Genomic DNA, 230,686 nt, shown 5'->3' with positions numbered 1-230,686 from the left:
GTCTACCGTGCCGGAAGAGAAGGGTAAGAAGGTGATGAAGAGTAAATAACTTATTCTACACCGTATTTTATACCTCCCTCTTTAAAGAATTTTTTGAGTAATTGCAGTTTATCCAGACAGGCATCCCCTATTATAATTCTTTCATTACTCACTGATGCTTTCCGGCATTGATAACAGATGGCGATATATGCCAGTGCTTTACCATTTTTATCGAAAAAGAGGATAGCATTACGCGGGTCAAAACAGTCTACAACACTTGTACTTTTAGGCCGGTGTGTGCCATATCCATAGTTAAAGAGTATGTTCGTGAGTGTATCAACCTGTGATTGTGTCAGGCGTAAGTTTTCCTTTATAGTATCTGCCGGGGGAGCTGGATCACCCAGTAGTACAGGGTCCATACTGCGGACCTTAAATGTGTCTCTGTCTGATATTTCAACGAGTCCGTCGAAAGATATCAGGCGGACTTCAGACTCCTCGTTGAAAGGATAATGTTTCATTCTTGTCGCAGGAGGATAGCTGGTTTTACCGGAAGGGCCACAGTTTCCGCTGAAGCTGATCTCCTGTGCATGTAAAAGGGAGACGATCAACAATAGAGGGATAAAAAAGAACTGTTTCAAGGTATAGTATTTATACTGCAAACCTACTGAATATATAAGCAATAATTATACTTTCTCCCCGATCCTTCCTATCTTTGTGCTGTAATCCTATCACGATTGCCTATCGTAACCCATCTCCTGCAGCCGCATACAGCCTGAATAATGCATTCCTGGCCTGTTATGCCACCATATCATTTATTTCCAACGTCGGGTAGCTCTTTTTTTGTTAAACAAAAAATCCATCATCTATGAAAATCAGACCTTTCTTTTCCCTCGTCAGGGTACATTGTACCCATCTGGTTCTGTTGCTGGCATTAACGCTTTCGTTACAAAGCAGTGTGCAGGCACAAACTACGGTCCCTTTCACCTTGTCCAACAATTCTGCGTATGCCGACGCGAATGTGTATGTGGCAGTGGTAGGTATTATCAATGACAACCACGTATGGATCAATCCCAAAACTGGTGCAGTGAATCTTATGAGCGTATCCAACAACACCGTACAGGGGCCTGTGATCAATGGCAACCAGGGACCCGGCGGTAACGGACGATATGCTAATTGTTTTGCACGCCTGAGCGAGATCCCTAACAAGACGATCAACATTCCGGGTATTGCAGGTTGTCGTATCCTGATCTCTTTCAATTCACAGTTGTTCCTGTATTTCTTTGGCGCATCGGGAGCACCGAGTGGATATGCAGCTCCGGACCTGGCCAATCCTTCTGATCCCAACCAGGGTATCCGTTTTGAGAACATTGAGCTGACCAATGCAGCTAATGGACTCTGGGCGAATACGACCCGTGTGGATGGTTATCAGTATCCTATGGGACTGGAAGTATGGGGTAATGCGGGCTTCTACAAGAAAGTGGGAGAATTTATTCCGCACAGTCAGATCCTGTCGCTGTGGCAATCCACCGCCCCTGCGGAATTCGCAGGCTGTTACGATGCGACCAACACAATTATCAAGTTTCCATCAAAGACGCCTGCTTTTCAGAGCGGCGCACAGGCCAATTACTTTGGCTCTTATGTAGATGCGATCTGGTCGAAGTATCAGAATGGCAATCTGGTATTCAATGCGGGCGATGCAGGCACCTGGAGTGGCCGTGTATCCGGCAATGTATTTACTTTCACCAGGGCCTCTGATGGACAGATCGGCACTATTTCCCGCAAACCTACCAACATCGAAGTGATGGAAGGTAGTGGCGTCATGGCTACCGGCGGACAATGGGATAAGGTTGTTCAGGCACAGATCTGTGCGGCGATCAACCGTCATGCGATTGACCTGAACCTGGCTACCGGCGTTACGCAGGACCTTGCGACGGCATCGAAGTATTATCAGACGTCTCCTTACAACTGGTATTGCAAATTCTGGCATCGTAGTGATATCAGCTTAAACAGTCTGACGTATGCGTTCTGTTATGATGATGTATATGATCATTCCTCCACCGTCAATGCATCCTCTCCTATCAGAGCAACTATTACCATCGGTGGTTATGCAGGACAGACACAGACAGGTCCTGTAACAGTATACAAAGACTGTAACTATGCCGGTTATGCGGTTAATCTGTCAACCGGTACCTACACGCTTAGTCAGCTGAATGCGCTGGGTATTCTCAATGATGATATCTCTTCACTGAAAGTGACTTCCGGTTATAAGGTCACCCTTTACAAACACGACAATTTTGGTGGTGCAACATTGGCAGTGACAGCAGATAACTCTTGTCTGGTAGCCAATAACTGGAATGATTCCACCTCTTCTTTAAAGGTAGAAACCAATAGCAGCAGCTTTTCTACCGTGATACAGGCAGAAAGTTATACCTACATGGCAGGCGTGGACGTAGAAGCTACGACTGATGCAGGCGGTGGACAAAACGTAGGCTGGATCGATGCCGGCGACTGGATGTCTTATGACGTGAATATTCCTGCTGCCGGTACTTATCGTTTTGATTATCGCGTAGCGAGTCCGAACAGCAATATGACGCTGCGACTTGAAAAAGACGGCGGTGCTACGCAACTGGGATCGGTTACTATTCCGAATACCGGCGGCTGGCAGACCTGGGGTAATGTATCACATACCGTGACATTACCAGCGGGTGCATACAGTATTGGTATTGCTACCGGTACCGGTGGATTTAACCTGAATTATTTCACGATCACGAGTGTATCGACTGCGAGATTAGCGGTGCAAAACACGAAAGTAGTAGAAGATAATATTGTGTCACTGACGCCGAATCCGGTGCATGATCAGCTGTATATCCGTGGTAATGACAAGGTGAAGACGCTGGGTATTTATGCGATCAATGGACGTGTGGTCATGAATGTAAAGAGTCCGGGCAATACGATCGCGATCAGTCATCTGACGCCAGGTGTTTACATTGTTACGATCGAGCGTAAAGATGGAACAAAGAAGAGTGTGAAGATCCTGAAACAGTAAACTGCGCATCGCTTTTATAAAAATAGCAGTCCACCTTAACGGCGGACTGCTATTTTCATTATACAAAACACTCAATAAACAAACATGCATTAAGCTGCAATCGCTGTATTTACCTTTCGTAAGGTCCTTCTTCTCTTCACGGCGTACCATACTACTACACTCAGGATCGCGGAGACCACCAGGTAGCGGAATACGATATCCTGCTGGTGTATCATCTTACCGGTATTTGAGAGAATGAAACTGGAAAATGAGGTGATCACATACACCGATCCACCGAGTAAACCAGAGGCCATTGCTGCATGTTCCGGGAAGTACAGCATGCTCTGTGTGAAGTGCACATTATACAGGAAACCGGAGCAGATATGAATGACAAATGCGAAGAGCATAAAACACCATAGTGCAGGATATCCGAAGCCAATGAATAGCAGTGTGACGATCAATAGCAACTGTATGGCGGAAGCGGACGTTATCTTACGAACAAAATCTACTGCTACCAGTCGCTTGCCAATGACGCCACCGACCAGCCAGGAGAGGCCCAGGATCAGCGTACAATAGCCGGTAACGATCGAGTTGAAATGGTACCCATTTTCGATCACAAAAGGACCACCGATATTGAACACCATTACCACAGAGTAGGCCAGTCCGAGCGTGACGATACCCAATACGAAGTTCAGGTTACCTAAGGCCATGCTATAGTCTTTCTTTATCCTTGCTACATCAAATTGTTTGCGTGCTTTGATGGTCTCTCCGCTATAGATCAGTTCAAATATCAGCATGACAAGGGCATATAATGCGAGGAACCAGAAGTTGGCCTGCCAGTGAAAATACTTCTGCAGATAGCCCCCGAGGAAGGGAGCGATGATCGGTCCGCAGGACCATATGATCGTGAAATAGCTCAGGTAATTCTTTAGTTTATCTCCGCTGTACATATCCACGAAGAAGGCGCGTTTTGACACTACTACAAACGAGACGGCGATACCCTGAATGACCCTGAGGAGACAGATCAGCTGGATGTTGCTGGTAAAGCCGATCAGCATGGATGTAATGATCACGGCTACCAGGGCATACATGGCAGGTTTAAATCTGCCTATGCTGTCCAGCAGACTACCAACGAGCAGCTGGGAGATACCGTAACTGATGAAGAAACAGGTCAGTGTCAGCTGGATGCTGCTTTCTTCTACCTGGAGGCCTTTGGCCATGGATGGGAAGGAAGGTAAATAGATATCCGTGACAAATCCCGATAGCGGAATTGAAATAAAAGCTAAGGTTGTTGCGATTCTTTTCCTTTTCTCTGAAGCACTTTGTAACATACTGTAATTCCTTATAGATTATGCTACAAAATTAGAACACCCACGATTAACAGCGCTTTTATATTTCAAACGGATAATTGCAAAAATCAAATAAGCACGCTCATCTTTGACTGGCGGAACTGTAAAGGGGTGATCCCTGCGGATTTCTTGAAGAAGTTATTAAAGTGGGCGGGATCTTCGAAACCGAGGCAGTAACCTACCTGGGAAATATCCCATTGTGTATTGAGTAATAATGTTTTGGCTTCTTCGAGAATACGGCTTTTGATGATGTGAGTGGTTGTTTGTCCGGTGATACTCTTCACCACATGATTCAGGTGATTCACGTGTACATTCAGGGAACTGGCAAAGTCAGCCGGCGTACGCATCGTCAATGGATCCGCAGGAGAATCCAGCGGGAACTGCTGATGGAGCAGTTCATCGAAGGACCTCAGCAAACGCGAAGAAGCGGATAATTCACCAGCACCAGCTTCTGTTACGGGTTTATCGACCAGCAGTGAGTGCATGAGTAAACAGAGCAGGTTTCGCAGCGCTTCGTATTTATAGGAGTAGTCGCTGTGCGCCATTTCCATCATCTGTTCAAAATAGCCATGTATGAGTGCGCGTTGTTTTTCTTCCAGGAAGATGACTGGTTCGCTCCATGGTTTGAACAATGGGGAGCGTTTAAAGATATCGAACTGGTAATGTTCATTGAAAAACTCCTGGTTGAAAAGGCAATAGAAACCATCCTGTTCACCACTGAGGCTGGCCCAGGCATAAGGCACGGACGGACAGGGCAGCAGGAGTGCCGGGCGGTCGATGGTAATGGAGTTACCACCGTAGCTCAGTTCACCGGTACCGTATATCAGTGTTATCTTATAGAAGTCCCTGCGGTTGTAGGGAGTTTTGAAGTTGCAATATTTGCGGGTATTTACATTGAAATGAGACTTTCCTTTCCCTACGTCTTCCGTACTGAACGGGAAGCTGATAAAAGACCTTTCCCGATAAAAATCTGTTAATGTCTCCAATTGCTGGCTCATAAAACAAATTTACAGAAAAGAAAGTGATATTGGTAAAAATGCGCACCCAACCAGTCTAATCAACTGAAATACAATAACAATATTAGACTACCCGGTCGGATTTAGATGAAGTTCTCTTTATATAAATGACAAAAAAGAGACATCAAACGGTATGCTGATGTCTCTTTCTGCTATTATTTTATCTGGAGAATGAGTAGAACAGGTCGGCTGTCTTTTGTGGTTCGGTGATCATGGCATCATGTCCTGTTGTCAGTTCATAGTATGACCACTCCTTGCTCTTTTTTGTTTTCTCTGCAAATGGAACGATAGCGGGCAGCATATCTACGGTACAGGCGATAAAGATCTTTGGCAGATGATTACCGTAGGGATGCTGTAAGGTCAAGGTCTGTGAGAATGTTCTGAAAGGCTGACCTGTAAGTCTTGCGTCTACCCAGTGCGCATCTGTGGTATCTTTTACACCGAATACGCTTGCCGGCCAGGCGGGCATGGTCAATCCGCCGTCATGTGCGGCAGCCTGCACCATGGCTTTCTGTACAGCAGGCGGCTGGAGGGACAATGCGCTTTGTCCGTTTTCCAGTACGAGTGCATCGAGGTATACCAGCTTACGCAGTCTTTCGGGAATCCTGTCTGCCACACCACCGATCACTGTACCACCGTAGCTATGGCCTACGAGGATGACATCATGCAGGTCTTCCATTTCGATGAAATTGACGATATCTGATATATGTGTATCGAGGTTGACATTGGAGTCCAGTGTATTCTTATGTTCTCCGAGACCACTGAGTGTTGGGGTGTAGACGATCGCACCGTTCGCTCTTAGTATAGCGCTCACTTTCTGCCAGCACCATCCACCGTGCCAGGCGCCGTGTACGAGTACATATACAGGTGGTTTAGCGTTATTAGACTGTGCAAAGCCATTCGCGAAAATAAAGAGTGCGCAAAGCACTCCGATAAAGGACCTTTTCATTTTTCTGTTATCCATTGTTTAAATTTTCCTCAAATTTACAGTCGGAAAAAGTGGTCATCAATAACTCACCCGAAAGTGAGTCTTTCAAACAAATACTATGGCGACACAGGTAAAACTTAGTTCTTCGAACGCACATAATCTGACGGTGCTGGCAGCTTCCTGTAATGTGAATGATATCCTGAAAGACATCAGTCCGCGATGGAAAATGCAGATCCTTTGCAAGATCTCATCCGGCACGAGTCAGTTCAGCCGGTTGAAAGACCTCTTCCCTACCCTGTCGGATCAGATACTGGGCAAACGGCTGGCGGAACTGGTCGATGAGAAACTGGTCATAAAAAACCAGGTACCGGGGACTGTACCGCTACAGACCTGCTATATTGCTACGCCCAAAGGCATCGCCTTAATGGAAATCATGGATCAATTACACGAATGGGGCGAGAAAGAATGGTGATAAAATCATTTTTGCAGATTTAAAAAGAATGCTTTTATATTTGCATAATAGTTGAGTAGTCAAATATATGTCAACAATAAACACCTCTCTACAGTTATTAATGAGTCTGGCGAAAGCGCAGGCGGCCGTATCCCGTCGTTTTGACCGGCTAAACATCCATGGGATTGGTTTTACAGATTTCGTGATCCTCTATATTTTGCAGGAATCACCTGATGGCAAGCTGCGCCGGAAGGACCTGGCGGAAAAGACGAGTCTGACGGCATCGGGGATCACCCGGCTGCTGTTACCTATGGAAAAGATGGGGCTTATTGCCCGGGAGGCAAATGAGCGGGATGCCCGCGTCAGTTATGTGGTGATGACGGAGGCTGGCCGGCGGATCTATGAAGAAGCGAAGTATACGGCGGACGCCATTGCCGCGGAGCTTATTCCTGCGGAACAATTTAAAAAATATTCTGCTGCAGCAGCATTATTCAAACTGCTGGGGGCTGTAATCGTATAAATGTTCTCCCTATGACACAACAATTCCAGGCAATATTTCCGGCTGAGCGTACAGCCGCGATCAATGCCGCTATAGAAACGGCTTTTGGCGGAGCGAAAGTTGATGACGTCCATCTGCTGACAGGTGGATTGTCTGCTGCTCCGGTCTATAAACTGACCGTTAATAACCGTCCCTATGTGATGAAACTGGATCACACCCATGCGGCTGGTCCGGCAGATCCATCTGAAAAAGTAGCCTTAGCCGCGCATGCGGGCATCGCTCCTGCCCTTCTTTACCAAAATGAGGAATCTGGTATCACCATCAGTGAATTCGTCGAAAATAAGCCTATCAGAAGCATTTTTTCCGGTGAGGCCCTGTCCCGCAAACTGGCGGAAGCCGTAAAAAAGGTCCATACTATTCCCTATACGGTACCAGGAGACGATCTGAAAGCTACGATCGATTATATTCTGGCAGGTTTCCGTCAGACGAACATCTTATCGGGAGAGATTCCGGATGAGTGTCAGCGTCGCTATGCGGAGATACGGGAGTTATATCCCTGGGATGATACGGACAAGGTATTCAGTCATAATGACCTGAATCCATCGAATATATTATGCGACGGACAGGATATCTGGATCATTGACTGGAATACGGCATTTGTCAATGATCGTTATGTTGATCTTGCTGGTGTAGCCAACTTTTTCATTCATATGCCTGATCAGGAAGCTGTTTTTTTACAGGCATATTTCGGTGATGAACTGGATGATTATAAGAAAGCCCGTTTCTATGTGATGCGACAGGTGAGCCGGATCATTTATGCGCTGATGATGCTGCAACTGGCGGCAAAGGCGAAGCCTGCGGACTATGCACATGACCAGGATGTAGCGGGTGTGTTTCTGAAAGATGTTGGTCCGGCGATAGGCGCCGGTAAACTCTCCCTGGCCACCTATGAAGGACAGTTCATGTATGGCAAAGCGCTGATGCATGAAGCGGTGCAGCAGATGCGTACACCACGTTTTGCAGCGTCACTGGCATTGCTGAAAAATTAATTCAACACCAGCATATATACGTTGCAGTTATAGTGTAACTGATTGCATGATGCATTACATACGGGAATCGTTAAATTTTTTTTGTATATTTATCGCTTCACCAAATAAATAGCGTGCATGGATACATTTACAATCATTACTGCTCTGATCACAATAAGTGCATTGATTTCCTACATTAACCTTCGATTTATCAAACTGCCTGGTGCCATCGGCGTAATGTTTGTTTCTATCCTGCTGTCTGTATTTATACTGGTGACAGGTAAGGCATTTCCGGTTGCATTCAACTTTATTCGTGACCTTACACAGAGCATCGATTTCACAAAAACGCTGCTGGATATTATGCTGGCATTCCTCTTGTTTGCCAGTGCTTTTCACTTTGAGTATAAAAAGCTGAAGGAGCAGAAGCGTCCGGTACTGGTACTTAGTACTATTGGTGTGGTCGGGTCCACCGTTATCTTCGGATTTCTGCTGGACATCACTACTACCCTGCTGGGCATAGATCTGCCGCTGGTATATTGTTTCCTCTTTGGAGCATTGATCTCACCGACAGACCCGGTAGCGGTGTTGTCTGTGTTGAAGAAGTCAAGGATCCCACAGTCGCTGGAAACAATTATCTCCGGTGAATCATTATTGAATGATGGTGTTGGTCTGATCTTATTTATTACTATCGGCGAAGTAGCGGCACAGGAAGCATCCTTTTCTTTTACACATGCTTTAGAGCTTTTTGCGGTAGAGGTATTTGGCGGTCTGGCATTGGGTACTGCGGTCGCTTTTATCACCGGTTATCTGACAAAGAAAATAGAAGAATTCCAGACAGCGATACTGGTTTCTATTTCCATGGTGATGGCGATCTCTGTAGTGGGTAGTCTGCTGCATGTATCTGTACCACTGGCGGCAGTTGCTGCGGGTCTTATTCTTGGTAATACGTCTATCGGCGCCAAGGAGAATACGGAGCTGCAGAATTACCTGCATCAGTTCTGGGAACTGATAGATGAACTGCTGAATATTATCCTGTTTGTGATGATCGGTCTGCAGATCGTGGTACTGCCTTTTATCGGCAATTACTGGTTCATTGGTATGGTGTCCGTACTGTTTGTACTGATTGCCAGAGGCGTGAGTATCGCAGTGCCTGCACTGGCGTTACGCAGGTCTTTAAAGACGACATTCAGCACGACAGCGATCCTTGTATGGGCGGGACTGAGAGGCGGTATTTCGGTGGCGCTGGCGCTGTCCTTACCGGATTCTCCGTATAAGGAGCTGATATTATCGGCCAGTTATATTATCGTGATCTTCTCGGTGATTGTGCAGGGGCTGACATTGAATAAAGTGGTAGATCGGTTTATTGATTAGCAGATCTATTGGAAAAGTCTGGAGGCCGGCAGTGATGCCGGCCTTTTTGTTTTCAGGCTACACATTACCAAAAACCACCATTAATCCTCCCCTTCTTATAAAATACCAACTAGTTTGTATTTTTCAAAAGCTGTTATGAAAAATGCCTGTGAACAAGAAAAATACAATTACATTTAGGACAGGTGAAGCGCAAATAGCCTGAACTGAGGTAGATGTGAGAGATGCTACTACCTATATATGAAAGATTGAACCCCGGCTTTATCCCTGAATAATGTCTTACGCTTTATAAATATCATGTATCTGTCTTCCGGAAATGGGGGAAGTGATAAGTTTTACTGTTACCTGTTTTCACGTAGTGCAACCTTATTGTTACCTATATACACTAAACAATGAGTATCTCCAAAATCAGAATACGCGGTGAAGAAATCCCCACAACAGCGCAGGTGGAATCAGCTGACTCCCAACTTCAGCTGAAACAATCTTTCCGGATCAATGGCCCTGTACGCGGCATTTCCTTTAACAATAACACCGTTACGGTGCAGGACGATGATCTCCTTGAATTCATTTTTGAGGATGGCACCACCTGGATCGGGGGACTGGACACCCTGGAAGAATTATTTCCGGACAAGGTCCTGCGGGCAGCGGATACAGATACCGACACCATAGATCTGCCATTATCTATACAAGGAGAATCGACAGAACGGGGGATTGTCACCGATATTGCGCTGAAGTTCTTCAACATTTTTGTGAAGAAGGTGGTCAACCACACTGTTCATGAAATAGCGAAAGACCTGGAGAATAAAACACTGGGGATGGCCCCGAGGCTTTATCGTGTGGACAGGGACCTGAAGCTGCATGAATTTACGGCTGAACGTACAGATAAACCCTATCTTTTATTACTACATGGTACCAATTCATCGACCAAGGGCTCTTTTGACGCCCTTCCCGGTACACCGGTATGGAAGTATATCCAGGATGTATATGGTTCCAATGTACTGGCATTTCAACACCGGACACTTACAGAGAGTCCACTTGAGAATGTTCTTCAATTAGTGAACGAGTTGCCGGAGCAGGCAGAATTACATCTGCTCAGTCATTCCCGTGGTGGATTACTGGGGGAGATACTCTGCAGATTTTGTACTAACAACGAACTGGAAAATGGCTTTTCTCCCAATGAGATCAGCTATCTTCAAAAATGCGGCCGAACCAGGGAAGTTGATTGTATCAGCGCGATCAGGGCAGCCATCAGTGGCAGACAAATCTCCGTAAAAAAGTTTATCCGTGTTGCCTGTCCGGCCAACGGCACCATGCTCGCGTCCCGCAGACTTGAACACTTTCTGAATATTACCTGTAACCTGGTGGGTCTGGCGACCGGCGTATTTTCTACGCCGATCTACATAGCCGTAAGAAATCTTATTGCCGCTGTTGTAGATACTAAAAATAACATCAATGTACTGCCGGGTATTGAAGCGATGAATCCGGAATCTCCCTTCATTATCGCGCTCAATAGCAAGGAGCCGGGCAACAATATTATCAGTCAGCCGCTGGCTGTGATTTCCGGCAATTGTGATGCTGCGATCAATCTGAAAGGCCTGCTGATCATTGCCAGTAAATTATTTTATACGGGGAAGAATGACCTGGTGGTCAATACCAATTCGATGTATCTGGGGGCCAAACGTTCAGATGAGCCTCAGTTTTTCTTTTATGAAGGAAGAGACATCGATCATTTTGGTTACTTCCGCAATACTGAGACTAAAACGGCCATCCTCAATGCATTACAAACTTCGGGCAATGCGGCTATCCCGGGGTTCAGCAAATGGGCGCCGGAGGTAATATACCAGGACCGGCAAGCCATGCCGGGACTCGAGGGTGGTGAGATCATGAATACAACTGTTAAAGGCAGTAAGCCGATCCTGCTATTGTTACCCGGTATCATGGGTTCGACGTTGCATGTAGATAAAAAACGCCTGTGGATCGATTATTCCCGTTTATTCAGCGGTCATCTCACCCTGTTGCGTATGGATAACGAGCAGGTGGCTCCCGCAGGTCTCATTGCGACGGCCTACAAAGAAATCTATGAATTCTTCTCCCGCACCCACGATGTCGTAACTTTCGCTTATGACTGGAGAAGTCCGCTGGAAACGGTGGCTGAAAAACTCAAAGTTAAAATAGGCGAACTGCTGGTTTACAAGCAACCCATTAAAGTAGTAGCCCATTCCATGGGGGGCGTCCTGTTCAGAGACTTCATGATCAAATACCAGGATGAATGGAAAAAACTGAATGCCTCACCGAAATTCAAGCTCGTGCTGCTGGGAGCTCCCTTAGGAGGTTCTTTCCGTATTCCTGCCGTGCTTTTCGGCATGGACCCTATTATACGGAAGCTCAACATGATAGATATCTTTAACACGAAGAAAGAGCTGTTAACCGTATTTTCCCGTTTCCAGGGCTTGCTGAACCTGCTCCCTCTCTCTAAAGATCCGCGTTGCGACTTTGGTAAAATATCTACCTGGGAGGCGATGAGGGATGCACTGGATGAAACGGACTGGCCCTTACCCCATAAAGATGATCTGAAAGCTTTCGATACTTATCGCAATAAAGCCCTGGAGCATATGGACAAGCTGGATTACAGCAATATCGTCTATATAGCAGGCAAGGATAAGGCAACCGTGTATGATTACCGGATAGAGCAGAAAAAAAGAGGGAAAGAACTGGTATTTTTATATACGACAGAGGGAGACCAGAGCGTCACCTGGGATACCGGGATACCGCAAAAGCTGATCTCCAATGACGCGGTATACTATGCAAACGTCACCCACGGCGCCCTGGCGAACGACTATCATCTGTTTAAAGGGATCGCTGATATCATAGAACATGGATATACCAATCTGCTGAGTAAGAACAGACCCGTTACCCGTGGCGAGCGTACTTTCACCCTCCCTCCTGCTGTCGATTTCGATACTTCGGAAAGAGGTGTCTACCGGACAATGCTCGGCTATGATGCCGAAGATAGCATACGCAGCAGCGACAATCCATTGCAGGTTTCCATTTCTCAGGGAGACCTGAAATATGCCCAATATCCTGTGCTGGCAGGTCATTTTGATGGTGATGGTATTATTAATGCGGAACACGCCATTGATGTTAATTTAAAGGGAGCTTTATTGCAACGGCATAAATTAGGTTTGTATCCCGGAAAGATAGGTAGTACCGAAGTACTGGTATCCGGACAGGATGATTTTAAGGGAGCGATTATTGTTGGCCTGGGGGATTTTGGCGGATTGACCGCCTTCCAGCTGACACAGACCGTTGAACAGGGTGTATCCAAGTATCTGATCAATCTAAACAGTAAGCTGCCGTTTAAGAACTATGCCTCTCAATCAAAAATGACCGGGATCACCTCGCTGATCATAGGCTGTGGTTACGGCGGACTGACAGTTGGCAATTCTGTCAGAGCGATATTACAGGCGGTAGCTAATGCCAATAACAAGGTAAAACAACTCTTCAATGGCGATGCCAGGCTGATAGAGAATGTTGAGTTCATTGAACAATATGAAGATCGCGCATTGAGTTGTTTCTATCACCTCAATAACATAGCAAAGGAAGAAAACAGATCCATCAACATTTCGGTAGATAAAACGATCAACAGGGCCCTGGGGTCCAAGCTGCGTATTAACGCCGAATACATGGACGAGTGGTGGAACAGGATCACTGTAAAGCGAACATTCATTACTGAGGGTGATAAGGCGATCGAGGGGCCCCTCACTTTCAGTGCTTCTACAGGTGGTGCACGGGAAGAACTGCGGGAGCTGTATACCAGCAACAAAGTCATCGAAAAATTATTAGAAGAGATCTCTACCAACAATCACTGGACGCCTTCTCTGGCCAGGACAGTGTTTGAACTGATGATCCCCAACGATTTCAAAGAACAGTTGAAAAAGCAATGGCATATCAACTGGATACTTGATAAAAATACTGCCGGATACCCCTGGGAGCTATTGCAGGACAGCGTCTCTGATGCCAGACCATTCTGCATCAATGCCGGTATGATCAGGCAACTGGCAACGGAAGACTACAGGATCAAGATCAACAACGTTGTTAAAGATACAGCACTCATCATCGCCTCCCCTAACCTAAGCGGTTATCTTGCGCCATTACCAGGTGCGCTGGAAGAAGGCAGGGTCGCAAACAGGATATTAATTGATAATGGCTTTGATGCATTGCATATTCCTGATGGCGAAGCGCATACTATTATTGAATCTTTATACAAAGACGATTACAAGATCCTCCATCTTGCCGGACACGGTATATATGATCCGAAGTCGCCGGATAAATCAGGTATGGTCATCGGTAACGGCGTATATCTTACATCATTTGATATCGGCCAGATGAGCTCCGTACCAGAACTGGTGTTTATCAACTGCTGTTATCTTGGTAAGGTAAATGGCGTGGACGATAAACTGTACCGGGAACGCTATAAACTGGCGGCTAACCTGGGTACGCAGATGATCGAGAACGGCGTAAAGGTGGCTGTTGTGACGGGATGGGCAGTTGATGATGAAGCTGCGGCTAACTTCACCAAAGTTTTCTATGAACGGATGTTTGCCGGTGACACATTTGGTGATGCGGTCAGATCTGCGCGTGAAGTGATCTATAATAAATTCAAACACCGGAATAATACCTGGGGAGCATATCAGTGCTACGGGGATCCGTTCTACCGGCTTCGTATCAAAGTCGACAAAGAGAAAATGTTCAGCTTCAATTTCGTCATCGCACAACAGGCAGAAATCGTACTGAAAAATCTGCTCAATGATATGGAAAACGGCGATTACACTGAAGCTGATTATCTGGCAAAACTGGACGCTATCTCTAAGGCGGTAGACAAGGCGGGTATACGCAATGCCACCATTACCGAACTTGAAGGCATGGCATACGTCGATCTGTATGATTACGATATGGCTATCTTCAAATTCGAAAGTATTGAGGAACTGGAAAGTGGTTCTATCTCTTTTGAGGCATTAGAAAAGTACTATAATGTCAAGAGTAAAAGACCGTTGCTTGAATTTAAAAAAGGCGTAGATAAGGAAAGAGAGGCAGTCCTCATTAAGGATGTAGAAGATGTGATCACCAATCTGAAAAACCTCCTGCTGCTTGGGAAGACCGGGCACCGATATTCACTGACCGGGAGTGCCTATAAGCGGAAAGCATTTATGTCAACCGCACCCGACGACAAGGCCGGGGCGTATCTGCAGGCAGCCTCTCATTACTATATGGCAGACGGTGTCAGGAATAATAAGTATAAGACGTATACATATGTAAGCTACAACGGACTCTTATATATACTCTCGCTACTGGAAAAATGTGAATGGGATAAAGAGCTGAAAATTGAAAACACCACTATCCGGCTACCGCAGAACAAAGAGTGTCTGGTCGCAAAGTTGAAAGAGCGGTTGTCAGATGTGAATACACAAGCCACAAATGGAGATTACTGGCGGTTCCTGGAGATCGCAGACATTCACCTTTGTATCATGCTCATTAGTTACACCGAAGAAAACGAGCATCAACTATTCACCGATACACTTGCTGCTTATCAGCGGCGATGGTCGAAGGCTGGTTCAAAAGGAAGGAAAATGGCGGAGGTAGAGCACCTGGAGTTTCTGGATGATGCGTTGCAGTTCACATTAGATTTCCTGAATGAAAGAAAAGCGAAGGATGATGAGAAAAAGAAAAAAGACAGGAATGAAAAAACGATAAAGGAATTGGGTGGATTGCGGAAGTGTCTTGCGCAGCTGAAGCTGCAGTTGCTGAAGGAGATATAGAAAGATGTGGGCAACCCGTCATTAAGGAAAATATATGACGATGTGAAACAACAATTACACGTTAAATAAACAAGCGATGGCAGCAATTAAAAAAGCGGTTCCCAAGAAGCGTCTGGTAGCAATGAAGCGGCCTATACGAGGGAAGAAACCCGCTTTGCAGTACACGTCTAAAGAGCGCCAGGAGCATGGCAGCGACCTCGAGATAAATTGCCTTGAGACATTCGTTCGTTATATAGAAGCAAACACTAACCTGGAATATGTTTTATATCGCGGACAGAAAGAGGATTGGCCTCTTGTACCGAAACTGAGCAGGGTTAAAATCAGGAGCGGAAATGAGCTCGCTGCAGAGCGAATGATGCTTGAAAACTTCAAACGTCTGGCAAGACCGCATCTTTCGAAGATTCCGGGTAATGACTGGGAATGGCTGGCACTGGCGCAGCATCACGGCATGGCGACACGCCTGCTTGACTGGACAAGCAATCCCTTAGCTGCTTTATGGTTTGCTATTGCTCAGCCCTCCACCAGCAAGTATGGCGTCGTACATGTTTTGTTTGCCGATGAAAAAGCATTCCTGAAACCGACCGAGATACACAAACTAGACCCTTTTAAAGAAACAAAACCTAAGATATTTCAACCGGAAATTTCGACCATCCGGATCCAATCGCAGTCGGGATGGTTTACTACGCAAAAGCTGAATAAGCGCACCAATAATTTTGAACCTTTCAATAAGTCCTCTTCATTCAGCCGGGATATGCAGCGTTTGATCATTCCATCCGAATGCTTTTCAGATCTCAGATATCAGTTAGACAAATTTGGCGTGAACAGGTTCTCACTTTTTCAGGATCTCGACGGCATTGCAGCTTATGCGGAGTGGTCACACACGCAATTTACAGATGAGGGAGAACCGGATGCTAATTTAACTAAGGGTAAAAAGTTGTAACTGCAGATCATCTATTATTCACATTCTTATGCGTAGGAGTTTTAGCTTAAGTAAGGTACTACCTTTCTTCTTTTCTGACGATATTTTCATATCGTATTCGAGGAAGGATGGTAATGCCTATACCGCTTCATTAGCAAGGCAGTTAACAAGCAGGGGCTACAAGGTGTTTTTCGACCATTACGGTACTCCCCCAGGGCGCGAGTTGCCAAAGGAGGTTATTAATAAAGCGTTGTCTGCCAGGATGCTTGTATTTGTGGCCAGTGCGGAAGCCCTGCAATCCGTTCATGTAAGAAGCGAGGTAGAGCTCTTCGTTGACAAAAGGCATGTACGCAATAAGGGAATATTCCAGTGCATCAATTTTGGGGCTTTTCAGCAAACGAAATGGGTACAGGAAAAAAATATTGACACCATCAGTTTTATTTCTGAAGACGCCACCTTCATCCGGGAAGAAAAGGCATCACCACAGGTGATTGATTTTATCAGCGATTCCTTTCTGTATAATAAATCAAACTATCAACTCAGAAGAGCTGCTGGTATCACGGGTGTTATTCTGCTTACCATGATCCTTGGCAGTATCTATCTGACACGGCAATTGATTGGCAGGACAAAAGCGCTGGCACTGCAATCAGACAAACTTGACAGTTTGCAGATAGCCGAAACAAAAAGTCGCGAGGCCGGAGAAAAGCTAGGCAGGGACCTTGCACTGTCCAGACAATCATTGGATTCATCCAATACTGCCCGTCGGCAGGCGCTGGAGATGCTATCAATAACTACGGACAGCCTTTCCTATACAAAGCACACCCTTCATCAATCGGCCATTGCCTTACTCGAGACGAATACAAAGCTCGGCATTTCAGCAAGCAGTCTTAAAGAAGAAGCTAAACGGTCTTCACTGGAACAAACGCGCAACCTGTTCGGATCTGGTGAATACGGGGCCTCCTATATGCTGGCAAAAGAGGCATTAACACATAACCGAAGACTTGCACAAGGAGCGCTGTCCGATTATTGTGATACCAATAGTGTTACACCAACCGATCTTGGGTTATTATTTATGGCTTCCCTGGCTGACAATTTCCGGGAATACAGATATGACAGCAGACAAAACATTGAAGAAATAAAGGCTTTTACAACCTGGGATAATGGCGTACTCGCCCTGACGGACGACAACTTGTCTGTGGCAAGGAAAAACGTCTATGGCTGGGAGGATGAAGCGCTGGATAATCCGGTGAGTACACAGACTGAACTCATCACAGTCCTCCCGGACAGAAAGGGGTTCATTATTATTGAATCAAAACCGAGTTATGATGCTTCAGATGACCAGTATATTATCCGATATTATCGTTCCAGAGACGGGAAAACAATGCTGACAGATCAGGATACGCTGATCCAGCCATATAAAAACTGGCAACCTCGCTTTGGTATCAGCGTCAACGAACAAACACACCAGTTAGTCATCTATAGTACCCCTCTTTATAAAGGGAACGAAGCAATACAGGATCTGACAATTCATCTGTATGATATCTCAGATTCACGACTCACACATGTCAGCGACTTTAAAACCTCCGTTCCGGATAAACTGGCGCTAAAGACGATCGAGTTTACCTTAAATGACCGGTTAAACGTCTATCTACAATCTGACACAAGTCTCTACAGACAGCTGATTGACCTGCAAAAAGGAATTGTCAGCGCCATTACACCCCTGTTTAATGGTTATCATGTGTGGGACACCTATATTAAGGACAAGAAAATGACCGCTTTGCTAGGAGCCGGTGATACCTATTATCTGGCCGATTACACGGACACGGTTGAGAACTGGAAAGCTCCTTTTACATTAGAAAATGTACCGGAAGAACATTTCACCGAAGGAAAGATCATCTATGCAGCAGGTGACAGTGTTGTTATTGCTGTTTCACAAAAAGACGATATCAACCTATACCATATTCTTCTGAAAAAGCTTCCGGAATCATTCAGGCAAATAGCCTTTCAGACCACTGCGAAGTCAGATAATATAATATATGACCCATATACATCCGCATTTATTTTTTCACGGGGAAATGATCTATTCTATCGAAGCTTATCCAGTAACCTCGAATTCCTGGCAGGACATTCCAGTGGAGGTATCACTGATCTTAAATGCGATCAAAATGGGATATATGCCTTTTACTCCTGTCAGACGGATGCAGAGGTACCCTGTATCAATTTCGCTTCCTGGAACAAGCCCCTCCTGCAGCAACATCCGGAACAGACTTCCTCACAAATCGGATATAGTAATAACGAGGCCGGTTCGTGTGTGAATGCCAACAAACTGTTTGCTTTCTTTATTGGTGTAGATGACGACATGTCTAATAATGCTGTTTTCTTCGAGAATGAAGAGGCTTATAATAATATGGGCGAAACACACCCAAATCCCAATCCGGATGACTGGGCAAGGTATAGTAAAAGTCCGGATGGGCGGTGGGCGCTTGTGTTGATCAATGGTGAGCTGGAGGTAGTGGATCTTGTTGAGCAAAGGAATATGCACTTTGATATCAAGCTGCCGGGGATTCATCTGGAAGAGGCACAAGGGTATTATTTTTCTGGTGACGGGAAGTATTTTTTTCTGGATTTCGGGAGTTTTAGTTATAGGTTGAATATGCCGGGACTGGTTTCATCGGAATTGTGAGGATAGTATGTTTGGGGCCTTCAGCAGTTAATATGGCAAAAAGAATGGCGGCTGCGCCAGATAAATACTAGAATTATGTATCATCCTGATTGGTTAAAATTTATAGACGCCATCAACAAGGCGAAATCCGAGCTGGGATTCGATAAAAACGAGGAATGTTTTTATCGTGGTCATACTCAGATGAGCTGGGACCTAAGTCCCGGGCTTTTTAGAAATATTGTTCCATATAAGAAGAAATATATCACCGCAGATTGCTGGGATATCGAAAGCGACCTTTATTACGAATTTCGATCAAGAGCAAGAGCGTTACACCGTCAGCAGGTAAGTGACTGGGACATATTGTTTATTATGCAGCACCATGGTGTAAGGACGCGGATACTTGACTGGACTGAGATACTCAGCGCTGCCTTGTATTTTGCACTGGAGGGATGTGATAAGCAGGGAAATTTAAATGGCAGTTCACCTTGCATATGGGTAATGAATCCTTATAAACTCAAGGATGCTGCCGGGGTTAATAACTTTACGATGTTTCCGGATTTGGATGGTCTGGCAAAATATCTGAATAAAAAGTATTTATAGGTAATGCCCTGGCTGGCAGAGCTACTTCGCCGGTTGCAAACGGGATAGTCTGGTACATTAGCCGTAGTGATGAGGTGGACTTGATCGGGTTATATGTTTTGATATAGTACCAGGGACAATGTGCATCTTTTGCTATCTGATGTTCGGACATAGCAAAGCGGGTACTCACCTCAGTGGTATGCTGAAGTATAAGCTGAGCATAATTATGCGATGAAAGGAGAGATAAACAGGTACAGGACTCAAAATGATCTTACTGCGGCTAAGGAGCTATTTATTCCCTTTTTATAACCGTCAGGACAGCTGCCTTACATACATCTCCCATGGGTCCGCCCCTATCTGGGAAAGCCTGTTGCGGTATGCTTTGTTTACTGAAAAACACAGGTATCTGTGCTTCTTTTACAGCAATGATATCAGCAGCGAAGAAGCTTTTATTGCGGGCAGGGCCATCTTTGTGCATGCCTCTTACCTGCAAGGTCACGATCCGGGTCCCGGCGTGCGACATCTCCAGTGGTACATCCATTCCTTTAAAATCTTCCCTATTATCAACCGTCATCGTTATTGTTTCCGTATGGAGGACCTTATCGTGTTTAAAATCAATATGTGTGACGATCACGGTTATTTCCAGGGACAATATATCTCTGTGTTGTAAAAGACTTTGCGCCGGAAAATGCAGGATGCCGTTCCTGAATAATCTGGGCGCCATGGAAAGGAACCGGTCTATTCCTGCGTGTTCATTAAAGCGGAAGCCATTTATGGCTGTATGATCGCCTGCGGATTTGATCAATGTCCTGTTCAGTCGGTTAATATGTCCACTGTCACAGAGAATATCCATTTCGCCGTAAATAGCTTTTCGAATCAATGCCGCTTTCCTGCTGATCATTCCGAACCGTCTGGCTGCGCGCCGGGTAGCGGGCGTCTGTCTTACTTTTTCTGGCGCACTGCGCAGGAAATACTTTCCATTGCGCTCGTAGCCGATGATATTACCGAGTTTCCCGGTAAAGGTGATGAGGGAATTCTGTCTTGCCATTAGTAATTATTTTGAGTACCTAAATTTACAGCAATCAGCAGAGCGATCCAGCTTATAAGGGGCAACAGTTACGCACAGTTTTGAGGCCAAAATGTGGACAAACCGGTGTATGACAGCGATCCACGGCCTGAAAGCAGTTGGGGTATGTTCAATTGGCACATGGTCATTTCAGGAACCGGTTGTTTCAATTGACATTATCCTGTCAAAAATACCAACTAGTTGGTATTCTTCATTAATAGACAATTAGTTAACTTCAATTTACAAATCACCCAACTTTAATCTACGATACTCAGCCAGCTGCTATTTACCAATTAAACATGACCCCATAGGAAAGATTATCAAGCTGGAATGCAACAACACCGGCATTGGCGAAAGATTCTGTTTTAATTCTATGCTAAACGTCCAACCATGAAATCCATCTTTATCTGCTCATCTTCGGAGGCATTGGATGTCGTGCTTCCCCTCGAGGAACTATTGTCCGAAAAGAAATTCTCTGCTACAATCTGGCGAAACGGCACTTTTGGCCTTGGTCAGCAATATATAGAGAGTATCATCCGGGCAAGCAAGGAACACGACTATGCAGTTATCATATTGTCGCCTGACGGGGGGAAGAACGCAGGTGAAAATGAGACTTACTGTGTGAAAGACAATGTGATTTTTGAAATGGGACTGTTTATCAGTGCATTTAATAAGGAACGGACGTTCTTCCTGGTGGAGAATACACCCCAGCTGAAGCTACCAGGTTACATCGCCGGACTAAACACGGCTACTTATGTTTATAAATCAGAGCGGGATCTGCTAAAAATAGAATTAAAGAATGCCTGTAATGCAATAGAAAAAGCGATTCTACAGCAAAATGGACTTCCCAGTACAAAGGAGATCATGATAAAAACCCTGGTTGACAAGAGCCTTCGAATTGCCTGTGAAGCCATTTCCAATCCATTTATGGCAGCAGAGTCGACCATCCGGATCTTCTTCTTCAAGCTGGAAAACGGCAGCCTCAGGTGCAAACATTACTGGGCAGCCAAACAGGTCATCGAATCAAACCGGACCTCTTTCGAAATAAATGAGGAAACAGAAAAACAGGTGGCGGTTGTCATGGCCTTTAAAAGAAGAAGAGTCATTGGTGTAGCTATTTCGGTCTTACCAAAGCATATGGAGGGGGTACAGGGCGAAGTTGATGCTAACCTGTGTTATGTACTTGCCATACCCATCTTCGATGCACAGGGCGACGTCTGGGGCGTGATAGATTTTGATGCTTCGAATTCCAGAGGAGAAAACATTCTCAGGCGTGAAACGACCAGTGATACGCTGTTCCAATTAGGCAACCTGATCTATGAAATTTATACAAGTTTCAAGTAATTTAAAATACCAGACCAATGAATTTCATAAATGCCTTTACCAAACAGGTAGAGCGGTTTTTCCAGGAGAACTGGTGGGTAACTATTATATATATTGGTATGCTGATCCTCATTTATGTTGATCATGCCGGGGATTTCATTCCTGTATCTCTGGTATCTTCTTTACACTTTATTGGTGATATTCTCATCATGATGATGTTCACTGCCTATGATCAGAAGAATTATAGGTCCGCCGGATACCTTCAGATCATTTCGCTGCTGATCTTTCTGTCGGTGAAAGTCTACACGGGAGTTGCCCAGAAGGGGTGGTATTATATACTTGCAGATCCTATCTATATTCTGGCCGCCGTTAAAAGCTATTACCTACCAGTCAAAGGTATTGATCTCAAGTTTATCAATTTCGCGTCGATGACGGTCCTGAGTGCCATTTTACTCATCAGCTTCAGGATATTTGGGGCGGAACAGATACACATTGCCCCTCAGCAATGGATCCAGACATTGGGGATTCATATTTTTGCTATTGCGCTGTGTACGACTCCGGAGTCGAAATTACAATACGTGTTATCTGTGCTGGGACTTACCGCCATGATCGTTGGTTCTGCGTTTGATGTTATATACGCATGGCGGGACGGCGATGTAAAGGGGCTGTCTATTTCCTATATGTTGCTGCCGTTGACTGTGTTGATCTATCGTTTGAAGAATTTACGGCAGTCTTTTGTGAAGGCTAGCTGATCGTTCCTGTTAAACTCCGGATCAACAGGTTGTTAGTCATGACGATTCGCTATTGCACTTTCAGGATCACCTTTATTGCTTCGATTATTTTCGCAATAATATCATCCGTAGTCAACCCGTCGTTTCCAAGACCTTTGATGATATTGAGGAGTGTTGTATTGTTAAGATGATAGTATTCAGGATTGGCTGTTACTTTTTCCCAAATGTCCTTCGCAGCGGATCCTGTTACAGCAACAGGAATAGGTATTACTCCTTGTTCCTGGCAAATTTCCAGTTCCTCCATCATTCCAGGAGAATGAATGATCGTTGTATCCACTTTCTTATTACCGAAAATAAAAATAGCGATTCCTGCATAAGAAATGATCGTTTCCCGAAACTTGCGCTTTACGGAGATTTTCCGATCACCTGAGTCTATCTGCGGAAAGGGCCATAAGATTAACAGATCATCCAATTTCCGATGTGCTTCGTTCATATTAAAATCCAACACGCCATTCACTATTATGCCACCGACACCTGATCCGAAACCAGAGACGATCTTGAACTCATTTTTGGCCAGGGCGTAACTCAGTTTATGTATGAAATTCTTCGCCTCATCTGTTTGAAAAGGGCTGAAGTTTGCTGCCGCACCTGATATAAATATATTCCTCCTTTTTACCCGTTTTTCAATTTCTTCCAAAATAGTTGTTATTTCCCCATAGTCTTCTACTAAAACAACGTTAATGCTGTATCTCAAAAGATCTTCTATTTTTAGCTGTTGTTTTATTTCTGCATACTGAAAATCTTTCAGGTTGTCCGCATCCGACTTGGAAGGGTCTTTAAAATCACGTTGCTGTACTTTTTTGAAAATACAATAGTGATGCAGTGTATGATTACCGAGAAGAATTTTGATTCGGCCAAGAATATATTCAATATTGGGGTCGTCAAAGCTAAAGCCTATGAATAAAAATGTCTTAAACAGCAGATCTCCTCTCAGCGCGGTTGAAAACAATTCTCTCTTGTCGTTATAGGTATCGAAGTCGTCTTTAGTTAAAATGGCTTCGTCAGGAGAATCCTTATCGCCATGCATTTTGTAAACTATCGCATCTCTCTTATTTATATTCCTCGAAAAATCAACATTCTTTACTTTTTTATCTACTGTCTTGTTATTTGACTCTAAGGTCCTTTCTATCAACTGATCGTAATTAGTCGTCCAGTAGGTATCTATATCGAGTCTTGCAAGAATTCTGTGATTTTCACTACCAGCACGTAGTGTCGTAAATTCATTAATAATTTTATCATTGATCTTCCATCTTTTATGCCTATTGAAATGATATTGCGCCAGGCCTATCAAGTCGTGTTCCCTTTCAATATCCAAAAACAACTCGTCCGCTAAGTCTTTCAATAATCCTTTCCAGTTGACAAATCCGTTTCCTGCGGACAATCCAGCACCCGCAAAAATTGCCGCTTTACCATCGTTTATTTTGGAGACAAAATCTTCAATTAATTTCCTTTGCGGTTGTGTGAAGTTCATGATGTGTATGTGTTACATGATTTACTAAAAGGCATTGGCAGTTAAGAATATAAAGCTTACTGTTAAAAGCATCATCGCAGGTTAGGAAGTAAATAAACAATCATGCTAAATCAGGCGACCAGATGACTGGGTATTTATCGAAAATACCGGAATTGTGCGTTTCAAAAAATACCAACTAGTTTGTATTTTTTTATTTTATCTGATTAATACGGTTCAGGTAAGAAAGACAATAGTTAGCCATTTCGCTAAGAGGAGAGCCGGGGGCACTGGTATCATCGATGTAGGTTTTGGGGTTCAATACTTATTTGTTTTTTCTTATATTACAGTCCTGATTATTTTTAAAGTCATCTATATCCCGATAACACCTGATTTCCAATATGAAAATTCCTGAATTAAACGGCAAGGATCTCTTATACAGCGATATTGAGTTAAGAATTGACAGTATTAAAAATAAGAAAAGACTATATACGGTCTTACACCGGACGAGTAAAGTCTTCACTTTTATTGCAGGCGCTTCTATTACCATCTTAACAGGTTGGAAAATAAAAGGTGGCGGTCAGCCAGGTAATGACAACATTATCCTGATCATCAGCGCGATCATCGCATTATTAGCCGCCATTGAAGGCTTATTCAACTTTAGAGATAAAGGAAAAAACTATGATGCGCTATTATTTGATTTAAGAAGATTGCGTGATCGTATATGCTATGATTTCATGAAAAGTCCAGGTATCTACGAACAAAACAAGGATCTACATTTTGATGAATATCAAAAGATCCTGCAGGCGCAAAAATTGATCATCGAAAATAATGATGGCGGGGAGGAATAGGCATCCTAATTAAATGACTGCCGAAACGCCATCGGGGATTGGTTCGTTTTAGTTTTGAATAGTTTGCTGAACGATTGAATATGCTCAAATCCCAGTTCATAAGCGATTTCACTGACCGACAGATCAGTAGTAGATAGTTTCTCTTTTGCTTTTTCGATCACTTTTCGGTGAATATGCTGCTGAGTATTTTCCCCGGTCAGTACTTTGAGCAAACTGCTCAGGTATTTCGGCGACAGATTCAAAGACTGGGCAAGATAGCCAACGGTGGGCAATCCTTTGCTGACCAGATCGTCGCTTTCGAAATAGTCATTCAACAATTTCTCCAGACGCTCTAAGATCTGATGATTAGCTTTTTCACGGGTAATAAACTGCCGATGGTAAAACCGGTCAGCGTAATTGAGCAACGTCTCAATGTGTGAGATGATAATGTTCCTGGTAAATTTATCAATATTCGATTGACATTCCCGCTGCACCTCCTGCATAATATGCCCGAGTGTTGCTTCTTCTCTTTCAGAAAGAAATAAGGCCTCATGTACTGTATAGTCCCAGAAATCATATCGGTTGATAGTCTGTGCCAATGAAGTATTCCAAAGAAAATCAGGATGAATGAGCATCATCCATCCTGATTGTTTTATTGCTTTAACATGATCGTCCAGCGATAAGCTTAAAACTTGACCGGGTGCTACAAAAGACATGATTCCATTATCAAAATCATACTGTTGCTGGCCATATTTTAATCTCGCATCTTTCGCATTGGAGACCCTTTTTAAACCGATAGCATAGAAATCGTACACCCAGCTTTTAGGCTCCTCTATCAGCAAGCGCTCAACAGACTCCACCTTAAACACGCAGATCAAAGGATGTTCAGGCTGGGGCAACTGTCTGAATTGTAAAAATTCACTGATAGTGCTAAATCGCTTCATACTGCATCAATTTTCTTCCCTTATTTTTATTACGATCTTACCACGGACATGTTTGGTTTCACTTTCACGATGTGCTTCGCTTACCTGATCCAATGGATAAACTTTACTGATCACGGCCTTTACCTTCCCTTCTTCAATTAATCTGGTCGTTTCACTCAGGGAAGATACATAAGCGAGTCCTCCCCCACCGACATGTGTTCCTGTGGCATTTTTCCTGGCAAGTGCGTCTTTCAGTTCATCGCTAAACGGGCTATCTAGCTGTGTACACACAAAAATACCGCCTTCTTTTAAAAGATCCGCTGATTTTACTCTCGTTGCGTGATCCCTGACCGGCGAGGCATTGAATACAAGATCGATGTTGTTCAGCAACGCGTCAAACTGCTGATCTCTATAATCGAGCACTTCATTGGCGCCCAATTGTTTTAAAAAATCAACATTGTAAGGCGATGCGGTTCCGATCACATACGCCCCTTTGGCTTTTGCTATCTGTACTGCCAGGTTACCAACTCCTCCCGCCGCTCCGTGGATCAGCACACGCTGGCCGGCTTCTACTCTACCCAGGTCAACGATACCATTCCAGGCGATCAGTGCACAGGATGGTAACGCTCCTGCCTCCATAAAGGTGATATTTCGTGGCATCAGTGTAAACTGACTGGCTTTGGCTGTCAGGTATTCTGCATAGCTACCATCACCAGGGAAGTTTGGTACACCATATACTTTATCTCCTTTTTTGAAATCTTTTACATCGTTTCCGACCTCCTCGACAATACCGGCAGCGTCGAGTCCGAGTCCGAGGGGTAACTTCAAATAAGGCCTAAGCAGGTCATTTCCACCCTGGCGAATGATGTAGTCCGCCGGGTTCACACTTGTTGCGTACATTTTTACCAATATCTCGTCTGCCCCATGGACGGGGCGTTCCACTTCTTCGAGTTGCATTACTTCTGGTCCGCCGAAGGCATGAATTCTGATAGCTTTCATTGTATTATTTTTTGCAAAGGTCCGTGTTGGAGGGTGCCTGGGTTTAGTCTGAATGCGTATTGTTTCAGCCGAAATGCAGGCGGTTGTATATTTTTTAAAAAAATATTGGTTATTTGAATTATTTGAATATCTTTGCAACCCGCAAGTGAAGGACACTTGCTTTGCCCAGATGGCGGAACTGGTAGACGCGCTAGACTCAAAATCTTGTTTTCGAAAGGGAGTGCAGGTTCGATTCCTGTTCTGGGCACAAAAGCGGAAAGGTCGGAGATATCTCCGACCTTTTGCTTTTTATCGTCGTCTGAGCCCGCTCTGGGCCTGCTTATTAGCTCGAGGATAACGTTTGGTTCGGTGGTTCGAAATTTGTTTTCTGAAAAAATCAGCTTTTCTGCGAAGATCGAACCGATGATTTGTTTTTTGCCTATTGGGGAAGCTGTAATGTAGCGATTGGCAATGTTCTTCATGATTTCACCGCCTTGGGCAAGGTATTCGTGGTAGTTGTCGTTGGTGGATAATAGCTTTGTCTTCTTCTTTTCCAGTTCCTCTATCTTCTTGGTCAAGTCTGCCTTGATTTCTTTAAATTCCTCTGCGGTAAATTCATCATCCAGGCGTAAAGAACGGGCGTTTTGTATTCTGATATATAGTTTGTCTATTTCAGCCTGTGTTTCTTTTAGCTCCTGCTCCTTCCCTTGGTTATCCTTCTTTAATGAATTACTGATAAGCTGGCAGTAATAGTCGATGATAGGTGCATTGACTGCTATCTGACCTAACTGCCTTACAAATGCTTCATTGGCTGTATCTGCCCGGAAACGCTCTTTGCACAGCTTCACAGATTGGCAATGATAGTAATAATAAATGCCCCCATTACCTTTTGATCCGCTCCCGCTTAATAGTCTTCCACATCTAGGACAGATTAGAAAGCCTCGTAAGGGTAATTGCTGGTCAATTTCTGTGAAGGTATTAACCCTGACATTCCGCTTCTTCCCTTTTAGGACATCCTGAACATCGTCAAACAGACTTTCAGGGATGATAGGCTCATGGATGCCTTTTACGCAATGAGCGGGTTCGTTTTTATAGGCAGCTATAAAGACCTTCCCGCAATAGACAGGGTTACGTACTAGACTCCAGAACTGACTACGACCAATTTTTAGCCCCTTCCTGTTTGCAATACGCCTGAGTGTATCAATATCCCATATGCCTCGGGATAGCTCTTCGAATGCCCAACGGACTATCTCAGCCTTTTCGTTAGGTATAAGGAAAGGCTTGTTGTGAGCGTCACGTCCATTCTTATAGCCAATAGGGGCAATGCCCAGATACCTCCCCTCTTTCTTGGCTCTACGCATACCGCGAAGTGTATTTAATGCTCGCCGGTCATTTTCTACTTCTGGTGTAGTAAGATAGATAGCCAGCATAATCTTGCTTTCTGGTATATCCATGTCCAAAGGCTGTTCGATAGACTGAGGATCTACAGATAGTCTTTTTAGCTTACCGATCATTTCGTAGGCAGCGGCGACATTTCGGGAGAAGCGATCCCATTTAGAGAATAGTATCAGGTCAACAATACCCTTGTTCTTACTGATTACATGCAGCATTTTCTGGAACTCCGGCCTATCAAATGTCTTTGCCGAATGATCTTCCCTGTAAATGCCGACCACCTGTATATTTTCCTTCTCACAATAACGTATTAACACATCTTCTTGATGGGCCAAGCTATAACCGTCAGCTTGCTCGTCTGTGCTGACTCTTGGATATAGGAACGCTTTTCTTTGAGTGATCATTGTTGTAGTCTTTAATGTGATGAATTTGTGGATTTGATTGTTCATAGATATTCAGATCAATAGCTGCCAGACGATGAATAAAGTCTATTATTATGATAACTTCCTCGTCTGTATAAGCGTATTGATCTGCCTGGAGGATTTGTTTTGCTTCCTCAATTGAGGGCTTTGCGGGTAACTGGCGTTGGACTTCATGTTTCATATGATTCAATAAGAGACCAATATACAGCCACCCAAAAATCTACTTCCCCGCTTTTCCTCAAAATGTCATGTATCGTAAGAAACTTGTCCAAATTTGCTCAGATTATTGTCCATCATTCAGTCGTAAACTAAATTCAGGATCATTGAAATCTTTGTAAACTTATTTCTGGTCGATTGCACGCCTTGTTATATAACAGCTCGAATCATAACTTAGACAAACAGTTAAGCTTTCTAATAAATTCGTATTGCAAATCAAATAGTGAACCTTATGTGAGATTCACTATTAACCATTCCTACTATCATTTCTTTTGATGTATTGGATCATATGCTCAGGATCATTAACACTGAAAATGTCATAATCGCAACAAATGATATTGACTACGAACACGTTGGAGGTACTTAGAGATAAAATTGTTGATGTGGTTCTGGCAACCGTTTAAAAAGGAGTAGGCGGGAAGATTTTTACAAAAATACAATGGCGTGGTATCCTCTATCCTCTAGAGATTAGTAATCAAATAGTCTAAAAATATTCGTATTTATTTATCCGGTACGCATTTAGACTGCGTATTAATGGATTTATTTTGTAGTACAAACGACCTGATTACTATCTCTAATTTTAAATAAGAACCCAAATGCTTCTTAGAAAAATAGATTTTGCTGACCCTACTATACAGTCGAAATTGGATCTCTCTTCACTTAATGCCAATCTTTCCTGGAATGACTATTATGCATCATACGCGTATGTAATTTATCAAACAATGCAGGCAGTGTTTGATATGCCCTATCCATATAGCCCACATGGGAAAGCGATTTTGTTCTTAATGCGACATACTTTAGAGTTACAATTGAAAGGAGAGTTATACAGAAAGGGAAAGACTATTCCTTATAGCGCTAACGTTGCTGAGATAATTGATGAATTAGGAAAAGATGTGCCAAAAGAAATACAGCGGTTAATCGAAATTATTAATCAAGACCAAAATGGTCATTGTTATCGCTATCACGTCGACCCTTGTACCAAGTCAACATATTTTAATTCGACGAAGGTTATTGAAACTACCGAGTATTTCAGCATTTATGAGCAAATTGTAAATGCTGGCATATATAAAGCAGAGCCAATTTGTCCAACGCTTAAACTCCATAAAGATTGGGACTTAAATTTTAAAGTGACCCATGAACTGCAGTATTGGCATTTACGATTTCAATATGACTATATAATTGAAATTTTGTTGGAGGGAATTCTTAACGAATCAATTAGTCTACAAAATTGTTATATACCATTGTTGTTTCTGATAAGACATGCGATTGAATTGTCCTTAAAATCCTTTGTTTGGGATTTAGAGAATTTTAATAGTACTGATTTCAAAAATAGTCTCTGTGCAGAATATAAACTGGTGGAGCTTCATAAAGCATTTGACACTTTCTTAGGCTCCTTAGACGTCAAAAAAATGGATGTAGAAATGCAGGAAGAATTGATTCATTTGCGTAACCAATTCAACCAGCATCATGAAACTATCAGCGCTTTGGATGTTTACAATGAGCTGTTTAGATTTCCTGGAGACAAAGCTATAGAACTTATTAAAATTCCCCTAGCAGACCTGGTGGCTCTCTATTATTGTTCTAACAGTATTCTGACTTTTAACACAGAAACTTTAATTAAAGAAAAAATACTCGAGTCAACATCTTACTGACTGATGTCTTCAAAGCTCTTTTTTACCTTTCCAAAACTCTCTAATTCTATGAATTTCGATTTGAAGAAATCCGAAGGAATTTTCCTGGCAAGTAGCTTGTGAAAGTTTTCATCGTGGGTGGAGAGTATAATTTGCCTCCCGTGATTAATCACAATACTTCTAAGCAAGTCAATGGTTGAAAGTATATTGATAGTGTCCAGGCTCTGAATAGGATCGTCGATAAAAATACACTTATATTCCTTAGAATTCAAAGCAGACGCTAGGAAGATACTAAGACTGAGAATATTGATTTGTGCTGTACTAAAATAGAGATTTGGCACATACGGTTTCTCTACGTCAATAGAGTCGTCCTTAACGAAAATATCCAGCTTAGGGTCTTCTGCATCCAGATCTACGTGAAAATCAACTTTTTTTAGTGTAGGGTGAGGATCAATTTTATTGTAGATAGTATTGATTAAATCGAGATAAAAAAACTGTTTCAATTTACCATCAAGCTCTTCTTTTACTTTACGCCATTCATCTTCCAACTCCGCTTTCATTTTATTAATCACCTTAATTTCCGCGTTATCAACACGGTTTTGCTCCTTTAGCTTGGCGATGCGTAAAAATGGCATCAAGTTTTCAGTATAAGTTTCCAGTTTCAAAAACTGATCATTTATGAGTTTTGCACGAGCAAGTTCTTCCTGCCTTTCGTGAATTTTTGTATCTAATATTGTTATCAAGTCCTGTTTTATTTCAGGTATATTTAATATATCGAGGCTCGAATTTAAGAACTCTATATATCGTTTAATGATATTATTAGTCAGAAGAAGTTGTTCTTCTGACTGATTTTGGGTTTTAATGGTATTTTCACGTGAAATTGACTCAAGTTGCAGGTTGAGTATTTTTATGCTATCCTCAGTAGTTTTTAATTTATTGTCATAATTAATAAATGAAGATTCAATCACTACAATCCTATCAATAAGTATTTGTTCTGATATTTCTTTTTGTGGTTCTTCAAAAAAGAACCAATTCGAAATCGATTTGTAGCTATTATTCCCTTTTAGATCTTCCACTTCTTTTTCTATTCGACTGATCTTGTTTTGATTAATTCCTAATTCTATTTCAGTTACCCCTAACTCTTTATAAATGTCATCTCTCATTTTTTTTGAATCGTTTACAGTTTGGGATAATTCAATTAATGAGGTGGTTAAATAGGCTACAAAGGCATCAGGCGTTTTATTGTCCAATTTTAACCTATTATTAATAATGATAGTTATAGTTTCATTGATAAGTGAATTAATAACGCGCTGGTCTAACTCTAAGTTAGAGATTTGATTACTATTACTTTCAATAAAAGACGACAGCACTGTTGATCGTTGACCAATATAACTATTTATAAACTGAATATTTTCGGCTATTACTTTACTATTGTTTTCCAGTTTTTGTTTTAATAACGCCTGTTCAGACCACAAATTGGAAATTGTTTCTTCAATCAGCTTATTAGTTGTTACTTTTTCTAATAGCGTTGAATATGAATTATACGTTTGGCTGCATAAAGGACAGTCACTTAATTTATTCTCATTTATCAGGTCTAATCCTTTAGAAAGCACCTCTTTCAATAGTGAATTCATTGATTCGAATTCAACAATCCTTTGATCTACTATCTCTAAAGCTTGAGTAATATCGTGATGGTTCTTCTTCAACTCAATAAGGACATCTAGTCTATGACTATCAGATTGGCCAATCAATGATCTATTTATTCTTTCGAATTCACCATTTTTAATAAACGTTTCTAAAATTTCTTTGTACTCTTGAACTTCATTCAAGAGCTGCACATTAACTAATGATATGGCGAAGATTTGTGCATCTATCTGTTCTACACCAAAATAGAAAAATGCTAAATGTTCAAACGAAATATTAATATCTAATTCTATATTGGGAACATCTAGAATAGTCGCGTTGATTGCCTCTACTCTCTTGGATAGTATATCTATTTTCCCCTTTTCATCGTTGAAAATCTGCTTTTGATTACTATGAATTGATTGTAAACGGCTTCTTTCTAACTCAAGATCACGTAAGCTGGATTGTTTTGTTGAAAGTAATATTTCTACCTGCTTATACTCTGGGAATATTGATCGCAAGGTTAGCAGTTCTTCCTTTGATATCAATGTTTTCCGTCTATGTTCATCGAAGGATTCTCGTTCAATCTGAAATGTATCTAGTTTTTTGTATTGTTCGACTAGAAAATGTAAATTTTCTAGTTCTTTGTTTAGATGTGAGCGAGTAGTGATAAGGTCATAATATTGATCGACACCAGCTATTCCGTCACTACCTGCCTTTGCTATCTGTAAATCTGCGATTTGTTGTACAAGAGAGCCTGTTTTAATCTGGCTTTTAGCGTTTGTAATACTGTTCTTAAATTCCAGTACTTGCAGTTCATCCATGTCCAGAGATGGGTGCGCAACAACTTGACCCATAGATTCCAATACTGAGATTGTTGAGCTAATCGAGTCTAATAGATTACTATTCTGATCGTTTAAAATATCTCGTTCCCGATTCGCTACATTATACTCAAAACTAGAAATATTTTTATTGCATTGTCCTACTAATACCTTTAGATTCTTGAAGTATTCTGCCAAGTTTTGTAATTCAGGATTTGACATAAATATTTTATATCGTTCTACTCCATTAGTTTCTTTCAGAAATGCGGAAACCCATTCCTGAGAAAGAATTACAGTACTGAAATTTCTTCTTTCGGGTTCTTTAACATATTTGGCGTCAGATTTTGCTCTCGTATTTAGTATCCTTTGAATTGATGTGTCGTTTTCATCTAAAATATTAACAAATGTTTCCAATTTGGAATCAATGTTTTGATATATTTTCAATTGACCATCATGAAAGTTATTTTGTGCATTAATTGCACCCTCAGTAATTTCTTTATTTTGCCAGAATCGTTGAATATTATTAGTCATACACCATTCTACAGCGTCATAAAAAGAAGTTTTACCAAATCCATTTGGAGCATATATGGATACAAAATCAGCCACTCCGTTGTCCGAAAGTGAAAAATCAAAAGTCGCGTCTTTCGGGTTATCATATATTCTAAATGCTGATATCTCAATCTTCTTGAATTTCATCTTGGTCTTCTTTTTTAAGTTTCAATAATTCATTATAGGTATCAGTGGCCGCATTTGTAACCCTTATACCTTTTAGGACTCTACCTTGTAGCATATTCCATAATTGCTCATTTTTCCGAAATGAATCAACTACAACAGCAACATCATGACTGATTGTTAGATCATTATTTAGGATATGAGAATTGACCAAAGAGCTCAGTACTTCTTTTTCTGTAACAATAATTTTTCTGCTGGAAAAGGTATTATTCTCAATTTTATACTTTAGTTCGTTGCTTATATTTCCTAGTACTATATAAAATAAATAGAAATTGTATTTTCCAAAATTATCACTGATTTTTGTCTGGAAATGCATGGCAATGAAATTCGAAATATTCTGCCAAATTTCTCCTAAAGTACTTACGTTATCTAATGTTACAGAAAAGGCATGGGCAGATCCTCTTCCCAGGGAGATTTTCTGATATGCTAATTCAAGATTTCCAAAATGAGAAATAAACTGATCCCTTGTTTGATTATCTATTAATGTATGTTCCATAAATTCTAAATAATTCTTCTAAAACTGAATGAAGGCTTATTTCTTTTAAGTTGGAATAATTTTTTGCCAATGTGTAGTCTTTAAATGCCGATATGTTAATGAATTTATAAGCATATAGAGCGAATGGCTTGGGATTGTCTATTTTTAATTGTTGATTACTAAATTCAATCTCATCTTTTATTTCCGCAATCGATATATCTTGAACAATGTCTTCAAGCTCTAAAAACGGTTTAATTGATAAAGGTGCGTTACTAGCTACAATAACCAGTCCATCATTATCTAATCCTTCGTAATCTGTGCGACAAAGGTCTTCTAGATGCTTTAGAAAAAAATCACTATTAGTATCTGAATAAAACAATCTGAATTTTCTAAACAAATCGTTCAAAGATCCATCCTTATACTCTTTATTAGTAGCTACTTGAATAATTACAAGCATTTCTAACCAGAAGCACCATAATTTCTTAGCATTAAGGCTGTCGAGTTGTTGATTATGAAGGAGTAAAAATTTTTTTTCTATTGAACGCAAAATTGTTTTCGGTGTTATGTTCGCTGATATAATTCTGTTTGCAATACTCTCCAAGACAAAAATCATTTTTTTCCTGGCTTCCCGTGTCACACGTTCTTCTGCTAGATTGAAAATATCTGAAAGTAAATGTGCAAAGTTCTTAAGGTAATAAGGTTCAATGGCTTCCAGCTTTCCAGCCGCCGATACTACAATGTCTTTAAAATCCTTAATAGGAGTAAAGAGTATTCGCCCCAATTCTTCATTTTTAACGACAACTTTATTCTGAATACCAATAAGGCGAACACGGCCTCCCTCCAAACAGTAAATAGCTCCTCCAGATTGGCCCTCAATATCTTCATGCCGTAAGTTGCCAGGGATTCTTCCTTCTCTCTTTCCCGAATTATTTCCAGGAAATAAAGTAATTTTTGAATCGACTCTTATTAGTGGTATATTTCCAACACGTCGATTGTTAGGAAATCCACAGAGATGTATATTACCATCGTACTTTTCGAACTCTTCAATGCAAACTAAGTCCGTATTTACATTAACTTTTGGAATTTTGATTATAGCGAGATCTAATTTTTCATCTCTGAAATAGTTTAAGTTTTCATGTAAAGGTATTTCATGACTCTTAGTAAAATTTCCCGAGATCTGATCATACATTAAAACCTTCGCAACAGGCAAGCTATATCCTAATTCATTTTTTTTAACAACGTGGTCGCAAGTAAGTATGTAGGTTGTTTCCTCGCATGAAGGTTGGAAAAGGACTCCACTTCCACCATTTATACATACAACATGTTCTATTATTTGATCAATTGCCATTTGAGAAAACAAATTCTGATTTTGAAGCATTTATTGTGAACGGCAAAAAAGCATAATCTTCTGGCTGGAAGATTTTGAGAGATCTTTCTGGATAATTAAAATAAATCTGGCAGCCGACCTTTTCTTTTATCAACCTTGCCAATAATTGCTTATCAGGATGTCCGTGTATATTGCCGTTGGTACTGATGATGTAGTGATTACTATGAATGAGTGACAGTAATTCCTTATTGGTATTTCCCTTGCTTCCGTGATGAGACAGTTTTACCAATTCCACAGAGATCGGATTCTGAGTCGTTATTTGTCGCTGTCTCAGTCCTTCTTCAATTACAGAGGGATGGGAGTCACCAAGGAATAAATATCGACGTCCTTCAAAGTGCATAATGAATGCAATTGAGCTGCCGTTAGGCTCTCTTTCATCTTCTTCGAATGAGTCATGAGTAATTAAATACTCAATAGAATGATGATAATCACTTGTCCTACTTGTATTTAATCCTGGGTCGTCTTTTTTCCAGAATTTCAGCAGTTTCTGTAGATTTACAATATTGGGCGAGAGAAATTGAAATTTTGCATTATGCCATTCTATATCTTTTCCTTGAATGATAATCTCTCTTCTCCAAATCCCTTTTTCACCAATGTATTGCCCAAATACGACTCCTTGCTGAACGCTTGTATCTGTTGAGTCATTAGGTAGATTTATTATGTGGTTTAATGCTGTATTCTCTTGTTCTTGTAAGTATTCTGCAATCAACCTTCCAGAATTGAACCATACCTCACCGATCATATTGTGCGCATCTGGATCTGTTTTAAACCATTGTAAAATACCATCAATGTGGTCATCATCGATATGGGTTAAGACCAATAAATCTATTCTTTGATTTTCTAACCTTAACTGATCAATAAGGGTTGCAAGAGCGCCATCTTCAGTTCTACCCCTTGAATTTCGGAAATTATAGGTAGCACTAACCCCGCCGTCTATAAGAATATTTTTATACGGGGCATCGCTGGGCATCAGTTTAATTAGAATACAGTCTCCATTTAGTGCTTCTAAAAAGCTAATCTTTAACATAGTGGATTTATTATATGCTCTATAAGTATATGGGTAATCTTAATGGCAATTGAGATGTTATAAAATAAATATATGCGGCTATCTGGGATATGAGTTAAAATTACTCTCGAACTTGCATTCCGAATTGAAAACAATTATCAGATACTCAATTTAGGAAGTTTTTCTTAAACGTCAAGGTGGTATAAATAAGTTCATCATATATTTTCAATTTCTTGCTTTAGCACTAGTCGAATTTTCTACCGTATTTTTCCACTTGGGTTCACAATTAATCATATAAACTAACTACAGAGACAAAAATCTCATTGTTACAATTACTGGCTTCGTCACACTCTGGATATTGGATTTAGTCAGGAATATCTAGAATTTGCTTTAGACATTACGCTGCGTTAATAAATCCTTGAGAAAAATCCTGTTATTGTTCAAAGTTATCGCCGCCTGATTAAAAACGATTCGCTATCGCATTCAAATTGTTTCTCCCAATTTGGCAAAATGCTCGCTCAAGAGAAATATTCACATTCACCACTTCCATTTACTTACTAAATTGGTCAGATACAATTACTCGTAATGAAGAGCCTCGCTTCAGATTGAACTATACCATATTATATCCGTCTGTTTAAATTAGCAGAATACGACACAACCTATCTTGTTAGATGTTATGCTAATACCACTTCTCAATTTAAGTAACAGTCAATTAAAACGACATCAAACTAAACTAGAGCGATGAGCTAATGGCTTGAGGACTAACATATATACTGGCGTTTTGAAAAACTAGGCTTTTATCAACTTCTGCCAAGTATAACTTCCATTGCTCATAGGTAGTAAAAGTTTTCTTCAAATAAAAAGCCTGAGATTTATTTCCCCTTGCCATCTCGAACAAGTTTCGAGGAGAAAATTGTTCGAATTCCGAAACATTCAAGTAAAACTGAATTGCAGACCAAACTAAAAAACCAGTTATGTTGCATAGATTCTCATCATAGCATCTTTTCAAGATGTTTAATGCTGAATGCCGCGTATCATAAGATCCATAATTACCCTGATTGGCCTCAAGTCTCGCCCAATAAATTAATAAAGGGCCTTTCCTTTCGGAACTTATTATTCTGTCTATACTTTCTTGTAGAATCCATCTAGCAGAATATCTTCCTACTTCACCTAACCTACCTACATACCCTACGCTATATTCCAACTTTGCTAAGAAAATCGCTATTGAATCAAAAGTTACATTCAGATCAAATGCTTTCCTTAGAATCCATCGAGCTGAGTACTTTGCTCCCCCATCCTGGCTGCCAATATTACCAAGCGCAATTTCCATTTTTGCCCAAGTCAAATAGTTAACACGATGAGGATCAACTTCCATACTTTTTCGTAGGAGCCATCTTGCTGAGTAAGCAGACTTGAAATCAATATCTCCAAAATTTCTGCAACGAATTTCGAGGTCAGCCCAGGCGTTGTATGTATTTGAAATAGGATATCGTTCCACCATATGCTTAAAAATCCACCTCGCTGAATATTCAGGAGCAAAATTCAACTCACCAATGTTATTATTGTCAATCTCTACCGATGCCCAATTCTGCAAAACTTGCGGACCCATTTTACGTTTGAATGCATAATAATATATCCATCTTGCTGAAAATTCATGATCGATATTTACATCTCCTAGATTGTTTTCCTGGACTTCTAATCGTGCCCATTTAGAGAATAATTCGCCATTTTTGACCTCTTGGTTAAATGCTTGTTTAAATATCCAGCGAACGGTATTTTCATTCTCAAAACTACCTACTGCTCCATGCTCTAATTCGATGTCGGTCCATTTTGAATAGTTTTCAGCTATTCGCGGATTTATTTCCGAAATTCTTTTACATAACCAACGCGCTGAAAATTTATAATAATCACCAATATTGTTACTCTTCACAAGATCATCAACGAAAATTAAATAAGATTTGAAAACCAGTCGATGGGATATCGCCATCCTAACTAGCTCTAATGCTAACTCATTATTACCAAGTTTCCTTAAAAATGGCGGAATTGCAGCAATAATTGGCTTATTCGCTGCTTGATTTTGCATTGCACATTCATAAATAATAGAAGTATACACATCATTTAATGAAAGGACTGGAAGCTCAGAACCCAACAGATGTTGAAAGTAAATCTCAGCGATCAAAGGATTACGAGTGTGAATGAATCGCCCCGCATTCTGTTGAAAAAAAGCTTCTGCTGCTAGATGCCTTTTTATTAACTGAAATTCGTTTTGATTTACTTCCATCAGACGTAGGAGTAATGTATCAGAGCACAAGGGTATGTTAGGATGGCTTTTATGAAGAATTTCTATGGCAACTATAAAGGATATTGCTTTAAGCGTCAAAAATCCGTTTTCCCATCTTCTGATATTATTGATTACATCCGCAATATAGTATTCGAATTTCTGACCTTTTGTGGCTAATATCATGGTTGCCAATAAAAATGCCCTTTGGGACTCGTTCTGCATTTTTACTTCAAATGCCTCACTAACGTCTTGATGCATCATTTTTTCCTTTCGAAGGAGGATCCCAAGCTGTTTGACTTCTTGCATACTTAAAGTCGAAAGGGAATATTCATCCTTACCTATAAGCAATTGCAGATCCTTCGAATGAGTTGAATTCTCTAGATACTTAATCCATTCATTTTTCCGACTACCAAGTACAAGCTTTATATTTCGTTTTAATTTAACTCCTTTAATAAAATCATATAAGTTCTCAATGTAGCTAGCCTGATCAATAATTATCAGGTATTCTTTTCCTTTGTCAAACTGAATTTCTAATATATCGATATTTGAAACGCCCTCAAAGGAGTAATAAACTTGATACTTCTTATCTAAATAGTAAGATCCAATTTGCATTAAGAGAGTACTTTTTCCTTCCCCTCCTGCACCAGTAACTAAAGCAATTCTACTTTTATCTAGAGTAGAGATAATACTAGTGAATATATCCCTTTGGAATGTATGTTTCTTTATTATACTCCAATTTGGTGGTTCGCCTGAATAATATTGTTGCGGATAGCCATCTTTTTTATCTCTAATATCTTCCAGAGAGAGTTTCTTGAAATTTGTATTTTCCTCAATGCGCTTTCTTATGTTTCCAATAAACTCTTTATATGAGGTTTCAAAATAGTTCCGAAAAAGGTTGTTATCTAGATTATTTTTTAGATAGCTCTCAATTTCAAAGTCATCAAATAGGGTATATGCAAGCAATTGTCTGCTTGAATTGGTAATTAATCCATCCAGTTTTACCTGAAGGCCAGATGTATAATTAGTCGAATAAAAACCGTAAAACGCATTACAATGTTTGGATACCACTCTGTCTAGAATATCATTTTCTATTGAAATGCCAATTGAGCTACTGAAATGGAACTTGCAGCTTACCAATATTCTCAATCGCTGCGGATTATTGCCAATCATAACTTCTTCTTCAATAATTAAGTCGGCACCGCCATCCTGCCCAAGAGCAGCCTTTTGAATAACCACTGCGCCACGATCTTTAAAGAACGCTTCCGCAAACTGCTCCCATCTGTGTGAAGTGTTTATCTCTTTGAAATTTATCATCGATACCTACAGTATAAAAGGATTCATAAAACTCAGTAAAGAGTTATTCTTAATAATCCAATTTAATATAAATAAATAATAATGTATTCATTTTTAGTGCGCTAGTTCTGGAGGAATTCAAGAAACTCATCATTCGTTCATATTCTCTTGTCTTAATCTGTTCTTAGACAATAGTTCCGGATGCCATTGACTATAGTGTACTTATTATTATAATAAGTTTGTATTGTGTACGTGATTAAATTATAAAAAAAACATTGATATATCCGATGTCTTTATACATTTAGGTATAAATTTCATATTCTTTTAATATATTTTCCGGATCCTAAAAATTGTTGATAATACACCGTTATAAGCCTCTAGTTGATACAAGCAAAACATATTTATTCATACTTTACGTTTTCCACCTCTCTATATCTAAAATCAATGTATACCTCATCTCTGCATATTTTCATTTAAAAGATCACTGTCCCTGAATAATAAGACGTTTATATAATATGTTTTACACAACTTTCTTGGGAGATGACTACTTCAGGCTGAACAAAAAAACAGCATTTCACTGGCATTATTGTTAACAAAACGTTAATGATAAATACTCTTATTAAGGAACAACTGGAGGCTACAAATCAACGCATAAAGCTACGCTAACGTCATTTTATCGTTATGCGATCCTTGGAAGATATGCGGACGCAAGAAATCACCCTTCGTATAACCTAAGAGATCATAGCTTATACACGCTACGCGATCAAGACAATATATGAACAGTTTCCAAGATATGCTCTGATAGTTTTTCTTTTGAGTCTCCCCCAAACATCAACACTAAAATAGCTGGAAATGCTGTATTACATTAGACTTTCAAGTTTAATGATTCTAACTTATTAAATATCAACACCAGCCGGTTCCGGGTAGAGCGGATCGTTACCTCCCCGCTCCCCCACAGACCCGTGCGAGCAGCTTTCCTGCACACGGTTCCTCTGTCTACGGCTTCGCTAATTGATAACTGTGATAGACCTTGGGTCTTATAAGGGGTATCCATTCCATAGTTAGCTTTCTTATCTTTTCCCATGTCCAGACACGCTTACCTCCGCGATGGTTTAGCCATTTATAGAGCAAACATTTAGTCCGGTTATAGTACGTATGTAGCTTCCTGATATTGAATGTTATACCATAATAGGCGTAATGGCCGCGTAGCTTCTGGTTCAGTGCTTCTATAAGCTCAGCCATGGGTTGCTTGTGTCTGTAGAACTTGATCCAGTCATTCAGCCGTTTCAAAGCCGCATTCAGTTTCTTACTGCTTGTTTTGCGCTTAAGGATACGTTTTCCATTTCGGCTTTTACTTATGTAGTGAGTAAAACCTAAAAAGTCAAACGTCGTACGGGGATGATCTTCTCCATCATCATCCAGATCTATTAACCTGGTCTTTTCTGGGTGAAGGGTCAGCCCGTATTTACTTAATCGTTTGGGTAATACTTCCATCACTCGTAATGCATCTTCCTTATTGGTAAACCCCAGCAGATAGTCATCTGCAAAACGGATCATAAAGCTGTCATCCTTTAGTAATCGCTGGATTTGATCTTTGAACCAGGTATCCAGTACATAGTGCAGGTAAATGTACTCAGTAACGGAGATATACTACCGCCCTGAGGAGTACCTTCCGTGGGATACACTACCTGACCGTTCTCCAGTATACCTGCCTTCAGCCATTTGTCTATCATTTTCCTTATCACACCATCTTTTATCTTCAGGTCAAGGAACTCACGCAGGTAGCCATGATTGATGCTACCAAAGTAGTTTTGCATGTCTGCGTCTATAATATAACGCATCCGGTTCATGCTCACTTCTCTGGACAGTTCTTCTACTGCCTGGCGTTGGGATTTGCCCGGCCTAAATCCATACGATTCATGATAGAATATCCCTTCATATATCGGTGTCAGTATACGCGACACAGCCGTCTGTAGCAGTTTGTCTTCCATTGTTGGAAGACCTAACGGCCGCAGCTTCCCATCTCCTTTGGGTATAAATACCCGCCGGATATTGGGGGCTCGGTATTTGCCGCTTCTAAAAGCTGTCAATAATTCTGGGATTCTCTCATTTCTTTGTTTATTGTAATCAGTCCATTTCTCCGCATCTACTCCGCTTGCACCCTTCTTATTCAGGGAATCGAAGCAGTCATGCAATAGTCTGATGTCAATAAAATCATGTAGGTTAGTCAGCGCTTCTCCCGGATACTTCCTTGCCCGGGTCGCTATCTGCATCTCTACTGTTAACACTTCGTTCATGTCTCTGGTACATTTAGTGTTGCTAAGATGATAGTTTCGTAAACAAACATCCCCCTTCCCTACTGAGTGGCTTTCATAGAGCTGATTTCCCACCCTTCTAACGGTACTATGAGGATGCTAAGACTGCCTTCGTCCTTCTCCTTACCTTCAATTTCTCTCGGTTCGGATACCTCCCGATATCGTCTTTTCTTAGCGCTTAATAAGGTGACGATATAAACCCTGTAAGCCTGGATTGTTATTGTTCGGTCAATCCTATAAACCGACTTCCGTTTGGAGACGTTAGGCTCTCCTGTGTTCCCGTATCACCCCAGTCTGCCTTTGATATGTTCTCAGACCCCGGTCGAATCGCCCCACTCGTCTATAACGCAGGTTTGATGTTGCCTGAGCTTTTCGAACAACTAAAGCTTCAACGTCCAGGACAGTTTCGAGGCTCAATAGCATACCGTCAGCAGTCGCTGTCTACGCTTCGTGCCATCATCTCTGACGACTACGCAAGACTCGCTTCCGATGGTTGACTAGATCTTGTCGGACAGGATTGACTACCTGTCGGGTAATTTCGAGGTGTTTCATCTAAAAAAATCCCCACCTCACGGACTTTGCACAGCGCAATCGAAAACGTTCCGCTACTGGGCACAAAAAATAGAAAATCCGCTCTAATAGCGGATTTTCTATTTCAGGCCAATTTAAGATCCTGAATAAGTCATTTATAATTAATTTGAAAATGGTTCGATTTGTGACGAACCAAGTCGAGAACTTGTCGAATTGGAGACTACTTTAACTGCTTTAAATCCGTGGCTATCTATTTGGGGAGCTATTTTCGCAAACGCTAACGAGATAACCAAAGCGACTATCCAGGCAAGGCTATAAGCAACCGTCTCATTTACTGTTTGTCTGCCAAACCATGTTTCCCATCCACCCTTTTCACCTAAAAAATTCTTTTCTGTAGTAGAAATATATTTACTTAAACGAAATCCTAGATGATACATGCCCGAGGCAAATCGGATAGAGCATACGAGCAGAAAAAGAAAAGGCAACCACGATGCAGCATCTGTAGTAACTTTATTAGTCATTATCCAAGCAGCTAGTGCCGCAGCCCCCCCAAAACCAAATTTTTCCAACTTCCATAATTCTTCAAGTCTGGAAATAACCTCCGAACGTAGATGTATATATTCCTCTTTAAGAAATTCATTCTTTGAGGATTGAGATATAGGAGTACCCATCGGTGGACCGGATGCTGTTTTTATGTCTTCCATAATAAGATATTATAAGAATGACTACTAGGAACAATAAGCTGTTGCAATTCAAATCTAGTGTTAGATCTAACAGTAATAAAAATAAGGTTCTTAGCTTTCTTAGAAAATACCAAGTAGTGGGTATTTTCCAGCTATCTGATCAATAGCTGGGTTGATTTTCTTCATGAGACAGATAATAACATCAATCGCCCTTAAATCCTTTCTTTACAGAAATTAACGGAAGATCTACTAAGCAACATTATTGTGCCCAATAGGGTATGCTGGCACGTAACGACAAACGCCGTAGATATTATCTCTGTCGCTTTTGTTTAATAAACATCAAGTTATCATATAACTACATCTGGGATTTCCAGTAGCGAAATTGAATCTATCAAACCTAAGCCTAATTCTGCTTTAGTCAATTTTAACATATCCATGTAACCCACCCATTTCCAGAAAGATCGGAGGAATCTTTTTTAGATTATCATTGTTACCATTGTAAATCTCATGAAACTTATCAATTATCTCTTTTGAGAACTTGCTGTCATTAGCTTCCATACCAAATTCAATTCTTTGGATAAATATCATAAATAAAAATGTTATATGCTGACATTTTTCATTTGTTCTGATTCACATGTTTTGATGAAACTAAAGCTCTCATAATCAGTAATACTTGGTTCGAAAACGATTCACTACTGGGCACTAAAAGTAAAAGGTCGGAGAAGTCTCCGACCTTTTACTTTTAGGATTGTCAAGATCTACTCTGGGCTCGTGTTTCTTTACTCTCCTTGCGCTTTCGCCCTTTTTTCTATAATCTGTTCAGCCTCCATGTTAAAAATCGAATTCGGATATTTCTTGATGAACTTTTCCGGCGTCATACCCCAGTCGTGGTTTTGTGCATCCACCTCTGCCTGAGTAATCGTGCCTTGCGCTACCTTCATTTCAAAACACAGCCGATAAAGGGTGCTGATAAACCCACCCAGCGTGGAGCCGTTTTTAAAGTATACGTCGACATGTTCTATTTTTATACTTGACACTACTTTTCCGTCTTCGATATCGCGGATAATTGACGATGCACCTCTTTCTAGATGTATCCTGACGATAATTACCTCATCGCTCATTTCGTGCCGGGTAACTCCTTTCACTTTCGCCATGTTGATGCTATCCGTCAGGAAAAGCACCTCCCTCCCGCCATATTTGGCGTATACGGCATGAGTAGCCAGTTGGTTATAAAAAGCTATCTTGAAACTGGTTTCAGGATAGCTGAATTCATATTTTGAACCGCGGATAGTATAGGTGATATTATTGCCATCCATCTGGTAGCTGCTTAGTACTTTTGTATAGTGATCGGCACGCTCGTAAGCTAACCTTTGCGCCTGTACAGAAAAGATATTAACGAACAATATTATCGGAAGGAAAAGATATTTCAAGGTGTCACTTTTTTAATTTACTTACTAATTTCATCAGCTTCCAGTTTGCCCTCTTTGGTAATATAGTATATCATACTGGCATCATAGCCGGTAATCACTTCAAAAAAAGCATCATAAGTAGATTTATCGCGGAGCTTCTTTTTATCCATATAAGTGCCATTCACTACCCAGCCCACTTGAACATGCCTGCGGTTAGCCGACTGAAAAGGCTGCAGTTCGTACCGCCGTTTGGTTTTGTAATTATATATTGCACCGTTAGAAAAGTCATAAGAAGCATGCGGGGCGGCACCTCGTCCAAAAGACTTTCCTTCCAGCAATATAAAATAGTCCCCGGAAAAGTGAAGGATCGTAGAGATCTTGTCATCATTCAGCAATCGCTTTCCGGTAGCGTCTACCAGATCGGAAATTACATGATTGTCTGCTGTTTCGTTTAAGATAGCGATGCCGATACCTGGTGGAAATTTGTCACGGTTTTCCGGATCCAGACTAGGTCTTCTTGCACCGATACAAACTTTGAATTCATCATTGTCCAGGATTTTCCTGTTGTTAAGCACGAAGTAATTGATGTCTCTGTACAATTTATAAACCCGGTTATTGCGCTCACCCTGGTTAATGTCAAAAATCATATCAGATACCGAATGATTATCCGTTTCGGCGTCGTCATATAAGCAACCTACAGCCATTCCAGTTACTGAAACGGATGCCTTCTTAGTGGGAGTTGCCGTGTTTGCTTTATTGGCGGGCATTGTTACCGCGAGTTCTGTAACGCCTTTATCCGCGGCCCTTTTGTTTTTAAGTGCTGTTTCCTGTGCCTGTTTCTCCGCCAGGGCCTTTGCGGCCTGTTCCGCAGCTCTCACGTCCGTGCGACGCTTGTCTTCCGCCTTTCGGGCAACAGCTTCTTTTGCATCCTCTGCATCACATGCTGGGCATTGCGTATGACCTTCTGCATACACATTTTTATTCCTCAGGCTGTTTTTGGCATATCTGCAAAAAGACCCCGTCGTAGCAACGTGAGATTGAGCTGAAATATCGATTATCATAGACAGCAGCAGCGCCGCAAGGAAAAACAAGCTTTTTATCATAGGTGGTATTATACCCTAATATAAAGCATTTGCTGATGCTAAACTCGAAAAAACCAAAGTAAAAGGGGCTGGGCAAACCCATTAAGCAGTTGACTATCTGCATAAGAGTACGAAAAACTGCGTAACAGTACATCAGGATACTTGCGGATAGATCCAACAACATCAACCGCAGCTACTAAGTTGGTAGCTCCGCATCTAAATGAGCATCGATACGTTGCTCTACATTGTCTCTCACAGTCAGCCAAAACAAGTTCAGATAAAACATGTGTAAATTGCCCGGCGGCTACACTCTTACTCACACTTATATCTAAGATATTTTCGTCCGTCCTATTACGGAAAACACGATTAAAATATTGATAAAGCATTGATAATCTGTACAAAATGGTTCGATTTTATTCCAATAGTGGGCACAAAAGCGGAAAGATCGGAGTCTCCGACCTTTCGCTTTTTAATATTGTCATCATAAATTCCGTAGTAGATGCAAAAGCCATCGCCGAGGTTGATGAGCGCTTTTCTGATTGCCGTACCACCTCCATTATAACTTACCACTCATATTTCGCAATCCGATATTCTATTATCTTCTTTTATACTTCCTGGTGATTCCCCCAACGATATCATTTCCCCCTGATACGATCCATCCATATAATTCATTGTATCATCCACAATTCTCCGTGTTTGATACATTTCTAAAACACCTCTGAAATCTTACATTTGCATTGATAGTTTAGCCATATCCATTTAACAGCACCAATAATGAAAACAATCGAATTCACAAATCCAGGACCATACGACGTATTGTCCTGGATGGATAGATCCCAACCAACGCACATTGAAGGGCACATACTCGTGAAGATTATATATGCAGCTGTCAACGCTGTTGATGATTCCGTTCGGAGTGGACGGCTCCCTGCCAGACGCTCACCAGCGATACTCGGAAATGAAGCTGTTGGTATTATTGTCAAAGGTAATGATGAGCTATCTGCCGGAACCAGAGTAATCGTATCTTGCTTTACAGCTGATGGCCAGATTCGGGGAATATATGTTGATGGTGTATGGCAGGAATATCTTGTAGTAAAACCAGAAGAACTGATCCCAATCTCAGAGCATATATCAGATGAGCAGGCGGCCGCGTTTCCTGTAAGCTTCTTTTCAGCACAGGCTTGCTTAAATAAGGCGGATTTTCAGCCAGGGAAAAGCATTCTTTCATTAGCAGTAGGCGGCGGTGTTGGTAACGCAGGCATTCAACTAGCCAAAGCGCATGGTGCTTCACTAGTTATTACTACAGCCGGTTCCACAGCAAAAGCAGAATTGGCAGGCTCCCTCGGATTCGAAAACATTATTGACCTGTCAAAGGAAAAAATCAGTGAGGGTGTTGCAAGACTAACGGATGGTAAGGGTGTAGATATAGTAATTGATAGCCTTGGTGGCAACCTAACCGGGGACGCAGTACACTCGTTAAGTCGTAATGGTATTCTGGTAGCTATTGGATATTCCGCAGGCACTACCTTCAACGCCAATATTACGGATTTCGTATGGAAAGGCTTGCAAATGCGTGGACAAAGCCTTAATGGCTGGTTTAATCATATCGCTCAAAAGCAAATTTGGAACCAGTTAATGCCATTATTTGAAAGTGGCAAATTAAAACCGCATGTCGCTAAAATTTTCGACGCCGAAAAGGTAGCTGCGGCACAACGTTATTTGATAGAAGACAAACCCTTTGGTAAAGTACTACTTAAATTTTAAATGAGAGTATTCGGAATAATCAGATCTCCGTAATGCAAGTAATCATATGCATAGAAGAATTCCTCAAAATAGATGAACGACTGGTCAACCGGGGAATTACGCACTTTACTCAGACCAACGGAGAATTGGGCACATCTTTAATGGCAGATCTAAAAATGTTTTCACTCATGACCCAACGGGGAAGAGACGGCGACTGATTAGCTTGGTATATTGAAACAAATTCCTCACTATCCATTTTAATAGTGTACCTTACATGTATTCAATAGCAATAGTAACAACTCCAACTTCTCCGACACACTAATTTCAATTCTTACTACTGCCTTCATTAATCTTTAAGTAGCGTAAAAAGTATTCTTTACATCGAAAGGCTGTGGATATTTCTTTCGATTATAGCAATATCATGCCTATATGGTACTCACTTCCCTCGTAAAACGTGAAATACCCACCATTACAGATATTGCAAAGGAGTAAGATATCGGAATGATTCCGGACAAAGCTCCTTTTACTATTTTGAACATGCACTTACGGAGAGTGCTCATGTTCATGCACTCCACGGAGATTTTCCAGGCACCTATATTATAACAATTAAAAGGATACAGGACGGAGAAGAATTTTTAGAACTTTAATTTTCAATTCTAAAAAAATATCAAACAATGAAACATTCAAAAGTTTTCCTAATCGCCAGCTTACTGATTTTTTATGCCTCATCAGTTTTTTCACAAAAGTATAAAACCGCTTCAGATACTGTTAAGTTGAACCAAGAATATGTTTCGGTAAGCAATGAAATTGCCGAACTTACGTCTAAACTTACCATTGCTCAAAATAACATGCCTGGTTATCAAACCAAAGCCGGAGATGCAAATTCTGATGCGCAAAGCAGTGCTGATGCAAGTAGCAAACAGGCATCGAGGGCTACAAATGGTGACATAGGCGATGCGAAAAACGCAAAAAAGAAAGCAAACAAAGCTTACAACAATGCCCAGGATGCCAGGGATGCAGACAATAAGGTAAAAAGGCAGGATAAAAAAATAGCCAACCTTAATTCTCAATTAGAGAAAAAACAAGCACGGCTTAGGGAATTAGATGATATGAAATTAGCCATAGTGAATAAATCTCTGTAGAGAGATACTTATTTCTAAACCTACAATCAACGTCACTGAAATAACTTACTAAGAATCAGACTGACCTGGTTCGAAAATGATTCGCTACTGGGCACAAAAGCGGAAGAAGCCGTCTCAAAAGTAATTTGGGACGGTTTCTTTCTGTATTTATAATTCTTAGGAGCATCTCCATCCTTCTGTCATACATGCAGCGAACAACAAAAATGCTCCATTCAATATTCAGATTGCTATTAATGGTATGCTGTCAATAAGACCTTTTAAATAGTTCTATGGAGCCGAGTAGGATAATGTGGAATTGCAGGCCCATGAATATGAGCCAGAACAGTATACTATAGCGCAGGCGTCGCAGTCCAAAACAAGCCATAGATACCCACACCGATAAGGGAAGGAAAGTTACCGCAGCCGTTAAGGTACCCGGAGTGTGCCCTATGCCCGCAAAAAATGGCAAAATGTGCGTCAGGCCATTACACATACAGACAGACAGGACAACCAGGTGAGGTTACAATATTGTTACAGCGCCCACAGTGCCTATCCATAGCCAAATCAGGTCGAAAATATACATAGATCTACCGGATATCCGAATTGACCAGTACTATTTTCAGTCCTATGGCTGCGCTGGGTGGGGCTACCATGCTGCCATCAGAGCCCTGAATTTCAATAATATATAAACCTTTCTCATAGAAACAGACAATGGTACTTCCATCCAGTACATCCGGCAGGGATTCATATCTGATATCAGTCGTATTGAAAGTCATATACGAGAGAACTCCATTGGTCTGTACTACATGATCGTCTATTTCAGGAACGGGAATATCAACATAGTAAGTATTACTTGCTGCATCATACTTCCAGTCATCTGGCTGCAATGTTTTTAAAATAGTGATATTGGGCTGTACAACCTGTGTGATCTCCTTTTTGCAATTGGAAAAGAAAACCAATACTAATAATAGCGGATATAGGAGTAATGATTTCATAATGATGTTTTTTAAATATATTCCGGCGCCAATTTTATCAGCTAAATATGGGCGCAATTTACCATACAGCATGACATTACTGCAGCACTTGATGCAGACAACGCGGGTTTTGTTGTGAATGGCTTATTTTCTATTGTGAATGGACAAAAGGTGGTAGCAGGTTACCCTAATTTGAGGTGGTTAAACAGGTTATCCCGGAGTGATCTGCTTATGGGGATCTCCGTTTTATTTATAACGAGATATCCTGGGTTGATTGCCTGTACATGATTTATATTGACGGCATAACTCCTATGCACACGTACAAATGATGGCAATCCTATTAATGAGATGTAATCCTGCAGCGTATTTCTCACCAGCAGCTTCTCATCAACGGTATAGACATTCAGATAGACATTATCACTTTCAAGATACAGAATATCATCAATCCTGACCTTTTTTAGCAATGCACCTTGCTTTATAAAAATGGCATCTCTGACTATGTAGTTTCCTGCTACCTCTTTTTTTGATCCGGGTGTTGCATAATTATGTAGACATAACTCTATTGCGGTATAGAGATCATCTTTGCGAAAAGGTTTTACGAGGTAAGCCTGTGGATGTACATCTTTGGCCCTTTTTACAGTAGACTGGTCAGCATTGGCCGTTAAAAATATAAATGGAATACCGGCATCTGCGCGGATACTGGCCGCCAGGTCTATACCATCTCTGTAACCGCTCAGTTGTATGTCGATCAGAAGCAGATCCGGTTTTTCCGTAACGATCATATGCAGCGCTTCCGTATAGTTTCCTGCAGGTTCTGTAACTTCATAACCTAGTTCCTTGAGCGTATTGGCAATACCAAGCGCAATAATCATTTCATCTTCCACTATACCTATTTTTATCTTTTGCATAGGACCAGAATATATTAAGCTATATTTTTTCGTGTGTGTGTATCAAGGAATGTTATCAAAAAGCAACGCTCTTTCATTATATAGGAAAAGCTTCCTCCAATTTGACGGGTGAGGCTCCTGATAAGTGTCATACCCAAACTTTTATTGATTTTTAAATCGTAATTGTCCGGTAATCCAGGACCATTGTCATAGTAATGGAGCATGAAGGTACTACCCTGCTGTTCAAGTATTATTTTCATGAAGCCTTCCTTATTATCTCCGTAGGCATATTTAAATGAATTTGTCATAAGTTCATTTAATATAAGGCCCAGAGGAATGGCGGTGTCAAGATCCAACCATGTTGATGCAACATCATTCTGTAAATGTATGTGCTGTCCGGGTTTGGCATATACCGGTATTATTTGCTGAAGCAATTCATGAATAAAACCCGCCAGTTCTATTCCGGTCAGATCATCTTTATGATAAAGCTGAAAATGGACCAGGGATATCGAACTGATACGGGATACACTTTCTTCAAGCAATTGTCTTGCCTTTTCATCTGATACCGTTGAAAGCTGCAGGCTCAAAAGTGTGCTGACAACCTGAAGGTTATTTTTTACCCGGTGATGTATTTCTTTCAATAATACATCTTTTTGCTGTCCGGAAATTTTTAGTTGATTGATTGTTTGTTCCAATTCAGCTGTCTTTTGTTTCACAACACTGTCCAGTCGTATATTTTCTTTTCTGAAACGATAAGTGCGCCACTTATATCCGATAAATATAATACCAGCTGTGACGATCAGTACCAGTAGTATAAACCAGGTACGCAGGTAAAATGGTTTGATAACGTCTATCTGGAATAATAACTCATTTGCCGCCCACTCACCTTCACCTGACTGTGCCTTTATATGAAGCGTCAATTTGCCGTATGGAAGACTACTTAACTGAAGTGCCGGTTCTTTAAAACTTATCCATCCGGAGCTTATTTCATTGATCTTCCAGTAATAAATATTTTGCCTGGCATTGTCGAACGTTAGCAATGCAAGATTAAGATTAAAGAAACGGTCGCCTGGCTGCAATGTAATAGCGGAAGTATGTATTAGTTCTGCCGTTTTATCTACCAGTTTTCCTATTTCCCCATCAAACTGCTCAAAGAAGGAAACCTCCAGTGGCATTCGTGTTATTTTGTCGTCATCAGCATCAAACTCATCCGGGTTAAAGACGGTTATACCATTAATTGTACCCAGATACAGGTTCCCGGTTTTATCCCGCGTATGTGATAACCGGTTAAATTCGTTATCCGAAATACCATCGTCAGTTAAATATGTTTTTACATGCAGGCTCGTTTTATCAAACCTTATCAATCCATAATCGCTGGTCAACCAGAGGCGGCCCCTATTATCACCATATACTGCGCAGATGTTATTATTACTAAGTCCGTCGGCTACTGTAAAGAGACGATATTTGTGATGTAACCTGTCCCATTTTAACAACCCATTAGCAGCTGCCAGCCAGTAAATACCGCCCGTATCATGGTATATATGATGAACATCTGCTACAGGCAAAAAATACCTGCCTGTATCTGCTGATGAATAACGTGCGACGATACCTTTTGCTGAATCATATTCGTATAGACCGGAATTACTGCAAATCCATTTGCGTCCACCATCATCATCTACAAAATCGATAACAAGAGATGCCGCCAAACTTTTATACCCATTATATTTTGTAAAATCCGAAAATCTGTGTTTTAAAAGGTTGTAATATTTCAATCCCCGCCAGCCCCCGGTCAGGAAACTGTCCTGTGAAATCTGAGTTATCTTCCAGGTTGTTTCCAGATTCGATGTCTGCCGCCCCGGAGGTACCAACCATTTTTTGTCATGGATATAGATTTGATCTTCCCGCAAACCTAATAACCGGCCATCCCTCAGTTTAGTAAGCGAGAAAAGACGCATATTACTTTCTGCAAATGGTGAAAATCTTTTCGTAACCTTTGTTGACAGGTTGATCTCATATAGACCTCTTGCTTCATTTACGGCATATAAATTATTGCTATCTACCAGGAGCGTGCGGAAGCTGTTATTACCAATTTCGTCCCCTTCAGCATAGAAATACCTATGGAATTTATTTTTCGTAACAGTGATATGATCCAGCCCGAAACCGGAAGAGATCCATACCTCATTGTCACTTACAATAAAAATTGTGGAACTATAGGTGCGATGTAATGGCTCCAATTTACCCACTATATCGTTTAACATGACACCACCGATTTCGTAATTTCCAGGCAACTTATACGGCAGGTATTGTCCATTCATCGTGTACATGCATAACCTGGCAATATTTTGATGCACGTCCACATCTGTAACTGGTTTCCAGGTATTTTGTTTTCCTGGCATATATTTAGTCACGTTGTAGCTACCTGTTTCCTGGGTAGGTAGCCAGGATAAAGAGTCTTCCTGATGCCTGCACTGCCGCAGGAGCTTACCCTGTATATCTATTTCGCAGAAAAGATTAGCGGAATCTAACACCCAAAAAGTATTATTATTGCTCCACGTTAACCAACGGACAACATTTACTGGATAGTTTATCTTATGTAATCCGGCGCCGGCACTCCAGGTGAAAAAATAGGGTTTATGTGAGCTTCCGGCAAAGAGCGTGGTATCGTTAAACTTTTGCAACAGGTTGAAACGAAATGTTTCGTTGTAGCCCGTTTTTTCTTTAAAGGATATCGATTTTCCCGTGAGAGGATCAAAGATGAAAAGGTTATTATCTTTGTCCTGATAAAAATCTGAACCCATTATCCAGCAACAGCCATTGTTATCCAGGATCATTCTGCCCAGGTTATTAAAAGGAAGGTTGTTTTTCTCAGCAGTATATACTTTAAAGCTATAACCGTCGAAACGATTTAGCCCCTTCGCGGTGCACAGCCAGATAAAACCAGCCGGGTCTTTACAAACACTATTCACCTGCCTGTCACTTAACCCATCTTCTACTCCCCAACTTTTTATATGAATGTTATATACCTGACCACTTACTGATAAGTTGATAATCAATAATATAGAGATCAATAGTTTCAGATGGTACGTTTTGGTAGTAAAAATACATATTTGTTAAGGAACGTTAGTCCAGGAATTGAATAATTTCCTGTTTACAATTAGAACCTATTAAGTACTTTCTGTTAAAGTGGAATATTATGAGCTAATTCTGCAAAATTTTGTAAGTATTTCATAACCAATTCAAAATTGGTTCGATCTAGTTTGTAAACTAAGTTAGCTTTATAAATTGCTACACTACCAGTAGGACTGATAGATCGCCTCCTGGATGTGTAAGCAAGCTGTCCCGATGCAGTTTTGATATGAGCAGGTGCCGTCCAGTTAACCAGATTGTGAACCCTCTGTCCAGATTATTCCATTTGGAGACGATAAGTAAGAGCTGCCAGGTCGAGGCACTTGAATAACGAGATTACATAGGAAGCATTATCCTATCTATCCAAAATACTACTTCACAATCACGTTGATCAGGAGTTTTGGTGACGCCTTCAATGGGAAAGCTTTATCTTAACTTAATTAGATTATCCAATATTTTTTCTTTTCCAAGCTACTATATCAATTAACAAAGGGCATAGGCTTTTTCCAAAATCAGTGAGCGCATACTCTACCCGGGGTGGAAGCTCCTTGTACTGTTTTCTGCTGATTAAGCCATCCGCTTCAAGCTCTCTCAGTTGTTCGGTTAACACCTTCTTTGAAATAGAAGGTATCCTAACCTGGATTTCACCAAAACGTCTGGTATTTTTGAAAAGCACACGTAAAATTGTCACCTTCCACCGTCCTCCAAACATGGCTATCGTTTCTGTAATAGGACAGTCAGCATGGTCTAACTTATTTTCCATTGGTTACTTTTAGGTTACCACTTTCTGTCTTACTAACAAGAGCAAGGGCAACTTTTCAAAATCATTATTTGTTTCTTTACATACCAAAAGTAATTAATCTTAAAACAGAAAATATGATTTTAGTAACCGGTGCAACAGGAAATTTAGGTAAAGCCACCATTAATTCATTATTAAACAGGGGCATAGCCCCAAACGACATTACAGCATTGGTAAGAGATGAAACCAGGTCGGCAGAATTAAAATCAAAAGGACTTCAAATAAAACCTGGCGACTATGACGATTTTGAGTCTTTAAAAAGTGCGTTCCTGGGCGTGGATAAGCTGCTACTTGTATCTTCTTCATCAGACATTAGCAAAAGGTTTGAGCAGCACAAAAATGCGATCAATGCAGCCAGGGAAACTGGTGTTGGCCATATTATCTATACGAGCTTTGACATGAAAAACTTACAACAAAGTATAATGGGGAAAGAGGTGCAATATCATGCATACACAGCTGATTATCTAAAACAAATAGCTATTCCTTATACGCTGATGGATAATACCATGTATGCTGACATGATTCCCTTCCTTTCTGGAAAGGATATATTAAATAATGGCATTTCCATTCCTGCCGGAGACGGAAAAACTCCTTTTTTGCCAATAACAGAAATGGCTGAAGCGAATGCTGCTGTACTGACTACTCCGGGTCATGAAAACAAAGAATATATCATCGCTGCAGAAACCGCTTTTTCCTTTGCGGAGATTGCTAATCTACTATCAGACATAACCGGAAAAACAATACCTTATTATCAACCCGAGGTAAGCTCCTATATTGCCACGCTTATACAGATAGGTGCTTCTGAAGATGATGCAGCTTACCTCGCAAGGTTCTGTGGGGCGATTGCTAACGGAGAATTCGATACCAATAAAAGTGATGTAAATCAGCTACTAGGCAGGAATCCGATCAGTTTAAAAGATTTTTTGCAAAACATATATAGCTAACTGGTAGAAGAGTAAATCCTATGTGGAAGTCTATATTGAAATGTCTGGCCTAAAAAGACTAGTTACAGGTAAAGAATAAGGAGAAGGAACTTTAAACCTTACTTAATAAAGATAATTGCCACAAAACCCTGTGCCCTCTAATTCACATGATCTTGTATTGATACAGTTTATTAATTATGAATAGCATTTGGTTCGAAAATAATTTACTACTGGGCACCTGGCTAACGCCGGAGATAATATCTCCGGCTCTCTTGTTTATATATCTAAAGACCATCAAATCCACTGATGATAATTACAGCATCCATTGAAGCTTTGTGCCAGCTACAGTTTTCATGTTTTTAGAGTTTCTTCGAATTCTATTTTTGTCAAGCCCCAATGTCTGCTATACATATATAGTAATTGGGTTTCCTTAACTGTCAGCTCGAGAAGATTACTATACTCTATAGTCTGATGTAATGCTCTATTTTTGTACTCTTCTGAAAAACAATCTCTAAATATGTCGTACCATTTGAAAACTATTTGAGGTAGTTCTTTTTTGGGAGAGAAATTCGGAACTAAATTTTTCCTGATGAGTTTCTAAATCAATCACGTAATAGCTACAATTTAACAAAGGGCAATAAATGTCCGGTGAACAAAAATTCTAATCCCGTGTTATATCCCATGTGCTTTTGAAGTAGAATAACCAAATCCTCAAATCATATGGAACACCATCATCACCACGGATGCACACATTGTGCCTGTAGCAACCCCATTTTGAAAATATTGAAAGATGAGCTCTTCACTCCTGAAAATTTCGCAAAGCTCCCAAAACAAAAGACATTTAAAAAAGAAGAACAGACTCAACCATTCATGGTCACCGGTGGCATTATCCGTCCTATGATCAATGGAGCTGTTGAATCTGTAGGTGCTATTGGCTTTGCAGAAGGCGTTGTAGTAAAGACAGGCACCAAAGAGGAAGTAGCCGCATTTATGAATGATACCTACCCCGGGTATACCAGCAGGATACTGGAAGAGGGCCAAACCTTACTGCCCGGTCTTATTGAACCACACATTCATCTCGTTCCTACAGCTATGTTAATGGGCTGGACAAACCTGGATGCATTTGAAGGCCAGATACTGAAACCCGATTACAATATTGACACCCTGGGCAAAACTATTGCTAAAGAGGCTAAAAAACTAGCCAGCCTGGATCCTACGTTATGGTTCCTGGGTTCAGGCCTTGATCCGGCGCTGATGCCTTTATTAAAAAATAATACAGAGCTATTAACGATAGATATCGACCTGCTGGACAGCATTACCACAGACGCGCCGGTGTGCATTATCGCAGCATCTATGCATACTTTGTACGTAAATACAAAAGCACTGTGGTTGATCTGGAATTTCCCGGACAATATTGACCTGTTAAACACCTACTCTTCCTTCAATGACTACAAAGAGCAAACAAAGGGGCAGTTACAGGAAAGCGCTGGGATGACGCCTGCATTGAAAACCATTCCGCCATCGCAGAAAGCAGACTTTTTCCTGAAATCATTCATCTATTTAAAACAGATCTTTGACACTGCTAATTCCCTAGGTGTCACCTTCATGCATGATGCGGGCATGAATAAGGGGCAGCAGGAAATACTGGAAGCATATCTGGCGGTGAACAAGGGAACTGTTCGTATCGGCGCAGCCGAAGTATGTAATTCGATGGATGATCTGAGCAAAATAAAGGATTTCCCTGTTCCGCCAACCGTATACAAAGACATCTACAAGAGTCATGTGAAAGTAATCACTGATGGTTCTAACCAGGGATTGACAGGGTATCAGTCCGACCCATATTTATGTAATCCTGCTGACAACTATGGTGTGTACAATTTCGCAGACAAGTACGATGATAAGCCATTGATTCCTCCGAAGGATTTCCGGCAGCTGATGCAGGAGATTGTAAAGGTTAAACAATGGCCGGTGATGATCCATGCGAATGGCGATCGTGCCGTTCAATTTGCGATAGACGCATTTAAGGAATTTATTCCTGATCCCTCATCAGGGGTACGACACAGAATAGAACATTGCTCCTTAGCTACACAGCAAAACCTGATAGACATGAAAAATCTGGGGGTCTCTCCAAGTTTCCTGATCGGGCACGTGGGTTACTGGGGATATGCTTTCCAGGAGGCGATCTTTGGGGAGAGATCAAACATGTTGGATCTCTGTAACAGTGCGCTGCAACAGGGTATGCGGATCACGTTGCATAGTGATAATTCGGTGAGTCCGTTGGGACCATTGAGAATGATGGAGCAGTCTATCACAAGGAAAATGGAGGCGGATGACGAAGCAGGCGTATTGAATGGAGCAGAATGTATCACGCATGAACAGGCACTGAGGGCAATTACCTACGACGCGGCATGGCAATGTTATGCAGAGCAGTGGACAGGATCGCTGAAAGCTGGGAACTTTGCGGACTTTGTCGTACTGGCGCAGGATCCACTGACGATGAAGAATCCATTTATGAATATGCGAAATATCGAGGTGGTGGAAACCTGGGTAGCAGGATTGAAAGTGTATAGTACGGTGTTGGAAGAAGCAGCTATGGTATGATAAAAGAAAGGAAATATAAAACAGCCTGATTTGACTATACAGCGGAATACAGTTTGTTAACAATCAATACCAATTGGTTTGGGAACATTCCGCTACCGGGCACAGAAGTGGAAAGGTCGGAGAATCTCCGACCTTTTGCCTTTCAGGATGGTCCAGGTCTATTCTGGACCTCTTTACATCCTGAACGTCATCATATAGTTGTTCTGATACAATAAGTTGTTAAATTCTTTTTAAGCAATGTCCTGCTTCATTCCTATGAGGCAAGATATTGCTGAAATAGCCTACTCCCTGGGCTTTGAAAATCCACCTTATTTTTCCAGACTATTTAAAAAGCAAACAGGACTTACTCCAAATCAGTTCAAAAAAAATCTTTCAAATTAGCTTATAATTGAGCGGTTCTCATCTCAATATACTTATGAAATTGGGTTCATCCCATATCGGTGTAAATCAGGACTTCCTCTGGTTTTAGAACAACATAAATGGCCGGAATAAACCGACCATTTACTGATCAAAAAAGATCCGTTATTCAGCGTGGTTAAACAGTTGCAACAGCCGCTCCTGTGCATCTTCTGCCCGCATCCATTGGCTTATCTCAATGGAAGATCGTGCCTCAGCCGTGCCCCTTTCCTGCATGGTCGCTTCATATACCGCAATGGCCGACTTAATATCTGTAAATTCCTCACTGGTCAGACTTTCACTCAGTTCCAGCGCATCCAGCATAGCCAGGTTCACACCTTCGCCGGAGGGCGGCATGATGTGGGCCGCATCACCCAGCAGCGTAACATTGGCATGGGCTTCCCAGCTTTGATCAAAGGGAATACAATATTGCGGGCGCAATAAATAAGGAGAGTCTGCCTTCTCGAACATGGGCGCCCATACATCATTCCAGCCCGGCGTTTCAGACAGGAACCAGGCCAGCACCTGTCGACCATCAGAGAAATCCACCCCACTGTTGTTCCACCAGCCTTCCGGCTTTTCTTCCACGAAGTAAAAATCTATGCTGCCATCGCCCTTGGAAGAAATGTGCAAATATTTGCCATCGGCATGCACATATACTTTTCCACCTTTGAGTAGCTCGCTGGCCTGCGGCACGGTGGTAGCAGCATGGCCCACATTACCCTGTACGATCACCACGCCCGCGTAGCTGGGGTGAATGTCAGTCACGAACGGTCGCACTTTGGAATTGCCGCCATCTGCACCGATCACGATATCGGCAGTAGCGGTGTGTCCGTTCCTGAATTCGATCTGCCAGCCATCGCCTGCCGGTATCATGTTTTTAAACTGGCTATCCCATACCACTGTGCCGGGTTGCAGGGAGTTCAGCAAAATATCGCGCAGCGGTCCGCGATCTATCTCCGGCCGGGCATATTCACTGTCGAGGTCCAGTACGTTCATCTTCGGCTCGAAGTCAGTATTATGTTCGTCGTAAATGATTTTGCCGTATTTATCGATCACCCTACCCTTTTCCGCACCTGGGCGGTAGTTGGCGAGGAAAGCATCGCGCAGACCCATGGCTTTAATGGCTTTCAGACCCGATTCAAAATGAAGATCCAGCGTAGCACCCTGTACACGGGCTTCGGCATTGACATCTCTTTCATATACGGTCACATCCACGCCTTTCAATTGTAACAGGCGGGCCAGCGTTAAGCCGCCCGGGCCGCCGCCAATAATGGCCACTTTTTTTGCTGCTATTAGCATAAGTATTTTGTTTTGGTAAGTGTTTCAGTATTCACCAGTAAGATTAGAGTAGGCGTTAGGAACCCAATAGCCCTTGATAGTATAAGAATAGTTGCAAAACGGAAATAAGAATTAATACCCTTCACTCAAAATAACTGCCTCATCCACCGCCGCCGTCACCACCGGTTTCCTTTTTACCAGTCTGTCTACGCCCACCATGAGCCAGATGCTCAGGAGAGAGATACCCAGCGTTACATATCCCAGCGTGCTGTAATGGTCCAGTGGCAGGCCTTTGGCAGGTTGGGTAACAATAAAGCCCGCGATGGCCGCAGCCACCCCACCCGCTATCTGCTGCAACGAGGTGTTCACACTCATGAACGCACCCCGGTCTTCCAACGCCGGGATAGCGCTCGTGAGTGCTGCCGAAGGCACCATGCGGCCCATGATGCCCATCATCATCACCACGTTCAGGCCTATCACCGGCAATAGCGGCGTTACCCCCAGGTTCGTGTACCACACGCTCGTAATACCCATCAGGATGGATGCGATGGTAAAAATGCGGAACTTGTCAACCCGGTCGCTCAACCGTCCCACCAGTGGCATGATAAACAGGGAACTCACACCGGATACCATGAACAACAGCGGCAGTTGTTTGTCGGTTAACCCCAGGTTATTCACAGCAAAGGTGCTGCCGAAGGGCATCATCATAAACCCTCCAATCGATAGTAACGCCGTAGCCGCAAAACCCAGGCGGTACGGGCCTTTGGTAAGCGTATGCCACAAGTGGGTCAATGCCGGTTTGTGCTGCTGTACGGCCAGGTGTGCGGTCACAGGGCGGAAACGTAGTGCTATCAGCGCCGCCACGATCATGCCCAGCCCCGCGATCATCCAGAACGCGGCTTCCCAACCCAGCGCATTGGCCAGGAATAATCCAATGGGAATGCCCAGCACCTGGCTGGCGCCAAAGCCCATTTGCACATACCCCATCACCCGCCCACGCTGCCGTAGCGTGAAAAGATCGGTGATAATGGCCATGGAAACAGAGGCAATCACGCCTCCAAACAAACCTGTCACGATGCGGGCCGCCACCAGCAGCGCGTAACTATGGGCAAAGCCGCATAATACCGTACCGGTAACGAAGCCTATATAAAAAAACAGTAACAATTTCTTCCGGTCGAAACGATCTGCAAAACCCGCCGTGAGCAGGCCGGAAATACCTGCGCTAAAGGCGTAGGCAGATACCGCAAAACCAAAGGCCTGCGGCTGTAGGGAAAGCGATTTCATGAGGATATCACCCAGCGGCGAGATAACCATGAAATCGAGTACCACAGTAAATTGGGTAAGGGCGAGTACCAAAATGACGAAGCGCTGGTAGCGGGAGAAAGAAGGTGTCGGTTGCATAGTGCAAAGTTGTGCCTGGATTCCCCAATAAAATAGCCTTCTCCGCTAATAAAATAGTCGTAAATGAAAATCCAGTCCCATTTTCTTACCAATTGGTAAAATTCAAGAGCCCAGACTTGCCCATGTTTGCAACGTAATAATGGCGTTCACTGGATATACCCCCTCTTGAAGTTAACGGCACCCTGGAAACAAAAAACGCCGAAGATATGATCTCCGGCGTTTTTTGTTTTGATGCTTTGCTAAGCCCGCTGCGGGTGTAATATCATTCCCAGCGGTACTGAACGGCATTCAATAGTAGCAGGCATGTTCACTTTCTAACCACCCTGAAGCCCTGATTACTAAAGGATGCCCTTCTATGCACCCTTCCAATATCTACGGAGTTAAAATAGTGACAGGAGTGCTGACTACACCACCATGAGCCGCCCCTTGCATGTACCGTTTTCTCCTCTTTGAGATGCCCTTCGCAAAACTCGAATACATTTCCATACATGTCATACAGCCCCCAGCGATTGGGTTGGAAACTGGCGACAGGAGCAGTATACATATATCCGTCGGAGTTGTCCGCTTCCAGGTGGTCATGTCCATTCCATATATTGGCATAACGACTGATCTTCCGGCTGTCTTCACCCCAAAAATAGGTGGTTCTCGCACCTGCGCGGGAAGCGATCTCCCATTCTTCGAAGGAAGGAAGCCTTACCTTTGCCCATTCGCAATAGGCTTGAACGTCATTGTAGCTGATGGTGGTAACGGGATGTTGCATTTTGTCGTCAATACCGCCACGGCTCACACCGTTAGGATACCGCCAGCAGGCAGTACTGTCCTCCAGCCAGCGGAATTCCTTCAGTCCTGGCTCGAAGACCATCGCATTGTGCAGCCGCTCCGCATCAGTGAAATAATGCGTAACGGCTACAAATTCTGCAAACTGCTGATTAGTGACTTCTGTCGCGCCGATAGCGTAGGCATCCACATGGACCTCTCTTGCGGGATTAAGGGCATGCCCTTTAGCACCGACCCAGTAGTCTCCGGCGGGTATCTGCACGAAGGACGTATCAGGCAGGAACAGATTTATCAGTAGTAAGAATATCATTAGTTAGCAGCATTGTACATGCCCATGGCCCGCTGTATGATCAGGTCTTCATTGGCCTGGTTGAACAAAAGGTATGCGTTATAAGTACTGTTCTTGCTATACAGCTTAGTATAAGATACTGATTTAACAAAAGGCTCATATTTTGTTTCTGCCATGAACTCCATCAGTACTGTCAGGATGTCCAGATCTTTATGATCACGTTTGAAGAACTCCACCAGAAAAGGGACCATTTCAACGGCCTTGATCTCTACCAGCGCCATTTTGTAGTTAAGTCCTATACGTTTACTGCGGTTAGCAGATTCTTTGATGATCTCCATCACAGAATCCCGGTTGGCCTGCAGGAAATCACGTTGACGTTCACTCCAGTTCAGTTCTGCGTAATTGTCAGGCAGGTGGCCGAAGACCTTTTTATGCTCATCCTGAATGGGCGGTTCAACATCACAGTTCTGGCTATATGATTCCGGATTGATCATGTGATAGGTGAATTTCTCGCGGAGCGTAAGGGACATATAGTCTTTAGAACTCATTACGGTGAAGTCTTCCATATCTGCTGTATTCTTTTTGATCAGCCCTTTCACCTTGGCAAGGCCATAGGGCGGAATTGTCGTTTTTAGCCTGTATTCACGATAGGCGTTGCTTTCCGCACTTGCGGGCTTCCAGGTTTCTTCCTGGTTCTGATCCTGGGCAAAAGTGGCTAAAGGTAATAGCAGGGCTAATATAGCAGCAGTTAATTTCATGGTTATATGCATTCTTAAATATAAAGATACTAATCAACTGACTAAAAATACTCCCGGAAATCAGTGGATTTTGTTCCGTTTACCTCCTCAATACTATACAAAAAACCTGTTCTATGACTATGGTCATAAGCCGGGTCAACGTCCTTCGACGGGACTATTTATTTATACTAAAACGAAAAATCAAGCGGAGAAAGGTCATAACAAACAAGCGAGAGATTTTTTACCAATACCTCCTCGTTTTGTGTCATTAATCAGTCCGATAATCGACGAAAATTTGATAATATTATATTTTGTATTAATTTGCCTGATTGTTCCATTTTATAAAATGGCTTATGCGTTTATTAAAAGATAATATAAAAATCGTTCATTTTTCTTTATTAATAAGTTGTCTTAACTTCTTATTCTTTCATTTTCCCTTTTTTAAATTTATTTTTAATAATACTGATTATAGAAGTTTTAACGGCATCACCATTATTATTTGTTTTATTATTCTAATGCTGGTTGCAAATGCTTTTGCCTTTTTTTTGATACTTTTTCTACTACGCTTTGTAGGAAAAATTATCCTGGCATTATTCTTTATTTTCAGCGCAATTGCAGTTTACTTTATTAATACCTACGGTGTTATAATAAATGCAGAAATGATGGGTAATCTGCTAAACACCAATTATGCTGAGGCATCTGGTTTTTTTTCCATAAAATTACTACTCTATATAATTCTGCTTGGTGTTATTCCTGGCATTATTATCATAAAAGCAAAAATAGTAAGTGTAACAGTCAAGCGATTTTCAGTCATCACTTCAGCTACCTTATTATTTATGCTAATTGTAGTATTTGCCAATTCCCAAAATTGGTTGTGGGTTGATAAAAATTCAAAAGTATTAGGTGGGCTTGCAATGCCATGGAGTTACTCTGTAAATCTTTCCCTGTTTTTTGTACATAAACACCAGGAAAATGAAAAAGAAATATTATTGCCAGATGCTACCATAAAAGATAACCAGAAATCGGTTGTAGTCTTAGTGATAGGAGAATCCGCCAGAAGTGAGAATTTTTCTCTATACGGGTATAGTAAAAATACAAATCCGCTTCTTTCAAAAACCCCTGGTGTATTTAATTTTAATGCCACCTCTTGCGCCACCTACACCACTGCAGGTGTAAAGTGTATTTTAGAACATAAAAATACTGGCGAGTTATATGAGATTTTGCCCAATTATTTATATAGAAATGGCGTAGAGGTTGTCTGGAGAACCACAAACTGGGGAGAACCACCCGTTCATATAAAAAATTACCTGAACAAAGAGGCGCTGATGAAAGATTGTAAAGGCAATGGATGCGATTACGATGAAGTTCTTTTGAATGACCTGAAAGAGCAAATCGCAGCAAGTACAAAACCTAAGGTATTGATAGTATTGCATACAAGTACAAGTCACGGACCTGAGTATAGCAAAAAATATCCGCCTCAGTTCGAAACTTTTAAGCCAGTCTGTAATAGTGTTGAGTTAGCAAAATGTTCCAATACAGAGCTTGTCAATGCTTATGACAATACCATTGGTTATACCGACTATATTTTGTACAATGTAATTGAAGATTTAAAACAATTAAAGGAATATAAAAGTGCAATGATTTTTGTTTCCGACCATGGCGAATCTTTAGGAGAAAAAAATCTATACATGCATGGTTTGCCTTTGAGCCTGGCGCCGAAACAACAATATGACATTCCTTTTATAGTTTGGACATCTGATAACAGTTTAAAACAACTGAAGACAGAAAATTCATTGTCACAAGAATATGTATTTCACAGTGTTTTAAATTTTCTGGGCATACAAAGTCCTGTTTATAATGAGGAATTGAACATTTTTAAATAGCGGACGACTAAATGGCTGGAAGAAATATAAAGATAACAAATTTGTCCGGTCATAATTTGAATACTAATCCTCGAAGAACTATTCCAATAAAAAAGCAGCATTTTTACCATCAAAATCGTATGGCTTTAACAAATCAAATTTTATTCCTTTTGAGCTCAGCAATTTTTGGCTTTCTGAGTATAATGTATAACTAAAGGTTAGATACTCATTAAGCTTTCTAAAAGCAGGGAGTCTGTAAATAACTATAAGGCTATCTCCTGAAATATCGGATTCGAAAACAGAATCACGTTTACTAGCAAAAACTGTAAAGTTTTTGCCCAATGCTACAACTTCTTCAATGGAAGCAAATTCTCGCTTGATAATATATTTCTCAAGTTGATCTCGAAATCCAGGTAATATATTCATATTGTTGACCTGATTAAGCGCTATAAAATCTTTGAAAAAACCATCAGTAAAGTATACGTCAAAATTATTATACTCAATTATTCTAATACCGGTATCTTTTCTAAATGTTCGAATTTTTATGCTTACCGCTTCATTAGCATCATTTGAGATTAATTCAAATCTATCGAAATATAATTGCTGATTATCTTCATATTCTCTTGGCCTCGCAAATTTATAGTTCATAGAATCAAAAAATGAACGCAATGTTCCATAAATATCATTCGTGATCGATTTCCCCTGAATCATACGCTTAGACATACTCATTGGCCGCCAACTACTGTCAACGTATGAATTATTTGTTTTAAAAAAACCTATTATTTTAAACTGAGTATTCTTTAAATCTTGAATGAGTTGAACAGTTGCGAGTTCCTGCTTAGCTATACTTTCATCCTTTATCGGGTCTGGTGGAAGAGGTTTAAAATATGCGGCTAAAAACATCAAACCAAATATTACTCCAATGCCATGGCTATATGGCTTCAATGATTTTAAAACCGCCCTATGACCACCAAATACCCAAACAATTTTTCCTTTTTTCACAAAGTATTCTAGTAGAAAAGGGACTGCTATACTTGATACTGCAAGAACTAGCAAGCCGCCTTTACTTAGTAGCGCTTCGGATTTAGCAATCATATCAACTACTAATGATATAGAGGCAAATGTTGTTATAACAAAAGGTAAAATCCTAGTAAGTAGTTTTTGAAGCAACGACATTCTAGCAACTTTTGAGATACATTCACAATGTGAAAATTATATAATACCAGATGGCATGTCCCAAATCCGGATAATAACGACACATTTTAATAAAAAATTCCGCAAATCAGGTTAATAGAATGTTAACCTAATGGAAAATAATCGGGTATTCAAAACGGACTTTGCTATATATGCCATTTAGCGTACTGAATAAGTATTTCAAATTCAATTCCAACTTATTCGAAAATTATAGTTTCTTTGGAATACATCATTTCCCGCAAACCCAAAATAATTTTCCCGTAAATCCATCATATCTAATAACTTCAAGTCGCTTCAATTCCTTAAAATTTCCGTCAATGTCCATTGCCATATCAGCAATCTAATTTAAAGACTTTTTTATTAATGATTCATCTTGGTTTTTAAAGACATCAATCGCTGACGAATAATCTTTGTAGGCAGTTGCGTAATTTAACCTAAGAGCGTTTTTTGCCGTACCTTTCAAGAGGCTAAATAACATATGGGCTACTTTGAAAAATTCGAAGAAAAGGACAACTGCCCCTTGTTGTGAAAATACTCAGTTATCTTAATCTCTCTGATAGGCGATCAACCTTATCATAATACCGGCTGTTTCATCACTTTTAATTGTTCGAAGCACATTCCCTTGTAATCTACACTTATGTTTGCAGCGATCTTACACTTCGATAGAAAGCCTGAAAATGAATAATGACCTTCATCTAAATAGCTTAAGTCCATATCATTCCTAAACTGCTTAAAACGCTTAATTTAAGTTCGATTCGTAATACGCCAAGAAAATATCCTACAGATTTATTTGACTTAGTAACTTTTATCATAGAGGAATAGATGTTTGATTTAGCCCAAAGAAAACTACATATAAAATTTGCGGCAGTGATGTTGGAATAAGAACGACCGTTATTTTCGCTTTATAATTATTCCACAAATGAATACAGCAAAAATAAATGCCGTAGGGAGAATTATTGTCGCTACACTGCTCCTAAGCCTTTCTACTTACCTATTCTTCATTAATGAAAGAGGAATAGCAGGTACAATTATAGCATCAATACTATATTATTGGTTGAACAAGTCATCTATTTGAGTGAGGAATAAACCACCTTGAGTTCTTACCACCAGTTTGATAAGCATGAGGTATTTTTCCTGCTCTTAACAGGTCTCTTAATGGCTTCCCTTTTCTACTTTTGGAATCATTCAATAATTCCTGCTTTTCTAATAATTCATTTGCCTCTACAGGTCTAATATTAGATAAGTTATTTTTAGACAGATAATCGTCAAGGAACTTAATAATTGCTTTTATATCAGCCATATCTTGGAGGTTTTAACATTTAGTCAAAAATAATTATACTATAATAATTAACCTCAAAATCTCAGTCGAAAACAGGCCATTCATTCTACATAATGAAAGATCCAGCTAAAGCAAATTGTAAAAATATTCACAATTTGATACGAGTGATTATATGAATAGAGTTGATCTCGAAAAAATCAGCACGTTCTACATTATTTTCTAATCGGAAACTAACAATTATCGTTGCGCCGTTATATTGGGCGATAATATCCTGTCAGACAAGTTAATAATATTTCATATTAGCTACCAAATTAGTCCCCAACAATCAGCTTGTTAACAATCAGTACCATTTGGCTAGAAAACGCTCCATTACTGGGTATAAAACAGGAATCCCGCTCTTATAGTGGAATTCCTGTTTTATACCCAGTAGCACTCCCCGTATTGATATGCCGTATTTCATATTAGCCTGATACGCTGCCTGTTTTCCCAACCTAATTAAGCGGGAAAAGACTCAACCTCTTCCTTCTTCTCTGTTAAGAAGTCGAGGCCCAGTAAACTATCCTTGTTAACACCCCAGTCATCAAAATCAATTGACCAGCGGTTATCCATAAAATCAAGCATTTTCCGCCCTCTTTCCATGATTTCAACTGGTGTCCAATTGTCAAACGAAGAAACTTCAATTTCACTGTATGAACCGCTAAAATAACCACTAAAATCTCCAAAGCGATTTTCATGTCTACATTTATAAGGAAAACATCTATTCTGCAATTCCGAATTTTTAGAATGTGCCAGCAGCAGCAGATTCCCTAAGCTATGTAGCAAAGCAAACTTCTGTTTCCGATCATATATGTCGAATACATCTTTCCAGCAACTATCCGTTGCAGTTTGTGGATAGATATGCTCGATAGTTTCGTCTTTTTTCCGTCTCTCTATGTCAGTCCATGTAATCTTCTTGTCAGATTGTGCCTTTTGTTGAAGATGCAATTCATACTCGTACAGAAAATATTTAATGCCGTTCCATGAATAAAAACCTTCTTCCTGCAAATCCATAATATGATCCTTAAATTTATTAAGCTCAAAGTATCCATGATATTGATAATTCTCTCCATCTCCAGACTCTCCGTTGGTATACCACTGGATTTCAGCGACTATATGATCAATATTAGTGGCTTCGCCTTGTCGATATTCCTGACCATGATAATATTGACTCGCCAGGCGGTAAAAATGGCTATTTTTTGTAACAGGCGATCGTTGGGAAATTCGAAAAACCAGGAATATGAACCTTTCTGCCGTTTGCAATAAACGCAACACTTTAGATTCTACCTTTTCCTTTGCCATAACGGCCATCAATAATGGAGGAAATGCTCCCATACCGAGGCGATTCAGTTTCTGTACCCACTCTTTTGTCTCATCGGAATACGACAAATACCCCGGGTTGTATAGATAAAACCAGGTCTTGACGCAGGCCGCCAGACTGTCAATATATCTCCTGATTTCCGGAAGTTTCAATTCATCCCGCAATACCGCACTGGCAACAAATTTTTCCTTCAGCAAAAACTTCGCATATGACTCTGCCTCGCTTCTGTCATATTTAAAATACATAATCCAATGGTTGTACAAAAACATGTCATCGTCAAGCGGCGCTTCTTTGTTCTTCCCCAAATACTCATAGATAGTTTTCCATGTTTCATTTATATCCTTACGTAGTCGCTCTAAAGAATAAGTATCCTCATTTAGTAAGGTTGATATGTATATTAGTCTATTCTTAAGCAGCTCGAGGTTAGACAAAGGCTTCCCTCTGTTGTTCATTGTTTCGAAGGTTACATAAACATCCAGGTCATCATCTATCACATAAAAATTAAATCTAAAATTATTAATCACTTTCTTAAACCAATCCTCTAACTGATCAAACGTCGCATGCTGAAATTTTTTCGAAAAATAAATTTTAGCATACTGTAAATTGGATGTATAGAGTGTTTGTTCAGGAACCTTGTCTGCCGTTGAAGAGGTTTGTTCTAATATTTTAGTCTTGAAATATTCATCACTCGGATTGTCCTTCTCATATCCAAAAACAAAAGACTGATAATTATTACGGTATTGCTTGTAAAGAAATTTGTCAACCCAGGAGTCCTTCTTATCAAAATTGATCCAATCCTCCTGTTTAAAGCATTTTAATAACTCGTTAATGAAAATAATAGCGGTTGTCAATCTTTGTTGCCCATCGATAATATAATAAGCAGTCAATCCCTTTTGAATAAGCCATAAGTCATCTTTCCATTTCTCACTTGTGGCCATAAGTTCTCTTTTTACAGGCTCCACAGTAACCACTCCGGTATAATGTAACCGATCACTTTTTAAGTTTTGAATATCTTCCCAAAAATCATCTAACTGCGGCTCTTCCCAGGAATAGCCACGTTGAAAATCGGGAATACGAAAGAATTTCTGGTTAAAAATTTCGGTAAGAGATTGTAATTTAGAATCCGACATATTGATACGTTTAAGAATTATCTGCACAACAAGATACAGTTTTAGTCTGCTATTTATTTGAGCTTTCTTTTGCCATATATGTGAGGCCCCCATCCCAGAGGCGATCTCTTTTTATCTAGTTATTCTTCCAGATTAAATGCTTTTTTACAGGCTTTATTTTATAAACTGGATCATCATCACTATTTGTAATCAACTGTCCCAGGCCATCCAAAAATTGGTCCATTGCCACATGGTTAACTCCTTCCGAAATTGGGTTAGCGCCAATAGCATTCTCTAATTTATGATTCAAGCCCCCTACAATAAGAAAACTAACCGCTTTCCAAAATCCACTCGCCCTGTTATTGGGAGGGGTGTAATCATAGTCAGTTATCCATTCACCTTCTACATCGCCGGCTATTTTCTGTGGATCAAAAAAATTACGGATTCCCGGCTTCCACACAACATGCAGGTTATTCTGATCATCGAGAAATTCATAACCAGGGAATGCATAGTAATCGTCCTTCGTTGACGAAGAAATCACCTTATAGTCCATATAGGCTTTTTCGGGATCCCAGGAGACGGCGAACGATTCGTCACCTATAAACGTATATTCAGGAAATGCATTCCATTTATTTTCAAGGTAAGATGAGATCACTTTCGCGTCTGGATGAAGTAATCCAGGTGTCCAGACTGTTACGGAGTCACCTGATGCATTATTTAGAAACTTGTAGCCAGGATTTGGATTCCACGAGCCTTCATCTATAGAAGAAGTGGCCTGCTGGATAGGGTGCTTCTGTCCCTGTGTCCATACAGTTGTAAAATCGTTGGGGTCCTTTGACGTAAATTTATAACCAGGTAAGGCTGAAAAACTACCAACTTTCTCATTACTCACCATTTGAAAGCCAGGTACTCTATACCCTGGATGCCACTTAGCGGCTGTGTTATTCCAAAAATAACGGGGACTATCGTCTAATTCATCTCCCCATGTATAACCAATAACTGGTGTAACCTTAAATGGAGCTACCACCTTTAACAAATCACTATTGAACAAAATTATTTTTGCGTGCCAAATTATAGCTGCACTCACGATTAAGGTGATTGCCCCGCCTACATTCTCCAGAAACTTTTTCATTATTTTGATTTGTGTGTTCTTTCAGAGTTATGGCATAAATGGAAATCGTTGATACAAGAGCAGAATATCATAGCTGTAAGTGTATAGATTCTCATTATTTGAGGAAAATGTACTTTAAAGTCAAAACGTGGTTTCAAAAATAGTTTTATGCTGACTTCGGCAAGTTAATTAGATGTTAATGTTTGTAGCATACACCTGCGGCGATATAAACTTTGAGATTTTCAGCCCGGTATGATATCTTATTTTGAATATTTTCCCTATATGCCTTATCATTGCCCAGGTGATAATATTCATCGAATTAACAGATAATAAACGACAGATCTGTTGATCTTGCCTATTCATAACTATTAAATTCTTACATTTAAGACAAAGAACTTATACTCGAAGAAATGTGTAACAACATGAGAAGACACACAAAAATTGATGTTATTGCAGAAGATTAAAATTAACATCATCAAATAGGCTTACATAAGCTCAGACTTAGCAGGTATCATAGCGATTACCTTTTTATACCGGGACCTAAACGCATCCCCTATTCTTCAAATATTCCATAATTTTTATGTACAATTGATCCCATGAAGCAGCATAGTTCCCTCCACTTGCTAAATTATCCTTATGCCTGTAGCATACTCCTTTTGCTCCTTTAGTATTACTAACAATTTCCAACTCTCCGTATCCATGTTCACTATCATTAATTATATCAGGTACTCTTAATAGAAATTCACTCTTCGTCATTTCTCCAATAGCTTAAGGATTAAACAAATTTATTATCATCGTTTGCGAATGACTTATCTGATGACCCTGAAACGTCCAGAATACTTGAACCATAAAGGTTTTCTGCTTCCATGATAGTCCATATAACCTTCGCATGCAAAAACAGCATGAGCTGACGACCATGCAACCATCCCTGAATAGTCTCCACCTGATAATCTTCTAAGCTTTTTTACCTGTTTGCCTTTTTCAAATCCCAGACATTTATAGACAGTTGGAGTATACGCACCATATTCTAAATTTTCCAATGCCGTCCTAAAGTCAACTTCTTCATCTATTATTTGTTTATTTTTAGCCATTACTGCATAAGTTAAAACAGCATATTCAACTATCTTCCGCGTTTCGGCATTATCAGCTATAAATACAAAATCCGCAGACTGATTCGCCTGACTAATTTCAGAATTTGTGAGAATAAACGACTTATTGTTCTTCAGAATAATTTTCTGGCTGGTATCGCTTATTCTTTCTATAAGAAAAAGATTATTCAATCCATAAATATTTAGAGCAGCTTTTATTAAGGCAATTGAGGCACAATTCGGTCTCTCTCCCTGCTTGAAACTGTTAAACAAATCATCACAGCTGACCTGACTATAAACGTCAGTACCAAATGCCAGCATAACGAATATTATTATTATTTTTATCATTTTATCTTTTGATTGATGATCTATTTATTCGAAATACTCCCTCCAACATTAAAAATACCGTAACCAATTCCTATCCCAATCCATGGCTTATTTCTGTACGCCGGGTACTTATTAGGTTCGCCATATAAGAAATCTATGCCAGTATAAAGTCCAAACTGAACTTTATCAACCTCAAATACAAATGATTGGAATGTAACTGCATGTTCCGTAATATCCAAAGGATCGCTGTAGCTTTATTCCTCCTGCTAACCCAACGCATTTTCCTATTTTTAAATCCTTACTATATTTTCGGGATACGAATATGAACAAATAAGCGAACATTAAAAATACCAACTAGTTGGTATTTTTAATGTTCGCTTAGAGATTGCTCCACCCTATCTCCACAACGTCACCCCACTCGCAGCCTCCGCTATACTCTCTCCTTTTGCAACCAACCGAATAACCCCATTATCTGCATTGTCCCCCACATTATATTTCTTAAAATCCGCCGGAATAACAGCCATCCGCCACCAACGTCCCCATTGATTAGTAAGCATATAGTCATATCCGATTAATAAGTATTTAGAGTCCGGCGAAAACACCGGCCACACTTCCGTCCAGTTACTTTCAGTAACCTGGGTAAGGTTACTACCATCCATATTCATCATCCATAAATGGTTCCCTCCTTTCAGGGCCAGCTTTGTGCCATCCGGACTAACACTGAAATGCCCCCAGGTATCGAAGTTGAACGTTTTTACAAGTGTTGCATTGGTGAATTCCTTATTGGTACGATATATACTATTCCCCTGACTGAATAAAAAGGTGTTATCAGGCATCCAGATCGCTCTCCCGTCCAGTTTCTTTCCCTGAAATGAGATGAGGTTAAAAAGGACCTTTCCCTGCAGGTCAAGTATCATCACGCCGTCATCGTAAGTAGGCGGCACAAGAATTAACTGTTTATCATAAGACAATAAGGGCGAGGTTAGATTGGCATACCCTGAGAATTTCTTGAACTGAGACACTATGGTATTATCCTTCACATTGGTAATAGTATATAATTCAGCATCATAATCATCCGGATGATCCCTTGATTCCAGTACCCAGGTATTGTCCCGGCTAACATCCCAGCCATTGCGGCGGGTACTATACGTAACAAAGGACGACTTTACGCTGGTAGTCAGGTCCAATTTCAGCAGACCGTCTGTAGCCCAGTCGTAATAGATGACACCTGCCCCCAGTGGCGTGGTACCGCTACCGGTACCTGGACCTGGAATGTCCTTATCGCCACCGGCATCTTTAGAGCAGGCTGAGATTAACAGTATTAAGGTTATCCAATATAAATACGTTTTCATGTTAACAAATGATTAATGGGTGAAAAGAATTGGTTCCACAAAAGTCTGCGGAGTCAGCCTGGAAGACAATACTCCCAAAGGAGTATTTTTGATCGTGAAGGGAGTATATGGTGACAACCATTCGTTTTATATATATTTTTAGACTGTCGTTCAAAAATTGCACTATTGAAGTCACTAACAAACGCCTTCCGGAAAATAAGTTATCTGCTCCTACTGTTCCTCTACGTGCAGACAGCAGCTCAACACGTGGTAGATGATCGGAAATTTCCTGACAGTCTGCAGCAAGTGCTCAAAACATCGGAAACACTGAAGGAAAAGCTGGACGCCATTTTCCTGCTTTCAGATTTTTATAGCACCCGGGATACCTCCAAAGCGCTCGACTATGCCCGGCAGGGCATTACTTTAAGCCGGCAGGATGAATATCTAACGGCGATCGCACACTTCTACCTGGCCGGTGTATACTTCGAGTTTGACATTGATCGCAGCCAGCAGGAATATTTATATACAGAAAAACTACTCGGTAAGTTTTCCCAAAAGGAAGCCCTGATCTTCCGGTCCAGGCCTGGAGTAATTATGGCGCCATAGAGCAGCGAAAAGACAAACCACGTGAATTTCTACATATCCTTATCGATAAGGTATTACCACTCGTGCAGCAGGCCGGGGATAGTACCAGAATTGCCCTAAGCTATCATAACATCGGACTGGTATTGCTTAATCTGAATGAATATGAGAGATCCCTGCAATATTTCTCCCGTGCTATTGCCATCATGGAAGCCAGTAAGGAGATGTATGCAGATCTGGCCGATGGGTATGTAATGGCCGCCCGGGCTACTATTTTGAGTGGCGCACCGGACCAGGCCTTTCCTTTTCTGAAAAAAGCCGAAAAGATCCTGGAGCCCAATCCTGATTCTTATTTCTGGCCACAATATTACTCCGTAGAAGGAGCGTATTACAGATCTGTCAAATCATATGCATTGGCGCACCAAAGCATCGAAAAAGGACTGGCGTTGGTCGGGCAAATGAATGATGTATTTGACAAACGGGCATTGCTGTATGAGCAGTTCAATGTGTACAAAGAGGAGAAGAATTATACAGCAGCTAAAAACAGCCTGTTGCAGGGACTGGATCTGGAAAGCAAATTGCCGCTTTCAAGAAATAAAAAGCAACTATTGTTCGATCTGGCAGCAACCGAAAAATTGTCAGGCAATACTGATGCCGCCTATCGCTGGTTAATGCAATATACCGCCTTGTCGGATTCAATCTATGCCCAACAAACCCAAACAGACATCGCTGCCATGGAGGCCCGGTTCAGAACCGCAGAGAAAGAAAAACAAATTCTGAACCTGGAACATGATAAACAGTACAGGCAGTTCCAGCTATTGTTATTACTGGCGGTCGTTGCTGTATTGAGCCTGATAGTCGCTATTACCATCATGCGATTACAATACCGCAATAAAATGGCTGATAAACGCGAAATAGCCTATCAGGCAAAACTGGAAAGAATAGAAAAGGAAAAACAGTTATCGAATTATACGGCACTGATGGAAGGACAAGAGCAGGAACGGCAGCGGATGGCACGTGACCTGCACGATGGATTAGGTTGTCAGCTGTCAGCTATTAAACTGGGATTGTCTCGTATTCCGGCAGCAGGTACGCCCCAGGAACATTCACTGCAACAGGTAACTGATCAACTGGACGCTTCTATCCGGGAATTGCGCTGGATCTCCCGGAACATGATGCCGGAAGCACTGCTCACCCTGGGATTACAGGAAGCGCTGAAAGACCTCTGTAGTTCGGTAATGAGTCCTCAGCTCCGTTTGGTGTATAATGCGTATAATATCGATCCTGCGCTACCTTTATCTACACAAACGATGATCTACCGCATGGTACAGGAAATCATCACCAATGCCGTGAAACATGCCAATGCATCAACCATCATGCTGCAATGCAGTCAGGAAGAAGATAGTTTTTTCATTACTGTAGAAGACAATGGCATCGGTTTCAATCTTAACAACCATCAGCCGGAAGGAATTGGTCTGAAAAATATCCGCAACCGGGTAGACTATTTCCGTGGCAATTTACATATTGACTCATCACCAGAAGGAACCATCATAAATATAGAGTTGCATGTTGCACAACAATCATAAGATCAGTATTGCCATCGTAGACGATCATCCCATTGTGATCCAGGGATTCAGATCATTGCTGGAGAGTAGTCCGCTGTATGAAATTGCCGGCTGTTTTACAACGGGCTGCGAGTGTCTGCATTTTCTGCAACAACAAAAAGTAGACATCGTATTGCTGGACATTACCTTGCCGGATGGCAATGGCGTTCATTTCTGCGCAACTATCAATACCCTTTATCCGGATACAATTGTCGTTGCCCTGAGTAACCTGAATGAACGAAGCATTATTTCCCAGATGTTCAGAAACGGAGCGAAGGGCTATCTGCTCAAGAACGTCTCAGCCCAGGAACTATTAGATGCACTAAACACCGTCTGGGAAGGTAAAACTGCCATGAGCACTGAGATAAAAGAGATTATGCAACAGCCTGATCTTAATACCCTACAGCCGATACCGGAGCTGACCAGGAGAGAAAAACAGATCCTGCAATTGCTGGCCGAAGGCAGAAAATCAGCCGCTATTGCGGAAGAGTTGTTTATCAGTCCGCTTACTGTTAAAACACATCGGGCTACACTACTGCATAAATTTCAGGTAAGTAATATTGTTACGCTGGTTAACCGGGCAAAAGAGACGGGCCTGATTTAAGTATTGGGCAAGGTTCATTTCAAAATATCATACATTCATACCTTTAATAAAGGGTTTCCTCCCATTTTTGTATGACAGCAGCAACTATGGATGCTGTGTGCCAATCTTTACCCCTATCTTACAGCATCTCTTTGAACAATATAAATTCCCAATAATGAAACTCTTCATTCTATCCTTACTGCTGTTAATGCAGTTAACCATTTACGCCCAAACCGACAAAGAAAAAATACACCAGGTGGAAAAGAACCTGGTCGGCTCAATACAGTTAAAAGGTGAAACTCCCTGGACGATCACCGAACGAATGACTCACTATAAAATACCTGGGCTAAGTATAGCAGTTATACAAAACTATAAGCTTGTCTGGGCAAAAGGTTATGGCTGGGCAAATGATAGTCTGAAGGTACCGGTTACGACACAAACCCTTTTCCAGGCAGCTTCTATCAGTAAATCTTTAAACGGGGTGGGTGTACTTAAACTGGTACAGGATAAGAAACTGGACCTGTATACAGATATCAACACTTATCTTACCAGCTGGCACTTCCCTTATGACAGTCTGGCTAAAGGCAAAAAGATCAATGTGGCGAACCTGCTAAGTCATACTGCAGGGTTGACGGTACACGGTTTTGACGGATACCGGCAGGGCGTTCCTTTACCGACGGTAGTACAGATCCTGGATGGTGTGAAACCGGCTAACTCGGACCCTGTGCGCTCCATGTATGAACCTGGTATAAAATCAGAATATTCGGGCGGCGGCACCACCATATCTCAGTTGATAGTGATGGATATCACACATCAGGCGTATGCTGATTATATGAAAAAAGAGGTGTTGCAACCTTTAGGTATGACTACCAGTACCTTTTCCCAACCTCCTGTGGACATTAAACCGGCACTCCTTGCTACCGGTTATCGGGGAGACGGAAAAGCAATACCTGGCAATTATCATGTCTATCCCGAAGAAGCGCCTGCAGGCCTATGGACAAATCCAACGGAGCTGGCCAGATATATCATCGAAACACAGCTGTCTTACGAAGGTAAATCTGCCAAAGTGTTAAACCAGGCAACAACTACACTCAGACTAACCCCTTACCTGGATAAAAGCGCGGCTTTAGGGGTATTTATTAACCTGGATAGTACCGGTACAGGATACTTTCAACATGGAGGGGCAAATGAAGGGTTTCGTAGCCAGTATTATGGAAGTCTGAAAGACGGAAACGGTGTAGTAGTCATGGTGAACTCTGACAATGGCAACATCTTGCAGGAAGTGATCAATAGTGTCGCAAAGGTCTATGGATTTAAAGGATTATACTTCTCTACCATTAAAGAAACAGTGACGGTACCAGATTCAGTGCTGGAAACTTATATCGGACAATATGCACTGTCTCCCAACTTTATTCTGACAATTCGCAAAGAAGGCAAATCACTATATGCACAAGCCACCGGACAGCCCAGTTTTGAACTCTTATCCGAAACACAGGTAAAGTTTTTCCCAAAAGAGTTTCGCGCCGACCTGGAGTTTATAAAAGACAATACAGGTAAAGTAAATGCCTTAATACTATATCAAAACGGGCAACAACATGAAGCCAGAAAGATAAAATAATTGAAATAAGGTCAAAAGCTTTTCATGTGGCTTTTGACCTTATTTCCAATGTCAGTAACAGGATCCGCTTTGGTCCTTGATCACTACACGAAAAGCTAAAGAGAACTGCATATATTTTGTGACGATTGTCACAGTTGATTGACGAATCTATTTGTCAATTTTACAGTCACAAATCATATTATGCAGACAGTTAAAACAAATGAACAGCTCCATTATTTTACAGAAACTGAAACGGATCAGGCTTTTCAGGTAGCTAGGCAAAGAAAAGTACCTGTTTTGGTTGACTTCTGGGCGCCCAATTGCAAGGGATGCAAAAAGATGGAGCAGACCACTTATCAAAACCAGGCAACACTTACTTACATTGCGCAAAACTTTGTCTTTGTAAAATATGACATCAGCAATCATGCTCGTCAAAATCTCTCAACATCCCCCATTTTATGGACACCTACCTTCATTGTTCTTGCCAATGACGGAAGTGAAGTCAGAAAAACAACCGGATACCTGAACAGCCAACAGTTTCTCGCTGAAATGGAAATAGGCCGCGCTATCGCATTCCTGAGAAAAGCACAGTCCCAGATAGCATTAGGCATACTCGGGACCTACATTGCCGGTACGAACAATAAGGCCTTGCTGCCGGAAGCTTTATATTGGGCGGGAGTAGTTGCCTATTTCCTGCATAAAAGAAACGCGGAAAGCATTGTCCCGTATTGGGAACGATTACTACTTGAATATCCGGACAGTGCCTGGGCGCAAAGAGCAGATTGTCTGGACCAACCTTAGTTTTCGCTTTACATTTCACCGACGTCCATTCTTCAGCTACTACTACAAATCAGATCTCGAAATAATTGATTTTAATCCTAATACGAAAGCTATAAAGCTTCCATTTATTTATTCTTTTTATTCGAAATCCAAATTATTTCAGTAATTTAATTTTAAGAATGCAGTAGGACAATAAACCAACCTCACCCCGATTTTTCGTTTTTTTTTAACTTCAAAATAACCATCACTATGTGTGCAGAAAACGCTATGAGCAAAAGAATGGCGGGCATCTTTTCTTTACCCCTTTGTCATGTTGCTTCCAGTCAGCATCCGCTGGATAACATCAGTAAAGTACCGGACGAAAAATGGGAGATTGTCTGGGTCAGTGGAGAACCCAAAGATCCCAATTATTTTTTTGTAGCAGAAAATAAGTCCAGAAGCCTTTATGCACTGATCATAAGAGGCTCAGTAATCTGTAAAGGTGTTTTTACGCAATGGGACGTCTTTGTTGACTGGATATTGGAGGACATGAATGCAGAATTAGTATACTGGCCGTTTTACGACAAAGAACAAAATACTTCAGGTGATGATTTACCTTGTATTGGTGCTGGTGCTTATATCGCATTCACCACGATGATGAAGGCAAAAAACAAACTACCACTGGGGCATAATCAATTACTACACGATTTTCTGATAGAAAAAACAGGTGGTATGAACAATAAAGAACTGATCATTGCAGGGCACAGTCTTGGGGGTAATATGGCCAAAGTCTATAGTTCCTATTACCGGGAAATGCTCAGAGCACAGAATAAGTCAGCAGACAACATCACGCTTTGTACATTCGCTGCACCAGCCTCTGGCAACGGAGCTTTTGCCACTGATCTGAATAACAAAATCGATGGACAGATTCACTATCAGAATACGAATGATATTGTACCTCATTTTCCAACGTATGACGGTATCAACGCTGTTAGTGACTTATACAATCCATCACCTGCTGCGTCAGAAATAATTGTGGAATATAACCAGAAAGGAGAACCTGTATACTTAAAACAGGTATTAAAAGGACTCGCCATATCATTCATTCAGGCGGATTATCAACAGCCTGAATATGATTTCCTGGAGACTTTTTCTGCTCCGTTAATTAATAAAAACAGCTCCTCTGAGAATGATATGAAAGAAAGATTTGTTGAGAGTGAGCTTAATTTATGGGTAGATCAGGCAGGCGCCCAGCACCAGATGGACGTATACGCGAGATACGGAGTGGGTGTCAAACTACCGGACTTCGATCCTCAGATCCTGGAATGTAACAAGAAAACACTAAAAGCATTATAGTACCCAAACAACTACAAATGGCCACCTGCCATCAATAAACATAATAGTGAAGCCGGAGACGATCTCTCCGGCTTTCTTATTTAACAAGTGTTTAGCAGAAGCATCTGCATACCCTTTCTGATGATGGAAACCATAATATGTTTAAATTGATCTTATGAAATATAAAAACTATCTTTCCATACCTTTTTTACCATGAAATATTCCTTTACCACAACTTATCCAATGAGACATTTTACAACCCTTTTCCTCCTTCTGCTAAGCACCGTATCCTTCGGACAGCAAACAGCAGAAGACCTTCTCAATCAGGGGAAATTAGTATGAAAAGAAAGACTATACTGGCGCAAAGGCCGATTTAGATAAGGCGATTGCCTTATCGGCAAAAAATGCGGAGGCATTTGTCATAAGAGGTAATGTACTGTACAAGCTGAAAGACAATAAAGCCGCTCTTGAAGACTATTCGCATGCCATCGCATTAGATCCAAATGCAGCCAGAGCCCTGCACAACCGCGGGATCATTAAAAAGGACATGGAAGATTATGATGGGGCATTAAAGGACTATAACAAGGCTATCGAAGCTGCGCCGGACAGCGCTTACATGTATTCCTCAAGAGCCCTGCTCCTGATGGTCGTGAAGAGAGACTATAAAGCTGCAATAAAAGACTTTAATACCATCGTGAAATTAACGCCTGATGACGCGGAAGCCTATAGTATGAGAGGCATCGCAAAAGGCAGAATGAACGATCCCAAAGGCGGCATCGCTGATTTTACAAAAGCAATAGAACTGACACCCCGGGAGGCTGAAAATTATTACCATAGAGGATATCTGAAAATGGATCTTTCCCAGAATAAGGAAGCTATCCCGGATTTTAATAAAGCTATTGAGCTGAATGCGAACTATACAGAGGCTTTCAGTGAAAAAGGGAATGCTAATTTCTTGTTAAAAAACTACCCGGAAGCCATAGAAGCATATACGAAAGCTATCAATCTGGAACCTAATGGAAAGAACCATTACTACCGGGGTATTTCGAGGATGAATACGAAGGATGAGAATGGCGCCTGTCAGGACTTTCAGGAGGCTGAAAAGCAGGGATATAAAATAGAAGATAAAGCGATCCTGTCTTTTGTCAGACGCTGTGCAAAAGGGAACGGGAAGACATATATCATTAACTAACGGCTCATCTATTAATTTACAGACACGATATTGATAAGGCCGGAGATATTATCTCCGGCCTTATCATTTATACCAGGATCAGTCAACCCTCATGGGTCTGCGGACTTGCATTTGCAATTTTGTTCCTGTATTTTACTTAAAAATAACCCAATGAAGCTTTTCAGTGTGCCTGTGCTTATATTATCCCTTTTTTTCACCCTATACTGCCTGCCAGCCATTGCACAACAGTCATATAAATCTGTCCTGCTTAAAGCTGTACAGCACCTGCCATTACCTGATAGCTCACATGTAATATTTTCCCTGCTTACCTTTAATGATACCGTGGAAAACATCGCCGTAAGCAATCTCGATACAGAGCTGCCTATAAAGGTGAATGTGATCGTAGCCGCTCCCCTTGGCAAGGGTAAGATCATTGCCTTTGGCAGTAGTGCCTATTTACATAAAGGCCTGCTGGATGATACCAACGTACTGCAATTGATACAGAATATGTTCGCATGGGCCAGTAATGGACATAAACACCCCCAAATGGGCATTTACACGCATGCGGATAGTGCGTTCCTCCAACTGGCGGACCAACACCACATAAGCACTTACCCTATAAGCAGCAAAGGGATTAAAAAGTATACTGATATTATTTACCTGGAAACAGATATAAGAGATAAAGATACACTCAGGGCCCTGGAAACCTTTGTGCGAAATGGAGGTACACTCATACAGGTTTCTCCCTATGAGCAAATATATTATAAAATGCTGGCCTCTCCCGGCAGCTTCGCACAGGATGCCGGCATTAACACCCTGTTGGTAAAAGCCGGTATCTATGACATCAATATGGCCTTTTTCAGCTCCCATCAAAACAATCGCCTGATCACAGACAGCGTACCTGACTATCTCCGCTTATCTGCCATACCTTCTTTGCTAAAACGTCCCTCTACCGGTTTCATTGATGATATAACGGATAGATACATCATACAGCCAACAGTGGACCTGCTGTTCGAAAATAACGATATTAATTCCCCGGTCCTGCAGACCCTCAAAGCGCAATACAAGGTGCCGGATACACTGACTATTCCCACACCACAAAACCCGGTAGTATTGTCCACCGCTGAAGAGAAAGCACGTTATCATCTTAGTCGCCGCTTTTACGAAAAAACGCGTTCCTCCACCGATGATAAGCATCAGATCGCACCTGGTGCACGTTACTTTCCAGGAGCTGTACCGGATACTGCTACCCGCGTTACGACCAGTATTACTGTACCAGTGCAGGTTGGTACGCAAGGGCTGCTGGAACCTAACCCTATATACCTTAGACCACATTCCACAGGTCTGTATGTACCACCCGGTGAAGAGGTGAAGGTGGTTCTGCAAAGCAAAGACAAAGAAAAGCACCTCAAAGCACAGATAGGGGTACACAACGATGACCTGGCAGATCTGACCCAGTTGACTCGCAGCGCCGAAAATATGGTCCGTATCTTTCCACTGGATCAGGATACTACCGTCATTTACTCTCCCTTTGGCGGACTGCTGCAACTCAATATTAGCGACACAACCTCACTGAAAGAGATCACTATCAACGTAGAAGGGGCCGTAAAAGCGCCCTGCTTTAAACTGGGTCAAACGAGTGAATCCAGCTGGATCGCTGGCATCCGCAATAACCCTGCCCCCTGGGCAGAACTGGCCACAGATAAAATTATCCTCACTGTACCCGCTTATCGCATCCGCCACCTGGATAACCCGGTGAAACTTTTGCAGTTCTGGGACGAAGTAATGGATGCTGATGCGGATCTCGCCAGGATCTCCCGTACGCGTCCACACCCTGAAAGGGTCGTCGTAGACCAGGATGTGGCATATGGTTACATGTACACCGTACCTGAGCGCATTATTGTACCGGATGATGAGAGCTGCGCATTGATGCTGGATGAGGTCATGGTTCGTACCAATGGTTCCTGGGGACTGTTCCACGAACTTGGACACCGCCATCAGTTCTGGGGGATTGATTTCGGTGAATTGCAGGAGGTCTCCGTAAACCTCTTCACCATGCATGTGTATGACAAAGTATTACACAAAGGCATCTACAATCACGAAAATATTGCCAGTAAAGACATTGTTTTGAAAAACATCAGTAACTACCTGCAAAACAACCCATCCTTTGAAAAGTGGGGACAGGACCCTTTCCTGGCGCTTTGCATGTATATAGAACTCATCCAGCAATTTGGCTGGCAGTGCATAGCCGATACCTATGCAAAATTCAGGGCTACTCCGAAAGAAAAATACCCTCAATCACAGGAAGACAAGCGGGATTTGTGGTTCCTGACTATCTGCGAGGTGACGAAGACTAATCTTACGGGATTCTTTGATATCTGGAAAGTGCCTGTGTCAGCGCAGGTGAAAGAGAAAGTGGTTGTCTATCCTTCCTGGTTGCCCGATGAACTAAAGCAGTATGATGGACACAATGCACCTGTCAAATAACAGATTATAATATAGGAGTAAGTATTCTAACGAATTCACTGAATTAATTTAAAATATTTGAGTAATACTTATGCTCACCTGTATTCATTTCTTTTGTTGCCCAAAACATGTATCTGTAAAATATACTTTGCGCTGATTTCCTGTAATATTTTTTAGGCATTTTATCTAGTTGTATCATTGAGTCATCAATCCGTACTGAGATCAAAAGTTGTTCCTGAGGTTTAATTCTCAATACTGTTGTATTTGGGTTTTCGATGTCACAAAAAACATCATAGTTATTCGTAAGCCAATTCTTTCCAAATAAGTGCTGTTTATAAATCGAGAAGAAAAAAGTCTCATTATCTGAGTTATTTTTTATTTCCAATGTAATACTATCTTTTGAAGAAAAACATGCATTGATAAACACAGGGCTTTGCGCATAAAGCTTACATGAAAATATAATCAAAACGATCAGCGTTAATATCTTTCTCATTATTTTACTTTTTTCGTCCCACCGTTAGTTTTATGCTGGGGATTTGGGTATTGTACTTTCACTTCAATTTCACCATTCCCTGCCTCACGATATTCTTTTAGCTTTTTAAAAAGTTCTGTTTCACATTCAGTACATCCATGAGAATATCCCTTTTTTGAATCATGGAAATAAAATGAATTTAAATCGCGGTCTTGTGGAGTAGCACCAGTGACATTTACCGGCTCCAAACGAGCCCGATTCTCTCCCCAATCAGAATACGTCCATCCCAATCCAGGCTTTTGGGGATTTTCCACCCATCGGGGAATTTTCTCAATTCCTCCTTCCGGACTTCTTTTCAATTCTCCTGTCTTAGTATCAACTTCGGCAGTCCTTTCCGGATCAGGGGTCAAATTAATTTTATATTTACCTTCGGGAGTTGGTCCCACACTAGCATATTTTTGATATTGCGCTTGCTGAACATTCATCGTAACGATTTTACTTACTCCCTGAAAAGTCGTTTTCGCCTGCGCTTTATCCATACCAGATGTCGCCTTATATACAGCGAGCAGATTCTTTCGATCTCCATAGTGCCCACCGTACCAATATACTCTATTACCTGTAGACAAGATCCAGTCGGCCCCATCCGGGTCTATTCTGCTAATTGGGTTATTTTCAACAAAATTATAAGGCGTTGCATGTGCAAATTTATACGATAATGGATCAACACTCAATGCGAAAATAACCACATCAAAATTATAATTATTATCCAACAACTCTTTCTTTGAGAATGCAACAATTTTTCTGCTGGCTGTATTGAATATTGTGTTGTTATACCTTTCTTCTTTTTTTGTATTTATTTCCTCATCAAACATTCCGTTGGAGAGACTTGCATAACGAGTATCTGTCAGATGATTATTCGCAATTCTTCGAGGAATATACCTTGTAGAATTGGCTGCACTTATCGAATCCCTACCTGCCTTCCCAACCAATCGCATTTTCATTTCGAAGGGCATCTCCCTATATCCTAATTCGAATATATGCGTTATCAGCTGTTGATATTCCCGGAACAATTCAGTTTTACTCAACAATTCAAAACGTCCATTTTCTTTCATTAACCGGCTCTCCAATACTTCTGCCTTTAACAACATTGCATTCAGATTATGGTCATCAAATCTCAACGCGCTTTCTGCACACGAGAGAATGAAATCATCATCATTTATACCAAATTTATACTCGTATCCTTTCGCAAGATATACCAGGCACAATGCGATTGATTTCTCCAAATCTAACTCTCTTAAGGCAATACCATTCTTCGTTGCTTGCGACGGAGTATGGGTAAGCGTTTCAATAGTGCCAATTCCGGGAAACGATCCATTAGCCAATTCCACATTAAACTTAGTTCCATGATTATCCGAATGACGAATGTAGACATGTCCTGGAGCTGTACAAAGATTCGCCAGGCTATTCAATCTTTCTGAGAAAATCTTAAACAATGATGCAAGTGCAAAACAGTTACCCACCTTGTTATTAAGAAGGTTAGTAACCTGTGTATTTTTCCAATTGTAAGTTCCAAAAGGATCATTAGCAGCATAGGTAAATTCCTGGTACTTATATAACTTCTTATCAGGCCATATTATTATTCCAGGTTTTGTAATATAACTATAAATAGCATAATTCATTAATGCACGCTGATAATTCTCTTCCTTATCGGCCCTGATCTCGAATAGATCCTTACCTGCATCCATCAGAGAGCCATCCTTCATGTCTTCATATAGATTGCTGATGTTTTTAACATGAAAATTTATGATCTCCGCATAAGAATTATGATCCAAACCACCTCCCCACCATGCATTTTCTATTTCATATATAGCTTCTTCATAGCTTATCTCTCCCTTTCCGGTCAACATATTTTCTAATTTGACCTTTGCCGCATGAAATGAAGCGAATGTTAAAGAGTCGGGGTTCGCATCTACAGATAATGGCATCAAAATAAATATAAGCAGGAGGTAAAATATAGCTCTCATTAAGTACCAATTATTTACTTTTTATAAACATGTTTTTTTTCACCTTGCCACTAATATTGAAATGGTGTTGTACCTGCGATCTGAATTCCTGCTGTTTTAGCAATCCTTCATACACTCCTTCGGGCATTTCCCTATAGCCAAGTTTCAAAATATACTCTTCGGTTTGTAAGTATTCCTTATAATATTCTTGAGTTAAAGGATATTTCTTAATTTCATCGAGATCATGAATGTTATTTTGCGACATTTCTTTTAAAAGCATGGTTTTAAGATGCATACTGTAAATAAAAAGCGAGCTCAAATTATTATTGCGAGAAAATTGAGGAACTCCTATACTTAAGCAATCCAATATGAATTGTTCATCTCCAGATCGATCAACATTGACATATTCAAGAGCAAGATCAAAGACACAATTAGCTATTATTTGTTGCGAATTAAGCGTATCAAGGTAAATTCCGGAAGTGACAGCTTCAGTGCTGATAAACAGGTTATCCTTATACCATTTATCGGAAATTTCCCAATTAGAAGTAGGTTCATAGTTAACTATGTTTCTATTATTATCTAAGTATTTTATAAAAGAATGGTGAGGAGCAAAACTTAAATAGGCCTTCACTCCCAGAGCCTCTGCTAATACAAGGTAAACAGCGGGCATGGAGGAACATTGCCCATAACCTGTTGCCAGGCATTTTGTCAAAAACAAATTCCGATAATCTTTCAATCCTGCATAATCATCATAGTCATATCTAAACGGTTGATGAATGACGATTTCCATTTTCAAACTCTTATCTGCGGTTTTTCTGATTTTATTTATAGAGAGTCTTTCTGACATGAACTTCTGAATAGCATATTGTACTATAAAACTATCATTTAAATCAAGTCCATTTTGGACTATCCACTTCTTAATAAAGTCCGCCGATTCTTTTATAATATTATTATACTGTTCTTTAGAAAGATGAACAGAACCATACGCTTCTTCCACGGCATAAAATGCGTCTGCCACAGACATTTTATATCGACCTTTAAGCATACCTTCTAACACCGCTAATGCGCTATTAAAACCTGCCATCTTTTCTGGAGTATTACCAGGTGGCCTACGCGTAGTCGATTGCGGCATCTTTACAGAAATTTGTCGATAAGTCTGTAAATCCTGCATAAGAGCCAAAATTTCCCGCTGTTTTATTATAATCGTATTACTTGAGCCTACACTAACACTAGTCGGGCCAATCTCTGTTTCTGGACCTCTGATAATTTTTTCCCTTTCCCATTTATTGAAACTAGTTTTCCCAAACTGCACAGAGATTGGCTCATAGGGCACTACGGAAGGGACGGCTTGAGATTGATTTTGGCCAAGACCCCGAAAAGAAAAGATCAAAGCAATTACCAGCGTTATCAATATTTTAGATGGCATTAATTAGATAATATGATTATTGTTATACCAGGAATAGGAGGATTTGTAAAAACGGCCAAATATACAAATAAATTAATATGTTTTATCTATTCAAATAAATTAGTATGTACATTAGTGGTCTTGCAATATTTGCAACCTCTTATAAACCAGCCTATAATTAATTCTAATAATGGTTCTTCGTTACTTGAAACACAGTCTTTTTCACAACAATTGACTCTTGCAAAAAAACTTATAATAGCATACACAACACCATTGAAAACACATTCATCAACACACAATATGAAAACACTTCTCACAATCGCTTTTTTAATTACAACAACCCAGTCCTTTGCGCAATCAATCTTCCCCGGCTTAAGCCCCAAAGGAAGGATCGAGCAAACAATCGGAAATACAAACATCACCGTTGACTACGAACGTCCCGCAGCCAGAGGACGCAAAGTGTTTGGTGAACTGATCCGGTATAACAACTTATGGAGAACCGGGGCAGGGAATTGTACAAAGATCACATTCGACAAAGCAGTCACTATCAATAATAAAACAATAAACAAAGGAACCTACTCCCTCTTTACGATTCCAAACACAAATGAATGGACAGTAATACTCAATACGGACACCACGCTATACGGCACCTCAGGTTATGACGAAAAAAAGGATGTAATTCGTTTCAAAGTAAAGGCTAAGTCTACAGACCGCCATTACGAGTCACTAACAATAGACATTGACGTAGTACCTAATAACGCTGTTATTTACATAGCGTGGGAGAAGACTCAGATTTCACTTCCGGTAGAGACGGAATCCGATAAGGTAGTGAATGACTTTGTACAACAAAATTTACTGACAGACAAGTCAACAGATCCGGATGAATACGCAACAGCTGCGGAGTACTATTTCTACCTGGACAAAAACCTGGATTGGGCCATAATCCTTGTCGACAAAGCTATTAAAATGAAAAACGATGCCTGGTATTACAGACAAAAAGTTGACATCCTGGAGAAACAAATGAAATACCCGGAAGCGATAGACTGTGCTAATCTGGCAATCTCATTAAACCAGCAAAGAAGCGACTGGGATTTGAAGGCGAAAGAACAAAGTGAAGCACAGTATAAAAAGCGAATTGAGTTCTTTAGAAGTAAAGTAAAAAAATAAGTAGAATAAGGTCATATATTATTTGCTCAGACCGCGGCACAATCCATCTCATTAATATTTTACTATATATTTGTAAGTATAATACCTAAGACCTATGACCCAGCAATTACCTGAGAATCCATTCAAACTTGCGCCCCTGATCAGCGTTATTGTCATGCTTTTCTTTGCCAATGGATGTTATTCCAGCTACAAAGAAAGACGCGACGAACTGAAACGCCTTCCACTGCTGGAAGCGATGATGAAGGACAATACAGTAGCTGTTGCGAAAGTAAATCCAACCTATAAAGAGGTTAGCATGAAGATCATGGGAGTACCCATGAAGTTTTACGAAGTAACCTATAGCTACGAAGCAAATGGTGGCGGACCTTATAATGGAGAACGGAGTTTATCATATCCTCCTATATCAGCTGAAATGCCACTGTATTATGCAAAATCGGATCCCTCCTACAGTTCCTTTGAACCTGAACTGGACATCAAAAGAATCAAAGAAGCTGCATCCTCCAAATCCAAATTATACTGGTGTATCGGATGGGTGGTGTTATCTTTACTGGTAGCAGGCCACTTTATTGTAGAAGCAAAGGCCTATCTGAAAGTACGGAAAGCAAAAAAGGATGCCGAAGAAGCCGCTTATAACAGAGCAACTACCTATTAAACGGCACTTCCAACCTTTCCGGACATAAAGTATTTTAAGTAGCAGGTCACTGAATGACGAACCATTCAGTGACCTCTCTCTTTTCCCCTGCTATAGCCTGTCACAAACTCATCCATTAACTCCAGGGAATTCTCAAAAGAATCAACGCCAGCGCTATAGAATAAAAAATCGCAATGTGCTTAAACTTTACCCGTACATCTGTTGCCCGCTTAGATTTTGAATAACCAATCGTAATCAATACAATCGCTGTAATCATCGCCAGTGGATGCTCCAAACCAATCAGGCGGGTGGTTGTATTTTTCGTCATCGCCCCGGAGAAATTGAATATTCCCAAAGGAGAAAGACAATATATCACAATACTGATGACCATCTGGGAATGAACACTCACCAATGCTATAAGTGAAAAAATCCTGCTTCTTTTGGTAAATGGTATAAAATACCCCTTCGTCCGCTTCGATACTTTCTTCAATGAGCTGGCTGTTCCGGCGGATACAAAGACAACGGAATTCGTCTTTACATGATATTCTTCATTATCGATCTGCTGTAAAAAACTCCCTTCTCTTAAATAAAAGAGAAAATTATAGTTCGTGCGGATCAGTGGTATCGGCAACCTGAAGTAATTGGTAAAGAAACTCAGGGGGTATATTTGCAATGATCACTTCTGCCACTGAAAATCAGATGGCAATGCTCTCAGATATTTATCAATAAATATTGCCGATGAAATGAGTTTGTCCATTGCAACAAAAATTGGCTGGTGATTTTCGGATATATAAAGGTAAAGATTTGCCCTCACCTGAGCTCCTGAAAAAACCACTTTGAGCTTTTCAGAAAACAAACAAACCGATCTAATAAAGACCTTTGTTCCTGCAAAACCAAAGACATGGAGCTGTTACAAACGATCATCCATTACTATCAGGGAGAAGCAAAACACGGTCTGCTAGCCGTCGCTACAGGCATGCTGATGCTCTTATCCGGAATACTGCTCTGGAAAACACCATTGATGAAAGCCTTCCCCTGGCCCCTGCTCCTTGTAGGATTAGTGGCAGTAACAGGTGGCGCAACTACCCATTACCGCGCTTCCCGGGAGGCCGTTAAAAAGATAGCGCTATATAACCAGGACAAGACGGCATTCCTCCACCAGGAAACAACAAAAGTCAAAAACATTCATAAAGGCTGGACGCGTACATTCCTGGCCTGGGGCGCCCTCGGATTTTTAGGATTGATATTGGCAATCCGCGCCCCATTATCTCCGGGAACAGGGATAATAACAATAGTACTGGCCATTATCATGAGTGCATTCGAACTGTATTCAAAACAATTCAATGAAGGATATTACAGCAAGATCAAAGCTGCGGTATCTTATACCCAGACACCCGTTAAGATAAAGGCTCCTCCCAGGCAACGCCACCAGGTGAAAGATCGTTTAAGAGATGTATCTGCCGGCACAGCACACAACCTGTTGACCAATTCCACCTTACAGACCTTACAGGAAATACCGGTCCCGCAGATAGATTATTCAAAGCCAATCCTTATTTCAACTAACAACAACTGTCCATCAGGCAGAAAAAATAAACAACAATAGTATGAAGAAAGTCGCATTAGTGACCGGTGCTTCCGCCGGCATAGGACTGGCAACAGCACATTTACTCGCAGAAAATGGTTATATCGTTTACGGTGCAGCTCGTCGTATGGAAAAAATGACCGGACTGACAAGCGCTGGTGTAAAAATTATCGCCATGGATGTTGCAGACGACGCATCTATGGTAAGAACAGTGAATCAGATCATAAAGGAACAAGGTCAGATAGATATACTCATCAACAACGCAGGCTTCGGCTCCTACGGCGCAATAGAAGATGTACCCATGCAAGACGCCCGTTATCAGATGGAAGTAAATGTATTCGGACTGGCAAGACTTTGTCAGCTGGTACTGCCGCACATGCGCGAAAAAAGAGGCGGAAAGATTGTCAACATCACTTCCATTGGTGGTAAAATGGCCACTCCACTTGGCGGCTGGTACCATGCCAGTAAATTTGCTGTAGAAGGCCTCAGCGATAGCTTACGCCTGGAAGCAAAACCCTTTGGCATAGATGTCATCATTATAGAACCAGGCGGTGTGAAAACAGAATGGGGCGATATCGCTTTCGACAGTGCCGTGAAAACTTCCGGAAACACCGTTTATGGAAACCTGACAGCCGCCGCTAAAAAAGTGTACCAAAAAACCACCATAAACAACGTCGAACCAATAGTAATCGCTTCACTCATAAAAAAAGCCATCGAATCGCCTGCTCCCAAACCCAGATACGCCAAAGGTTATATGGCGGGGATCACACTATGGGCCAAAAGATGGCTGAGCGATGCCCGCTTCGACAAGCTCATCATGAGTCAACTGAAATAAGCTTTATCTTTGGAGAACATGGGTAGTCATGAATTACAGCATAATATCCTTTATATCTGCACCTCCGGACAAAAAAGAGGTGAGGAAGAAATGGTGACCGACCATGTACTTTCCTATATCATGACGGGTTATCTTCAGGTTTACCAGCATGGAGATAACCGTCGTTATGGTCCGGGTACCATCAGCCTGTTACGCAAAAACACGTTGCTGAAAACTGCAAAAGAAACAGCGGAGGATGGTACGCTCTTCCAGTCGCTCAACATCTTTCTGGATAATACCTCGCTTAAAAAATACAGTGCACAGTACAACCTGATGGCCGACGGTCCCTATAACGGCACGCACGCCATAGATATGAGTCATGATGCATTCATAAAAGGATATTTCGAATCCCTGCTCCCCTATTTTAAATCCGGTGCGCCGCTGACAGCCAACATGGCTAACATGAAAACATTTGAAGCCATCGAACTCGTATTGAGACACAACAGCCGGCTTAAAAATATGTTGTTCGATTACAGCGAACCTTTCAAGATAGATCTGGAAGCATTCATGGTCCAAAACTACATCTACAATATACCCATCGCCCAGTTTGCAAGGTTGAGCGGCAGAAGTCTGGCTACATTCAAAAGAGATTTTAAAAAACACTTCAACGATACACCAGAAAGATGGATAAAAGAGAAACGTCTGGAAAGAGCCCACTTTCTTATCAAAGAACAAAAACAGCCGCCAGCCTCCGTGTTTATAGAAGTCGGTTTTGAAAACCTCTCACATTTCTCCACTACATTTAAAAAGCGGTTTGGTTACACGCCTTCCATGGTACACCACCAGTAATCACTGCCCTATCCAGGGCCAGCCGATATATCACAACTCCATGCTCCCACCAAAGGACTTTTCATATATTTACAAATAACTTGTGATAATATGAATAAGACTATCTCTATCGATGACCTGCAGACCATATGGGAAAAAGTGACCCTCCTACACGGCGGACAAACATACGGCGGACATGAAAAAGACCTGAGGATCGAATACATCAACCACATTGGCAGTGTTGTATTTGAAGTCTTTTATGCCCTGCAGCAAACGGATTCCTTTGACGGCGAACTGGCCATTACCTGCGCCCTTTTACACGATACCATCGAAGACACCGCCTTCACAAAAGAAGAACTGACTGAATTATATGGTCACCGTATAGCTGACGGCGTATTAGCCCTGACAAAGAACACCACCCTGCCCAAAGAACAACAGATGCCGGATAGTCTGCAACGTATCATGCAACAACCCAAAGAGGTCTGGGCTGTTAAGATGGCGGACAGGATCTGTAACCTGTACAGACCTCCTCACTACTGGGACAACGAGAAAAAACTGAGCTACCTGCAGGAAGCACGCGATATTCATGCTCATCTTCATAGCGCGAATGTATACCTGTCCAACAGACTCCTGCGTAAGATCGAAGCGTATAAAAAGTACCTCTCCTAATCCTCGCGAAACAGGGAGCATTTCTCATCAGACAGTGCATCACAATATTTGTCAACACGCTAAAAACAGCTATCATAGCTATAAAAAATTGTATACCTGCGTCTTTCATATTAAGTTCGTTTTGTGGCTAAAAAAAATTGTGTCACCAATCCCTTGCAAGGCGACTGATGACACAATATTACCACATTTGTTTTGCTGATTCCGGGGCTTGTCCATAGGACGCAAAAACATGTGCACAGGACGCAAAAACGTGGTGTGGCTATCCACAGAAACAGATGTTTAAAACGCAGATCAATACTTTAGTTAATGATGCTTTATCCTACGTTAGTGCTGCGAAAAAAACGAAACACGAACGTAGAATAACTAGTATCTGACTAAAGTATTACCAGTTATTACCTGCAAATATATACTATTAACTATTCCGAATTTTTGATCAGCTGCAGCACATACTCCATCTGTGTATCCCTGTTCTCCATAAAATCACTATACACAGGCCATACTGTATAATCCGGGATAATTCCCCTGCCCTCCGGCTGATCTGCCTTTACAGGTGCATCCTGGATCACATATACAATAGAAAACTTTGTCTTGATCTTTGAATGCGGCAATTCATATATTAAAGCCATATGTCCGTTATGACCATAATACCCGCCAACTGTCTCTACACCAACAATAATTGCATTCCTGGCATACGCTTTCATCAGCGAAGCGAAATGCGATCCGGCAGAGGCTACATTCTCATCGATCAGTAAATAGACTTTCCCTTTAAATCCAGGCTTTTTAGGGGCATAAACAGGGTTATATTTAGGGTTCTGCAGATTCCTGCCCTGCACCAGTGAAGGGAAGTAATCTTTCAGCATCCGTTTCCCTGCGATCTTCTCCGCGGAATCCATCTTTGCAGCAGTCGAAATGCCCCAGAAGTATTGTTCATAAGGAATCCCGTTATCAAAGATGATATAAGCCAATGAATTCTCTTTAAAACTGCTATCTGTCAGGTACATCATCGGCTGTTCAAAAGTAGGATCACTGCCGCCGGGATTACCACGCACATCTATGATAAGATGAGAAACCCTGTTACTATCCAGCAGCCGGAATACACTATCGATAAATGCCACATATCCGGGAAAACGCGGATCATCCGTATCATCCGCCATCGTGAAAATACGCAGGTTCAGTAACCCTGTATGGGGATCGATCATTTTAAAACTATGTGTAGGTTGCACCGTATAATCCGTCACACTATCTACCGGCGCACTATGCCGTACTATCAGGTTGGCGTTCCTTTCCTGTAGCGTGACCGCCGGAACGGTTACCTTTTGCTGCTGTGAAGCGCCAGGGGCTAAAAACCGGATCTCAAAACGATCGGTCAGTCCATATTCATAGAGGTAACGCAAGCCATAACTGCGGTTAACGCTGTTGGATAGTTTCTCTGTTATTGTAAAACCATCCGCCGTGATATATTTAAAAAACGACCGCATCAGGGCTGTATCTGCAATGCCATTGATACTGATGATCTGCGACCCGACAGGAATCAGGTCGGTCTTACTGTTAAAGAGGATCTTTCCTTCGATATACTTCAGGGCAAAAGGGAAGAATGCGCGTTGCCTGTTCAGGTAACTGACCAGCGCTGTCTGAGGTTCAGCGTAATTGTGACAACTCCCTTCAAAATCGGCCAGCTGTAAGATCACTTTGAAAAAGTCCAGCGTAGACATAGGTTGACGTGCCTGCCGGAAAGCCCATTGATAGATGCTGTCTATCTGTTTGGCAGTCCGGTAACGATACAGGCCTGAATTAGCTTCCTTACGGATGCCGATAAACACGTCAAGGTCCTGTTTCATTTCTTTGGGACTAAGCAGCTTATTGTAGATGGAAAAGCTGTCAACAGACGAATGAGCCGGCTTCACCGACTCCTGGGCCCATGCCTGTTGCACAAACAATAAAAGGAAAAGTATTTTTCTCATGTGTTGCCGGGGTTCTTACACTAATCTACAAAAACTCCGGCAATCCACCCTAGCGCTCCAATATCAGCAGTTCTTCCTGGTTGTCTACCGTCCACCGGCGGAACTTATTGAGGAAACTCTTGCCTAACAGGAATACATCTGCGTCCTTCGCCACACTGAGCATCATGTTATCCAGTGTATACTTGCCTATCTGCACATTATTCACCCGGTATATTTTGCAGTCAACCGTCTTACCATTTGCAATCGTATAAGTCCCGGTGCCCAGAAAATCTTTTGCTGAAAACACATTTTTCTCCATCATTTTTACCGCCAGGGAATCCGAGATCAGCAGATCTGTCGCACCACTGTCCAGCAGCCATATATACGTAAAAGGTCCCAGTTTCACCTTGAGTTTGGTCATAGCGTCTACCGTAATAACATGCACAGTATCTCTGTCTGGTCCATGTACATCTGCGGCGAGTGCTGCCGTCCAGCCGCTTGTCTGCGACACGTTTTTAACGGGCACCCTGCCGCAGCGATAAGCGATCTCATTATAAAGAAATGAGTTCGGATCAGACAGGTCGCTCCATTTCGAAGTGTTGATCTTTCGCTCCTTCATCGTCTTCACAGCGCAGTCGCAATAAGCATCGAGTCTTTTTTCATCAATGGAATCTTTTGCACTCTTTCTGATCCCTTCTTTCAGACTTTCTTTTACCGCAGCTATCTGTTGCGCGGTAAACAGCATGCTTTTGTCCCACACCCTGCCATAGCAATCCTGGGACATCTTTGCATAAAAAGAATCCTTCTCCATCAGCATCGACAGCGTAGCATTTCCATGTGCTTTCCTCAGTGCTTTCAGATCAGCGTCCGTATAGTGCCCATCCAGTTTACTGACGATACAGGCACAGATCTGCGCTGCCTCCGGTGTATTCTCTCCCCCTTTGATCCATTTCTTACATTCATTAAAAAAGACCCGCTTACTCGCCAGTGAAGTACCTTCCTTTGTATTGATAAACTCATCCTTGGGTACGGGTTGAGCAAAGCTATTGGCAGACAGGGATAATAAAAACAAAACAAATAAAACACGCATTACCTTTCAATTGAACGAAACAAAGATAAGACAGTCCGTATTCGTTTATGCGGATCTGTTTTAATTTTCAGTTAAGCCCTTCCGGTAACTCTTTTGGGGACCAGCACCCGTTCCCTGCGCACCTGCAGTGGCGACGCTCCTTTCATCGCTGGTATACCTGTTGAGCAGCCGGAGCACCAGGCCATATAATCCCTTAAAATGTACAATTACATTTCTTTCAACTATCTGAAATATTTCGATATTTGCAATATGAACAGCGATAAATCAGCACACCACAACCCCGACCAGTTCAAATGGGGTGGCGTATTATTAGCTTTAGGGATCGTATTCGGAGACCTCGGGACCTCTCCCTTATATACCTTCAAAGCCATCATCGGCGAAAGAGCCATATCAGAAACACTCGTACTTGGTGGCGTCTCAGCCGTCTTCTGGACCCTCTTTTTCCAGACGACCCTGAAATACGTATTCATCACCATGAAGGCAGACAATAATGGGGAAGGCGGTATCTTTTCCCTTTACGCCCTCATCCGCAGATATGGCAAATGGGTACTCTGGCCCGCTATCATCGGGGGTAGTTTCATGATCGCTGACAGTCTCATCACCCCGCCTATCTCGGTAACCTCCGCTATGGAAGGACTGCTGGTGCTCAACCCCGACATTCCCATCATGCCTTTTACCATCATCATACTCATCGTACTGTTCCTTTTCCAGCAATCAGGTACCAACCGTATCGGCGTGTTCTTCGGACCTGCCATGGTCATCTGGTTCAGTATGATCGCTATCCTGGGTGTTACCAACCTGGCGGGCAACTTTTATGTGCTGAAAGCCATCAATCCGATGTATGCTTACAGACTGGTAGTTGAATATCCCGGCGGACTCTGGGTACTCGGCGGTGTATTCCTCTGTACCACCGGCGCAGAAGCGCTCTATGCCGATATGGGACACGTAGGCCGTCGTAATATACAGGTGGCCTGGATCTTTATTAAAGTATCCCTCCTGCTTTGTTATTTTGGTGAAGCTGCCCTCCTGCTAAAATATAATGGTCAGCACCTGGATGCGGTGGATGCCTTCTACGGACTCGTTCCAAAGAAACTGCTCATACCCGTGATCGGGGTAGCCACTGCTGCCACTATCATCGCCAGTCAGGCTTTACTGTCCGGTACCTTTACACTGTTCAATGAAGCGATCCGCCTCAATGTGTGGCCACGCCTGCGGATCGAATTTCCTTCTGACATGCGCGGACAGGTATACGTTCCTACGGTCAACTGGTTACTGATGATCTCCTGTATCGCTATGGTGGTGCACTTTAAAAAGTCATCCAATATGGAAGCCGCCTTCGGTCTCTCTGTAACGCTGACCATGCTGATGACCACCATCCTCCTGACCGTTTATCTTTATACGCATAGAGTACCAAAACTCGTTGTGCTCTTTCTCTTCCTCCTTTTTGGATGGATCGAGATCACCTTCCTGGTGGCCAACCTCGATAAATTTGCACATGGTGGCTGGATCACCCTCCTGATAGGATTGCTGCTGATCAGTATCATGTATATCTGGCATGCCGGAAGACGTTTCAAAGCCAGATTCCGGACGCTGATCGATCTCAGAAAGTATATCCCAATTCTGAAGACACTGAGCAACGACAACGATATTCCCAAATACGCCACGCACCTGGTATACCTCACCATGGCAGAAACACCCGACAGTGTAGAAGAACGTGTCATTGACTCCATCCTGCACCATCAGCCGAAAAGAGCAGACCTCTACTGGTTCATACACGTAGACGTTGATGACAAACCTTACACCGCCAGCTACATATCGCATGTGATCGAAAAAGAAGAGATCATTCACATCCGGTTCAAACTTGGTTTCAGGGTCATGCCACGTATCAATATCCTGTTTAAGAAAGTGGTAGGTGAAATGAAGAAAACCGGTGAGATCAATATTCAGAATAAATATTTCGATCCGGAAACAGGTAATCTGCTGGGAGACTTCCGCTTTGTCATCCTGAAAAGCTTCCTCTCCGTGGAAAATAACCTGTCACTCTGGGATAATATCGTTATGAGATTACACTTCCTGCTGGATAATCTGAGTCTGCCGGATGACAAAGCATACGGTCTGGATAACAACAATGTAGTCATAGAACGTACACCGCTGATACTCGGAAAAACAGAGAACATTACCCTGAGACGAGAATTCGAAGGTTAAGGTCTTCTCAAGCTGAGAAAACCTTCTCATTTCGAGAAGCCGTTACGAAGGATGCCACTTCCGACACTATTGTAAATCAACAACATATAAACTTTCCATATGCAGGAGTACTTTTTGCTCCAGTATATGGAAAGTTTATATCATGAAAAACGACCCTTTCCCCCGTCTGAAATCCATTCACCTTTTATATGGCTTTTTCATTGCCATTTCCCTGATCACACTTGCCGCCCGCTTAATTCTCCGGTAAGCTTTACTGTTTGATGCAATACTCCGGGGAATATTTGCCATTATCCTCACTGCCCGGAGACAGCTACTATTTTATTGCTAATTTTAGTCCGCAGCCTACACTGCGGGACAACCAGATCGTTTATAAAATAGTATGCCATGTCGGATTACAGTAGCTTCAGAGAGCACGTGCTCAGCCGCATTCCCTTTACAGAAGAGGAATTGAATGAGTTCTGCAACAGCTTTAAAGCTGTCAGGATAAAGAAAAGACAGTTTATCGAGCAACCCGGCTTTCCCGCGAAACACAGATATTTTGTAGTGGAAGGCGCGTTCAGAGCCTATGTTATTGGGGATGAAGGACAGGAACATACCATACAGTTTGCCATTGAGGACTGGTGGATTTCCGATTATAACAGTTACATTTTCCAGCAACCGGCTACTATGTTCATCGTGGCGCTGGAAGACAGTCTGATACTGGAGATAGATTATGACACTGAACAACGCCTCAAAAACAGCAGGTATAAATTCGAGACATTCTTCCGGATACTGGCAGAAAATACAGCGGCTTATATGGCCCGCAGAGTGATCACCAATCTTACTAAAACTGCCGAACAACGCTACGAGATCTTCCTGGAAAAATATCCCAACATTGTACGCATAGTCCCCCAATACGCACTGGCTTCCTTCCTGGGCATGACGACAGAATACCTCTCAAAGCTGCGCCACAAAAGGATGGCGAAGAAAAGTTAATCCAGTTCAACCTGTTTTCTTAAACCAGTTAGCCTTTTTTTCCTGTTCCAGTTCATTGGAGAGGATGTGCAAAGATGCCAACTTTGTATTGTCTTTATGACAATCGATTCGGTAAGTAAACAAACACTTTACAATGGCATCTCTAACAAAAGCACAGGTCTTTATAATGGCTGCAACAGCGGGTATCAGCGTGGCAAATGTCTATTACAGCCAACCCATCCTCAATGCGATCGCACACACCTTTCAGATATCTACAGAAAAAGCAGGGATCATCTCTGTTTTAGGACAGGTCGGCTATGGTATAGGCCTCTTCTTCCTCACCCCCATTGGCGATATGATAGAGCGCAAACGCCTGATATTATATCTGCAGGCCGGTTTATTCATCTCACTGCTCTTAATGGCATTCTCTCCAACACTGCCTATGTTGTATGTGGGTAGTCTGCTGATCGGCGTCTTCTCCGTAGTGGCACAGGTTATACTCCCGATGGCGGCCAGTCTGGTAAAAGAAAACCGGGGTAAGATCGTCGGACAGATCTTCACCGGTATCCTGGTAGGCATTCTCGTTGCCCGTGTATTCAGTGGTTTTATCACCAACTGGCTGGGCTGGCAATATGTATATCTTCTCTCCGCCGTGATGGTATTCTTTACAGGTATCCTCATGCAGGCGGACTTTCCACCCATGCACGAACATTTCAATGGTACCTACACCGGACTACTTAAATCAACAGTAGACCAGTTACGGCGATTTCCACTTTTGAGACGAACAGCACTGACGGGTATGCTTGCCTTCGGTACACTGAGCGCCTTCTGGGTAACGCTGACATTCTATCTGAGTGAAGCGCCATTCAATTATTCCGCCTCTCTGATAGGTCTGTTTGGCTTACTGGCTGCTGCCGGCGCATTACTGGCGCCGCTGTTTGGTAAACTGGCAGACAAAGGCACACACTCCCGGTCACTGATTTTCTCTACCGGTCTCACACTCATCAGTATCCTTGTGCTGAAACTATTTCCGGGTTCTCTTACCGGTATCTGGCTGACGGTGATATTGCTGGACATAGGCGTACAGGCGACTCAGGTCACCAATATTGCTATCATTTATTCCCTGGACCATCTGGCCAATAGCAGGATCAACATGGTGTACATGACCAGCTATTTCGCAGGCGGTGCACTGGGCACCTATTTGTCTATTCTCTTATGGAATGCAGGAGGCTGGAGCTGGTCCACGTCCTTTATGATCTTCCTGGGGGCACTGGCCATCTTTAATGTTGTCAGCACACCCCGTATGCAAAAAACAAACTAACCGATCATGCAAATAATTGTTATAGGCGGCTCTATTGGCGGCCTCAGTGCAGGCATTGCCCTGATGCAACAAGGTTTCGACGTGGAAATATATGAACGCGCGGCAAAGGATATGAAAGACAGAGGGGCGGGTCTTGTCATACAACCGGAAATGATGGACTACCTGATGGAGCATCGTATAGCACCGAAAGACGTATTTGGCGTACCAGCCAGACAAAGACAGATCCTTGATGAAAACGGCGCTCCGGTGCTGAGATATCCGAATGATACACAGTTCACCTCCTGGAATTATCTCTGGCGGCAGCTCAAAGATTTCTTTCCTGCTGACAGGTATTTCTATGGTTATGAATTACAATCGACCGAACAACATCCACATGCAGTGACGGCCACATTCAGCAATGGAAAAAAGGTGACAGCGGAATTGCTCATCGGGGCTGACGGATATAATTCCGTCGTGAGAGGACAAATATATCCTGATGTGATACCGGCATACGCAGGATATGTCGCATACAGAGGATTGATTCCTGAACAGGAACTGACACTGGAAGAAGCTGCTTTCTTCTCTGATAAGTTCACGCTCTTTCCTTATGAGAACTCACATCTACTCTCTTATATGGTACCGGGGCCAGATGGTGAACTGAAGAAAGGGAAACGCCTGTACAACTGGGTATGGTACCTGAATAAGACACAAGCTGAACTGGAAAAATTAATGATCGATAAAAACGGACAGGAAAGACAGTTCACTGTACCGGCAGGCTGGATGAATGCAGAGAGTCTTACGACACTGCAGCAACTGGCAGATGAACAATTGCCGCCCATCCTGCGCGACCGCGTACAACAGACAGCACATCCTTTCGTACAGGTCATTTTTGATCTTGCCGTGCCAAAGATGTACCAGGACCGCATTGCTATAATGGGAGACGCGGCTTTTGTAGTCAGGCCTCATACTGCTTCCGGAACGGCGAAAGCTTACAGGGATGCGATTGTACTGGCAAATAGCCTGAATGATCACGAAGATATTGAAACGGCGCTCGCCTACTGGAACGGACAGCAAACCCGGTATGGGATGGCGATCGTCAATCACGGTAAACAACTGGCGGCCAGAAGCCGCTTAGGCCTGCAAATGGCATAAATGCATACCACTATCCATGAAAACAAGACGCCCACGGAATAATATCCATGGGCGTCATTACGCTAAGTGTGACAGTTATTTCTTTCTGTAACCGGCATTTCCCATCTGAGAACCTGCCAGTGGCAAATAGTAGTTATTGATGTCTACTTTTGCTGACTGTACAGTCGGGAATTTCTTATTCACCACGGAACCTGTACCCTCTGTAAAGACAGCGCCTGCTTCCGCATAGATGTAGTTTCTTACGGTAATGGTAGTGACACCATTGATAGGTCTGATAAACGCGTTGTTACTGATGATCTGTGCTGTTTTCATACCGGTGCTGCCATTCAGACGAAGGCTGTTTCCTTTTGTCCAGGCGATCGTATTGTTGGTGATCTTTACCACCGCATTTGCAGTACCTCTGATGCTCAGACCTTCACCCTGGTTTTTAGAGAACAGGTTGTTATTGATGATGTGCGTAGCACCGTTCTCACCGGAACCGTAGAACTGCAGCATTTCACCCCAGCCATCGTGTACCCAGTTGTCGTGTACGTTGGTATTGGTAGTACGGCCACCGATCAGGATACCACCATTGTGATAACTATCAGTCTGCAATGCCCAGTTGGTCACTTCATTGTTGTAGACTTCCAGCTGATCGATAGCGGCTGTCTGAATACCATCCAGTCCGATATCTTTACAGGTGTTGTTATAGATCTTCACATTACGCCAGATCACAGGCTGTACATACTGGTGACCGCTGGTCATTGCAGAAGTAGAACCATAATATGGCGCATTCGCTGTCAGATCCCAGTAAGTAGCGGTATGACCGATATACATCGCCTCATTGGTCGTGTTTTTGATCAGTACATCATGGATCTTAAGGTTCATCATGGTTGTATTTGGATAAGCCGTGCTTGCATCTCCTTTCACCGGATCTGTCTTCGCAACGATACCATTACCACCGTTCTGAATCGTCAGATTGGATACTTCAATGTTATCTGTTTTGTTACCCAGCTGAAGATCATAATAAGATGCTTTTGCAGCTGCGGTAGAACCGCTGATGATAACGGATGACTGACCTGATTGTCCGCCGAAACGAATGTAATGACAGTTCCAGAATACACAGGCAACACCGTATGCACCACCGTTCCAGGCAGGGTTACCAATCGTTACAGTATTACCTGCGAGATTGCGTACCACAATTGGCGCAGAAGCACTACCGCTCATGTTAGAGATCTGCAATACTTTAATTGTCCCTTTAAGATTGATGATGTCTCCTGCTTTGTAAGTACCGGCAGAATTGTCAATTGCCAGTCGGCCGGTAGCATCCGGCAGCAATGTAAATTCTCTTCCGGTAGCTGTTGCTGTAACAGCAAGGTCACTGTCGGCATTTAATTTTTCCTGAATTGCTTCTTCTTTTTTGCAGCTTGTAGACAAGGCAAGGATAGACGCGCAAAGCAATGCCTGCGCCAGGTAGGTGCGGTTCTTCTTCATGTTGTAGTTTAAAAGATATGGTTAAAATTTTCTCGCGTCGCAAATATAGAAAACGCAAGGTGATTCTGTAATAAAAAATTTATTAACCAGGATATGAATTGGTTAAAGCGTTTATGTTAACGAAATATTCGGGTCATATATTTATTCTATCGGTCAGTACATGTACGTGTAACATTTACACTAAAAAAATGCCGGAATGCCGCCACCGTGGCGAATATCTGAAAATCAACAAATTATGTAGTTTCCAACGGACCTGGCCATTCCATGCATTGGAATTTCCTTCCAGAATGTGGAAAAATATTTTTTCATGCGTTCGCTATCTCATGTGTGTACGCGAACTCATCCTGCCTCATATAAGTATCAGATAAACATATTGGACACTTGCTTAAATCTAGCCATGGTAGCAGATTACAGACTTCAACACGACTAATTTGTACTATAACTGAAACGAATAATTACATATAATAGCAAGCGGAACTATAACATCATTAGCAAAAAAAAGAAATAAAAAAGCTGCCGGTATTCCTACACGGCAGCTTCATAGTATGACACTACGTTTTATTTCCTCTCTAATGCAAGTCTTGCACGTTGCACCAGTATCGTATCTCCCGCATCCATCGATGCAGAGAGTTCCGGATTTACAAAATTCAGCATCGGATAATCCTGCGATAACTTAAAACAGGTGATCGTCGCAGGCATACCAAATACATATTCTATGTGCGTGTTGATCGCCATGAAGTATAATGTGGGCAGATAATACTTACCGTTTTTGATGACGATCGGATAGGTTTTATGGTATGTCGTACAGTTACCGGCGGGACAGTTACTCAGTGGAGTAATCTTCGCTACTTTGTCATGCGCCACATCGCAGGGAGCAGTTCCTGCTTTTGGTACATCCGTTGCGTCTATCTCTTCCAGGACCATACTCGTATCTGTTTTGCTGATGATACGGGTCAGCCTCGTATTGAAGCGAACTTTGTTATCAGGCAGAAAATCTACAGCAATGGCGATGTCGAGATCAGTGGCAGTCGTCTGATTCCAGTAGAAATGCTTCCTTAACGAAGACTGCGTATCGGGCAGATGAATGTCGAGGAATTGCTTAATGGTCTCCGGATCATATACAATATCTGTTTTCGTGTAAAGCGCCAGGTCCTGTATTTCGAGGGTCGCGCCGGATTGGTAATGTGTTTGTACATCATCTCCGAAAGCGTTTGTTTGTTTATCTTTTGAGCAGGCGAAGCATAATAAAGTAAGGGAAAACAGTGAAAATAAAGCCTTTGTGTTCATTTGTTGCGTGTTGTGTTGTTAATAATGAAAAACATGGTTTATACTAAGACACGCCAACTTCCATTTACCCCTATCGGACTCTTCTATTTATCTTGTGCAGCTATTTCCCTGAAACGCCGGATCATTTTGTATTTTGCCCTCACAAACCAAAATCCCACCATGTACCGACACATACTTTTTTGCTGGCTATTGTTATTGCCATGCACTGTACTGAACGCACAACTTTTGCATAATCAGTTCCCTCCCTCCTATAACACGGATATGCAAAGGTTACTGCTGCTGTCTACGGGGAACTACCTGTATGGTATTTCTCAGGGGCAGCTGGACCGGGACAGTGCTTTACTTTTTGTAACGGGCACTTATAATGTCAGCAGGTTAATGCCCTATAATGAGGGATATAAAACAGGCAGTGACTATCCCGGACAGGCGCTGATAGATGCAGGCAGGATAGCCGAAGCCACCAGTCTTGTACATACAATGAAAGGCACCGCCAGGCTACAGTTACTGGCAGAACTGAGCAACTATTATCTGCACCGGCCGGGTAGTGAGCCTGCTGATCTTGAAGAAGCGGGTACATTTATGCGGCAATTACAACAGGAAAGTCAGGCGTCAGGCGATAATTTCTGGCTGTTACAGAGTTACTGGCTGTTAGGAACACTCTATGCTGATATGGGGGATATCGCCAAAAGTCAACCTTATTTCAGTCAGGCGGTAGCGCTCTGCAGAAAATCAGGCGAGAAACGATCGCTGGTGCGTTCTCTCATATACCAGGCCAACGGATTACCAGTAGGCACCCCGCAGAAGGAAAACTACTTCCGGGAAGCGTTTAAGATCGCAGGAGATAATAAATGGGGCATGCTGGAATACAACCTTATGCATCACACGATACTGGAGCATTTACGTACGAACCCTCCTGTCGTGGAAAAGGAAATGATGGACGCACTGGCGAAGGAGAAAGAGATCGGATATCTTCATCATCAATACTCCTATAGTAATATCTCCTATATGCATGGACTTCGGGGCGATGCCATAAAAGGCGTCAGATACGCGGACCTCGCGGTACAGGCAATGGAGGCAACAAAAGATACGGCCTTTTCAACAGTTATCTGCATGCGCCTGGCACAAATGTTCAACAATGCCGGCGAAGTAAAAATGTCTTACCTGTGGAATGACCGGGCGCTGAGTATACCACTGACAAAAGAAACACAGATATTATGGTATAAAAGTTTTCTGGCCAAAGTATCGTTGCTCCGGCGCGAAAATCAACCATTGGAAGCGCTCAAGTTAATAGACAAATTCAATCATCAGTACCCTCCGGAAACAGTGTTCAATAAAATGATGCTGAGCATTCAGGCCGCCGGTGCATATGAGGAATCCGGTAACATGCAAAAGGCACTGGAACAATATCTGCTGTTCCTGGAAAATGTAAAAAACTTCCCTCCACAGTTCGTCTATGCGGAAACATTAACTGCATATAGTGCAGTAGCCAGATTTTATCTTATAACCGGCCACTTTGACCTTGCCCGCAAATATGCCTCTCTTACACTGGAGCATCCCATTGGTAAAATATCAGCACCTGATCTTGCAGCCACCTATAATCTGTTGTACAGAATTGATTCTTCCACCGGCAACTACCTCTCGGCATTAAAACACATGCATCAGTATATGTACTACCGGGATTCTGTATTCAGTATTTCCCAACGGAAGGCAATGGACGGCATGATCATCAAATATGAAACACAAAAGAAAGACCAGGATATCCGTCTCCTGAAACAGGACACTCAGTTGCAGAAGGCCAAACTGTCCCGCTCTGCGATGGTGGGTAAAATTACTTTAGGCAGCATTGCACTGTTGCTCGTAATTGTAGGCCTCCTATACAACCAGTACCGTATCAAGCGAAAAGCCAGTCAGGATGCCCTGACCAGGAACATTGCATTACAACAGCTGGTAGAGGAGAAAGAGTGGCTTCTGCGGGAGGTACACCATCGTGTAAAGAACAATCTTCAGACGATCGTGAGTCTTCTGGAATCACAGTCTGCTTATCTGCAGAATGAAGCCTTACTGGCCATACAGGAAAGTCAGAACAGGATCTATGCTATGTCGCTGATCCACCAGAAGCTGTACCACGATGAGAACGTCTCTTCTGTCAATATGGGCGTTTACCTGCCTGAACTGGTGCAGTACCTGCGACTGAGCTACAATGTTAAAAACAACTTACTGTTCAATGTGCAGGTACATGACGTGGAACTGGACGTATCTCAGGCGATCCCTTTAGGACTGATCGTTAACGAGGCGGTTACCAATGCGATCAAATATGCCTTCCCGGTACCGCAGACAGGCAATAGCATCAGCATTTCATTACTCACCAATAATGAACGCGCTCAGCTGACGATAAAAGATAATGGGATTGGTATATCAAAGGAGACTATGGAGGGTAAGATACGCGGACTGGGCTTAAAACTTATCCGCGGACTGGCAAATGATATAGACGGAGAACTCCTGCTAAAAAATGATGGAGGCGCATCCATTGCGATCTCATTTGAAATAAGTCAGCCGTTACACAGTGTTGCGGGCAATACTTCCGCTGCTGCCACGGCATAAGATGATGTTAGTGTATCTAATCGCCTCAGCAGTCAATGGAGGCGATCAGGTACACTGATATCAATAACCTAATTGTCGCAATACTTCCAGCGTGATCTTCTTGCGGCAGGCGCCAAAATCAGGATTAGGTTCACTTCTCCGCTTAATGATCCGGGTAGCAAAGAAAATAGTCTCCGTTCCTTTTGTCTCATAGCCTACCCACCAGCCGATATCATTCCCATCTACCCTTGTCCAGCCGGTTTTGGAACGTATGACATGTCCGTCAGCTTCCTCAGTTATCATTACCCGTTTCAGTATATCGATGTTGCGCTGAGAGAAAGGCAGTTTGTTATCAAATACCTTTACTAAAAACGCCACCTGATTCTGTGGGGATATGCCGAAGTTGCCAAAATTCCAGAAGTCCGCCCCTTTTTCTGAAAGATCATCATTGCCATAGTGGCATCGCTCCAGGTAAGTGCGATAGCGCTTACGGCCTACCTTTTTTGCCAGTTCGATAAACACCCAACCTGCTGATACCTGAAAAGCCTCTTTAACGGTCATGTCATGATAGATATCCGGGCGATAGCCATATAGGACGGTATCTGTCGAACCAACCCAGCGTACCACTTCATTTTCATCTTTTATGACACCGGTTTCCAGTGCGATCAGGAGATTGATCACCTTAAAGGTGGATGCCGGTTGGGTCGTTTTTAATGCGTCGGCACTATCGCTGTACAACCACTGTTGTTTGTTATAGTCATACAGGGTAATACTGCCTTTTACTTTACAATCCAGGAAAGGCTGACGCAGGTTTATCTGACCATAAGTCCTGGAAAGGGTTAACAGACACAAAAGAATAACGGGAAAGTATCTCATAAACGGGTTTGCTTTACGCCGCCCAATTTTTGAAATATTTCCCGTATAACAAAACTTTTATTGTGCTCTAGAACAGGAACGCACCATCTTCCGGTACAAAGCACCTGTGTGCCAGCTGATGGTCCTGCACAGCTTTCCGGATATCCTCACGGGATTGTTTGCCATGATTGACTGCTTCCAGGTGTACGACCCATACACTGGCAGCGGGTGCGTAATTACATACCTGTAAGATATCCGGGATATCCATTACGATAGCATCTCCTTCTGCAAAGCGTGCGCCGCCACCGTTGACAATGATCTTGGTTGGCTGGTATTTATCCAGTGCCTGTTGCACGTCGTCACACCAGATGGTATCTCCGGCGATGTACACCGCCTCTGAACCATCACTGATCACATAGCCGGATACGATGCCCATTCTTTCACCTATTTGTCCGGTGCCATGTTGTCCGCTAGTACGGCTGATCTTTATGCCTTCCCAGGTCAGTTCATCAGCAACGGGCCTTACATGAGTATACCCCTGTTCCCGGATGGTAGCCTCATTCGCAGGTTGACATAAGACTGGTATGTGTTTAGGTAATAGTTCGCGGGCCTTCTCATCCCAGTGATCCGGATGGATATGCGTCAGTAAAACGGCATCAGTATGTGCAATGAGGTCAGCTAACTGCTGTTCACTCAGCGGAAGATCTACAAGTGGGTTCCGGCGGTCGTTGCCGGTAAAGTCAAATGCGTTATACGTTTCTTTAGGCGCTAAATACGGATCAACCAGGAGTGTCTTTTCCCCGATTGTCAGTACCAGTGAAGCATTTCTCAGTAATTGTACTTTCATGATATTCGTTTAATTTTGACGGCACGAAGATGAGGGAACTGCTTCGGAATCTAATGAAGGTAACTTTTAAGTAACCTGTTTACCTTTCTGTAACCATGGACTATAACGAATTTAAATATTGCGGTCTGAATGTGGCGCTGGGTGTATTATCCGGCAAGTGGAAACCGGTGATCCTCTTTTATCTCTTCCACCAGGAAGAGATCAGGTTTACAGAGTTGTGGCGGGCTATTCCCAAAGTGGCGAAGAAGGTACTGCTGGAACAGCTGCGGCAGATGGAACAGGACGAGTTGATCATCCGGGACGAAAAGAACGGCTTTCCACCGGAAGTATGGTACCGTATTTCCGAAAAGGGTAAGGCATTAGGACCGGCGCTGGCAGCACTGGAATCATGGGCAAACGAACATGCGGCGGAAAAGGTGGACATGTTAAAAACCCGGCGGAAGGTCACCTTGCGTTAGTCGCCGGGAAGATATATCATACCGCCCGGAGGGCGGCGCTTATACTTCGTTGGTATCGTCTATTTCTGTGTGGTTACGGCGTATAAATTCTCTTACCCTTACCGGATCATCTCCCACTATTTCAACAGCGGCCAGTATTTCCTGCGATGATACCCCCAGTTCATCCGCCAGGTCTGCGATCACAAAAGGCTGCTGGTGTGCACCATTGTTACCTGCATCTCCCTGGAACTCATGTTTTTCCATATTATTTGTTTACATTGCTAAGAGCATAAAACATGCCACGGGTTGTTACCGTCCAATAAAATTGATCTTATGGAAGCTATCGTTAAAATACTATCCGCAGAATACGTTACCCATGACGTAAGGAGATTCAGACTCGAGAAACCGGAAGACTACACCTTTACGCCCGGCCAGGCAACTGAGCTGTCTATCAATAAAGAAGACTGGAAAGACAAAAGAAATCCATTCACCTTTACCGCGCTAACAGATGCGCCCTATCTGGAGTTTACCATCAAGATCTATCCGGACCATCAGGGTGTCACACATCAGCTTAGTCTGCTGAATCCAGGGGATGAACTGATCCTGCGTGAATCCTGGGGAGCTATTGAATACAAAGGCCCGGGCTATTTCATCGCAGGTGGTGCTGGTATCACACCTTTTATTGCGATCTTCCGGCACCTGTATACAACAGGTAAAGCCCGGGATAATAAACTCTTTTTCTCCAATAAAACGGATGAAGACATTATCCTGGCGGAAGAACTGAAAAATATCCTGGGGGATAATGCCCATTTTACAGTTACCCGGCAGAAAGACAGTCAACATGATCAGCGCCGGATAGACAGTGATTTTCTGAAAGCAGAGATTAAAGATTTCAGTAAACATTTTTACATCTGTGGTCCTGACGAGATGGTACAGGAACTGACAGCGACACTGGAACAACTGGGCGCGCATGCAGATGCGCTGGTGTTTGAGAAATAGTGTCTGCCGGAAAGGACACAGGATTTACCAGTATGGATACATATAAATGGATTGCTGTCGTCAATTTTACAGGGAATAAATAAGTACCTTGGACGCCTCATCCTGAGAGGATGATTAATACAGCACAGATATGTCATATTGCAGCGCTATCGAATTCATGTCAGCAGAAAAGAAAGCTATTCATAAAGCTTATCATGATGAACACTACGGCTTTCCCATCCATGATGATAACGAGTTATTCTGCCGCCTGATCATGGAGATCAACCAGGCAGGTCTCAGCTGGGAAACCATTCTCCGGAAAGAAGCAGGTTTCCGGAAAGCTTACAGCAATTTCAACATCAAAAAAGTAGCCGCCTATACGGAAGCTGACCGTGAAAGACTCATGGCAGACCCGAATATTATCAGGAACCGGCTGAAGATCAACGCGGCCATCGAAAACGCCAAAACGATCCTGCAATTGCAGAAAGAATACGGTTCTTTTGAGAAATGGCTGGAGGCGCATCATCCCAGGACCAAAGAAGAATGGGTGAAGTTGTTTAAGAAGACGTTCAAATTCACCGGTGGTGAGATTGTGAATGAATTCCTGATGAGTATCGGTATGCTGCCAGGCGCACACCACAGCACCTGTGAGATCTACAAAAAGGTGGTAAAAGCCAAACCGCTCTGGGCGGTCAAACAATAACCCTGACTTTATAGCGAAGATTTCATACTTTGTCGGAAGGATTCCATCTTACGACTATGAACAACGCCTCCAGAAGACATTTTATTAAACAAAGCGCCGCAGGCTTACTCGGTGCTTTGTATACCACCCAGGGATTACCGCTTCCCGCTTTCGCACAACACGAATTACAGTCGCTTTGCCAGGAACTGGTCCGTACCTGGGGCCAGCGTTTATTAAGTCTGCAGATTACAGACAAGAACGACCCTAATTACGGTACGCTGATCTATCCGCCTGAGAACATCATACATGGCAGAATGGGAGACTGCATCTACCCGTTCCTGCACCTGGCAACTACAACCCAGGATCATCGCTACGCAGATGCGGCAGTATTGCTTTACCGCTGGATGGAACGGACGGTTAGCCAGGAAGACGGTTCATGGTTAAACGAACCAGAGAAAGGCGCCTGGAAGGGAACTACAGTGTTCTCCGCCATTGCCCTGGCAGAAGCGCTTAAACATCATGGTGCTTTACTGGACACATCCCTGAAACAGGAAATGACTGCCCGGCTAAAGAAAAGCGGTGACTTTATCTATAACAACTTCACCATCGATTACGGTAATATCAACTATCCCGTTACGGCGACCTATTGCCTGTCTTTACTTGGCGAGTTGCTGGATGAAAAGCGATTCAGCGAAAAGGGAAGATTGCTGGCACGTAAGGCGCTGTCATTTATTACGCCGAAAGACAAACTATTATCCGGTGAAGGCGGACCTTATTATAGTAAAAGTCCGAAGGGCTGTCTTTCTGTGGACCTTGGCTACAATGTAGAAGAGTCTTTACCGTCACTGGTACTATATGCTAAACTCACGAATGACGACGTTGTCTTACAGGCTGTCCAGGAGTTGTTATCCGCACACCTGGCCTTTATGTTACCAGATGGCGGCTGGGATAACAGCTGGGGGACCCGTAATTACAAATGGACCTATTGGGGTAGCAGGACATCTGATGGTTGTCAGCCGGCATATGCGCTGATGGCCGATAGTGTGCCGGAGTTCTACAAGGCAGCTGTTCTGAACACCCAACTCCTTCAATCCTGTACACATGATGGTCTGCTACATGGCGGTCTGCATTATTCTTCGCACAACGCGCCTGTCAGTCTGCATCACACGTTCTGTCATATCAAAGCACTGGCAACGATCCTGGACCATGGTATTCCAACACCCCCGAGGACGTTCGCCAAAGTCACCCTGCCACGCGAACAGGCTTATGGCAGTAAGTACTTTGCAGACATACAGACAGGACTGATCGCTGTGGGTAAGTTCAGGGGTACTGTTACGGCTTACGACAGGGATTACAAGGATTTCAAGGGAGGGCATGCTTCCGGCGGAGCGCTGTCAATGTTATGGCATGAAAAGGCGGGTATTATACTGGCAGCCAGTATGAACGAATACCAGTTATATGAAGCGGGGAATATGCAGCCTGATACGGATCCTTTGTCTGTTTGTCTGACGCCACGTATTGAGTTGAAGGAAGAAGGTAAGACCTTTATGAATATTCAGGATTTCGCGGCCAGGATGGCTATTGATGATAAAGAGGGAGAAGTGGTGGTACAAACCAGTGCTTCTCTGGTTGATAAAGATCAGCAGTCCCCGGCTTCAGGAGAGATCACCTGTACGACCAGCTGGCGCTTTTCCAAAGACAGGATCACGCTGCGCTTTAAACATAATGGCGGTGAACAGCTGGGGGTACGCATCATGATACCTTTCATTTCACCTGCGACAGAAGAATTTCGCATTATAAAGCCGGAAATGGCAGAGATATCCAAAACGGACGCACAGGTACGTCTGAAGGCAGATAAGCCTTTAAATGTGCTCCCAATGACGGGTAAAAGGGTATTTAACTATGTTCCCGGACTGGAAGCGATACCGTTTTACAGTACTGCCGGTGACCTGGAGGTAGTTATCACTGTGTCTTAATGTAGCATGAGGGGTAGAAAGAAACACGTCAATCATACCGGCGATGCATGACATCACCGGTATGATTATAAAGTATTATGCATTTTCTTTCTTCTTCAGGAAGATCAGCTGTCCCATGTGATAACCGGCATGTACGGTACGGCTTACCAGTACATTCAGTTTATTACGGTTAGGTTCTTTTGCAAAATCTTCTTCGGATACGCTCATGTGTCTTGATAACCAGTCCTGCGCGGTCATCTTGCTAAAATGTTCCGTCAGTGTGTTATTTACTTTCTCCCAATATGTTCTCAACTCTGCCATAGACGGAATCTCGTCAAAAGTTCTGTCAGGGTTTCTGCTGAACAGTGTTTCCAGCTGAGGATACAGTCTTTCTCCTAATCCGAACAGTGGTAACAATCCGTCGTTGGTAGACGTCAGGTGTCCCAGCAGATAGATAGCCCGGCTTCTTCCTGGCGCTACTTCGTCCATATAATCTTCGTCGGCATATTTAGCAAAGAACGCTGTAACTCTCTTATTCTGAGAATCCCAGGTATGCAGCAGTTGTCCGATGATCTGTTCAGTCTGCGTTATCGCGATATTTTCCGTTTGTGTGCTCATGGTGGTATGTTTTCCTGAGCAAAGATATATGATAAATTGATCAACATAAATATTTCGATTAGTTATATAAAAAAGAGACTTTACCGTCCAGATAAAGTCTCTCATATAAAAAGCCCGGAGGCGGATGTATGCTGTTCTACTATTAACAGTCCCCTTAACCTTAATTTAATATGATATGCTTTTACCAAACTCTATATTTGAGCGTCATTATGGATGTTGTTCAGGATACAGACAAACTACTGCTCACTGCTTTAAAAAAGGGCGATGAACTCGCCTTCAGTGTCTTATACGACCGATACTGGGCAGAATTATATACCATGTGCTACCGCAGGATCGGTGATGAAGATGCTGCAAAAGACATTGTACAGAATATATTTGTCAATCTCTGGACCTCCCGTAAAGAGATCCTGATAGAAAATACCCTGGCCCCTTATCTCAACAGGGCCGTCCGCAACAGAACCATCAGCTTCTACAAAAAGAATATGGCCAGCATGAGCCGGGACGCACAGTTTCAGCACGAACAGGTACAGTATGCACCTGATTCCAGTCTGGACGCCAAAGAGCTCGAAGCGGTCATTAATGATGAAATAGCCAGCATGTCAGATACCATGCGAAAGGCTTTTGTATTAAGTCGTCAGGAAAATAAGTCCATCCGCGAAATAGCGACAGAGCTCTCCCTCTCTGAACAGACTATTAAGAACAATATCTCTCAGGCGCTCGACAGACTGAGAAAAAAGACACAATCCTTCTACGCAGAACCAGCCAACATTCTCGGCGTCCTCATTATCCTGTTAACAAAACCGTAACCTGCAGTTAACATTGCGCAGCGGTACTTTCTCTTTTTTGCTGGGTTGAGTTATTATATGGGTGACATAAATAATTCTTCAGACAATCAGGACCAACAGGCGAATGCCTGGTATGACAGTACCAACGATGCACAACCCTTTGATGCATTCGGCAGTACAGAACGCCAACAACAGATCGGTAATGAAATATATGACCGCATCACATCTGCGATCTCCCGTAAACGGCAGCGGACATTTCTGGTGCTGAAGATCGCGGCGGCGCTTGTGGCTGTGATCGCCAATACAATACTGATCGTTCACTATTTTAAAAAACCTGCCATACAGCAGGATAGCTGGGTCAGCATCAATACACTTGCAGGAGAAACAAGAACCATTGTATTGCCTGATAGTAGCACCGTTACCCTGAAAGCAAATTCCTGCATCACCTATTTGAGTGCATTCACAAAAGGCGATGAACGTAATGTTAAACTGGAAGAAGGAGAAGCCTTCTTTGATGTAAAAAAACATGCGCTCCTCCCCTTCACCGTACATGCAAAAGGATTACGCATCAAAGTACTGGGTACTTCCTTTAATATAAGCGCCTATAGCAATCAGCCTGACTTTAAAGTGGAAGTAATGAGTGGTAAGATCCGTGTGGAAAGAGATGATGCATCCGGCACAAAGGTACTGGCAGCAGAAATGACCATTGACCAGCGGCTGACCATGAATAAAAACACCACCAACTATAAAATTGAATCCAGCACATTAGTGGCTGTACCTACACGTAAAGCAACACGCGTCACCAGGTCACTTTCCCTGCAGGAGATCGGACAGGCATTGGGAGACAGGTTCAATCTCTTTGTACAGCTGAATAATCCGGAGAATGATACATCCGTCTACACGGTCGATCTGGAACATGCTTCTCTGGATGAAATACTGAAAACCTTATCTGCCAGAACAGGCTTTAGTTATACCATCGTTAATAAACAACACCTGATTATACAACCTAAAAATGCAGACCAATGAACTAAAAGGGTACAATAAAAAAAGCAAGAGTGTTGACGCACTCCTGCTCCTATGCCAGAGGTAATGAAGCACCTCTCCATTTAATTAACTAAATAATCAAAACTTAATTAAAACATCACAAGATGCATCTTTTTCTGCAAAGAATGATAAAGAATTTTGTCATTCACACAACCTTTATTGCCAGCACATTCCTTCTTCTTTTTGTCCTGACTAATGCCAGCAAGACTTATGCGCAATCCACAGACGCCTCCATCTCCGGTAAAATAACCGGCAAAGACGGCAAGGGACTGTCCGGCGTTTCTGTTACCGTACGTAACGAATCAACCGGTTTCCAGTCCGTTTCCATCACCAACAAAGAGGGTAAATATTCCTTCATCCAGTTACCCCTTGGTAAACCGTATACCGTAAAAGCGGCCTTCGTAGGTTTTGCCACACAGATCAAAAACCAACTGAGCGTCAACCAGGGTGATAACCTGGTCCTCGATTTCACCATGAGCGAATCTGTGAGCAAACTCAAGGAGATCATCATCAATGCAAACACACTGAATAAAAGGATCGACCGCCTGGGTTCCAGTACCGCGATAACGGCACAGAATATCCAGCAGTTGCCTGCACAGAACAGGAACTTCAACAACCTGTCCGCACTGGCGCCTACGACGAATGGCACCAACATCAGCGGACAGCGTGCTTCTTCTACCAACTTCCTGATCGATGGCGCCAGCGCCAGAAACAACCTGACTTCCGGCGCATTGGGTAGCGGTCCTTATTCGCTGTCGCTCGAAGCGATCCGTGAGTTTGAAGTGATCACCAACGTATATGACGTGACCCAGGGCCGTCAGGGCGGTGGCGCTGTAAGCGTAGTAACAAAATCAGGTACCAATACACTGACCGGTAGCGTATTTGACTATTACCGTTCCGACTTCCTGGCTAGTCCTTATGATATCAGGGGTAATAAACGTCAGCAGCAGTTTACGACCAACCAGTATGGATTCAGTCTGGGTGGACCAATCATTAAAGATAAACTGCATTTCTTTGCAGCGCTCGACAGACAGGATGAAAAACAACCGTTCTATATTGCGGATCTGAAAGACGATAATGATGTGATCTCTAACCGTATCAGCAGAGGCGCACTGGATACCCTGCTCAACATCGCCCGTACCAAATATGGTCTGAGTAATAATCCACAGGTAGGAGAATTCCAGCGTAAAACACTGGCAAATACCTTCTTCCTGCGTCTGGACTGGCAGATCAACGCCAAAAACCGTCTGACCATCCGTAATAACTACAGCGACTGGAAAAACCCAAACAGCAACAGCGACAACTCCAATATCAACCTGTTTGAAGTATGGGGTAATTTCAAGTCAAGAGAAAACAGTACCCTGGCCTCATTACGTACACAGTTCACACCTACTTTCCTGAACGAACTGAAAGTACAATACCAGACTGCTACCCGTAACTATTATCCGAACAGCGAACTGCCTTCCGCTAACATCCCACGTGCGATCGTAACAGTCCGTTCCTTCCTGCCAAATGGTACGATGGGTAACACGACCGTACAGCTGGGCGGACAACGTTTCTTCCCGGAAAACAACCTGGAAAACCAGATCCAGCTGGTGAATACATCCTATCTCACCAAGGGTAAATATCGTTTTACCTTCGGTACAGATAACACCCTCACTTACCTGGACACTTATATTTCCAGCGAACAGAACGGCCGTTTCATCTTTAACAGTCTGCAGGAATTTGCTGACATGAACCCTTCCCGTTACGCAAGAGAAGTACCTTTAAAAGGTATCCCTTCCGTACAGCAATGGATCCTGAATGCTTCTCTTTTCGGACAGATGCAGTTTGAACCGGTAAAGAACGTGGAAGCACTCATCGGTTTAAGATGGGACCTGACCAGCTACCTGAGCCAAGCTGATTACAATCCGGCAGTTGACAAGGCTTTCGGTCTGCGTACTGACAGCAAGATCACCGATGCAGGTAAGATCCAACCCCGTGTACAAGTGACCTGGGATATCAAAGGCAACAAGACAGATATCATCCGCTTCGGCGCAGGTATGTTCTCTGCTTATCCTGTGAACTATGCGCAGGTGAACAACATCCAGAACAGTGGTACCATGGTGGCTTCCATTGACGTATCCCGTCCTGCTTCCGGTCCAAGCCTCGTACCGGTACCGGATTTCGTTTCTTACAGAAAAGATCCTTCTACAGCGCCGGGCCTCATCAATGGCGTACCGACAGTATCTACCATCAACCTGAACGATCCTAATCTGAAAATGCCTTCTATTTTCAAAGGTAATGTGAGCTATAACAAGATCTTAGGTGACTGGCTGCGTGTAGGTGTGAACTTCCTCTACTCTCATACCAGCAATAACTACGTATATCTGGATCAGAACCTGGTAGACGAACCTTATTTCCGTCTTGCGAATGAAAATAACAGGGCGGTATTCGTTCCTGCAAATACCATCACCGCAAGTGGTACAACCAATAACGTACTGGGAAGAAAAACACAGGACGTAGGCAGAACACTGATGCTGACCAATGGCGCTAAACTGAGACAGGCTGCTGTGATCGTTGATGCGAGTCTGCGTTACTTCAAAGATGGTTATTTCAACGTGAGCTATACCTGGAATGACGCAAAAGACAACTCTTCCTACAATGGTAACGTGGCGAACACGTCTACTTTCAGAGCAGTAAAATCTGATCCGAGAGACCTGACCGAAATGAACTATTCTGATAACCAGTTCAGACATAAGATCGTACTGTATGGTGCTACACCGAGCATCAAAGGATTTGTATTCGCCGGTACTTTCAGAGGTTTATCCGGCACCCGTTATTCCATGACTGTAGATGCGGATATCAATGGTGACTTCGTAGGTGGTCCTGGTACTGACAATGACCTGGCTTTTGTATTCGATCCTAACAATAAAAACACAGCCCCGGACATTAAAGCTTCTATGGAGAAAGTCCTGAACAATCCGGAGAACCGTGCAAAGAAATATATCACCAATAGCCTGGGTAAAATAGCTGACCGTAACGGTGGATCCAATCCTTTCTCCGGTACTTTTGACGTAAGACTGCAGAAAACTTTCAAAACATTTAAAACACAGGGCTTGACCTTTAGTGTTGATGTGTTTAACTTCGCTAACCTCCTGAATAAAAACTGGGGTGTTAACTACAACCTGGGTGATCAGAGCCTTTTATTCGTATCTGGATTTGATCAGGCTACCAAAGAATACAAATACCGTGTAAACGAGAATGTGGGCGTTACGACAAAGAATGGTACGCCATACCAGGTACAGCTGGGCGCCCGCTATTCATTCTAAGCTAAATCATCATATTGGATATATGGATACCCGCAGAGAATTCTTAAGAAAAGCAGCACTGTTATCAGGCAGTGCTGCTCTTGCCAACGCCATGCCGCCTGCCATTCAGCGTGCATTAGCGATCAACCCTGCTCCCGGCAGTACTTTTTATGACGCGGAGCACGTTGTTTTCCTGATGCAGGAAAACCGTTCCTTTGACCATCTTTTCGGTATGCTGCAGGGTGTACGTGGATTTAACGATCCCCGTGCCATCCGTCTCAGTAACCAGAACAAGGTGTGGCTGCAAACCAACAAGGAAGGACAGACCTATGCGCCTTTCCGGCTGAACACCAAAGACACGAAAGTGCCCTGGATGGGATCCACGCCGCACAACTGGACGGACCAGACGGATGCCCGTAATGACGGCAAATATGACCGCTGGCTGGATGTAAAGAAGACCTCCAATAAAGAATACGTAGCGACCCCGCTTACCATGGGGTATTGCGACCGCTCCGATTTCCCTTTTTATTATTCGCTGGCGGACGCATTCACCGTATGCGACCAGAACTTCTGCTCCAGCATTACCGGTACGCATCCTAACCGTCATTACTGGATGACAGGTACCGTCAGGGAGAAGAATACACCGGAAGGCGTAGCGCATCTCTGGAATGTCAACAACTATGTTACACCGGAACTGGACTGGAAAACTTATCCTGAGCGACTCCAGGAAAATGGAATCTCCTGGAAAGTATACCAGAATGAGCTGACCATGGGGTATGGTCTGAAAGGAGAAGAAAGCGCCTGGCTGAGTAACTTCGGTACCAACGTACTGGAATACTACAAGCAGTTCAATGTTCGTCTGCACCCGGGTAGTATCGCCAACCTGGACCTGAAGAAAGCCAACATCCTGAAAGAGATCGCAGCGCTGGAGAAAGATCCTGCAAATGACAGCAGCGTGAAACTGGCAGCTGCTAAGAAGGTATTGGCGAAGATCGAGGAAGATAAGCTGACCTACACCATGGAAGCTTATAACAACCTGCCGGAAGAAAAGAAACAACTGAACGCAAAGGCTTTCACTGTTAACAGTAAAGATCCTGCTTTCCATGATCTGGCGAGCATGAAGTATGAAGACGCTGGTAACGACAGGGAACTGAATATCCCTAAAGGTGATATCCTCCACCAGTTCAGGGAAGATGTGAAGAATGGTACCCTGCCGACTGTCTCCTGGCTGATGACGCCTGCCAACTTCTCCGACCATCCGGGTGTGCCCTGGTTTGGTCCCTGGTATGTAAATGAGGTGATGGAAATCCTCCTGCAGAATCCGGAAGTATGGAAGAAGACCATTTTCATCCTTACCTATGATGAAAATGACGGCTTTTTTGACCACGTTCCACCTTATGCAGTACCGAACCCTTACAAGGAGAATACAGGTAAAGTATCGCAGGGAATCGACCCTAAAATGGATTTTGTGCTGAAGGATCAGCAGACCAACCCTTCCGCTACGCCTAACCGTATCAGGGAAAGTTCTATTGGTCTGGGTTATCGTGTGCCGATGGTCATTGCGTCTCCATGGTCAAGAGGTGGTTATGTATGTTCTGAACTGTTCGATCATACTTCCTCTCTGCAATTCCTGGAAAACTTCCTGGCGAAGAAATTCAACAAACAGGTAAAAGAAGAGAATATCACACAGTGGAGAAGAACTGTCTGCGGCGATCTGAGTTCTGCATTCAGACCTTATAGCGGCGAGAAGATCGAATCTCCTGAGTTCCTGCACAAACAGGAGTTCCTGGAAAAGATCTACAGTGCGAAATTCAAGGATGCACCTGCTAACTTCAAAGCACTCTCTGCAACCGAAGTCGCACAGATCAATAAAGATCACGCACAGTCCTCCTATTTCCCGCAACAGGAAAAAGGTACCCGTAATGCCTGCGCTGTTCCGTATGAATTGCTGGTGAATGGAGAATATGACAAACGCCAGAACAAATTCGCTGTCAGTTTCCAGGCTGGTAATACGGCCTTTGGCGATAAAGCTGCCGGTGCTCCTTTCATGGTTTATGCGATGAATGCTTATCAGCAGGAAGCACTGCGCACCTGGCAATATGCCACCGCTGCCGGTGATACCCTGAAGGATAGCTGGGATGTATCCGCATTTGAGAATGGCAGGTACCACCTGCGTGTATATGCGCCGAATGGATTCTATCGTGAGTTCGCAGGTGACAGGAACAATCCGCTGATCAAAATAGACAGCAGCTACGAAAAAGGTAAGAAAGGTACTGCTGCATTGAGTGGTAACATCGTTGTTACGATCACCAACAATGATAGCCGTGCACATGCCATCGAGATCAGGGATAACAGTTACAAAAACACCACAGTTAAAAGGACGATCGCTCCGCAGGAAACAACGAAAGTGATCCTCAACTTAGCGAAGAGCCATCAGTGGTATGATTATACAGTGAGTGTACCCGGCACGCTGCTGGCAGAGAGTTTTGCAGGGCACGTGGAGACGGGTAAGGTGAGTGTGACGGACCCGCTGATGGGAAGAACGGTTTAAATCAGGAATTATCAATTAGGAATTAGGAATTGGTTATAAGATGCAGCTGCTGCATTTATTGCGTTTCGCTATTAAGCTTTGTAAATAGAAATGAAGAAAATTTAGTGAGATAAAGCTCGCCAATTCCTAATTCCTAATTACCTAATTCCTAATTGGATCAGTGGTCATTCAATGGCATCCCTCTTTTCTGGAATTCCTTCCAGTTCACATAGTCTTCTCCCTTCCGCTGTTCTACCATTGTGATACAATTATCTACGGGGCATACCAGTTTACACAGATTACAGCCCACACACTCTTCCTCTTTGATCGAATAGGTATTGTAAGGATTACCATATGACAGGTTAATGGCCTGATGCGACCCATCTTCGCAGCTGATATAGCACAATCCGCAGTGAATGCATTTATCCTGGTTGATATTGGCGACGATATGATAATTGATATCCAGTTCTTCCCAGCTGGTCAGCGTTGGTACGGAACGTCCGATAAAGTCATCGATGGTGCGGAAGCCTTTTTCGTCCATCCAGTTATTGAGGCCATCACAGAGATCTTCAATGATGCGAAAACCGTAGCGCATAGCGGCAGTGCAGACCTGTACAGTAGTAGCGCCCAGTAACATAAACTCTGCGGCATCTTTCCAGGTACTGATACCACCGATACCGGAGATGGGTACGCGGGAAGTAACAGGGTCCTGGCTGATGGTGGTCAGCATCTTAAGCGCAATCGGTTTTACGGCCGGACCACAATAACCGCCAAAAGTGGATTGTCCGCCGACATTGGGATTGGGTACGAACGTATCGAGGTTGACACCGGTAACAGACTGAATGGTATTGATGAGTGACAATGCATGGGAACCGGCTAATACAGATGCCCTTCCGGTAGGAACGACGGAATGTACATTCGGCGTCAGTTTGGTGATCACAGGTATTTTAGCGACTTCCATCACCCACTCTACTACGCGACCAGCTATCTCAGGGTCTTGTCCGACGGCCGCCCCCATTCCTCTTTCAGTCATCCCATGGGGACATCCAAAGTTCAGTTCGAGTCCGTGTGCACCGGCATCTTCTACCTTTTTGATCAGCTCATGCCAGCTTTCCCGGTTGTTGTCTGCCATCAGGGATACAATCATAGCACGGTCCGGGAATAGACGCACACATTCCGCGATTTCTTTCAGGTTGATATCCAGCGGGCGGTCACTGATGAGTTCAATGTTATTGAAACCCATCACACGACTGCCGTTATAATCGACAGAAGAATAACGGGAAGAAACATTCTTCACCTGACTGCCCAGTGTTTTCCAGACCACCCCTCCCCATCCGGCCTCAAAAGCCCTGAGCACATTGATCTTTTTATCCGTTGGAGGAGCACTCGCCAGCCAGTAAGGATTTGGCGATCTGATACCCAGAAAATTGGCTGATATGTCTGCCATAGGAAAAAGTTTAAAGGCTGTTGCCGGCTTGTCCGCCGTCCAGCAGGTACTGTAAAATTGCTTTTGCGCCATCCTTTCCTGCCTGTACGGCGTCTACTACTTCTTTGCCCCCATTGACACAATCGCCACCGGCAAATACACCGGTGATATTGCTGATACTATTCGCAGTTACACTGATCTTTCCGTTGCTGTGATGCAGCTGATAGTCGTGTACCAGTTGCTCGTAAGGCATTTGTCCGGCAGCCTTGATGACCATATCCACCGGCAGTACCATTTTCTCATCGGTGATCACGGGTTGTCTGCGACCATTTGCGTCTTCTTCCAGTTTGACCATGTGACAAACCAGCTGTGTCACCTGACCATTTTCTCCCAGTATTTCAGTAGGCGCTGCTAACCAGACGATCTTACAACCATCCAGTAATGCGATATTCATTTCTGTTTCGGTACAGGGCATTTCCTGTTGGGTTCTTCTGTAGACCAGTGTTACTTCTTTCGCCCCCAGGCGTTTGGCCTGTGTGGCGGCATCGATCGCTGTCATTCCCATACCGATCACCGCTACCTGGTCACCTACCGGCACCGTAGGATAATCGTTGTTACGGATATCATAGATGAAGCTGATGGCATCTACAACGCCTGTTAATTGCTCGCCGGGAATGTATAACTGACGGGCGAGTCCGACGCCAAAAGCGAGATATACCGCATCGTATTGTTGTTGCAGTTCCTCCAACGTGATCTCCTTTCCCAGTGCTTTGCCATACTGGATATTGATACCACCCAGTGAGGTGATAAAATCCACTTCATCGCAACAAAACTCAGGCGTGACTTTATAGGCAGCGATACCATAGGTCATCAGTCCGCCGCCTTTTGCTTCTTTTTCAAAGACGGTCACATCAACTCCTTCCCGGGAAAGTACATGTGCGCAACTCAATCCGGCAGGCCCTGCACCAACCACCGCTACCTTTTTCCCGATAGCGGCTTTCCGTTCAAAGAGCTGCCATTTCTCCTCAATCGCCTTTTCGGTGGCGTAACGTTGGAGCCGTGCAATGGGGATTGCTTCTTCCTCCATGAGGTTGTAGACACAGGCGCCTTCACAGAGTTTTTCTACCGGACAGACCTTTGCGCATCCGCCTCCCATGATATTAGAGGAAAGGATGGTATACGCAGCGCCCCGGAGATTATCTGTAGTGATCTGTTTGATGAATTTGGGGACATTGATCCCCGTGGGACAACTTTTCGTACAGGGCGCATCATAACAAAAGAGGCAGCGGTTGGCGTCTACCATTGCTGCGTCCCTTGTTTCAAACGGGGGATGTATATCGCTGAAATGCTGTTTATATTCCTCAGCAGTCAATCTGTTATTACGTACTGCCATATAGGTGATTTAAATGAAACTTATAACTCCGTCAGTTTGCCATAGGTTTCCGGACGGCGGTCTCTGAAGAACTGCCACACATTCCTGACCTCGTCTATCATATCCAGATCGAAGGAGGCGATCAATAGTTCGTCTTTATCTTCGGAGGCGCTGGCGAATATTTGTCCGCGGGGATCTACGAAATACGATGAACCATAGAACTTACCAATATTCCAGGGCTTCTCTTCTCCTACTCTGTTGATACAGCCCATGAAATAACCATTGGCAGCTGCATGGGCTGGTTGTTCCAGTTTCCATAAATACTGTGACAGGCCTGCTACTGTTGCCGATGGATTATACACGATCTCAGCGCCGTTCAGTCCGAGTATACGTGCACCATCCGGGAAGTGACGGTCATAACAGATGTAGACACCGACCTTCGCATATCTTGTCTGAAAAACAGGATATCCCAGGTTACCTGGTTTAAAGAAGAATTTCTCCCAGAAGCCGGAAGTATGTGGAATATGATTCTTTCTGTATTTACCCAGGTAAGTACCATCTGCATCGATCACAGCGGCGGTATTGTATAGTACACCTGCCTGTTCTTTTTCATAGATCGGTACGATGATCACCATGTTGTATTTCTTTGCATAGACAGCCATCCTTTCTGTGGTAGGCCCCGGTACTGTTTCAGCAGAAGCATACCATTTGGCATCCTGTCCCGGACAGAAATAAGGCGTGTCAAAAATTTCCTGTAAACAAAGGATCTGCACACCTTTTTCGCCTGCTTCTTCTATCAGGGGAATGTGTTTCTGAATCATGGCTTCCTTTATTTCTTCAATCGTGCCTTCGCCTTCTGTTTTGGGTAAACTCATCTGAATCAATCCTGATTTAATGATACGCGACATGGGGATCTGTTTTAGGGTAATGAATGGTCAGTTGTAAGGATCATATTTTCCCGCTGACCTTATTGCGTTTTATAAATTGTCCATATCCTTTGGGGACGAGGCATTCGCCTTTATCAACAGCGACCTTTCCTCTGAGCAGCACGGTTTTCACCCTGCCTGTGAGCGGCCAGCCTTCGTAAGCAGAATAATCTACGTTCATATGATGTGTAGCCGCTGAGATAGTATGTTGTTCCTTTGGATCGAAGAGAATAATATCGGCATCACTGCCGATGGCGATCGTTCCTTTTTTGGGGAACATGCCAAAGATCTTCGCCGGATTAGTACAGGCCACCTCAACATATTTATTGAGGCTGATCCTGTTTTTATTGACACCTTCGCTGAAGAGCAGTTCCATTCTATTTTCAATAGCGGGATGGCCGTTGGGGATCTTTGCAAAGTTGTCTTTGCCCATTAGTTTCTGTTCCCACATAAACGGACAATGGTCTGTCGCTACAATGTTGACAAGGCCCTGATTAATCCCTGCCCAGAGCGTTTCCTGGTCTTTCGCTTCGCGCAATGGCGGACTCATGACCCACTTAGCGCTTTCAAAGCCCTGGTCATATTTTGAGGCATCCAGGAGCAGGTACTGGATGCAGGTCTCTACATATACTTTCTGGTTTCTGCGGGTCGCATTGCGTACAGCGTTGAGCGCCCCTTCGCAGGTCATGTGTACGATGTAACCAGGACAGCCTGTATAATTAGCAAGATCGGTAAAACGGGCGGAGGCCTCGGCTTCGGTCACTTCCGGCTGAGACAGATAATGATACAGCGGAGACGTCTTTCCTTCTGCTACGTGTTTCGCCACCAGGTAATCGATCACATCGCCGTTGGTAGCATGGACAGTGACCATGCCTCCCTGTTGCCGTACTTCCTGCATCAGATCTGTCATCTGGCGGTCGTCGATCATCAGGGCGCCTTTATAAGCCATAAAGGTTTTGAAGGAAGTGATGCCTTCCTGTTCCACCATGGTTTTTATTTCCGCTTTGGTATCCGGATTGAAATCAGTGACTGCCATGTGAAAGCTATAGTCACCTACAGCTGTTCCGGACGCTCTGCTATTCCATTCATCCAAAGCTTCCCGCAGGGAATGTCCCTGTTTCTGTAACACGAAGTCGATGACGGTGGTCGTACCGCCATGCAGGGCGGCGCGTGTGCCTGTTTCATGCGTATCACTGGAAAAGGTGCCCATGAAGGGCATATCCAGGTGGACGTGCGGGTCGATGCCACCCGGCATCACAAGCAGACCGCTGGCATCGATGATCTCAGCGTCATGGGCAGGCAGATCTTTTCCGATGGCAACGATCTTTTCTCCCTGCACCAGTATATCCGCCTGATAATCATCTGTAGCGGTGATAACCCTTCCGTTTTTAATCAGCAGTGACATAATTGACTCCCTGTTTATTGGTTCCGGTAGTGGTAATGATACTATAAGAACGCATGATGAGGTAATAGCTGATGCCTGATACAAAGAAACCTACAAACCATGCGTAGCTGTATAATTGTGTGATCCAGGCCGGTACGGCGTCCGGTGGAATGACCTTAATGGTGGTCAGAAAACCGGGGATATTGGGTACGATGCCTAATACCAGGGCCAGCATGGCGTAGCGGTTAAAGCCGTTGGTGAAACTGTATTGTCCTTTCGGGTCGTACAATGCTGCCACCTGCAGCTGTTGTTTTCTCACCAGGTAATAATCGGCGATCATAATGCCCCCTACGGGTCCCAGTAAGCTGGAATAACCCACCAGCCAGGTAAAGATGTATCCGGTAGGATCAGCGACCAGTTTCCAGGGGAAGATCAGGATACCGATGATACCGGTGATATAACCTCCTGTACGGAAGTTGATCTTTTGCGGAGCGAGGTTAGCGAAGTCATTCGCCGGACTGATAATATTCGCAGCGATGTTGGTGGCCAGGGTGGAGATAGCTACCGCTATCATAGCGATGCTTACGAGTATTTTATTTTCAAACTTACCTGCCAGTACGACCGGATCCCAGATAGTGGTACCATATACGATGGTGGTGGCTGAGGTTACGACTACACCGATAAAAGAGAACAGGGTCATGGAAGGAGGTAATCCCAAAGCCTGTCCTTTGATCTGTGCACGCTGATTAACAGCATATCGGGTGAAGTCCGGGATATTAAGGGACAGTGTTGCCCAGAAGCCGACCATACCTGTCAGTCCGGGTACAAAGAATGCCCAGAAAGCGGCGTCTGAGGAAAAGCGGGATGGTTGTGTCAGAATAGGGCCTAATCCGCCTTCTACAGCGTTAATTGCCCAAAATAGCAATGCCAGTACAGCTACCGGCAGAAAAATGGCTTTAAAGACCAGTAATTTGCGGATACTGTCGATACCCAGGTATACGATATACATGTTCAATAGCCAGAAGAGCAGGAAACAAATGGCGGGGCCGGAGGCGAGTCCGAAGGAAGCAGGAAATACGGCCGGCAATGTTGCCAGACCAGGTATCCATAACTGCAGCATCTGATACAGGGCGAAACCACCGATCCAGGTCTGAATACCAAACCATCCGCAGGCTACGATGGCACGTAACATGGCGGGGATATTGGCCCCTTGTGTACCAAAACTTGCCCTGGCAAATACCGGGAAAGGAATACCGTATTTGGCACCGGCGTGTCCATTTAATATCATCGGGATCAATACAACGGTATTACCGGCAAAGATGGTGAGGATGGCCTGCCACCAGTTCATACCACCTTCGATAAGTGAACTGGCCAGCATATAGGTAGGGATACAGAGGCTCATGCTGATCCATAGACTGGCATAGTTCCAGGTATTCCAGGTCCTTGCGGACGGCGGCACCGGGGCTAAGTCCTCGCTATAGAGTGCAGAGCGGGATACATTTTGGCTGATGTCTTCGTGGTCTGTCATGTATGTCAGATTACAGGTATTTATGAGATCGGCGTTGGCCGGATGTTATCAGGTCACATATTCATCTGCAATAGACAGTGCATCATCTATCATGGCCAGTCCTTCGTCCACCTGTGTTCTGGTAATGCTCAGCGGCGGTGCGATGAATACATAATTCCAGCGCACAAAGGCGTACATACCCAGTTGTTTCAGTCGTGCGGCGACCCTGTTCATAACCGCCATTTCTTCCGGTTTGGCGTTGAAAGGCACCATTGGTTCTTTTGTCTCGCGGTTCTTTACCAGTTCGATACACCCTAAGAGTCCGGTATTACGGAAGTCACCGATACAGGGGTGATGCAGTTTCATGGCTTCTACTTCTCTTTCGATATACAGGCCCATATCGGCGGCATTTTCTATCAGGTGTTCATCTTCATAGATCTTCAGCACTTCCACACCAGCTGCGCAGGCAACGGGATGAGCGGAATAGGTCAATCCCAGCCAGAGTGTTTTATCATCGAAATGCGCGGCTATTGTATCACTAACGATCAAAGCGCCCAAAGGTATATATCCGGCGGTAATTCCTTTTGCGGTAGCGATCATATCGGGTACCACGTTGTGCAGTTCGCAGGCAAACCATTTACCTGTTCTGCCGAATCCGCTCATGACCTCATCCATGATCAGCAAGATGCCATATTTATCACAGATCGCACGGATTTTTTGCAGATAGTCAGGCGGATACTTAATACAACCCGAAGAACCACTTTCCCCTTCCATCAGGATAGCAGCTACATTTTCCGGTCCTTCGAACTGGATGACCCTTTCTACGTGGCTGACACACTCGCGGTTGCAGGAAGTGATCTCTTTTCCGAAGGGGCAGCGATAGCAGTATGGGTCTTCCACATGCACAAAGTTAGGCGTCTGTTGCGAATCATGCGGCAGTTTACGCGGATCCCCTCCGGCGGTCATGGCTGCGTAGGAGGCCCCGTGAAAGGCACGATAGCGGGCGATGATCTTATGTCTGCCGGTATATAGTCTGGCCAGCTTGACAGCATTCTCTATCGCGCTGGCGCCGCATACGGTAAACAATGTCTTTTGCAGATTGCCAGGTGTGATCTCAGCGAGTTTACGTCCCAGCTGACCACGCGCTTCTGTTACACATCCCGGCGTAACGTAGCTGACTTCCTGCATCTGTTTCATAACGGCCGCAGTCACCCGTGGGTGACCGTGGCCGATGTTAACGTTGATCAGGCCTGATGAAAAGTCCAGATAACGTTTATCATCATAGTCATAGAGATATACCCCGGCAGCGTATTTCACCGCGATGGGGCTGATACCTTTCTGTTTGCTCCACGAGAATAATGTATAATCCAGATTATCCTGGATGATCTCCTGGGCATGTGATAATGTCTTTGCTTCCGGCATAACAGCCATTTTTTGTAGTCAATAATGTTAACTCATCCAGTTAACGCCTTCTTCAGGGTTCCATTTGGTCGTACTTTTCTTCAACCTGGTCCAGAATTCTATGGAGCTTTTTCCGGTGATATCACCAACGCCGAACTTACTTTCATTCCATCCGCCAAAAGAGAAGGGTTCGCGGGGAACGGGCACACCTACATTTACGCCGATCATGCCGGCGCTGGCCCTTTCAGCGATATAGCGGGCCATGCCTCCGTTCTGTGTAAAAACGGAAGCCGCATTGCCGTAGGGGTTGGCATTTTCAATGCGGAGCGCTTCATCTACGGTTTCGGTGCGCATGATACTAATAACAGGCCCGAAGATCTCTTCGCGGGCAACCGCCATATCAGCGGTTACATAATCGATCACTGTAGGGCCGACATAGGTACCGTTTTCTTTACCTGCTACCTGTACATTCCGACCGTCCACAAGAATACGTGCGCCCTGTGCTTCGGCTTCAGTAATATATTTTTCGATCCTTTCCTTTGATTCTTTACTGATGACAGCGCCCAGGTTTTGTCCGGGTACGATCTTTCTGGCCTCTTCGCATACGAGATCAACGATATGATCCACGGCTCCGACCCCGATCATGGCAGATGCTGCCATACAACGTTGTCCGGCGCAACCGCTCATAGAAGCGGCGACATTCTGCGCTGTCATACCTGGTTTTGCATCCGGTAATACCAGTAAGTGATTCTTGGCACCGCCTAATGCGAGACAACGTTTCAGGTGTTGTGTTGCCCGCTGATATACTATTTTGGCAATCTTTGTGGAGCCCACAAAAGAGACGGCTTCTATATCCGGATGATCGCAGATGGCGTTGACAATTTCACTGTCGCCATTGACGATATTGAGTACCCCATTCGGGAGACCTGCTTCTTTCAGTAAACGGGCGATGATCCCCAGACTGAGCGGTACTTTTTCCGATGGTTTCATGATCAGGCAATTACCCAGGGCGATAGCATTGGGGATGGTCCAGTTAGGCACCATCGCAGGAAAATTAAAGGGTACGATAGAGGCGACTATCCCCAGTGGCACATGCGAGGTACGGCATTCGACGCCGGCGCTTACTTCCAGGATTTCCCCGGCGATCAGCTGCGGTAAGGAGGTGGCGAATTCTGTCAGTTCGATACATTTCTCTACCTCTGCGATCGCCTCACCCATGGTCTTCCCGTTTTCTTCACTGACCAGTGCGGCCAATCCCTGCAGGTGTTGTTCCAGCAGGTATTTATAGCGAAAGAAGACCTGTACTCTTTCTTTGATGGGCGTTTTACTCCAGCCCGGGAATGCTGCTTTTGCGGCCTGTACGGCTTCATCCAGATCGGCTGCGGTGGAGCATGGCATTTCAGCTAACAAGGAGCCGTCTGTTGGTGATATGACAGGCAGTGTCCGTTGAGATGATACTTCTTTAAAACTTCCATTAACAAAGTTCCTGACCCGTTCGTACTTCATATGCTTTGGGGAGTTTGGGTTATGGGTGCATTATTTTATACGATACCCTTAATTTACTGAAAAATCTGTACATTTAGTATGTATTTTCTAACATTTCTGCAAGTAGCCCTTTTAACTCCTCACCTATATATTTAAGAGAAATGGGAAAAACTAAATCAGCCTACAAAACGCCCCTTGACGACCTGGATTTCTCTATTCTGACTTACCTGCAACAGGATGGCAGGATCTCCTTTACAGTCATTGCTGAAAAGCTGCACGTATCCATTGGAACGATCCGTACCCGTTTTAACCGGCTGATTGAAGAAGGGACTATTAATATTGTGGGCAGGGTTGATCCGGATAAGGTAGGCTTTCGTTCTTATGCACATATTGCGGTCTATGTAAGACCGGCTACGTTAAAAGATGCGGTGGCGCAACAGATTGCCGTTATGCCGGAAGTGAGTTTTCTGGCAATGACCTCCGGGGCTTACGACCTCGAAGTAAATGTGATGTGCAGGGATAATGATCACCTGCTGGAATTTGTGAACGAGTTGTCCAAACTGGAGGGAGTGTATCAGACGAAGACGACACTTTATTTTAAGGTATATAAGTATGCGCAGCCAGATTTGGGGCTGTTGAAAAATTAAAAATTATCAATTAAGAATTAAGAATTGTAATGCAGCGGAGATTGCGTAATCATTCGCTGCATTGCAATTCTTAATTCTTAATTTTTAATTCTTAATTAAAGTCTCCATAGCGTCCGCCCCTACAGGGGTCAGCTGGATACTGATATCCATTTCTTCTGTAACATCTGCAATGTGATTGGCTAATGTGATCTGTGGCTGGGAATCGCCGTTGTTGGCGAACATCAATCCGATGATCCTGCTTTCTTTATCGACGATCACGGCACCTGAGTCTCCCTTTTCGGAGAAATGATGTGTAGGATCGACCGGCTGGATGGCGATCTGGCCCCTGAAGGTATGTTCTTTGCCTTCTATCGGGAAAGTGGTAGCCGGATAATTGATATCTACGACCCTGCCTTCAGTACGTCCGGAGACTTCTCCTACCTTAAAAACGATCTGACCTGCGAGTGCCACGCCCATGCCGACGATACCATTATATCTGGGCATACCGTCAATACTTAGTCCGTTGATCTCATTTTCAGCTGACCGACTGATAGCAGTATCATCTACTTCTGCGATAGCGGCATCTACCCTTTCATTGATGATACCTTTTACGATCCGGCCGATGGCATTCTTATCATCTGTGGGATGGAATGGCAGTTCTTTGTCAGACATTTCGGGAATGACTCCCGGTGCGGGCTGATAGACCATATCTCCTGGTTTCGCGGAATTAGCCATCAGTACATGACAATTGCTCAATAGTACCGGTTTGCCGTCCTTGTTTCTACGGGCCAGGCAGCCCAGGGTACCATGTGCGACTTCCGTACCGAAGTTTTCTTCATCGCGGACGATGATCCGGTTGGTAACCTGGATGCCGCCTTTAACAGGACGGTACTTATTTTCATCCAGACAGGCCCGGAAGCCGTGAACGATGTTCACGTCCGTAGGAATGCCATTGATCTCGGAAGGCAGTACTTCGTGTGCATGCAATTCGCTGTGGTCTTTCTTTTCTTCCACATAGATCCGGATGCAGAGCTGATCTGTGACGCGGCCGCCGGTTTCTTTCAAACCAATGCTGACGTGGTGTACACCGGGGATCTTCAGTAACAGTTCTTCTATTCCGTTCTTCAGCAGGTCCCGGATCAATTCGTTTTCCCGATGCAGTTCTTCTGTTGATTTCATGCTAAGCGTTTTTAAGGGTGCTGAAAATACCGAGTTCTTTGCGTAATAACGCAATCTGTCCGGTAAGATTGTTCACGCAATTGTAACAACTGCGTATGCGCGTGCGCGTGACGCGTAACGGGGGATGAGGAGGGATTCATCTGAATGTGATTTTTTGGGGTGTTAACTGTTTCCGTCTGAGGACTTTTTTAATGTTGTTCTGGGGCTTGTTATCCTCTATACCAAACTACAATTTTTTTGCTATAAATCAAAGTTTAAACTCACATTCAATAAAGCCCTTATGTAGCTGGCTGTTCAGGGTCATTTCTTCGCATTATCCCCTTATTACACCGCTATTACACCGTATGTTCTTCGCCTGGAAGCGGACAAATAACGGCGTAATAGCGGTATAATGGCGTTTTAATGGTACAAATCAGCCCTGAGAGCGAATAAACACTGGGGTTTCGGGGAGAAAAAACCATTTTTCCCGGGCTTTGGAACGGTCAGGAAGAGGTAAAATATTATTGGCATTTCGGAATTCTCCGATATCTTTGCATCAGAGATCCGTAGACAACGTAAACAAAAACGTAGACAAACATGAGTAATCTGAGCTTATTTAAGCCATTCAGCCTTAAGTCGCTGAACATAAAAAACAGAATCGTAATGGCCCCTATGACGCGGTCATTTTCACCAAACGGCGTACCGGGAGACGATGTGGCCGCATATTATCAGCGTCGTGCTGCAGGAGAAGTGGGATTGATCTTATCTGAAGGAACGGTGATCAACCGTCCGGCGTCTTCCGCTGATCCAAACATCCCTCGTTTTCACGGTGACATTTCCCTGGGTGGCTGGCAGAAAGTGATCAATGGGGTACATGCTGCCGGTGGTGCAATGGGTCCTCAGATCTGGCACCAGGGTATCATGGATAACCATCATTCCGGCTGGACCCCGCTGACACCTTTTGAAGGTCCTTCAGGTCTGAACAGGCCAGAAAACACCAATGGTCATGCGATGTCAGAAAAAGACATTGCTGATACTATTAAAGCTTTTGGCGATGCAGCAGCTGATGCCAAAAGACTGGGATTTGATACGGTTGAGATACATGGTGCGCATAACTATCTGATCGATCAGTTCTTTTCTGCAAACACCAATCATCGTACAGATAAATATGGTGGTAAATCACTGGCAGCGCGTACCCGTTTTGCGGTGGAAGTAATTAAAGAAGTGCGTCAGCGTGTGGGTGAAGATTTTCCGCTGATCATCCGTCTTTCCCAGTGGAAACCGTATGAATATAATGGTAAAATGGCGAATACGCCGGAAGAGCTGGAAGCATGGCTGCAACCAATGGCAGAAGCAGGTATTGATATCTTCCATTGTTCACAGCGTCGTTTCTGGGAACCTGAGTTTGAAGGGTCTGATCTGAACTTTGCCGGTTGGGCGAAAAAAGTGACAGGCAAGGCTACTATTACGGTTGGTTCTGTAGGATTGAATGGCGAGTTCCTGGCGGCTTTCAAAGGTGAGAGCTCTGAACCTAGTTCGCTGGAAGAACTGTTGCGCAGATTCGACAGAGGTGATTTTGACCTGGTGGCTGTTGGCAGACCACTGCTGGCGGATTCCGAGTGGGTGAAAAAAATCAGAGATGAGAGAACTGGTGAACTGAAGGGTTTCTCCAAAGAAGCATTAGCTCAATTGTTATAGTTGTATATTTGTTGTTAAGTAAGGCGCTGCGGGAAACTGCAGCGCCTTTATTGTTTCCTCATATATTATTGTACATTTGACATTAATAAATAAATCCGTTCAATAATAATTCCATGATGAAGATCTCTGTCAGCTGTTTTACTTTCCGGCTTGTTCTCCTGTTTATTGTTAGTCTGGCGATGGTACTCCCCTCTTCTGCGCAACGGCAATCAAAGCCGGTTTACAGCGGCTACCTTTTCACCTACTTTACCGGGAATGATAAAAGTAAAGAGCAAATTTGTTTTGCCCTTAGTGAAGACGGTTATCATTTTAAAGCATTGAACGGGAATCAGCCGGTGATCAGTTCTGCTGATATCAGTGAGACGGGTGGTGTGCGTGATCCGCATATCTTACGGGGTGCTGATGGAAAGACGTTTTACATGGTGGCTACCGACATGGTCTCTGCCAAGGGGTGGAATAGTAATCGCGGTCTTGTGCTGATGAAATCAAATGATCTTGTACACTGGACGTCAAAGGCGATCAATATTCAGAAGAAGTATGCAGGGCAGGATAGTTTGCTACGTGTGTGGGCGCCGCAGACGATCTATGATGCGAAGGCGAAGAAATACATGGTTTATTTTTCTACGAAGTACGGTCATGAACCGGATAAGATCGTGTACGTTTATGCGAATAAAGATTTTACAGATCTGGAGGGTGAGCCGAAGCAGTTGTTCTTTAATCCGGATCATGCGGCTTGTATTGATGGTGATATTCAGGAGAAAGCGGGTAAGTTTTATTTGTTCTTTAAGACAGAGGATAGGCGGCCGGGGATCAAGATTGCAGTGTCTGACCGGCTGACAGGTGGTTATGTTATGCAGCGCAATGATTATGTGCAGCAGACGGATAAGCCGGTAGAGGGTGCGGGGACGTTTCCGCTGAATGATGGTAGTGGTTATATTCTGATGTATGATATGTATACGAGTGGTCGGTATCAGTTTACCAGGACGGTTGATTTTAGAAATTTTAAAGCGATAGATGAGGATGTTTCGCTGGATTTTCATCCGAGGCATGGTACGATAATGCCCTTGACAGCTGAAGAGATGATAAGGTTGCGCAAGGCGTGGTAATTGTCCTCTTCTGAATATGTGTTAGCATTATGCGGGCTGGCGATGAGTTTTCTACTTTTTGTTTTTGCTCTTGATACTTTGGGGCTGCGCATTATTTGCAGATGGGATTACGGGCTGACGCCCTCCACAGCTTATTGGCTATTGGGCGGTGGGAAGTTGGATAGCGTTGGGGTGGTTGATTAAACCTTGGGGGCATAGGCTGAGCAGCGCGTGAAGGGCTAAGGCCCTGCATCCTCATCTGCAAATACTGCTGCTTCGAATGGTATTGGTGGACTTGTTAATGGAGTTCATGGTATCCTTTGGTTTGTGTTTTAGGGCTGCGAATGGTATTGTTGGAATTGGTAATAGAGTTCATCGTTTCCTTTGGTCGTGCTTTGGGGCTGCGCATTATTTGCAGATGGGATTACGGGCTGATGCCCTCCACAGCTTATTGGCTATTGGGCGGTGGGAAGTTGGCGAGCGTTGGGATGGTGGATTAAGCTCTGGGCATAGGCTGGGCAGCGCGTGAAGGGCTAAGGCCCTGCATCCTCATCTGCAAATACTGCTGCTTCGAATGGTATTGGTGGACTTGTTAATGGAGTTCATGGTTTCCTTTGGTTTGTGTTTTAGGGCTGCGCATTATTTGCAGATGGGATTACGGGCTGACGCCCTCCACAGCTTATTGGCTATTGGGCCTGGGGAAATTGTTGAGCGGTTGGGATGGTGGGTTAAGCCCTGGGCATAGGCTGAGCAGCACGTGAAGGGCTAAGGCCCTGCATCCTCATCTGCAAATATTGCTGCTTCGAATGGTATTGGTGGACTTTGGATGGAGAGTTATTTGTGTAAAAACATATTTGCAACATAGATGCAAATGAATGGTTTTTTCAGTTATCTTTGGTGCTTTGGTAGCAATTGAAGTATCACTAAACAGAATAGTATCACAGCAATGACAGGGAAAAATCATTTTGAAGTAATCATCATAGGTGGCAGTTATGCGGGATTGGCAGCGGCGATGTCTTTAGGGCGTGCATTACGGTCAGTATTGATCATTGATAGTGGGAAACCGTGTAATCGTCAGACGCCGCATTCACATAACTTTCTGACAAGGGATGGGAATACCCCTGCGGAGATCGCAGCGATCGGGAAAGAACAGGTGCTGCAATATGATACAGTGCAGTTTTATACCGGGTTGGCGACAAAGGGAGTGAAGACGGAAACAGGCTTTGATATCAGTACGGATAAGGGGGATACTTTTTCTGCTAATAAACTCATTTTTGCGACGGGGATTACGGATGAGCAGCCTGCTATTCCTGGATTTGCGGAGTGTTGGGGGATATCGGTGATACATTGTCCGTATTGTCATGGGTATGAGGTGAAGAAAGAGAAAACGGGGATACTGGCGAATGGTGATATGGCGTTTGATTTTGGTAAACTTATTTCTAACTGGACCGATGAACTGACCATCTTTACCAATGGGGCGTCTACACTGAAACCGGAGCAGGTGGAGAAGCTTGCACAGCATAATATTCCGGTGGTGGAGAAAGTTATAAGTGCCCTGGAACATGATAATGGTTATGTGCGTCAGCTTGTGTTTGAAGATGGGAGTACCTTTCCGCTGAAGGCTCTGTATGCACGGGTTAGCTTTACACAGCATTGTGATATTCCTGTGCAGCTGGGTTGTGAATTGAATGAACAGGGATATCTGCGGGTAGATGGTATGCAAAAGACGACCGTTCCACATGTGTATGCATGTGGTGATAATAGCAGTATGATGCGTTCTGTAGCAAATGCAGTAGCAACCGGTACACTTACAGGAGCGATCAGCAATAAAGATCTGATAGAGGAGTCGTTCTGAGAAGAACGGCCCCCTACGCTGCTTTCAGACTTTTTTAATGATTAGCGTTAACTGATCTGATAGAGGAGTCGTTCTGAGAAGAACGGACCCCTACTCTGCTTTCAGACTTTTTACGGGATTAGCGACCGCTGATCTGATGGCCTGAATACTAACGGTGGACAACGCGATCAGCATCACTACAAAACCGGCCAGCGCGAATTCCCACCAGCCTGGTGTGATGCGGTAAGCAAAAGTCTGTAACCATTTATCGAGTGCCCACCAGGCTATCGGTATGGCTACTACTAAGGCGATGCCTGCCAGTTTCAGGAAATCTTTTGATAAAAGTGATACCAATATGAGGAGATTTGCACCGAGTACTTTGCGGATGCCGATCTCCTTTTTGCGTTGTTCGGCCATGAAGGCGGATAATCCGAAGAGGCCTAAGCAACAGATGAAGATGGCGATCAATGTGAAAGCATTTATGATGTTGGATAAAGTCACTTCTGCTTCATATTGTTGCTGTACATCTTCATCGAGGAAGGTGTAGGCAAAAGGCGTTTGCGGAAAGTTACGTTGCCAGATAGTATTGATGCTTTTTAGCAGGTGCTGATAGTCTTTGGTATCGGCGGCAGCGATGACATTATTGGTGGCATATTCCGGACCGTATCGCAGCATCAATGGTTGTACTTCATCGTGGAGGGAGTTATTGTTGTAATCTTTCATCACACCAATGATCTCTGCAAATATGACTGGTTCGTTTGCATCATGCTGTGGGTATAATCTTCTGCCAGGTGCGTTTAATGCGTTCAGACCGAGTGCCTTTGCAAAGGTTTCATTGATCACGATCTTGCCTGAGTCACCGGCCTTGAAATCTCTTCCTCCAAGTATTTTAACACCTAGTGCTTTTACATAGTTTTCGTCGGAAAAGATGAACTGTACGTCTTTTCCGATAGCAGCGCCTGCTGCCTCGAGGTAATAAGGCCAGTCGTGACTGATCTTCTGGCTGGGGTAGTTATCGGCCTGGCTGACGGTTTTTATACTGCTCAACTGCCGCAAGTCACTCATGAATGCATTGAGCTTTGTTTTTTCTTCGTCTGTATGAAAATTGAATACCAGTTTCTGGTTGCGTTCAAAACCTATGTCCATCTGCTTCAGGTAATTCAGCTGACGGGCAATGATAATGATGCCTGATACAAATACGATCGATAAGGAAAACTGGAAAACGATCAGTAAGCGGCGTATACCGGCGGAGGATAGACGGCTGGTAAAGTTGCCCTTTAATACACTGATAGGTCTGAAGGCAGAAAGATAGAAAGCAGGATAACTGCCAGCCAGCAGCCCCGTGATAAATATAAAACCCAGGAGCAGGAAAGCGAAGCGATAGCTGGCTAAACTGAAGATGTTAATGTCTGCATCCGTCAGCTGATTGAGTGCAGGTAACAGCAGTGCCAGTAAAGGGACGGATACTAATATAGCCAATATTGATAATAACAGGGCCTCTCCCATGAACTGGCTGATGATATCATTTACCCGGGCGCCGATCACTTTTCTGATACCTACTTCTTTGGCGCGTTTGGAGGCCCTTGCGGTGCTCAGGTTCATGAAGTTGATGCAGGCCATGACCTGTATCAGTATGGCGATTAATAATAACCTGTTGAGGAAAGAACGGTCATTGACAGGCGTCAGTTCGTTGTCATAACCTTTGGTGGTGTGTATGCTGCCCAGCTGCTGGAGGTTGAGCTCCTTTTTCATACCATGGTCTTTGAGTTGTTGTGCGCCATATTTGGCCAGGAAGGCCGGTAATTTTCTTTCGAGTGTGCTTACGTCTGTCCCTGGACGTAATTTCACATAAGAGGCGACATAATTATAAGCGGCCCAGGCATTGCTCTCTTTTGTAACGCTCCCCATTCCTCCGCTATTCATCGCCATGAACATGTTCGCCCGGATGTGCGATTTACCCAAACGTTCATCCACGACGCCGGTTACCCGGAAACTATTTTTACCATATGCATTGGACATTTCTATGGTCTTACCGACAGGATCGCTGTTGCCAAATAATTTCTCCGCCGTACTCTTTATCAATACGACGGTATAAGGATCGGACAGTGCGTTCCGGGGTGTACCATATATAAATTTGAAATTAAATACGTTGAAAAAGGTTGAGTCCGCATATACTGCATTTCGTTCATATATACTTTGTCCCTGATAGGTCAGCAGGTGTTGTGCGGCACCGAGATTGACGGTAGGCACAATCCGGGTATACTCCTCTATTTCCGGAAAGTCGCTTTTCATGGCTGGAGCGATGGGAGGAGAACTGGTGGCATTATTGTGGAAAACCCCTTCCACCGTTATCCTGGAGTTTATCCTATAGATATCTGCGGCATGATCATGCTGTTGATCGTAGCTGTACTGTCCGGTGACATACAGGATAATATACAGGCAGCAAACCGTCCCTACAGACAAACCAACGATGTTAATAACACTGAAGGTTTTGTTTCTAAGGAGGTTGCGGAAGGCGATTTTCAGGTAGTTGCGGATCATGAGGGGGACATTTGAGAGATGCGGGAACGAATATAATGCCGCATATTTAATCTATTGTAAATTAACCAGTTAATATGAGCAACAAGCTGAAACGTGTTCACTTTCAGTACAAAAATTGTCCATTTCCGAACGGAAAGTGTGGGTAATCCCCGGCGTGAGGGGCAACAAGTGCCTGCTAGCGCGGTTTTGATTATTTCCCTCATTAGTTTTCCACATGTGTTAGTTCCTTTTTTTTGAAAAACCCCCTCACTGCGTCACTTTTGTATTCTGGCAGCATATGAAAAGTAGTTTATATACGTCATGTGAACGCTACACTGCATTGCCTGTTTGAGGATTTACATTGTCCCTCAACAGCTGGCACACCAATCAGACTTTGACTCTAAATAAATAGAAGGTATGGGAATTTTTGATAAGAGATTACAGTATAAGCCATTTGAGTATCCGGAAGTGTTACAGTTTACCGAAGCGATCAACAAATCATTCTGGGTACATGCAGAGGTTGATTTCACGGCAGACACGCAGGACTTCCATTCCCACCTGAATCCGGCTGAGAGAACGGCTGTTAGAAACAGTCTGCTGGCCATCGCACAGATCGAAGTAGCGGTAAAGTCTTTCTGGGGCAACCTGTACAATCATCTGCCAAAACCGGAGATGAACGGTCTGGGTTCCACATTCGCAGAATGTGAGTTCCGTCACTCAGAAGCTTACTCACGTCTGGTAGAGGTACTGGGTTACAACAGCCAGTTTGAAAAACTGGTAGAGGTGCCGGTTATCCGCCAGCGTATCGAATATTTATCCGATGCTCTGAGCAACGCAAAATCAACTGATACCAGAGAATATACTATTTCACTGATCCTGTTCTCTATTCTGATCGAGAACGTGAGCCTGTTCAGTCAGTTTGCCATCATCCTGTCATTTACCCGTTTCAAAGGGCTGATGAAGAATGTGAGTAACATTATCGCCTGGACATCCGTAGACGAGCAGATCCATGCGAACGCTGGTATCTATCTGATCAATAAGATCAGAGAAGAATATCCTGAGATGTTTGACGAAGCGACGATCACAAGAGTGAGTAACCTGGTGAAAGAGTCTATTGAAGTAGAAAGCAATATCCTGGACTGGATCTTCTCTGAAGGTAAGATCGACACGGTGAGCAAAGAGCACCTGGTAAACTTCATGAAATACCGTGCGGATGATAGTCTGAAAAAGATCAATCTGCCTGCACTGTTCAATATCAGTACAGAAGATAACAAACCTATGCTGTGGTTTGAGGAAGAGGTGTTTGCCAACAGCCTGGACGATTTCTTTGCAAAACGTCCTGTGGATTACACAAAACACGACAAGAGCATTTCTGCACTTGACCTTTTCTAATCTTATTTATTGAATCACTAAAACGGAAAAAACATTTGTCATGGCGATAACAGAATTAGCACAGCTAACAGGTGTGACGGAACAATACGAAATGCCTAAGTTGTGGTGGAAGAATTCAGAGAGTGAACAGATCCTGAACAGAGGATATCTGTTAAAAGGCGAAACAGTTGAAGGCGCAATTGACAGGATCTGTACCGCTGCTGCACAGCGTCTCTATAAACCGGAACTGAAAGAAGCATTTGTTGAGATGATCGAAAGAGGCTGGATGAGCCTCAGTTCTCCTATCTGGGCCAATATGGGTACAGAACGCGGATTGCCGATCTCCTGCTTCAACGTGCATATTCCGGACAATATCGAAGGTATTACACATAAGCTGGGTGAAGTGATCATGCAGACCAAGATAGGTGGAGGTACTTCTGCTTATTTCGGCGGACTGCGTGCCCGTGGTAGCGCAGTAACTGATAATGGTAAGAGCAGTGGGGCCGTGAGCTTCATGCGTCTGTTCGATACCGCTATGGATACCATCTCTCAGGGTGGTGTACGTCGTGGCGCATTTGCCGCCTACATGGACATCGACCATGATGATATCCAGGAGTTCCTGTCTATCAAGGATATCGGTCACCCGATCCAGAACCTCTTCTACGGTGTATGCGTACCTGACTACTGGATGCAGGATATGATCGACGGTGATATGGAGAAACGTGAGATCTGGGCGAAAGTGCTGGAAAGCCGTCAGCAGAAAGGTCTGCCTTATCTGTTCTTCACCGACAACGTAAACCGTAACAAACCACAGGTATATAAAGACCTTAATCTGGCTATCAACGCCAGCAACCTCTGTTCGGAGATCATGCTGCCATCTACAGAAGATGAGTCTTTCATCTGCTGTCTCTCTTCTATGAACCTCGAGTTATACGATGAGTGGAAAGATACAGACGCAGTAAAACTGGCTACATTCTTCCTGGATGCCGTATTGCAGGAGTTTATCGTTAAAACAGAAGGTAATCACTTCCTGGCAGCGGCAAACCGTTTTGCAAAACGTCACCGTGCGTTAGGTCTGGGTGTACTGGGATGGCATTCTTATCTGCAGAAAAATATGATCGCTTTCGAAGGTATGCAGGCAAAACAACTGACCTCCATCATCTTCAAAGATATCAGAGATAAAGCTGAAAAAGCGACCAAAGAACTGGCATGGATCTATGGCGAACCGGAAGTATTAAAAGGCTATGGCCGCAGGAACACTACCCTGATGGCAATCGCTCCTACTACTTCTTCTTCTGCGATCCTCGGTCAGACCTCTCCTGGTATCGAGCCATTCAGCAGCAACTATTTCAAGGCTGGTCTGTCCAAAGGTAACTTCATGCGTAAGAACAAATACCTGAAAGCCCTGCTGGAGCAGAAAGGTATCGACAATGAAGACACCTGGCGCAGCATTATGCTGAACCACGGTAGCGTACAGCACCTGGAAGAACTGACTGAACATGAAAAAGATGTGTTCAAGACCTTCAAGGAGATCAGTCAGCTGGAGATCGTTCAGCAGGCAGCTATCCGTCAGACGCATGTTGACCAGGCACAGAGCCTGAACCTGAACATTCCTTCTAATCTGCCGGTGAAAGAGGTGAACAGACTGCTGATCGAGGCATGGAAATTAGGTGTGAAGACATTGTATTACCAACGTAGTCAGAGCGTGTCTAAAGAACTGGTGAACAGTCTGGTGACATGTAAGAGCTGCGAGGGATAAGATGATCTGATTTACAGCAATATAAACAAATCGGGGGCGCATTGATATGTGCCCCCGATTTGTTTTATGATATTTGTACGCTAAAGAATGCGTTTCCTGATATTATTTACCGCTCTCACTATCGGGAGATTCATCAACGTATAATAATGGTCCGCTGCCAGCAATATCATCATCAATATCCAGTGCTCTGCTGTTCTCGATATACGCCTTAAAATTCCTGAGCTCCTCTTTTATCATTGATTCAAACAGGGGCGTCAGCAATTTCGCCAGGCCTCTGCCTGCAGGGCCGAGTGGCGCTCTGTAAGTGATAACGATCTGTAACTCGGTGCTTTTCTCACCCGCATCGACGAAAGTTACTTTACCGGCGTTATCGATATCAGCGCCCGGCAATGCATTCCACCCAAGCAATGTACCTTCTTCCTCCTTAATGATCTCTGCATCCCAGGTGATAGGCGCAGGCATTCCGGGGATATCCGCTTCCCAATGATAACGTCCTCCTCCGAGGTCTGTAACAGATTTGAGGTGTTTCATGAAAAGCGGCAGGTTCTCCAGATCTCTCCAGAAAGCATAGACTTCATTACGCGGGCGGCCGACTGTCAGGGACACTCTCACATTCACATTCTTTGCGGGATCAGGCAAGCGCTTTTTTCTCATAGCGCTATACGCCGGACAATTACCTGTTATTGCACGATAGAGCAGGAAGGCGCCGGCACCTGCTTTCAGGAAACGGGCTCTTTTTCCGGTAATTGCATTCATGAGCAGAAAACCACCTGCTACAGCAGAAATGATACGTTCATTGTTACTGACGTTTACGGCTGGTTTATCGCCTGTTGAAGAATTTTCGTTCATAATAATTCTTTTATGGTTTTACAATACAGTGTATGTAAACAGATGACTCAGGCATCATTGGTCACTGGTCCATCAGATATCCGCTTGCTCAGATGGGCTGGCTTGTCTTTTGTCTGATTGATCTTGCCTGCATAAGATGAGACAATTGAAATAAATGATCCCATACTAAAGTTGAGCACAAGGGCATTTATTATCAGCATCAGCAGCCAGCCCGTTGGTTTTTCCTGTACCTGCGGCGGAGCGTTCTCAGGCGCAAGCGTATCTGGCATGGACCACAATACATCCGGATAAAATACCATCAGCAGGATTGCCGCAAAAATCATGGAAAGCGCAGTACCTATTATTGTGGTCAGATGTGCTGCAATGAGCATGGAAACAGTTCGTTTCTTTTCGTAGGGTTTGTAGATCAGCTTAAAATTATAGGCTAGTATTACAACACCGAAAAGCGCGTTTCCTATATAAAGCAGATACAAACTTTCGTAGTTACCTTCTCTCAAATGGATCACCAGTAACACACTATACAACAAAGCAGCGATGAGGCCATATAACAGGTATTCCAGCCAATGTTTCTTCTCAAATACAGGATTTCTCATGTCCAGGCTTTCCCATATAAGTCAGGAAAATCGTACCAGTAGCAAATACTGGCAGATATAGTGATACCAACCACATAAAGCGCGTTGATGTGACACACAGGTGTAGCAGCTAATACTCACTCTGTTTTATCCAAGGGCTTCTTTGTGCTCTAGCTCACGCTCTACTTTATGAGGCAGTTTGAAAGCCGGAATCAGCGTTACCAGCATCAGTACGGCTGTAAACAGGAATCCATCCCTTAAGGCATAGTGTTCAGCCAGCGTTGCTTCATAACCTTTGGTCAGATAGTGATCATTAATGTAGCTGTGCATAGAGCCACTGATGGCAATACCAACGGAGCCTCCCAGTTGCAGCATGAGGCTGTTTAAGGAGGTAGCGGTGGCCGTCTGTGACTGGCTGACGGCATTTAACATGGCCGTAGACACCGGGGCAATCAGGAAGCTAATACCCAGTCCACGTACGATCATTGATAACACAATAAACCAGACAGGCGTACCGGTGTTGATCTGCGCGAAGAGAAAGAAAGATGCGGATACCAGTACGATCCCAAACACGGAGATATTCCTGATCTCGCCGGCATCTGCCATTTTACCGGCCAGGGGTCTTGTCAGCAGCATGACAAGTGCATTGGGCAATATTAAGAACGCACTTTGAATCTCTGTATATTTCAGATATCCCTGTAGGAGAAAAGGAAGAAAAAACATACCGCCGAACAGTGCCAGCGAGCGCAAGGCAACGATGATAAAGGCTCTGTTAAAAGCGGCCACCCGGAATACTGAGAGATCCAGTAATGCGGAAGGTTTGCGGGAAGAGCGGATGAACAGCCATAGCGACAGGACTGTCAGCAGTACACCTGAGATGAATTGCCAGGAGGTAAAACCATATTTATCACTTGTGCTGGTCAGTGTGAACTGCAGCAGTATGATGAAACAGATAAAGAGGAGATATCCTTTGAAGTCAAAAGGCTCACTATAACGTTTACGGGATTTTAAGAAATTCAGGTAACGCATGTTCATCAGGATGGCGATGATACCGATGGGAATGTTGACATAAAAGATCGCCTGCCAGCCGAGGTATTCTGTCAATACGCCACCGAGTGTAGGGCCTAGCGCGGGTCCCATCACGTTACCTATCCCCCACCACCCTATTGCACTTCCTCTTTCATCCTGCGGAAAACTCTCCGAGAGGATCGCCAGGGAAACAGGAGCAATAGCCCCTCCGCCTATGGCCTGTATAACCCTTGACAGTACCAGCATATTGATGCTTCCTGAGATGCTGCATAGCGCAGAACCCAGTACGAATACGATGATACTTGTCATATACAGGTGATAATACCCTACCCTGTTTTTCAACCAGTTGGTCAGCGGGATGAACAGCAGGAAGGTGATCATGTAAGCTGTAATGACGAGGGAGACCTCATCCAGGTCTACATCGAACTGTCGCTGTATGACCGGAAGGGAGACGTTTACAATACTGCTGTCAATTGCCGCCATGGAAGTTCCTATCATCAGTGTCGCCAGGACATATTTCTTGTATCTTAACATAAGGGTCTGTTTTGGAAGCCGTACACAACAGTAGCGGAGCATTAAATAAGGGCACCTCATCGCTAAGGTACCCTTTTATAGATCATACCAGTTAAAACTTGTTGTCGTTTTGCTTTATTCTATTGTTCTTTTACAGCCTGATTTCGTCTACGCCGGATAATTATGTGGTGTTGTTTGATTTAAAGAAGATGGAGGTGGTGAGGAAATTAGAAATTGGTGGAAGATCGGATGGAATGGCGATGGCGGAGTTGAATAGGCAGAACGAATAAATGAAACGGCAACAAACAAATAACAAATAATAACATGTTTTAAAAATTAAATACAAGCGCATTAGCACAACAATAGGTATATCTTGCTATTTTATAAGCGGCCAAAACCGTACTTAAAACCACAGTTTTGGCCGCTTATATTTTTTATATCCGGCCAAAACTGTATAAATTTAGGTAGTTTTGGCCGCTTATAATAGGCAACCAGGCTTCCCGAAAAGTAAAAAAAGCATGAAAATATTCATAGGTCGTAAAGAGGAAAAGAACATTTTAGAAAAGACTTTAAAGTCAGAAGAAGCTGAATTAATTGCTATTTATGGAAGGCGCCGTGTTGGCAAAACATTTCTGATAAGAGAAGTATTTAAAAGTAAAATTATATTTGAATTCTCCGGCGTTCACAATGCCACTTTAAAGGATCAGTTGCTTAACTTCAGAAATAGATTAGCTGAAGTCACCAACCAGAAGTTACCTCCAGAAATACCTATTGGCTGGACGGAGGCATTCGAGATGCTTAAAAAATATTGTGACCCATTATTGAAAAAAGGGAAATGCGTTATATTCTTAGATGAATTTCCATGGTTGAATACTCCTAAATCAGGTTTTTTATCTGCATTTGAATATTTCTGGAACTCCTGGGGTACTAAGCAAGACAATCTCGTATTAACGATCTGTGGATCGGCAGCTTCCTGGATGATACAAAAAGTCGTTAATAATAAAGGCGGTCTTCATAACAGGATAACCAGGAAAATACGTTTGTTACCTTTCACATTAACTGAAACCAAAGATTACCTGGAGAGTAAAAATGTCAAACTGGATCTTTATCAGATTACTCAATTATATATGGTTATGGGCGGGATCCCCCATTATCTAAGGGAGATAGAGGCTGGATTAAGTGCCGCACAGAATATTGACAGACTATGCTTTACTAAAGACGGGATATTAAAAAGTGAATTTGACAATCTGTATAGATCATTATTTGCCGAAGCAGATAAACATATTGCTGTAGTTAAAGCACTAAATAATACACCTGCCGGACTAACACGTAAAGAGATCATAAAAACCTGTGGGTTATCCAGTGGTGGAAGGGCTACTTTATTACTTGATGAATTAATGGAATCAGGATTTATCACAAACTATATCCCATACGAAAAAAATGTAAATGATACGATATACAAGCTTAGTGATGAATATTCCCGATTTTATCTGAAATATATTGAACATGGCCGGGCTACCGGCGAAGGGACCTGGATGAAGTTATCTACGCAGGCTACATGGAAAAGCTGGAGTGGATTGGCATTTGAAAGTATTTGTCTTAAACATACCAATGAAATAAAAGCGGCGCTGGGTATCTCAGGTGTTTATACAGAAGAGTCGATCTGGAGGTATGTGCCAGGTAAAAAAGAAGATGCGACGGGTACGCAGATTGACTTAGTATTGGATAGAAATGATTTCTGTGTAAGTATTTGCGAGATGAAATTTTCAGCTTCGGAGTTTTCGATAGATAAGTCTTATGCGGAAGAATTGAAAAATAAGCTGGATATATTTCAACAAAAAACCAAAACAAAGAAGGCCTTGTTTCTTGTTATGATTACTACGTTTGGGACTAAACAGAATATGTATAAGCCTGGGTTGGTTCAGAATGATATTATGCTGGAAGAGTTGTTTAAGTAACTTTCTATCTTTCATTTAATCCCATGTTTTCCCTCGTTTCTCATCGGATATTTACATTATTTATGAAATTTTCCGGTTAAAAAATAAAGTCAGCGTGATCATACTGCTGACTCATCACCATTGTTTTTGCTAATTCCATGTCTACGAATTACTTCAGTGAACTACTGCGTAACATTAGAGGTATGAGCATGCAGCAGCATATTCATGCATTTGTCATTGACAAAGCTAAAAGTCTGCTGCTTACAACAAACCTATCTATCAGCGAAATTGCTTATCAGCTTGGCTTTGAAGACCCGGGATATTTCAACCGCCTTTTTAAAAACAAAACAGGTCAAACTCCATTGGAATTCAGAAATATGAACTGACAACAGCTATATTGGGATGGCCGATACCAGTGTGTAGTAAGCGGCATAACTGACAATGTGTACAGGCATAAAAGAAGGCCATCTCACAATGAGATGGCCTTCTTTACAAAAGATGATCAGACAACCTTAGTTTTGCGGAAGATAACCAAGGATCGACTCATACACGTATGTCTTATTGTACTGTTTAAAGCTCTGACCATTATAAGTAGTAGTATACCAGTGCATACCACTAGCATTATAACGATAGATAGGAACAGCTCCCGGAGTTGGGTTTCTATAGATATATCCGGCTACCCACTCATACTTTCCATGTTGACCACCATAGCCGATCTCATTGAAATCGTTGGTGAAGAAATGGGTTTTGTTGTTCTGGAAATACCTGTAGATAGGAATAACACCCGGCATGGAATTATCTGTAAACGCGGTTCCGATAACGGAGCCACTTTGCCATCCTGCAACACCAGCTACCTCTGTCGGCGTGGTCGTTAACAGAATATCAACCACTTTACCAACATACAAATAGGAATACAATGCCGCTTTAGCATATTGCAGATTTACAGCGTTATCCTTAATGTATTGATCAACATAAGCAGCCAGTTCAGCTTTCTTACTCTGATCATCTATCAGATCGGTAATAGCGATCAGACCTTGTTTAGGAATTTCCACCAGTACAGAGTTCTGCAATGTTACTGATTTCTGCCAGTTGGAAGGATCAAAGGTGGTACCGGTAGTCGGATTGATGGTAGCTACTGCTACAAAGCCTCCACCTCTTGTGCGATAAGAGACGCTCTCTGTGAAGTTACTGTCTGACGCAGATTTGTCTACACCAATATTCAGTTCGAAGCCGAACACCTTTTTAATGTTCAGATTCAGACCACCAGCAGCAGCTGACATGCGGCGCTCACTCTTCGTTTCTGACTTGTAAATGATCTCCAGTTTACCACCTGTGATAATATTTACATGTACGTGTGTTCCATAGCGGGCTACGATAGTACTTACCGGTAAATTGGCCAGATCGTACTTAAACTCAGGTGTCAGGTAGTTTTTTAAAGTAGCCGCGTCTGTGTTCAGTTCTATTTGTTTGCTTTTCACCAACAGGTTACAAATACCATAAACATCTTTGGAAGAAAAGGTATTGGTGCTATTGTAAGAACCTTTCAGGGTACCGGAGAAAGCCGTATAGGTGGCGGTAGCACTCAGACTCGCAGAAATTTTCTTCATCAGTGATGCAGCGTCAGCACCATATTCATAATAGAAGTCCTGCGTGTTAGGATAGGAGATATTCACGCGGCCAGGGTTGGCAGCCTGGAAAGCGGCAAAATCAATTACCGGATTGCGGGATGAAGAAGCATCGGCAAAGACGCCTGTTACATCATAACCATAGCCAATAACGTCATATACACCGTCACCAGCAGCTGCAATAGTTGGTGTACGGTTTTCATTAGGGATCAATTCATCCTGTTTAGCTTCCTTCCGGCAGGAGACACTAAACGCTACAAGACAAAGCAGCACGACTTTTTTCATAGTAATACTTTATGTGTGAGTAATAAAAAATGGACAACAGGATATCTGTACCGGGACTTCCCGATAGCAATACGATAATGGCAACATAAATGGTTATTTATGTATTAAAGGGCATAGGTGTTACATAAGTTATCAAAGGAATAAGGTGTAGCATTCTCCTTCAGGCAACCTGATTACTATGTAATATTTTCTCTCATAAAAAAAGGTATCAACGGGTTAATAACATCTATGTAAAATGCTTAACGGGCATACACACAATGCTATATAATACGGATATCTAACGGGTACAAGGTACGGGTAAACATCTGTGTCCTCAATTGGATTTGCGCAGCGAAGGTAATGAATATTTAAAAAAAACAATATTCATTTTATCTATTGGTAAATGAAAATTAACACACAAAAGCGAGGTCATCCAGGGAAGAGCTGAATAGAAAAGAAGAAGCACAAGTGAGTGACACAACGGCGGCTAAATAGTAATATCACTGCCGGCTACACGAAGATGAATAATACCGGTAATTGCTATAAACAAAAAAGGCTTTATGAATTTCTTCATAAAGCCTTTTGCATTTCAAAAAACCGGTCAAAATAAAAGTGCCGGAGTGTTTAAAGGGAAAGCATCATACCGACAATAATGACGCCTCCACTCGTCCGGGCACGCTATGGTTCGACAATTGCCCCTTTTCTTTATTGCTGAGTAGTTCGAATACATATATTTCACCCCATACAGGATACATGAAATCTAAGTACTCTTTGGGTGTGTTTACGGCATCAGGATCTGTTTTCCGGTACCATTCAGGTGCTGGCCAGCGGACAGACAGGGTGTTCGTGCCTTTTCTGAGCAACGAGATATCCTGGATATCCAGATTAACGGTTGTCCATTTGTCTTCCAGCTGCAGCGTTGATAATGGTTCTCCATTCAGGAGTACTCTTATCTCCTGATTGGTACCGGGTGCTCTGGCAATCAGTTTAGCGGTAAAACCGGTGCCTGCATCTGCGATAAATGTGAAATCAGAGCGATGGTTACGTGCCTGGTAGTAGTTTAGTTCAGGCAGTTCCACGTTAAAGACATCGTAGCTGGTAGCTGAGTAACAGGTTTCCAGCAGATCGATGGTTTTACCTGGAGCCGGTACATGTTCCGCGATACGTAATGCGAGGATATCATCCGCCAGACTTTCACCCGGCGTGGATGCCAATGGCGCCATTGCATCCACCAACGCGATATCCAGGAGTTTACGACGGCGTTCATGTATGAATCCAAGACCTCCTTCATACTGTGTGAAGATGCCACTTTCGACCACTTCTTCGTGCGTACGGCAGAGTGTGTTCTGCAATCTGCGGGAAGAGAAGTCAATGAAGTTGCGCATCACATCTTTTGCCTGGTCAGTCGCCTCAGCGGCTTCCTGACAATGGAATTGCAGGACTGGTGCTGCCTGTCCGTAGTGGGCATTGTGTACTGCGGCAGCGACATGTGCTACTGCACGTACTTCATCGTCCGGATACAGTCCGCTGTCAGCTGTAATATCTACTGGTGTTCCCAGCAGGATCGCTGCCACGGCTTCCGCTGTAGGCTGCATGGACAATTTAATACCCTGTACGGTCAGGTGACAATAATCCAGGAAGTATTCGCGTCCTGGCAGTGCATCGGGAATTGCTTTGCTGAACACTGCAGGCAGGTCTACCACAGTGATATCCAAAGCAGGCGCTTCTTTCAGGATGGTGTCTCTGACAACACGGAAGCAACGCGGTTTGCTTTCGGCGCGACCGTAGATAGCCGTGTCGCGGGCACTTTCCATCAGACTACGTGCAGCCTGCCAGTCACCCGCTTTCTGGCGGCAGATGGCTTTCCACTCATAACCCAGCGGATGTGTCATATCCAGTGCGGTCATGCGGGAAGAGATATTCTCCAGGAGCTCATAGTTATTTGCCCGTAATGCTTCTTCTCCGTTTTCTACAAGTGCTGCCCATTTAGCAGCACCGGAACCCGTGAGACGGGTGGCATTTTTCTCCTGTGGATTGCTGTTCCAGTCGCCCAGGTTGAATTCAGGGATCACGAAGGTGATCGGGATACCTGATTGTGCTGACAATGCGTTCACGTATTTCAGGAAGCCAGATATCATATCACGGAACCGGGTTTCCAGTAATGCGCGCACATCGCTCAGTAAACCGCTGTCCTGCAGACGGCACAACTCCTGGTAGTCAGCAGCAGAAACGCTTTCTTTCATCGTATGCAGCCAGTTGTTACCCGCAAAGATCACGATGGCTGCAGGTTTCAGGGCGACCGCTTCCGGCAGCAACCCTTTTAATATCGGCAGTGAAAGATCTGTTCTGGCCAGGTCGAGTACCTCTGTTTCGAGTGTACCCGGAGCTGCCTGATTCAGCAATGCTTCCAGTTCGTGTGCGACGGTATAAAACGGATCGTAGAGATACCCTCTGGCAACGGATTCTCCTAAGAGGATGACCCGTTTCTTACCGGCTGATGGCTGTGGAGAGAACTGATGGTTCTTTGCCCACAGCCACCAGTCCATACGTGCATTTACATCACGCGTGTACAACTCTACCCCTTCTTCTTTACCCAGGGTCCAGATACCGACACGCTGCGGCAATGAAGTGCTGATAAGGTTATCTTCCTGCGCAGCTACAGTTGTTGCAGCCGAGAGATCCTGTGTACCAGGCAATTGTTCAATACCTAATGCTGTTGCCAGTGAATTGATCTCGCCGGAAAACGCAGCGCCTGCATTTTTATATAACAGAGCGGCTAATTGATTTGCCTGTTCTTGCTGGATTGATATTGTGTTGCTCATAAAACTGTAGTTGCTTAGATGAAAGTATAAGTGTTGCGCTGTGATGCATATTTGGTTGTCATGACGCCGGAAATCCATTCCAGTATTCCCAGCTCATTATCTGAACGATCGATGATAAAGTCTTCCACCACCAGTACGTCAATATTGGTGCTGATAAAACAGTTGATCGCGTCTTCAGGCGAGCAGACGATCGGTTCTCCTTTTACGTTGAACGAAGTGTTCAGGAGGATCGGACAACCGGTCAACTCGTTGAAGGCTTCCAGTAAGTGATGGAAACGCGGATTGCTGTTGCGCGTGACCGTCTGTAGTCTGGCGGAACCATCTACGTGTGTGATAGCCGGCAGGTCCAGCGGAGAGATCACCTGGCAGGTTTCCAGCATGAAAGGAGATTCATGATCGATATCGAAGTGTTTGCGGTATTCGCTATCGAGGGCAGCAGGTGCAAAGGGTCTGAAACCTTCTCTTTTCTTCACCATGGCGTTGATCTTATCGCGCATTTCGGTGTCTCTTGGATCGGCGAGGATCGATCTGGCACCCAGCGAGCGCGGACCAAATTCCATTCTGCCATGGAACCAGCCGATCACCTTACCTTCAGCGATACGCGCAGCGGTTTCTTTTACCAGCGTTTCCTGATCACCTTCGAAGCTATGATAGCGAAGCGATGTTGATTCCAGTACCTTACGTACGTGATTTGCTTCGTAACGGGGGCCGAGATATACATGCCCTAGTTTACCTGGTTTCATGGGTTCACCGCTGAGCTTTGTATAAGCCAGACTGGCGGCTCCCAATGCACCACCTGCGTCGTTAGCGGCAGGTTGTACGAAAAGGTTTTTAAACGGTGTATTTTTTATGATCTTACCGTTTGCCACGCAATTGAGCGCGACACCACCTGCCATACAAAGGTTCTCACTACCTGTTTTGCGGTAGAGGTATTCCGCTTTGTCGATCAGGATCTCTTCCAGCACTACCTGCAGACTGCGGGCAATGTCCATATGTTCCTGATCAACGGATACGCCTTTTACTCTGGCTGGTTTGCCGAACAGGTCAGCAAAGCGGTCTGTGAACATGCGGCTTTCTTCGAGGAAGTCGAAGTATTCCAGATTCAGTTCATATTTTCCGTCGCCGAGTATTTTGATCAACTGACGTACCTGGTTAACGTGAGTAGGTTTACCATATGGCGCAAGCCCCATTACCTTGTACTCTCCTTCGTTCACTTCGAAACCGAGGAAGTTGGTGATCGTGCTGTATAATAATCCGAGGGAGTGCGGGTAGCTGACCTCTTCCCAGAGATCGATGTCAGCGCCGTTACCGGTACCGTAAGTAGTAGTAGCCCACTCTCCTACGCCGTCCACTGTGAGGATCGCTGCATTATCAAAACCGGAGTAGTGATAGCTGCTGGCGGCGTGTGACAGGTGATGGTCAAAGAACTCGATCCTGCCTTCATAACCGAGGATGTCGCGGATCTCCTGTTCTACCCAACCCGGTCGGAATTTCTTACGTAATACATCTGAACGGTTCCAGATACCGCTCCATAACTGACGACCCAGTTTCTTGGTCGGGTCTTCATAAAATGCGATACAATCAATATCATTAATACCGATACCTGCTTCTTTCAGGCAGTATTTCAGCGCCATCCGTGGAATTGCGTCATCCGCCTTGAGTCTTGAAAATCTTTCTTCTTCTGCTGCGTATTTCAGCTTGCCATCCTGTACGAGGCAACAAGCAGAGTCATGATAGAGGGCTGAAATGCCGATTATATTCAATGCCATAAGACTAGAATTTGTAATAGTTTTAAAAGGGTCAATCCATATTTATGGAAAAGTCATGAATCGTTTGTTGTATGCTGGCTACCTGTTTTTCCAGGGAGGAGCGTTCTTTTTTACTGGCTGATTTTTTCAGCAGATCCATTTTGAATCCGGCCAGTAGTTCGAGGTTACCCAGCATGCCTTTTTTATCCATCAGCTGATCGTCAATGGAGGATGCGATCTGCTGGAACTGTTTCAGTCCGTAGTCAATTGCATCCACATCGTTCAGCGTAGACAGGTAGCGGAGGTATTTCACCAGGTAATCCTGTTTCTGGCGGTCCCGCTGTCTGGATACGATGGATAGAAATGACTGATTATCCTTTGGATCTTCATTGCCCAGGTAGATATCCAGTATCGTACTGGCCATTTCATTATCCTCCAGGAAAGGCGTCATTTGTTGTGCCGCCAGTTGTTTATCCAGCTTGTTCAGCCCTATCAGGGATGAGGCGACCACGTTGTAGCAGGAGTCTTTCAGCGACTGCACGAAGAGTGCTTTATAAGCGGGGTCTTTCAGGCTGCGTAAGGATTTGATAGCGGCCTGCCGCACCAGCGGCTCTTTATCATAGCGTGCGAGACTATCTATGAGACCGGCATAGGTCTTACGTGTGTCGCTGTTTTCAAGGTCTGTATACTGTACGGCGATCTTCCTGAGTCCGTCGTCCGTGTCATGGAGGGCAGTCCGCAGAAATGCGCGGGCCAGTGTGCTGGTATCCTGTGCCAATACACAGGCTTTGATGGCTTCTCTCCTATCGAGATAATTACCGGCGTACTGATACTGATAGATGAATGTTTCGAGCGGTTTTCTGTCTGTTTTCTTACAGATCAGGTGTTTTCCTGCGTCTACGTTTACCAGTGCAGGTCTGGTATTTTTATCAGGATAAGCGAGAGTGAATACCTGTGTGCGGCTATCTACCTTTATGTCCTGCGTGGTACGTTTACCATTTGTATAAAGGTCTACTTTCAGGGGAAGGGTAAAGATGTCGCCTTTTTGTTGCTGGTCGATCTTTACGGCTACAGTGCCTGCGGCATCATTGTATTCGTAAGAGATATCCAGTATGGGAAAACCGTCGCGATAGAACCATTGGTCCCAGAACCATTTCAGCTCGCTACCACTGGCTTTTTCGAATGCTGTCCGCAGGTCTTCTGCATCCACGGCTTTGAAAGCATTTTCAGACAGGTAGCTCCGCAGGGCGGCAAAAAATTTATCTTCTCCAACGAGGTCACGTAACATACTAAGTATGTTGCCTCCTTTTTCATAGGTGACAGCGTCAAACAGCTCTGTTTCATCTTTGTATGTTTTATATATCAGCGGATGATCTTTTCCTTCTTTCTGCTGCTGGAAATACTTCAGCATGGCTTCGTATGAATGGTGGTGTGCCGCGTCTTTGCCGTAGGCGTATTCCCCCCAGAGTACTTCACCGAAATTGGCGAAGGATTCGTTTAAGGCGAGTTGCGACCACTCTTCGCAGGTGACGAGATCACCAAACCATTGATGAAAAAGCTCGTGTGGGATGAGCCATTTCGCGTCTTCATCTCCCAGCAGGGCCCTTGGATTCCTGCGCAGCAGATCGCCGAAAAGGGTCGCGGTTGTATTTTCCATACCACCGGAGAAATAATCCTTTACGACGATCTGTGCGTACCCGGGCCAGGGGTATTTGTAACCCAGCTTTTCAGAGAAGAAGCTGAGCATTTTCGGGGTAGCGCCGAAGATCTGTTTTGCATAGGCGCTGTATTCCGGCTCCATGTAATAATCGACCGGGAGTCCATTCCAGTTGTCATGGACAACATCGAATTTCCCTACAGCCAGCATAAACAGATAAGGCGCGTGTGGCGAAGTCATTGACCAGGTATCTGTACGGGTACCATTGGGCTGTTCCTGTTGTCCTTTGAGGACACCGTTGGACAGGGACCGATATTTTGCCGGTACGGTGATACTGATCTCTGAAGTGCTACGCTGATCTGGTTTGTCGATAGTCGGAAACCAGGAGGAGGCGCCGGATGTTTCGCCCTGTGTCCATACCTGGAACAAAGGGCCTTCATTGTCTTTTCCGGCGGCGATAAAATAGATCCCTTTTGTTGTCTGTACCGGACCGGCAACACCACCTGTCAATGCATCAGGTTTTGCGGTGTATGCGATGTGTACGGTGTACTGTTCGTCTTTACCGTATGATCTGTCCAGCTTTATCAGCAATTGTGTGCCGGTCGACTTATACGGCAAAGGCAGACCTGCTTTACCTTTTTGCAGCGTGACGGCTGTCACGTCCATGCTTTTGGCATCCAGTATCAGGGAATCCTGCTTTGGCAGAGCTACCTGCAAAGTGATCCAGGCTTTCCCATGTACGAGGTGCTGCGGATAATCAAACGATATATCCAGTTTGGTATGCACCAGACGGGCATACTCCGGAGGGGCGTCTGCCGGAAATGCGACGGCAGACAACCGGTACACCTGTAGGCATGCAGCAAGTACTGCGCTACGGCATACATTAGTTAACAGACCCATAAAAAGATGTTTTAATAAAGAGAAAGGGGGATCCCGGAAGCCTGTCGGGGAACTTCCGGGATTATAAAAAAGACGGGGATAACAAATTGTTGACTTACTTACCTATTGACTAGTTTTCTTTCTTTACGCGATCTTTTTCTTCTTTCGTACTATCTCCACGTTTTGCTACTTTCAGTTTTGTATTACCAAACATGTAAGTAAAGGTCAGCCAGGCGACACGTGATTCAAAGCGGTTCCGGATGGCAACATCTACATTGTTGTAGACGGCTCTACCCTGGAAGCGGTTCGTGTTGAATACGTCGGCTACTCTCAGACGTATACTGCCTTTTTTGTTCAGGATGTTCTGTTTCAAACCTACATCCAGTTTGTACTGTGCTTCTGCTTTTATGAAGCCATACAACCATGGGGAGAGATAGAAACCACCTACATCCAGGAACAGGTTTTTAGTGAGTTTAAAGGATTGATAAATGTTGATGTTTACATCATAGTTATCGAAGTTGCGATAGTTGCCGGCATTGTCATCTATATACTGGCTACGGTTGAAGGTCACAGTGTTGTCGGTTGACCACCAGTCCGTAATGTCTTTAGAATAGGAAACGCTGGCTGACACCGTACGTAATTGTTCGAGGTTACGCAGGAAGGATTTAGTGGCATTAGCGCCTTCATCCTGCTGGATGTCTTCTGCTATCACGTCTTTTGTAAGACCGTAGCGGGCGACTAAAGTAATTTCATTTCTCCATGAATACGTTGCTTCGAATGAGTGCGTATAAGCGGGTTTTAAGTACGGATTACCTTCGCGGAAAGTATAACGGTCATCATAAAACCGGAAAGGGTTCAGGTCCTGATAGCTGGGTCTTTCGATGCGTTTGCTGTAAGACACCATCAGTTCATGATCTTTCGCCAGTTTACGGCTCAGGAACAGGCTGGGGAACAGATTGGTGTAGGAACGTTCTGTACGGGTATTCAGGGTAACAGAATTACCGTCAGAGTTAGTTTGTTCCACACGTAAGCCTGCCTGCAGACTGGTCTTGCTCCATTTCTTACTGAAGTTCAGGTATCCTGCATTGATGTTCTCTTTGTAGATGAAGTGGTTTGTCTGAGATTTGGACAGGACCCATTCACCGCTGAGCAAAGAGTCAAAACGGGCATCATTGTCAGTAGATACGAAGCTTGTTTTAAGACCGGCTTCGATCTTTGCCTGTTTTGCCAGTGGATATACCAGATCGGTTTTAGCAGCAAAGACTTTTACGATCGTAGGAAAGTAGTTGCGTACATAATCAGGGTCTCCGATATTGATACCCTGACTGTCATACAGGGTATTGACGAAGTTCCTGTTGATGTTGTTGCGGAAACGTGAGTAATCGACGTCTACGCCCAATTCTCTTCCCAGGGTGTCCAGTCTGCCGCGGTAGTTGAAGTTACCGCCGATATTATTAAAGCCTGATTTCTCGCGGGCATTGGCGGTCATCATGGAATCCACTTTCAGTTTCTCTGTGCGGATATTTGTCGTGTTGTCTACATTCGTGCGCTGATCATTGGCATAACCCATTACCTGTAAGCCAATGGCATGGGATGGGTTGATGTTGTAAACGATCCCTGCTTTGTAGTTGTGGGTGCCCAGCTCATTATGCGTTTCGCCGGAGCGACCGAAGAAGGTGCTGGTGGCATCCTGGCGGACATCACGGTCAATGTCCAGGTATTTAACGGAGTGGTTGAAGGAATAAGTGTAGTCGCCGGTAAGGTTGACCTTATTCTTCTTATAGTTTAGGGTAACACCGCCCCTGTACTTTTCTCTGCGGCCATACCCGAAGCCACCCGTAACGGTACCATTAAAGCCCGCGCTTCCGTTTTGTTTCGTTCTGATGTTGATCACCCCACCGGTACCTGCGGCGTCGTATTTGGCGCCCGGCTGGCTGATAATCTCTATCGTAGCGATGGTGTTGGAAGGCATACTTTTCAGCAGGTTGCTGACCTGGGCGGCAGACAGATAAGTGGGTTTACCATCTATCATGATCAGCGGACTGCTTTTGCCGTACAACTGGACCTTGTCATTGTTAGTAATAGTCACACCTGGCGCGAGTTGCAATAGTTCCAGTGCGGTACTACCGGTAGCCAGGAGGCTGTTTTCAATATTCATGACCGTTTTGTCCAGCTTACGTTCTATCAGTGGTCTTCTGCCGGCAACAACAACTTCTTTGATGTTGCTGACATTCTGTTCCATTGACAGGCTGCCGAGGTCCGGCGGTCCGGCAGAAGCGTTCAGTTCGACGGGCTTTCGGATCGTCTTGTATCCTACCAGGGAAACGTGCAGTACATAGCTGCCGTCCGGGATGTTACCTAAATCGAAAACGCCGCTGGCATCGCTCACCACTGTCTTTACCAGACCCGTATCAGACGCCCTGAGCAGGCTGACCGTGGCAAACTCCAATGCTGTACCGCCGGAGCCGGATAATCGTCCTTTTAGTCCGTTTCCGGCTGCCGGTTGCTGTGCATACATGCTGCCTGAAAAGATCAGGAGCATGCATGACAGCAACCAGAACGGCGTCTTTACATTATAGAAAATCTGCATAATAATTGTTATTTGAGGTAATGATTGTTTCCCAAACTTAATCTGCAGAAAAGATGGGTTAAAAACTGTTACACCAACCGGCATTTTTTAAGTACCAAAACCGGGGGTCAGGATTCAATGATATCCTCCGTACATAAGGGTTTTACTCTAATTGTTTCACTTTCCGGCACTTGCATCGCCAGATGCACTTTGTACCCGTCCATGAGAACGAGATCATAGAGGTGCCAGGTATGCCCGGCGAGGTTGGCACAGCCATTCTGGACAAGAATGTCTTTGACCGGGAAATTAAGTCCGGAGCCTTCTGCTTTTACCAGGGCTTCTTTCTGTGTCCAGAGATTATAGAAAGCGTCCTGTTCCAGTCCGGGGTAGCGGTAGATCTCTTCCAGCTCCTTTTCTGAGAACATGCTTTCAAAGTCTTCCAGGCATACCGGCTTTACCGCCTCGATATCGATCCCGATCCTGTTATGTTCTGCGATGGCGCAGATCACATAATCGCCGGAATGAGAGATATTGAAATCGAGGTTGGTATTTTCGAAAAAGGGTCGTTGATAGGATGAGAACTTGATGTCATTCAGCGACAAATGTCCGTATCCCAGCTGCCGTAACGCGTACAGCAGCAGCATGCGACCCAGCAGGCTGGCCTGTGCATCGTGCCGGTGCACCAGCCTGCTCAACCGGTTCACAAACTGACCGGGCATCAAACACAACCAGGCCTTGTAAATGGCCTCTGGCAGCGGGCTGTTTTCACAGTAATAAACGTACACCATAAAAAAAGATTCAGGTTAAACCAATACAGATTCATAGAGCAGTTCTTTTTCTCCGAACAGGCGTTCGGCTACAATGCCTTCTTTGAGGCATTCGGCAATCAGTCTGTTGGAGGCTACGATGGGGTTAGCCCGTTCATCGTAGCGGATACTGCTGATAAATTCCAGCCATGGCTCCAGCCCCATTGCGTAAACATATACTTCAGCCGGCGAGAGGGCTTTTACCAGGTCTATTCCACGCTGGTAATCAGAACCAGCCAATCGTCGGGAGAAGTCTTTCTCGCGTGACAGTTCTTCTGTCAGTAGTGGTCCGTACAACCAGGTCAGCGGTGCACCATCACATTCCATTCCGAGGAAGAGGACATCGACGTTTCCGATCACTTTTTGTACGTGCTGGTACAAACGGGGTTCAACATTGCAGGAGTCCGCACAGAAAAGAACGGAGAAACCGTCTGTCTTTACGTGATAGCAGCTCTTGGTGTTGATGTTCAGATCGCAATGTTCTCCTATGAAAGGAATACCGGTGATGGTGCAGTCTCCCAGTGTGATATCGTCCAGGTTACCGATCTCAATGACGTTCTTAAATCCGATTGCTTTAAACATCAGTTTGAGACAGGGATCCTGTAGTGAGCCGGAAGTTGTTTTAGGGATCACCAGGTTTTTAATCTTATGCCGTAATGGCAATAATGTTTCGAAGAGGATGTGATCCTGGTGGTTGTGTGTGATGAGCACGTAGTCGATCTCATCGGGCAGATCCACATCAGAAAACCGGTCTACTTCATGCTGGTATCCGTAGTAGGCAACCAGCGGGTCAACCAGGATAGATGTGTTTTTAGTTTCCACCAGGATACAGGCATGACCGAAGTAGCGCATCCTGATCCTATCCCCTTCATAAGGTTCGTAGGGAACGGGGGCTTCTTCCGTAAAGAAGGATTCGAACAATGCAGGGTTACTGATATCGAAGTCCACCGTCTCCATGAGTTCTTCCATCGTAGAAGGCTCTCTTTTCATGCGGGACACCGCATCTATAAAGGGATGACGGAAAGGAATTTCGAGGTTCAGTACATCCGGTTCTTCTAAACGGGGGGTACTGAGAACAAAGGGTCTTTCATCGTTTTCCGTGATCCACATGGAGATGCTCTGGAGGCTTTCATCATATATAGGGCTTTTGTAGAGTAATGCTTCTATCAGGCGGAAAGAAGGGTTATTATTCAGGTCATATACCAGTTCGACATATCCTTTCAGGACGTCGGGTACTTTTTCATATAGCGGTTCGAGCGAGGTGCCTTTATCATATTGTTTCAGCAGGGCATCCAGTTCTTTGATGGCTGCGGTAAATGCCAGCTGTAAGGCGCCTTTCTGCTTTGTGCCATCGCGTAGTTGTTTTATTTCTTCTACGCGGTTGGCGCCATAATCCATAAAAGGGCCACCCAGCAGTTTCGGGTTCTTTGCGGCAGCTGCATGGATGGCAGGCGCCTGTACGTAGGAGTCCATGATTTTCAGGTGTCTGCCTACGATGTTCATCGCGCCCGTTGCCGGGGAGATGAGGTGCGACCAGGCGTACCACTGAAAATAAAGCGGCTCCAGGACTACATTGGGCTTGAGGTATAACGGCCTGTTGTTCATAATTAATTTATTAGACGTTTAGCGTTTTTTTAATGAGGCGTGCAATATCAAATGCACGATCGAAGATGAAGAAATGGTTACCTGGATAGGATATCACATCGATTGGCGCCAGTGTTTCCATTTGCCATTGTTCTGCTTCTTCACGGGTGACAAATTCATCATATCCTATGATGACGGTAACAGGTATGTCAAACGGTGTTGCTTCCTGATAGTCATATTTTTCAATGGCCTCAAAATCGGCGCGGAGAATGGGTTCAAAATAATGTTGCAGTTCTTCGTTCTGCAAGACTTCGTCCGGGCTGCCACCCAGTTCTTTCAATGCTTTCCAGAATTCCGTTTTGGGTAGTTTATGTCTGCCGGGCATTTTCGATTTGCTGGCAGGAGCGCCACAACCTGACAGGAACAATCTGGTGGGTGGCGGCAGATCGGCATCTAATGCCATTCGCGTAACCAGGTAAGCCAGCATGGCACCCATGCTATGACCATAGAAGGCATAAGGCTCATCCAGGCCGGAGCGGATCTGATTAAAAATGTCTGCTGCCATCTGCTGCAGGTCTTTGATCAGGGGTTCTCTTATCCGCCTTCCCCTGCCGGGCGGCTCGAGCGGTATCCAGCGTACTCCTTCGTTCATATAGATCTCGAAAGGTTTGAGAGAGTAGACGCTGCCACCTGCAAAGGGAATCGAGAATATATTCATGGCATTTATTTTACGAGTTCGGGTTGTTTTGCATGTTGCAGTTTCACATCTTCTGCCACCTTACCAAAGTCGAAATGCAGGATGCGATCTGCCTGTCCGTAGTATTTATCATCGTGGGTTACGGCGATGACCGTTTTATTCATTTGTTTTAATACGGGAATGATCTGTTCGTAGAAATAGGCTCTGAAATGCGGGTCCTGTTCGGCCGCCCATTCATCCAGTACCATCACGTCTCTTTTTTCCATCAGTGCGTAGATCAGGGCCAGTCTTTTGCGTTGGCCCATAGACAGCTTGTTGTCTATTGATTTCTTCTGGGTGTCGAAGCGTACAACCTCATCCAGCTCCATCATCGTGAGGTATTTCTGTAGTACAGGATTATTTTCATCCAGGTCAAAACCGTCATAGTTTTCGTTGAACAGGTAGACACCGGTAAAGATGGCGGACAGGCGGTCGCTGTAATGCGGATAGCTGTTCATGATGAGGGGCTGTCCGTTGTAGAGCAGTGAGCCATGTGTTGGCATGTAAATACCGGTGAGCAGATTGATGAAGGTACTTTTACCGCTGCCGTTCCCTCCTGTTATGAAGATGATCTCTCCTTTTTTGATAGAGATATTAAAAGGACCAGCTGCAAATAGTCTTTTGCCGGCGGCGTCTTTGTATTCGTAGGCAGCGTTTCTGAATTCAAGGCTGGTAAAGTTGCGGGACAATTCTACCGGTTGTTCTTTCAGGTCGTACTGCGGATAGGTATCTATTTCTTTTTCCAGTCCGTCAATTCTTTCAACGGCTATTTTCAGCCGGGTAAAGAAAGGTACTGAAGAGATCAGCGTAGCCAGGGGCCCCATGATATACAGGATAGTGAACACAAAAGCGGTGATACGCGTCATGGGTATATTCAGTACCTGGGGCATGACGAAGAGGATCAGTCCGAGGACCACATACCAGCTATAGTTGCCTGTCAGTTCGTTTTCGAGATAACGTACAGCGGTACGGTCATTCAGTTCTTTACTACCCAGCAGGGTGCGTTTGATATACCGTTCGTAAATGCTGTTGTTTCTGGTCAGGCTCATTTTTATTTCCCGGAAACCATTCAGAAAATCGCGCAGATAGCGGTGATAATCATTCTGCAGGTCACGTACTTCATTGAGTTGTTTTTCTATGGAGTTGTTACGCAACAGATAAAAAGCGAGCAGCAAACCCATGAAACACAGGATCATGGCACCTGCTTTCCAGGACAGCCAGAACATGTAGGACAGTCCGCAGAGAATGATCACGACTGAATTCACCGCATTGACAAAGTTGGAAGGCACCTGCGCCAGCAGGCGCGTATCCTGTATAGCGGTGTATACTCTTTGTGCGCCAAGCTTTTCAAAAGATTCAAAGGTGGATACCCTCAGCTTATCGATTACACCGGATTCATATTCAAACACGATACTGTTTGTTAATCTCGCGATATAGGTCTGGAAGGTTTTATTCAACAGGAATGACACAACCAGTAATCCGGCGTACACCCAGCTTTGAGGAGCTGCCAGGAAAGGCAGCCCCTCTCCTGCGATAACATTGTTGATGAACACCATGATGCTGCCGTATACCAGGCTATTTACAATTCCCAGCAAAGCGATCATGATAAAAAATCTGCCTGACTTGTACTTCAGTAATCTAATGAGGTTCATGATAAACACGGTTAATGAATGAGACTTCTGGAATATCCCAGTTGAAATAAATATGCGGGTAAGCGGGTATCTTTTATTACACTGTAATGATCGCCCTGTAAGCGATGGTAATCGAAGCTACCTGTTGTGAATTGCTGCCAGTCTTCCATCAGCGTAGCTTCTCTGCCGTCTGCTTCAAAAGCGACGATATCACCTTTGATCTGACCTGTTGGCTGATAAGCATGCAGCATGTTACAGGAAGACTGGTACATTTTCTTCAGGTGTTCTTCCTGTGGCAGGTCACCTTCGGACAATCCCCAGCTGCGTAACTCCCGGACGAAGCGTTGTTCCAGTAGATCGCCCGCGGGCAGTACTTTTATTCCGGACGTGCGTGCAGGCGCTTCTTTGTCGAGCAACAGGAGCGTCACCGTTCTACCCGCGGCTTCTAACTGACGGGTTGTTTCATAAGCGATCAAAGCACCCATTGAATAACCCATCAGCATGTATTCTTCTGCCGGTACTTTTTCCAGTAACTGGTCTACGAAGGCTGTTGCCATTTCTTCAACAGATGTGGCAAACGCACCACCGTCAAAACCTTTATACTGCAAACCATAGCAGGTATATTGTTCTTCCAGTTGCTCTGCCAGTTGTTTGTAGATAGTGGCTGAACCAATGATCGGTGGAATAAAGATCAGCGGTGGCGTATCTGTTTCCTGCGACTGGTTCAGCGGGAAGAGCAGGTTTTCAGCTGCATCTTCCGGTCTATCCAGGAAGGCGGCCAGTGAAGCGATATCCGGATATTCATATAGTTCGCGGATACTTGCCCTGCGGTTAAACACCCTTGCTACTTTTACCATCAGGCGGATGCCTTTCAGTGAGTGGCCGCCCAGTGCGAAGAAGTTGTCATGAATACCGACCGGGCTACGTTGCAGGAGTTCTTCCCATATGGCGGTTAAGGTCTGTTCTGTTGCCGTGCGCGGCGCTTCGTATACCGTGCTGGTTGTTATATCCGGGTCAGGCAATTTTTTGCGATCGACTTTACCGTTAGCGGTGAGTGGCAGGCTTTCTACTGTAATGTTATAAGTCGGATGCATGTAGCGGGGCAGTTTATTGCGCAGCCATTCCTGCAAGCCATCTTCCATTACTGTATCGCGCCATACGATGTAACTCACCAGTAATTTATCGCCGGAAGGCGTTTTATATGCCTGTACAACGGCTTCTTTTATTTCCGGATAGGCTAATAATGAATTTTCTATTTCACCTGTTTCTATGCGATAACCGCGGATCTTTACCTGGTTATCGCTACGGCCCAGGTATTCGACGCTACCATCTTCTGCCCAGCGGGCCAGGTCTCCGGTGCAATAAAGACGTTCGCCTTCAACATATGGATTATTGATAAACCGTTCTTTTGTCAGTTCTTCCCGGTTAAGATATCCGAGTCCGACACCTACCCCACCGATACACAGTTCGCCAGGGATACCGATGCCCGCAGGACGCCTGTTTTTATCAAATATATAGATGCGGGTGTTTTTCAGGGGGCGGCCAATGCTGAGGCTATTGTTGCTATCTGCGTCTACCACTTCATAAGTGGAATTGACAGTTGCTTCTGTTACCCCGTATACATTGATCAGTTGTGTTTTGCCCTGAAAAACCTGGTGGAAAAGGGCACGTTCTTCCGCAGGCAGCGCCTCACCTCCCACCAGGACGTATTGTAAATGCAGATCTTTCGTACCCGTTCCTTTCAATACCTCCAGCAGGACGCGCAGGTAGCCGGGCGTGATATCAATTACGGAGACCTGTTGTTCTTTTAAGCGGCGGATATATGTTTCCGCATTGCGACGATCTGTTTCGCTGATCATCAGCAGTTTTGCACCGGAAAGTAATGGTGCGAACAATTGTTGTACAGAGGCATCGAAATTAACAGAGGCGGTCAGCATGGCGGTAAGGTTGCCTTCATGCGGCGCATATATACTTTCGTCCAGCCATGTACAGAGATTGATCACTGCATGATGTGGTACCATTGCGCCTTTCGGGCGACCGGTAGAGCCGGATGTGTAGATGATATATGCCAGCGAATGACTGTCAACCGGCACTTTTATATCATCATGATAGTAGGATAACAATTCCCACTCGGCTACGGCGTGCATTACTTCGGCGCTTGCTGTCAGTTCGGCTGCAAGGTCTGTATCTGTGATCACTACCCTTGGCTGACTATCTTCCAGCATGTATTGGATACGGTCTGCAGGATATTCCGGGTCAATGGGTACATATGCAGCACCGGCTTTCAGTATACCGAGTAAACAGACCATCAGGCGTGCGGAGCGTGTCATCATCAATCCTACCAGGTCGCCAGGTTGTACCCCGTAGACGCTGCGCAGGTAGCTGGCTACCTGATCAGATTCCCGGTTCAGTTCAGTGTAGGACAGTATCTGATCTTCATAAACCACTGCCGGACTGTCGCCTTTACGTTGCACCTGCTTCTCAAACAGGCTATGTAAGGTGTGTCTGGCAGGATATGATGTGTAACCACTATAACCAAATGCATCGAGTGTATTACGTTCATTTGCGGTTGTGTAAGGAATTACAGATAACGGCATGCTGGTATTGTTGCTGATGGCAGCGAATAATTCCTGCATGTGCGCCAGCATTCTTCTGATCCTTTGTTTGCTGAATATATCAGTATTGTGTACTACAGATATTTCAACACCACTTTCGTGTTCTGCGAAATGAACGGTCATATCAAATTTGCTGACAATGACCCGTCCGGTTCCGCTGCCTGTCATTTTAAAGGACTGATCTGCTGTATTACTTTCTTCACCTGCCACCGATTCCGATCTCTTTGCGTAGGATACCATCACATCAAACAAAGGAGACCGGCTTCGGTCGGCAGCCAGGTCGAGGTCTTCAACCAGTTTGTCAAAAGGATAGGCCTGGTGAGTGTAGGCATCCAGCATTACCTGCTGAACTTCCTGTAACAGTTCACCGAAAGTATTTTCAGCGCTGAACCGCGTACGCAGTACCAGCGTATTAACATAGAATCCAATCTGTCCGGACAGGTATTCATGGTCGCGGCCGGCTACGACAGTTCCCAGTACAATATCTTCCTGTCCTGTATATCTGTGCAATAATGCTTTCAAACCTGCTACCAGCAGCATAAAGATGTTTGCACCTTTTGTGTTTTGCAGACAGGCCTGTAAGCCATCGTATGTTTCCTTTGTCAGCCAGGCACTTTCAATGTTGCCATTGTAAGTTTTGATAGCCGGGCGGGTATAATCTGTTGGTAGTTCCAATACCGGGATACTATCTGATAACTGTGTTTTCCAGTAGCTGCTGTGTGTATCATCAAGGCTGATCTGTTTATTATGCCAGGCGGCGTAGTCTCTGTATTGTACTGGTAAGGGCGCCAGCCCTTTACCGGCATACAGCTGTTCCAGTTCGGTGCGCAATACCTCCATTGACCAACCGTCTGCGATAATATGGTGCAGATTCATTAGGATATGGTAGCGTGTTGCGCTGAGCTGTATGACCTGTATTCTGAACAGCGGTCCTTTTTCAAGATTGAATCTGAAATATCTTTCCGCATCGCGGAGATCGTCTAACAGGCGGTCCTGCATGCCGGTGTCATATGCACTCAAATCTGTGAACTGCATATTGCAGGGCAGCTGTGCGGCCGGCAATACGTGTTGCCATTGCGTTTCTTCGTCGCTACTGAATACGGTTCGTAATATTTCATGCCGTTCAATCAGTGCTTTGAAGGCTGTTTCCAGTGCCGGCAGGTTGATCGCTCCGTGGATCGTGTGATCTGCGACGATGTTATAGGCACCGGCACTTTCTTCCAGCAGTTCCAATATCCAGAGACGTTTCTGCGCATGAGAGAGTTCGTATTTGTCCTGTATCGCTACCGGCTCCAGGGTCAGTGTTTTCTGTTGTTGTTCGCCAAACAGGAGTCCGGACAGGCCACTGATTGTGGCATGGCTGAACAGTTCATGGAATGGAATATCTACGCCAAATTCCTGTTGTACTTTCCAGAGCATGCGCATGCCTTTCAGCGAGTGGCCACCCAGGTCGAAGAAATTGTCATGGATACCGATTCCTTTACGTTGCAGAATGGACTCCCATATATTGATCAGTTGTTGTTGTGCATCGCTGGCGGCGCCTTCATAGCGGGCTGCTTTTACTTCCTGTTGCGGCAGGGGCAGCTGCTGGCGGTCCACTTTCCCATTGCCGGTGAGCGGCATTCTGTCCAGCATTACATACACCGCAGGGTGCATATATCTTGGCAGTTGCAGGTCCAGCCATTTGCGCAGTCCCTGTTCATCTGCATTGTCTTTCCATACGAGGTAAGCTACCAGCTCCTTTTCAATTGGTGAAGGTTCCCAGGTGGTCACCAGTACCTCAGCGATGCCGGGGTATTGTTGTATCAGCTGTTCTATTTCACCGGTTTCGATACGGAAGCCGCGGATTTTGACCTGATGATCATTGCGGCCCATGAACTCTATATTTCCGTCGGCTGTCCATCTGGCCAGGTCGCCGGTTTTGTACATGCGTTGACCTGGTTCAAAAGGATTGTCTATGAATTTTTCTCTGGTCAGTTCTTCTCTGCCGAGATAACCGCGGGCGAGACCTTCACCTGCGATGCATAGTTCTCCGGGATATCCGACAGGGACCAGTTGAAGGTTATTGTCAACGATGTAAATACGGGTATTACCAACGGGCTTACCGATCGTTATTTTACCATCTACTGCGCAGATACCGGAGGTTGCGACTACGGTGCTTTCTGTAGGTCCGTAGTTGTTGATCAAGGTAGCGCCGGGGTATACTTTGTTTAGTCTGTCTCCTCCTACCAGCAGCTTCAGGTTATCATCCTGACGCTGTGAGAGGCGGCCTCCCAGTTCTTCATATAAGGCGGTGGGCACAAACGCATGGGTAATATTATTGCGATCGATGAATGTCTGTAAGAGATTAGCGTCTGTACGATATTCAGCACTTACAGGGTAGATACATCCACCTGAGAGCAGATATGGCCATATTTCCCAGCCTAATGCGTCAAATGCAACGCCTGCATATATTGTTGAGCGGGATGTACCATCGAGTCCGAATGACTGTTTGTGCCAGTTGCACAGGTTAATCACGGACCGGTGTTCTACCATCACGCCTTTAGGGCGGCCGGTAGAACCGGAAGTGTAGATGATATAAGCCAGATCTGTAGCACCAGGCGTCCGGAATATAGTACATCCGTTATTCTCTATGCTCTCCTGCGTGGTTAGCTGCTGATAAGTCAGCAGCGATGTCTCACCGGCTACGTGGGCGGCTAGTGGGTTATCAGAGATGAGTACAGCGGGATTACTATCCTCCAGCATATACCGGATGCGTTCAGCCGGATAAGATGGATCGATGGGGATGTAAGCAGCGCCTGCTTTCAGAATACCCAGCAAACTAACGATCAGGCGGTCGGAGCGATCCATCATGAGGCCTACCAGTGATCCGTTTGTTACGTTGTGTTGTTGCTGTAATGTCAGGGCTGCTTTATCAGCCAGGTCATTCAGGGCGGTATAACTCAGTTGTGTGTCACCGAATATTACGGCTGTGGCCTCTCCATTACGTGCGACCTGTTCTTCAAACAGGTGCTGTATTGTTGACTGTCTGTCGTAGACAGTTGTTGTATTGTTAAAGGTGTGTACCAGTTGTTGCTGTTCTTCTTCACCGAGGTAGGCGATCCGGGACAATGGCAGTTCAGGCGTTTCAGCGACCGCGAGGAGCAGGCGGCTGAGATGACCGAGCATGGCATTGATACGTGACGCAGCAAACAGGTCTGTGTTATAATTAATGGCGATGGCCAGTTGATCGGTATAGTCGGTGAAGTGTACGGTCAGGTCGAACTTACTCATGTTGAATTCTCCCATTTCGTACTCCATCACCTGCAATTCATCAGCTGCCTGGTCACCGTATCCTTTATTTACAGCAGCATAGGATACCATTACATCAAATAAGGCAGAGCGGCTACGATCCGGTGTGATCTTCAGGTCTTCCAGTAATTTATCAAAAGGATAGAACTGATGTTCATAGGCATCCAGCAAGGTATCCTGTACTTTCTCCAGCAGGTTATCGAAGGTGCCTTTACCATCGAAAGCGGTACGCAGTACGAGGGTATTGACGAAGAAACCTACCTGTCCGAAGAGCGCGACGTGGTCGCGACCTGCGATCGGTGTGCCTAGTACAATGTCCTCCTGTCCGGTGTAACGGTAGCAAAGTGCTTTCAGTGCGGCGATCAGCAGCATGAACATAGATACACCGTTATGGTTGTGTACACATTGCTGCAATGTTTTATAATCATCACCGTCCAGCCAGGTCTGCAGGGTTGCACCATTGAACGTTTTCAGTGGCGGGCGGGTATAGTCTTCCGGCAGTTCCAGTACCGGCAGGTTACGCAGCTGTTCGCGCCAATAGGCGGCATGTTTTACAGCGGGTATACCAGTCAGCTGTTTACGCTGCCAGGCGGCGTAGTCTTTGTACTGTACAGCGAGGGCTGGCAGATCGGGGGTAGTCTGTAGTACGGCCGCTGTGTAAAAAGCAACCAGGTCCTGCATCAATACTTCCTGGGACCAGCCGTCTGTGATAATGTGGTGCATGTTCAGCAGCAATACGTGTTGTATAGCTGACAGGCGTATGAGTTGTACTCTGAAGAGCGGACCAAGGTCCAGTTCAAAGCGATGTTCTTTTTCTTCATTGGTAATCGCCGTCAGTTTTTTGTGCTGAGCGGAGACACCTTTTGCGGAGAGGTCGGTATAGACCATTTTGAATCCGCTTTCTTCCTGTGATAATATATACTGCCAGGGGCCTTCTTCGTCACTTCTGAAGACGGTGCGCAGTATTTCATGGCGTTCCTGTAACTGGCGGAAGGCGGCATCGAGTGCGGTAATATCCAGGCTGCCTTTTAATTCGTAGCCGGTGAAGATATTGTAAGCGGTTACGCTTTCTTCCAGTTTATCCAGTATCCAGAGACGTTGTTGCGCATGGGATAAGGTGTATTTATCAGCAGGAGGTAATGCTACCGGTGCATCGTCGGTAGCCGGCGCAATGATATTTTCCGGCTGGATCCAGGCGCTTAGTCCGGCGATAGTCGCATGCAGAAACAGTTCCCTGAAAGGAATATCCACGCCAAACTCCTGGCGTATGCGCGATAACATGCGCATACCTTTCAGAGAATGTCCACCCAGTTCGAAGAAATTGTCGTTTATACCAATTCCTTTACGCTGAAGTGTTTCTTCCCAGATAGTTACCAGGTGGGCTTCCTGCTCATTACGAGGTGCTTCGTAGCGCGTGCCTGTTACTTCCTGTAACGGGGCAGGTAAGTGTTTACGCTCTACTTTACCATTTCCGTTGAGTGGTAATGTCTCGAGTGTTACATAATAACCGGGATGCATGTAACGTGGCAGGAAATGCTGCAGGTGTGCACGCAGACCAGCTTCGTCCGCATCCGCCTGCCATACGGTATAACATACCAGTTCTTTTTCACCCGCCGGCGACTGCCAGGCAGCTACTACTGCCGCAAGTACACCTTCGAACTGAGTAACGATACGTTCTACTTCACCGATTTCGATACGGTAGCCGCGGATCTTTACCTGATGGTCATTACGGCCGAGGAATTCGATATTGCCGTCCCAGGCCCGGCGAACAAGGTCTCCTGTCATATACATCAGCGCCCCGCGATTGTATGGATCAGCTACAAAACGCTCCTGCGTCAGCTGCTCCCTGCCAAGATAACCCCGCGCCAGGCCTGTACCAGCAATGCATAATTCACCCGGGTAGCCTTCCGGCATCAGATTGCCGTGCCTGTCCACAATATAGGCACGATAACCGGGCAGACATTTTCCCAGCAGCGGCGTTTGCACGCCTGGCTGTTGTAAGTCGTAAGTCAGCGCATTTACGCAGATCTCAGTAGGCCCATATGTGTTGTATATAGCGGCCTGCGGAAAACGGCGTTTCATTTCCTGCATGCATTCTTTATCCAGTTCGTCACCACCGGATGAAAGACAGCACAGGGAGGGCGCATCACCTGTGCCTGCAATTTCTGCCAGTATCGCTTTCCATAACATGGGCATGGCATGCATGACATTGATATGTTGCTGCCTGATATATTTCAATAGCGCGTTAACATCTGTGGTATCCCTGCAAAGGTGCAGGGTGGCGCCTATTGTGAGGGGAATAAAGATCTGTTTAACAGCGGCGTCGAATGACAGCGAGGCGGTTAACAGATATTGCCAGTCTGCCTGGAGCTGCATTTCACTGCGCAAACCTGCCATTAGGTGCAGTACCGATCTGTGTTCGATCATGACGCCTTTAGGCGCACCGGTAGAACCGGATGTATAGATGATATATGCGAGGCTGTTGCCTGTTATTGCTGTATTCGTGAGAATGCTGTTCTCTTCTGCTGCTATCAGTACCGCGCACAGTTCTTCTGTGAGCACGACACGCGCATTACTATCTTCCAGCATGTAGCTGATACGTTCTTCCGGATATTCGGTATCGATGGGCAGGTAGGCTGCTCCTGCTTTGAGAATACCGAGTAAAGCAGTAATGGCAGCAGTTGTACGTTCCATCTTTATTGCGACTATATCGCCTGCCTTTACGCCCAGTCTGTTGATCAGACCGGCCGCGATCTTATCAGCATCCTGGTTCAGCTGACGATAAGTAATGCTGTTACCTTCTGCTACCAGCGCAATGTGATCAGGAGTAAGGGCTGCCTGTTGTTCGAAGAGCGCCGGTAATGTTTGTGCTTCGCCTGTTAAGGGCTCCGCATCTACTTTATTCAGGAGAAGGCTTGTTTCTTCCTGAGAAAGGAAAGTGATGGCGGAAAGCGGCTGCGATATATTTTTACTAACGGCGATCAGCAGTGCTTTAAAGTGATGCAACATGCGATCGATACGCTGCCGGGAAAAGAGCATAGTGCTGTAGTTGATGCCCAGCCATAGTGCATCACTGTATTCTTCGAAATTAAATGTGAGGTCAAATTTGCTGCTTTCACGATCTCCGCCTACGAATTCACGTACTTTCAGTTCATCATCATCTGCGACTATCTCTTCTGCATCGTTCGCGGGTGTACTTTCGTCTATTTTACGATAGCTGATCAGCACATCAAATAAGGCGGAGCGGCTGGGGTCAGTCACCAGTCCGAGTTCTTCTACAAGTTTATCAAAGGGGTATACTTCGTGCTCATAGGCATTCAATATTACCTCTTTCACCTTGTCGAGCAGGGCATTAAATCCTTCATTACCATTAAAGCGGGTACGCAGTGCCAGTGTATTGACATAACAGCCGATCTGACCGGCAAGTGCTTCTGTGTTTCTACCTGCTACAGGGGTACCCAGGATAATATCTTCCTGACCAGTGTAGCGGAACAACAGGGTATTTACGCAGGCGGTCAAAGCCATGAACATGCTGGCGCCGTGCTGTGTGCGGAGCATCGCTTTTAAGTCCGCTGTTTCCGCTGCGTCGAACCATATTGTTTTCGTAGCACCCGCATAAGATTTATGGGCGGGTCTTGGCTGGTCGGTAGCGATATCAAGCAAGGGAATTTCACCTGACATCTGCTCTTTCCAATAGCGATCATGCGCCTGCATACGCGGACTTTCAAACAGGCGGTTCTGCCAGTAAGAGAAGTCCCTGTACTGAATGCGCAGGTCTTCCGGTGCATCGGCACCCGTGCTGGCTACACCATATAGTGTTACCAGTTCGTTCATCATGATCTCCATGGACCAGCCATCGGAAATGATATGATGCATACCCATCAGCAGCACGTGGCGATTTTCTCCCATCGTTACCAGTTGTACACGTAAGAGCGGGCCTTTTGCCAGGTCAAACGCATATCTCCATAGCTGGTCAGACAGGGCTTCGATCTGTTGCTGCTGATCAATTTCATCCTTACCTTCCAGGGAAATATCTATAATATTAAATCCAGCTGCGTCTGTGCCCAGCACTTTCTGCCATAAACCGGCGGTATCACTGACAAATACTGTCCGCAGTATTTCATGTCTGTTGACCAGCATATGAAATGCCTGTTTCAGACTGTTTCTGTCAAGCGCTCCATTCAGTTCATAACCAATGCAGACGTTGTAGGCGCAACGGCTGTCATCCAGCTGTTGCAATATCCACAGGCGACGTTGTGCATGAGACACCTCATACAGCGGTGCCGCCGGGATACGACGGATCTCTGCGGCTTCCTTACCGGCCTTCAGTGAGCGGATCAGGGCTTCTTTATGTTCCCTGATCTGTTCAATGAGATTCGGTCCTATACTTCCCTGCGGTGCGATGATCTTCAACTGATCATCGCCCGTCAGGGTAAGTTCAACCCTAAGATCATCCAGTGCGGTCATTAACGCAGCTATACTCATATAATTATTTCTTCGTGGTTATTAATTTCCTCTTTCTCAACAGCCAGTACTGCAGGGCGGCTTTCTTCGATCGCTGCGGCCTGTTGTGCGACTGTTGGTTTTCTGAAAATGTCTTTTAATGTGAAGCGGGTGCTGAATGCGGCGTTTATCCTGGCGAGGACACGCATACCTTTCAGTGAGTGGCCCCCTATTTCGAAGAAGTTATCTGATAAGCCAATTCCTTTACGTTGCAGGATCTCTTCCCAGATGGCAATCAGTTCTTTCTCAACAGGAGAAGCATTCACCTGTACAGGTGCTGCGATTGCGACCACTGGTTTCGGAACGGGCAATGCTTTTTTATCAATTTTCCCGTTGCTGTTCAGTGGCATTTTCTCCAGTGTGATAAAGTGTGCCGGTTGCATGTAGATCGGCAGCTTTTCTTTCATATAGCGTTGCAATGTGGCGTCTTCTTCACCTGCTGCCCATACGATATATGCTACCAGTTCTTTTTCTCCACCTTCCAGCGGCACCGCCAGGATAACACCTTCGCGTACGCTGTCGTGGCTTACCATTACCTGTTGTATTTCACCCAGTTCGATGCGGTAGCCGCGGATCTTCACCTGGTCATCATTTCTGCCGAGATAATCGATGTAACCATCGTATGTCCAGCGGGCAACGTCACCGGTACGGTACATGCGCTCCCCTGGTTCAAACGGATTTGCTACAAATCTTTCGGCTGTCAGCTTTTCCTGGTTCAGGTATCCTCTGGCCAGACCGGCACCGGAGATACACAGTTCGCCAGGTAGTCCCTGTGGCACGAGGTCATTGTTTGTATCGACGATGTAGACTTTTGTGTTGCTGATCGGCTTACCTATCAGGATCCTGTCATCTTCATCGGTGAATTTGTAGCAGGTGCTGTAGGTCGTATCTTCCGACGGACCGTAAAGGTTTCGGATGATAATCCCTGAACCTTTAAAGTAGACTTTTGTGGCAGATGGAATGGGTTCACCGGCCATATTGATCAGTTTTACGTTACTGAAGTTGGTTCCCAGTTTTATCAGACTGTCTATTACAGACGGTACGGTGTTGAGCAGTACATCCGGTACGCGTTCAATATATTTCTGCATATCTACTACGCTCTTCAGGACCAGTACTTTTTTACCAACACTCAGGGTGTAGAACATTTCAAATATGGACAGGTCAAAACAGTAGGAAGTCAGGGCGAAAACGGTTTCAAAGGTATCGTCCTTAAATTCCTGCTGACACCAGTCGATGAAGCTAACCGCATTGCGATGCATCAGTGATACTCCCTTAGGGCGGCCGGTAGAACCGGAGGTGTAGATGAGGTAAGCCAGGTCAGATGTATCAGTTTGTACATCCGGATTGGCGTCACTGTATTTATTACTCCAGAGTATCACGGGATCGAGGTCATTGTCTCTCAGGATCACATCCGGTTTACTGTCAGCAATAATGTAATTGATACGTTCTTCCGGATATTCGGGGTCAATTGGCACATAGGCTGCGCCGGTTTTCAGGATCGCCAGGAGGCAGATGATCATCTTTTCAGAACGTTCTACCAGTACCCCTACGATCTTACCAGCACCTATACCATGTTTTTCCATCAGGTAATGCGCCAGTCGGTTTGCACTGCGGTTCAGTTCATCATAAGTGATGCTTGTTTCTTCGTGCAGTACCGCTATTTTCTCCGGTGTGCGGACAACTGCTTCTTCTACCAGTGCCTGGATCGTTTTATTACGCGGATAATCAGCCGCAGTATCGTTCATTTGTTCCAGCAACAGCGTGCGTTCACCAGCTGTGAGGTATTGCATGGCAGATACTGGTTTGTCCATTCCATAGCTTACAGAGCGCATCATTTCCTGGAGGTGACCCAGCATCTGCTGCATACGCTGTTCGGCGAAAATGTCAGTTCTGTAATTGATGCTGAGATAGATACCACCTTTTTCTTCACGGAAGCTGATGGTCATATCAAACTTACTGATGTTGCTGTCTTCCCGCTGAAGGTCATTCATGTGCACTTCTTCTTCTTTCTTCCCATCGGTTCTTACGACAACAGCTTCATCATATTCTTCTTTTTTATAGGTGATCAGAATGTCGAACAGTGGAGAACGGCTTCTGTCACCTGTTATGTTCAGATCTTCGAGCAGCAGGTCAAACGGATATACCTGGTGTTCAAATGCGCCCAGCAGACCATCCTGTACATTTTCAAGCAGGTTGTCAAAGCTTTCATTTCCATTGAAACGGGTGCGCAAAGCCAGGGTATTGACATATAATCCGATCTGATCGAGGAGGTCGTCATGTTCGCGACCGGCTACGAGTACACCGAGTACGATATCTTCCTGACCGGTGTAGCGATACAGCAATGCGTAGGTGCAGGCCAGTAATACCATGAACATGCTCTTATCGGGCTGCCGTTGTACCATGCCTTGTAAAAGACGGGTATCCTGTCTGTTTAAGACACCTCTTACGCTTGCTCCTTTATAGCTTCTGACAGCAGGTCTTGTGTTATCTACCGGCATGTTCAGTACCGGTAATTCTCCGGAGAACTGGTTCATCCAATAGTCTCTATAGGTGACTATTTCCGGGCCATTCAGCAGTTTATTCTGTTGAGCGGCGTAATCTTTATACTGAGTACGTAGTGGCTCCAATACAACAGGGTTACCGGATACCAGTCCTTCGTAGACGTTGGTCAGTTCTTCCATCATTACTTCGATGGACCAGCCATCAGAAATAATATGATGCATATTGATCAGCAGTACATTGAACTGTTCTTTCATCTGCAGCAGGTGTGCGCGCAGTAAAGGACCTCTGCTTAAGTCAAAGCAATAGTGTACTTCTGAGGCAGACAGTTCTGCGAGGCGTTGCTGTTGCTGTCCCAGATCGAGACCAATAATATCCTCTTTTGTTATTTTGAAGCCGAAGCTTTCCGGCGTCAGGATCTGCTGCCATACACCTTCTTCATCATTTACGAAGACCGTACGCAGTATTTCGTGACGGGCGATCAGTTGCTGGAAGGCTTTTTCCAATGCCTGCTCGTCAACGGTATCTCTGAGTTCGAAGGACATACACATATTGTATGCGGTGCGGCTTTCTTCCATCTGCCCCAGGATCCACATACGCAGCTGTCCGTGTGACAGGGCATATCGCGGTTGTTGTTCCAGTTGCTGTAATGGCGTGCGGGCGGCGGTCACTACACGGGCATTGGCGACCAGTGTTGCCAGGTCGGCGATGCGGGAATATTTGAAGATATCGGAGAAGGAAATTTCAACACCCAGTTCCTTACGGATACGCCACAGTACGCGGATACCCTTGAGGGAGTGGCCTCCGAGATCAAAGAAATTATCATTTATACCTATTCCTTCACGTTGCAGTATTTCTTCCCAGATCTTTACGAGTTTTGCTTCCACTTCATCACGTGGTGCTTCGTAAACATTGGCACTTACTACTTCAGGTAAAGGCAGTTGTTTACGGTCAACTTTACCATTTGCGGTCAGTGGCAAACGCTCCATTGTCATGTAGTATGACGGATGCATGTATACCGGCAGTTTGCGGCGCATCCAGTCTTTCAGGCCCTGTTCGTCGGTTTCTTCCTGCCATACGATATAGCTGACCAGTTGTTTACCGCTACCTTTTAGTTCTTCTGCCAGTACTACTGCTTCGCGGACGCCGCTATAGCTTTGTAATACGCTTTCTACTTCACCCAGTTCAATCCTGTAACCACGTATTTTTACCTGGTTATCACCACGACCAAGGAATTCCAGGTTACCGGCGGCTGTCCAGCGGGCCAGGTCACCGGTACGATAGAGGCGTTCACCGGCGGCGAATGGATTTTCTGTGTAGCGTTGTCTGGTCAGGTCTGGTTTGCCCCAGTAGCCACGACCAACACCCGCGCCACCGATACAGAGTTCACCGGTAATACCTATGCCACAAAGCTGGAGGTGTTTGTCCAGTACGTACATGCGGGTATTTTCCAATGGGCGGCCTACAGGTACATAACCAATAGGACGCAGATCTGTACCTAATCCTTCGTAGAAACCGGAGTCAATGGTAGTCTCTGTTGTTCCGTAGCTATTGATGATACGCAGACCGGTGTGACCGAAGCGTTCGTGTACTTTGCGGTAATCTTCCACAGAAAGCACATCAGAACCCATGATCAGGATTTTGAGGAAGCTGATGTCTTTGCCTTCTTCATATACATAGTCGAGCAAAGGCAGGAGTAAACCAGGCGTTGATTCCAGCAGGTTCACCTTACTGTTGCTGATCAGTTCATAAAACGCAGGCAGATCAAAGTAGACTGCGGAAGGACAGATGGTCATTACGCCACCTCTGAAGATGCTACGGAGCATATCGCCGAAGAATACGTCAAAGGAGAAGCTGGCGACCTGCAGGACACGGACATCAAAGGTATCCAGGTTATAGCCTTTTTCGAGGCTGCTCCACAGGCCCAGCAATTCTTTGTGGCCGATCATTACGCCTTTTGGATTGCCGGTAGAACCGGAAGTATAAACGATATAGGCGAGTGAATCGGTACCTGGTTTATAAGGACGATTGTCGCCGCTATATTGTTTTGCTTTTTTCGAGAATACGGAGAGATCTAATACTTTGATATCAGCGGATAATTGTTCAGGTGTACCTGCACCTGAGATGAGTACGTTGATACCGCTATCCCCGATCATATAAGCAACCCTGTCAGGTGCATATTCGGGATCGATCGGTATATAGGCTGCCCCTGTTTTCAGGACGGCCAGTACTGCGGCTACCATCCAGGTATCACGTTCTGCCATGATACCGATCCTGTCACCCGGCAGTACACCATATTCCTGTACCAGATAATCAGCCAGCTGATTGGCCAGTGTATTCAGTTGTTTGTAGCTGAGCACCTGGTCATTGTGTCGCAGGGCAGGCTGTTTGCCATATCGTTGCACAACCGATTCAAAGAGGCTTACCAGATCTGGCTGTGGTACTGTCAATTTACCTTCACCGGAGAAATCAAGTAAGGTTGTTGTATCGGCGGCAGAGAGATAAGTCAGTTTATCTACCGGCTGTGTTGTGTCCTTTAAGATACTTTGCAGCAGTTGTACAAAATGTTCCAGCATCCGCTGTACACTTGCGGCCGCATATATGTCAGTGTTGAAGTTAATGTTCAGTTCGAGACTGTTTTCCGGCATCTGGGTAAAAGAAAACGAGAGATCGAACATGCTGTTGTTACGCGCTACCGAGTAGCTGTGCGCAGGTAACATGTCTTCTTCTTCCTCTTTCACGATACCGTTATCAATGTCGGGCCAGTTTACAATTACATCGAAGAGTGGACGGCGGCTGATTTCCCAGCTTACACTCAGATCTTCTACCAGCTGATCTACCGGATACACCTGGTGTCTGTAAGCGTCCATCATCTGCTGTTTGACATTCTGCAGGAAGCTACCGAAGTTATCTCCTCCCTTGAATGTTGTACGGATCGGCAGCGTATGTACGAAGAGACCTACGAGCTTTTCAATATCCGGATGGTCACGTCCGGATACCGGCAAACCGATGATAATATCTTCCTGACCGGAATATTTGTATAACAGTACTTTGATCGTGGCAAACAGGAAGGTGAAAAGTGTACATTCCTGTTGGTTAGCCAGGGAGATGATCCGTTGTACGGTATCTCCATCGAGCAATACGGCACTGTTTGCGCCATTCTGGGAACGAACAGATGGTCTTGGATAATCTGCAGGCAGTTCCAGTACAGGCAGGTCACCACTGAATTTTTTCAGCCAGTAATTTCTGGCGGTAGCGGCTTCCCCCTGTCCGATCTGTGCGTTCTGCCAGGCCGCGTAGTCTTTATATTGTACGGGCAATACAGGCAGATCAACGGGTTGGTTCTGTGAATATGCGTGATACAGGTTTAACACTTCGCTGGTCAGGATTTCCTTGGACCAGCCGTCTGATACGATATGATGCAGCGTGAAGATGAATATGCTGCGGTTGTCTTCCACTTCCAGGAGGCGTGCTCTCAGCAGCGGACCATTTTCAAAATCAAATGTGGTATTACGTTCCTGGATGGCAATCTCCATCGCGCGCTTTTCGCGGTCAGGGTCTTGTCTGAGATCGGTTACCACCAATCCAACCGGCAGTTCTCCGGGCGCGTGGACCCTTTGTCTTAAGTCACCGTCTTTATCGATCAGTGTTGTTCTTAATATTTCATGACGCGCTACGAGTGTCAGCAGGGCTTTTTCAAATGCTGTTTTATCGAATCCCTCCTGCAATACATAAGTACTGGACATGTTATACGCCAGACTCTCATTTTCATTCTGGTTCAATATCCAGAGACGTTTCTGCGCGTGGGATACTTCATAATCTTCCGCTTCCGGCAGGCGTTCAATACGGGTAAAGGCGCCGTAGCTGGATTTTCTGATCAATGCAGCCAGCTGTTTTACTGCCGGACTTTCAAAGAGTGCGGCGATATCCAGTTTAATCCCCCATTCTTTATAGATCCAGGACAGCAGTTTTATACCGCTGATACTGTTTCCGCCTAAGGCGAAGAAGTTGTCATCTATTGTAAAGAATTTACGGGAAGTGAATAATCTGCGGAACAGCGCTATTACCTTTTCTTCTACCGGGTCGGCGTTCAGCGTACCAGCGCCTGCTACAGACAACGATTTCACAGCGGCGGTATCAAACCCACCAGCAGCATTTAATGCAAGCGGTGACACTGTACCATAGCGGGAAGGCTGATATTGTTCAGGCACACCAGCATCATGCAGATACTGCATCAGTTGCGGCAGGGTTGCTGCATCAAACTGATCTGTGATCAGGTAGGCTGATTCGTAAGTATCACTGATCCTTACATCGGTAATTCCAGTGTACAGTTGTATCATTTCAGACAGGCATGTTTTGCTGTCTGTATCCTGTTTTGCGAAGCTATCTATTCCGATCTCTCCTTCGCCCAGCAGCCTGGCATTGATTCCGGAGTACCAGTATGTATCGGCCAGCTGTACCAGGAGGGTACCGTAAACACCATGTGGCAGTACATTACCTGTGGCATCCTGTATAAAATAACGAATGTCATTCAGTGGCTGTTTAACCGGCCATACGCCTGCGGCTGTAGTAGCATCAGGGTTGGAAAGTGCTGATAAAGACAACAGTTGCGGAGCACCTGCAGGCGCGTAAAAGTAAGCTGCCTGTGCGCCATCGGCTGCTTTATATTCCCAACGACGGATATGCTGATCGGTTAATGGCGTCGTAGCGATGATGAACAGGCTACTTTCTTCCTCCGGAGAAATCCTGTCATTCAGTAAGATGTTTTTCGCCCAATTATGCTTGTCCAGGAATATATTGCCGGTATTGATCGCGTTATCATATTGCTGGTACACTTTCACGTGCTGGCCAGACAGCCATCCTGCGAGTATAATATCCGTCCAGATATTGGGTTCGATTCCTTCAGTGATCACTTCATATCCTTCATTGGCAGACGCTGCGAAGGTTTTCCTGTTGAGTTCTGTCAGATAGTCTACCAGGTGACGGTGGCTGAGCTGTACACCAGCTGCTTTCTTTGCAGCGGCGGTATCGCTGAGGTCTGTGTTCAGGTAGTTGTTCATGCCTGGCTTTTGTCTTGCCAGCCATTTCAGGAACAGCTCATCACTTATCATCAGTAAGTCGTCCTGTTCAGTAGCCTGTAAAGTGTAGGTACTTCCTGCTTTCAGTACCGCCAGTACGACCAGTAATGTTTCAAATATGCCGGTGGTCTGTACTGCGACTGTTTGTCCTTTACCGAAACCTTTTCTCTGGAGGTAACCGGCAAAGCAACCAGCGATGTGATTAATATACTGATAAGTGTAGGTATTGCCATTGTAAGACAGGGCCACTTTCTCCTGCAAGCTGGCAGCTTTTTGTTCCAGCAGTGTATGCAGGGACAAGCGGGTCTGTACAGCAGGGATATTTACCGGGATCACCGGGGCCTGAAAGGCTGTTACAGGCAGTTCAGCAATGGTTTTATCGGGATTCTGTACGGCTGCATACAACAATGCGTTGAAGCTATCGATCCAGGCACGTACGATCTTTTCGGGGTAATAATTCCTGTTGAACTGGAAATGCAGACGTAATAAACCACCTGCTTCTATCACGTTCAGGAAAAAGTCATATTTATTTTCGCCGGTCTTTTCGCTGATAGTGTCATCCTGTATGTCTTCCACTTCTACGTTACGTAATGCGGGGTCCATATTGAAGACGATCTTCATATCCGGGAAGCGGTCTTCTGCATTATCATCCTGCAAGAGATCCAGGCAGGAGAAGCGCTGGTATTTGTAGCAGGTCAGCCATGCCTGTTTCACATCCTGCAGGAAGCTACGGAAGGACTGAGAAGGCGTTACTTCATGTATGTAAGGCAGTATCTGGTTACACTGACCTACCATACCAGGCAGTTCCATCAGCAACTGACCGGAAGCAGGGATACCTACTACCATGCGTGCCTGTCCGCTCAGGCGGTACAGGAGACATTCGAATGTTCCCAGCATCATCATGAAGAGGCTGATACCGTTTTCCTGTGCGCATTTCTTTACTGCGTCGGTATGTTGTCTTGTCAGTACCCATACCCAGCCAGCACCACTATCCTGTGCAGATGCAGTTGCTGAAACAGCGGGTAATGCAGGTGCGCTAACAGTTTCTTTCAGTTGTGACTGCCAGTAAGTTGCTGCTTCTTTTGCTGCAGGGGAGATATGTTGTGCCTGCATCCATTCTACGTATTCTCTGAAGGATGGAGCGGCAGGCAATGAAATAGTCGTATTGGATGCGGCAGCGATGTACAGCTGGGACAATTCATTCGCGAGTATATTCAGTGACCAGCCATCTGCGATAATGGTGTGGATCGTAAATAATACCCTTGTACTGCCATCCGGTTGTGTTTGTGCCGCTACGCGGAACAGAGGGCCTCCGGCCAGGTTGAATGGCTGTGTGGCTGTAGCCAGATCAGTGGCAATTTCAGGCGCTAATCCTGGTTGCAGGTATAGGTATTCCCCATCCATGCGGATGGTCTGGAGTACCTCATGACGCGCTACCAGCTGAGATACCGCCTCTTTTAAAGCAGGTATGTTCACGGCTTCTTCCAGGTCAAAGGAGCGGCGCGCAATAAATGCGTCATTCGCCTGTGCGTTTGCCGTTACTTTAAACCAGAGTCTTTTCTGTTCGTTCGTCAGCGGAATAGAAGGTACGGTAATTGCCGGCTGACCATTAGACACCAGGAATCCTTTTTCCTGCATTTCTGCGACGGTATCTTTTATTGCTTTTACAAATGCGGCAATATCTTCATTAGTGTGTGCAGGGGAAATAAAGAGCGTCATGCCTTCCCATACATAGATACCTTTATAGGCCAGGTAATAGAAGAACAGTGACAATTCAAGGCTGGAACGTATCTGGAAGAGGGAACCGAAGTTCACGATGCTGATGGGTAATCCCTGTTGACTGAAGAACGCGTTCAGTTCTGCGGCCAGTGCTGACATACGATTATTCAGTATTTCCTGCAATGCAGGACCCTGTTCTTTGAGGTAAGTCAGCATTGCCCTGGAGGCGGCCATTGTCAGCGGATGATGACAAAAAGTACCTGCCACGAAAGTCTTGCGATGGTCAAATACAGGGTGGCTGTCATCGCCATACTGCCAGTTGCCACCACCATCCACGCCATGCATGAATGCGGCTTTACCAGCAACAATACCCAGTGGCAGACCACCACCAGATATTTTCCCATAGGTTACCAGATCGGCCTGTATGCCGAACTTATGCTGGCATCCGCCGGGATGGATACGGAAGCCTGAAATGATCTCGTCAAAGATGAGTGCAACCCCTTTCTCCGCTGTCAGTGCTCTGAGTTCCTGCAGGAATGCAACCGGCTGGAATTCTGGTCTGCGGCTCTGTACAGGTTCTACCAGTACGGCTGCCAGTTCGTGTGCGTGTTCACGTATTACCTGCATGGCGGTATCTGTTCCGTAGTCAAGCAGTAATACATCTTCCAGCATGTTCTGCGGGATACCGGCACCTTTAGGCACTGCATTATAGTTCCCGGAGAACATATCCCGCTGTGCCAGTACACCATCAAAAGTTCCATGGTAGGAACCTGCAAACATGACCACTTTATTCTTACCCGTAACTGCTCTTGCGAGACGCAGGGCGACCATTACGGCTTCTGTACCGGAGTTATAAAAAGCAACCCTGTCTACGCCGGTAAGTTCGTGTACTAATTCAGCCACTTCACCTGGCAGGTCGGACATAGGGCCCAGGAAGAAATTGCCGGCATACTCACGTATTGCTTTCTCAATTACGGGATGGTTATAACCTAAGAGGTTTACACCGAATCCCATTGACATGTCTATATACTCATTACCATCCAGATCATGCAGGCGGGCGCCGCTGGCGGATTTCATGATAATGGGATAAGACAGCTCTTTCAGTGTTTTATTATAATGCGCGGTATTCCGGTTGTTGGCGAAACCTGCGCGGTATTGCTGTACGTGTTGTTTGGAAGCAGCCGTTTTCTGATTAAAGGCTGTTATAAAATCATTCAGGTTTTTCCGCTGACGTGCATCAAAGTCCTGGAATGCGGTGCTTGTCCATTGGAAAGTGGTTTGCTGCTGTTGTTTTTCCTTTACAGGCGCGGGAGCCGCAATCGGTTTTGCAACTGCTACAGGGCTTGCTGTCACTACTTGTTCTGCAACCGGAAGCGCTGCACCAGGGGTTAACATTTTCAGCTGGTCTGCCATTATTTTCAGCTGCTGTTCGACGATCGTCTCCAGTGCGGATCTATTAGCTACTGAAACTGCTGTAACGGGAGCTGTGGCAGATGCTGTCACGACAGATACTGCCGCCGGGATATCGGCAACAACAGGTTCTGGCGGCAGCTGACGGCTGATGTAAAGAGAAAGGGCATCTAAGGTAGATGCGTCATTAAACAATGTATCGATAGTGATATCGATATTATATTTTGAGCGCACCAGTTGTTTTACCTGAATAATAGAAACGGAATCCAGTCCCATTTCGAGGAATGTGGCTGTCGTGCTGATCTCTTCAGGCGTCAACTCAAATACTCCTGCTATTACCTGCCTGAGCTGAGACATAACACGTTCCTTTCCGGTGGCAACTGACTGTGCTGCGGGCTGTTGTTGAGGAGTATCCATGAATGTGCTGTTTGTTACTTTTTCGGGATATGTTATCCAACATCTTTTGGGTTCAAAGGGATAGCCAGGAAGACCCATGCTGAGATGTTTGCTGCCGGTATAGAATACCTGCCAGTTCACCTCTGCACCGCTTATATATAAACTGCTTAATTCTGTTAACAGACTGGCGGATGGTTGTTTTGTCCATTCTTCCAGTAACAGGGCCACTGCTTCTGTTGCCTGTGCTTTTTCAATTTTCATTGCGGCAACTACCGGCAGGCCTTTCTGACAGATATTTTCCAGTTTGCGTTCCAGCATTTCTCTGCTATCTGTTTCCAGTGCAAAACGATACTGTAAATGATCACGGCCTGCGTTCAGGGTATAACAAACATCTTCCACCCGATAGGTATCCATGGCTTTCAAAGCGGTCAATGTCTGCTGCGCAATGACCAGGAGGTCCTGTTCATTTTTTGCAGAGAGACAAGCGAGTAAAGGAGTTGTGGGTTTTAATGCGGGAGCTTCGGCGATTGGGGCTTCTTCCAGTATAACATGGCAATTGGTACCGCTGATACCGAAGGAGCTTACACCGCAACGTCTGGGTGTCTGCTGTTCCGTTGTCCAGTCCTGCAAAATATCATTCACGTATACAGGAGAGGTTTCGAAGCTGATCCTGCGATTGGGTCTGCCGAAATGAACAGTAGGCGGCAGCTTTCTGTTTTTGAGCGCCAGTGATGCTTTGATAATACCAGCCATACCGGCGGCAGCATCGAGGTGACCTACATTTGTTTTTACGGCTCCTATAGCGCAGAACTGTTTTTTGCGGGTATATTTTCTGAAGGCCTGTGTGATGGCCTCTATTTCAATAGGATCTCCCAGGTTGGTAGCGGTACCGTGTGCCTCCATGTAAGAGATGGTCAACGGATCGATGCCTGCATTCTGCCATGCCTTTTCTATCACATCTACCTGTGCGTGTACACTTGGGGCAGTAATACCGATAGACCGGCCATCCTGGTTGGTTGCGCTTCCTTTAATAAGGGCGATCACCTGATCACCATCCCGAAGCGCTGCATTATAAGGTTTGAGCATAATTGCCGCCACACCTTCCCCTCCTACCGTTCCATCTGCGAGGTCATCAAAGGTCCTTGCGCGGCTGCCTTTTGAGGCGATACCGATACCGGAACCTTCAGGTGCTTTTACCGGCAACCAGCTCAATGTTACCCCACCTGCAATTGCCATATCAATTTCTCCGTTGCGTAATGCCTGGCAGGCGGTATGTATGGCTACAAGTGATGAAGAGCAGGCCGTATCTACAAGTACCGCCGGTCCTTTCAGGTCCAGCAGGTAAGATATACGACTGGCTAATATGGAGGCGACATTACCTGGATGCGCCATACTTGTCAATTCAGGCTCCATTTCCTTTACGAGGTTATAATAGCCTTCATTCCTTTCTGTGAATCCAACATACACACCGGTACGGGTGCCTTTAAGCTTTGCAGATGAGAGGGCAGCATCCTGTATGGCGTGCCATACTACTTCGAGGAAGACGCGATGCGCGGGATTCATCAGGCATGCTTCCTTGTAGGAGATGCCAAAAAATTTATTGTCGAACTTATCTATGCTTTCCAGAAACCCTTTTTCCCTGAATTGCTCAGGGCTGAGCGTAGGCATACCTGCAGCTGTCAGGTAACTGTTTACTTCCGCCATACGGTTAGCCGGAAATTGTCCCACGCTGTCCTTTCCCCTGAGCAGATTATCCCAGAACACCTGTAAATCAGCTGCCATCGGGAATTTTCCGCTCATGCCGATGATCGCAATATCTTTCGTGGATACCCGTTCAATACGGCTTTGTCTGGTAGCGCTGGTCTTTTTGCCTGCGCCTGTATCCATGTTAAATATATCGTTGTTCATCATAGCTGTATTTCTTTAATCTCCGGCCATACCAGGGCAGCGCCGGTTTCAAAATATAAGCGACGGAAGCAGGCTTTCATTTCCTGTACGGGCAGTCGTTTCGCCTGCAGCAACTGTAATAACTGCTGACAGCTGCGTTTCACTTCTTCTGACTGCGGTAGCCTGCGTTCCTGTTCCAGTTTTTCCTGTAGTTGCTTCATCTCCCTGAAAGGCAGGATGACGCTTTTCTCGTAGACCTCTTCATCCTCATTCCAGTTCTTTGTACTGATGGCGATTGCCATCGCTTTACTTACTGGTGTTGGTAATGAAGCTATATTCTCTTTTACGTTTTCCAGCAGTGCCTTGATGTCTGTCTTATCCTCCATACCGTAGGCTTTTACTTTCATCGCACGATTTTTCACCTGGTTACGCAGCAGCTTTCTGGGGCCTGCATCAATGAAATACCCAACACCGTTCTGCTGGAGATAATCCAGCGACTGTAACCATTGTACAGGGTGTGTCATCTGTCTGTATAAACCATCTACTATTTCGGTTTCTGATTTATAAGGGGCGCCGGTTACATTGGAAAGCACGGCACATTGCAATGGCGAGATCTTAGCGGCTGAGAGCAGTTCCAGCAAAAGGTCAGCTGCCGGTTGCATCAGCGGCGTATGAAAAGGAGCGCTTACTTTGAGTTGCATGACTTCAGCACCCTGAGCTGTGCATTGCTGCATCACGGCGCTGACCTGTTCCTGATAACCGGCAATCGTTACCTGTTTGTCCAGGTTGTAAGCAGCTATCCAAACGGTGTCCGGTGCTACTTTTTTACAGATCTCTTCAACAACCGTTGTACTCAAATCATTGATTGCAGCCATACTGCCTTTACCCACCGGAACGGCTTCCTGCATCAGCTTTCCCCGCTGACGCACCAATCGCAATGCATCTCCCAGTTCCAGTGCACCAGCGCAACAGAGAGCTGTGTATTCACCGAGGCTATGGCCTGCCAGGTATTGAGGACAGGGCCATCCTTCCTGACGCGTATAATGTCTGAAAGCAGCTACACTTGTAGTTAGGATGGCAGGTTGGGCAAGTTCAGTCTGTTCAAGCGTAGCAGCACTTTCTTCAAAGCAAAGCTTCTTCATGTCCATGTGCAGGGCATCAGATGCCTGTTCGTATACCTCGCGTGCAATGGCTGATGTGTCAAAAAGCGGTTTGCCCATGCCAGTATATTGCGCTCCCTGGCCGGGAAATAAAAATGCAGTCTTCAACATGATAAGAGAATTTGGGTAACATCAGGCACGTTCGAGCATGCTGACGAACAGGTCAAGTAATGTTTCCATTTTTTCGGCATTTATACGGGATGCATGCTCCAGGGAGAATGCCAGTACTCCATTTCTATCCTGAATGGTAAGTACGATATCAAAAATGCCGTTCGCTACTGCGGGTCTGCCATTCAAACTCACCAATGGCCAGATCATTTCCTGCTCTTTTCCTGCCGGGCGGATCACGTTATCAGCAGCAAAGATCAATTCCGGATGAGCGCTCTGTAAGGCGGCAGTACTGTATAACTGTTCTTTTGTTTCCGCACGGTGTACAGGTACAGACAAACGTTTCAGCTTGCCCTCACCTTCGTACAAATGGAAGAGCACATCTCCCGTTCCAGCCGATTTCGCCAACGCATAGGCAAAAGTTCCAATGCAGATATCTGTTTCGGAGATACCGCAGGCGATGGCAGATGCACTCACGGCGGCACTTGCCTCTTCACCTAATTTCACAAACAGTTCTGTGGAAGGCGTCGATGAAGTAGTAAAATAGTCGGGCGGAAATTGAATACCAGTACCTGCCAGGCTCATACCAGCGGCATCTTCTGTCTGGTCGATATGTGCAGCCAGTGCTGCTATATTAATATGGGCAAAAAGGTCTGTTATTGTCAGCGCAGGAAATACTTCATTTAACAGGATGTTTACCTGTACGAGTAACAATGAGTTTCCTCCCAGTTCAAAAAAGCTGTCAATCGTACTGATATCATTTCTTTTCAGCACATCCTGCCATACTTTCAGGATAACACGTTCTGTTTCATTTACCGGCGATACCTGTTTATTACGACGACGGTTGTTTTTTGTCGCAAGAGAGGCAGATAACTGTTGTCTGTTTAGCTTTCCGTTTTCATTTACAGGCATTACATCGAGCGGAATGATATCCGAAGGAATCATATAGTCAGGCAGATAGGCTTTCAGGAAATTTATAAGTGATTCTGCACTTAGTTCTTTTTTGTTGTCTACAGCCGTATAGAATGCCACCAGTTTTGCGTGCTGTTCGCCTTCCGTCCGTTGAAGCAAAACGGCTGCTTCATAGATATCAGGATATTTCGCAAGGCATTTTTCAATCTCTTCCAGTTCTACCCTGTATCCTCTGATCTTTGCCTGATTATCTTTACGGCCTTTTAATTCGATCGTACCATTGGTGAGATAACGGCCATAATCACCGGTTCTGTATACACGACCAGTTACCGCTTCTTTTTTACGGATAAACTGTTTTTTGCTTATTTCCGGTGCGTTCAGGTAGCCTTGTGCCAGACCTGGTCCGCTAACGCAAATTTCCCCCCATACGCCTTGTGGCAGTGTATGCTGATATTCATCCAATATCAGTACTTCCGTATTTCTGATAGGCTTACCTATCACGGGACGGGCAGCAAAAGCGGAAAAGTTTTCGCGGGGGATGCGATGAAAGATACAGCCTACAGTACTTTCGGTAGGTCCGTAGTGATTCACAAACTGGGTATCCGGATATTGTGCTGTAAATGCAGCGATGTCTGCCGGACGGATCATTTCTCCGCCCAGGAATATTTTCTTCAGTGACAATCTGGCTGTATTATTACCAGCGTTCAGTAGCAGATGGAAAAGAGAGGGCGTTAACTTGATAAAGCTGATCTGTTCTGCTGCCAGGTAATCATATAGTTTCTCCGGCATTTTACTATAATCCTCTCCAGGAATGTGCAGGGTAGCACCCCATGGAATAGCGCCCCATATACCTGTATATCCGAGGTCAAACGCGTAGGACGTTACCAGGATAGTGGAGTCGTTTGTACCAAACTGGAAATCATCATGCAGCCAGTGTGCGTAGTTGGCGATCCCTTTATGTTCGATAACAACACCTTTTGGCTTTCCGGTGGTGCCAGAAGTATACATGATATAGGCGGCATCTGTTCCGCTGATTGTAACTGCTGGTGTATCAGCAGCAGTCAGCATATCCTGCTGTATATCGAAGGCAAATAATGTTCCTTTGAACTCTGGCAAATGGGACAGGTAGTCTGTGGTTGTCAGTAATACATCCACCCCTGCGTCATCCAGGATATATTGGATCCTGTTGGCCGGCCAGGCAGGATCCAACGGTACAAAGGCGGCACCTGCCTTAAAGATGCCTAATATACCCGTCACGATCCATTCGCTGCGAGGCAGCAGTAATGCAACACGCTGGCCTTTGGAGATGTGTTCTTCTGTCAGCAGATAGTTAGCCAGTTTATTACTTTCTTCATCCAGTTTTGCATAGGTATATTGTACACCACGGCTGGCCAGTGCGATCTGTTCGGGGTGCTGTTCTACCTGTGTATTAAAAAGATCCAGTACGGTTTTGGCGTCTTCCGGTATGGCTAATTTTACAGCTGCAGCTGAAGGGAGTTCCGTATCAGCGACACGGCGATCGAGCAGGGTACGAATATTTCCCAACAAGTAAGCATAGTGATCGATGAACTGCTGTCCTATCAGTTTTCCTTCTCTGAAACCGTTTACCTGCAACTGTACTACGAAAGTGCCTTCATGCTCACGAATGGTCAGTTTCAGTCTGCTATTATCTGCAAACTGTGATTGCTCACTCACCGTTTCGTGCTGGAAACCGAAGCATTGCAGGCGATCGGTATCGACGCCTTTATTTTCTGCGGCTCCTAACAACGCATAAATATCTATATCTCGTTTTTCCAATACGGACATCAGTTCCTGCTGGAAATCAGCGATGACCTCCTTGAATGTTTTTTCTTCTGCGATCGTGCTGGTATAAAACAGCAGGCGGTCTGCAGCAGAAGGTGGAAACAATTTCAGATCGGGCGAGGTGATCAGACAGTTCTTACCGAAATAGCGATATAACAGGAAAGAATAGACAGAGAAGAATAATACATATGCTGAAATATCGTTCCGGGCTACTTTACGGAGATCTTCCGCTACCAGCCCTGGTATTTCTCTTGATAGCAACAAGGGCAATTCGTCCTGTTCTTCTATGTAATCCGCTAACCAGTCATTTTGTACGGTGATCTTTTTCAGCCAGTATTCAAAAGACTGTTTTTGTATGGCCGTATTTAATAGTTCCATAATGAGATGAGATATTTGGCGTTGTTGAAATATTGTATATATAACCGGTAGCCGACGGCACCGTGGCCCCCCTCCCTTGTGGTACAAGCCACAGAACAGGGGCGTAATGTCTCCATAGCGTGTGAGAGAGGGCCACGGCACACGCAGCTACCGGGTAGAGCAGCTTTATTTAAAAATTAAAGTCAAATGCTATTTGATTTTTCACCGTATCAGTTTCTGCGGCTATCTCCAGACAGAGGTCACTGATCCTGATCTCAGGATGCTGAATACACTGTTCAATGAGTGACTGGAAGCGACTGGACAACAACAGGATCGTATCGTCTTTGAATATGGATCTTTTGTAGAGGAATCCTACCTGCAAACCGTCATTCAGTTCGGTCACATGCAACCAGATATCAGCCTTGGCTTTATTAAATCCTGTTGCATATTCTTCGATCTCAAAATCCAGTGCCTGATCGGTACCGGATGCCAGACGTGTATTCCAGGTAAACCCTGTTTCAAAACCATTCATGCTGTCGCGTAGCTTCAGCTCATCCACCAGGATATCAAATGGATAACCCTGGTAACTGTAGTCAGTGAATGTTTGTTCTTTTACTTTTTCGAGCATTTCGTTGAACGGCAGTTCTTTTTCCACCCGGGTGTAAAGCAGCAATGTATTCAGGTAGTTACCCAGTTGATTTTCCAGATCGGCGTGTTCACGTCCGCCGACCGGCGTACCGACAACTATATCAGTGCTGTCTGCATAAGCAGAAAGCAGGATCTGATAGATCAGGAGGGTGTTGATGAACAATGTGCTGTTATTGCCGAGCGCTTTTAGTTTTGCCGTTGTTTCTGAAGGCAGGAAGAATACGTTGTAGCCAGCTTCGAACTGTTCCTGTACCGGGCGTGGATAGTCAAAGTGTTTCTCCAGTGAAATGGACTGCATATTGGCCAATCTTTCGCGCCAGTAGGCTTTGTGTGCATCAAAGTAACCGTTGCGGATACGTTCGTTCTGCCAGGCCGCATAATCTTTATAATGGATATTTAATGCGGGCAGTGCCGGTGTTTTCTTTTGCAATGCTGCTTTATAACATTCCAGCACTTCATTCCGCAAGATCTCCATGGAACGTCCGTCCGAGCAGATATGATGCAGGACCATCATAAAAACGTAATCGTCATCGGCCACCTGGTAGAGATAAGCCTGTATTACAGGTCCGGCGGCCAGGTCAAACGCAGTTCCAGCTGCTTCCCTTACCTTATCCGCTGCCAGTTGTGCGGCATCCGGCTGGTTACGTAAATCGTGCACCTGGAAAGTGAAACCAGTTTCTTCCAGCGGTAATACCTTTTGAACAGGTACACCTTTCTGCAGTACGTATATTGTTCTGAGACTTTCGTGTCTGCTGACAAATACATTCAATGCAGTTTCCAGTGCGCTGATGTCCACCTTTCCTTTCAGACGATATGCAATAGGGACGTTGTAAGCTTCCCTTCCTGTCTCCGGCTGGTGCAGCAACCAAAAGCGTAGTTGCGCATGCGATAATTCTGTATATTCTGCGTCCTGTATGCGGGGGATACTACTGGCGACCTTCACTTCCTGACTTTCGCGGATCGTATCTATATGCGCTGCAATACCTGCCAGGGTACTGTTATCGAGCAATTCGGCGATAGGCATTGTAACATTCATCTGCTGTTCTACTTTATTGAGCATCCTGATAATGTTCAGCGAGTGCCCTCCCAGATCGTAGAAATCATCTTCCGGATGTACTTCGTCTAATTTCAGCACCTCATGCCAGATACCTGCCAGTTGCAGTTCTGTAGGACTAAACTCACTCCCTGCACCTCTTATGAATGCAGAGAATTTGCTTTCCTCTGTTTCTTCTGCTGCCTGCTGCTTTTTGATCGTACCGATCTTAAAGTATGGGTTGATGATAAAGTTTCTGAAATCTGCTTTCACTACGATGAAACGTGGCTTTTGCTGTTCCAGTGCCTTGAAGAAGGCCTCGACACCATCAGCATTGCCGATAGGCTCCAGATAAGAGTAGCGCTGCATCACTTCTTCTGCTGATTGCAGTAAAGTCTTTCTATAGGCCAGTCCTGTTTCTTTCCAGTCCGGCCAGTTAACACTAATGAAGTTGCGACCTTTCCTGCGCCAGTAGGCTGCGAAGGCATCCTGGAATACGTTCGCCGTAGAATAGTCAGCACTTGCGCTGGCTGGTACCAATGCTGCAACAGAAGAAAAGACAACGAAGAAACCCGGATCGAGTGAACGGGTGTATTGTTCCAGGAGAACAGAACCCTGTACTTTAGGCGCGAAGGTTGTTGCTATATCCGCAATATTGCGCTTTCCGATAGCCGTTCCGCTACTACCGATGCCAGCGCTATGAATAACACCTGCCAACCGATCAAAGCGTTTTTTGATATCAGTAAATACAATGTCCAGTTCATTATTACTGCTTATATCTGCGGAGTAGTAATATACTTTACTACCCAACTGTTCGAGTGTTTGTATCTGCGGAGCGACTTCCTCAGCGGATCGTCTGCCGATGATCAGCAAGGTAGCTTTTACACGAGAGGCCACTGCTTTGGCTATTTCGAGCCCAATACCACTATGACCACCGGTAAGGAGATATACGCCGTTCTCTTCCAGCTGATAGGTGCTGTTTGTTTGTCCGGTGTTGTCCACACGGTTCAGCTCCTGTACATAGCGTTTACCCTGACGGTAGGCCACAAAGCGGACCAGATCATCGCCGGACAATTCTTCCGACAAAAGTGTGGCAATGCTCAGCGGCGAAGTATTCAGTGCGTCTACATCCACGCAGGTTGTTCTGAGGGTGTAGTATTCTGCCAGGGCAGCTTTGATCATACCTGGCGCCAGTGACGCTATTGGCGAAAGCTGCTGATCATCTTCTACTACGGCATGTACGTTTCCTGTGAGGACGGCCAGATTAAAATTAGCTTTTGTAAAATAATTTGAGAATGTCTTACAGGCATTAAACAAGCCATAGAAAGCTGTCTGTAGCTGTGCGTCTGTTACTGTCAACTCAGACTCAACCGGTTTGAAGAAGCCGCTCAGGTAGACGATACCATCCAGCTTGCCATATAGTGCATGCAGACTGTCGGATAACAGGCGATAATCTTTTTCGTCTGTATAATTCACGCGGAACAACTTATCTGACACCATTTCAAACCCGGTACCTGGTGTTACGCATACACAACGGTTACCTTTCTCTTCCAGTATTGTCACCAGTGCATCAGATACACCTTCTTTATCGGTGAAGACAAGCAGCAAGCGGTCTTTCAATGAGGCAAGGCTCTTGTCTTTGGGGGCGACATGCGTCCAATGAAGTTTGTAATACCAGTCACTGACAGTTTCCTGCTGTTGCCAGGTTGGTTCTGTGAACCAGCATCTGGTCTTTTCAAAAGGATAAACAGGACATTCTACTTTATGATAATTTTTACCAGTATAATGTTCGTCCCAGTCAGCCGTCACACCAGCATTGTATAGATCTGCGAATAACGAGAGCAGGTTTCCGGCTGTGCCAGCATGACTGAAGATCGTGTTCTGAGGAATATTCAGCGCTCCCGCCCATTCTTTCAGGAGATCTGACATTGTATGATCGGCGCCCAGCTCCAGGAACAGAGAAGGGTTTTTCTCCAGCAGATTCCTAACAATCATTCTGAGTTTCTCTTTATCTGCAGGCTGACGTTCTTTGTCTGTTTTCAGGAGTACCGGCACATCTTCTGCTTTCAACTCTCCTTTAATTACCCTGGATATATATTTTCCAATACCGGTTCCTATCACCACGGGGAATTTAATACCGAATGCCTGCAACTGACGACAGATAGCGTATTGTGTAGCAAACACCAGCAGGTCTTCGTCTGGTGTTACAGCGGGGTATCCCGGACAAAGGCTGTTAAACGTTGCTGCAAATACAGGATACGCTTTTATATATGCAGACAGCGTAGCTGAAGGCAAACCGCCGTTACCCAGCAACAGTACTACTTCACGCGGCGTTACTGTCTGAGCGGCTTTTGCATAATTCTTCAGTTGCTGTAACAGTGTTTCTTTATTATCAGCCGTAAAACAAACCCTGTAATCAAAGTCAGAACGACCTCTGTTGAGTGTGTACAATGCATCGGCCCAGGAGTTGCTTACGCCATTCAGGAAGCTACTGATGTTAGTGATATAGTTCTGTAAAGCCACCGGTGATTTCGCCGATACTTTCAGCACGTAATGTTCAGGCGCCTCCTGTGTAGCTGTATTTTCATACTCTTCCAGTACGAGGTGCGCGTTACTGCCACTTAGTCCGAATGCACTTACGCCACATCTTCTGGGACCGTTTTCTGATTTCCAGTCCTTCAGGGATGTATTGATATAGGCGTTTGTATTTTCAAAGTCGATGTATGGATTGGGGGTTTTATAATGCAATGAGGGGAACAGCTGTTTGTTTTTCAGTGATAATGCTGCTTTGATCACACCGCCAACACCGGCACCACTACCAAGGTGCCCGATATTACTTTTTAAAGCGCCGACTGCGCAATTCTTACCCTTCACCCCATTCTTTTCGAAGGCCTCAGTAATCGCACTGAATTCGATCGGGTCGCCCAGTTTGGTACCTGTACCATGTGCTTCAATGTAGCTAATAGTAGCAGGATCGACTGCTGCGTTTTTCCAGGCCTGTTGTATTACGAGTGACTGTGCCTGTGGACTTGGAGCGAGAATGCCATTTGAACGGCTTCCGTTATGGCTGCTGGCCCCACCTTTTACAATAGCATAAATGGTATCCCGGTCGCGTACCGCATCTTCCAGACGTTTCATCAGGACCAGGCCGCCGCCCTCTCCTGCTACAACCCCATCTGCGCTTGCATCAAATGCTTTACAACGTGCATCAGGGCTGTAAGTACCCAGGTGGCCATGATCGGTCACCTTCATGAGGTTGATATTAAGACCCAGACCACCTGCAATGGCATAATCCACTTCACCCTGCACCAGCTTATCGTAAGCTTCTTTAATAGCCACGAGAGAGGATGCACAAGCTGCATCGATCATCATCGTTGGGCCCTGGAGGTTCAGCCAGTTGGAAATACGGCCATAGATCATGGAGCTAAGAGTACCGGTAAAGATGTTTGGATTATCATCGTAGTTGGCCAGCAGGTAATACTGAATAGCTGCCCATGTACGGGAAGCCAGGTATACCGCAGTATTTGAGCCATTCAGGTCCTCCGGTTTATAACCGGCATGTTCAATGGCTTTCACTGCCATCTCAAGACAAATACGTTGTGACGGTTCCATCATTTCCGCTTCGCTCTTCGATATCCTGAAGTACTTGTGATCGAAGGTGTCGGTCCTTTCGAGATAGGCAAACGGACGATATACCAGGGACATATCCAGGCTGCATGCTCCCAGACGGGTCTCTGAAACAGGGCGGACGCTGTCACGACCTGTTTTCAGATTTTCGTAGAATGCACCAAGATCGTCCGCTTCGGGGAATACGCCGCTCATGCCTATAATGGCGACATCTTTATTATTAAGCATTACTTGATATTTTAACGTGAAGGGAATTAGATTTCGAAACCAGCAACAGCTGCTTCCGGCTCTTCCTGTCCCAGGAACCGGATGATAGAAGAAATCGTATTGTAGCGGAACAGGTCAGTGAGTGTTACCTTTCCGGGGAAGATCTTTGACAATTCTCTCAGCATAAGGATCAGCTTGAGCGAATTACCTCCCAGGTCGAAGAAATTGTCATGGACACCGATCTTACTTACGCAGAGAATTTCCTTCCATAACTGGGCTATTTGTTTTTCCAGCTCTTTTTCGGGTTCAACATACTCAGCGCTGGCAGCTCTTTCAAGCGGTAATTCCAATAAAGCCTTGCGGTCGATTTTACCGTTCGGTGTCAGCGGAATTGCGCCTATCTGTATGAAGTAAGCGGGTATCATGTATTGTGGCAGATGCCGGGTTAAAAACTCCTGTATTTTATTCTTTTCGAGCGGCTCCTCCGCGCTGAAATAGGCAGCCAGGCTACCCTCTCCTGTCGCCTGAGGAACGTATAGTACTGCTGCATCCTGAATATCGGGATATAATATCAGTACATTTCTGATCTCCTCAGGTTCGATACGGTAGCCGTTAATTTTCACCTGGAAATCTTTCCTGCCGAGGAACTGTATTTCACCGTTCAGCGTATAGCGACCAAGATCACCGGTTTTATAGAGTTTGGCAGAAGGGTCCAGTGGATGTTCAATAAACTTTTCCTGGTTTTGTGTTGCTCCGTTCAGATAGCCGATCGCCAGTCCGGCACCGGATACACAGATCTCACCAGTACTACCATAAGGTAATATGCGATGCTGTTCATCCAGTATAAAGATGCTGTTCCCTGTTACCGGTTTGCCAATAACAGGCGTTTGTCTGAATGCCTGAAAATCAGCTGCTTTAATACGTCGGGAAGCCGTACCGATGGTCGTTTCTGTGGGACCATAATGATTGACAAAAGTGATAGATGGGTTTAACGTGAAGTACGCTTCCAGGTCCTGCGGCCTTATTGCCTCACCGCCCAGTACGATCAGCTTTAGCTTCAGATCGGGCGCCATTTCATCAAATCCGGGTTCATTCAGCAGCAGGTTGAAATGCGATGGAGTCAGCTTAATGACTGTCACTCCTTTCTCCAACAACAGATTGCAAAGACCGGCGGTATCCAGCAGCTGTGTTTCTTCCAGCAGCTGGACCTGGCCTCCACTGAGGAGCAAAGGCCAGAGATTGGTAAAACCAAGGTCAAACGCAATGGATGAAAATAATACCGAAGTATCATCCGGTGTAATATCGTATATGGTACTAAACCAACGGCTGTAGTTCAACAAGGCTGTGTGAGCTATCAGCACACCTTTGGGTTTTCCGGTAGAACCTGATGTATAAATCAGGTAGGCTGGCGAGGATGGGTCTATATCAACCTGCGGCGTGGAGGTGAAAGTTTCAATCTCACCAATACCATCTTCCAGGGCCCAATGTTGTGTTATACCCTGCAGCGCAGGAATTAACTGAGACTGCGTGATGAGCACTTTTGCTGCGCTATCCTGGAGAATGAATTTTACTCTTTCTTCCGGCGCTGCGATATCCAGTGGTAAGAATGCAGCGCCCGCTTTCAGAATACCCATTATTGCGATCACCATATTAGTGGATCTGGGTATCTGGAAGGCAACAATATCACCAGGTTTCACGCCATATCTGCGTATCAGGTGATGTGCATAGGCATTTGCCCGTTCATTCAGTTCAGTATATGTCAGCTGCTTGTGTTTGAAGCCAACTGCCGGGCGGTCTGCTACTGAAGGCAGGATGGAATCAAAATAAGCCGGAATGGATAAAGCTGGTACCTCATTATTTGTGATACCAGGCAGGTACATATTATTGACGATATGTGCATATTCCTGTCCGGTGCAGCCGCGGATATCAGCCAGTGTTTTTGTCCCGTCTCCGATCAGTTGCTGCAGTATATAACTGAAACGTTCTTTGATCAGCAGGGCCTGCGCATTGTTCATTACAGCAGGATCATAGTAAAGCTCTGCCACCAGACCGGCCGGACCGCTATAATCATAACAGAACAATTTCAGACTGCAGGGTTCAGTATGTACATAAATACTGTCCAGTACTGCTTTTACATGAATGGTCAGCGGGTGTTGCAGTTCGTGATATTCGAATAGCAGATCAAATTTTACAGCATCCTGCCAGCGTTGTATACCGGGGATATTAAAGTAATAATCCTGCCATTCCGCCACCTGTTCTGTTTCGGCGGCTATCCTTTGTAAAACCTCCTGTATTTTGTCTGTTCTGGCAATGGCAGTTTTGAATGGTACTGTTTTAAACAGCGGACCGTTGATGGATGCAAAGGCGTCATAATGACGTCCGTTTTCTACGCTACCCAGCACAAAATTTCCGGTGTAGTCCATGTAATCTGCCAATAACACGGTCCAGGCAGTTTTCAGCAGGACAGCCTGCGTCACAGACTTTTCTGCGCAGAAGCGCTTTATGTCAGTCTGTAACGCGGCATCGATGTCCATACTTAAGGTTGTCGGCCTTGATGGGGTTTGTTCATTGTTTTTTGAAATGATACTGAAGGGCAATTGTTGTTGATGTTCCTGGCTATTTCTTCTTTCCAGCCAGAATCTTTCTCCATCTTCATTGTTCTCATTCATCAGTTCCTGTTGCCATTGGGCAAACTGAACGTAGGGGTAGTTTTCATTATCCAGTAATTCGCAAAGGCCATCGATAGCGGCCAGCAGTTCGTTTACTACATTCATGATCACTCCGGTATCTCCTGAAAGTGCATCTACTTTGATCAGTAAAAGACATTCAGCCGGCCGGGTTTTAACGATCGCTATTTCAGTCAGTATATCTTCATCGGGTGACGTTTTGCCTGTCAGCAAAGATTCAAACAGATTGTCTATGATGACGCTCTGCATTTCACTTTCTTCGAGGGAGATATCTGTTACCTGTATTGCGTAGCATTTCTTCCAACCCGTTACCTGAAACGGATACTGCATCTGCGCTACCTTTTCGTAGCGGGTATGGAATATTTCATGCGCTTCCAGCTGGCTTTCCAGCAGCGTTTTGATGCTGCCGGGATCTGTGACACCAGTAATACGGAATGAAGCCAGTGCGTACAGTGGATTACCGTCAGCCTGTAAACGCCATGTTCGCTTTTGCAGGGGTGACAATTCAAATCCTTTTACATTATTTTCCATGGTAACTGGTTTACTAGCTTATGAAAGCGGATTTAACATTGATACGTACAGTTTTCTGTTGCCACTGAAAGCATTACGACCGTGCGACATCAGCATATTATCCAGCAGCAGGATATCACCTGGTTGCCAACTGAACTGCCGTTTGCAGATTTCGTATGCCTGGCTCAGCTCTTCCAGTACGGCCTTTTCTATCGGTGTACCATCTCCGTAAGCGGTATTGAACGGCAGGTCATTTTCATCTCTGGCGAGCTGTAAAATGCTTTCGTTCAGGGTAAAGGCATTGAAGAAGAGACCATGGTTAAACCATACCGGTTTACCTGTAACAGGATGTAAGCGGATGGCCGGTCTTTCCCAGCTTACGCGCAGATGGTCATCGCTGACCCATGTGTAGTCAATATTGTTTTCCTTACAATGTTGTTCTACTACCTGCGGATCGTCTGTCTGGTATACTTCCTGCCAGGAGAGTCCCATTCCTTTTTTCAGGTTCCTGATATAACGGATGTTCTTCTCTGTAAACCTGCTTACTGTTTCCGGAGAAAGCACTTCCAGCATTTTTCTCGCGTCGGCAATGGGTGTTTCTCCTCCTGTTGCCGCTGCTTCTGTACAGAAGAAGAGAATATACTGTGGCCAGGTATGAGAATAAGACAATTCATTGTGCATATGTATTACCTGGTCAGCCGGATGTTCAGTTGAGGTATACAGTTTATTCTGTACCTGTGTTCTTGGTGAAGACTGGTCCTTATAAAGCATTTTCTGTGCGTCAAGACCATCACAGAACTGCTCAAAGTCTTTCAGCGACTGTACACGGAAACCTCTGAAGAGCAAAGCTCCCTGTTCGAGCAACTGTTGCTTTACGGTTGCATTGTTCTCCTTTATCCATTGTGTCAGGTCTACGTCCTGCATACCTGGTTTCAGCACCAGCGGATAAGGTGTATCACCCGGTAGTTTCTCTTCTACCACACGGGCTGTATTCCCCAGGTTGATCTCCTTCTTTTTGGCGCTGAAGAACTTCTCAATATTCTTTGTTTTCGTCTGGTCTTTTGCCAACATATCAGCTTTCTTTCTGGCATTTTGCAATTCTTCCAGCAGACGGCCGACGTTTATGGTGTGATCTTCTGCTATCAGTGTTGCCAGCATTTGAAAATCTTTTACAAATGCGTCAATGGTAGCTGCTCTGTATAACTGTTTGTTGTAAGTAACGGAGCAACCAATACCATCTTCCATTTCCCAGGCATGCAGCCAGAGGTCTGTTTTTACTTTTCTGAAGTTATTATTGTACTCAGCGATATTGAGCTGATCGATAATTTCGATCGCTTCTCCATTTTCCATGCCGTCGATATTCTGTAGCGTGAATCCGATATCAAACAGGGGCGCTCTTCCCGGCTGGCGTTTATAGCGGATATCCTGTAATATCTGTTCGAACGGATAGCGTTTATACTGCTGTGCCTCCAATACGGTCTTAGCGGCCTTTTCCAGCAGGGTTGCGAAAGCCTCTGTATCTTTTACCTGCAGGCGGAGCGCCAATACATTCAGATACATTCCCAGCTGGTTTTCGAGTTCTACATAATCACGGCCGGAGATCGGACTACCGGTTACGATATCATCCTGCCCTGTGACATGACGGATAAGGACGTTGTAAATACTCAGTAATACGCCATACAAAGTGGACTGATGTTCTCTGCCCAGTTTCAACAGGCTTTCCTGTGCGGGTTTATTCAGTGTGAAAAATACCTTCTCCGCTTCGAGGCTTCTATTGTCATCTCTTTTTCCTTCTATCGGCAGGTTAAGTACAGTATTGTAGTCGCCGAACTGCGCTGTCCAGAAATCGCGATGCAACTGTTTGCTCTTCTCATCCATCTGTTGGCTGAGCATGGTTGCGTAATCCTTAAACTGAATTCTGAGTGGCGGCAGTTCCGGAGTATCTATCTGCCAGTAGCTGCGATAGAAATGAAGCAGGTCATTTACCATTACTGTATGCGACCATCCATCAGAGATAATGTGATGGATATTGATCAGCAGCAGGAACTCTTCTGTATCCAGCTGGAACAGTTTTGCGCGGAACAATGGACCATTTTCCAGGTCAAAAGGTATCCTTGCGTCTGCTGCAGCTTTTTCGTCAGCCGCGGCCGTTTTGTCTGGCGCAGCTGTCAGATCCGTTACTTCCAGCCATTGTTTCCAGTTATCTGCCGGATGTATTTTCTGATATACTTTTTTGTCTACTACGTGAAAGGTTGTTCTTAATACTTCATGTCTTGTTGCCAGTGCCTCAAACGCATAAGCCATCGCTTCAATATCAAATGCGCCGGATATGCGATAAGCAGCTGGCATATTATAGATAACCTGCTGACCATCCAGGTGGTGCATTGTCCACATCTGCATCTGCGCAGGGGTGATCTCATAGAACGCTGCGGACTGGGCTACCGGTATTTCTTCGTAATAGCAAAGATTGTTGCTGGCTGTGATTTCCTTTGCCAGGCTTTCAATCGTTGGATGCAGGAAGATATTCCGGAGTTCAAGGTTAATGCCCAGGTCTTTATAAATTCTCGTGATGACACGGGTTGCTTTCAGTGAGTGACCACCAATATCAAAGAAGTTTTCATTGATACCGATACCACCTTCACGGCCCAGTACATCTGCCCAGATCTTACAAAGTTTCTGTTCGAGCCTGTTGCGGGGACCTTCCTGTGTAGCTTTACTGGTAGCAGGACTTAACTGTAATAATGTTTTTCTGTCCAGTTTACCATTCGCTGTCAGGGGCAGGCTATCCAGCGCATACAGGTGTGCAGGCACCATATATTCCGGCAGCTTTGCATAGAGTTGTTTTTTCAGGTCCTGTGGTTGCAATGGCACTGCTGCTGCGTAGTATGCAACCAGCATATTGGCGCCGTCTTCATCACGATGTGCCAATACAGCGGCCTGTGTAACATGTTCTACCTGCAGCAACTGGCTTTCAATTTCGCCCAGTTCTACCCTGAATCCTCTGATCTTTACCTGGTAGTCATTTCGGCCGTTAAAGGCGATCTGACCTTCCTTATTCCAGCTCACCACATCGCCTGTGTTGAACATAGTGTTGCCTTTGATAAAAGGATCCGGAATAAAGCGCACGCGATTCAATTCAGGACGGTTGATATATCCTGCAGCAACTCCTTCCCCACCGATGTGCAGTACACCCTGTACCCCGTCAGGCACCAGTTGGCCGTATTCGTCGAGTACATAATAGGTAACGTTACTGATGGCCTGTCCGATTGGTGTTGTACCGCTTTCTGGCAGGTTATCTACTGTTGCTTCAAAGAAAGATGCTTCAATCGTTGTTTCGGTTGTACCGTAACAATTCAGGATACGCAGGCGCTGACCGTATCTTTCATAGAGTTTCTTAAAGTCGCCGGCAGGGCAGCTATCAGAACCCAGGATCAATACACGCAGGAAGTCAACATCGAGTCCATTCTCATAGACATAGTCCATAAACGGAATAATCAGTGAAGGAGTGCTATCCAGCAGATTGACGCCCGTTGCTTTCAGCTGTGCGTATAATTTAGGCGGATCGATCGCAACATCGTTGTTACAGAGTACCAGACGGCCACCCATAAACAATGTCCGACAAATATCTGCGAAGAATACGTCGAAGGCGATGCTTGCTGTCTGCAACAGACACGGCGCGAAAGCAGAGAATCTGTAATCATTCCTGTAGGACATCACCAGGTTGTTCAGGCCTTTATAAGGAATCATGACTCCTTTCGGCAAGCCGGTGGTACCGGAAGTATAAATGATATAGGCAAGCTTTTCTGCTACATCTGATCCTTTATACCATTCATTACCTTTTATAATCTCGTACTGGTCCAGGGCCGCTGCACCGAACTGGCTTTTATGACGTTCGTCTGCCGGCGCCGTATCCGTCTGCCCTTTATCCACTGACACAATACAATCGAAACGGTAACGCGTCAGCTCATTGGCAATTGTTCCTGTTTTAGTGGAGTGACTCACGGCTATAACAGCGGGGTATTCGTAACGTAAGTCTTCAAAGAATTTCCTGCTGAGGAACAGTTCATAAGACCAATCTACTTTTGTGAAGTAACCCTGGTCTTTATTGGCAGCTCTGAAAGCAGTCAGATCATCGATCAGTGTCTGTTTCAGGTCCTGGTCCTGGATATCACCGAAGAAGATAAGGCCTTTATTTTTCAACAGGGGTAAACACTTGCTGATCACCTGACGCAGGTAGTTATGGCCGTGAAAACTCTGCACCACACTATTGATAACGATGATATCAAAACCGCTCCAGTGCAGGTTATCAATTTCATGTGCGGCGGCCGCCTGCAGGGTGATGTTATTATATCCTTTCCTGCGGGCTTCAGCGCGTGTTTTCTGAATAATTTTTTCTGAGAGATCGACGCCAAAATACTGGTCTACCAGTGACGCCATTTTAAACATACTGATACCGGAAGAACAACCGATCTCCAAAACACGGCTATTTTCATTCAGGTAGGGACGGAGTTTGATCAATACGTTCTCTGCGTATTCGTCCATTTCCTCTCTGCTGAGCTCTTTACCGGTGTAACTGGATGTCCAACCACCACCAGAGATATCATCATGCGAATTTTCGCCAACGTAATCCCACACTTCCTGTTCATTCCGTACTTCATCCCACTCATGTGCTACTTCATAGATGTCATCTGTATCCATGCAGAGGAAAGTGCTTAATGCATCACATTCCCACTGTAGTTTATTGAGTGTATGCAGGTATTTCTTTTCAGACAGGATAGCGAATGCACCTGCATCCTGTACAACAAACTGCAAGCGTGCCTGCGGATGAGAAGGTTCCAGTGGCAGACATACAGCGCCTGCTTTCATAATACCTAATACAGCCGAAATCATTTCAGGACGCTTATCCATCAGGACAGCCACCACGGGCTGCTGATCACCTGCTGTGCTTTGTTGTGCTTTAATAAAGGCAGCTACTTTTTCTGCTGCCAGGTCCAGCTGTCTGTACGTCAATACCTGTCCTTCGAATTCAACCGCTGTCGCATCCGGTCTTTCCCGCAGATACTGGTCAAAATGTTCCAGTACATGCTGATAACCTGCAGCAGATGCATAGCGGGTCACACCACCTCTTTCCAGCAGACGTGCTTTCCCTGCTTCATTGATCAGTTGCAGTTCACTCAGTGATTTCTCCGGGTTATCTGCTATTTCCTGCATGAAGTTGGTCAGGTGCTCCCACAGCATTTCCACCGTGGAAGGCAGGAACAGGTCTGTATTATATTCTATGAATCCTACCAGGCCATCGTCTGTATCTGCAAAGTCGATACACAGGTCAAACTGGCTGGTGTTCATTTCAAAGATCTCTTCATCGACATTTACATCATGATTGATCTCTTTATCACCGAACTGATAGTTTTTCAGCTGCACCATTACATCGAATAATGGGGAGCGGCTCATATCGCGGTCCAGGTTCAGGTCATCAACCAATCTGTCAAAAGGATACACCTGGTGTTCAAAACCACTGAGCAGGGACGTTTTCACTTTTTCCAGCAGTGATCTGAAAGACTGATTACCGGAGAACTGCGTACGTACCGGAATACTGTTCACGTAGAAACCTATCTGGTCTTCCAGGTCCAGGTGTTCACGGCCTGCATTGGGTACGCCGATCACAATGTCGGTTTGTCCGGTGTACCGGTAGAAGCAAGCCTTAACAGCTGCCAGTAGTACGGTGAACAGTGAAGCGTCTGCCTGTTGGGCAAACACCTGCAATTTCCCTTTCAGGGCCGCATCTACCGAAATACCCATTTTGCGGCCGCTATAACTCTTGATACGCGGACGAGGATAGTCGAGCGGCAGGTTCAATACAGGCGCCTCTCCTTCGAACTGTTTCCACCAGTATTGCTGATGTTCTGTTATAGCGGGGCTGGCTAATAATTTATTCTGCCAGGCCGCGAAGTCTTTATAATGTATTTTCAAAGGAGCCAATGGATTGGGAGCTCCTGCGGTATATGCATTGTACAATTGCAGTACATCATTCACAAATACCTGCATGGACCAGCCATCGGAAATGATATGATGCATATTGAAGATGACCAGGTACTTACTGTCATCCAGCTGTACGAGTTTTGTTCTGATCAGCGGGCCTTTTTCAAGATCAAAAGCCGTGTCTCCTTCTTCCTGTAGATATTTATTTGTAACTGCCTGCTTGTCGGCGGCCGCACTCTCATCAAAATACTGCATCGCGAAGCGATCTGCCTCATAGGCATTGATCACCTGTCTGGGTGTGCCTGCAATAATCCTGAAGGTGGTGCGTAGGCTCTCATGTCGTTTTATCAGTGTTTCCACTGCTTTTTCCAGTGCCGGTCTGTTAATATTTTCGAGTACGTAGTTGCCTGGCATGTTGTAAGCCAATGCTATCTCCTCGAATTTACACAGCACCCATATCCTTTTCTGTGCGTGAGACAGCTCATAATCGGGTTGGAGAGGCAGCGGTGTAATCTTCTCGAATGAAGTACGACGCTGTTGTCTGATCAGCTCTGCCAGTCCGGAAATGGTCAATGCTTCAAACAGGTGACGAATCTCCAGTTTTACATTCAGTTCTTTAAAAAGTCTGGAGATAATACGTATTCCTTTGATAGAGTGTCCGCCCAGATCGAAGAAGTTATCATTAATGCTGATACGGGGCTTTTGCAACACTTCTTCCCATATTCTGGCGATACCAGCCTCCAGCTCATTACGAGGAGCGACATAGGCCGTCTGCTGCTTTAATGCCACCTTACGGGGATCGGGTAATTCCGCCCGGTTTATTTTACCGTTTGGCGTCAATGGAAGCGCCAGCATATTTACATAGTAGGCCGGAATGCTCCAGGAAGGCAATTGTTGCTTGAGGAACTCGTCCAGCGCTGCTTTATCTGTTTTTGCTTCCGATACGAAATATGCAGTCAGATATTTATCGCCCTGTTCATCAGTAGCGGCAATAACTGCTACATCACGGATACCGGGGAACTGACGCAGATAATCTGCGATCTCTCCAGTTTCCACGCGATAACCTCTTATTTTCACCTGGAAATCCAGTCTGCCCAGGAACTCAATTTCTCCTGAAGGCAACAGACGCCCCAGATCGCCGGTACGATACAGGCGATTACCTGGTAGCAGTGGGTCTGCGGTGAACTTCTTCGCTGTCAGTTCCGGATTGTTCAGGTAGCCGATCGCTACTCCTTTTCCGGCAATACAGATTTCACCGATAGCGCCTACCGGCACCTGTATATCAGCACCTTCCTGTAACAGTCTGATCTTATTGGTGCCCAGGGGGCGGCCAATTACAGGACGTTTACGGAATGTATCGAAATTATTATAGGTGATGGTCCGTGCGATAGCCCCAATCGTTGCTTCAGTCGGACCGTAGTGATTGACAAAAGTTACATCCGGACGATGTGCGAAATATTTCTCCAGGTGTTGTGTTCTGATCTCTTCACCACCCAGTAGTATCAAACGCAGGGTGTACTGTTTAACCTGTTTATCGAATCCCGGATCATTTACCAGCAGATCGAAATGAGAAGGCGTCAGTTTGATAAAGGTCACCGGATACCGGGTGAGGGCATCGGTCAGTTCGTCCGGATTCAGGGTTTGTCTTTCCGGTAACAGATATAAACCTGCGCCAGATAAAAGACTACCCCAGAAAGCCGTATAGCCCAGGTCAAATGCTACAGAAGAGAAGAACAGGGTAGCATCTCCCGTTCCTATCTGATAGGCCGATTTAAACCAGTTTACGTAATGTAAAAGTGATCCATGAGACACCTGTACGCCCTTAGGACGACCAGTAGAACCAGAGGTATAGATCAGGTACAGTGGATCAGCCGGAGCGATGGTCACTGACGCAACGTCCTCATTGAATCCTTTCAGTACCTGCAATTCTTCATCAAGTCGCAATAAAGGTATTTCTTCCGCTACAGGTGTTGTTTCCCCGGTTATAAGCAGGCGGGCATTACTATCCTCCAGCATAAACTGTTTTCTTTCACCGGGGAACGACAGATCCAGCGGGAGGTATACCGCACCTGCTCTGATAATACCGAGGATGGCAACTATCATCATAGGTGAGCGTTCGATACATACAGCTACCGTATCACCTTTGGCGATGCTGTAGCGGCGTTGCAACATATTGGCCAGGCGGCAGGCATAAGCATCCAGTTGCTGGTAGCTCATGGTTTTATCCTCCCATCCGACAGCCGTTGCATCTGCGTTTATACCTGCCACTGCACTGAACAAAGCAGCGACACTATCGGCAGGTGACTGCAGTTCATATTGCGGTGTGTTGAGCACGTTGAAGACCTTTTCGTCAGCCCTGCTCAGGGAAACACCATCTTTTAATGCCGCCTGTGGCGCATTAACAAACTGTTGCAGTGCAGCAATTACCTGTTGTAATAACAGACTTGCTTCTTCTGCATTTAAATATTTTTTACTGAAGGATGCCTGGATACCCAGTTCTTCATTGGCGTATACGCCGTTTAATTTGAATCCAAAGAAAGATTCAGCACTTTCCCAGCTGTGCAGTAATTGTCCATTGCCGGCAGCTTCGGGGAATGACAACCATTCGAAGCCTACCTTAAAATATTCTCCTGCTACAGCGGCATATTCGCTGGTATTGTACCCGAAAGAGCTGTATTCTTCCCAGCTACTTACACGGGTAAGGGATTGTGCAATATTCTCGAGTAGTGTCTGACAAGTCGTATTTTCCGCCAGTTCAAGGTACAGGGGTAATGTTTTACCGACGGGACCTAATGTACCTTTCAGTTCCTCATAAAGGCGTTCATTATTCACATAACCTATTACCAGGGAATCTTCCTTTGTATGCCTGTACAGTGTGGCAAACAAGGCTCCCAGCAGCAGTTCACGCAGGTCTTTACCTGTTTTCTCCGCCAGCGTTTCCAGTTGTCTGGTGAGTGTAACGCCCAATGGTAGCAAACGGGTATAGTTTACCTTTTCAGGCAACTGATCACCTGTTGATCTGCCAAAGAACTCGTTATTCAGTCCCTGTTCAAACTTATACTGTGCCCAGAATTCTTCTGCTTCTTCAGCTGGTGTTTCCACAAGGCTGTTCTGCCATTCTGAGAACTGTTGATAAGGGATCACCTCTTCTGCCAGGTTACCCTTCAGCAGGATGTTACCTTCGGCATTATACAGGGTACAGAGTTCGTGCATCAGAAAACCAGCGGAATAGCTGTCCATCACGATGGCTTCTGCCAGGAAATGGATCATATGATCGCCACCGGGGGTGCTGCTATGAATAACGGCCGCGTAGCCACAGCGTCCATTACGGGCCTGTGTTGCGGCTTTTTCTTCAAACATAGCGGCTACCTTTTCTTTTGCCTCATCAGGGCTCATACCAGCCGGCAACAGTAATTCCAATAACCCTGGCGCGTATTTCCGCTGCGTTATCTGCAGCGGAAACAGGGCGCCATCGCGTTCAGGGAACACGGTGCTCAGTACAGGATATGTGTTGTACAGACTTTCTACAGCGTGCTGTAACACCGGTCTGTCAAACACACCGGTGACTGCCACTGCAATATGATGATAAGGCATGCTGCCTGTTTCTTTGTACCAGGACCAATAGCGTCTCTGCTGCGGCGACATGCGTACGCCATCCACCTGCAGACCTACTTCTGAGATCATCTTGAAAGTTTAATTGGTTAACGATTTGGTTCCCACATGGCGACCATTATCTTTCTGTCGCCTTCAAAAGGGTTACGTCCGTGAGACATGAGCATATTGTCGAGTAGCAATACATCTCCTTTCTTCCAGGGGAAAATAACTTTTGCCTGCTCATAGGCGTCGCCTATTTCTTTCAACACCTCTCCGGATATAGGCGAACCATCTCCATAGAAGGTATTGAATGGCATTTCCTCACTGGAGGTCACTGCATCTGCGACTTCTTCATCGAGGTTAGCGGCATTGAAGAAGTAGGCATGATTAAACCATATTTCCTCACCGGTGACCGGGTGATCTACTATGGCTGGACGCGTCCAGCGGATCTGCAGGCGATTGTTATCTTTCCACTCAAACTGCATCTCGTTGCGACTGCACTCTTCTTCTACCTCGCTGCGGTCGGTGGTCTGGAATACTGTTTGCCAATCCAGTCCGAGACCTCCGCCCAGGTTTCTGACGTACATAATGCCTTTTTCTTTGAACGAGGCCCTGGTGGCAGGTGACAGTGCTTTCAGCACCTGTCTGCTATCTGCGATGGGCGTCTCCCCTCCTGTTTCTGAAGGCTGCAGACAGTAAAACATGATCTGCAATGGCCATCTGGGAGAGTAAGACAATTCATTATGCATGTTGATATACTGATCAGCGGGATGATCGGTAGAGGTATATATGCGGTCCTTGATCTCAGTACGTGGAGATGAGCGCTGCGTATATGGCATCGCATTTTTGGAGAACTCCTGTACAATCAACTGAAACAATTCTACAGAACTGACATTAAATCCTCTGAAGAGTAATCCTCCCCGTGAACGTAACTGTTCTTTAATAAGGTCCATATTGGTGGGGATCCATCTATGCAGTAAGGCATCTTTGTCCTCTGTTGCAATCGTTGCAGGCACCTGGCGGCTGCCCGGCTCTCCATACAGCACGTTTACGTTGGTCTTGTCCAGCCGGTGTAACCTTGGCTGTGTGGCCAGCAGGCTTTTTAACCTTTGCTGTCTTGAGTCCTGATTCATAACTACGTTATTTTATAGTGTCAGATCATCTGGCGCCTACGCGGAAATTTTTCAATACTTCCAGGTTACGATGCCTTACATGCTGTTGTTTCTGTTCATTTGCCTGTGCTGATCGCGTTTTCGCATTTTCTACCAACACGTCGAGTGCAGCAGAAGGCTGTTCAACAGCCAGTGCAGCCAGGCTATGTAAATCCTCAATAAATCTGGCTGCAAAGGAAGCTTTGAACAGATCCGTGTTATATGACAACACGAATACAAAAGGTTCATTGCCATTTTCTACTGCCTTGATCCAGAGGTCAGATTTGATAAACTTAAATCCGGGATAGATACCTTTTACGCTGATGGCAGCATCACCACCCTGCTGATCAACGCCGCCTGCTTCTGTTCCTGCATTCAGGAAAGAGAGATAGGTCAGTCCGACGTCAAACAAAGGGTTGCGCTGTTTATCATATTCGGCATTGATATCTTCCAGTATATTTTCGAATGGATAATCTACGTGGTCAAATGCTTTGAGTGTCACATCAGCGACCTTATTCAGCAACTGCACGAAAGATTCGTCCCCTTTGAAACGCGTGCGTAATGGAAGTGTGTTAAAGTATACGCCGATCTGGTTGTCAGTATCAGCGTGACCACGGTCAGCTACCGGAGAACCCAGTACGATGTCTCCCTGGTCTGTATACTTATACAACAGCAGATTTACGAGGGCCATTATGGTATTGAAGCCGCTGGTGTTTTGCTGACGACCCAGGTCACGCAATGCGGCACTTACTTTTGCATTCAGTCTGAAAGAGATCTCTTCCGCATTGAATGTCTGTTCTGCCGGACGGGGATAGTCGAGTGGCAGTTTTAGTTTAGATACGCCATCTTCAAATTGTTTCTTCCAGAAGGAACGATGATCTGCGGAGCGGGAAGCCAGTCTTTCGTTATGCCATGCGGCGAAGTCTTTGTACTGGATCTTCAGGGGCTCTAAGGCTGGCTGCTTTGCTGCAGTAAATGCATCGTAATAAGCCAGTACGTCACGCGCGATGATCTCCTGTGACCAGGCGTCAGAAATGATATGATGTGTAACGAAGATGAATATGTGTTCGTTCTCAGCGATCTTTACGAGTGTTGCTCTGAGTAACGGGCCTGTCCGCAGATCAAACGGTTCAACAGAGATATCGTTTGACAGGGCAATTGCTTTATCAAACGGCACCTCTTCATTGCTATAATCCAGCACTTCTACGCCGAAGTTCCAGGAAGCCGCATCATGGATACGCTGTCTTGGTTCACCGTTCACGAGCTCAAAGGTTGTACGTAGCACTTCGTGGCGTTCTACCAGCGCTGTCAGCGCTTTTTCGAAAGCGGCGGTATTCAGTGCGCCTTCAAACAGGTAAATTTCGGGTACATTATACAGTGCACCATTACCGGAAAACTGATCGATGGCCCATATTCTTTTCTGCACTGCTGATACTTCATAGGTATCCTGTTTTGCCACAGGCTTAATACCTGTAAATTCACTCTTTTTGCCTTTTTCAACAAAAGTGGTCAGTGCAGCAATCGTAGGGCAAGCAAAAAGGTCATTGATGGTGATCAGTACGTTAAAACGTTTGTAGACCTGTGAAATCACCCTGATCGCTTTCAGCGAAGTACCACCGATAGAGAAGAAGGAAGCATTACGTCCGATCTGTTTCATTTTGAACACATCGCGCCATATTTCCTCCATTTTAGCTTCTCCTGCACTGAATGCTGATGTATCTGTCGCAACAGTGTTGTCTACATATTCCGGCTTAGGCAATGCAGCTTTATCTACTTTACCATTCAGTGTAAGCGGGAATTCCTTCAGATGCATAAAATATGCGGGCAGTACGCTCTCGGATAATTGCTCTTTTAACACATCCCGCAACGTTGCCGCGTCCTGTGCTACACCTGTATAGTAACAGGCCAGTTCCTTTGCGTTGTTAGGGGTTTCGAGCACTTTGATCACTACCTGTGCAATACCTTCGGTTTCCAGAATGATCTGCTCCAGGTCCTGCAACTCTACCCTGATACCGTTGATCTTCAGCTGGTCATCCTGGCGGCCGAGCACTTCTATGCTACGGTCTTTACGGTAACGACCCAGATCACCTGTACGGTATGCAATAGGTACAGTACTACCTTCCAGCGGATTCTTCACGAAACGTTCGGCAGTCTTTACAGGATCGTTATAATATCCTTTTGAAGCATAATGAGTAATAATATATATTTCTCCGATCTCGCCTATTTTGGCCAGACGGTTACCGCTCATTACCGCGATAAACGCCTGATCGATGGGTTGTCCAACATGCAGTGGCTCTCCACCATCTTCAGGGATCTCAGCGATACGGTAAAAAGTTTTGGCCATGGTCACTTCGGAAGCGCCGTACAGATTCACCAGTTCTGTATCATTACCGGCTACACGTCTCCAGGCGGCGATATCTTTTGCATACAGCATTTCACCTGCCATCAGGATAAATTGCAGGTCGGGGAATGTGATACTACCGGATGGTTGTTGTTCCAGTTCTCTGGTAAGCAGACGAAATACAGAAGGTACGCAGTGAACAAGTGAGACTTCCTGTTCCTGTAACCACTCAATAAGTACAGGCATCTGGAACTTCGCATCTTTTGGCGGTACACACAAGGCACCTCCTGTAGCAAGCGGTACGAACATATCACGCAGGGAAGCGTCAAAAGTAACCTGTGCCAGCTGGCTCACGCGACAGTTTTCATTCAGGCCAAACTCCTTTATTTCCCATTGTATGAACTGGCTCAGGCCCTGATGACTGCCAAGAATTGGCTTACCATTACCCGTTGTGCCTGAAGTAAAGAAGATATAACAGCTGTCTGTGTCGGTATCATCCTGTGCTGCTTTCCCCGGATATGCTACCGGAGCAAGCGTACCATCGTTCTCTACAGAGAAGAGCTGAGGCGTCGCAGCATTCAGCAATAGTACATATTCCAGGTTGGCAGCCGCTTCTTTTGCGATCTTCCTGGTGGTATCCAGCAATTCTTCATTGGTAACAATGATCTTGCTGCCGGTAATTGAAAGCATATTCTGTATACGCACGGTAGGAATACGTGCATCCAGCGGCATATAGATCAAACCTCTTCTGAGTAGTGCAATAGCGGTTGCTGCCAGATCTGCTCCTGCCGGTAGCAAAGTCGCTACTACTGTTTCCTTTTCCAGCCCGGCGTCCTGTAAAGAGGCTGCCAGCTGCAGGCTACGCTGCTGTAGCGCTTCGTAGGACACTTCCTGCGGTCCGTTTACGACAGCAGTCCTGGATGGATATTTGCTGCTGATATGATCAAACAGCTCATGTAATAAAGGATATTTCATCTTTTACAATATTTTGTGTTGCTATAAAATCTGCCGCTTACCTCGCGTTTATCCTGCACGGTTGCCAACAGACTGATATCAATGTGAGTTTATGTGATAAGATCAGGTTACATAATGTCCGTCGAGCGGCCAGCGCTGGTACTCATTCTTCCAGATCCTGCTCAGGTCTTTTTCAAGAAGCGAGAAGATACTGGGATCTCTTTCCATTGTTTTCCTTTTATGCACCTTCTGGTGATGGAAGTCTTTTACACTTTCACTGAAAGGAAGGTTGCCAAAGTCATGGAAACGTACCGCCCCTTCTACATCGCGAACGCATACAACCCTGTTTCTGTTATAGATGTTAGGTGACCAGGGGATATCGATCACACCTTGTTCAATTGCCAGGATAGCTCCTTTGATGATGTCTCCGTTACCCAGTTCCAGGATCACGTCCATGATCTGTTTTACTTCTTTCCGGATCAGCTGTTTTTCTTCTTTGATCTTCTCATGGTTCAACAGCGATTTATCTGCGCAAAGCGCGCCTTTCTTTGATAAGGCAACCGCTTTGGAGTTATCGTAGCGATCCGGGATGCGGATGGCTTCTACGGCAGTCTTGACCATTACTTTGGTGGCGCCTGCCAGGGTAGCTGTGATAGACGAATTAAAGATCAGCTCTTCTGCTTTGGCATAATCTGCCGGAAAAGCTGCCATGAACTGGTGATAAACCGTGGTGACCCTGCAATTGGTAAAGCCATATTTACGCAGGTAGTGATTGACCTGTTCGTCCAGGACGGTTACTGCGGCGATATCCTGCGAGCGGTTGCCCTGTTCGGCATAACCGCAGGAAATGCTGACGATTCCCTGCCGGGCGCTTGATACGGCCTGTATGATATTGACGATAATCGCCAGGCATGGTTCGATGAGTGTTGCTGTTAATACCCCGAAGTACTCGCGGTTGATCGCCACCCCAAACATTTCATAATACCTTGCTGCCAGCCGGTCTACAAACTGCCATCTTTTTAAGGATTCGACAGGGGACGTCAGTTTATCATAGGGCAGACAATAACAGATAAAGCCGCCTTCCAATGCGCTTACACCCGCTTTCAGGGCGATCTCATAGGTAAAGCGATGATCTGGGCCGCCACCTCTTAGTTGAAAAGGTCTTTTAAGTGATAGCAGCAGTCGCCTTACTTCACTTACACCGTAGATTGGTATGGGGAAGCCATTCAACTGGGAAGACTTACGTTCGAGACTGAGCAGTCTTCCTTCTTCTGCGCGGTGGTACAATCTTGAGCGGGAAGCGGCATCCAGTTGCACAGAACTGACATCACTTCCTTCGGATTCCAGGTATTGTAGCAGTTCGATCTGGTCTTCAATATTGGCTACACCTGTTCTGGGCTGAAAGACCGGAGTTTTATTCTTTACTTTATTATTCCAGAGCAGTTCATCCAGGGTACCGGTTACAGCAGCTACCTTCTGGTATTCTGAGTGCAATACATCAGTACCTGTAGGCCATTCCTGCAATACCTCCTTTCTTTCCTTTTCCAGCTGTTCGTCCGTCAGCCGGCCGGTATGTACTTCCGACCAGTTCACCGGCTTTTGCTTGTTCATATTAGCAAAACGCTGGCGGTTATTCTTTTTGGGGATGTTATGGTACTCAATATCACGTTTGATATTGTTCAGTACTTCGCTGAAAGGAACAGGTCTGGGATACACGTTGGTGAATCCCATATTCAAAAAGCGTTTCTTAATAGCGAAGTCCGACTCACTCACGGAAAGGCTTCCACCAAGGTACCAGAGCTTTGCGTTTTTCTCCTTCAACTGATATTCAGAAAGAAGGCGGTTAAAGTCCTGGAGATAGAGCTCCGCGTGGCCGTTTTTATTTGAGATCAGTATTGCATCAAAGAACGGCGCCAGTTTGAAGAATTCAACCAGGCTGTTACGTATGCCTATTGACTTCACATGAAAACCGGCTTCTCTGAAACCAAGTTCCAGCAGTCCGATACCCACCGAATGTGCATCGTCTCCTATCCCTCCTATCAGGATGGCATGTTTTTCTGTCATAGCAGTAGAATGAAGGGTTAGATATATTCATAACAGGTATCAACCAATTTCTGGGCAAGCAGACCAAACACATCTACATAAGGCATTTTCACATTCCCTTCATTCAGTACAAGCGGTACTTCCGAGCAGGCGCCCAGAATAACATCTGCCCCTTTTTCCTGTAATAATGGTATCTGGTGTAAAAAGAGGCGAACCGCTTCAGGTGATTTCTTTCCTGACTTCACGCCATCGGGCTTATAAATAGGCCCCATGAAATATCTCTCCTGGTCGTCTCCTTCGAGGCATACCACTTTTGCACCCAGCGGCTCAAGCGCCTTTTGGAAAATACGCGACCGTAATGTGCCGGTGGTCGCGACAACTCCTACGCTAAGACCATCCAGACTACCGAACATTTCCTGTAAACGTTCAACAGTGAACTCGATCGGATCTGCGAAATGGCCATTGAAAACAGGCGCCAGGGATGGTTTGAAATGATAAGCTGTCAGGCATGCCATTACAGCTACATCTACCTCGTTATTATTCAAAATCCTCACAGAACGCAGCAACTCCGGTAAAGGAGACGCCTCATTGTACACAATGGCGCGTGTCCTGTCGGGGATAGCTGTATTGTTGTGTAAGAATACCTCTATAAACTCCTGATCCTTTTCTGCGTAAGACAGATCAGTGATCTTTTTAAACAACCATGAAGCCGCATGGGAGCCCATGCCTCCGATGATGCCAAGTTTCTTTTTCATAAATAATCGGTGTTAAGTTGAAGGGTTACTATCAGATAGATGGCATATCAAATACCTCGAGGAAGGTGTTGAATGTAAGCACGATGATCAGCAGATCGGTATCATACGGCAGGTTCAGTCTGAAATCAGGTGCTGAATAGATACGTTTGATCCTTTCGATGGTATCCGGGTTAAAGTAACCCTGACGTTTGATCTGGCTGTAAGACAGCATATCGTTGATCCACTCAACATTGTTCTGCAGCAGCTGTGCGCTACCTGGCGCCACCCAGCTGAACTTCTGACGTTTATTGATACTATCCGGCAGGTAACGTTTTGCCACCTGTTTCAGGATGTACTTTTCCGTCATGTGTTTCAGCTTTACTGCCGGTGGAATTGTTTTGACAAAATCCACCAGTTCAATGTCCAGGAAGGGATAACGGCCCTCTACGGAGTTAGCATAATTCACGCGGTCAGCATGATCGGAAATCAAGTGATCTGATAAACGCAGTTTCAGATCGAGATAAGAGCGTTTATGGAACGGATGACGACCATCCAGTCTGCTTTTGTTGATTGGTAATGTCTCCAGACAGTCGATCGTATCAAAGTTGTCATTGATCTTGTTGGAGTATACTGCCTTGGTTGTATTTCTGAATTCGTAGTGATTCGTTTCATAGAAGAAATCAGGATCACCCCAGAGTTTTTCCCTGAGCTGGGATTCCAGCATTTCTTCCAGCCCTCCCTGTCTTTCAAAACCTCTACGCTGTACGTCAAAACGATAGCCTACATATCCGCCGAACAATTCATCAGAACCTTCACCAGACAGTACAACTTTAATATCGCTGTTGCGTACGTTTTCAGACAAGGCAAGCGAGCAGGTATTGTAAGATTCTTTCAATGCTGCTTCAGAATAGTAAACTGCATCTTTTAGTCTTGTAGCCACTTCTGACCAGTCAAACTCTATTTCTTTGTGGATAGAGCCTACTTTATTAGCTACCAGGCGCTGGAAAATCCTCTCATCGTGTTCGCTATCTTCTGCACGGGGATAACCGATAGAAAAGGATTTGTAAGATTTATCCGGGTTGAGTTTCTTCATCATAGAAGCTACCAGACTGGAATCCAGTCCACCGCTCAGATAGAAGCCCACCGGCACATCTGCATTCAGCCGGTATTTTACAGATTTCAGCAACAGGTCTTCCAGTTTGTCTACATAGTAGTCTTCGTCTTTCTCTTCCTGGTGTGCTGACTCCAGGGGATAGTCCAGATCCCAGTATTCTTTCACCTGTACATCTGTGCCTTTTACCTTAATGTAATGGCCGGCTTTCAGACTGTTAATGTCTTTAAAGAATGTAACCGGGCTAACAATACCCGGGAAAGAAAACAGCTGATCTAATGCTGTCGGATTCACCTCTTTTCTTACATGCCGGTTCTGCAGCAATGCTTTGATCTCTGATCCGAAGATCAGCATCTGGTCAACTACTTTATAGAACATCGGACAAATACCGAACTGGTCTCTCGCCAGGTAAAGTGTATCCTGTTTCTTATCGTAGATACAGAAGGCAAACTGTCCGTTCAGTCTGTTGATAAAATCAATACCATAAGCGACATACAGGTGTACAAGCACTTCGACATCGCATTCTGTTTTGAAGCGGAATCCTTTAGCGATCAATTCCTGCCGCAGTTCTTTGTAGTTGTAGATCTCTCCATTACAGATCAGCACTACACTGCCGTCTTCACTGTAAAATGGCTGTTGCCCGTGAGCGAGGTCGATAATACTCAACCTCCGGAAGCCCAGACCAATATTGTCTTCGATCAGATAGGCAAAATCGTCAGGCCCACGGTGATGGATCGCATCCGTCATTTTCTTTACTTCTTCTCTTTCAATCCTGTTACGTTTTCCGAAATCTAAAACTCCTGTTATTCCGCACATAAAATGTTGTGTTCAGTTGTTAAGAAAAATTTTTTATTCAACCATAGAAACAACGATCTGCCGATCGCCGGTATAAGCTTTACGACCATGCGCCACCAGCATGTTTTCTACTATTACGAAATCTCCTTTCAACCAGGGTCTTACTACAGTAACCGTATCGATCACGCGGATAATTTCATGTATAGTTGATTCTGGTATTTTGCTACCATCGCCAAAGGATACAAACAAGGGAAGATCTTCTTCCACGCCATCTGCGATCAGCATCAGTGTTTCGTATACTTCTTCGGGGAAGTGTGTGGGATGGTACTGGTCCGCCTGGTTAAACCAGACCTTCTCTCCTGTTACGGGATGTATCCTTGTAGCAGGACGCCGGTTGATCAGGCGAAGACCACCATCTTCTTTCCATTCGTACTCGATATCGATGCTACGGCAATGTTGTTCAACCACTTCTTTTTCATCCGTACCAAAGGTATCTTTCCAGGATGGCCCCATGCCCTGGCCTGAATGGAGGTTCCTGACATACCGCAGCTGCTTTCTTTCAAACTCTTCCAGGATTTCAGGCGGCATTACATCGATGATACTGCGACTGTCCACAAGAGGGGTTTCTCCTCCGGTACCCGGAGGAATTACACAACCAAATATGAGGCGACTTGGCCATTTGGCAGAATAGGACAGTTCGTTATGCATCGTAATGTTGTAACTGGCATCATATTCGGTGGAGATGTAAACATGTCCCTTGAGGTTTCTTCGGGGATAACTACCATCAAGGTAATCTCTGAATTTGGATCCCAGGGAACCGGTAATATGTTCAAACTTGTCAACGCTGTCGATGTCCACCCCCTGTACAAGTATGGCCCCGCTTTTCAGCAGGTTGTTATCCAGCCAGTCTGTATTAGACTGATACCAGGCAATAAACTCATCAACAGAAGCGCCGTCAAAACGTATAGTGAGCGGAAATGTACCTTCATCAATCATTGGTATCGCTCCGATATGTGTAGCTAAAATTTCCATGACTTATTATGTTTATTGTGATTGATTTTATTATAGTGCCGATAATGCATTCATGAATGATTGTTCTTCTTCTTCCTCATCTATGGTTCGTTCGATAACGATATCTTTTATCTGTGTGGCAGGAAGATTACTTAGTGTACGGATCACTCTTGTGAAGTTGTCAATGATCTGGCGGATGCCCTTTTCCGTATATCGTTCTGTATCGTATTCAATAGAGGCGAGTATTTCGCTGCCGTTTTCCTGGAAGTTAAACGTTACATCTACTTTACTCGTTGCAGCAGCGAGTTCCATCTGCTTAACGCTCAGACCTTCAATGGAGCTAAGCGGATATTCAAGGTTATTCTGTGACTGTATCAGCACATTAAACATTGGCATGCGACCAAAAGGCGCATCCAGTGCCAGACGTTGTACCAGCATATCCACGGGGTAGTCCTGGTATTTGTGTGCACCGGTGATACATTCTCTCGTTTTATCAAGCACTGTGAGGAAGGTATCTTCCGGCTTCAGCGCTACACGCAAGGCGATCAGGTTTACATAGAACCCTGCCTGGTCCTGCAGCTCTGTTCTAGGTCTGCCTGAGAAAGGAGCACCTGTTACGATATCGCCGGTACCCGAATAATGATAGAGCAGGATATTGACAATGGCATTTAGTGCGATATAATCAGTTACCGCAGACACCTGCGTCAATGCCCTGAGCTGACGGGTCATTTCGCGATCCAGGCGAAAATCGATACTATGACCAATGCCGGCACGTGTACCTGTCCTGTCCAATTGAGCGGGGAAAGTAGCAGGCGTAAACGGAGCGGTAAATTTAGCCACCCAATACGCTTCTAATTCCTGCAGGCGATCTCCTTCCAGCTGGCGGTTTATCCATTCGGCATAATCCCTGAACTGGAAACGCAAAGGCTTCAGTGTCTGTTCTCCTTTTCCATCGAGCATGTTGTACAGCACCAGGAAGTCGTTGAGCAATACGTCCTGGCTCCATCCGTCAGCGATAATGTGGTGCCAGTTGAATACCATTGCGTAATGGTCGTCGTCCAGCTGCACCAGTGTGTTGAAAAAGAGCGGCCCCGTTGCGAGGTTAAATTCACGCTGTTGTTCTGCCCAGATAATAGATGGTATGCCGCCATATAATTCCAGTTGTTGCTGTCTGTCGAAATAAGCGAAAGGAATCACTTCATTGCTGGCGGAATGAACACGTTGTTTCGGTTCTCCGTCCACTTCAATGAAGGTCGTGCGCAATATCTCATGTCTGGTTATCAGCGCCGCCAGTGCTTCGCGGACAATGGCAGGTTTTATACTCCCCTTTAACTCTACAGCGTGCACCATATTGTACAGGTTCTTCTGGCCACCCAGCTTATCATATACCCATAAACCGCGTTGTGCATGCGTAACATCGTAATGTTCTTTCGCTGGTAATGGCACAATAGTGGCGCCTCCTGTTTTCACGGTCTCATCGATGAGTAAGGCCAGTTGTCCGATCGTATTATTAACAAACACATCAGCGAAAGCGAGCGACACATTGAATATGTGAAAGATATCTGATACCATCTTAATCACCTTTAGCGAAGCGCCTCCTACTCTGAAGAAGTTAATCGCAGTACCGACACGCGTCAGTCCCAGCAGCTCCTGCCACATCTGTTCCAGTTTCTTCTCCGTTGGCGTAACAGGTGCAACATATGCATCGTCTGATATCAGCACTTTTTCCGGTTTAGGCAGTGCATTCTTGTCTACCTTACCATTGATATTGAGCGGAAATTCATCCATTCTGATGATCGCAGCAGGAAGCAGGGAACGTCCCAGTTCTGATTCCAGGTGTGTTCTCAGTGCGTCCTCTTTTACACCTGCAGATAAATAGTAGCAGATCAGTTCATTCTCATCTGCCGTATTCTTCAGTGCGATAATCTCCGCGCCGGTAATACCAGGCAGGCGTAATACCGCCTGTTTAATCTCACCCAGTTCTACTCTGACACCGTTCACTTTCACCTGTTCGTCTTTTCTTCCTATGATTTCTATGGAACCATCTTCCAGGTATACGCCGTAATCCCCTGTGCGGTATACGATCTCCTCACGGTCTTTTACGAGAGGATTCTGTACGAATACGCTGCGGGTCAATGTTTCATTCTTATAATAGCCCTTGGTCATAAAAGGCGTCACAATGTAGATCTCTCCTATCTCACCCGGGCGACACAAACCGTTGTTATGGTTAATGATCGCGATCAGGGTGTTGTTAATAGGTTTACCCGCGTGTATGGGTTGAGATGGATCATACGGCAGATCAGCAATACGGTTGAATGTTCTGACCATCGTAGTTTCTGTCGGGCCGTAAAGGTTCACCAGTTCCACATGACCTTCGCCTGTGCTGCGCCAGTTCAGGATATCTCTGCCATAGAGCGGTTCTCCTGACATCAGGATATGCCGCAGGTTTGGTAACCGTGATACCGGCGCCTGTTTGTCACCTTTTGCTATGAGTTCACGCATAATCAGCCGGAACACAGAAGGGACACAATGCACCAGAAAAATATTGCTTTGCTCCAGCCATTCTACCAGTGCAGGAATGTTCGTGCGGCTGCCGGCGGGAGGAAAACATAAAGTACCACCTGTACTCAGTGGTACGAAAATATCGCGCAGGGAAGCATCAAAGGTAAACTGGCTTAGCTGGCTTACGCGGCAGCTGTTATCCAGTTTAAACTCATTCATCTCCCAATGAATAAAATGACTCAGACTATCATGACAGCCAACTATTGCTTTTGCTACACCGGTAGAACCACTGGTATAGAAAATATAGTTTGCGTCTTCCGGCTTCACTTCCGGGAACGCCTGGAAGGTAATATTAGCAGGTACATGCGCACCTGCATAGGTACTGTCCTCATAATGTTTTACAGTAGCCTGCAACTCATCATCCAGTACGATCATCGTACAATTGAATGCAGACTGTTCACGAATCACATTCTCAGCGATCGCTGCCAGTGCAGGTGTGGTAATACATACTGCGGGGCGGGTCTGTTCAAAGATCGTGTGCAGTCTTTTTGCCGGTAGTGAGGCATCCAGCGGCATATAAATATTACCAGAACGAAATACTGCCAGCAGGGCGCTTACTAATGAAAATCCGGGCGGCAGTATAACCGCAACAGGCGTACCTGTAGCCGGACTGTAATGCAGCAGGTATTGCGCCAGGGTCTCGGAGCTTTCCTTCAGCTCCCTGTAGGTCCATGATCGTCGGCCTTCTTCGACAGCCACCCTTTCCGGAGCTGCAACAGCCTGCTGATCAAACACTGTATGGATGATTCTCTTATTCATTTGTACAAAATATTGAAGGGTGGAAATTGTCTAATAGTCGGTACTGATACCACTGCTGATCTGAGAACTGATGCTGCTGATCTCTTCGTTGGCAGCCACCGGTACGCTGGCGCTGAGTGCAGCCAGTGTCGTTTCAACATTCGCGGCCACCTGTTCGAGCAGAAGAATAAAATCTTCCTGCAACTGCTGCATGCGGCTCTCCGTAAACAAAGCAGTATTGTACTCGATCACGACGCTGATACGGCCGGTAGCAGGTGCGGCGGAAAAGTTAAAGGTGAGATCAAATTTGGCTGACTGATGTTTGAAATCAACCGGTATGATACGCAGATCCTTTAATTCCTCCTGGTATGCATCCAGTGCTTCTTCGTGTGCATCCTGCATCTGTACAAATACATTCAGGAACTGCATGCCTTTTCCGTTGCTGGTGAGTTCCAGCTCTTCCAGTATTTTCTCAAACGGATAGATACCGTGCTCATATGCGTCAGCTGCATTGGCAGCTACCTTGTCCAGTAGTTGTAAGAAGGATTGTCCGGCTTCCAGGCGGTTTCTTAGCAAAATAATGCTGACGAAAAGCCCCAGCTGATCTTCCAGGTCAGGATGATTACGGCCGGCAAAAGGTGAGCCCAGCAGGATATCTTCTCTGCCGGTATAGCTGTACAACAGTATATTGGTCAGTGTAAGCAGGATGGCAAAGGTGCTCTTCTCCTGTTTGCTGCTCATTTCGAACACTATACGACTCAATGCAGCTGGCAGATCGAATGTAAAGAGTCTGCCTTCATAGCCTTTTCCAATAGAGTTATAACTTGCCGTTGATAATTTCAGTGCCTGCAGGTCCCCGTCCAGTTGCGCTTTCCAGAAGTCCTTATGCAGTTGTCCTGCAAGGCTGTTAATGTAGCCATTATGCCATGCTGCATAATCCTTGTATTGTATTTTAAGGGAAGAAGCAGGTGGCGCCTGGTTGCGGCTGAAAGCAGCAAATGCCTGCAGGAATTCTTTCAGCAGCACATTGATTGACCAGCCATCGGCTATGATGTGATGCTGGGTCAGTACAAGTATATGGGAGCGTTCATTCAGCTGTAATAATCTGAAACGGATCAATGGCTCTTTCTGTGGATCAAACACTTTGAGTGCGTCTGCCTCTGCTATTTCTTTCCCTTCAGGGTCCAGTGCATTGTCATATTTCTCTATAGAGAAATTAACCGCTGCCGGATCAAAATGCTGTATCCGCTGGCGCAGTTCTCCTTTGTCGACAACAAAAGTGGTGCGTAGTATTTCATAACGCTGTACCAGCAGGTGTATTGCTTTGGTAAAAGCATCCTGGTTGAATGTGCCTTCGAAACGATAAGCGCCGGTCATATTGTATGCAGCCAGTCCTCTGCCATATTGCAGGTGTAGCCAGATCCCCTTCTGTGCATAAGTCGTTTCGTAGTTAGCAGCAGCAGGTACCAGGTCAATTTCTTCAAAGGCTTTACGTTGCAGGTGCCTGATATGGTCACAGATACTGATCACCGTCGGATGGTCAAAAATATCCTTGATCTTCAGGCGAACATTGAAGTCGCGATACAGTTTTGAGATGATCATGATCGCCTTCAGGGATGTACCTCCCGACTGGAAAAAGTGTGTATCCCGGCTTACTTCCTGTACCGCCAGGGCATCTCTCCAGATGCTCATCATGGCCAGCACAACCGGATCAGTTTCTGTTGTTTCTCCATTAGCTGCCGCTACGACAATAACAGGTTTTGGCAGTGCTTTCTTATCTACTTTACCGTTGATCGTCAGCGGCAGTTCCTTCATGTATATAAAGAAAGCGGGTACAAATGCCGCCTGTAATTGTCCTGTCAGGAAAGTACGCAGGGCTTCATGCTGTGCTTCAGCACCTGTGTAGTAACAAGCCAGCTGGTTTTCATTGTATGCATCAGGTATTACGATCACTTCTGCATCCTGTACACCAGGAGCAGACAATACTGCCTGTTTTACTTCTCCCAGTTCGAGACGGATACCATTGATCTTTACCTGGTCATCCAGTCTGCCATGTACTTCGATATGTCCATCTTCAAAGAAACGGCCCATATCCCCTGTCTTATGCATGATATCCACCCGGTCGGTCACCAGTGGATTCTGTACAAATACGCTTTTTGTAAGGGCTTCATTTTTGAAGTAGCCATTGGTCATAAACGGCGTCTTGATATAGATCGCGCCTATCTCACCCGGAGAACAGATGCGGTTACCGTTCAGAACTGCCACCATGGTATTATTTAACGGCCATCCCACATGTATAACAGCGGAAGGATCCTGTGGCACTTCTTTAATACGGTGGAAGGTTTTGGCCATGGTCGTTTCGGAAGTACCATAGAGGTTAACCAGTTCCACGTGCTCACCCGCAATTTTCCTCCATTGGGTAATGTCCTTGCTGTATAGTGGCTCACCAGCCATCAGGATCTGTTTCAGATCCGGTAACAATTGTCTGCCGGTGGTATTGTCCAGACATCTGGTGATAAGGCGGAAGATAGAAGGTACACAGTGTACCAGGTTGATCTTCTTTTCTTCCAGCCATTCTATCAGCAGGGGTATATTAGATTTAATACCTGCCGGCGGCATACAGAGGCAAGCGCCTGTTGCCAGTGGTAAGAAGATATCACGCAGGGAAGCGTCAAAAGTAAACTGGCTTAACTGGCTGATGCGATAGTTTTCATCTACACCGAACTCGTTCATTTCCCAGTGAATAAAGTGACTGAGACCTTTGTGGTTGCCCAGTATGGCTTTCGCCTTACCGGTTGAACCTGAAGTGTAAAAGATATAACAGCCATCTTCAGGACGGATCTCAGTCTCCGCTGGCACAGGCAGCGTATCGCGCTGACCTGTTACAGAAAAAGTACCGGCCTTGTCCATCACGATCATTACCGGCAGTGTGGCGTTGTTTTTAGACAACAATGCCTTTGCCTCTTCCTGCATTTCTGCAGAAGTGATCACGATATCGGGCTTACCTTCTTCCAGTACCTGTTGCATAAGGTTGGCAGGGAAGGTAAAATCGGCAGGCAGATAGATACCGCCGGCCTTAAAGATGGCCAGTACGGCAGCGATCAGTCTGGCGTCAGCACCCATCAGGGTCATGGCAATCCTGTCGCGACCAATACCCTGCAGACGCAGGGTTGTTGCCAGATCATTTGCCAGCTGGTTCAATTCCCTGTAAGAGACCTTTCTTTCCTGGTCTTCTACGGCTATACGTTCAGGGAATAACTGCGCTTTTGCTTCAAAAACGCTGTGAATGATTCTCTTATCCATGAGGATGATAATTTTTTTTAGAAAGATTCGTCTATGCTGGCAGTAAATGCCTGTTGATATTGCTGCATAAGGTTACCACTGCCTGCGGCGAGCAGCATGCGCGTTTCGCCCAGTGTGCGTACGCTTTCGGTAAGAAGTATGTTTATCAGGCGTATGCAATCAGCCTGAATGGTGTTAATTGTAGCGGCTTCAAAGAGGTCTGTGTTATATTCCAGGTCAATGGAAATGCCGTTGTCTGTCTCCATGACGTTGACTGTCAGATCGTACTTGCTGAACGCCAGCTGCTGATCGGCCATGCGGATACTAAGGCCTTCCAGTGCGGCAGCATCCTGCTGATGTACCATGTGCGCATCCTGTATCTGGACCATCACATCAAACAGCGGCGATCTGCTAAGATCTGTATGTCCTCCCAGCTCTTCCACCAGGCGCTCAAATGGATAAGCAGCATGGCTATAAGCAAGGGTGATGCTCTGCCTGATCTCATTGACGAAATCCTGTAAACTGGACTGTGTATCCAATTTAGAACGAAGTGCGATCGTATTGACATAACATCCTACCTGATCTTCCAGCTCCGGGTGATAGCGACCTGAAACAGGGAAACCTACAACGAGTTCCTGTTGTCCTGAGAGACGATAGAGCAACAGCTTGGTGATACTTACAAAGAACATAAAGAGACTGATCTCCTGCTGTTCCGTAAAGGTTTTGATGGCTGTTGTCTGTGTTTTATCCAATACAAAGCTCAGGGTGTTTCCGCTGTAGCTTTTGAATGCAGGACGTGGAAAATCGTATGGCAGCTGCAACGCAGGTACTCCATCCTGGAACTGACTCAGCCAGTACTGGCGATGTGCTGCGAATGCCGGGCGTTGCATCTGTTCCTGTTGCCATGACGCGTAGTCTTTATACTGTACTGGCAGGGCAGGTAATACAAGGTTTCTGGCATTGCGGACTGCATTGTAGAAAGCAGCAACTTCGCGCAGCATGATACCTGATGACCAGCCATCAGAAACGATATGATGTGTTGTAAACAGTAAGAGGTTGCGTTCAGCCGATAACTGCAGGACTTTAATTCTCAGTAATGGACCTGTTTCCAGGTTAAAAGCGATCTGCGCTTCTTCATCCGCGATCTTCATAGCAGCAGCTTCCGCATCCGGTGTTGCAGACAGATCGATCCATTCAGGCGTACAGTAGTTATCAGTTGCAGGTAATACCTGTTGCGCAGGTTCATCTCCTGCTTTTACAAAGACCGTACGTAAGATCTCATGTCTTTCTACAAGACGGCTGAAAGCAGTCGTTAAAGCCGTTTTATCGAGCCGTCCTTCGAGTATATAAGCTACCGGAATATTGAACGCAGATGCAGATGAACTTTCAAACTGATCTGAGATCCAGAGCTGTTTCTGAGAGAAGGAAAGCGGATAGTATTCCATTGCTGGTAATACCCGGATGCTTTCAAACCCTTCCGGTTGTTTCTTTTCCACCAATGCAGCAAGTGCGCTGATCGTCGGTTTATTGAAGAACTCTGTCAGGAGCAATTCCACACCATACTGTCTGTAAATACGGGACAGTATCTGTGTAGCCCTGATGGAGTTACCACCAGCTTCCAGGAAAGAAGTCTGTACCCCGAATGCTTCATGACGCAATACCTCCGACCATATACGGAACAGTGTTTTTTCCACCGCTGTTTCCGGAGGACGCATACCGGTATTCATTCTTTGTTTCTGTACCTGGTAGACTGGTATCTGTAAGAGTCTGGCCCCACTGTTATAGAGTAAAGGCAACTGTAACGCATAATGTGCGGTCTCTTTTTCCATTACCAGCACAGGCTCCCAGTCTGCCACTTCTGTCAACACTGCTTTACTTTCTTCTTCCACCGTGAAATAAGGTGGTAAAAGATGCATCGGATACTTTTCTGTTGTACCAGCATGCAGCAGCAGGCGATGAATATGCGGACCGTTCTGTTGCAGGAACGCGGCTCTTTCAGCAGCAGCTTCAGGCAGCGGCATGATCAGGCGTATTGCTGGTCCGCTTGCGTCGGCATGCAGCACAACGACATACTCCCTGTTCACATGATCGGTAATATGTCTTGTTTCCCTGTACCCTACTAATTGGAAAAACTGTAACGCCGGCTGAATATCGAAAGTCACCATACTGACTTCCATCTCTTCCGGTAGCAGCTGACCGGGCAGACTGTCATTGTCTTCTATAAACTCGACCAGGCCGATTTGTTTAATGTCGATGAACACGACCCGTTTATAGCCGAACAATACAGCCTGCTCCGGTTGCTTTACTATTTCAAACGCCAAACCTTCTTTTGTAAGCCTTTCGAACAGCGTATCAATGTTCTTCACCCGGTAACACCAGTGATAAGGCTGATCGCCGTTCCGGCTGATAATATTGTTGACCGGAGATAATTCATCGTGTGCAGCGATCAATTCAATACCGCCGCCAGATGCTGTCCGGCACATGTATATTTCTACATTCTGTATCGGATCATATACCAGTTCTGAAGCAGTGAATCCACTATCTGTATAGAATGTCAGGGACGCTTCCAGATCGCTTACCGCCACACCAATGTGGTCAAATACCAGTACGGCTGATTCTTCTGTCATCGTTGTAGCCACGGGTTCCAGTGGTGCCGCGCTTGTCTGTACCGGTAATGCGGGAGCTATGTCCTCCACCAGTATTTCGTAGATCGAATTTTTACCTGTTGTCTGCACCAGCCTCCAGGATGTGGAAGCAAGAAACTGTGCGAAAGGTTTGTTTCTGCCTGTATCTGTGAAGTGGCAGACAATCCTTTGCAAACCTGCCGCCTGTGCCTGTTCTTTCAGGACCGCCAGCATACTTTGTTCTACCTGACGACCTAAAACACGGCAGCTCAGCAGGAATGTATCTACCAGCAGACTGTCTTCCTGAACAGTAGTGATCAGTGCACCCGTCAGACCGTAGTCGCCGAATTTGTCTGTCACCCGGATCGTTTTACAATGACGGGTGCCATCCTGCATATAGGCGGTGATCTCGTGTGCCGTCTTCTTCTGTCCGTTCAGGTTAAACTGATTGGTACGTTCTGTCAACTGTGCCACACGTGGGATATCTGTTTCCTGTACATCCTGTACGATGATCTGTAACTGCAGCTGTGCCAGGAAATCACTAATCGTAGGCTGTGTTTCCAGGATATTCCGGCGTTCTTTTTCTGCCTGATACATCGCGGTACGCTTTCTGTCTTCTTCCGTTACGGTGAACTTATCGAAAGCCCAGATATGCGACAACCAGCGTGGTATAAAGCTGGCGTCTTCCGGCAACTGTAACACAAGTACTTCAGGATGGGCTGCTGTAACAGCTGCACATTCTACCGGACTATCATCTATGAAACAGCAGGCGTTGATACCGATATTCAGTTCGGCCACCATCTCTGCGATGTTAGCGGCCTTATTGTTCCAGTTAATACGCCAGGTGACAAAATCTTCTTTCCGTAGCACCATATCGGTACGCTG

138 protein-coding genes, 1 tRNA gene and 2 pseudogenes (2 of these 141 cut by a window edge) are annotated in these 230,686 nt (G+C 44.7%); 58 read left to right on the top strand and 83 right to left on the bottom strand.

The window, feature by feature from the left end:
• Positions 1–49: the 3' portion of a LacI family DNA-binding transcriptional regulator gene (locus tag BMZ72_RS31870; RefSeq protein ID WP_089814776.1), read on the top strand. It extends 1,016 nt beyond the left edge of the window; only the last 49 of its 1,065 coding nucleotides appear in the window; its start codon lies beyond the left edge, outside the window; its stop codon occupies positions 47–49.
• A 1-nt stretch (position 50) separates the two neighbouring features.
• Here the strand turns inward: BMZ72_RS31870 and BMZ72_RS31865 are convergent, their stop codons facing one another.
• Positions 51–617 (bottom strand): hypothetical protein, encoded by a 567-nt coding sequence (locus BMZ72_RS31865; protein ID WP_143087839.1) that lies wholly within the window; start codon positions 615–617, stop codon positions 51–53.
• Positions 618–844: 227 nt separating this feature from the next.
• On the opposite strand from BMZ72_RS31865, the gene BMZ72_RS31860 reads away from it, so the two are divergent.
• The gene (locus BMZ72_RS31860; RefSeq protein ID WP_089814773.1) at positions 845–3,025 is read left to right on the top strand and encodes a beta-1,3-glucanase family protein; all 2,181 of its coding nucleotides are present in this window, start codon (positions 845–847) and stop codon (positions 3,023–3,025) included.
• Positions 3,026–3,114: 89 nt separating this feature from the next.
• Here BMZ72_RS31860 and BMZ72_RS31855 read toward each other — a convergent pair whose 3' ends face one another.
• From BMZ72_RS31855 to BMZ72_RS31845, 3 genes are all read right to left on the bottom strand, one after another.
• Positions 3,115–4,335 (bottom strand): MFS transporter, encoded by a 1,221-nt coding sequence (locus BMZ72_RS31855; RefSeq protein ID WP_089814772.1) that lies wholly within the window; start codon positions 4,333–4,335, stop codon positions 3,115–3,117.
• A gap of 86 nt (positions 4,336–4,421) precedes the next feature.
• Positions 4,422–5,351: a helix-turn-helix domain-containing protein gene (locus tag BMZ72_RS31850; RefSeq protein WP_089814770.1), complete on the bottom strand. Its 930-nt coding sequence runs from the start codon at positions 5,349–5,351 to the stop codon at positions 4,422–4,424.
• Positions 5,352–5,529: 178 nt separating this feature from the next.
• Positions 5,530–6,333: an alpha/beta fold hydrolase gene (locus BMZ72_RS31845; RefSeq protein WP_089814768.1), complete on the bottom strand. Its 804-nt coding sequence runs from the start codon at positions 6,331–6,333 to the stop codon at positions 5,530–5,532.
• An 82-nt stretch (positions 6,334–6,415) separates the two neighbouring features.
• Between BMZ72_RS31845 and BMZ72_RS31840 the strand changes: the two genes are divergently transcribed.
• The 8 genes from BMZ72_RS31840 (at position 6,416) to BMZ72_RS31805 (ending at position 19,640) form a co-directional block, all read left to right on the top strand.
• The gene (locus tag BMZ72_RS31840; RefSeq protein WP_089814766.1) at positions 6,416–6,769 is read left to right on the top strand and encodes a winged helix-turn-helix transcriptional regulator; all 354 of its coding nucleotides are present in this window, start codon (positions 6,416–6,418) and stop codon (positions 6,767–6,769) included.
• A 67-nt stretch (positions 6,770–6,836) separates the two neighbouring features.
• Positions 6,837–7,268, top strand: a complete 432-nt coding sequence (locus BMZ72_RS31835) for a MarR family winged helix-turn-helix transcriptional regulator (RefSeq protein ID WP_255373346.1) — start codon at positions 6,837–6,839, stop codon at positions 7,266–7,268.
• An 11-nt stretch (positions 7,269–7,279) separates the two neighbouring features.
• Positions 7,280–8,296, top strand: coding sequence for a phosphotransferase (locus BMZ72_RS31830; RefSeq protein ID WP_089814762.1), 1,017 nt, complete (start codon positions 7,280–7,282; stop codon positions 8,294–8,296).
• 117 nt (positions 8,297–8,413) lie between these two features.
• On the top strand, positions 8,414–9,646 hold the full coding sequence (locus tag BMZ72_RS31825; protein WP_089814760.1) for a cation:proton antiporter: 1,233 nt from the start codon (positions 8,414–8,416) through the stop codon (positions 9,644–9,646).
• 389 nt (positions 9,647–10,035) lie between these two features.
• Entirely contained in the window at positions 10,036–15,459 is a 5,424-nt protein-coding gene (locus BMZ72_RS31820; protein ID WP_089814759.1) for a DUF7379 domain-containing protein, read from the top strand.
• 76 nt (positions 15,460–15,535) lie between these two features.
• Positions 15,536–16,399 carry an FRG domain-containing protein gene (locus tag BMZ72_RS31815; protein WP_089814757.1) on the top strand — a complete coding sequence of 288 codons (864 nt, stop codon included), beginning with the start codon at positions 15,536–15,538 and terminating at the stop codon, positions 16,397–16,399.
• A gap of 28 nt (positions 16,400–16,427) precedes the next feature.
• Positions 16,428–19,061, top strand: coding sequence for a toll/interleukin-1 receptor domain-containing protein (locus tag BMZ72_RS31810; protein WP_089814755.1), 2,634 nt, complete (start codon positions 16,428–16,430; stop codon positions 19,059–19,061).
• Between the two features lie 75 nt (positions 19,062–19,136).
• Positions 19,137–19,640, top strand: coding sequence for an FRG domain-containing protein (locus BMZ72_RS31805; protein WP_089814754.1), 504 nt, complete (start codon positions 19,137–19,139; stop codon positions 19,638–19,640).
• A 271-nt stretch (positions 19,641–19,911) separates the two neighbouring features.
• On the opposite strand, the gene BMZ72_RS31800 is transcribed toward BMZ72_RS31805, so the two are convergent.
• Complete coding sequence (locus BMZ72_RS31800) at positions 19,912–20,667, bottom strand: hypothetical protein (RefSeq protein ID WP_089814752.1); 756 nt, start codon at positions 20,665–20,667, stop codon at positions 19,912–19,914.
• Between the two features lie 408 nt (positions 20,668–21,075).
• On the opposite strand from BMZ72_RS31800, the gene BMZ72_RS31795 reads away from it, so the two are divergent.
• Complete coding sequence (locus tag BMZ72_RS31795; RefSeq protein ID WP_089814749.1) at positions 21,076–22,029, top strand: TIR domain-containing protein; 954 nt, start codon at positions 21,076–21,078, stop codon at positions 22,027–22,029.
• Between the two features lie 17 nt (positions 22,030–22,046).
• Positions 22,047–22,760: a hypothetical protein gene (locus tag BMZ72_RS31790; protein ID WP_089814747.1), complete on the top strand. Its 714-nt coding sequence runs from the start codon at positions 22,047–22,049 to the stop codon at positions 22,758–22,760.
• Between the two features lie 49 nt (positions 22,761–22,809).
• Here BMZ72_RS31790 and BMZ72_RS31785 read toward each other — a convergent pair whose 3' ends face one another.
• Positions 22,810–24,270, bottom strand: a complete 1,461-nt coding sequence (locus BMZ72_RS31785) for an SIR2 family protein (RefSeq protein WP_089814745.1) — start codon at positions 24,268–24,270, stop codon at positions 22,810–22,812.
• 377 nt (positions 24,271–24,647) lie between these two features.
• Between BMZ72_RS31785 and BMZ72_RS31775 the strand changes: the two genes are divergently transcribed.
• Positions 24,648–25,097 (top strand): SLATT domain-containing protein, encoded by a 450-nt coding sequence (locus tag BMZ72_RS31775; RefSeq protein WP_089814741.1) that lies wholly within the window; start codon positions 24,648–24,650, stop codon positions 25,095–25,097.
• Between the two features lie 5 nt (positions 25,098–25,102).
• Here BMZ72_RS31775 and BMZ72_RS31770 read toward each other — a convergent pair whose 3' ends face one another.
• Positions 25,103–26,020, bottom strand: coding sequence for a helix-turn-helix domain-containing protein (locus BMZ72_RS31770; RefSeq protein WP_089814739.1), 918 nt, complete (start codon positions 26,018–26,020; stop codon positions 25,103–25,105).
• A gap of 6 nt (positions 26,021–26,026) precedes the next feature.
• Entirely contained in the window at positions 26,027–26,998 is a 972-nt protein-coding gene (locus BMZ72_RS37120; protein ID WP_089814737.1) for an NADP-dependent oxidoreductase, read from the bottom strand.
• Between the two features lie 163 nt (positions 26,999–27,161).
• Between BMZ72_RS37120 and BMZ72_RS31760 the strand changes: the two genes are divergently transcribed.
• Positions 27,162–27,245 (top strand) — tRNA-Leu (locus tag BMZ72_RS31760).
• A 532-nt stretch (positions 27,246–27,777) separates the two neighbouring features.
• On the opposite strand, the pseudogene BMZ72_RS37065 reads toward BMZ72_RS31760, so the two are convergent.
• Both BMZ72_RS37065 and BMZ72_RS31750 read right to left on the bottom strand, forming a co-directional pair.
• A pseudogene (locus tag BMZ72_RS37065) lies at positions 27,778–28,773 on the bottom strand (recombinase family protein); the annotation flags it as partial.
• A complete protein-coding gene (locus tag BMZ72_RS31750) occupies positions 28,715–28,972 on the bottom strand; it encodes a hypothetical protein (RefSeq protein ID WP_089814735.1) in 258 nt (85 codons plus the stop codon). The gene BMZ72_RS31750 and the pseudogene BMZ72_RS37065, both read right to left, overlap by 59 nt.
• Before the next feature lie 631 nt (positions 28,973–29,603).
• Between BMZ72_RS31750 and BMZ72_RS31745 the strand changes: the two genes are divergently transcribed.
• Positions 29,604–30,659 (top strand): hypothetical protein, encoded by a 1,056-nt coding sequence (locus BMZ72_RS31745; protein WP_089814732.1) that lies wholly within the window; start codon positions 29,604–29,606, stop codon positions 30,657–30,659.
• Here BMZ72_RS31745 and BMZ72_RS31740 read toward each other — a convergent pair.
• The 10 genes from BMZ72_RS31740 to BMZ72_RS31700 all read right to left on the bottom strand — a co-directional run bounded on the left by BMZ72_RS31740 (position 30,653) and on the right by BMZ72_RS31700 (position 46,297).
• Positions 30,653–33,778, bottom strand: coding sequence for an AAA family ATPase (locus BMZ72_RS31740; RefSeq protein ID WP_089814730.1), 3,126 nt, complete (start codon positions 33,776–33,778; stop codon positions 30,653–30,655). The two genes, BMZ72_RS31745 and BMZ72_RS31740, sit on opposite strands and share 7 nt — an antisense overlap.
• Positions 33,759–34,310, bottom strand: a complete 552-nt coding sequence (locus BMZ72_RS31735) for an ABC-three component system middle component 1 (RefSeq protein WP_089814728.1) — start codon at positions 34,308–34,310, stop codon at positions 33,759–33,761. Before BMZ72_RS31735 ends, BMZ72_RS31740 begins: the two co-directional genes overlap by 20 nt.
• Positions 34,288–35,637 (bottom strand): ABC-three component system protein, encoded by a 1,350-nt coding sequence (locus BMZ72_RS31730; RefSeq protein ID WP_089814726.1) that lies wholly within the window; start codon positions 35,635–35,637, stop codon positions 34,288–34,290. Before BMZ72_RS31730 ends, BMZ72_RS31735 begins: the two co-directional genes overlap by 23 nt.
• Complete coding sequence (locus BMZ72_RS31725) at positions 35,627–36,703, bottom strand: ComEC/Rec2 family competence protein (RefSeq protein ID WP_089814724.1); 1,077 nt, start codon at positions 36,701–36,703, stop codon at positions 35,627–35,629. The genes BMZ72_RS31730 and BMZ72_RS31725 overlap by 11 nt, the downstream gene beginning before the upstream one ends.
• Before the next feature lie 712 nt (positions 36,704–37,415).
• Complete coding sequence (locus BMZ72_RS31720) at positions 37,416–40,277, bottom strand: P-loop NTPase (RefSeq protein ID WP_089814722.1); 2,862 nt, start codon at positions 40,275–40,277, stop codon at positions 37,416–37,418.
• Positions 40,278–41,252: 975 nt separating this feature from the next.
• Positions 41,253–41,813, bottom strand: a complete 561-nt coding sequence (locus BMZ72_RS36870) for a reverse transcriptase domain-containing protein (protein ID WP_218155308.1) — start codon at positions 41,811–41,813, stop codon at positions 41,253–41,255.
• A gap of 14 nt (positions 41,814–41,827) precedes the next feature.
• Positions 41,828–42,553: a reverse transcriptase domain-containing protein gene (locus tag BMZ72_RS36865; protein ID WP_218155307.1), complete on the bottom strand. Its 726-nt coding sequence runs from the start codon at positions 42,551–42,553 to the stop codon at positions 41,828–41,830.
• A gap of 710 nt (positions 42,554–43,263) precedes the next feature.
• Entirely contained in the window at positions 43,264–43,806 is a 543-nt protein-coding gene (locus BMZ72_RS31710; RefSeq protein ID WP_089814720.1) for a hypothetical protein, read from the bottom strand.
• 758 nt (positions 43,807–44,564) lie between these two features.
• On the bottom strand, positions 44,565–45,215 hold the full coding sequence (locus BMZ72_RS31705) for a hypothetical protein (RefSeq protein ID WP_143087838.1): 651 nt from the start codon (positions 45,213–45,215) through the stop codon (positions 44,565–44,567).
• 17 nt (positions 45,216–45,232) lie between these two features.
• Complete coding sequence (locus BMZ72_RS31700) at positions 45,233–46,297, bottom strand: hypothetical protein (RefSeq protein ID WP_089814715.1); 1,065 nt, start codon at positions 46,295–46,297, stop codon at positions 45,233–45,235.
• Between the two features lie 753 nt (positions 46,298–47,050).
• On the opposite strand from BMZ72_RS31700, the gene BMZ72_RS31695 reads away from it, so the two are divergent.
• The 3 genes from BMZ72_RS31695 to BMZ72_RS31690 all read left to right on the top strand — a co-directional run bounded on the left by BMZ72_RS31695 (position 47,051) and on the right by BMZ72_RS31690 (position 49,161).
• Positions 47,051–48,040 (top strand): quinone oxidoreductase family protein, encoded by a 990-nt coding sequence (locus BMZ72_RS31695; RefSeq protein WP_089814712.1) that lies wholly within the window; start codon positions 47,051–47,053, stop codon positions 48,038–48,040.
• Between the two features lie 32 nt (positions 48,041–48,072).
• Positions 48,073–48,237, top strand: coding sequence for a hypothetical protein (locus BMZ72_RS36740; RefSeq protein ID WP_177222991.1), 165 nt, complete (start codon positions 48,073–48,075; stop codon positions 48,235–48,237).
• A 456-nt stretch (positions 48,238–48,693) separates the two neighbouring features.
• Complete coding sequence (locus BMZ72_RS31690) at positions 48,694–49,161, top strand: hypothetical protein (RefSeq protein WP_089814710.1); 468 nt, start codon at positions 48,694–48,696, stop codon at positions 49,159–49,161.
• Positions 49,162–49,727: 566 nt separating this feature from the next.
• Here BMZ72_RS31690 and BMZ72_RS31685 read toward each other — a convergent pair.
• The 4 genes from BMZ72_RS31685 to BMZ72_RS31670 form a co-directional block, all read right to left on the bottom strand.
• A complete protein-coding gene (locus tag BMZ72_RS31685) occupies positions 49,728–50,135 on the bottom strand; it encodes a hypothetical protein (RefSeq protein WP_143087837.1) in 408 nt (135 codons plus the stop codon).
• Positions 50,136–50,296: 161 nt separating this feature from the next.
• A complete protein-coding gene (locus BMZ72_RS31680; protein ID WP_089814707.1) occupies positions 50,297–51,022 on the bottom strand; it encodes a LytR/AlgR family response regulator transcription factor in 726 nt (241 codons plus the stop codon).
• Between the two features lie 14 nt (positions 51,023–51,036).
• Entirely contained in the window at positions 51,037–54,054 is a 3,018-nt protein-coding gene (locus tag BMZ72_RS31675) for a sensor histidine kinase (RefSeq protein WP_089814705.1), read from the bottom strand.
• A 518-nt stretch (positions 54,055–54,572) separates the two neighbouring features.
• On the bottom strand, positions 54,573–54,890 hold the full coding sequence (locus tag BMZ72_RS31670) for a winged helix-turn-helix transcriptional regulator (protein WP_012791865.1): 318 nt from the start codon (positions 54,888–54,890) through the stop codon (positions 54,573–54,575).
• 113 nt (positions 54,891–55,003) lie between these two features.
• Between BMZ72_RS31670 and BMZ72_RS31665 the strand changes: the two genes are divergently transcribed.
• The 3 genes from BMZ72_RS31665 (at position 55,004) to BMZ72_RS31655 (ending at position 58,831) form a co-directional block, all read left to right on the top strand.
• Positions 55,004–55,870 (top strand): SDR family oxidoreductase, encoded by an 867-nt coding sequence (locus tag BMZ72_RS31665; protein WP_089814703.1) that lies wholly within the window; start codon positions 55,004–55,006, stop codon positions 55,868–55,870.
• Between the two features lie 699 nt (positions 55,871–56,569).
• Positions 56,570–58,450 (top strand): amidohydrolase, encoded by a 1,881-nt coding sequence (locus BMZ72_RS31660; protein WP_089814701.1) that lies wholly within the window; start codon positions 56,570–56,572, stop codon positions 58,448–58,450.
• A 237-nt stretch (positions 58,451–58,687) separates the two neighbouring features.
• On the top strand, positions 58,688–58,831 hold the full coding sequence (locus BMZ72_RS31655; protein ID WP_089814699.1) for a helix-turn-helix domain-containing protein: 144 nt from the start codon (positions 58,688–58,690) through the stop codon (positions 58,829–58,831).
• 141 nt (positions 58,832–58,972) lie between these two features.
• Here BMZ72_RS31655 and BMZ72_RS31650 read toward each other — a convergent pair whose 3' ends face one another.
• From BMZ72_RS31650 to BMZ72_RS31635, 4 genes are all read right to left on the bottom strand, one after another.
• Entirely contained in the window at positions 58,973–60,148 is a 1,176-nt protein-coding gene (locus BMZ72_RS31650; RefSeq protein WP_089814697.1) for an FAD-dependent oxidoreductase, read from the bottom strand.
• 111 nt (positions 60,149–60,259) lie between these two features.
• Positions 60,260–61,528: an MFS transporter gene (locus BMZ72_RS31645; protein ID WP_089814695.1), complete on the bottom strand. Its 1,269-nt coding sequence runs from the start codon at positions 61,526–61,528 to the stop codon at positions 60,260–60,262.
• A 307-nt stretch (positions 61,529–61,835) separates the two neighbouring features.
• Positions 61,836–62,615, bottom strand: coding sequence for a formylglycine-generating enzyme family protein (locus BMZ72_RS31640; protein WP_089814693.1), 780 nt, complete (start codon positions 62,613–62,615; stop codon positions 61,836–61,838).
• Positions 62,615–63,352, bottom strand: coding sequence for a hypothetical protein (locus tag BMZ72_RS31635; RefSeq protein WP_089814691.1), 738 nt, complete (start codon positions 63,350–63,352; stop codon positions 62,615–62,617). Before BMZ72_RS31635 ends, BMZ72_RS31640 begins: the two co-directional genes overlap by 1 nt.
• Before the next feature lie 332 nt (positions 63,353–63,684).
• Here BMZ72_RS31635 and eptA point away from each other — a divergent pair, with 332 nt between their 5' ends.
• Positions 63,685–65,214, top strand: coding sequence for a phosphoethanolamine--lipid A transferase EptA (gene eptA / locus BMZ72_RS31625; RefSeq protein WP_089814687.1), 1,530 nt, complete (start codon positions 63,685–63,687; stop codon positions 65,212–65,214).
• A gap of 78 nt (positions 65,215–65,292) precedes the next feature.
• Here the strand turns inward: eptA and BMZ72_RS31620 are convergent, their stop codons facing one another.
• The 6 genes from BMZ72_RS31620 to BMZ72_RS31590 all read right to left on the bottom strand — a co-directional run bounded on the left by BMZ72_RS31620 (position 65,293) and on the right by BMZ72_RS31590 (position 74,010).
• Positions 65,293–66,369: a hypothetical protein gene (locus tag BMZ72_RS31620; RefSeq protein ID WP_089814685.1), complete on the bottom strand. Its 1,077-nt coding sequence runs from the start codon at positions 66,367–66,369 to the stop codon at positions 65,293–65,295.
• 1,081 nt (positions 66,370–67,450) lie between these two features.
• On the bottom strand, positions 67,451–67,687 hold the full coding sequence (locus tag BMZ72_RS31615; RefSeq protein ID WP_089814683.1) for a hypothetical protein: 237 nt from the start codon (positions 67,685–67,687) through the stop codon (positions 67,451–67,453).
• 474 nt (positions 67,688–68,161) lie between these two features.
• Positions 68,162–70,153, bottom strand: a complete 1,992-nt coding sequence (locus BMZ72_RS31610) for a DUF262 domain-containing protein (RefSeq protein WP_089814982.1) — start codon at positions 70,151–70,153, stop codon at positions 68,162–68,164.
• Between the two features lie 115 nt (positions 70,154–70,268).
• The gene (locus BMZ72_RS31605) at positions 70,269–71,264 is read right to left on the bottom strand and encodes a hypothetical protein (RefSeq protein WP_089814681.1); all 996 of its coding nucleotides are present in this window, start codon (positions 71,262–71,264) and stop codon (positions 70,269–70,271) included.
• Between the two features lie 788 nt (positions 71,265–72,052).
• Positions 72,053–72,652, bottom strand: a complete 600-nt coding sequence (locus tag BMZ72_RS31595) for a hypothetical protein (RefSeq protein WP_218155306.1) — start codon at positions 72,650–72,652, stop codon at positions 72,053–72,055.
• Positions 72,653–73,053: 401 nt separating this feature from the next.
• Positions 73,054–74,010, bottom strand: coding sequence for a TolB family protein (locus BMZ72_RS31590; RefSeq protein ID WP_089814675.1), 957 nt, complete (start codon positions 74,008–74,010; stop codon positions 73,054–73,056).
• A 165-nt stretch (positions 74,011–74,175) separates the two neighbouring features.
• Here BMZ72_RS31590 and BMZ72_RS37060 point away from each other — a divergent pair, with 165 nt between their 5' ends.
• From BMZ72_RS37060 to BMZ72_RS31555, 9 genes and pseudogenes are all read left to right on the top strand, one after another.
• Positions 74,176–74,595 (top strand): hypothetical protein, encoded by a 420-nt coding sequence (locus BMZ72_RS37060; protein WP_255373344.1) that lies wholly within the window; start codon positions 74,176–74,178, stop codon positions 74,593–74,595.
• Positions 74,596–74,657: 62 nt separating this feature from the next.
• Complete coding sequence (locus tag BMZ72_RS31585) at positions 74,658–76,157, top strand: tetratricopeptide repeat-containing sensor histidine kinase (RefSeq protein WP_255373343.1); 1,500 nt, start codon at positions 74,658–74,660, stop codon at positions 76,155–76,157.
• A complete protein-coding gene (locus BMZ72_RS31580) occupies positions 76,138–76,779 on the top strand; it encodes a response regulator (protein ID WP_089814673.1) in 642 nt (213 codons plus the stop codon). Before BMZ72_RS31585 ends, BMZ72_RS31580 begins: the two co-directional genes overlap by 20 nt.
• Positions 76,780–76,933: 154 nt before the next feature.
• On the top strand, positions 76,934–78,376 hold the full coding sequence (locus BMZ72_RS31575; RefSeq protein ID WP_089814671.1) for a serine hydrolase: 1,443 nt from the start codon (positions 76,934–76,936) through the stop codon (positions 78,374–78,376).
• A 180-nt stretch (positions 78,377–78,556) separates the two neighbouring features.
• Positions 78,557–79,156, top strand: coding sequence for a thioredoxin family protein (locus BMZ72_RS31570; RefSeq protein ID WP_089814669.1), 600 nt, complete (start codon positions 78,557–78,559; stop codon positions 79,154–79,156).
• A gap of 228 nt (positions 79,157–79,384) precedes the next feature.
• Positions 79,385–80,470: a lipase family protein gene (locus tag BMZ72_RS31565; protein WP_089814667.1), complete on the top strand. Its 1,086-nt coding sequence runs from the start codon at positions 79,385–79,387 to the stop codon at positions 80,468–80,470.
• Between the two features lie 340 nt (positions 80,471–80,810).
• Positions 80,811–81,155: pseudogene (locus tag BMZ72_RS37055) on the top strand (tetratricopeptide repeat protein); the annotation flags it as partial.
• 24 nt (positions 81,156–81,179) lie between these two features.
• The gene (locus BMZ72_RS31560; protein ID WP_317043504.1) at positions 81,180–81,641 is read left to right on the top strand and encodes a tetratricopeptide repeat protein; all 462 of its coding nucleotides are present in this window, start codon (positions 81,180–81,182) and stop codon (positions 81,639–81,641) included.
• 150 nt (positions 81,642–81,791) lie between these two features.
• The gene (locus BMZ72_RS31555; protein ID WP_089814662.1) at positions 81,792–84,107 is read left to right on the top strand and encodes a M60 family metallopeptidase; all 2,316 of its coding nucleotides are present in this window, start codon (positions 81,792–81,794) and stop codon (positions 84,105–84,107) included.
• 43 nt (positions 84,108–84,150) lie between these two features.
• Here BMZ72_RS31555 and BMZ72_RS31550 read toward each other — a convergent pair whose 3' ends face one another.
• From BMZ72_RS31550 to BMZ72_RS31540, 3 genes are read right to left on the bottom strand one after another with little or no spacing between them, the layout of a single operon-like run.
• Positions 84,151–84,579 carry a hypothetical protein gene (locus tag BMZ72_RS31550; protein ID WP_089814660.1) on the bottom strand — a complete coding sequence of 143 codons (429 nt, stop codon included), beginning with the start codon at positions 84,577–84,579 and terminating at the stop codon, positions 84,151–84,153.
• Positions 84,579–86,582, bottom strand: a complete 2,004-nt coding sequence (locus BMZ72_RS31545) for a hypothetical protein (RefSeq protein WP_089814658.1) — start codon at positions 86,580–86,582, stop codon at positions 84,579–84,581. The genes BMZ72_RS31550 and BMZ72_RS31545 overlap by 1 nt, the downstream gene beginning before the upstream one ends.
• Positions 86,583–86,592: 10 nt before the next feature.
• Positions 86,593–87,987: a hypothetical protein gene (locus BMZ72_RS31540; protein WP_089814656.1), complete on the bottom strand. Its 1,395-nt coding sequence runs from the start codon at positions 87,985–87,987 to the stop codon at positions 86,593–86,595.
• A 279-nt stretch (positions 87,988–88,266) separates the two neighbouring features.
• On the opposite strand from BMZ72_RS31540, the gene BMZ72_RS31535 reads away from it, so the two are divergent.
• On the top strand, positions 88,267–89,133 hold the full coding sequence (locus tag BMZ72_RS31535; protein ID WP_177222990.1) for a DUF2911 domain-containing protein: 867 nt from the start codon (positions 88,267–88,269) through the stop codon (positions 89,131–89,133).
• Between the two features lie 94 nt (positions 89,134–89,227).
• Complete coding sequence (locus BMZ72_RS31530) at positions 89,228–89,785, top strand: hypothetical protein (protein ID WP_089814652.1); 558 nt, start codon at positions 89,228–89,230, stop codon at positions 89,783–89,785.
• A 115-nt stretch (positions 89,786–89,900) separates the two neighbouring features.
• Here the strand turns inward: BMZ72_RS31530 and BMZ72_RS31525 are convergent, their stop codons facing one another.
• A complete protein-coding gene (locus BMZ72_RS31525; protein ID WP_143087835.1) occupies positions 89,901–90,395 on the bottom strand; it encodes a hypothetical protein in 495 nt (164 codons plus the stop codon).
• Between the two features lie 270 nt (positions 90,396–90,665).
• On the opposite strand from BMZ72_RS31525, the gene BMZ72_RS31520 reads away from it, so the two are divergent.
• The 4 genes from BMZ72_RS31520 to BMZ72_RS31505 all read left to right on the top strand — a co-directional run bounded on the left by BMZ72_RS31520 (position 90,666) and on the right by BMZ72_RS31505 (position 93,657).
• Complete coding sequence (locus tag BMZ72_RS31520; RefSeq protein ID WP_089814647.1) at positions 90,666–91,367, top strand: hypothetical protein; 702 nt, start codon at positions 90,666–90,668, stop codon at positions 91,365–91,367.
• Between the two features lies 1 nt (position 91,368).
• On the top strand, positions 91,369–92,181 hold the full coding sequence (locus BMZ72_RS31515) for an oxidoreductase (protein ID WP_089814645.1): 813 nt from the start codon (positions 91,369–91,371) through the stop codon (positions 92,179–92,181).
• 18 nt (positions 92,182–92,199) lie between these two features.
• On the top strand, positions 92,200–93,009 hold the full coding sequence (locus BMZ72_RS31510) for a helix-turn-helix domain-containing protein (RefSeq protein WP_089814644.1): 810 nt from the start codon (positions 92,200–92,202) through the stop codon (positions 93,007–93,009).
• A gap of 90 nt (positions 93,010–93,099) precedes the next feature.
• Positions 93,100–93,657: an HD domain-containing protein gene (locus tag BMZ72_RS31505; protein WP_089814642.1), complete on the top strand. Its 558-nt coding sequence runs from the start codon at positions 93,100–93,102 to the stop codon at positions 93,655–93,657.
• A 416-nt stretch (positions 93,658–94,073) separates the two neighbouring features.
• Here BMZ72_RS31505 and BMZ72_RS31500 read toward each other — a convergent pair whose 3' ends face one another.
• Together BMZ72_RS31500 and BMZ72_RS31495 are read right to left on the bottom strand one after the other, a co-directional pair.
• A complete protein-coding gene (locus tag BMZ72_RS31500; RefSeq protein ID WP_089814640.1) occupies positions 94,074–95,618 on the bottom strand; it encodes a S41 family peptidase in 1,545 nt (514 codons plus the stop codon).
• 49 nt (positions 95,619–95,667) lie between these two features.
• Complete coding sequence (locus BMZ72_RS31495) at positions 95,668–96,687, bottom strand: retropepsin-like aspartic protease (RefSeq protein ID WP_089814638.1); 1,020 nt, start codon at positions 96,685–96,687, stop codon at positions 95,668–95,670.
• Between the two features lie 198 nt (positions 96,688–96,885).
• On the opposite strand from BMZ72_RS31495, the gene BMZ72_RS31490 reads away from it, so the two are divergent.
• From BMZ72_RS31490 to BMZ72_RS31475, 4 genes are all read left to right on the top strand, one after another.
• Positions 96,886–98,892 (top strand): KUP/HAK/KT family potassium transporter, encoded by a 2,007-nt coding sequence (locus BMZ72_RS31490; RefSeq protein ID WP_255373342.1) that lies wholly within the window; start codon positions 96,886–96,888, stop codon positions 98,890–98,892.
• A gap of 384 nt (positions 98,893–99,276) precedes the next feature.
• The gene (locus tag BMZ72_RS31485; protein WP_089814636.1) at positions 99,277–99,867 is read left to right on the top strand and encodes a Crp/Fnr family transcriptional regulator; all 591 of its coding nucleotides are present in this window, start codon (positions 99,277–99,279) and stop codon (positions 99,865–99,867) included.
• 133 nt (positions 99,868–100,000) lie between these two features.
• Positions 100,001–101,167, top strand: coding sequence for an MFS transporter (locus tag BMZ72_RS31480; RefSeq protein ID WP_089814634.1), 1,167 nt, complete (start codon positions 100,001–100,003; stop codon positions 101,165–101,167).
• Between the two features lie 6 nt (positions 101,168–101,173).
• The gene (locus BMZ72_RS31475) at positions 101,174–102,298 is read left to right on the top strand and encodes an FAD binding domain-containing protein (protein ID WP_089814632.1); all 1,125 of its coding nucleotides are present in this window, start codon (positions 101,174–101,176) and stop codon (positions 102,296–102,298) included.
• A 75-nt stretch (positions 102,299–102,373) separates the two neighbouring features.
• On the opposite strand, the gene BMZ72_RS31470 is transcribed toward BMZ72_RS31475, so the two are convergent.
• Both BMZ72_RS31470 and BMZ72_RS31465 read right to left on the bottom strand, forming a co-directional pair.
• On the bottom strand, positions 102,374–103,771 hold the full coding sequence (locus BMZ72_RS31470) for a right-handed parallel beta-helix repeat-containing protein (protein ID WP_089814630.1): 1,398 nt from the start codon (positions 103,769–103,771) through the stop codon (positions 102,374–102,376).
• 558 nt (positions 103,772–104,329) lie between these two features.
• Positions 104,330–105,058 (bottom strand): hypothetical protein, encoded by a 729-nt coding sequence (locus BMZ72_RS31465; protein ID WP_089814628.1) that lies wholly within the window; start codon positions 105,056–105,058, stop codon positions 104,330–104,332.
• A gap of 261 nt (positions 105,059–105,319) precedes the next feature.
• Here BMZ72_RS31465 and BMZ72_RS31460 point away from each other — a divergent pair, with 261 nt between their 5' ends.
• Positions 105,320–107,659, top strand: coding sequence for a sensor histidine kinase (locus tag BMZ72_RS31460; protein ID WP_177222989.1), 2,340 nt, complete (start codon positions 105,320–105,322; stop codon positions 107,657–107,659).
• A 60-nt stretch (positions 107,660–107,719) separates the two neighbouring features.
• On the opposite strand, the gene BMZ72_RS31455 is transcribed toward BMZ72_RS31460, so the two are convergent.
• Positions 107,720–108,514, bottom strand: coding sequence for a penicillin-binding transpeptidase domain-containing protein (locus tag BMZ72_RS31455; RefSeq protein ID WP_089814623.1), 795 nt, complete (start codon positions 108,512–108,514; stop codon positions 107,720–107,722).
• Positions 108,515–108,581: 67 nt separating this feature from the next.
• A complete protein-coding gene (locus BMZ72_RS31450; RefSeq protein WP_089814621.1) occupies positions 108,582–109,340 on the bottom strand; it encodes an MBL fold metallo-hydrolase in 759 nt (252 codons plus the stop codon).
• A gap of 95 nt (positions 109,341–109,435) precedes the next feature.
• On the opposite strand from BMZ72_RS31450, the gene BMZ72_RS31445 reads away from it, so the two are divergent.
• Positions 109,436–109,798 carry a winged helix-turn-helix transcriptional regulator gene (locus tag BMZ72_RS31445; protein ID WP_089814619.1) on the top strand — a complete coding sequence of 121 codons (363 nt, stop codon included), beginning with the start codon at positions 109,436–109,438 and terminating at the stop codon, positions 109,796–109,798.
• A 39-nt stretch (positions 109,799–109,837) separates the two neighbouring features.
• On the opposite strand, the gene BMZ72_RS31440 is transcribed toward BMZ72_RS31445, so the two are convergent.
• A complete protein-coding gene (locus BMZ72_RS31440) occupies positions 109,838–110,041 on the bottom strand; it encodes a DUF3606 domain-containing protein (protein WP_089814617.1) in 204 nt (67 codons plus the stop codon).
• Positions 110,042–110,110: 69 nt separating this feature from the next.
• Here BMZ72_RS31440 and BMZ72_RS31435 point away from each other — a divergent pair, with 69 nt between their 5' ends.
• The 3 genes from BMZ72_RS31435 (at position 110,111) to BMZ72_RS31425 (ending at position 113,413) form a co-directional block, all read left to right on the top strand.
• Entirely contained in the window at positions 110,111–110,776 is a 666-nt protein-coding gene (locus BMZ72_RS31435; RefSeq protein WP_089814615.1) for an FAD-binding oxidoreductase, read from the top strand.
• Between the two features lie 130 nt (positions 110,777–110,906).
• The gene (locus BMZ72_RS31430; RefSeq protein WP_089814614.1) at positions 110,907–111,458 is read left to right on the top strand and encodes a DNA-3-methyladenine glycosylase I; all 552 of its coding nucleotides are present in this window, start codon (positions 110,907–110,909) and stop codon (positions 111,456–111,458) included.
• Positions 111,459–111,514: 56 nt separating this feature from the next.
• Positions 111,515–113,413, top strand: a complete 1,899-nt coding sequence (locus tag BMZ72_RS31425) for a hypothetical protein (RefSeq protein WP_089814612.1) — start codon at positions 111,515–111,517, stop codon at positions 113,411–113,413.
• Between the two features lie 75 nt (positions 113,414–113,488).
• Here the strand turns inward: BMZ72_RS31425 and BMZ72_RS31420 are convergent, their stop codons facing one another.
• The gene (locus tag BMZ72_RS31420) at positions 113,489–114,010 is read right to left on the bottom strand and encodes a DinB family protein (RefSeq protein ID WP_089814609.1); all 522 of its coding nucleotides are present in this window, start codon (positions 114,008–114,010) and stop codon (positions 113,489–113,491) included.
• Between the two features lie 209 nt (positions 114,011–114,219).
• On the opposite strand from BMZ72_RS31420, the gene BMZ72_RS31415 reads away from it, so the two are divergent.
• The 4 genes from BMZ72_RS31415 to BMZ72_RS31400 all read left to right on the top strand — a co-directional run bounded on the left by BMZ72_RS31415 (position 114,220) and on the right by BMZ72_RS31400 (position 121,680).
• On the top strand, positions 114,220–114,816 hold the full coding sequence (locus tag BMZ72_RS31415; RefSeq protein ID WP_089814607.1) for an RNA polymerase sigma-70 factor: 597 nt from the start codon (positions 114,220–114,222) through the stop codon (positions 114,814–114,816).
• Positions 114,817–114,873: 57 nt separating this feature from the next.
• Complete coding sequence (locus BMZ72_RS31410) at positions 114,874–115,821, top strand: FecR family protein (RefSeq protein ID WP_143087834.1); 948 nt, start codon at positions 114,874–114,876, stop codon at positions 115,819–115,821.
• Positions 115,822–115,943: 122 nt separating this feature from the next.
• Positions 115,944–119,150 carry a TonB-dependent receptor gene (locus BMZ72_RS31405; RefSeq protein ID WP_177222988.1) on the top strand — a complete coding sequence of 1,069 codons (3,207 nt, stop codon included), beginning with the start codon at positions 115,944–115,946 and terminating at the stop codon, positions 119,148–119,150.
• Between the two features lie 22 nt (positions 119,151–119,172).
• On the top strand, positions 119,173–121,680 hold the full coding sequence (locus tag BMZ72_RS31400; protein WP_089814601.1) for a phosphocholine-specific phospholipase C: 2,508 nt from the start codon (positions 119,173–119,175) through the stop codon (positions 121,678–121,680).
• A 157-nt stretch (positions 121,681–121,837) separates the two neighbouring features.
• Here the strand turns inward: BMZ72_RS31400 and preA are convergent, their stop codons facing one another.
• From preA to BMZ72_RS31365, 7 genes are read right to left on the bottom strand one after another with little or no spacing between them, the layout of a single operon-like run.
• Complete coding sequence (gene preA / locus BMZ72_RS31395) at positions 121,838–123,106, bottom strand: NAD-dependent dihydropyrimidine dehydrogenase subunit PreA (RefSeq protein ID WP_089814599.1); 1,269 nt, start codon at positions 123,104–123,106, stop codon at positions 121,838–121,840.
• A gap of 10 nt (positions 123,107–123,116) precedes the next feature.
• Positions 123,117–124,478, bottom strand: coding sequence for an NAD(P)-dependent oxidoreductase (locus BMZ72_RS31390; protein WP_089814597.1), 1,362 nt, complete (start codon positions 124,476–124,478; stop codon positions 123,117–123,119).
• Positions 124,479–124,498: 20 nt separating this feature from the next.
• Positions 124,499–125,365, bottom strand: a complete 867-nt coding sequence (locus BMZ72_RS31385; protein ID WP_177222987.1) for a nitrilase-related carbon-nitrogen hydrolase — start codon at positions 125,363–125,365, stop codon at positions 124,499–124,501.
• 40 nt (positions 125,366–125,405) lie between these two features.
• On the bottom strand, positions 125,406–126,788 hold the full coding sequence (gene hydA / locus BMZ72_RS31380) for a dihydropyrimidinase (protein ID WP_089814595.1): 1,383 nt from the start codon (positions 126,786–126,788) through the stop codon (positions 125,406–125,408).
• A complete protein-coding gene (locus BMZ72_RS31375; protein WP_089814593.1) occupies positions 126,772–128,295 on the bottom strand; it encodes an NCS1 family nucleobase:cation symporter-1 in 1,524 nt (507 codons plus the stop codon). Before BMZ72_RS31375 ends, hydA begins: the two co-directional genes overlap by 17 nt.
• 48 nt (positions 128,296–128,343) lie before the next feature.
• Positions 128,344–129,696 carry an aminotransferase class III-fold pyridoxal phosphate-dependent enzyme gene (locus tag BMZ72_RS31370; RefSeq protein ID WP_089814973.1) on the bottom strand — a complete coding sequence of 451 codons (1,353 nt, stop codon included), beginning with the start codon at positions 129,694–129,696 and terminating at the stop codon, positions 128,344–128,346.
• Between the two features lie 27 nt (positions 129,697–129,723).
• Complete coding sequence (locus BMZ72_RS31365) at positions 129,724–131,181, bottom strand: CoA-acylating methylmalonate-semialdehyde dehydrogenase (RefSeq protein WP_089814591.1); 1,458 nt, start codon at positions 131,179–131,181, stop codon at positions 129,724–129,726.
• 140 nt (positions 131,182–131,321) lie between these two features.
• Here BMZ72_RS31365 and BMZ72_RS31360 point away from each other — a divergent pair, with 140 nt between their 5' ends.
• Entirely contained in the window at positions 131,322–131,807 is a 486-nt protein-coding gene (locus tag BMZ72_RS31360) for an Lrp/AsnC family transcriptional regulator (protein WP_089814589.1), read from the top strand.
• 84 nt (positions 131,808–131,891) lie between these two features.
• Here the strand turns inward: BMZ72_RS31360 and BMZ72_RS31355 are convergent, their stop codons facing one another.
• Positions 131,892–132,965: a hypothetical protein gene (locus BMZ72_RS31355; RefSeq protein WP_089814587.1), complete on the bottom strand. Its 1,074-nt coding sequence runs from the start codon at positions 132,963–132,965 to the stop codon at positions 131,892–131,894.
• Between the two features lie 576 nt (positions 132,966–133,541).
• Here BMZ72_RS31355 and BMZ72_RS31350 point away from each other — a divergent pair.
• From BMZ72_RS31350 to BMZ72_RS31335, 3 genes are all read left to right on the top strand, one after another.
• Entirely contained in the window at positions 133,542–134,642 is a 1,101-nt protein-coding gene (locus BMZ72_RS31350) for an NADH:flavin oxidoreductase (protein ID WP_089814585.1), read from the top strand.
• Positions 134,643–134,755: 113 nt separating this feature from the next.
• Positions 134,756–135,748, top strand: a complete 993-nt coding sequence (locus BMZ72_RS31345) for a glycoside hydrolase family 43 protein (protein WP_255373341.1) — start codon at positions 134,756–134,758, stop codon at positions 135,746–135,748.
• A gap of 925 nt (positions 135,749–136,673) precedes the next feature.
• Positions 136,674–137,582: an NAD(P)/FAD-dependent oxidoreductase gene (locus BMZ72_RS31335; RefSeq protein ID WP_089814582.1), complete on the top strand. Its 909-nt coding sequence runs from the start codon at positions 136,674–136,676 to the stop codon at positions 137,580–137,582.
• Between the two features lie 90 nt (positions 137,583–137,672).
• Here BMZ72_RS31335 and BMZ72_RS31330 read toward each other — a convergent pair whose 3' ends face one another.
• On the bottom strand, positions 137,673–140,102 hold the full coding sequence (locus BMZ72_RS31330) for an ABC transporter permease (protein ID WP_089814580.1): 2,430 nt from the start codon (positions 140,100–140,102) through the stop codon (positions 137,673–137,675).
• Between the two features lie 396 nt (positions 140,103–140,498).
• Between BMZ72_RS31330 and BMZ72_RS31325 the strand changes: the two genes are divergently transcribed.
• Positions 140,499–141,473 (top strand): ribonucleotide-diphosphate reductase subunit beta, encoded by a 975-nt coding sequence (locus BMZ72_RS31325; RefSeq protein ID WP_012791075.1) that lies wholly within the window; start codon positions 140,499–140,501, stop codon positions 141,471–141,473.
• A gap of 40 nt (positions 141,474–141,513) precedes the next feature.
• Positions 141,514–143,211: a ribonucleoside-diphosphate reductase subunit alpha gene (locus tag BMZ72_RS31320; RefSeq protein ID WP_012791074.1), complete on the top strand. Its 1,698-nt coding sequence runs from the start codon at positions 141,514–141,516 to the stop codon at positions 143,209–143,211.
• A 102-nt stretch (positions 143,212–143,313) separates the two neighbouring features.
• Here the strand turns inward: BMZ72_RS31320 and BMZ72_RS31315 are convergent, their stop codons facing one another.
• The 3 genes from BMZ72_RS31315 to BMZ72_RS31305 all read right to left on the bottom strand — a co-directional run bounded on the left by BMZ72_RS31315 (position 143,314) and on the right by BMZ72_RS31305 (position 146,195).
• Positions 143,314–144,060 (bottom strand): SRPBCC family protein, encoded by a 747-nt coding sequence (locus BMZ72_RS31315; protein WP_089814577.1) that lies wholly within the window; start codon positions 144,058–144,060, stop codon positions 143,314–143,316.
• Between the two features lie 47 nt (positions 144,061–144,107).
• Positions 144,108–144,653, bottom strand: coding sequence for a hypothetical protein (locus BMZ72_RS31310; protein ID WP_089814576.1), 546 nt, complete (start codon positions 144,651–144,653; stop codon positions 144,108–144,110).
• Between the two features lie 126 nt (positions 144,654–144,779).
• Positions 144,780–146,195, bottom strand: coding sequence for a DHA2 family efflux MFS transporter permease subunit (locus BMZ72_RS31305; protein ID WP_089814574.1), 1,416 nt, complete (start codon positions 146,193–146,195; stop codon positions 144,780–144,782).
• A 497-nt stretch (positions 146,196–146,692) separates the two neighbouring features.
• On the opposite strand from BMZ72_RS31305, the gene BMZ72_RS31300 reads away from it, so the two are divergent.
• Both BMZ72_RS31300 and BMZ72_RS31295 read left to right on the top strand, forming a co-directional pair.
• Positions 146,693–148,132 (top strand): AAA family ATPase, encoded by a 1,440-nt coding sequence (locus BMZ72_RS31300; RefSeq protein ID WP_089814572.1) that lies wholly within the window; start codon positions 146,693–146,695, stop codon positions 148,130–148,132.
• Positions 148,133–148,269: 137 nt separating this feature from the next.
• A complete protein-coding gene (locus BMZ72_RS31295) occupies positions 148,270–148,497 on the top strand; it encodes a helix-turn-helix domain-containing protein (RefSeq protein WP_089814570.1) in 228 nt (75 codons plus the stop codon).
• 126 nt (positions 148,498–148,623) lie between these two features.
• Here the strand turns inward: BMZ72_RS31295 and BMZ72_RS31290 are convergent, their stop codons facing one another.
• The 25 genes from BMZ72_RS31290 to BMZ72_RS31170 form a co-directional block, all read right to left on the bottom strand.
• A complete protein-coding gene (locus tag BMZ72_RS31290) occupies positions 148,624–150,021 on the bottom strand; it encodes an MAC/perforin domain-containing protein (protein WP_089814568.1) in 1,398 nt (465 codons plus the stop codon).
• 617 nt (positions 150,022–150,638) lie between these two features.
• Positions 150,639–152,822: a hypothetical protein gene (locus BMZ72_RS31285; protein WP_089814566.1), complete on the bottom strand. Its 2,184-nt coding sequence runs from the start codon at positions 152,820–152,822 to the stop codon at positions 150,639–150,641.
• 14 nt (positions 152,823–152,836) lie between these two features.
• Positions 152,837–154,591, bottom strand: a complete 1,755-nt coding sequence (locus BMZ72_RS31280) for a carbamoyltransferase family protein (RefSeq protein WP_089814564.1) — start codon at positions 154,589–154,591, stop codon at positions 152,837–152,839.
• Between the two features lie 31 nt (positions 154,592–154,622).
• Positions 154,623–157,127 carry a M1 family metallopeptidase gene (locus BMZ72_RS31275; RefSeq protein WP_089814561.1) on the bottom strand — a complete coding sequence of 835 codons (2,505 nt, stop codon included), beginning with the start codon at positions 157,125–157,127 and terminating at the stop codon, positions 154,623–154,625.
• Positions 157,128–157,236: 109 nt separating this feature from the next.
• On the bottom strand, positions 157,237–159,696 hold the full coding sequence (locus BMZ72_RS31270; protein WP_177222986.1) for a TonB-dependent receptor: 2,460 nt from the start codon (positions 159,694–159,696) through the stop codon (positions 157,237–157,239).
• A gap of 107 nt (positions 159,697–159,803) precedes the next feature.
• Positions 159,804–160,463 (bottom strand): 4'-phosphopantetheinyl transferase family protein, encoded by a 660-nt coding sequence (locus BMZ72_RS31265; RefSeq protein ID WP_089814557.1) that lies wholly within the window; start codon positions 160,461–160,463, stop codon positions 159,804–159,806.
• 15 nt (positions 160,464–160,478) lie between these two features.
• Entirely contained in the window at positions 160,479–162,086 is a 1,608-nt protein-coding gene (locus BMZ72_RS31260) for an MBL fold metallo-hydrolase (RefSeq protein ID WP_089814556.1), read from the bottom strand.
• A gap of 10 nt (positions 162,087–162,096) precedes the next feature.
• Positions 162,097–162,783: a thioesterase II family protein gene (locus tag BMZ72_RS31255; RefSeq protein WP_089814555.1), complete on the bottom strand. Its 687-nt coding sequence runs from the start codon at positions 162,781–162,783 to the stop codon at positions 162,097–162,099.
• Positions 162,784–162,788: 5 nt separating this feature from the next.
• Positions 162,789–164,453 (bottom strand): cyclic peptide export ABC transporter, encoded by a 1,665-nt coding sequence (locus BMZ72_RS31250; protein WP_089814553.1) that lies wholly within the window; start codon positions 164,451–164,453, stop codon positions 162,789–162,791.
• 11 nt (positions 164,454–164,464) lie between these two features.
• Positions 164,465–174,823 carry a non-ribosomal peptide synthetase gene (locus BMZ72_RS31245; protein WP_089814551.1) on the bottom strand — a complete coding sequence of 3,453 codons (10,359 nt, stop codon included), beginning with the start codon at positions 174,821–174,823 and terminating at the stop codon, positions 164,465–164,467.
• Positions 174,820–187,854 (bottom strand): non-ribosomal peptide synthetase, encoded by a 13,035-nt coding sequence (locus BMZ72_RS31240; protein ID WP_089814549.1) that lies wholly within the window; start codon positions 187,852–187,854, stop codon positions 174,820–174,822. Before BMZ72_RS31240 ends, BMZ72_RS31245 begins: the two co-directional genes overlap by 4 nt.
• Entirely contained in the window at positions 187,851–189,101 is a 1,251-nt protein-coding gene (fabD, locus tag BMZ72_RS31235; protein ID WP_089814547.1) for an ACP S-malonyltransferase, read from the bottom strand. The genes BMZ72_RS31240 and fabD overlap by 4 nt, the downstream gene beginning before the upstream one ends.
• Positions 189,102–189,122: 21 nt before the next feature.
• Positions 189,123–192,191 (bottom strand): non-ribosomal peptide synthetase, encoded by a 3,069-nt coding sequence (locus BMZ72_RS31230; protein WP_089814545.1) that lies wholly within the window; start codon positions 192,189–192,191, stop codon positions 189,123–189,125.
• A 169-nt stretch (positions 192,192–192,360) separates the two neighbouring features.
• Positions 192,361–197,706, bottom strand: coding sequence for an SDR family NAD(P)-dependent oxidoreductase (locus tag BMZ72_RS31225; protein WP_089814544.1), 5,346 nt, complete (start codon positions 197,704–197,706; stop codon positions 192,361–192,363).
• Positions 197,707–197,732: 26 nt separating this feature from the next.
• Positions 197,733–200,903 (bottom strand): non-ribosomal peptide synthetase, encoded by a 3,171-nt coding sequence (locus BMZ72_RS31220; RefSeq protein WP_089814542.1) that lies wholly within the window; start codon positions 200,901–200,903, stop codon positions 197,733–197,735.
• An 18-nt stretch (positions 200,904–200,921) separates the two neighbouring features.
• A complete protein-coding gene (locus BMZ72_RS31215) occupies positions 200,922–210,545 on the bottom strand; it encodes a non-ribosomal peptide synthetase (protein ID WP_089814539.1) in 9,624 nt (3,207 codons plus the stop codon).
• A 17-nt stretch (positions 210,546–210,562) separates the two neighbouring features.
• Complete coding sequence (locus BMZ72_RS31210; protein WP_089814537.1) at positions 210,563–211,588, bottom strand: TauD/TfdA family dioxygenase; 1,026 nt, start codon at positions 211,586–211,588, stop codon at positions 210,563–210,565.
• Between the two features lie 25 nt (positions 211,589–211,613).
• Complete coding sequence (locus BMZ72_RS31205) at positions 211,614–214,922, bottom strand: non-ribosomal peptide synthetase (RefSeq protein WP_089814535.1); 3,309 nt, start codon at positions 214,920–214,922, stop codon at positions 211,614–211,616.
• Positions 214,923–215,024: 102 nt separating this feature from the next.
• Positions 215,025–216,965 carry a methylaspartate mutase subunit E gene (locus BMZ72_RS31200; protein ID WP_089814533.1) on the bottom strand — a complete coding sequence of 647 codons (1,941 nt, stop codon included), beginning with the start codon at positions 216,963–216,965 and terminating at the stop codon, positions 215,025–215,027.
• Positions 216,966–216,982: 17 nt separating this feature from the next.
• Entirely contained in the window at positions 216,983–217,699 is a 717-nt protein-coding gene (locus tag BMZ72_RS31195; protein ID WP_089814531.1) for an aspartate/glutamate racemase family protein, read from the bottom strand.
• Between the two features lie 31 nt (positions 217,700–217,730).
• Positions 217,731–219,605: an asparagine synthase (glutamine-hydrolyzing) gene (gene asnB / locus BMZ72_RS31190; protein ID WP_089814529.1), complete on the bottom strand. Its 1,875-nt coding sequence runs from the start codon at positions 219,603–219,605 to the stop codon at positions 217,731–217,733.
• Positions 219,606–219,638: 33 nt separating this feature from the next.
• Positions 219,639–220,616 (bottom strand): TauD/TfdA family dioxygenase, encoded by a 978-nt coding sequence (locus BMZ72_RS31185; RefSeq protein WP_089814527.1) that lies wholly within the window; start codon positions 220,614–220,616, stop codon positions 219,639–219,641.
• Positions 220,617–220,646: 30 nt separating this feature from the next.
• Entirely contained in the window at positions 220,647–223,916 is a 3,270-nt protein-coding gene (locus tag BMZ72_RS31180; protein WP_089814525.1) for a non-ribosomal peptide synthetase, read from the bottom strand.
• Positions 223,917–223,946: 30 nt separating this feature from the next.
• On the bottom strand, positions 223,947–227,198 hold the full coding sequence (locus BMZ72_RS31175) for a non-ribosomal peptide synthetase (RefSeq protein WP_089814523.1): 3,252 nt from the start codon (positions 227,196–227,198) through the stop codon (positions 223,947–223,949).
• A gap of 17 nt (positions 227,199–227,215) precedes the next feature.
• A protein-coding gene (locus BMZ72_RS31170) for a non-ribosomal peptide synthetase (protein ID WP_089814522.1) crosses the window boundary here: on the bottom strand, positions 227,216–230,686 show its 3' end. 17,901 nt of this gene lie beyond the right edge of the window; only the last 3,471 of its 21,372 coding nucleotides appear in the window; its start codon lies beyond the right edge, outside the window; the stop codon is at positions 227,216–227,218.

It is taken from the genome of Chitinophaga sp. YR627, assembly GCF_900114995.1.
GTDB lineage: Bacteria > Bacteroidota > Bacteroidia > Chitinophagales > Chitinophagaceae > Chitinophaga.
The sequence above is the reverse complement of the archived record's forward strand: the minus strand, read 5'-3'. Positions and strand labels throughout refer to the sequence as shown.

What these genes read in the sequence shown, in the direction of transcription:
- BMZ72_RS31805 (WP_089814754.1), top strand. Translation starts at nt 19,137, where the DNA reads ATGTATCATCCTGATTGGTTAAAATTTATAGACGCCATCAACAAGGCG.
- BMZ72_RS31665 (WP_089814703.1), top strand. Translation starts at nt 55,004, where the DNA reads ATGATTTTAGTAACCGGTGCAACAGGAAATTTAGGTAAAGCCACCATT.
- BMZ72_RS36865 (WP_218155307.1), bottom strand. Translation starts at nt 42,553, where the DNA reads ATGAACGAAGTGTTAACAGTAGAGATGCAGATAGCGACCCGGGCAAGG.
- BMZ72_RS31610 (WP_089814982.1), bottom strand. Translation starts at nt 70,153, where the DNA reads ATGTCGGATTCTAAATTACAATCTCTTACCGAAATTTTTAACCAGAAA.
- BMZ72_RS31670 (WP_012791865.1), bottom strand. Translation starts at nt 54,890, where the DNA reads ATGGAAAATAAGTTAGACCATGCTGACTGTCCTATTACAGAAACGATA.
- BMZ72_RS31530 (WP_089814652.1), top strand. Translation starts at nt 89,228, where the DNA reads ATGACCCAGCAATTACCTGAGAATCCATTCAAACTTGCGCCCCTGATC.
- BMZ72_RS31260 (WP_089814556.1), bottom strand. Translation starts at nt 162,086, where the DNA reads ATGAACAACAGGCCGTTATACCTCAAGCCCAATGTAGTCCTGGAGCCG.
- BMZ72_RS31330 (WP_089814580.1), bottom strand. Translation starts at nt 140,102, where the DNA reads ATGATCCGCAACTACCTGAAAATCGCCTTCCGCAACCTCCTTAGAAAC.
- BMZ72_RS31305 (WP_089814574.1), bottom strand. Translation starts at nt 146,195, where the DNA reads ATGTTAAGATACAAGAAATATGTCCTGGCGACACTGATGATAGGAACT.
- BMZ72_RS31750 (WP_089814735.1), bottom strand. Translation starts at nt 28,972, where the DNA reads ATGAAACATGAAGTCCAACGCCAGTTACCCGCAAAGCCCTCAATTGAG.
- BMZ72_RS31740 (WP_089814730.1), bottom strand. Translation starts at nt 33,778, where the DNA reads ATGAAATTCAAGAAGATTGAGATATCAGCATTTAGAATATATGATAAC.
- BMZ72_RS31800 (WP_089814752.1), bottom strand. Translation starts at nt 20,667, where the DNA reads ATGGCAAGACAGAATTCCCTCATCACCTTTACCGGGAAACTCGGTAAT.
- BMZ72_RS31845 (WP_089814768.1), bottom strand. Translation starts at nt 6,333, where the DNA reads ATGGATAACAGAAAAATGAAAAGGTCCTTTATCGGAGTGCTTTGCGCA.
- BMZ72_RS31415 (WP_089814607.1), top strand. Translation starts at nt 114,220, where the DNA reads ATGGATGTTGTTCAGGATACAGACAAACTACTGCTCACTGCTTTAAAA.
- BMZ72_RS31580 (WP_089814673.1), top strand. Translation starts at nt 76,138, where the DNA reads ATGTTGCACAACAATCATAAGATCAGTATTGCCATCGTAGACGATCAT.
- BMZ72_RS31840 (WP_089814766.1), top strand. Translation starts at nt 6,416, where the DNA reads ATGGCGACACAGGTAAAACTTAGTTCTTCGAACGCACATAATCTGACG.
- BMZ72_RS31700 (WP_089814715.1), bottom strand. Translation starts at nt 46,297, where the DNA reads ATGATAAAAAGCTTGTTTTTCCTTGCGGCGCTGCTGCTGTCTATGATA.
- BMZ72_RS31370 (WP_089814973.1), bottom strand. Translation starts at nt 129,696, where the DNA reads ATGCCGGAAGCAAAGACATTATCACATGCCCAGGAGATCATCCAGGAT.
- BMZ72_RS31485 (WP_089814636.1), top strand. Translation starts at nt 99,277, where the DNA reads ATGTCGGATTACAGTAGCTTCAGAGAGCACGTGCTCAGCCGCATTCCC.
- BMZ72_RS31290 (WP_089814568.1), bottom strand. Translation starts at nt 150,021, where the DNA reads ATGAAAAAAGTCGTGCTGCTTTGTCTTGTAGCGTTTAGTGTCTCCTGC.
- BMZ72_RS31440 (WP_089814617.1), bottom strand. Translation starts at nt 110,041, where the DNA reads ATGGAAAAACATGAGTTCCAGGGAGATGCAGGTAACAATGGTGCACAC.
- BMZ72_RS31350 (WP_089814585.1), top strand. Translation starts at nt 133,542, where the DNA reads ATGAGTAATCTGAGCTTATTTAAGCCATTCAGCCTTAAGTCGCTGAAC.
- BMZ72_RS31645 (WP_089814695.1), bottom strand. Translation starts at nt 61,528, where the DNA reads ATGCAACCGACACCTTCTTTCTCCCGCTACCAGCGCTTCGTCATTTTG.
- BMZ72_RS31285 (WP_089814566.1), bottom strand. Translation starts at nt 152,822, where the DNA reads ATGAGCAACACAATATCAATCCAGCAAGAACAGGCAAATCAATTAGCC.
- BMZ72_RS31710 (WP_089814720.1), bottom strand. Translation starts at nt 43,806, where the DNA reads ATGGAAGACATAAAAACAGCATCCGGTCCACCGATGGGTACTCCTATA.
- BMZ72_RS31175 (WP_089814523.1), bottom strand. Translation starts at nt 227,198, where the DNA reads ATGGATAAGAGAATCATTCACAGCGTTTTTGAAGCAAAAGCGCAGTTA.
- BMZ72_RS31210 (WP_089814537.1), bottom strand. Translation starts at nt 211,588, where the DNA reads ATGAATCAGGACTCAAGACAGCAAAGGTTAAAAAGCCTGCTGGCCACA.
- BMZ72_RS31790 (WP_089814747.1), top strand. Translation starts at nt 22,047, where the DNA reads ATGAATTTCATAAATGCCTTTACCAAACAGGTAGAGCGGTTTTTCCAG.
- BMZ72_RS31770 (WP_089814739.1), bottom strand. Translation starts at nt 26,020, where the DNA reads ATGAAGCGATTTAGCACTATCAGTGAATTTTTACAATTCAGACAGTTG.
- BMZ72_RS31785 (WP_089814745.1), bottom strand. Translation starts at nt 24,270, where the DNA reads ATGAACTTCACACAACCGCAAAGGAAATTAATTGAAGATTTTGTCTCC.
- BMZ72_RS31495 (WP_089814638.1), bottom strand. Translation starts at nt 96,687, where the DNA reads ATGCGTGTTTTATTTGTTTTGTTTTTATTATCCCTGTCTGCCAATAGC.
- asnB (WP_089814529.1), bottom strand. Translation starts at nt 219,605, where the DNA reads ATGTGCGGAATAACAGGAGTTTTAGATTTCGGAAAACGTAACAGGATT.
- BMZ72_RS31390 (WP_089814597.1), bottom strand. Translation starts at nt 124,478, where the DNA reads ATGGCAGTACGTAATAACAGATTGACTGCTGAGGAATATAAACAGCAT.
- BMZ72_RS31690 (WP_089814710.1), top strand. Translation starts at nt 48,694, where the DNA reads ATGAAACATTCAAAAGTTTTCCTAATCGCCAGCTTACTGATTTTTTAT.
- BMZ72_RS31660 (WP_089814701.1), top strand. Translation starts at nt 56,570, where the DNA reads ATGGAACACCATCATCACCACGGATGCACACATTGTGCCTGTAGCAAC.
- BMZ72_RS31365 (WP_089814591.1), bottom strand. Translation starts at nt 131,181, where the DNA reads ATGAAGTACGAACGGGTCAGGAACTTTGTTAATGGAAGTTTTAAAGAA.
- BMZ72_RS31795 (WP_089814749.1), top strand. Translation starts at nt 21,076, where the DNA reads ATGAAATCCATCTTTATCTGCTCATCTTCGGAGGCATTGGATGTCGTG.
- BMZ72_RS31620 (WP_089814685.1), bottom strand. Translation starts at nt 66,369, where the DNA reads ATGTCGTTGCTTCAAAAACTACTTACTAGGATTTTACCTTTTGTTATA.
- BMZ72_RS31695 (WP_089814712.1), top strand. Translation starts at nt 47,051, where the DNA reads ATGAAAACAATCGAATTCACAAATCCAGGACCATACGACGTATTGTCC.
- BMZ72_RS31500 (WP_089814640.1), bottom strand. Translation starts at nt 95,618, where the DNA reads ATGAGAAAAATACTTTTCCTTTTATTGTTTGTGCAACAGGCATGGGCC.
- BMZ72_RS31490 (WP_255373342.1), top strand. Translation starts at nt 96,886, where the DNA reads ATGTACAATTACATTTCTTTCAACTATCTGAAATATTTCGATATTTGC.
- fabD (WP_089814547.1), bottom strand. Translation starts at nt 189,101, where the DNA reads ATGTTGAAGACTGCATTTTTATTTCCCGGCCAGGGAGCGCAATATACT.
- BMZ72_RS37120 (WP_089814737.1), bottom strand. Translation starts at nt 26,998, where the DNA reads ATGAAAGCTATCAGAATTCATGCCTTCGGCGGACCAGAAGTAATGCAA.
- BMZ72_RS31465 (WP_089814628.1), bottom strand. Translation starts at nt 105,058, where the DNA reads ATGAACACAAAGGCTTTATTTTCACTGTTTTCCCTTACTTTATTATGC.
- BMZ72_RS31255 (WP_089814555.1), bottom strand. Translation starts at nt 162,783, where the DNA reads ATGAATATATTCTCGATTCCCTTTGCAGGTGGCAGCGTCTACTCTCTC.
- BMZ72_RS36870 (WP_218155308.1), bottom strand. Translation starts at nt 41,813, where the DNA reads ATGATCCGTTTTGCAGATGACTATCTGCTGGGGTTTACCAATAAGGAA.
- BMZ72_RS31225 (WP_089814544.1), bottom strand. Translation starts at nt 197,706, where the DNA reads ATGCTTAATAATAAAGATGTCGCCATTATAGGCATGAGCGGCGTATTC.
- BMZ72_RS31185 (WP_089814527.1), bottom strand. Translation starts at nt 220,616, where the DNA reads ATGGAAATTTTAGCTACACATATCGGAGCGATACCAATGATTGATGAA.
- BMZ72_RS31250 (WP_089814553.1), bottom strand. Translation starts at nt 164,453, where the DNA reads ATGAACCTCATTAGATTACTGAAGTACAAGTCAGGCAGATTTTTTATC.
- BMZ72_RS31335 (WP_089814582.1), top strand. Translation starts at nt 136,674, where the DNA reads ATGACAGGGAAAAATCATTTTGAAGTAATCATCATAGGTGGCAGTTAT.
- BMZ72_RS31540 (WP_089814656.1), bottom strand. Translation starts at nt 87,987, where the DNA reads ATGCCATCTAAAATATTGATAACGCTGGTAATTGCTTTGATCTTTTCT.
- BMZ72_RS31480 (WP_089814634.1), top strand. Translation starts at nt 100,001, where the DNA reads ATGGCATCTCTAACAAAAGCACAGGTCTTTATAATGGCTGCAACAGCG.
- BMZ72_RS31810 (WP_089814755.1), top strand. Translation starts at nt 16,428, where the DNA reads ATGCGTAGGAGTTTTAGCTTAAGTAAGGTACTACCTTTCTTCTTTTCT.
- BMZ72_RS31425 (WP_089814612.1), top strand. Translation starts at nt 111,515, where the DNA reads ATGAACAACGCCTCCAGAAGACATTTTATTAAACAAAGCGCCGCAGGC.
- BMZ72_RS31450 (WP_089814621.1), bottom strand. Translation starts at nt 109,340, where the DNA reads ATGAAAGTACAATTACTGAGAAATGCTTCACTGGTACTGACAATCGGG.
- BMZ72_RS31570 (WP_089814669.1), top strand. Translation starts at nt 78,557, where the DNA reads ATGCAGACAGTTAAAACAAATGAACAGCTCCATTATTTTACAGAAACT.
- BMZ72_RS31640 (WP_089814693.1), bottom strand. Translation starts at nt 62,615, where the DNA reads ATGATATTCTTACTACTGATAAATCTGTTCCTGCCTGATACGTCCTTC.
- BMZ72_RS31855 (WP_089814772.1), bottom strand. Translation starts at nt 4,335, where the DNA reads ATGTTACAAAGTGCTTCAGAGAAAAGGAAAAGAATCGCAACAACCTTA.
- BMZ72_RS31650 (WP_089814697.1), bottom strand. Translation starts at nt 60,148, where the DNA reads ATGCTAATAGCAGCAAAAAAAGTGGCCATTATTGGCGGCGGCCCGGGC.
- BMZ72_RS31835 (WP_255373346.1), top strand. Translation starts at nt 6,837, where the DNA reads ATGTCAACAATAAACACCTCTCTACAGTTATTAATGAGTCTGGCGAAA.
- BMZ72_RS31565 (WP_089814667.1), top strand. Translation starts at nt 79,385, where the DNA reads ATGTGTGCAGAAAACGCTATGAGCAAAAGAATGGCGGGCATCTTTTCT.
- BMZ72_RS31360 (WP_089814589.1), top strand. Translation starts at nt 131,322, where the DNA reads ATGGGAAAAACTAAATCAGCCTACAAAACGCCCCTTGACGACCTGGAT.
- BMZ72_RS31505 (WP_089814642.1), top strand. Translation starts at nt 93,100, where the DNA reads ATGAATAAGACTATCTCTATCGATGACCTGCAGACCATATGGGAAAAA.
- BMZ72_RS31300 (WP_089814572.1), top strand. Translation starts at nt 146,693, where the DNA reads ATGAAAATATTCATAGGTCGTAAAGAGGAAAAGAACATTTTAGAAAAG.
- BMZ72_RS31735 (WP_089814728.1), bottom strand. Translation starts at nt 34,310, where the DNA reads ATGGAACATACATTAATAGATAATCAAACAAGGGATCAGTTTATTTCT.
- BMZ72_RS31205 (WP_089814535.1), bottom strand. Translation starts at nt 214,922, where the DNA reads ATGAAATATCCTTTATTACATGAGCTGTTTGATCATATCAGCAGCAAA.
- BMZ72_RS31850 (WP_089814770.1), bottom strand. Translation starts at nt 5,351, where the DNA reads ATGAGCCAGCAATTGGAGACATTAACAGATTTTTATCGGGAAAGGTCT.
- BMZ72_RS31230 (WP_089814545.1), bottom strand. Translation starts at nt 192,191, where the DNA reads ATGGAACTATTAAATACGGCCATACAAAAACAGTCTTTTGAATACTGG.
- BMZ72_RS31815 (WP_089814757.1), top strand. Translation starts at nt 15,536, where the DNA reads ATGGCAGCAATTAAAAAAGCGGTTCCCAAGAAGCGTCTGGTAGCAATG.
- BMZ72_RS31520 (WP_089814647.1), top strand. Translation starts at nt 90,666, where the DNA reads ATGGAGCTGTTACAAACGATCATCCATTACTATCAGGGAGAAGCAAAA.
- preA (WP_089814599.1), bottom strand. Translation starts at nt 123,106, where the DNA reads ATGGCAGACATATCAGCCAATTTTCTGGGTATCAGATCGCCAAATCCT.
- BMZ72_RS31345 (WP_255373341.1), top strand. Translation starts at nt 134,756, where the DNA reads ATGATGAAGATCTCTGTCAGCTGTTTTACTTTCCGGCTTGTTCTCCTG.
- BMZ72_RS31320 (WP_012791074.1), top strand. Translation starts at nt 141,514, where the DNA reads ATGGCGATAACAGAATTAGCACAGCTAACAGGTGTGACGGAACAATAC.
- BMZ72_RS31445 (WP_089814619.1), top strand. Translation starts at nt 109,436, where the DNA reads ATGGACTATAACGAATTTAAATATTGCGGTCTGAATGTGGCGCTGGGT.
- BMZ72_RS31595 (WP_218155306.1), bottom strand. Translation starts at nt 72,652, where the DNA reads ATGCTGGCATTTGGTACTGACGTTTATAGTCAGGTCAGCTGTGATGAT.
- BMZ72_RS31270 (WP_177222986.1), bottom strand. Translation starts at nt 159,696, where the DNA reads ATGCAGATTTTCTATAATGTAAAGACGCCGTTCTGGTTGCTGTCATGC.
- BMZ72_RS31830 (WP_089814762.1), top strand. Translation starts at nt 7,280, where the DNA reads ATGACACAACAATTCCAGGCAATATTTCCGGCTGAGCGTACAGCCGCG.
- BMZ72_RS31310 (WP_089814576.1), bottom strand. Translation starts at nt 144,653, where the DNA reads ATGAGAAATCCTGTATTTGAGAAGAAACATTGGCTGGAATACCTGTTA.
- BMZ72_RS31560 (WP_317043504.1), top strand. Translation starts at nt 81,180, where the DNA reads ATGAGAGGCATCGCAAAAGGCAGAATGAACGATCCCAAAGGCGGCATC.
- BMZ72_RS31400 (WP_089814601.1), top strand. Translation starts at nt 119,173, where the DNA reads ATGGATACCCGCAGAGAATTCTTAAGAAAAGCAGCACTGTTATCAGGC.
- BMZ72_RS36740 (WP_177222991.1), top strand. Translation starts at nt 48,073, where the DNA reads ATGCAAGTAATCATATGCATAGAAGAATTCCTCAAAATAGATGAACGA.
- BMZ72_RS31180 (WP_089814525.1), bottom strand. Translation starts at nt 223,916, where the DNA reads ATGAATAAGAGAATCATCCATACAGTGTTTGATCAGCAGGCTGTTGCA.
- BMZ72_RS31860 (WP_089814773.1), top strand. Translation starts at nt 845, where the DNA reads ATGAAAATCAGACCTTTCTTTTCCCTCGTCAGGGTACATTGTACCCAT.
- BMZ72_RS31200 (WP_089814533.1), bottom strand. Translation starts at nt 216,965, where the DNA reads ATGACAGAAAAACATGCCATCCTGATAGGAGGGATAGGAGACGATGCA.
- BMZ72_RS31295 (WP_089814570.1), top strand. Translation starts at nt 148,270, where the DNA reads ATGTCTACGAATTACTTCAGTGAACTACTGCGTAACATTAGAGGTATG.
- BMZ72_RS31680 (WP_089814707.1), bottom strand. Translation starts at nt 51,022, where the DNA reads ATGCAAAAGATAAAAATAGGTATAGTGGAAGATGAAATGATTATTGCG.
- BMZ72_RS31420 (WP_089814609.1), bottom strand. Translation starts at nt 114,010, where the DNA reads ATGAGCACACAAACGGAAAATATCGCGATAACGCAGACTGAACAGATC.
- BMZ72_RS31315 (WP_089814577.1), bottom strand. Translation starts at nt 144,060, where the DNA reads ATGAACGAAAATTCTTCAACAGGCGATAAACCAGCCGTAAACGTCAGT.
- BMZ72_RS31460 (WP_177222989.1), top strand. Translation starts at nt 105,320, where the DNA reads ATGCAAAGGTTACTGCTGCTGTCTACGGGGAACTACCTGTATGGTATT.
- BMZ72_RS31725 (WP_089814724.1), bottom strand. Translation starts at nt 36,703, where the DNA reads ATGTTAAAGATTAGCTTTTTAGAAGCACTAAATGGAGACTGTATTCTA.
- BMZ72_RS31325 (WP_012791075.1), top strand. Translation starts at nt 140,499, where the DNA reads ATGGGAATTTTTGATAAGAGATTACAGTATAAGCCATTTGAGTATCCG.
- eptA (WP_089814687.1), top strand. Translation starts at nt 63,685, where the DNA reads ATGCGTTTATTAAAAGATAATATAAAAATCGTTCATTTTTCTTTATTA.
- BMZ72_RS31635 (WP_089814691.1), bottom strand. Translation starts at nt 63,352, where the DNA reads ATGAAATTAACTGCTGCTATATTAGCCCTGCTATTACCTTTAGCCACT.
- BMZ72_RS31820 (WP_089814759.1), top strand. Translation starts at nt 10,036, where the DNA reads ATGAGTATCTCCAAAATCAGAATACGCGGTGAAGAAATCCCCACAACA.
- BMZ72_RS31215 (WP_089814539.1), bottom strand. Translation starts at nt 210,545, where the DNA reads ATGATCTCAGAAGTAGGTCTGCAGGTGGATGGCGTACGCATGTCGCCG.
- BMZ72_RS31510 (WP_089814644.1), top strand. Translation starts at nt 92,200, where the DNA reads ATGGGTAGTCATGAATTACAGCATAATATCCTTTATATCTGCACCTCC.
- BMZ72_RS31685 (WP_143087837.1), bottom strand. Translation starts at nt 50,135, where the DNA reads ATGAAATCATTACTCCTATATCCGCTATTATTAGTATTGGTTTTCTTT.
- BMZ72_RS31275 (WP_089814561.1), bottom strand. Translation starts at nt 157,127, where the DNA reads ATGGGTCTGTTAACTAATGTATGCCGTAGCGCAGTACTTGCTGCATGC.
- BMZ72_RS31470 (WP_089814630.1), bottom strand. Translation starts at nt 103,771, where the DNA reads ATGAAGAAGAACCGCACCTACCTGGCGCAGGCATTGCTTTGCGCGTCT.
- BMZ72_RS31435 (WP_089814615.1), top strand. Translation starts at nt 110,111, where the DNA reads ATGGAAGCTATCGTTAAAATACTATCCGCAGAATACGTTACCCATGAC.
- BMZ72_RS31375 (WP_089814593.1), bottom strand. Translation starts at nt 128,295, where the DNA reads ATGACAGACCACGAAGACATCAGCCAAAATGTATCCCGCTCTGCACTC.
- BMZ72_RS31575 (WP_089814671.1), top strand. Translation starts at nt 76,934, where the DNA reads ATGAAACTCTTCATTCTATCCTTACTGCTGTTAATGCAGTTAACCATT.
- BMZ72_RS31475 (WP_089814632.1), top strand. Translation starts at nt 101,174, where the DNA reads ATGCAAATAATTGTTATAGGCGGCTCTATTGGCGGCCTCAGTGCAGGC.
- BMZ72_RS31455 (WP_089814623.1), bottom strand. Translation starts at nt 108,514, where the DNA reads ATGAGATACTTTCCCGTTATTCTTTTGTGTCTGTTAACCCTTTCCAGG.
- BMZ72_RS31245 (WP_089814551.1), bottom strand. Translation starts at nt 174,823, where the DNA reads ATGAGTATAGCTGCGTTAATGACCGCACTGGATGATCTTAGGGTTGAA.
- BMZ72_RS31355 (WP_089814587.1), bottom strand. Translation starts at nt 132,965, where the DNA reads ATGAAATCAACAGAAGAACTGCATCGGGAAAACGAATTGATCCGGGAC.
- BMZ72_RS31280 (WP_089814564.1), bottom strand. Translation starts at nt 154,591, where the DNA reads ATGGCATTGAATATAATCGGCATTTCAGCCCTCTATCATGACTCTGCT.
- BMZ72_RS31605 (WP_089814681.1), bottom strand. Translation starts at nt 71,264, where the DNA reads ATGAAAAAGTTTCTGGAGAATGTAGGCGGGGCAATCACCTTAATCGTG.
- BMZ72_RS31545 (WP_089814658.1), bottom strand. Translation starts at nt 86,582, where the DNA reads ATGAGAGCTATATTTTACCTCCTGCTTATATTTATTTTGATGCCATTA.
- BMZ72_RS31745 (WP_089814732.1), top strand. Translation starts at nt 29,604, where the DNA reads ATGCTTCTTAGAAAAATAGATTTTGCTGACCCTACTATACAGTCGAAA.
- BMZ72_RS31410 (WP_143087834.1), top strand. Translation starts at nt 114,874, where the DNA reads ATGGGTGACATAAATAATTCTTCAGACAATCAGGACCAACAGGCGAAT.
- BMZ72_RS31240 (WP_089814549.1), bottom strand. Translation starts at nt 187,854, where the DNA reads ATGATGAACAACGATATATTTAACATGGATACAGGCGCAGGCAAAAAG.
- BMZ72_RS31775 (WP_089814741.1), top strand. Translation starts at nt 24,648, where the DNA reads ATGAAAATTCCTGAATTAAACGGCAAGGATCTCTTATACAGCGATATT.
- BMZ72_RS31535 (WP_177222990.1), top strand. Translation starts at nt 88,267, where the DNA reads ATGAAAACACTTCTCACAATCGCTTTTTTAATTACAACAACCCAGTCC.
- BMZ72_RS31385 (WP_177222987.1), bottom strand. Translation starts at nt 125,365, where the DNA reads ATGTCGCGTATCATTAAATCAGGATTGATTCAGATGAGTTTACCCAAA.
- BMZ72_RS31550 (WP_089814660.1), bottom strand. Translation starts at nt 84,579, where the DNA reads ATGAGAAAGATATTAACGCTGATCGTTTTGATTATATTTTCATGTAAG.
- BMZ72_RS31730 (WP_089814726.1), bottom strand. Translation starts at nt 35,637, where the DNA reads ATGGCAATTGATCAAATAATAGAACATGTTGTATGTATAAATGGTGGA.
- BMZ72_RS31265 (WP_089814557.1), bottom strand. Translation starts at nt 160,463, where the DNA reads ATGGTGTACGTTTATTACTGTGAAAACAGCCCGCTGCCAGAGGCCATT.
- BMZ72_RS31555 (WP_089814662.1), top strand. Translation starts at nt 81,792, where the DNA reads ATGAAGCTTTTCAGTGTGCCTGTGCTTATATTATCCCTTTTTTTCACC.
- BMZ72_RS31615 (WP_089814683.1), bottom strand. Translation starts at nt 67,687, where the DNA reads ATGGCTGATATAAAAGCAATTATTAAGTTCCTTGACGATTATCTGTCT.
- hydA (WP_089814595.1), bottom strand. Translation starts at nt 126,788, where the DNA reads ATGTCACTGCTGATTAAAAACGGAAGGGTTATCACCGCTACAGATGAT.
- BMZ72_RS31825 (WP_089814760.1), top strand. Translation starts at nt 8,414, where the DNA reads ATGGATACATTTACAATCATTACTGCTCTGATCACAATAAGTGCATTG.
- BMZ72_RS31655 (WP_089814699.1), top strand. Translation starts at nt 58,688, where the DNA reads ATGTCCTGCTTCATTCCTATGAGGCAAGATATTGCTGAAATAGCCTAC.
- BMZ72_RS31430 (WP_089814614.1), top strand. Translation starts at nt 110,907, where the DNA reads ATGTCATATTGCAGCGCTATCGAATTCATGTCAGCAGAAAAGAAAGCT.
- BMZ72_RS31720 (WP_089814722.1), bottom strand. Translation starts at nt 40,277, where the DNA reads ATGATAAATTTCAAAGAGATAAACACTTCACACAGATGGGAGCAGTTT.
- BMZ72_RS31220 (WP_089814542.1), bottom strand. Translation starts at nt 200,903, where the DNA reads ATGGAAAATAATGTAAAAGGATTTGAATTGTCACCCCTGCAAAAGCGA.
- BMZ72_RS31590 (WP_089814675.1), bottom strand. Translation starts at nt 74,010, where the DNA reads ATGAAAACGTATTTATATTGGATAACCTTAATACTGTTAATCTCAGCC.
- BMZ72_RS31405 (WP_177222988.1), top strand. Translation starts at nt 115,944, where the DNA reads ATGCATCTTTTTCTGCAAAGAATGATAAAGAATTTTGTCATTCACACA.
- BMZ72_RS31195 (WP_089814531.1), bottom strand. Translation starts at nt 217,699, where the DNA reads ATGAAAAAGAAACTTGGCATCATCGGAGGCATGGGCTCCCATGCGGCT.
- BMZ72_RS31515 (WP_089814645.1), top strand. Translation starts at nt 91,369, where the DNA reads ATGAAGAAAGTCGCATTAGTGACCGGTGCTTCCGCCGGCATAGGACTG.